The 224,288-nt window shown below is 63.4% G+C and carries 230 protein-coding genes and 2 tRNA genes (2 of these 232 running past the window's edge); 130 read left to right on the top strand and 102 right to left on the bottom strand.

The genetic code is table 11. The features are described from left to right. The 4 genes from minC to SO156_RS02225 all read left to right on the top strand — a co-directional run. Positions 1–424, top strand: the 3' portion of a protein-coding gene (minC, locus tag SO156_RS02240; RefSeq protein WP_458144717.1) for a septum site-determining protein MinC. It extends 269 nt beyond the left edge of the window; the window shows 424 of its 693 coding nt (coding positions 270–693); its start codon lies beyond the left edge, outside the window; its stop codon occupies positions 422–424. A gap of 21 nt (positions 425–445) precedes the next feature. Continuing rightward, positions 446–1,261, top strand: a complete 816-nt coding sequence (gene minD / locus SO156_RS02235) for a septum site-determining protein MinD (protein ID WP_458144718.1) — start codon at positions 446–448, stop codon at positions 1,259–1,261. Further along, the gene (gene minE, locus SO156_RS02230; RefSeq protein WP_458144719.1) at positions 1,258–1,542 is read left to right on the top strand and encodes a cell division topological specificity factor MinE; all 285 of its coding nucleotides are present in this window, start codon (positions 1,258–1,260) and stop codon (positions 1,540–1,542) included. Before minD ends, minE begins: the two co-directional genes overlap by 4 nt. Before the next feature lie 316 nt (positions 1,543–1,858). Then, positions 1,859–2,044 carry a hypothetical protein gene (locus SO156_RS02225; protein WP_458144720.1) on the top strand — a complete coding sequence of 62 codons (186 nt, stop codon included), beginning with the start codon at positions 1,859–1,861 and terminating at the stop codon, positions 2,042–2,044. A gap of 11 nt (positions 2,045–2,055) precedes the next feature. Here the strand turns inward: SO156_RS02225 and SO156_RS02220 are convergent, their stop codons facing one another. From SO156_RS02220 to SO156_RS02205, 4 genes are all read right to left on the bottom strand, one after another. Beyond that, positions 2,056–2,301 carry a hypothetical protein gene (locus SO156_RS02220; protein WP_458144721.1) on the bottom strand — a complete coding sequence of 82 codons (246 nt, stop codon included), beginning with the start codon at positions 2,299–2,301 and terminating at the stop codon, positions 2,056–2,058. A 142-nt stretch (positions 2,302–2,443) separates the two neighbouring features. Continuing rightward, the gene (locus SO156_RS02215) at positions 2,444–2,824 is read right to left on the bottom strand and encodes a hypothetical protein (RefSeq protein WP_498533674.1); all 381 of its coding nucleotides are present in this window, start codon (positions 2,822–2,824) and stop codon (positions 2,444–2,446) included. A 163-nt stretch (positions 2,825–2,987) separates the two neighbouring features. Then, positions 2,988–3,224, bottom strand: a complete 237-nt coding sequence (locus SO156_RS02210) for a DUF6894 family protein (RefSeq protein WP_458196106.1) — start codon at positions 3,222–3,224, stop codon at positions 2,988–2,990. Between the two features lie 730 nt (positions 3,225–3,954). Continuing rightward, a complete protein-coding gene (locus SO156_RS02205) occupies positions 3,955–4,923 on the bottom strand; it encodes a hypothetical protein (RefSeq protein WP_498533673.1) in 969 nt (322 codons plus the stop codon). A 325-nt stretch (positions 4,924–5,248) separates the two neighbouring features. Between SO156_RS02205 and SO156_RS02200 the strand changes: the two genes are divergently transcribed. Both SO156_RS02200 and SO156_RS02195 read left to right on the top strand, forming a co-directional pair. Beyond that, positions 5,249–5,845: a L,D-transpeptidase gene (locus SO156_RS02200; protein ID WP_458144724.1), complete on the top strand. Its 597-nt coding sequence runs from the start codon at positions 5,249–5,251 to the stop codon at positions 5,843–5,845. 151 nt (positions 5,846–5,996) lie between these two features. Continuing rightward, positions 5,997–6,194 (top strand): hypothetical protein, encoded by a 198-nt coding sequence (locus tag SO156_RS02195; protein WP_458144725.1) that lies wholly within the window; start codon positions 5,997–5,999, stop codon positions 6,192–6,194. Between the two features lie 16 nt (positions 6,195–6,210). Here SO156_RS02195 and SO156_RS02190 read toward each other — a convergent pair whose 3' ends face one another. Next, on the bottom strand, positions 6,211–6,642 hold the full coding sequence (locus SO156_RS02190; RefSeq protein ID WP_458144726.1) for a COG4315 family predicted lipoprotein: 432 nt from the start codon (positions 6,640–6,642) through the stop codon (positions 6,211–6,213). Between the two features lie 173 nt (positions 6,643–6,815). On the opposite strand from SO156_RS02190, the gene SO156_RS02185 reads away from it, so the two are divergent. Next, a complete protein-coding gene (locus SO156_RS02185; RefSeq protein ID WP_458144727.1) occupies positions 6,816–7,337 on the top strand; it encodes a DUF1993 domain-containing protein in 522 nt (173 codons plus the stop codon). 6 nt (positions 7,338–7,343) lie between these two features. On the opposite strand, the gene SO156_RS02180 is transcribed toward SO156_RS02185, so the two are convergent. Next, positions 7,344–7,808 (bottom strand): MarR family winged helix-turn-helix transcriptional regulator, encoded by a 465-nt coding sequence (locus tag SO156_RS02180; RefSeq protein WP_498533672.1) that lies wholly within the window; start codon positions 7,806–7,808, stop codon positions 7,344–7,346. Positions 7,809–7,924: 116 nt separating this feature from the next. Here SO156_RS02180 and SO156_RS02175 point away from each other — a divergent pair, with 116 nt between their 5' ends. The 5 genes from SO156_RS02175 (at position 7,925) to SO156_RS02155 (ending at position 12,146) form a co-directional block, all read left to right on the top strand. Then, on the top strand, positions 7,925–9,850 hold the full coding sequence (locus tag SO156_RS02175) for an FAD-binding monooxygenase (RefSeq protein ID WP_498533671.1): 1,926 nt from the start codon (positions 7,925–7,927) through the stop codon (positions 9,848–9,850). Between the two features lie 157 nt (positions 9,851–10,007). Next, positions 10,008–10,949: an SH3 domain-containing protein gene (locus SO156_RS02170; RefSeq protein ID WP_498533670.1), complete on the top strand. Its 942-nt coding sequence runs from the start codon at positions 10,008–10,010 to the stop codon at positions 10,947–10,949. Positions 10,950–11,100: 151 nt separating this feature from the next. After that, the gene (locus tag SO156_RS02165; protein ID WP_498533669.1) at positions 11,101–11,382 is read left to right on the top strand and encodes a hypothetical protein; all 282 of its coding nucleotides are present in this window, start codon (positions 11,101–11,103) and stop codon (positions 11,380–11,382) included. Between the two features lie 173 nt (positions 11,383–11,555). Continuing rightward, complete coding sequence (locus tag SO156_RS02160; protein WP_458144828.1) at positions 11,556–11,735, top strand: hypothetical protein; 180 nt, start codon at positions 11,556–11,558, stop codon at positions 11,733–11,735. 30 nt (positions 11,736–11,765) lie between these two features. Beyond that, positions 11,766–12,146, top strand: a complete 381-nt coding sequence (locus SO156_RS02155; RefSeq protein ID WP_458144732.1) for a hypothetical protein — start codon at positions 11,766–11,768, stop codon at positions 12,144–12,146. 22 nt (positions 12,147–12,168) lie between these two features. Here the strand turns inward: SO156_RS02155 and SO156_RS02150 are convergent, their stop codons facing one another. Both SO156_RS02150 and SO156_RS02145 read right to left on the bottom strand, forming a co-directional pair. Continuing rightward, complete coding sequence (locus SO156_RS02150) at positions 12,169–13,476, bottom strand: hypothetical protein (RefSeq protein ID WP_498533834.1); 1,308 nt, start codon at positions 13,474–13,476, stop codon at positions 12,169–12,171. Positions 13,477–13,985: 509 nt separating this feature from the next. Then, positions 13,986–14,318: a GYD domain-containing protein gene (locus tag SO156_RS02145; protein ID WP_458144733.1), complete on the bottom strand. Its 333-nt coding sequence runs from the start codon at positions 14,316–14,318 to the stop codon at positions 13,986–13,988. Positions 14,319–14,600: 282 nt separating this feature from the next. Here SO156_RS02145 and pdxY point away from each other — a divergent pair, with 282 nt between their 5' ends. Both pdxY and SO156_RS02135 read left to right on the top strand, forming a co-directional pair. Continuing rightward, complete coding sequence (gene pdxY / locus SO156_RS02140) at positions 14,601–15,404, top strand: pyridoxal kinase (RefSeq protein ID WP_458144734.1); 804 nt, start codon at positions 14,601–14,603, stop codon at positions 15,402–15,404. 159 nt (positions 15,405–15,563) lie between these two features. Then, positions 15,564–16,043, top strand: a complete 480-nt coding sequence (locus tag SO156_RS02135; RefSeq protein ID WP_458144735.1) for a hypothetical protein — start codon at positions 15,564–15,566, stop codon at positions 16,041–16,043. Positions 16,044–16,147: 104 nt separating this feature from the next. Here the strand turns inward: SO156_RS02135 and SO156_RS02130 are convergent, their stop codons facing one another. Beyond that, positions 16,148–16,678: a phasin family protein gene (locus SO156_RS02130; protein WP_458144736.1), complete on the bottom strand. Its 531-nt coding sequence runs from the start codon at positions 16,676–16,678 to the stop codon at positions 16,148–16,150. Between the two features lie 230 nt (positions 16,679–16,908). Here SO156_RS02130 and SO156_RS02125 point away from each other — a divergent pair, with 230 nt between their 5' ends. Both SO156_RS02125 and SO156_RS02120 read left to right on the top strand, forming a co-directional pair. After that, positions 16,909–17,163, top strand: coding sequence for a hypothetical protein (locus SO156_RS02125; RefSeq protein ID WP_458144737.1), 255 nt, complete (start codon positions 16,909–16,911; stop codon positions 17,161–17,163). A 198-nt stretch (positions 17,164–17,361) separates the two neighbouring features. Then, positions 17,362–17,526 carry a Flp family type IVb pilin gene (locus SO156_RS02120; RefSeq protein WP_449382110.1) on the top strand — a complete coding sequence of 55 codons (165 nt, stop codon included), beginning with the start codon at positions 17,362–17,364 and terminating at the stop codon, positions 17,524–17,526. Positions 17,527–17,699: 173 nt separating this feature from the next. On the opposite strand, the gene SO156_RS02115 is transcribed toward SO156_RS02120, so the two are convergent. Both SO156_RS02115 and SO156_RS02110 read right to left on the bottom strand, forming a co-directional pair. Next, the gene (locus tag SO156_RS02115; RefSeq protein WP_016840760.1) at positions 17,700–17,873 is read right to left on the bottom strand and encodes a hypothetical protein; all 174 of its coding nucleotides are present in this window, start codon (positions 17,871–17,873) and stop codon (positions 17,700–17,702) included. 32 nt (positions 17,874–17,905) lie between these two features. Further along, entirely contained in the window at positions 17,906–18,256 is a 351-nt protein-coding gene (locus SO156_RS02110) for a zinc ribbon domain-containing protein YjdM (RefSeq protein WP_498533668.1), read from the bottom strand. Positions 18,257–18,445: 189 nt separating this feature from the next. Between SO156_RS02110 and SO156_RS02105 the strand changes: the two genes are divergently transcribed. Both SO156_RS02105 and SO156_RS02100 read left to right on the top strand, forming a co-directional pair. After that, the gene (locus SO156_RS02105; RefSeq protein WP_458144739.1) at positions 18,446–19,852 is read left to right on the top strand and encodes an adenylate/guanylate cyclase domain-containing protein; all 1,407 of its coding nucleotides are present in this window, start codon (positions 18,446–18,448) and stop codon (positions 19,850–19,852) included. A gap of 328 nt (positions 19,853–20,180) precedes the next feature. After that, a complete protein-coding gene (locus SO156_RS02100) occupies positions 20,181–20,327 on the top strand; it encodes a hypothetical protein (RefSeq protein ID WP_458144740.1) in 147 nt (48 codons plus the stop codon). A gap of 16 nt (positions 20,328–20,343) precedes the next feature. Here the strand turns inward: SO156_RS02100 and SO156_RS02095 are convergent, their stop codons facing one another. Continuing rightward, positions 20,344–21,321 (bottom strand): hypothetical protein, encoded by a 978-nt coding sequence (locus SO156_RS02095; protein ID WP_458144741.1) that lies wholly within the window; start codon positions 21,319–21,321, stop codon positions 20,344–20,346. 234 nt (positions 21,322–21,555) lie between these two features. Between SO156_RS02095 and SO156_RS02090 the strand changes: the two genes are divergently transcribed. The 4 genes from SO156_RS02090 to SO156_RS02075 all read left to right on the top strand — a co-directional run bounded on the left by SO156_RS02090 (position 21,556) and on the right by SO156_RS02075 (position 24,107). After that, positions 21,556–21,843 carry a hypothetical protein gene (locus SO156_RS02090; RefSeq protein ID WP_498533667.1) on the top strand — a complete coding sequence of 96 codons (288 nt, stop codon included), beginning with the start codon at positions 21,556–21,558 and terminating at the stop codon, positions 21,841–21,843. A 172-nt stretch (positions 21,844–22,015) separates the two neighbouring features. Beyond that, the gene (locus SO156_RS02085) at positions 22,016–22,312 is read left to right on the top strand and encodes a cytosolic protein (protein ID WP_458144743.1); all 297 of its coding nucleotides are present in this window, start codon (positions 22,016–22,018) and stop codon (positions 22,310–22,312) included. 137 nt (positions 22,313–22,449) lie between these two features. Continuing rightward, complete coding sequence (locus tag SO156_RS02080; RefSeq protein WP_458144744.1) at positions 22,450–22,647, top strand: hypothetical protein; 198 nt, start codon at positions 22,450–22,452, stop codon at positions 22,645–22,647. Positions 22,648–23,069: 422 nt separating this feature from the next. Next, on the top strand, positions 23,070–24,107 hold the full coding sequence (locus SO156_RS02075) for a hypothetical protein (protein ID WP_458144745.1): 1,038 nt from the start codon (positions 23,070–23,072) through the stop codon (positions 24,105–24,107). Positions 24,108–24,494: 387 nt separating this feature from the next. On the opposite strand, the gene SO156_RS02070 is transcribed toward SO156_RS02075, so the two are convergent. Next, complete coding sequence (locus SO156_RS02070; RefSeq protein ID WP_498533666.1) at positions 24,495–25,295, bottom strand: transglycosylase SLT domain-containing protein; 801 nt, start codon at positions 25,293–25,295, stop codon at positions 24,495–24,497. 217 nt (positions 25,296–25,512) lie between these two features. Here SO156_RS02070 and SO156_RS02065 point away from each other — a divergent pair, with 217 nt between their 5' ends. From SO156_RS02065 to SO156_RS02055, 3 genes are all read left to right on the top strand, one after another. Further along, complete coding sequence (locus tag SO156_RS02065; RefSeq protein ID WP_498533665.1) at positions 25,513–26,559, top strand: acyl-CoA desaturase; 1,047 nt, start codon at positions 25,513–25,515, stop codon at positions 26,557–26,559. Between the two features lie 313 nt (positions 26,560–26,872). After that, the gene (locus SO156_RS02060; RefSeq protein WP_458144748.1) at positions 26,873–27,298 is read left to right on the top strand and encodes a VOC family protein; all 426 of its coding nucleotides are present in this window, start codon (positions 26,873–26,875) and stop codon (positions 27,296–27,298) included. Between the two features lie 199 nt (positions 27,299–27,497). Next, positions 27,498–28,007: a GDSL-type esterase/lipase family protein gene (locus SO156_RS02055; RefSeq protein ID WP_498533664.1), complete on the top strand. Its 510-nt coding sequence runs from the start codon at positions 27,498–27,500 to the stop codon at positions 28,005–28,007. A 90-nt stretch (positions 28,008–28,097) separates the two neighbouring features. Here SO156_RS02055 and SO156_RS02050 read toward each other — a convergent pair whose 3' ends face one another. Further along, the gene (locus SO156_RS02050; protein WP_498533663.1) at positions 28,098–28,613 is read right to left on the bottom strand and encodes a ParB N-terminal domain-containing protein; all 516 of its coding nucleotides are present in this window, start codon (positions 28,611–28,613) and stop codon (positions 28,098–28,100) included. Positions 28,614–29,537: 924 nt separating this feature from the next. Between SO156_RS02050 and SO156_RS02045 the strand changes: the two genes are divergently transcribed. Continuing rightward, positions 29,538–29,804 (top strand): DUF2312 domain-containing protein, encoded by a 267-nt coding sequence (locus tag SO156_RS02045; RefSeq protein WP_449382100.1) that lies wholly within the window; start codon positions 29,538–29,540, stop codon positions 29,802–29,804. A 139-nt stretch (positions 29,805–29,943) separates the two neighbouring features. Here SO156_RS02045 and SO156_RS02040 read toward each other — a convergent pair whose 3' ends face one another. Together SO156_RS02040 and SO156_RS02035 are read right to left on the bottom strand one after the other, a co-directional pair. Next, the gene (locus SO156_RS02040; protein ID WP_498533662.1) at positions 29,944–30,339 is read right to left on the bottom strand and encodes a hypothetical protein; all 396 of its coding nucleotides are present in this window, start codon (positions 30,337–30,339) and stop codon (positions 29,944–29,946) included. A 385-nt stretch (positions 30,340–30,724) separates the two neighbouring features. Beyond that, positions 30,725–34,486: a vitamin B12-dependent ribonucleotide reductase gene (locus SO156_RS02035; protein ID WP_498533661.1), complete on the bottom strand. Its 3,762-nt coding sequence runs from the start codon at positions 34,484–34,486 to the stop codon at positions 30,725–30,727. Between the two features lie 750 nt (positions 34,487–35,236). On the opposite strand from SO156_RS02035, the gene SO156_RS02030 reads away from it, so the two are divergent. Next, complete coding sequence (locus SO156_RS02030) at positions 35,237–36,133, top strand: DMT family transporter (protein WP_458144753.1); 897 nt, start codon at positions 35,237–35,239, stop codon at positions 36,131–36,133. Positions 36,134–36,313: 180 nt separating this feature from the next. Here SO156_RS02030 and SO156_RS02025 read toward each other — a convergent pair whose 3' ends face one another. From SO156_RS02025 to SO156_RS02015, 3 genes are all read right to left on the bottom strand, one after another. Next, the gene (locus SO156_RS02025; protein WP_458144754.1) at positions 36,314–38,566 is read right to left on the bottom strand and encodes a CHASE3 domain-containing protein; all 2,253 of its coding nucleotides are present in this window, start codon (positions 38,564–38,566) and stop codon (positions 36,314–36,316) included. Next, complete coding sequence (locus SO156_RS02020; RefSeq protein WP_498533660.1) at positions 38,563–38,973, bottom strand: response regulator; 411 nt, start codon at positions 38,971–38,973, stop codon at positions 38,563–38,565. The genes SO156_RS02025 and SO156_RS02020 overlap by 4 nt, the downstream gene beginning before the upstream one ends. 229 nt (positions 38,974–39,202) lie before the next feature. Beyond that, positions 39,203–39,808 carry a BA14K family protein gene (locus SO156_RS02015; RefSeq protein WP_498533659.1) on the bottom strand — a complete coding sequence of 202 codons (606 nt, stop codon included), beginning with the start codon at positions 39,806–39,808 and terminating at the stop codon, positions 39,203–39,205. A 232-nt stretch (positions 39,809–40,040) separates the two neighbouring features. On the opposite strand from SO156_RS02015, the gene SO156_RS02010 reads away from it, so the two are divergent. Further along, on the top strand, positions 40,041–40,448 hold the full coding sequence (locus SO156_RS02010; RefSeq protein WP_498533658.1) for an NADH:ubiquinone oxidoreductase subunit NDUFA12: 408 nt from the start codon (positions 40,041–40,043) through the stop codon (positions 40,446–40,448). 336 nt (positions 40,449–40,784) lie between these two features. Here SO156_RS02010 and SO156_RS02005 read toward each other — a convergent pair whose 3' ends face one another. Further along, a complete protein-coding gene (locus tag SO156_RS02005) occupies positions 40,785–41,471 on the bottom strand; it encodes a DJ-1/PfpI family protein (protein ID WP_498533657.1) in 687 nt (228 codons plus the stop codon). 102 nt (positions 41,472–41,573) lie between these two features. On the opposite strand from SO156_RS02005, the gene SO156_RS02000 reads away from it, so the two are divergent. Continuing rightward, on the top strand, positions 41,574–42,512 hold the full coding sequence (locus SO156_RS02000) for a GlxA family transcriptional regulator (protein ID WP_458144759.1): 939 nt from the start codon (positions 41,574–41,576) through the stop codon (positions 42,510–42,512). On the opposite strand, the gene SO156_RS01995 is transcribed toward SO156_RS02000, so the two are convergent. Continuing rightward, positions 42,509–43,519 carry a Na+-dependent transporter gene (locus SO156_RS01995; protein WP_498533656.1) on the bottom strand — a complete coding sequence of 337 codons (1,011 nt, stop codon included), beginning with the start codon at positions 43,517–43,519 and terminating at the stop codon, positions 42,509–42,511. The two genes, SO156_RS02000 and SO156_RS01995, sit on opposite strands and share 4 nt — an antisense overlap. A gap of 210 nt (positions 43,520–43,729) precedes the next feature. Further along, the gene (gene lipP1 / locus SO156_RS01990; RefSeq protein WP_498533655.1) at positions 43,730–44,677 is read right to left on the bottom strand and encodes a LipP1 family hormone-sensitive lipase; all 948 of its coding nucleotides are present in this window, start codon (positions 44,675–44,677) and stop codon (positions 43,730–43,732) included. A gap of 219 nt (positions 44,678–44,896) precedes the next feature. Between lipP1 and SO156_RS01985 the strand changes: the two genes are divergently transcribed. Both SO156_RS01985 and SO156_RS01980 read left to right on the top strand, forming a co-directional pair. Beyond that, complete coding sequence (locus SO156_RS01985) at positions 44,897–45,958, top strand: DUF2155 domain-containing protein (RefSeq protein WP_498533654.1); 1,062 nt, start codon at positions 44,897–44,899, stop codon at positions 45,956–45,958. 289 nt (positions 45,959–46,247) lie between these two features. Further along, the gene (locus SO156_RS01980) at positions 46,248–46,526 is read left to right on the top strand and encodes a hypothetical protein (protein ID WP_498533653.1); all 279 of its coding nucleotides are present in this window, start codon (positions 46,248–46,250) and stop codon (positions 46,524–46,526) included. A gap of 111 nt (positions 46,527–46,637) precedes the next feature. On the opposite strand, the gene aat is transcribed toward SO156_RS01980, so the two are convergent. The 10 genes from aat to SO156_RS01930 form a co-directional block, all read right to left on the bottom strand. Beyond that, on the bottom strand, positions 46,638–47,315 hold the full coding sequence (gene aat, locus SO156_RS01975) for a leucyl/phenylalanyl-tRNA--protein transferase (protein WP_458144763.1): 678 nt from the start codon (positions 47,313–47,315) through the stop codon (positions 46,638–46,640). Positions 47,316–47,363: 48 nt separating this feature from the next. Then, positions 47,364–48,467 (bottom strand): sensor histidine kinase, encoded by a 1,104-nt coding sequence (locus tag SO156_RS01970; RefSeq protein ID WP_498533652.1) that lies wholly within the window; start codon positions 48,465–48,467, stop codon positions 47,364–47,366. Further along, positions 48,464–48,904 carry a response regulator gene (locus SO156_RS01965; RefSeq protein WP_458144765.1) on the bottom strand — a complete coding sequence of 147 codons (441 nt, stop codon included), beginning with the start codon at positions 48,902–48,904 and terminating at the stop codon, positions 48,464–48,466. Before SO156_RS01965 ends, SO156_RS01970 begins: the two co-directional genes overlap by 4 nt. Continuing rightward, on the bottom strand, positions 48,901–50,454 hold the full coding sequence (locus SO156_RS01960; protein ID WP_458144823.1) for a sensor histidine kinase: 1,554 nt from the start codon (positions 50,452–50,454) through the stop codon (positions 48,901–48,903). Before SO156_RS01960 ends, SO156_RS01965 begins: the two co-directional genes overlap by 4 nt. Before the next feature lie 80 nt (positions 50,455–50,534). Next, entirely contained in the window at positions 50,535–51,884 is a 1,350-nt protein-coding gene (gene accC, locus SO156_RS01955) for an acetyl-CoA carboxylase biotin carboxylase subunit (RefSeq protein ID WP_458144766.1), read from the bottom strand. An 82-nt stretch (positions 51,885–51,966) separates the two neighbouring features. Next, the gene (gene accB, locus SO156_RS01950) at positions 51,967–52,452 is read right to left on the bottom strand and encodes an acetyl-CoA carboxylase biotin carboxyl carrier protein (RefSeq protein WP_498533651.1); all 486 of its coding nucleotides are present in this window, start codon (positions 52,450–52,452) and stop codon (positions 51,967–51,969) included. Positions 52,453–52,488: 36 nt separating this feature from the next. Continuing rightward, positions 52,489–52,956, bottom strand: a complete 468-nt coding sequence (gene aroQ / locus SO156_RS01945) for a type II 3-dehydroquinate dehydratase (protein WP_498533650.1) — start codon at positions 52,954–52,956, stop codon at positions 52,489–52,491. Between the two features lie 234 nt (positions 52,957–53,190). Further along, positions 53,191–53,952, bottom strand: coding sequence for a DUF1236 domain-containing protein (locus tag SO156_RS01940; RefSeq protein ID WP_498533649.1), 762 nt, complete (start codon positions 53,950–53,952; stop codon positions 53,191–53,193). Positions 53,953–54,149: 197 nt separating this feature from the next. Beyond that, on the bottom strand, positions 54,150–54,917 hold the full coding sequence (locus tag SO156_RS01935; RefSeq protein ID WP_458144770.1) for a DsbA family protein: 768 nt from the start codon (positions 54,915–54,917) through the stop codon (positions 54,150–54,152). Positions 54,918–55,015: 98 nt separating this feature from the next. Further along, on the bottom strand, positions 55,016–56,419 hold the full coding sequence (locus tag SO156_RS01930; RefSeq protein WP_498533648.1) for a M48 family metalloprotease: 1,404 nt from the start codon (positions 56,417–56,419) through the stop codon (positions 55,016–55,018). Positions 56,420–56,584: 165 nt separating this feature from the next. Between SO156_RS01930 and SO156_RS01925 the strand changes: the two genes are divergently transcribed. The 4 genes from SO156_RS01925 to SO156_RS01910 all read left to right on the top strand — a co-directional run bounded on the left by SO156_RS01925 (position 56,585) and on the right by SO156_RS01910 (position 62,088). After that, complete coding sequence (locus SO156_RS01925; RefSeq protein WP_498533647.1) at positions 56,585–57,772, top strand: pyridoxal phosphate-dependent aminotransferase; 1,188 nt, start codon at positions 56,585–56,587, stop codon at positions 57,770–57,772. Between the two features lie 82 nt (positions 57,773–57,854). Beyond that, complete coding sequence (locus SO156_RS01920) at positions 57,855–58,409, top strand: biotin transporter BioY (RefSeq protein ID WP_498533833.1); 555 nt, start codon at positions 57,855–57,857, stop codon at positions 58,407–58,409. Between the two features lie 84 nt (positions 58,410–58,493). Next, on the top strand, positions 58,494–59,831 hold the full coding sequence (gene dctA, locus SO156_RS01915; RefSeq protein WP_498533646.1) for a C4-dicarboxylate transporter DctA: 1,338 nt from the start codon (positions 58,494–58,496) through the stop codon (positions 59,829–59,831). A gap of 172 nt (positions 59,832–60,003) precedes the next feature. Beyond that, positions 60,004–62,088, top strand: coding sequence for a tetratricopeptide repeat protein (locus SO156_RS01910; protein WP_498533645.1), 2,085 nt, complete (start codon positions 60,004–60,006; stop codon positions 62,086–62,088). Here the strand turns inward: SO156_RS01910 and SO156_RS01905 are convergent. The 3 genes from SO156_RS01905 to SO156_RS01895 are packed head-to-tail and all read right to left on the bottom strand — an operon-like array spanning position 62,085 to position 66,111. Next, entirely contained in the window at positions 62,085–63,317 is a 1,233-nt protein-coding gene (locus tag SO156_RS01905) for an NAD(P)/FAD-dependent oxidoreductase (RefSeq protein WP_498533644.1), read from the bottom strand. The genes SO156_RS01910 and SO156_RS01905 overlap by 4 nt on opposite strands. Before the next feature lie 14 nt (positions 63,318–63,331). Continuing rightward, positions 63,332–64,561 (bottom strand): MFS transporter, encoded by a 1,230-nt coding sequence (locus SO156_RS01900; RefSeq protein ID WP_498533643.1) that lies wholly within the window; start codon positions 64,559–64,561, stop codon positions 63,332–63,334. 53 nt (positions 64,562–64,614) lie between these two features. Next, positions 64,615–66,111: an amidase gene (locus SO156_RS01895; protein ID WP_498533642.1), complete on the bottom strand. Its 1,497-nt coding sequence runs from the start codon at positions 66,109–66,111 to the stop codon at positions 64,615–64,617. Between the two features lie 210 nt (positions 66,112–66,321). Between SO156_RS01895 and SO156_RS01890 the strand changes: the two genes are divergently transcribed. Continuing rightward, positions 66,322–67,005: a helix-turn-helix domain-containing protein gene (locus SO156_RS01890; RefSeq protein ID WP_498533641.1), complete on the top strand. Its 684-nt coding sequence runs from the start codon at positions 66,322–66,324 to the stop codon at positions 67,003–67,005. Positions 67,006–67,069: 64 nt separating this feature from the next. Here SO156_RS01890 and SO156_RS01885 read toward each other — a convergent pair whose 3' ends face one another. Next, positions 67,070–70,159: an Rne/Rng family ribonuclease gene (locus SO156_RS01885; protein WP_498533640.1), complete on the bottom strand. Its 3,090-nt coding sequence runs from the start codon at positions 70,157–70,159 to the stop codon at positions 67,070–67,072. Positions 70,160–70,879: 720 nt separating this feature from the next. Between SO156_RS01885 and SO156_RS01880 the strand changes: the two genes are divergently transcribed. The 5 genes from SO156_RS01880 (at position 70,880) to SO156_RS01860 (ending at position 78,032) form a co-directional block, all read left to right on the top strand. Then, positions 70,880–72,175: an N-acetylmuramoyl-L-alanine amidase gene (locus tag SO156_RS01880; protein WP_498533639.1), complete on the top strand. Its 1,296-nt coding sequence runs from the start codon at positions 70,880–70,882 to the stop codon at positions 72,173–72,175. A 233-nt stretch (positions 72,176–72,408) separates the two neighbouring features. Further along, positions 72,409–74,907: a penicillin-binding protein 1A gene (locus tag SO156_RS01875; protein ID WP_458144781.1), complete on the top strand. Its 2,499-nt coding sequence runs from the start codon at positions 72,409–72,411 to the stop codon at positions 74,905–74,907. 107 nt (positions 74,908–75,014) lie between these two features. Continuing rightward, a protein-coding gene (prfB, locus tag SO156_RS01870; RefSeq protein ID WP_458144782.1) for a peptide chain release factor 2 occupies positions 75,015–76,146 on the top strand; the annotation gives its coding sequence in 2 pieces (ribosomal slippage) (positions 75,015–75,083 and positions 75,085–76,146; 1,131 coding nt in all). A gap of 2 nt (positions 76,147–76,148) precedes the next feature. Then, the gene (locus SO156_RS01865; RefSeq protein ID WP_458144783.1) at positions 76,149–77,021 is read left to right on the top strand and encodes an NAD(P)-dependent oxidoreductase; all 873 of its coding nucleotides are present in this window, start codon (positions 76,149–76,151) and stop codon (positions 77,019–77,021) included. Positions 77,022–77,105: 84 nt separating this feature from the next. Continuing rightward, positions 77,106–78,032, top strand: a complete 927-nt coding sequence (locus SO156_RS01860) for a DMT family transporter (RefSeq protein WP_458144784.1) — start codon at positions 77,106–77,108, stop codon at positions 78,030–78,032. On the opposite strand, the gene SO156_RS01855 is transcribed toward SO156_RS01860, so the two are convergent. The 5 genes from SO156_RS01855 to SO156_RS01835 are packed head-to-tail and all read right to left on the bottom strand — an operon-like array spanning position 78,012 to position 83,502. Beyond that, positions 78,012–79,256, bottom strand: coding sequence for an O-antigen ligase family protein (locus SO156_RS01855; RefSeq protein WP_498533638.1), 1,245 nt, complete (start codon positions 79,254–79,256; stop codon positions 78,012–78,014). The two genes, SO156_RS01860 and SO156_RS01855, sit on opposite strands and share 21 nt — an antisense overlap. A gap of 9 nt (positions 79,257–79,265) precedes the next feature. Next, a complete protein-coding gene (locus tag SO156_RS01850; RefSeq protein ID WP_458144786.1) occupies positions 79,266–80,651 on the bottom strand; it encodes a glycosyltransferase family 4 protein in 1,386 nt (461 codons plus the stop codon). Beyond that, positions 80,648–81,388 carry an ABC transporter ATP-binding protein gene (locus SO156_RS01845; protein WP_458144787.1) on the bottom strand — a complete coding sequence of 247 codons (741 nt, stop codon included), beginning with the start codon at positions 81,386–81,388 and terminating at the stop codon, positions 80,648–80,650. The genes SO156_RS01850 and SO156_RS01845 overlap by 4 nt, the downstream gene beginning before the upstream one ends. Before the next feature lie 4 nt (positions 81,389–81,392). Next, positions 81,393–83,327: a glycosyltransferase gene (locus SO156_RS01840; RefSeq protein ID WP_498533637.1), complete on the bottom strand. Its 1,935-nt coding sequence runs from the start codon at positions 83,325–83,327 to the stop codon at positions 81,393–81,395. Positions 83,328–83,346: 19 nt separating this feature from the next. Continuing rightward, positions 83,347–83,502: a hypothetical protein gene (locus SO156_RS01835; protein WP_458144789.1), complete on the bottom strand. Its 156-nt coding sequence runs from the start codon at positions 83,500–83,502 to the stop codon at positions 83,347–83,349. 130 nt (positions 83,503–83,632) lie between these two features. On the opposite strand from SO156_RS01835, the gene SO156_RS01830 reads away from it, so the two are divergent. Further along, the gene (locus SO156_RS01830; protein ID WP_458144790.1) at positions 83,633–84,514 is read left to right on the top strand and encodes a DUF6502 family protein; all 882 of its coding nucleotides are present in this window, start codon (positions 83,633–83,635) and stop codon (positions 84,512–84,514) included. Beyond that, a complete protein-coding gene (locus tag SO156_RS01825; RefSeq protein WP_498533636.1) occupies positions 84,511–85,704 on the top strand; it encodes a DUF5666 domain-containing protein in 1,194 nt (397 codons plus the stop codon). Before SO156_RS01830 ends, SO156_RS01825 begins: the two co-directional genes overlap by 4 nt. Positions 85,705–85,754: 50 nt before the next feature. Here SO156_RS01825 and SO156_RS01820 read toward each other — a convergent pair whose 3' ends face one another. Genes SO156_RS01820 through SO156_RS01795 form a run of 6 tightly spaced genes read right to left on the bottom strand, consistent with a single transcriptional unit; the run spans position 85,755 to position 90,671 of the window. Beyond that, on the bottom strand, positions 85,755–86,477 hold the full coding sequence (locus tag SO156_RS01820; RefSeq protein ID WP_458144792.1) for an amino acid ABC transporter ATP-binding protein: 723 nt from the start codon (positions 86,475–86,477) through the stop codon (positions 85,755–85,757). Positions 86,478–86,486: 9 nt separating this feature from the next. Next, a complete protein-coding gene (locus tag SO156_RS01815; RefSeq protein ID WP_498533635.1) occupies positions 86,487–87,191 on the bottom strand; it encodes an amino acid ABC transporter permease in 705 nt (234 codons plus the stop codon). After that, the gene (locus SO156_RS01810; RefSeq protein WP_498533634.1) at positions 87,191–87,889 is read right to left on the bottom strand and encodes an amino acid ABC transporter permease; all 699 of its coding nucleotides are present in this window, start codon (positions 87,887–87,889) and stop codon (positions 87,191–87,193) included. Before SO156_RS01810 ends, SO156_RS01815 begins: the two co-directional genes overlap by 1 nt. A 49-nt stretch (positions 87,890–87,938) precedes the next feature. After that, entirely contained in the window at positions 87,939–88,757 is an 819-nt protein-coding gene (locus tag SO156_RS01805) for an ABC transporter substrate-binding protein (protein WP_498533633.1), read from the bottom strand. A gap of 25 nt (positions 88,758–88,782) precedes the next feature. Then, positions 88,783–90,000, bottom strand: coding sequence for an aspartate transaminase (locus SO156_RS01800; protein ID WP_498533632.1), 1,218 nt, complete (start codon positions 89,998–90,000; stop codon positions 88,783–88,785). After that, positions 89,997–90,671, bottom strand: coding sequence for an RraA family protein (locus SO156_RS01795; RefSeq protein WP_498533631.1), 675 nt, complete (start codon positions 90,669–90,671; stop codon positions 89,997–89,999). The genes SO156_RS01800 and SO156_RS01795 overlap by 4 nt, the downstream gene beginning before the upstream one ends. Positions 90,672–90,798: 127 nt before the next feature. On the opposite strand from SO156_RS01795, the gene SO156_RS01790 reads away from it, so the two are divergent. Continuing rightward, positions 90,799–91,728 carry a LysR family transcriptional regulator gene (locus SO156_RS01790; protein WP_458144798.1) on the top strand — a complete coding sequence of 310 codons (930 nt, stop codon included), beginning with the start codon at positions 90,799–90,801 and terminating at the stop codon, positions 91,726–91,728. A gap of 117 nt (positions 91,729–91,845) precedes the next feature. On the opposite strand, the gene SO156_RS01785 is transcribed toward SO156_RS01790, so the two are convergent. Both SO156_RS01785 and SO156_RS01780 read right to left on the bottom strand, forming a co-directional pair. Next, positions 91,846–93,201, bottom strand: a complete 1,356-nt coding sequence (locus SO156_RS01785; RefSeq protein WP_458144799.1) for a M23 family metallopeptidase — start codon at positions 93,199–93,201, stop codon at positions 91,846–91,848. A gap of 111 nt (positions 93,202–93,312) precedes the next feature. Then, positions 93,313–94,014, bottom strand: coding sequence for a peroxiredoxin (locus tag SO156_RS01780; RefSeq protein ID WP_498533832.1), 702 nt, complete (start codon positions 94,012–94,014; stop codon positions 93,313–93,315). Between the two features lie 195 nt (positions 94,015–94,209). Here SO156_RS01780 and SO156_RS01775 point away from each other — a divergent pair, with 195 nt between their 5' ends. After that, positions 94,210–98,025, top strand: a complete 3,816-nt coding sequence (locus SO156_RS01775; protein ID WP_498533831.1) for a YhdP family protein — start codon at positions 94,210–94,212, stop codon at positions 98,023–98,025. Positions 98,026–98,063: 38 nt separating this feature from the next. Here SO156_RS01775 and SO156_RS01770 read toward each other — a convergent pair whose 3' ends face one another. The 4 genes from SO156_RS01770 to tyrS all read right to left on the bottom strand — a co-directional run bounded on the left by SO156_RS01770 (position 98,064) and on the right by tyrS (position 101,553). Further along, a complete protein-coding gene (locus SO156_RS01770) occupies positions 98,064–98,297 on the bottom strand; it encodes a hypothetical protein (RefSeq protein ID WP_498533630.1) in 234 nt (77 codons plus the stop codon). Between the two features lie 17 nt (positions 98,298–98,314). After that, positions 98,315–98,746 carry a DoxX family protein gene (locus SO156_RS01765; protein WP_458144800.1) on the bottom strand — a complete coding sequence of 144 codons (432 nt, stop codon included), beginning with the start codon at positions 98,744–98,746 and terminating at the stop codon, positions 98,315–98,317. 224 nt (positions 98,747–98,970) lie between these two features. Beyond that, a complete protein-coding gene (locus SO156_RS01760; RefSeq protein WP_498533629.1) occupies positions 98,971–100,242 on the bottom strand; it encodes an MFS transporter in 1,272 nt (423 codons plus the stop codon). Positions 100,243–100,299: 57 nt separating this feature from the next. After that, positions 100,300–101,553: a tyrosine--tRNA ligase gene (gene tyrS, locus SO156_RS01755; protein WP_458144802.1), complete on the bottom strand. Its 1,254-nt coding sequence runs from the start codon at positions 101,551–101,553 to the stop codon at positions 100,300–100,302. Positions 101,554–101,710: 157 nt separating this feature from the next. Here tyrS and SO156_RS01750 point away from each other — a divergent pair, with 157 nt between their 5' ends. Further along, positions 101,711–102,814, top strand: a complete 1,104-nt coding sequence (locus SO156_RS01750) for an anhydro-N-acetylmuramic acid kinase (RefSeq protein WP_498533628.1) — start codon at positions 101,711–101,713, stop codon at positions 102,812–102,814. Between the two features lie 94 nt (positions 102,815–102,908). Continuing rightward, positions 102,909–103,586, top strand: a complete 678-nt coding sequence (locus tag SO156_RS01745; RefSeq protein ID WP_498533627.1) for a glutathione S-transferase family protein — start codon at positions 102,909–102,911, stop codon at positions 103,584–103,586. 23 nt (positions 103,587–103,609) lie between these two features. Here the strand turns inward: SO156_RS01745 and SO156_RS01740 are convergent, their stop codons facing one another. The 4 genes from SO156_RS01740 to SO156_RS01725 all read right to left on the bottom strand — a co-directional run bounded on the left by SO156_RS01740 (position 103,610) and on the right by SO156_RS01725 (position 106,451). Continuing rightward, positions 103,610–103,900, bottom strand: coding sequence for a DUF1330 domain-containing protein (locus SO156_RS01740; RefSeq protein WP_458144805.1), 291 nt, complete (start codon positions 103,898–103,900; stop codon positions 103,610–103,612). A gap of 53 nt (positions 103,901–103,953) precedes the next feature. Next, positions 103,954–104,466 carry a DUF1697 domain-containing protein gene (locus SO156_RS01735; RefSeq protein WP_498533626.1) on the bottom strand — a complete coding sequence of 171 codons (513 nt, stop codon included), beginning with the start codon at positions 104,464–104,466 and terminating at the stop codon, positions 103,954–103,956. A gap of 23 nt (positions 104,467–104,489) precedes the next feature. Beyond that, positions 104,490–105,137: an alpha/beta hydrolase gene (locus SO156_RS01730; RefSeq protein WP_027524593.1), complete on the bottom strand. Its 648-nt coding sequence runs from the start codon at positions 105,135–105,137 to the stop codon at positions 104,490–104,492. Between the two features lie 381 nt (positions 105,138–105,518). Continuing rightward, positions 105,519–106,451 carry a LytTR family DNA-binding domain-containing protein gene (locus SO156_RS01725; protein WP_498533625.1) on the bottom strand — a complete coding sequence of 311 codons (933 nt, stop codon included), beginning with the start codon at positions 106,449–106,451 and terminating at the stop codon, positions 105,519–105,521. A 44-nt stretch (positions 106,452–106,495) separates the two neighbouring features. On the opposite strand from SO156_RS01725, the gene SO156_RS01720 reads away from it, so the two are divergent. From SO156_RS01720 to SO156_RS01680, 9 genes are all read left to right on the top strand, one after another. After that, positions 106,496–107,689, top strand: a complete 1,194-nt coding sequence (locus tag SO156_RS01720; RefSeq protein WP_498533624.1) for an acyltransferase family protein — start codon at positions 106,496–106,498, stop codon at positions 107,687–107,689. Between the two features lie 38 nt (positions 107,690–107,727). After that, positions 107,728–108,867, top strand: a complete 1,140-nt coding sequence (locus SO156_RS01715; protein WP_498533623.1) for a cysteine desulfurase family protein — start codon at positions 107,728–107,730, stop codon at positions 108,865–108,867. 113 nt (positions 108,868–108,980) lie between these two features. Continuing rightward, positions 108,981–110,477 (top strand): Fe-S cluster assembly protein SufB, encoded by a 1,497-nt coding sequence (gene sufB, locus SO156_RS01710; protein WP_458144810.1) that lies wholly within the window; start codon positions 108,981–108,983, stop codon positions 110,475–110,477. 62 nt (positions 110,478–110,539) lie between these two features. Beyond that, positions 110,540–111,292: a Fe-S cluster assembly ATPase SufC gene (gene sufC / locus SO156_RS01705; protein ID WP_458144811.1), complete on the top strand. Its 753-nt coding sequence runs from the start codon at positions 110,540–110,542 to the stop codon at positions 111,290–111,292. 12 nt (positions 111,293–111,304) lie between these two features. Further along, positions 111,305–112,612, top strand: a complete 1,308-nt coding sequence (gene sufD / locus SO156_RS01700) for a Fe-S cluster assembly protein SufD (protein ID WP_458144812.1) — start codon at positions 111,305–111,307, stop codon at positions 112,610–112,612. Next, complete coding sequence (locus SO156_RS01695) at positions 112,609–113,856, top strand: cysteine desulfurase (RefSeq protein ID WP_498533622.1); 1,248 nt, start codon at positions 112,609–112,611, stop codon at positions 113,854–113,856. The genes sufD and SO156_RS01695 overlap by 4 nt, the downstream gene beginning before the upstream one ends. Continuing rightward, entirely contained in the window at positions 113,853–114,224 is a 372-nt protein-coding gene (locus SO156_RS01690) for an SUF system Fe-S cluster assembly protein (protein ID WP_027553631.1), read from the top strand. The genes SO156_RS01695 and SO156_RS01690 overlap by 4 nt, the downstream gene beginning before the upstream one ends. A 49-nt stretch (positions 114,225–114,273) precedes the next feature. Then, complete coding sequence (locus tag SO156_RS01685) at positions 114,274–114,672, top strand: HesB/IscA family protein (protein WP_458144814.1); 399 nt, start codon at positions 114,274–114,276, stop codon at positions 114,670–114,672. A 183-nt stretch (positions 114,673–114,855) separates the two neighbouring features. Beyond that, the gene (locus SO156_RS01680; protein WP_498533621.1) at positions 114,856–115,281 is read left to right on the top strand and encodes a TfoX/Sxy family protein; all 426 of its coding nucleotides are present in this window, start codon (positions 114,856–114,858) and stop codon (positions 115,279–115,281) included. A 71-nt stretch (positions 115,282–115,352) separates the two neighbouring features. On the opposite strand, the gene SO156_RS01675 is transcribed toward SO156_RS01680, so the two are convergent. The 3 genes from SO156_RS01675 to SO156_RS01665 all read right to left on the bottom strand — a co-directional run bounded on the left by SO156_RS01675 (position 115,353) and on the right by SO156_RS01665 (position 119,421). Beyond that, a complete protein-coding gene (locus tag SO156_RS01675) occupies positions 115,353–116,420 on the bottom strand; it encodes a GGDEF domain-containing protein (RefSeq protein ID WP_498533620.1) in 1,068 nt (355 codons plus the stop codon). 205 nt (positions 116,421–116,625) lie between these two features. Then, positions 116,626–118,140, bottom strand: coding sequence for a DEAD/DEAH box helicase (locus tag SO156_RS01670; protein ID WP_498533619.1), 1,515 nt, complete (start codon positions 118,138–118,140; stop codon positions 116,626–116,628). A gap of 318 nt (positions 118,141–118,458) precedes the next feature. Next, the gene (locus tag SO156_RS01665) at positions 118,459–119,421 is read right to left on the bottom strand and encodes a helix-turn-helix domain-containing protein (RefSeq protein ID WP_458144827.1); all 963 of its coding nucleotides are present in this window, start codon (positions 119,419–119,421) and stop codon (positions 118,459–118,461) included. Positions 119,422–119,618: 197 nt separating this feature from the next. Between SO156_RS01665 and SO156_RS01660 the strand changes: the two genes are divergently transcribed. Next, positions 119,619–121,136 carry a caspase family protein gene (locus tag SO156_RS01660; protein ID WP_498533618.1) on the top strand — a complete coding sequence of 506 codons (1,518 nt, stop codon included), beginning with the start codon at positions 119,619–119,621 and terminating at the stop codon, positions 121,134–121,136. A 12-nt stretch (positions 121,137–121,148) separates the two neighbouring features. On the opposite strand, the gene SO156_RS01655 is transcribed toward SO156_RS01660, so the two are convergent. The 3 genes from SO156_RS01655 to SO156_RS01645 all read right to left on the bottom strand — a co-directional run bounded on the left by SO156_RS01655 (position 121,149) and on the right by SO156_RS01645 (position 124,998). Further along, positions 121,149–122,036, bottom strand: a complete 888-nt coding sequence (locus SO156_RS01655) for a carbon-nitrogen hydrolase family protein (RefSeq protein WP_498533617.1) — start codon at positions 122,034–122,036, stop codon at positions 121,149–121,151. 70 nt (positions 122,037–122,106) lie between these two features. Then, positions 122,107–123,606, bottom strand: coding sequence for a M81 family metallopeptidase (locus SO156_RS01650; RefSeq protein ID WP_498533616.1), 1,500 nt, complete (start codon positions 123,604–123,606; stop codon positions 122,107–122,109). A gap of 51 nt (positions 123,607–123,657) precedes the next feature. Then, positions 123,658–124,998 carry an MFS transporter gene (locus SO156_RS01645; protein WP_498533615.1) on the bottom strand — a complete coding sequence of 447 codons (1,341 nt, stop codon included), beginning with the start codon at positions 124,996–124,998 and terminating at the stop codon, positions 123,658–123,660. 102 nt (positions 124,999–125,100) lie between these two features. On the opposite strand from SO156_RS01645, the gene SO156_RS01640 reads away from it, so the two are divergent. From SO156_RS01640 to SO156_RS01625, 4 genes are all read left to right on the top strand, one after another. Beyond that, on the top strand, positions 125,101–126,012 hold the full coding sequence (locus SO156_RS01640) for a LysR family transcriptional regulator (RefSeq protein ID WP_498533614.1): 912 nt from the start codon (positions 125,101–125,103) through the stop codon (positions 126,010–126,012). Between the two features lie 38 nt (positions 126,013–126,050). Continuing rightward, a complete protein-coding gene (locus tag SO156_RS01635; RefSeq protein WP_498533613.1) occupies positions 126,051–127,307 on the top strand; it encodes an FAD-dependent oxidoreductase in 1,257 nt (418 codons plus the stop codon). Positions 127,308–127,490: 183 nt separating this feature from the next. Further along, positions 127,491–128,261 (top strand): outer membrane protein, encoded by a 771-nt coding sequence (locus SO156_RS01630; protein WP_498533612.1) that lies wholly within the window; start codon positions 127,491–127,493, stop codon positions 128,259–128,261. A gap of 423 nt (positions 128,262–128,684) precedes the next feature. Further along, positions 128,685–129,488 carry an outer membrane protein gene (locus SO156_RS01625; RefSeq protein WP_498533611.1) on the top strand — a complete coding sequence of 268 codons (804 nt, stop codon included), beginning with the start codon at positions 128,685–128,687 and terminating at the stop codon, positions 129,486–129,488. A gap of 80 nt (positions 129,489–129,568) precedes the next feature. Here SO156_RS01625 and SO156_RS01620 read toward each other — a convergent pair whose 3' ends face one another. The 6 genes from SO156_RS01620 to parE form a co-directional block, all read right to left on the bottom strand. Continuing rightward, the gene (locus SO156_RS01620; RefSeq protein ID WP_498533610.1) at positions 129,569–130,339 is read right to left on the bottom strand and encodes an SDR family NAD(P)-dependent oxidoreductase; all 771 of its coding nucleotides are present in this window, start codon (positions 130,337–130,339) and stop codon (positions 129,569–129,571) included. Between the two features lie 30 nt (positions 130,340–130,369). Next, entirely contained in the window at positions 130,370–130,555 is a 186-nt protein-coding gene (locus SO156_RS01615; protein ID WP_498533609.1) for a hypothetical protein, read from the bottom strand. Positions 130,556–130,888: 333 nt separating this feature from the next. Then, positions 130,889–131,725 (bottom strand): outer membrane protein, encoded by an 837-nt coding sequence (locus SO156_RS01610; RefSeq protein ID WP_498533608.1) that lies wholly within the window; start codon positions 131,723–131,725, stop codon positions 130,889–130,891. 486 nt (positions 131,726–132,211) lie between these two features. After that, a complete protein-coding gene (locus SO156_RS01605; RefSeq protein ID WP_498533607.1) occupies positions 132,212–132,988 on the bottom strand; it encodes an outer membrane protein in 777 nt (258 codons plus the stop codon). A gap of 248 nt (positions 132,989–133,236) precedes the next feature. Continuing rightward, a complete protein-coding gene (locus SO156_RS01600; protein WP_498533606.1) occupies positions 133,237–134,055 on the bottom strand; it encodes an outer membrane protein in 819 nt (272 codons plus the stop codon). Between the two features lie 505 nt (positions 134,056–134,560). Beyond that, positions 134,561–136,606, bottom strand: a complete 2,046-nt coding sequence (parE, locus tag SO156_RS01595) for a DNA topoisomerase IV subunit B (RefSeq protein WP_498533605.1) — start codon at positions 136,604–136,606, stop codon at positions 134,561–134,563. 273 nt (positions 136,607–136,879) lie between these two features. Here parE and SO156_RS01590 point away from each other — a divergent pair, with 273 nt between their 5' ends. The 3 genes from SO156_RS01590 (at position 136,880) to argC (ending at position 139,295) form a co-directional block, all read left to right on the top strand. Beyond that, positions 136,880–137,410 (top strand): DedA family protein, encoded by a 531-nt coding sequence (locus SO156_RS01590; RefSeq protein WP_458149564.1) that lies wholly within the window; start codon positions 136,880–136,882, stop codon positions 137,408–137,410. A gap of 224 nt (positions 137,411–137,634) precedes the next feature. Then, positions 137,635–138,315, top strand: coding sequence for an FMN-binding negative transcriptional regulator (locus SO156_RS01585; RefSeq protein WP_458149565.1), 681 nt, complete (start codon positions 137,635–137,637; stop codon positions 138,313–138,315). Continuing rightward, entirely contained in the window at positions 138,312–139,295 is a 984-nt protein-coding gene (argC, locus tag SO156_RS01580) for an N-acetyl-gamma-glutamyl-phosphate reductase (protein ID WP_458149566.1), read from the top strand. Before SO156_RS01585 ends, argC begins: the two co-directional genes overlap by 4 nt. Positions 139,296–139,413: 118 nt before the next feature. Here the strand turns inward: argC and SO156_RS01575 are convergent, their stop codons facing one another. Further along, entirely contained in the window at positions 139,414–139,812 is a 399-nt protein-coding gene (locus SO156_RS01575) for an MAPEG family protein (RefSeq protein ID WP_458149567.1), read from the bottom strand. A 65-nt stretch (positions 139,813–139,877) separates the two neighbouring features. Further along, the gene (locus SO156_RS01570; RefSeq protein WP_498533604.1) at positions 139,878–141,701 is read right to left on the bottom strand and encodes a PHA/PHB synthase family protein; all 1,824 of its coding nucleotides are present in this window, start codon (positions 141,699–141,701) and stop codon (positions 139,878–139,880) included. Positions 141,702–141,952: 251 nt separating this feature from the next. On the opposite strand from SO156_RS01570, the gene SO156_RS01565 reads away from it, so the two are divergent. From SO156_RS01565 to SO156_RS01515, 11 genes are all read left to right on the top strand, one after another. Continuing rightward, on the top strand, positions 141,953–142,237 hold the full coding sequence (locus SO156_RS01565; protein WP_458149569.1) for a hypothetical protein: 285 nt from the start codon (positions 141,953–141,955) through the stop codon (positions 142,235–142,237). Positions 142,238–142,482: 245 nt separating this feature from the next. Continuing rightward, positions 142,483–143,703 (top strand): LL-diaminopimelate aminotransferase, encoded by a 1,221-nt coding sequence (locus SO156_RS01560; protein WP_458149570.1) that lies wholly within the window; start codon positions 142,483–142,485, stop codon positions 143,701–143,703. 27 nt (positions 143,704–143,730) lie between these two features. Further along, positions 143,731–145,047: a homoserine dehydrogenase gene (locus SO156_RS01555; RefSeq protein WP_458149571.1), complete on the top strand. Its 1,317-nt coding sequence runs from the start codon at positions 143,731–143,733 to the stop codon at positions 145,045–145,047. A 78-nt stretch (positions 145,048–145,125) separates the two neighbouring features. After that, a complete protein-coding gene (gene glpX / locus SO156_RS01550; protein WP_458149572.1) occupies positions 145,126–146,127 on the top strand; it encodes a class II fructose-bisphosphatase in 1,002 nt (333 codons plus the stop codon). 142 nt (positions 146,128–146,269) lie between these two features. After that, the gene (locus SO156_RS01545) at positions 146,270–146,989 is read left to right on the top strand and encodes a haloacid dehalogenase type II (protein ID WP_458149573.1); all 720 of its coding nucleotides are present in this window, start codon (positions 146,270–146,272) and stop codon (positions 146,987–146,989) included. Between the two features lie 158 nt (positions 146,990–147,147). Next, complete coding sequence (locus SO156_RS01540) at positions 147,148–147,555, top strand: ASCH domain-containing protein (RefSeq protein WP_498533603.1); 408 nt, start codon at positions 147,148–147,150, stop codon at positions 147,553–147,555. Positions 147,556–147,616: 61 nt separating this feature from the next. After that, positions 147,617–147,880, top strand: coding sequence for a hypothetical protein (locus SO156_RS01535; RefSeq protein ID WP_498533602.1), 264 nt, complete (start codon positions 147,617–147,619; stop codon positions 147,878–147,880). A gap of 216 nt (positions 147,881–148,096) precedes the next feature. Then, the gene (locus SO156_RS01530; protein WP_498533601.1) at positions 148,097–148,447 is read left to right on the top strand and encodes a response regulator; all 351 of its coding nucleotides are present in this window, start codon (positions 148,097–148,099) and stop codon (positions 148,445–148,447) included. Between the two features lie 31 nt (positions 148,448–148,478). Then, positions 148,479–148,922 carry a response regulator gene (locus SO156_RS01525; protein WP_498533600.1) on the top strand — a complete coding sequence of 148 codons (444 nt, stop codon included), beginning with the start codon at positions 148,479–148,481 and terminating at the stop codon, positions 148,920–148,922. Between the two features lie 170 nt (positions 148,923–149,092). Beyond that, the gene (locus SO156_RS01520; protein ID WP_498533599.1) at positions 149,093–150,121 is read left to right on the top strand and encodes an ABC transporter substrate-binding protein; all 1,029 of its coding nucleotides are present in this window, start codon (positions 149,093–149,095) and stop codon (positions 150,119–150,121) included. A 794-nt stretch (positions 150,122–150,915) separates the two neighbouring features. Further along, the gene (locus tag SO156_RS01515) at positions 150,916–152,925 is read left to right on the top strand and encodes an MASE1 domain-containing protein (RefSeq protein ID WP_498533598.1); all 2,010 of its coding nucleotides are present in this window, start codon (positions 150,916–150,918) and stop codon (positions 152,923–152,925) included. Between the two features lie 383 nt (positions 152,926–153,308). Here the strand turns inward: SO156_RS01515 and SO156_RS01510 are convergent, their stop codons facing one another. After that, entirely contained in the window at positions 153,309–156,635 is a 3,327-nt protein-coding gene (locus SO156_RS01510; RefSeq protein ID WP_458149580.1) for an adenylate/guanylate cyclase domain-containing protein, read from the bottom strand. A gap of 477 nt (positions 156,636–157,112) precedes the next feature. Between SO156_RS01510 and SO156_RS01505 the strand changes: the two genes are divergently transcribed. Further along, a complete protein-coding gene (locus SO156_RS01505; RefSeq protein WP_458149581.1) occupies positions 157,113–158,084 on the top strand; it encodes an ABC transporter substrate-binding protein in 972 nt (323 codons plus the stop codon). 149 nt (positions 158,085–158,233) lie between these two features. Here the strand turns inward: SO156_RS01505 and SO156_RS01500 are convergent, their stop codons facing one another. Together SO156_RS01500 and SO156_RS01495 are read right to left on the bottom strand one after the other, a co-directional pair. After that, entirely contained in the window at positions 158,234–158,419 is a 186-nt protein-coding gene (locus tag SO156_RS01500; protein WP_498533597.1) for a hypothetical protein, read from the bottom strand. A 399-nt stretch (positions 158,420–158,818) separates the two neighbouring features. Beyond that, positions 158,819–159,751, bottom strand: a complete 933-nt coding sequence (locus SO156_RS01495; RefSeq protein WP_458149583.1) for a LysR family transcriptional regulator — start codon at positions 159,749–159,751, stop codon at positions 158,819–158,821. A 102-nt stretch (positions 159,752–159,853) separates the two neighbouring features. On the opposite strand from SO156_RS01495, the gene SO156_RS01490 reads away from it, so the two are divergent. From SO156_RS01490 to SO156_RS01470, 5 genes are all read left to right on the top strand, one after another. Next, positions 159,854–160,180 (top strand): hypothetical protein, encoded by a 327-nt coding sequence (locus SO156_RS01490; protein ID WP_458149584.1) that lies wholly within the window; start codon positions 159,854–159,856, stop codon positions 160,178–160,180. Between the two features lie 127 nt (positions 160,181–160,307). Next, positions 160,308–160,781 carry a hypothetical protein gene (locus SO156_RS01485; protein ID WP_458149585.1) on the top strand — a complete coding sequence of 158 codons (474 nt, stop codon included), beginning with the start codon at positions 160,308–160,310 and terminating at the stop codon, positions 160,779–160,781. Positions 160,782–161,155: 374 nt separating this feature from the next. Continuing rightward, entirely contained in the window at positions 161,156–163,159 is a 2,004-nt protein-coding gene (locus SO156_RS01480; RefSeq protein ID WP_498533596.1) for an FUSC family protein, read from the top strand. Further along, entirely contained in the window at positions 163,156–163,365 is a 210-nt protein-coding gene (locus SO156_RS01475; RefSeq protein ID WP_458149587.1) for a DUF1656 domain-containing protein, read from the top strand. Before SO156_RS01480 ends, SO156_RS01475 begins: the two co-directional genes overlap by 4 nt. After that, positions 163,362–164,336: an efflux RND transporter periplasmic adaptor subunit gene (locus SO156_RS01470; RefSeq protein ID WP_498533595.1), complete on the top strand. Its 975-nt coding sequence runs from the start codon at positions 163,362–163,364 to the stop codon at positions 164,334–164,336. Before SO156_RS01475 ends, SO156_RS01470 begins: the two co-directional genes overlap by 4 nt. 199 nt (positions 164,337–164,535) lie before the next feature. On the opposite strand, the gene SO156_RS01465 is transcribed toward SO156_RS01470, so the two are convergent. Both SO156_RS01465 and SO156_RS01460 read right to left on the bottom strand, forming a co-directional pair. After that, complete coding sequence (locus SO156_RS01465) at positions 164,536–164,895, bottom strand: hypothetical protein (protein WP_498533594.1); 360 nt, start codon at positions 164,893–164,895, stop codon at positions 164,536–164,538. Positions 164,896–165,136: 241 nt separating this feature from the next. Continuing rightward, entirely contained in the window at positions 165,137–166,225 is a 1,089-nt protein-coding gene (locus SO156_RS01460) for a methyl-accepting chemotaxis protein (RefSeq protein ID WP_498533593.1), read from the bottom strand. Between the two features lie 266 nt (positions 166,226–166,491). On the opposite strand from SO156_RS01460, the gene recJ reads away from it, so the two are divergent. Then, positions 166,492–168,333 carry a single-stranded-DNA-specific exonuclease RecJ gene (gene recJ / locus SO156_RS01455; RefSeq protein ID WP_498533592.1) on the top strand — a complete coding sequence of 614 codons (1,842 nt, stop codon included), beginning with the start codon at positions 166,492–166,494 and terminating at the stop codon, positions 168,331–168,333. Positions 168,334–168,367: 34 nt separating this feature from the next. Here recJ and SO156_RS01450 read toward each other — a convergent pair whose 3' ends face one another. Then, on the bottom strand, positions 168,368–169,594 hold the full coding sequence (locus tag SO156_RS01450) for a lytic murein transglycosylase (RefSeq protein WP_498533591.1): 1,227 nt from the start codon (positions 169,592–169,594) through the stop codon (positions 168,368–168,370). 91 nt (positions 169,595–169,685) lie between these two features. On the opposite strand from SO156_RS01450, the gene SO156_RS01445 reads away from it, so the two are divergent. Further along, the gene (locus SO156_RS01445) at positions 169,686–169,853 is read left to right on the top strand and encodes a hypothetical protein (protein WP_458149594.1); all 168 of its coding nucleotides are present in this window, start codon (positions 169,686–169,688) and stop codon (positions 169,851–169,853) included. 12 nt (positions 169,854–169,865) lie between these two features. Here the strand turns inward: SO156_RS01445 and SO156_RS01440 are convergent, their stop codons facing one another. Further along, positions 169,866–170,363, bottom strand: a complete 498-nt coding sequence (locus SO156_RS01440) for a MarR family winged helix-turn-helix transcriptional regulator (protein ID WP_498533590.1) — start codon at positions 170,361–170,363, stop codon at positions 169,866–169,868. Positions 170,364–170,419: 56 nt separating this feature from the next. On the opposite strand from SO156_RS01440, the gene SO156_RS01435 reads away from it, so the two are divergent. Continuing rightward, on the top strand, positions 170,420–170,899 hold the full coding sequence (locus tag SO156_RS01435; protein WP_498533589.1) for a carboxymuconolactone decarboxylase family protein: 480 nt from the start codon (positions 170,420–170,422) through the stop codon (positions 170,897–170,899). Positions 170,900–170,955: 56 nt separating this feature from the next. After that, positions 170,956–171,435, top strand: a complete 480-nt coding sequence (locus SO156_RS01430; protein ID WP_498533830.1) for a cupin domain-containing protein — start codon at positions 170,956–170,958, stop codon at positions 171,433–171,435. Between the two features lie 40 nt (positions 171,436–171,475). Here the strand turns inward: SO156_RS01430 and SO156_RS01425 are convergent, their stop codons facing one another. The 3 genes from SO156_RS01425 to efp all read right to left on the bottom strand — a co-directional run bounded on the left by SO156_RS01425 (position 171,476) and on the right by efp (position 174,358). After that, positions 171,476–171,688 (bottom strand): hypothetical protein, encoded by a 213-nt coding sequence (locus SO156_RS01425; protein ID WP_498533588.1) that lies wholly within the window; start codon positions 171,686–171,688, stop codon positions 171,476–171,478. A 442-nt stretch (positions 171,689–172,130) separates the two neighbouring features. Beyond that, positions 172,131–173,738: a M23 family peptidase gene (locus SO156_RS01420; protein WP_498533587.1), complete on the bottom strand. Its 1,608-nt coding sequence runs from the start codon at positions 173,736–173,738 to the stop codon at positions 172,131–172,133. 53 nt (positions 173,739–173,791) lie between these two features. Then, positions 173,792–174,358, bottom strand: a complete 567-nt coding sequence (gene efp, locus SO156_RS01415; protein ID WP_458149597.1) for an elongation factor P — start codon at positions 174,356–174,358, stop codon at positions 173,792–173,794. Between the two features lie 162 nt (positions 174,359–174,520). Here efp and epmA point away from each other — a divergent pair, with 162 nt between their 5' ends. The 3 genes from epmA to SO156_RS01400 are packed head-to-tail and all read left to right on the top strand — an operon-like array spanning position 174,521 to position 176,965. Continuing rightward, positions 174,521–175,573 carry an EF-P lysine aminoacylase EpmA gene (gene epmA, locus SO156_RS01410; protein WP_498533586.1) on the top strand — a complete coding sequence of 351 codons (1,053 nt, stop codon included), beginning with the start codon at positions 174,521–174,523 and terminating at the stop codon, positions 175,571–175,573. Next, a complete protein-coding gene (locus SO156_RS01405) occupies positions 175,570–176,664 on the top strand; it encodes a lysine-2,3-aminomutase-like protein (protein WP_458149599.1) in 1,095 nt (364 codons plus the stop codon). The genes epmA and SO156_RS01405 overlap by 4 nt, the downstream gene beginning before the upstream one ends. A gap of 46 nt (positions 176,665–176,710) precedes the next feature. Beyond that, positions 176,711–176,965, top strand: a complete 255-nt coding sequence (locus SO156_RS01400; RefSeq protein WP_458149600.1) for a hypothetical protein — start codon at positions 176,711–176,713, stop codon at positions 176,963–176,965. Between the two features lie 53 nt (positions 176,966–177,018). Here the strand turns inward: SO156_RS01400 and SO156_RS01395 are convergent, their stop codons facing one another. The 6 genes from SO156_RS01395 to SO156_RS01370 form a co-directional block, all read right to left on the bottom strand. Beyond that, positions 177,019–178,104: a 3-deoxy-7-phosphoheptulonate synthase gene (locus tag SO156_RS01395; protein ID WP_498533585.1), complete on the bottom strand. Its 1,086-nt coding sequence runs from the start codon at positions 178,102–178,104 to the stop codon at positions 177,019–177,021. A gap of 233 nt (positions 178,105–178,337) precedes the next feature. Next, positions 178,338–178,916, bottom strand: coding sequence for an HdeD family acid-resistance protein (locus tag SO156_RS01390; protein ID WP_458149602.1), 579 nt, complete (start codon positions 178,914–178,916; stop codon positions 178,338–178,340). Positions 178,917–178,986: 70 nt separating this feature from the next. After that, a complete protein-coding gene (locus tag SO156_RS01385) occupies positions 178,987–180,018 on the bottom strand; it encodes a PrsW family intramembrane metalloprotease (protein WP_498533829.1) in 1,032 nt (343 codons plus the stop codon). A gap of 528 nt (positions 180,019–180,546) precedes the next feature. Then, a complete protein-coding gene (locus SO156_RS01380) occupies positions 180,547–180,819 on the bottom strand; it encodes a hypothetical protein (protein ID WP_458147959.1) in 273 nt (90 codons plus the stop codon). Positions 180,820–181,473: 654 nt separating this feature from the next. After that, a complete protein-coding gene (locus SO156_RS01375) occupies positions 181,474–181,608 on the bottom strand; it encodes a hypothetical protein (protein WP_449381753.1) in 135 nt (44 codons plus the stop codon). Positions 181,609–182,394: 786 nt separating this feature from the next. After that, a tRNA-Glu gene (locus SO156_RS01370) sits at positions 182,395–182,469 on the bottom strand. Between the two features lie 205 nt (positions 182,470–182,674). On the opposite strand from SO156_RS01370, the gene SO156_RS01365 reads away from it, so the two are divergent. From SO156_RS01365 to SO156_RS01355, 3 genes are read left to right on the top strand one after another with little or no spacing between them, the layout of a single operon-like run. After that, complete coding sequence (locus SO156_RS01365; protein WP_458147957.1) at positions 182,675–182,929, top strand: PilZ domain-containing protein; 255 nt, start codon at positions 182,675–182,677, stop codon at positions 182,927–182,929. A gap of 35 nt (positions 182,930–182,964) precedes the next feature. Further along, complete coding sequence (locus tag SO156_RS01360) at positions 182,965–183,237, top strand: hypothetical protein (protein ID WP_498533584.1); 273 nt, start codon at positions 182,965–182,967, stop codon at positions 183,235–183,237. Positions 183,238–183,249: 12 nt separating this feature from the next. Then, positions 183,250–183,411 (top strand): hypothetical protein, encoded by a 162-nt coding sequence (locus SO156_RS01355; RefSeq protein ID WP_498533842.1) that lies wholly within the window; start codon positions 183,250–183,252, stop codon positions 183,409–183,411. Between the two features lie 3 nt (positions 183,412–183,414). Here SO156_RS01355 and SO156_RS01350 read toward each other — a convergent pair whose 3' ends face one another. Further along, positions 183,415–184,143: a glutathione S-transferase family protein gene (locus SO156_RS01350; RefSeq protein ID WP_498533583.1), complete on the bottom strand. Its 729-nt coding sequence runs from the start codon at positions 184,141–184,143 to the stop codon at positions 183,415–183,417. A gap of 219 nt (positions 184,144–184,362) precedes the next feature. Beyond that, a complete protein-coding gene (locus tag SO156_RS01345) occupies positions 184,363–184,815 on the bottom strand; it encodes a VOC family protein (protein WP_458147954.1) in 453 nt (150 codons plus the stop codon). A 174-nt stretch (positions 184,816–184,989) separates the two neighbouring features. On the opposite strand from SO156_RS01345, the gene SO156_RS01340 reads away from it, so the two are divergent. After that, positions 184,990–185,340 (top strand): GrlR family regulatory protein, encoded by a 351-nt coding sequence (locus tag SO156_RS01340; RefSeq protein WP_458147953.1) that lies wholly within the window; start codon positions 184,990–184,992, stop codon positions 185,338–185,340. Between the two features lie 159 nt (positions 185,341–185,499). Continuing rightward, on the top strand, positions 185,500–185,706 hold the full coding sequence (locus SO156_RS01335) for a hypothetical protein (RefSeq protein WP_498533582.1): 207 nt from the start codon (positions 185,500–185,502) through the stop codon (positions 185,704–185,706). Between the two features lie 220 nt (positions 185,707–185,926). Here SO156_RS01335 and SO156_RS01330 read toward each other — a convergent pair whose 3' ends face one another. Further along, on the bottom strand, positions 185,927–186,142 hold the full coding sequence (locus SO156_RS01330; RefSeq protein ID WP_498533581.1) for a hypothetical protein: 216 nt from the start codon (positions 186,140–186,142) through the stop codon (positions 185,927–185,929). 312 nt (positions 186,143–186,454) lie between these two features. Between SO156_RS01330 and SO156_RS01325 the strand changes: the two genes are divergently transcribed. Beyond that, a complete protein-coding gene (locus SO156_RS01325) occupies positions 186,455–186,724 on the top strand; it encodes a hypothetical protein (protein WP_458147950.1) in 270 nt (89 codons plus the stop codon). 69 nt (positions 186,725–186,793) lie between these two features. Here SO156_RS01325 and SO156_RS01320 read toward each other — a convergent pair whose 3' ends face one another. Then, positions 186,794–186,958: a hypothetical protein gene (locus tag SO156_RS01320; protein ID WP_458147949.1), complete on the bottom strand. Its 165-nt coding sequence runs from the start codon at positions 186,956–186,958 to the stop codon at positions 186,794–186,796. A 460-nt stretch (positions 186,959–187,418) separates the two neighbouring features. Here SO156_RS01320 and SO156_RS01315 point away from each other — a divergent pair, with 460 nt between their 5' ends. From SO156_RS01315 to SO156_RS01235, 17 genes are all read left to right on the top strand, one after another. Then, a complete protein-coding gene (locus SO156_RS01315; RefSeq protein ID WP_458147948.1) occupies positions 187,419–188,180 on the top strand; it encodes an SIR2 family NAD-dependent protein deacylase in 762 nt (253 codons plus the stop codon). A 202-nt stretch (positions 188,181–188,382) separates the two neighbouring features. After that, the gene (locus tag SO156_RS01310; protein WP_498533580.1) at positions 188,383–189,045 is read left to right on the top strand and encodes a cold-shock protein; all 663 of its coding nucleotides are present in this window, start codon (positions 188,383–188,385) and stop codon (positions 189,043–189,045) included. A 131-nt stretch (positions 189,046–189,176) separates the two neighbouring features. Next, positions 189,177–189,653 (top strand): DUF192 domain-containing protein, encoded by a 477-nt coding sequence (locus SO156_RS01305; RefSeq protein WP_458147946.1) that lies wholly within the window; start codon positions 189,177–189,179, stop codon positions 189,651–189,653. A 74-nt stretch (positions 189,654–189,727) separates the two neighbouring features. Further along, positions 189,728–189,804 (top strand) — tRNA-Pro (locus SO156_RS01300). 264 nt (positions 189,805–190,068) lie between these two features. Further along, a complete protein-coding gene (locus tag SO156_RS01295) occupies positions 190,069–191,313 on the top strand; it encodes a phage portal protein (protein WP_498533579.1) in 1,245 nt (414 codons plus the stop codon). After that, a complete protein-coding gene (locus SO156_RS01290) occupies positions 191,310–191,996 on the top strand; it encodes a tail assembly protein (protein WP_498533578.1) in 687 nt (228 codons plus the stop codon). Before SO156_RS01295 ends, SO156_RS01290 begins: the two co-directional genes overlap by 4 nt. Beyond that, complete coding sequence (locus SO156_RS01285) at positions 191,996–192,325, top strand: gene transfer agent family protein (protein WP_498533577.1); 330 nt, start codon at positions 191,996–191,998, stop codon at positions 192,323–192,325. Before SO156_RS01290 ends, SO156_RS01285 begins: the two co-directional genes overlap by 1 nt. Before the next feature lie 28 nt (positions 192,326–192,353). Then, entirely contained in the window at positions 192,354–192,590 is a 237-nt protein-coding gene (locus SO156_RS01280) for a hypothetical protein (protein WP_498533576.1), read from the top strand. A gap of 10 nt (positions 192,591–192,600) precedes the next feature. After that, complete coding sequence (locus SO156_RS01275; protein ID WP_498533575.1) at positions 192,601–193,146, top strand: hypothetical protein; 546 nt, start codon at positions 192,601–192,603, stop codon at positions 193,144–193,146. Positions 193,147–193,149: 3 nt separating this feature from the next. Beyond that, on the top strand, positions 193,150–193,644 hold the full coding sequence (locus tag SO156_RS01270) for an HK97 family phage prohead protease (RefSeq protein WP_498533574.1): 495 nt from the start codon (positions 193,150–193,152) through the stop codon (positions 193,642–193,644). A 32-nt stretch (positions 193,645–193,676) separates the two neighbouring features. Beyond that, positions 193,677–194,804: a phage major capsid protein gene (locus SO156_RS01265; RefSeq protein WP_498533573.1), complete on the top strand. Its 1,128-nt coding sequence runs from the start codon at positions 193,677–193,679 to the stop codon at positions 194,802–194,804. A gap of 11 nt (positions 194,805–194,815) precedes the next feature. After that, positions 194,816–195,367, top strand: coding sequence for a hypothetical protein (locus SO156_RS01260; protein ID WP_498533572.1), 552 nt, complete (start codon positions 194,816–194,818; stop codon positions 195,365–195,367). A gap of 325 nt (positions 195,368–195,692) precedes the next feature. Then, positions 195,693–195,947 (top strand): hypothetical protein, encoded by a 255-nt coding sequence (locus SO156_RS01255; protein WP_498533571.1) that lies wholly within the window; start codon positions 195,693–195,695, stop codon positions 195,945–195,947. Positions 195,948–195,971: 24 nt separating this feature from the next. Continuing rightward, positions 195,972–196,259, top strand: coding sequence for a head-tail connector protein (locus SO156_RS01250; protein WP_498533570.1), 288 nt, complete (start codon positions 195,972–195,974; stop codon positions 196,257–196,259). Position 196,260: 1 nt separating this feature from the next. Next, complete coding sequence (locus tag SO156_RS01245) at positions 196,261–196,683, top strand: DUF3168 domain-containing protein (RefSeq protein ID WP_498533569.1); 423 nt, start codon at positions 196,261–196,263, stop codon at positions 196,681–196,683. Beyond that, entirely contained in the window at positions 196,680–196,997 is a 318-nt protein-coding gene (locus SO156_RS01240; RefSeq protein WP_498533568.1) for a head-tail adaptor protein, read from the top strand. The genes SO156_RS01245 and SO156_RS01240 overlap by 4 nt, the downstream gene beginning before the upstream one ends. Next, positions 196,994–197,449, top strand: coding sequence for an HNH endonuclease signature motif containing protein (locus SO156_RS01235; RefSeq protein WP_498533567.1), 456 nt, complete (start codon positions 196,994–196,996; stop codon positions 197,447–197,449). Before SO156_RS01240 ends, SO156_RS01235 begins: the two co-directional genes overlap by 4 nt. A gap of 11 nt (positions 197,450–197,460) precedes the next feature. Here the strand turns inward: SO156_RS01235 and SO156_RS01230 are convergent, their stop codons facing one another. Beyond that, complete coding sequence (locus SO156_RS01230; protein WP_498533566.1) at positions 197,461–197,721, bottom strand: hypothetical protein; 261 nt, start codon at positions 197,719–197,721, stop codon at positions 197,461–197,463. A gap of 38 nt (positions 197,722–197,759) precedes the next feature. Between SO156_RS01230 and SO156_RS01225 the strand changes: the two genes are divergently transcribed. From SO156_RS01225 to SO156_RS01200, 6 genes are all read left to right on the top strand, one after another. After that, complete coding sequence (locus SO156_RS01225) at positions 197,760–198,137, top strand: phage terminase small subunit P27 family (RefSeq protein ID WP_498533565.1); 378 nt, start codon at positions 197,760–197,762, stop codon at positions 198,135–198,137. After that, positions 198,109–199,740: a terminase large subunit gene (locus SO156_RS01220; RefSeq protein WP_498533564.1), complete on the top strand. Its 1,632-nt coding sequence runs from the start codon at positions 198,109–198,111 to the stop codon at positions 199,738–199,740. The genes SO156_RS01225 and SO156_RS01220 overlap by 29 nt, the downstream gene beginning before the upstream one ends. Beyond that, positions 199,740–200,138 carry an HK97-gp10 family putative phage morphogenesis protein gene (locus SO156_RS01215; RefSeq protein ID WP_498533563.1) on the top strand — a complete coding sequence of 133 codons (399 nt, stop codon included), beginning with the start codon at positions 199,740–199,742 and terminating at the stop codon, positions 200,136–200,138. The genes SO156_RS01220 and SO156_RS01215 overlap by 1 nt, the downstream gene beginning before the upstream one ends. After that, on the top strand, positions 200,131–200,475 hold the full coding sequence (locus SO156_RS01210; protein WP_498533562.1) for a gene transfer agent family protein: 345 nt from the start codon (positions 200,131–200,133) through the stop codon (positions 200,473–200,475). The genes SO156_RS01215 and SO156_RS01210 overlap by 8 nt, the downstream gene beginning before the upstream one ends. Next, complete coding sequence (locus tag SO156_RS01205; protein ID WP_498533561.1) at positions 200,462–202,720, top strand: phage tail tape measure protein; 2,259 nt, start codon at positions 200,462–200,464, stop codon at positions 202,718–202,720. The genes SO156_RS01210 and SO156_RS01205 overlap by 14 nt, the downstream gene beginning before the upstream one ends. Positions 202,721–202,862: 142 nt before the next feature. Then, positions 202,863–203,762: a hypothetical protein gene (locus tag SO156_RS01200; RefSeq protein WP_498533560.1), complete on the top strand. Its 900-nt coding sequence runs from the start codon at positions 202,863–202,865 to the stop codon at positions 203,760–203,762. 403 nt (positions 203,763–204,165) lie between these two features. On the opposite strand, the gene SO156_RS01195 is transcribed toward SO156_RS01200, so the two are convergent. Next, the gene (locus SO156_RS01195; protein ID WP_498533559.1) at positions 204,166–204,330 is read right to left on the bottom strand and encodes a hypothetical protein; all 165 of its coding nucleotides are present in this window, start codon (positions 204,328–204,330) and stop codon (positions 204,166–204,168) included. Between the two features lie 167 nt (positions 204,331–204,497). Between SO156_RS01195 and SO156_RS01190 the strand changes: the two genes are divergently transcribed. Both SO156_RS01190 and SO156_RS01185 read left to right on the top strand, forming a co-directional pair. Beyond that, positions 204,498–204,752, top strand: a complete 255-nt coding sequence (locus tag SO156_RS01190; RefSeq protein ID WP_498533558.1) for a hypothetical protein — start codon at positions 204,498–204,500, stop codon at positions 204,750–204,752. Positions 204,753–204,893: 141 nt separating this feature from the next. Then, positions 204,894–205,880, top strand: a complete 987-nt coding sequence (locus tag SO156_RS01185) for a hypothetical protein (RefSeq protein ID WP_498533557.1) — start codon at positions 204,894–204,896, stop codon at positions 205,878–205,880. Between the two features lie 12 nt (positions 205,881–205,892). On the opposite strand, the gene SO156_RS01180 is transcribed toward SO156_RS01185, so the two are convergent. The 3 genes from SO156_RS01180 to SO156_RS01170 all read right to left on the bottom strand — a co-directional run bounded on the left by SO156_RS01180 (position 205,893) and on the right by SO156_RS01170 (position 208,832). Continuing rightward, on the bottom strand, positions 205,893–207,665 hold the full coding sequence (locus SO156_RS01180) for a DUF6538 domain-containing protein (protein ID WP_498533556.1): 1,773 nt from the start codon (positions 207,663–207,665) through the stop codon (positions 205,893–205,895). A 74-nt stretch (positions 207,666–207,739) separates the two neighbouring features. Then, positions 207,740–208,174, bottom strand: coding sequence for a hypothetical protein (locus SO156_RS01175; RefSeq protein ID WP_498533555.1), 435 nt, complete (start codon positions 208,172–208,174; stop codon positions 207,740–207,742). Between the two features lie 439 nt (positions 208,175–208,613). Further along, entirely contained in the window at positions 208,614–208,832 is a 219-nt protein-coding gene (locus SO156_RS01170) for a hypothetical protein (protein WP_498533554.1), read from the bottom strand. Positions 208,833–209,138: 306 nt separating this feature from the next. Between SO156_RS01170 and SO156_RS01165 the strand changes: the two genes are divergently transcribed. Further along, the gene (locus tag SO156_RS01165) at positions 209,139–209,333 is read left to right on the top strand and encodes a hypothetical protein (protein ID WP_458147943.1); all 195 of its coding nucleotides are present in this window, start codon (positions 209,139–209,141) and stop codon (positions 209,331–209,333) included. A gap of 24 nt (positions 209,334–209,357) precedes the next feature. Here SO156_RS01165 and SO156_RS01160 read toward each other — a convergent pair whose 3' ends face one another. Continuing rightward, positions 209,358–210,536 (bottom strand): OpgC domain-containing protein, encoded by a 1,179-nt coding sequence (locus SO156_RS01160; RefSeq protein WP_498533553.1) that lies wholly within the window; start codon positions 210,534–210,536, stop codon positions 209,358–209,360. A 285-nt stretch (positions 210,537–210,821) separates the two neighbouring features. Here SO156_RS01160 and SO156_RS01155 point away from each other — a divergent pair, with 285 nt between their 5' ends. Continuing rightward, positions 210,822–211,127, top strand: coding sequence for an ETC complex I subunit (locus SO156_RS01155; protein WP_027527719.1), 306 nt, complete (start codon positions 210,822–210,824; stop codon positions 211,125–211,127). Between the two features lie 100 nt (positions 211,128–211,227). Then, positions 211,228–211,725: an Lrp/AsnC family transcriptional regulator gene (locus SO156_RS01150; RefSeq protein WP_498533552.1), complete on the top strand. Its 498-nt coding sequence runs from the start codon at positions 211,228–211,230 to the stop codon at positions 211,723–211,725. Between the two features lie 63 nt (positions 211,726–211,788). Here the strand turns inward: SO156_RS01150 and SO156_RS01145 are convergent, their stop codons facing one another. Beyond that, positions 211,789–212,817 carry an AraC family transcriptional regulator gene (locus tag SO156_RS01145; protein ID WP_458147940.1) on the bottom strand — a complete coding sequence of 343 codons (1,029 nt, stop codon included), beginning with the start codon at positions 212,815–212,817 and terminating at the stop codon, positions 211,789–211,791. A 102-nt stretch (positions 212,818–212,919) separates the two neighbouring features. Between SO156_RS01145 and SO156_RS01140 the strand changes: the two genes are divergently transcribed. From SO156_RS01140 to SO156_RS01125, 4 genes are all read left to right on the top strand, one after another. Continuing rightward, a complete protein-coding gene (locus SO156_RS01140) occupies positions 212,920–214,092 on the top strand; it encodes an isovaleryl-CoA dehydrogenase (protein WP_498533551.1) in 1,173 nt (390 codons plus the stop codon). A gap of 75 nt (positions 214,093–214,167) precedes the next feature. Further along, positions 214,168–215,772: a carboxyl transferase domain-containing protein gene (locus SO156_RS01135; protein ID WP_458147938.1), complete on the top strand. Its 1,605-nt coding sequence runs from the start codon at positions 214,168–214,170 to the stop codon at positions 215,770–215,772. 14 nt (positions 215,773–215,786) lie between these two features. Continuing rightward, positions 215,787–217,790: an acetyl/propionyl/methylcrotonyl-CoA carboxylase subunit alpha gene (locus SO156_RS01130; protein ID WP_498533550.1), complete on the top strand. Its 2,004-nt coding sequence runs from the start codon at positions 215,787–215,789 to the stop codon at positions 217,788–217,790. Between the two features lie 4 nt (positions 217,791–217,794). Then, a complete protein-coding gene (locus SO156_RS01125; protein ID WP_498533549.1) occupies positions 217,795–218,706 on the top strand; it encodes a hydroxymethylglutaryl-CoA lyase in 912 nt (303 codons plus the stop codon). An 87-nt stretch (positions 218,707–218,793) separates the two neighbouring features. Here SO156_RS01125 and SO156_RS01120 read toward each other — a convergent pair whose 3' ends face one another. Genes SO156_RS01120 through SO156_RS01110 form a run of 3 tightly spaced genes read right to left on the bottom strand, consistent with a single transcriptional unit; the run spans position 218,794 to position 221,722 of the window. Further along, the gene (locus SO156_RS01120) at positions 218,794–220,152 is read right to left on the bottom strand and encodes a TRAP transporter large permease (protein ID WP_458147936.1); all 1,359 of its coding nucleotides are present in this window, start codon (positions 220,150–220,152) and stop codon (positions 218,794–218,796) included. Further along, a complete protein-coding gene (locus tag SO156_RS01115) occupies positions 220,149–220,703 on the bottom strand; it encodes a TRAP transporter small permease (protein ID WP_458147935.1) in 555 nt (184 codons plus the stop codon). The genes SO156_RS01120 and SO156_RS01115 overlap by 4 nt, the downstream gene beginning before the upstream one ends. Then, positions 220,700–221,722: a TRAP transporter substrate-binding protein gene (locus tag SO156_RS01110; RefSeq protein WP_458147934.1), complete on the bottom strand. Its 1,023-nt coding sequence runs from the start codon at positions 221,720–221,722 to the stop codon at positions 220,700–220,702. Before SO156_RS01110 ends, SO156_RS01115 begins: the two co-directional genes overlap by 4 nt. A 344-nt stretch (positions 221,723–222,066) precedes the next feature. Here SO156_RS01110 and SO156_RS01105 point away from each other — a divergent pair, with 344 nt between their 5' ends. Further along, a complete protein-coding gene (locus SO156_RS01105) occupies positions 222,067–222,306 on the top strand; it encodes a pentapeptide MXKDX repeat protein (RefSeq protein ID WP_458147933.1) in 240 nt (79 codons plus the stop codon). A 128-nt stretch (positions 222,307–222,434) separates the two neighbouring features. Here the strand turns inward: SO156_RS01105 and SO156_RS01100 are convergent, their stop codons facing one another. Next, positions 222,435–222,788 (bottom strand): DUF6481 family protein, encoded by a 354-nt coding sequence (locus tag SO156_RS01100; RefSeq protein WP_458147932.1) that lies wholly within the window; start codon positions 222,786–222,788, stop codon positions 222,435–222,437. Positions 222,789–223,056: 268 nt separating this feature from the next. Between SO156_RS01100 and SO156_RS01095 the strand changes: the two genes are divergently transcribed. From SO156_RS01095 to SO156_RS01085, 3 genes are all read left to right on the top strand, one after another. Beyond that, positions 223,057–223,284, top strand: coding sequence for a hypothetical protein (locus SO156_RS01095; protein WP_458147931.1), 228 nt, complete (start codon positions 223,057–223,059; stop codon positions 223,282–223,284). A 61-nt stretch (positions 223,285–223,345) separates the two neighbouring features. Next, positions 223,346–223,555, top strand: a complete 210-nt coding sequence (locus SO156_RS01090) for a DUF2273 domain-containing protein (RefSeq protein WP_458147930.1) — start codon at positions 223,346–223,348, stop codon at positions 223,553–223,555. 161 nt (positions 223,556–223,716) lie between these two features. Next, on the top strand, positions 223,717–224,288 hold the 5' portion of the coding sequence (locus SO156_RS01085) for a hypothetical protein (RefSeq protein WP_458147929.1). 169 nt of this gene lie beyond the right edge of the window; 572 of the gene's 741 nt are visible here — the first part of the coding sequence; its start codon is at positions 223,717–223,719; its stop codon lies off the right edge, out of view.

The following is a 224,288-nucleotide window of genomic DNA, read 5'->3' as shown; positions in this document are numbered from 1 at the left end:
GCGGTTGACGCCGAACATGCCCCCGCTGCTCTCGGGTGGACGTTCCTGTGGGCTCGAGCCGAGCGCGCCGAAGAAGGTCGAGGTCACGAAGCAGCCGAGCTCGCTGCTGCTCGAAAGCCCCGTGCGATCGGGCCAGACCGTGATCTTCCCTGAGGGTGACGTGACGATTCTCGGCTCGGTCGGTTCCGGTGCCGAGGTCGTCGCGGGAGGTTCAATCCACGTCTACGGCGCGCTGCGCGGGCGCGCCATGGCCGGCGTCAACGGCCACTCCTCCGCGCGTATCTATTGTCAAAAGATCGAGGCTGAACTGCTTGCAATTGATGGATTTTACCAGACCGCGGACGACATCGACGCTGCCTTGCGCGGCAAGCCGGCGCAGGCCTGGCTGCAGGGGAACACCATGCGAATTACAGCACTGAACTGACCAGCAAAGGAGATATTTGAGATGAGTAAGGTACTGGTCGTGACATCAGGCAAGGGCGGGGTCGGCAAGACCACGACGACCGCAGCCTTGGGGGCGGCGCTGGCGCAGCGCGGCGACAAGGTCGTGGTCGTCGATTTCGACGTCGGCTTGCGCAACCTTGACCTCGTGATGGGTGCCGAGCGGCGCGTCGTGTTCGACCTCATCAACGTGGTGCAGGGGGTTGCAAAGCTGCCGCAGGCCCTGATCCGCGACAAGCGGCTGGAGAACCTCTGGCTGCTGCCGGCCTCCCAAACCCGCGACAAGGACGCGCTGACGGAGGAGGGCGTGCGCAACGTGATCGCCGATCTGCGCAGTCGCTTCGACTGGGTGATCTGCGACAGCCCTGCCGGCATCGAGCGCGGCGCCTCCATGGCGATGCGCTTCGCCGACGAGGCCGTGATCGTCACCAATCCCGAGGTCTCCTCGGTGCGCGACTCCGACCGGATCATCGGCATGCTCGACTCCAAGACGGTGCGGGCCGAGAAGGGCGAGCGCGTCGAAAAGCACGTCCTGATCACGCGCTACGATCCCTCGCGTGCGTTGCGCGGCGAGATGCTCAACATCGACGACATCCTCGAGATACTCGCGACGCCGCTGCTCGGCATCATCCCGGAAAGCCAGGACGTGCTGAAGGCCTCCAATGTCGGTACGCCCGTGACGCTGTCCAATGCAGACGGCGCTCCGGCGCGGGCCTACATGGATGCGGCGAAGCGGTTGTGCGGCGAAACCATCCGCATGACCGTACCTTCCGAGAAAAAGGGCTTCATGGATCGCCTCTTGCGACGGAGGGCGGCATGAGCATGGGGCTGCTCCGGCTTCTTCGCGGCAACAAGGCCGCCACTGCGCCGGTCGCGCGCGAGCGGTTGCAGATACTGCTCGCCCATGAACGTGGACAGCGCGGTCAGCCTGATCTGCTCGGCGTGCTGCGCGAGGAAATCCTCGCCGTCGTCTCGAAACACGTCACGCTCGATCCGACCAAGGTGGTCGTGCGGCTGGAACGCGGCGACGAAGTCTCGACGCTCGAGGTCGACATCGAGGTGCCCAACGACATCGAGCGTAAGCGGGTGGCGGTCGGGTAGGGCATGATTCGGAAAAGTGTGGAGCGGTTTTCCGAAAAAATCATGCTCAAACAACCACCTAAAGCGCTATGACGATTCCTCCTAATCTCATCGCGATTTAGGCCCGGCAGGATCGTCTTACTTGGGGTGGATGAGAAGGCAGCAGTCCGCTGGCGACAGCGGGCTGCCTTTGTTGCGTCTACGAGACCCGGCCGTTCAAATTTCTGGGCCAGCCGATGTGATGTGACGCGCGGGAACCCGGCTTGCGCTCGACCGTTTGAGACAGGCCGCGGGACGTCAACGCCGCGGCTGCGACGCGTCAATCGGGAGAGCGCCCATGATGTCCGAGGTCCAGGTTCACACCATCGCGCGTCAGATGCTCGAGAAGCATGGCTTTGCTGCGATTGCTCAGGCCGCCCAGCAGGCGCAGGCCTGCGAGAGCCGCGGCGAGGCCGAGGAGGCGAAGGAGTGGCGTCACATCGAGGACGCCATGAAGATCATGAAGGGTCCACACCAGAGCTGAGTTGGCGCGATTTAGTGCGCGTCCGGTTCAGTGCCCGGCGCCGGCGGCTTGTGCTGGGTCTGCGCCTGGCTGCTGCGTTCGCCGGTCTCCTTGCAGGGAAGCTGGGTCCATGAACCGTCGGGCGCCTGCTGATAGGCGCTGCATGTCGACGCAGCCGATTTTTCTTCGGCCTGCTGGCTGTTCGAATTCCTGGCGAGCACGGGCGGCGTCAACGCGCCTGCGAGCACACTTGCAAGCAGGATGTGGGTTATCCGCATCTGGGGTCTCCTTGACGAAGCCGCCTGCATGCTTGCGAGGATTGTGACGATTGTTGGCCAATGCCACCGGTTCCATGGCGGCATGGCTAACGTTTGCTCCATATGCCTTGCCGAAAGCGGCGCGGGCCGCGCTGCGGGACCGCTATTTGGTGTGAATGAGCCCCGCGAGATTGGTCTTCTGGGCTTCGCACCAGCTGCTCATTCCGAGCCGGCGCTGGTCGAGATCGGTCGATTGGGTTGCGACCGCGACCTCGGCCATGAGGTCGTCGTCCTGCTTCTCGCCCATCTTGCCGCCAGTGTGCATGAAGGCGATGGCCTTGCGCACTTTTTCGGTCGTGCCGTCGGGCAGCTGCATGTCCTGCGCTCGCTTCACCAGGTCCTGGTAGACGAGATCGGTGCCCGGGCATTCGACCTTGGCGGCGAAGGCCTGCAGGACCATCGTCACATAGACCGACCGCGGCGGCGCAGCCTGGGCGGGTGCAGCAATCAGCATCAAGCCCGCGATCAACCAACCATAGCGCATTCCAATGTCCTCCCGTTTTTTGGGGAGGCTAGCGTCCGGCGCCCCGCTGCGCAATGGGGTGGAAGATCGCGCGCGTTCGCGCGGGCCGTGAGGTCAGAACGCCTCACGCGTGGAATGCCGCCCCGTCATGCGATGGCGAATGCGAGATGGCGTGCGCGACGAGCTAACCGGACCGTTGCCAGCTCGGAACGGGATCGAGCGGCGTCCGATAGACCTCGTTGTGATCGCGATCGGTGACGCGCACGGCGCACCCCCGATGCTGAAGATCGGGATTCACCTGCGACAACTCGTTGGCCAGTTGTTCAGCGCGATCGGAGGCGACCTCGAGGTCTTCGAGGATAATACTGCCCTGGTTCTTGAACTCTTCACCAACCACGAGATCGAAGTAGTAGTAAGGCATCTGAGGTCCCCAAGTCTTGACTACAAAGTCTTCCGTACTCAAGTCCGACGACAAGTCTCACTCAGGTGATGGTACCACTGAGTCGATCTTTCCCGAACGAAGTGTCCGCGCAATCTCTGTGTGTATGGCGCAAAAATCATGTGCACGACGTGAGATCGTTAAGATTTTATTAAGTATGTGCGCGTCATGCTCGCAGCATGGAATTGCAACAGAACCGGGCTCCGGGAACCGGCAGTTGCAAGAGAAGGCCGGCGGCATAGATCCCGACGGCCTTTTCTCTTTGTTGCAGGCACAAAATCGCTGCACCGTAATCGTCCGGGCTCAACGTCTCACGACGACTCAGACAGCGTCACCTCTGCTTCGGACGCAAGCCAGCACACGCAACATGCCGAACAGCGTCACGACATTGGCGACGAAGCTGTCCAAGGCCTGCGGATCTGCGACCGTTGAAACGATCCAGCTTGCCAGTCCGATCAGCGAACAATCCGACGATCGCGAACAGAATGACCAGTGGCGTTGTTGCGAGCCGTGGCTTCGAGACGAAGCGTCTGATCGTGAGCCGCAAGGTTCGCGAGTCCGAGGCTAAAGCGCGATGAGATTTGGATGACGCGTCATCGCGCTTTGGGTTGTTGTTTGAGCGTGATCTCCGCGCAAACGCGTTTCGCGTTTGTCGCGAGGAAAACCGCTTCGCAATTTGCGCTAACGCGGCCCTTCGGGTCCGGATCCTGCGCTAGTGCACCGGCATCGGCGGGCGTACCACCGGACCGTCGTCATCGGCGAGCTGCGAGGCGGAAGCAGGCGGTGGCGGCGGTGGAACGGCGGCAGCTTGCGACGGAGGCGCGATCGGCACCGGCGCGTAAGTCGGTGCATAGGCTGGGGCGGTGGCCACGGGCCTGGGCTTGTGCACAGGCGCCGCCGGCCGCGGCGGCAGAGCCGAGAGCTTCGCGCGCGGATCGGCAATCCTGGCCTCAGCCGGCTTCGGCGGCGTGGCCTTCGCGATCTCGCGTGCCATCTGCTCCTGGCTCGCTTTCAGTTCGGCGATGTTGGCCTTGAGCTGCTCGATCTGCTGCGTCATGGCGGCGAGATCGCGCGTCATCGACTGGAGCGACTGTGCCGCGTCGGGCGCCGTCGTCGGCGGGCTCGTGCTGCCGTTGTCCTGCGCCTGAGCGGGAATTGCCGGTTGCACGGCGGGTTGATCGGCCGCCGCGGCTTGCTGCTCGGCTGGGGCCTGCTGCTCGGTCGAGGCAGCCTGCTCCGTCGCTGGTGGTGTCGCCTGCGACGGCGAAGCCACGAGGGCTGGTATCCATTCAGCGATCATCGCTTTCGCCATATCGCCATGTGTCTGCCAGGCGACCGTCGCGGCGGCACTGCCTCCGGCAAACAGCAGGGTGACGAATGCGCCGCTGAGCCATCTGCCGACCGACGAGCGCTTGCGCCTGACGTGGAGATCGCTGGCCGCTACGCGAACTGCGGTATCGACCGACGGCGCCGCCGCGGGAGCCTCCTTCACCAGATTGATCTTCGGCTCCGGACGCGTTGCGCTGTCAGGCACGAGCGTGGGCGCAGGTGCAGCCTTGTCCGGGCGCGAGGCCAGGACGATCTCGGGCGCGATATCGAGCGCGTCGTGCGGATCGTTATCCTTGACCGTGTCCTTGACGATTTCATCGACGATTTGCTTGCTGTTCAGCGTCGCGAGCATCGAAGCTCCTTACACCTTGGTCGTCCGCATTCGCGCGAGCCGATTGAAAGAGATCAGTCGGTCCTCCGCCCCCAGTGCGCACGAGTCCAGCCGGGTTTGACCAAAGCAAGGCGGCGGGAAGGAGAGTGTGGGGCCGCCCCCTTTGCCGGATGTCCGGGCGGAACTCTGGCTCCACGAAGACTTGTCGGTTTTCCCGTCACGCCGCCATTTTTTCAGCACGATTTGGGCAGCAGATGTACATGGTTGGGGGCGCAACCTGGGGCAGGCTGTGCAAAAATCCTCTATCGCAATACTGGTAGCCGCGTTGCTGCCGCTGGGCGGTTGCATGCAGGCGACACTGTCGCCATCCAATAGCGCGAGCATGACGCCACGCGACCGGCAATTGCTCGCGCATACGCCTTACGCGCAGGCGAACGTGCCCGAACAATATCTCCGCCATATCGTCGACTATTCGCGCAAGGAGCAGCCGGGCACGATCCTGGTAGATACCGATGCGCGCTATCTCTACTACGTCCTGCCCGAAGGCAAGGCGATCCGCTACGGTGTGGCCGTCGGCGAGGAGGCCATGGCGTTTTCCGGCGTGGCGCGGGTCGGGAAGATGGCCGCCTGGCCGGACTGGATCCCGACACCGGAGATCCAGGAGCGGCTCGGGCCTTATCCTTCGCGCGTTCCGGGCGGCGCGGCCAATCCGCTCGGCGCGCGGGCGCTTTACCTCTACGCCGGAAACAAGGACACGCTCTATCGCATCCACGGCACCAACCAGCCGGAATATATCGGTCAGGCGATTTCGTCCGGCTGCATCCGGATGCGCAACGAGGATGTCATTGATCTCTACGACCGGGTGAAGATGGGGTCGACCGTGGTGGTGCTGCCACCGGGACGAACGGCGCAAACCGGCGCGGGAGATGGCTTCCGCGGGTAAGCGGGTAGCTGCGGAGTTCGTTGAGCTCGTTGGGCCCGGCGCGCGTTGACCGGGCCCTCCTACGTTCTGGAGCCGCAAAACGTGAACTGCCTCACAGCGGATTTGCCGCGCGTGCGCTATGCCTCAGGGGCTAGCTGCCATCGGAGGCACCATGCAAAAATTCTTTCATCAATTGAATGAGGGCGACCGCCGCATTGCGCGAAAATGGCGGTGGGCGAGCGTCGGCTTTTACGGCTCAATCCTCGCGGGATTGATCCTGTACGTGGCGGTGCACTGGAATCCGGAGGCGAACTACGCTTCCGTCGATTCCGTGCCTCATGCGAAGGTCGCGAGCAGTTCTAGTCACTGAGGTCCGGGCGGCCCTGCTACTCGTCAGGCCGGGCAATTCGCCATTGCAAGGTCGTGGCGTTGCCATTGGTGTCGCCGGGCTCCTTGTCGGCGGGAGACGTATAGAGCGGGCGATAGCGGTAGGCCCACATCTTGCTGCCGTCGTTGCGGGTGATCACGGTAAAGTCGCCGACCGCCTTGGCGTCGGTAGGCGCTGACAGCGGCGTCCAGCTCTGGGTACATTTGCCGTCGCAGTTCGACGTCTTGCCGCTGGTGTCACGCTCGTAGTAATACAGCGTCATACCCTTGAGATCGACGAGCTTTGGGCCTTGCTTGGTCAGGATCACGCGCGCCGGCGCGGTCGTGGCGTCGGGCTTTGGCGGCGGGGGAGCATCCGAGCCATGCCCGTTTGCGAGCGCCTGCCCGGAAAATAGCAGTGCGGCTGCGGCCACCATGACGAACCTGAACATCCAAGGCCCCCGATCGCAAAGTTAATCGCGCGTTAAGCGCAGAACGGAGCGACGGTAGCAGCCGAAAGTTAGTTCCAGGTTTCGCCGCGCTGCGACAAACTTGGGCAACGATTGCAATCGGTGAGGATTTGCGGGAACTCTATCCCGGCGAGATCCAACTGGGGAGTTACGCCATGGCCTTTTCGCTCTACGACGCAACGGTTGCCAATTATCTCCAGATCCTCGGAGCGGTTGGCGGCTTCCTTGACAAGAGCCTTGTCCATTTCAAGGAGAAGGGCATCGATCCGGCCGAGGTTGTGGAGACCCGCCTTGCGCCGGACATGTGGCCGCTGCGCGCCCAGGTCGCCTCGGTCGCGCATCATTCGCGCGGCGCGCTCGCGGCGGCGAGGGACGGGGTGTTCGTCCCACCGAGCATCAACCCCGATCACGACTACGCCGCGCTTCAGGCGCTGGTGACCGAGGCCCGCAACGAGATCTCTGCTCTGACACCCGAGGCTGTCGATGCTCTGATCGGCCGCGATGTCACCTTCAAGGTTGGTGACCGCACTGTGCCCTTCACCGCGGAGGGGTTTCTGATGTCGTTCTCGCTGCCGAACTTCTTTTTCCATGCGACCACGACCTACGCCATCCTCCGCCACAAGGGCGCGCCGCTGGGAAAACGCGATTTCATGGGCCGGCTGAGGCTGAAGACCTGAGCGGGCTCACGTCGGCGCTTCGCGCAGCGGTGCACGGCTGAGCTCGTTGCCCGCGGCGATCGCCTTGCGCAAGAGCCGCATCAATTCGTTGGCTTCCCTGTCGGTCAGGCCGCGCAGCATGATCCGCTGCGCCGCTTCGACTGCCGGCGTGATCGCACGCAGCGCCTTGCGTCCCTCGTCGGTGATCTCGAGTTCGCGTGCGCGCCGGTCGCGGCTGCTGGCACGACGCTCGACGAGGCCCTTCTGCACGAGGCGATCGATCACGCCCGTGATGGTCGTGCGGTCGTAGGCGATCAGGCCCGCTAACGTCACCTGGTCGAGCCCGGGATTGGCCTTGATGGTCGCGAGCGCCGCATATTGCACGGGCGTGAGATCGAAGCCTGCGTCCTCCACCTCGGCGAGGAACACCGCGACTGCAATCTGCTGAAAGCGACGGGCGAGATGGCCGGGCATGTCGTTGTTGTCTTTCACCGGTTCCTCCTGAGTGGTGAATATTGACGAGTATACTGATAGTCAGTATACTGAGCAATATTGAAGAAGGGCCTAACACGGTCCGCTTAACGCGCAACACGGGAGGAGCAGGTCTCATGCAGTTCCATCTCAACGGATTTTTGCCGGGCGAGCCCGATATCGCCGACCCCGCAGAGCGCATTCAGGCCTCTGGCGCTACCGGCTCCGTTCCGGATGAGGTCGACGTTTTGATCGTCGGTTGCGGTCCAGCAGGACTCACACTCGCGGCGCAGCTCGCCGCATTTCCCGACGTCAAGACCTGCATCGTCGAGCAGAAGCCCGACCGGCTTCTCGTCGGCCAGGCCGACGGCGTCGCCTGCCGCACCATGGAAATGTTCCACGCTTACGGCTTTGCCGAGCGGGTGCTGAAGGAGGCCTATTGGGTCAACGAGACGACGTTCTGGAAAGCCGACGACAAGCACAGCGCAAACATCGTGCGCAGCGGCCGGGTGCAGGACGTCGAGGACGGGCTGTCCGAATTTCCGCATGTCATCCTGAACCAGGCGCGCGTGCATGACGGCTTTCTCGACGTCATGCGCAAGTCCCCAACCAAGCTCGAACCGCATTACGCGCGGCGTCTCGTCGATCTCCATGTCGATCCCGCGGTGCGCTTCGAGGATCATGCGGTTACGGTGAGGCTGGAGCGGGTCGATCCCGGTCACGAGGGAGAGATCGAAACCGTGAAGGCGCGCTATGTCGTCGGCTGCGATGGCGCGCGCTCCACCGTGCGCAAATTCATCGGCCGTGAGCTGCACGGCGATTCCGCCAACCACGCCTGGGGCGTGATGGACGTGCTCGCGGTGACCGACTTTCCCGACATCCGTTTCAAGGCGCTGATCCAGTCGGCCAATGACGGCAGCATCCTTGTTATCCCACGCGAGGGCGGCTACCTCGTGCGCCTCTATGTCGAGCTGACGACGCTCGATGTTGGCGAGCGTGTTGCGAATCGTAACATCACCTCCGACGATTTGATCGCGAAGGCTCGCCGCATTCTCAATCCCTACACGCTCGAGGTGAAGGAGATCGCCTGGTGGTCGGTCTACGAGATCGGCCAGCGCCTGACAGACAAGTTCGACGACGTACCTGAGGCGGAGACTGCGACACGGCTGCCGCGCATCTTCATCGCCGGCGATGCCTGCCACACCCACAGCCCGAAGGCGGGGCAGGGCATGAACGTCTCGATGCAGGACGCTTTCAATCTGGGCTGGAAGCTCGCCGCAGTGCTGCGCAGGCAGTGCGCGCCGCACCTTCTGCACAGCTATTCGGCCGAACGCCAGGCGGTGGCAAAAGAGCTGATCGAGTTCGATCGCGAATGGGCGACGATCCTTGCCTCGGTCAAGGGCGACGGCAAAGCCGCGGATGCGGCCAAGACCCAGGACTATTTTGTCCGCCACGGTCGCTACACCGCGGGGACGGCAACGCATTATCGGCCGGGTCTCCTCACCGGCAACACCACGCATCAGCATCTTGCCAGCGGTTTCGTGATCGGTAAGCGCTTTCATTCCGCGCCGGTCATCCGCCTTGCCGACGCAAAACGCGTTCACCTCGGCCACGTCGCCAGGGCCGACGGCCGCTGGCGCATCTTTGCCTTTGCGGGCGCAGGCAACCCCGCGGCGGGCGCCGGCGCAATTGCCGCGTTCTGCAATTTCCTGAGCCAGGGACGGGAGTCCCCGCTGCGACGCTATACGCCTGGGGATGCCGATATCGACTCCGTGATCGATGTGCGGGCGGTGTTCCAACAGGATCACCACGAGCTCACGATCGGCGCGATGCCGTCACTGCTTCTGCCAACCAAGGGACGGTACGGACTTCGCGATTACGAGAAGATGTTCTGCCCCGATCTCAAGGACGGTCACGACATCTTTGCGATGCGCGGGATCGATCGCAATGCGGGATGCATGATCGTGGTGCGGCCGGACCAATACGTCGCACATGTGCTGCCGCTCGATGCCTACGCGGAGCTGGCGGCGTTCTTCGACCGCTTCATGCTGCAGGTGAATTGAACGAGGAGCGGGCTACTCTTCAATGGGCGCGCGATGAATGGCGGATGAATATTGAACCCGTGCGCCTCGGCCTTTTCATCTTTCGGCTGGTTCGACGCGATGGCGCGGAACGCTCGTTGCGCTCGAACGTTCCTGCTCGCATGAGGAGGATCACGCCATGAAGCTTAGACTTGCTTTTGCTGCAGCCATGCTGCTCGCGCCGACCGCCGCGCTTGCGGCGCCCGGCATCGTCACCGCGTCCGTCGGATTGAGGGCAGGGCCGGGGCCCGGCTTTCCGATGGTCGATCGCATTCCCGGAGGCTCCCGCGTCAACGTTCACGGCTGCCTTGACGGCAAGGCCTGGTGCGACGTGAGCTGGTCGGATGATCGCGGTTGGGTGTCGTCGCAGTATCTCGAATATCTCTACCGGAACCACTACGTCTATCTGCCCGACTATGTCGACGAGGTCGATGTGCCTGTGGTGCCGTTCGTGCTGAGCTCGTACTGGTCGAACTACTATGCGGGCCGGCCCTGGTATCACCGCCGAGACTACTGGTCGAACTACTGGACATCGCGTGAGCGCAATGCAACGCGGATGACGCTCGATCCGCGGGCCGCGCGCATCGGCCGCGCCGCGACGCGCGAAGGTGCGATAGCAGTCGGAGGCGGGACCCGCGCCGGCGAAGCCGCGCGTGTGACGCGCGAGCAATCGCAGGCACGCGAGATCCGCGGCCGCCCGGCGGAGGCTCAGGCGCGGATGACGCATGAGAAGAACGCGGTGCGTGCAACGCATGAGAATGTGCGCGCCGCTGCCCACGAGAACGCTCGCGCCGCTGCCCGCGCGCAACCGATGGCACGCCCGCAGCCGCAGATCGCGCGCGGCCATCAGGCGCCGCGCGTCTCGGCCGCGCCCGCGGCACGTCCCGCGATGCCGCACGTCGCGCAGCCCAATATCAGCCACGGCCCGCCGATGAATGCGCATGCGCAGATGCCAGCTCCGCGCGCAGCAGCGCCTGCACCCCATGTCGGCGGTGGCGGCGGCGGTGCCCCGCATATCAACGCGGCGCCGCATGGCGGCGGCGCGCCGGCCGGTGGGCCTCCGGGCCGAGAGCGGCACTGATCACGGCGAAAGCCCGGCCAAGAGCCGGGCTTTTCCTTTGCGGCCTGCACAATTTGAGGCAATTACGCAGAGGTAGATTTCATCGAACGTAACAACTTTACCGGATGCTTTTTTCGTCCACTCGGGGCAAGGGGCTTACGGGAGGATGATGATGAGACAGCACGGCCATTCGGAGACGCGCCGGCAAAATGTCGCGATGAAGTCGATGTCGAAGGAGGCGAAGCAGCTCGCGCGTGTGATTGCAGGCTATCGCGGCTCGCTTCTTGATCTCGACCAGCAGCGGACGCGGACGAAATTGTCCGACGCCGAAAAAGGTATCTTGGACGAGCGGCGCAATAATTTGCTTGTGACGATTGCAGCATTGGAAGACCGCCTCTCGGCGGTGCAAGGATTGATCGACCTCGGCCGTCCACACGTCATTCGCGTGCATTGACCGCCGCCCAGCGCGTCCGACATCCATGAAGTGATGGTTTCGCGTGCCGCGGCGGCGGTCGCGAGGCTGCACGATGCTCTGGACGGCACCAAATTGCCATGCTCCCGGCGAATTGCCGCCAAAGCCCGCTGGCACGTGAAAGGTGGGTGCGGGGACGTGCGACGGGGACGATAGTGGCTTACAAGATGGTCGCAGAACGCGACAATGAGACGTATAGGTTCGAGCGCGAGAGCCGGCTTATGATCGTGGCGAAGGCGCGGGTGTGGGCGAGCGAAGGCTGGCAGGTCGTGATCACCGACCAGGATGGCAAGGCCTACGCCCCAGCCGAGTTCGAGGCGTTACTGGCGGCCTGACCGGCCGCTGGATTGGGGTAGGGGACGATTTTGACGTCATCTGATCGATCGGCGCGCGGGTTGGTCGCGCCCCTGTGTACCGTGGCCGCGGCAGTCCTGCTGACCGCGACCATTGCGCGCGCGCAAAATCTCGACGAGGGCAAGCCGCCGCAGAAACTGTTTGCCGATGGTTGCGCGAGCTGCCACCGCAGCCCGCGCGGGCTTGCCAAGGGACGTTTCAGCTTCACGCTCTATTGGTTCCTGAAGGACCATTATGCGAGCGGACCTGATTCGGCGAAGGCGCTCGCCGCCTATCTGGAGAGTGTTGACAGCCCACCTGCCGGAAAGCCGCGCGCGTCCGCGAAATCCTCGAAGTCCACCGGAGCGCCTCGGTCGTCTGTGCGGCCGCCGGCGCCGGTTCCGCAGAGGTAAACGGCCCTACGCGGCTACCCGCTCAGCCCGTGCGTACCTTCGAGGCTCTAGCGGCCTGCGGCTGTTTTGCGGAGCTTCGCGCAGCGGTGCGCTTGGCCGCGCGCGCGGCCGCGAGCTTCCTCGCAGCAACCTTCTTGTGCGGCTTTGCCTCGGCTGCGGCCTGCCTGGAGTTCGCGCCGCCGCGGCGGGAGACGTATTCCTGGCCGTCAATCGGGCCGACATGCGGCGGATCGTGGTCGAGATAGGGGCGCCCGATGCCAAGCGCCTTGCCGTTGGCATCGACCCATTTCCAGAGCGCCTCGGTCGAGACCCAGCGCTGCGCGCGGTTCTCGCCCTTGACGCTGACGATGTCGGCGGCGAGGCCATGGCCGTAACCGCCGCGAGAGCTACCGCCATGATACGACCGATTGGAGGCGGCTTTCAGCCCGCTCGCGATCGACTGGCGGTAATCGTCACGGAAGGCGCTGGTGATGCCGGGTTCGAGGCCCGCCGCCTGTGCGGCGTGAAGCGCATGGAACAGCTTGAGCTTGAAGTCGCGGTCCATGCCGCCGATCACGTAATCCATCAGCGACATGCCCGCTTTGTCCGCGGCCTTCGGATCCTTCCAGGCGAAATCCTCGTCGACGAGCTTGGTGAAGCTCCGCATGACCGTCACCGTCCTGCCGCGCCGCTTGATCGTGACGCTGCGGCGCTCCTGCTCCTTGATCGAATCTTCCTTGGGCGTGCGCTGATACAGCGCCCAGAGATAGCGGTCGATGCAGACGTCGACGACAAGGCATTCGTCGGCGGCTTCGAGAGGATCCGGACTTTCCTGCGTGGTTGCTTTCGCGTCGGTTGCGACGGGCTCCGGCGTGGTCGCGATCGCTGCGGCGAGCGGCGGCGTCTCCGTAGGCAGCACATCCGTCGGATCGGCGGACGCGACCTTGACGGCCGGCTCGGGCGTCTGCGTGGCGGTGACGGGCTCCGGCGTGCTTGAACTAGTGAGCTGCGGCGGCGTTTCCGCCGGCAGGATTGGCGCGGGATCGGCCGATGCAAGTTTGACGACGGGCTCGGTTGTGGTCCCGGCCGGTACCGCGTCGGTCGTTGTGCTCACTGCCGGCAGCGCGATCGTCGGCACGTCGGTCACGGCGACGGACTCGGTCGCAGCGCGCGGGACTTCGGCAGGTTCGCTGTGCGCGGCGAGAGCTGGTGCGGAGGAGTCCGCAGCGATGTTGGCGCTGCTGTTCTGGATTGCCTCCGGGGAAACCGCGGCAAGCCAGAGCGCAAAGGAACCCGCGAGAACCGCCGCGGGGCACGACACCGCCACGATGAGAGAGCGCTGATCGTTCATCATCCCAGCCTCCAAAAGCTCCTGCCGGAACCCGATTGCAACAGCCAAGCATGCGACGCAGCAATTGTTCGGGCGAGGATATGGCGGCGCAATGGCACAAAAGGCGAGGACGGAGCTTTTCAACGCGAGTGTGTCCCGGCGGACACGCGCGGGTTCCCTGCAGCGCTCCGCAGAGTCAGCAGTCGCTGAGCCTCGCACGATCACGATGCCTAAAACAAAAAGGCCGCCTCGCGGCGGCCTTTGAAGTCATAAAGCGCAGAGCAATTAAAGTAGGTACCGCAAAGCCAGCCCCGGGAATTTCAAAATCGGCACGAGCTCAAACGTTCTGCCCGGTTGCGTCGACCTTAATCGAGAATTGTTGCACACGAAATGAGGAAGTGTGACTTCGCTTAATGCAAACTGTTAACGCAGCGCTGCTGCACGAAAAGACGTGGATGGCCGGGACGCGCCCGGCCATGACGATATGCAGATAGTGCCAAGGCCGCCAGCATCGCGCGCCATCGCCGACTTTATTTGCCCGGCGGCTTGTAGGCGGCGGCGAGGCGCGAGGCCTTTTCCGCAACCGACTTGAACTCGCCCATCTTCCATGCGCGCACCGTTTCAATCTTCGCCACCGCACCGCTTGCAGCTGCCGCCATGCCGACGGCGATGGCATCGGAGCCGTCCGGCATGTCGGTGACGATCACGGCATCATGCGCGCCGGTGGTCATGAATGCGCCGAGCAGTTTGCCGCCGGCCTTCTCGACCAACGTGTTGACGACCTCGGTGCGGTCCGACGGCTTGTCGACGAGACCCTTCACGCCGGCGTTCGAATAGGAGACGTAGGTGATGAACAATGGCATCGTTCCCTCCGTTGGGTGATGAGCGAGCAATCAGCTTTTTGAAAAAGGCGCCCGCAAGGGCGAGGATCAAGCCTGCCGACGGCATGCAAGCTGCCTGAAAGCGAGGCGGAGTTCGGCACGTCCGGTGTGGCAGCAGCGAAGGACTATAGTCTCTTTTTCCTGCGCGACAACGCATCCACCTCGCACAGGGGCGCGGTTGCACCTTGCGAAAGGTATCATCTTCGTGGAGCAATTGATGGGTATCGCTTTCGCTCCACAAATCCTCAAAGTGAAATTGCGCACATGCTCGTCATCTCTATTCAAAGCCAAGTCGTTCACGGCCATGTCGGCAACTCGGCCGCCGTCTATCCCATGCAGTCGGAGGGCGTGAACGTCGCGGCGGTGCCGACGACATTGCTGTCGAACCACCCGCGTTATCCGACGCTGCACGGCCGCGTGCTGGATGCGGATCTCGTGGCCGATCTCCTGCTCGGCGTCGAGGAGCGGGGCCTGATCGAGCGGGGAAGCGTCGTTCTCACCGGCTATCTCGGCTCGATTGCAAACGCAGAGGTCATCGCCGATTTCGTCGAGCGCGCGCTGCGACGAAATCCAAAGCTTATCTATCTCTGCGATCCCGTGATCGGGGACGACGGCAAGATCTACGTCGCCGAGGGCATTTTGGATGTGATCCGCAAGCGGCTTATGCCGTCTGCAAGCTTCATTACGCCAAACCAGTTCGAGCTGGAGCTGCTGTCCGGTATTGCGGTGAAGGATGCCCCGAGCTTGCTGGCCGCGAGCGCTGCCATCGCGGCGCAGGGCCCGCGAGGCGTCATCGCGACCGGCTGCACGCTCGCCGATACACAAGCAGGGCAGGTGGAGACGATCCTCTGCCAGGACGAAAAACTTTCGCGCTTTGCGACAGCACGGCTGCCGATCCGGCCTTGCGGGACGGGTGATCTGCTGTCGGGACTCCTGGCGGCCGGGCTTGCGAGGGGCTCAGTGGTCGAGACTGCGGTTCGGCTGGCAGTCGATGCTGTGTTTACGGTGCTCGCGCGCACGCATCAAACCGGATCGGAGGAGATGTGCCTCGTCTCGCCGACAGGTTGAGAATATGATGCCTAGTCATCTTTGCGTGTCTATCTGGATGTTGCGAAAATACGGCAAACTTCGGGCCGTCAACAGCATATACAGTTAGAAGGCGGGTTGTCCCCGTAATACATTGGGTGAGTTGGGGTTGTTCGGGGCGCGTATCGGGAGAACCTACCTATGGCAAGTGTTGAACAATTGCGAAGAAAGGACTCGGTAAACCTGGTTCAACTTGAGGCGGACATTGCTTCGGTTCGCCAGGGAAGTTCATTAGCTTCAATTGCATTGCCTGATTATGTCGAACACACGGAGGGGGTCACGCGCGTAGGGGCCCTCAGCGCAGAGGCGGTTATTCGCGATTATGAATCCGCCGCAAAAGAGATCGAGGCGATGGGAGCCGAGTTGATCGGCGCGGCGCAAAAGTGCGAGGCGCTGACAGCGCAGGTGCATGATGCGATCGCGTATATGCGCGAAACGGCCGCGGGTTATCGTGAAGAAGGACGCAAGATCTTCAAAAGGATCGAAGAATGCGCCCTGTTCACCGAGGACGTCCGCAAAACATGCGAGCAGGTGAAGCGCAGAATGGGAGCTGCGGGTAGCGTTTCCTCCACGGAGGAGGACGAGCCGGCCGAGCAGGAGCAGATATCCGAAAGCGCCTAGGTCCCTCTGGATCTGTTCCCCTTGATCCGAGGGATGTGAGACCGCCTTCGGGCGGTCTCTTTTTTTTGCGAGCGACGTTGCGGTTCCGGATCTTGGACTACCAGCTAGTGGCGTGTCGCGCGGACTTCCAGCGTGGTTTGGGTGATCCTGGCCACGAAGCCTTCAAAGTTTACGACCCTCTGCTTGACCAGTTGTTCGTGGAGGTCGGCGATTTTCTGCGTTTCTGCGACGAAGTTTTCACACGCCTGCTTCGCGAATTCCATCTGAAGCGCAAACGCCTCCGCGGGTGAGCGCGCGCTCGCAAGCTTCCCAACGAAGGCCCAGGCGTGTTCAAGTGACCTCCTGGTGTAGTCGCCATAGGCATCTGCGATCGCCCGAACACCGACCGGAACGAGTTCCATCGAAGCGGCCGGTACGCTTGTTGTCTCGGCGGCAGAAACCTCGGTCGACGGGAACTGCGGATTGAGGTCGACGCCGGTCTCCAGCTCGGTCGCTTCACTGCTCTCCGGCGCTGCAGCCGGCAACTGATCCGTTGCAGTCGCGTGTTGCTCGTCGGCCAGGGTCTGCTTCGTCTTTTTCTTACGGTTACGCTGGCCGGATTTTCCGGTCGGCTTGGTCTGGTCTGCACTCAACATTACAAAATGACTCCCCAAATCGATGAAGCTGCAACCTCCGCCCTATTTGCGCTGAAATCGCGATTGCGGCTTGTCGCGGGCGTGGCGGGCATGTGATGAGATTTGGTAGGATGAACGCCGGGCCTGTACCATCTGCGAAATCTGCATTGTTGCAATGCAACAAGACAGGCTACCGCGCTGCAGCATAAGAACATAGCTCCGGATCTCAAGTCCTACCCAGGAGATTCGGTGTGAAGACAATTTCGTTAACAATTGCAGCCGCCGCCATGTCGGTCGCTGCCGCCTTCGCCGCGGAGCTGCCGAGCTATGAAGCCAATGGCTTCCCGGCCTCGCCCGTGCAGGTGAGCCTGCTCGGCGCCGCGCATGTGAACCAGCAGGCGGCTGCCACCACCGCACCGTCTCCGCACCAGGTGAGCGTGCTGACGCCGCGCGCCAAAGTGACGACCGCAACGACCGCGCCGGTCACGACCGGCACCGCGCGCTGAGCCGGATCCGAAAGAGCAGGGTGGGCCTGCGCCGTTAGCCAGCCCCATCCTGCCGGCTCATTCCGCAAGCACGACCCCGGCGCAGTCTTCGTCTCGCGTATCGTCAAATTGACAGACCCAAATTAACGCAATCGTAGATTGCGCATCCTATCCGATTGCGTGCGAGCCATGCCTTGCACAACCGGAAAGGATACGATTTTGAAGCGCATTTTTGCAAAATTTATAGCTGACGAGTCCGGCGCGACCGCGATCGAGTATGGCTTGATCGCCGCCGGCATCGCGCTTGCCATCATCGAAGTCATCTACGCGCTAGGCACCAATCTGGTTGAGAAGCTCACCGCGCTGGCGACCGCTTTGAAGTAGCACGAGCGGTCTGTGCGTAGCCCGGATAAACACAGCGATATCCGGGACCTTGTTGCGTGGTTTCCCGGATGTCGCTTCGCTCATCCGGGCTACCGACGGCCTCTCGGATCGTGGCGAGATAAATACCGTAAATCAGAAATAATGTAAACGAGAAACTGTCGGCCGAGGGTCGATCAGCCAAACAGCGCGGCGTAGATCACGTAGAGCCAGCCCAGGATGCCATGGATGATCGCCCACAGGATCGAATGGTTCTTGGTGTAAGAGATCGCGATGGCGAGGGCCGAGCCGAAGCCCACGCCATATTTCGCGCCCTCGACCCGAACTCCGTAGTAGCGATTGCCGTTCATGGCCGTCCTCGCTTCCATCGATGCTGCCGGCTTTACGCCTTCCGCACGAACTCCGACTTCAGATTCATCGCGCCGATGCCGTCGATCTTGCAGGCGATGTTGTGGCCATCGGTGGCGTCCTGGAGGCGGATGCTCCTGACCTTGGTGCCGCCTTTGACGACGGATGACGATCCCTTGATCTTGAGGTCCTTGATCACGATGACGCTGTCGCCATCGGCAAGCGCGTTGCCATTGGCATCGCGAACGCCCGCCTCCTGCGCCGCTTCCGAGGCCGCCTCGGTCGACGCGCTCCATTCATGGGCGCATTCCGGGCAGACCCAGAGACCGCGATCCTGGTAGGCATGCTCCGAATGGCAGCTCGGGCATGTCATGGCATCGTCCATCGTCAAACTCATCCCCTTCTTGGCGGGCGCACCGTAGGGGCCGGGGAGGGGAAAGCAAGGGAAATCCGGCCACTGTCCCTCCCATCATCGTGACGCAGCATTTGGCTGATACGGCTTGTGCCCTGCCTCGCGAAACATAGCTGATAGGGAGCGGATTACCGCTTGCCCGCTTTCAGGTAACATCATCGCATGAGCGAAATCGAAACCCTGTTTGGTGTGTTGCGTCAGTCGGCCGACGAAGGCGTCGTCGACATGCTCGAGCGCATGGTGCGGGAGGCGCCGGACCACGCCTTGAACCGCATGAACGCGCTCGACCTCGCCGTGCGTGCCGGCCTCGATGAGGAACGCGTCGTCGCAGGCCTTCTGCACGCGGTGCAGCTCGGCATGGCCGAGATGACCTGGAGCGTGATCTGCCCGAGCTGCGCCGGTGTGCTGTCCGCCAACAAGAGCCTGAAGACCCTCAACAGTCCGCATTATCATTGCGCCTTCTGCGCCGCGGGCTATGAGACGACGCTCGACAATCTGGTCGAGGTGACCTTCACGATCAGCCCGCGCGTGCGCAAGATCGCGGCCCACAATCCCGACGAGCTGCCCTTGGCCGACTACTATCGGCAGATCTTCTGGAGTTCGGCCATCGATCTTCCGCTCGACCTTGAGACGCTGCTGCGCGAGGTTACCCTTGAGACCTTCGATCTGCCGCCGGGCGAGCGGGCCATCCTGTCCCTGCATGTGCCCGAAGGTACGCTGATCGTGTTCGATCCCGTGACGCATACGGCACAGTTCCTCGAGATCAAGGGCGAGGAGACCAGCGAGCGGCAAAACCTCTCGATGATCTTCAACAAGGCCGAGACCCCCGCCGAGGCGGTCACCTTGCGTCCCGGGCCGCTGCGGCTGGCGCTGGACAACCGCACCGACGGGCGCGTGCTGCCGGCGGTGTGGGTCGCGAACAAGGCACTCGATGATCTCCTGACGCGGCGCAAGCCGGCGCTGACGGCAAAGCGTCTCCTCACCAACCAGACCTTTCGCGATCTCTACCGCACCGACACGCTCGCCATCGGCCAGCGCCTGAAGATCCTCAGCCTGACCTTCCTGTTCTCGGACTTGCGCGACTCCACCGGGCTCTACGAGCACGTCGGCGACCTCGTTGCCTTCGATCTCGTCAATGAGCATTTCCGCCTCTTGCAGGAGATCATCGTCTCCGAACGGGGCGCCATCGTGAAGACGATCGGGGACGCCGTGATGGCGACCTTCGAGACGCCCGACCGGGCCATTGCGGCCGCCATCCGCATGCGCGAGGCGATGAGCGATCTCGGCGCCGAGCGCCAGCATCAGGGTCTGCTGCTCAAGATGGGCATTCACGAGGGCTCGTGCCTCGCCGTCACCCTCAATGGCCAGCAGGACTATTTTGGCCAGACCGTCAACATCGCCTCGCGCGTCCAGGGGCTTGCCGCCTCACGCGCGATCGTGGTGACTGAGCCGGTGGTGGATTCTGCCGGCGCGCAGGCCCTGCTCGAAGCGGGCGGCTTGCAGCCAACGCGCCGCAGCGTGACGCTGAGCGGCATCGCGGATCGGGTGTCGGTGTACGAGATCCCCTGAGGGTGGGGAGCAAAACAAAAAGCTCGAAAACAACCCCATGCAAAGTAGCCGGTGGCCGGTGCACGCTGTTTGCGGATTTTTCGAATCCGGTTGACACGTCGGGCAAATCACCGGCATGATGTCATCATCACGCCATTGCCGACAGCCCGTAGCGCCGCTTTCGGCGCGTCTCGAACCATGAGGCCGAAACCAAAGCCCCTACGCGGCTTGTTATGTACGGCCGTTCAAAACGGGTGTGATCTCTTTAAGGGTTGCTTTGCAGATCGCGCTGCTTGATGCGGCCGCCGCATTTAGAGTGGCCATTTTTTGAAATCATACTGGAGGCGTCATGCCCGTTGCGCAGAAAACTGTCATTGCCACGCAGTCGCCGCGTGGGTTCATTCTCAGGCATATGACGCTGTTCGCCGCGGCTCTGCTGTTCGTGTTCGTGCTGAGCTTGACCTACGGGCTGGATCTCAGCCCGGGGTTTTTCTGAGCGCGATCGTGCAGGCTCACCAATCCGGATAGCCGTAAGGATCCATCATGTAGGGCGGGGGCATCCAGGGTCCTCGCGGCGGCCTGGATCGCCGGGGTGCGGCTGCTTGTATGTGCGGGCGCGCAGCCACATCGCTCTCCCTCATGAGGGGCCTGCTGGCGGGTTTCGCAGATGACGCAGCAAGCTGCGCCTGCAGCGCCTGGACCTGCGCGGCGAGGCGCGCATTGTCCCCCGCATCCTTCTCCTGCGCCGTCTTGAGTTGTTGAATGGCGTCGGCTTGCTCGCGAAGCGTTTGCTCGTGACTGCTTTTCAGTTGCTCGAGTTTGTCGTTGATGCTCGCAAGCGACTGCGTGATGGTCTTGAGCGATTGTGCCAGCTCGGCGGATGTCTGGTCGGGCGGTGTGGCGCCGGTTGGAGGAACGCTCCCCGCTTGCTTTTTCGCTTCCTTGTTGGGTTCCTTGGGGACCGGCGGCGCCGGTATAGCCACGGGTGTCTGCTCATCCGCAGCAGCGAGCTGGACTGCTGGCGGCTGCGCCGGACTGCGAACCTCCGATACCTCCGGGGGCGCAACCGAGGCGGGCGGAGCCCATCGTGCCATGATCGCCTTGGCCTCATCGCGATATTGCGAAGCGAAGGCAGCACCGAGGATGCCTATCGCAAGCAACAGGCCAACGAAGGCGCGCAGCATGGGCCGGTCTCCCTTCAGGCCTTGAGGGCTTTGAGGGCGAGCCTTGCTCTCCGCGGCCGGTGCCTTGTCCGGGGGAGGGTCGCTTCGTTCCGCACTGGCGCTTGCCTGCGGCGCTGGCGGGCTATCGGTGCCGCGTTCCAATCCGGAAACCAGTCGGTCCAGCCGCGCAAGTTCTTCATTGGCGCTCTTGATCCGTTCATAGGCCCGCGTCAGCTCGCCGTCGGCGCGCTGCGCGCCTTGCGGTTCATCCGGCTTCGGCTCGTCAGGCTTGGGGTCGTCCGGCCTGGGGTCGTGCGTCTCAGGCACCGATGCGCTCTCCATTCAGTCCCGCGTCAATGGAATGAGTGCGGCAGTCCAAGGTCGTGAAGAGGATAGTTCCCGCCGCCGTCGTGATCAAGACAACGCGAAGGTGAGGGAAAATTTATGGCGGCCCGTGGCGCATGTGCGCACCCCACGGAGCTGTTCCCCGATCGCTTTGCAGCCGCGCGTTGTCCCCAGGCATCCCTCCGACGTGCTATGCTGTGGCGGGGAGGATGAGCAATGAGAGTCCCTACCGTGATACTCGCCCTGCTTCTTTCAAGTCCGGCCGCCGCCCAGGAGTGCCAGACATGCTCGGCGGTCGACTCCTGCATGAAGGAGTACGTCAAGGGTACGTCGGAGGCCCAAAGGGCCACCAGGCAGGCCATCCGGGATTGGAAGCAGAATCTGGACAGGAAGGCCTCCGCAGAATTGTCCGCCAGGGGCATTAACGCACTGCAAGACACCATGGAGACGCAGGTTCGTTCTGATCTCGATCACCTCAAGGAGTGCCTGGCGAAGATCAGGTAGGGCGAATGCAGGCGGTGGGACGCACGCAGGCCCCCGCGAAACCCATCGTGTTCCCGGCGATTGATGGGTATCCGCCTTAGCTCGTCGCGTTACGGCGGTCAAGTCGCTCCACCCGTCCTCGCGTTGGACTGGACGCGACGCTTGAGTTCATCCAGCCGCAAAGGAGGATCCAATGAAATCGCTTTTGCTGCTCACCGCGAGCGGTCCGCTGCTCATTCTCACGTCGCACGAGTCCCTGAACGACCAGAAGCTCATTGAGGTGCTCAGGCACAAGGGGATCGGTAAGTTCGTCGGCTTCGAGGTTCCCTTGGCGCTCGCCAGAGCGCGCTACGGCGGGCACTTTCAGGCGGTCGAAAGCAATCTGCACGAGACCGATGATTTGAGGATCCTCGACTTCAACGGCCAGCGGGTCTTTCAGCTCTTTCGTTTCGATGAATTGGGTTCACCGGCTCTGATAGAACACTTGTGATCCGGTTTTGTCTTGCGGCAGATCCGTTTCGAAAAACCCATCATCCCCCGTGGCGGCGAACGTGGTGGGTTGGGCAGGGCTGTTCCGAAGGGACACCGATTGAGGTACGGTGGAAGCTTGGACCTGAGGAGTCGCCCATGACGTCATATACGGTCGGGTTGAAGCTTGGGATGCGTGCCAAGGCGCTCACGATCGAAGCCGAGGATGCATTGGTCGCGGCGCTGAAGATCAAGCTCGAGAACCCCGAGGCCCTCGTCACCTACGTTCGCAAGTCAAATCGACGCGGCGATCGTCGCCACCCGCACGAAGCGATGCGGGCCAAGAAAACCGTCTAGGCGTCGCCAAGTCTTTGATTGCCGTGACGCAGAAGTGGTGGGCACGTCGCTTGCGCTCCTTTGCTCACCCTACAGCGCCTTCGCAAGAAAACAGAACGTTAAGACTTGCTGGTGGCTGATTTTGCGCGATTCCGATTCGTTCTTTGAGAACGAAGCAGAGTCAGATGCAGAACGAATTTCCTGCGTAGCTCGTAGCGCGTAGGATGCGTTGAGCCTTTGCGAAACCATCGTCTTCGTGGCCGGCAATTGATGGGTATCGCTTACGAGCCGTGGATTACGCCCTCGGGCTAATCCACTCTACGCTTTCTGTGGGGAACAGGCCCGGTTGAGAACGTGAACCAGCTCACAAACACGCACCGCAATAGATGATAGTTGGTTATGGATAGCCAGAAGTTGTCGTCTGGCCCTCCCTGAGGATGCAGATGCTGTTGCGATCCTCTATTCTTCGCAAGGTGCGCGCTGCCCTGGTGGTCGTAGGGCTTGTGCTGCTCTGGGGGGCGACTGCTCCAGCGCAACAGGACTTGGGCACCCTGCAGCAGGGCACAGCTGGTAGCCTAAAGCAGCGCAAGGCGAACCTCGAAGTTGCAAAACTTAAGCTTGAGGCCAAAAAGCTTGCTGACGAGTCCTTATTCCTGAACAGATGGGGGCCGACCGTCATTGTAGTGGTTGGCGGTATTCTCGCCGGTGTGCTCAGCGGTATAATTGCCGGTAACGCTGCTATACGGGTGGCTCGCCGAAACGCGCTCAATAATGTGCTGGTAGCTCGCAAGAGTGCTCGCAATAATGTGCGGGTGGCTCGTAAGAATGCTCTCGCTGCTTTACGCGTAGCCCGCCGGAACCAGAAGGCCGATCTGGATCAAGCTACTCACGAAAGAAGATTAGAAAGCTATCCAGACCTTCTGACGGCTACCTCACCATTGGCTATCTATTTCCCTAACCTCGCATTCCCTACCTCGGCCAATGCAGGATCACTCGACCCGCAGACATGCGAGACTATCGGGCGTGCAATCTCGAAGTGGTACTTTGGGTCGGGTCTGCTGTTGAGTGTAGAGTCTCGCGATGCCTACCTTCGGCTGGCGCGTGCCCTCACACTCGCTTCGTGCGCGGAGAAACTGTATGTTCCGCTCTTCCCAAGGGACGCCAAGGAAATAAGTGCCAAAAGCGTTGATGACTACCGTGCGCTTCTTGACATTGAAGAGCCTGACGACGAGACGATCGAGGAATGGGAATTCGGAAACGCGCCGACGACACCGGCTGGCAAAAAGATACTCGAGCTCGACGACTATAAGTTCAAAGACTACGTGTTTCTGCAGACGTTGAGTAGCCGACTTCGAACATTGCTTGCGGAGGATATTCGCAGCCGCCGGCGACCTGCAGGCACAAGCCCTCGAGCCGTCGCCTCGCGTTCTGCAGAGGAAGAGGCTGCCCTTGAAGAGATCGGGACCTCGAGCTCGGCGTAGCCTGCCGGCGGCAGGATGGGATCTCGGGCGGTTTGACACTTGAGCCTACGCAAGTCGGATGCCGTCGGACCAAAGCAGCATGTAGAATGGGCTGAGCCGCTGCGAAACCCATCTTTCGCGTCACTCGCAATTGATGGGGCTCCACCGTCACGGCGGGCATGCTCGTTCAAAGCTCCGCAAGAAAACAGAACGTTAAGACTTGCTGGTGGCTGATTTTGCGCGATTCCGATTCGTTCTTTGAGAACGAAGCAGAGTCAGATGCAGAACGAATTTCCTGCGTAGCTCGTAGGGTGGGCAAAGCGAAGCGTGCCCACCTCTTTGGTCGCCACGATGCAGAAGCGGTGGGCATGTCGCTTGCGCTCCTTTGCCCACACTACGGCCTGCGAGCTAATCGTCGTCATCCGCCGTAAGGCGCAGAAATTGCCGCTTCATCGCGTTGACCTTGGAGACATAGCCCGCGACGAGATGATCGCCGCAGCGTTCGCCGGCCAACATCTGAAAGTGACGGCGTGCGTAGGCCAGGGCGGGGCCCGCGCCGCAGAGATGGATCAGCGCGGCCAGATCCTGCTTCTGCTGCGCGCTTGCCTTCACGTCGCCCGCAAGGCCGAGAACCGCCGCTACATTGCGGTCCAGATACACCGATGCCAGCTCGATGGCGTGGCTCGGGATCGCGCGGATATAGAAGCCGGGGAATCTGCAGCCGGTATCCGTGACTGCGTTGCCACGGACTACACAGAACCGCGCGGCCTCGGCGTAGGCCGGATTGGTCATCTGGTAGAGGCCGACGGCGCTGGAGGCAGGCTGGTAAAGCGCAAGGGGATTGAGGCTCAATCGCCAGCGCCAGTAGGTGCGTGCGACCGGATTGCCTGAACTCTCGACCTGCGCCAGCGCGGCCAGCAATTCGGGCGTGATCGTATCGGTGGAGAGGCTGCGGAAGAGCGGCCCGTATTGCCGCCACGTCTCGGCCGGCTCCTTGTCGAGGGAGTTGCCGACAAAGAAGAACAGCTCAGTCGGCTTGCGGACCACGTGATAGACGAGGTTCACGAGTACGACGACCACAAGCAGCATCGCCACGCCACACGCGATCCGAACCATCCGCGGTGCGCGCGCGAATGTCTTTCGTACCCACCGTGCGCCCCGCCGGACGCTGGGAAGGCGAGGGAGGAGGCTGTTGCTTTTCCTTGGCATGGCTTTTGGAGCTAGGGTTAATGCGGCTGGCCCTTGCGACCATCACCTGGCGAAGTCGATGGTATTGCCGTGAAATCTGGCGTCATTGCCCCTCCGACACCGTCTTTTTGAGACCCGGTTCCGCGCTCCCCCGACCGATCGAGTCCTTGCGAGAAACAACATGCGTCTGTAGGTTGCGCCGCAGTAGCGTTAATTTTCCGTAAATGGATCGAGTGAAATGACCGCAATTCGGGGCGTGGCGTCGGAAGAGGGTGCGGACCGGAAAATGCCACCGGGAGTACTTTTCGAAGGCCCGTTGGTCGACGCCAAGTTTCTCGATTCCTACATCGCGTTCGGCTTCATGGTCGGAGGTTCGATCGCTGCGCTGGTCTGGGCATTCTGGCAAGGCATCGGCTGGGTGGAGGTTTCGGTCTTCGTCGGCATGTTCGTGCTGACCACGGTCGGGATCGGCTTCATGCATCGCTATTTCGTGCACCGGAGCTTCCGATGCAGTCCGGCCATGCGGGCGATCTTCGCCGCGATTGCCACGCTCGCGGTGCAGGGCTCGATCCTGAAGTGGGTGAGCAACCATCGCCGGCACCATCTTCACTCCGACAAGCCCGGCGACGTCCACAGCCCTTACTATGACGGCTCCGGCAACCGCTATGTCAGCTTCGTGAAGGGATTTATGCACGCGCAGGGCGGCTGGGTGTGGGACCAGGCCACCACCGATGGCGAATACTACGCCAAGGATATTCTTGCCGACCCGATCTCCATGTTCTTCACCAGGACACGCTGGTACTGGTACGCGTTGTCGGCGGTGATCATTCCGGGTGCGATCGGCTACGCGTTTGGCGGCGTGCGCACCATGATCGGCTGCATCTTGTTCTCCGGACTGTTCCGCAGCTACGTCATGACGATGGCTACCTCGCTGGTCAACTCGGTCTGCCATAGCGAGGGTCGCTACGGCTACCGCCGCTTCGAGACCACTGATGGCACGACCAACGAGCTGGTGACCACCATCCTCACCTTCGGTGAAGGGCTGCACAACAACCATCATCGGTTTCCGCGGGACGCCTACCTTTCGCACGCCTGGTACGAGATCGACATCAATGGCCTGATCATTCTCGGGCTTGGGAAACTCGGGCTCGTGCACGACATTTTCGGGGCCGGCGCGGGTCGACGGTCATCGCCAGATACGCAGCCCGGCGGTCGTGGGGCCGTCGCCATCGAGACACCATTGGACCGCGTCGCCGAAGACCTAGGCTCGTCCGGCGCAAGGTAGACTTGCCCACTCTTCGCGGAAGCCGAGATTACGGTGCGCGTAATTCGCGCCGTCCACCAAACGTGAGCCGAAGCGCGTAGGGTGGGTTAGCCCTGCGGCTGCGCGAAGCGCAGTCCGCTAGGCGTAACCCACCACTTCTCTCACCGCACGGAAAGCCAAGAGGTGGGTTGCGCTTCCGCCTTCGCTCGTTGAGCTTCGGCGGACAGGTCGCTAACCCACCCAATTCTGTTTGAGAATAAAACTTCGGAGGCTGTGTCGGGTTCGTTGTGGCCAGTTCGTCCTCAGGTCGGAACCTAGAGGAGCTCACCACCCAATGGCCAAGCTGATCTTCATCAACCTGCCTGTCAGGGATCTTGCGCGCGCGACCGCTTTTTATGAGGCGATCGGTGCCGTCAAGAAGACGCAGTTTTGCGACGACACGGCATCATGCATGGTATTTTCCGACACGATCCATACGATGCTGATGACCCACGACAAGTATCGGCAGTTCACGACCAAGAAAATTGCCGACGCCAAGACAACCAGCCAGGTCCTGCTTTGCATTTCGGCCGACAGCCGCGCCGAGGTCGACGATGTCGTCACCAAGGCCGGGAGTGCGGGCGGCGTGATCGATCCGTCGCCCAAGGATGAGTACGACTTCATGTATGGCCGCAGTTTCGAGGATCTCGATGGCCATCTCTGGGGCGTGAACTGGATGGATTTCGAGGCGATGACCAGGGCGAGGGAGGCCAGCTCGTAGCTCGTAGGATGGGTTGAGCTCTTGCGAAACCCATCATCTTCGCGCCTGGCAATTGATGGGTATCGTTTCGCTCCACCCATCCTACGGGCTGCACTTTCAGTTGCCAAACGTAGACTGATAGCGAACATTGGCTGCTGATCTCGGCGGGGCATTCATTCGGCCCCGATCGAAGCGATTGTTAAAATATATGGAGCTGGCAATGAATCGTTCGAGCTTGCGAATTTTCGCCCTTGCAGTTGCGGCCATCGTTGTCGTTTCGATCAATCCTGCGTCCGCGCAGATCGTGGCGCTCGGCCATAGCGCTGTTCACGGCAACGTCGCCGAATCCGAGATGTGGCCGGCCGTGCTGGAGGGATTGCTGCGCGCCAAGGGCTCTCAGGTTCACGTCGCCAATGCCGGCGTCTGGGGCGAGACCACCGATCTGACGCTGGCGCGTACGCCGAGCGCTGTGCCCGCTGGGACGAAGCTCGTCATCCTCTGCGACAACCCGGCCAACGACGTCCGGCACAATATGAGCCCGGTCCAGGCCATGCAGAACATCGCGGCCATCAAGAGCCAGTTGAAGGCCCGCGGCATCCGCGTCGTCGACGTCTGGGGCACCTACATGTCGGTCTGGCGGCAGCCGGGCAGCGTCGGTCCCGACGGACGCCATCTCAGCGTCGAAGGCAACAGGAAGATGGCTGCGGCGGTGGTGGGGATGGTGAGGTAGGCGCGCTTCCCGGATGCGGAGCTGGTGTCCGCCGTTCTGGTCACTGCGAACGAATTGAATGCACTGTCACCGTCATTCTGGAGCCGGCAATCAATAGCGGCCCCCGCTGCCCTTTTGCTGCGTGATCCAGTCCGACAATGTTTTCGGTGTCGATTTCGCAGTCCGGCCCGGTGATGCCTTCGGATTGTCGCGGACGCCTTTCGTCGGACGGGTGCGCGGCGCTTCCGTTGCGTTGACGCGCTTCGAGGCAGCTGTCGATGCCTCCGCGGCTTCCTTCTCGAGGCGCAACTGTTTTAATCGCGCCATCTTGATGCGCTCAGCCTCGACTTCAGGTCCGTCGGACAGCAGGGGCTTGTGTTGAGTAAACTCGGCCGGGACCAGGACACCGATAATGGTTGTCTCGCCGAGCGCCTTGCAGGCTTCCAGCCGATGCAGTCCCTCGACCAGAACGAGGCGGTCTCCGTCGAGCCGAACGGAAATGGGGGCCTGTTGTCCGATGTCCAGAATGCTTTCCGCGATCTCCCCGACGGTTTCGGGCCTGATGGCTTTCTTCTGCTTCGTGGGAACGAAGATCTTCTCGATCGGGAAGTTTTCCGGTTTGGGCATAACTTGACTCCGCTTCTACCGGGCCCATCGGAACCCATGCCGGTGGTGTCTGGAGTTTAGGAGGGAAGGGCTCGACCGCAAAGCCAATTCGGAGGATTACGGTGTGCACCTAATCAGCACCTAGGATGGGTTGAGCCCTTGCGAAACCCATCATCTTCGCGGTTGGCAATTGATGGGTATCGCTTCGCTCCACCCATCCTACGGGCTACGGCGGACAAGTCGCTCCATCCGTCCTACGGGCTCGATCGAAAATGTAGCCACAAGTGTGAAATAGCACACAGACGGCAGCCGGTCTGTCTGGTTGTGTGACGCGAATGTTGGCCCTGCCTCCAGTACACTCTGTGAGAGGGGCATGCAGCAATCTCAGGAGCCTCGTCATGTGCGTCCAGAAGCTCACGACCATGCTTTGCAGCTTTCGCATTGAGTCCACCTTGAGCGGGTGAACCAAAGAGGTCGGGTGCGCGCACAACAAGGCGCACAGGGATTTTTCTGGGCCCCGCCGGTGACGGACGGGGCCTTTTCCATTTGTGTCTGCTCACGTCTGCCCGGCGGCGCCTTCGCGTAGAAGGACCGGGGTCATGTGGGAGTATTTTGGACCCGATTTCGCGTTTGACGTGGTGAAGGGAGTGGTCGCCGGAATAGCCTCGATGGCCTTTCAGGTCGTCGCCCCGCGGACCTTCCGTGCCGCGAAGCAGTTTCGCGCGCGCTGGGTTGCGAGGAAAGCTGCGAAGCGAGCGGCAAGGCGGGCACGCCGCGACGCGACGGCGAATGATGGGCAGTGAGAAGAGAATAGCTCGGATGGACTTTTCTGTCGTCGTGGAAACGAAAGAGGTGGGTTCCCGCGTGCGGTGCGAGGTCCGTCGGTTAATACATTGGTCATTCCTTTGCAGTCATTTTCACGGCCTCATTCAACAGGGAGGCACCATGTCTGACGTCACCATTCCCGGCGGAAAAATTCGTTCGTTCGTCGAGCGGATCGAGAATCTGGATACCGAATTGCAGGAGTTGAACGAGCAGAAGAAGGAAGTGTTTTCGGAAGCCAAGGCCGAGGGTTTCGATGTGAAGATCCTCAAGGAGATCATCAAGCTGCGGAAGCAGGACGAGGACGAGCGTGACGAGCGAGAAACCCTGCTTGATCTCTACATGAGAGCGATGGAGACGGCGGCGCCGGAACAGGCGAAAGCGGCGTGAGACGATCGGCTTGATGTGTGAGGAGAGATAGCCGCGATCGGCGGATTGCGGCTATCTCTCCAGCACGTAGGATGGGTTGAGCTTTGGCGAAACCCATCATCTTACCAAGTTTGATGGGTATCGCTGCGCTCCACCTATCCTACGAGCTCGCCTTTGTAGTTCGTTCAAAAACGGCGCTGTGGACGCGATCTTGGCCGTCATTCATTATGAAATAGCAAATGTGCTCCTCGTCTGGTGACACAATGATGTGCCGATTCAGAAGTCCGACGATCTTGTCACGCCATTTTCGGATTTCATCAAACTTCAGTGGTCTATCGCTTTTCAAGATGTTGCGAGCACTACCGCGATGAAGATGCGTGCCAGCGTGCTGGTTGTACAAAGACACAAGCTCGCTCCGCGATAGGAATCCATCTTTCTTGTGAACCCAGCTCGGTGGCGTTGATGGCGCATCTTCATGCTCCAATGCCACGGGGAAGAACTTAGGATGCAGTTTCCCAAGCGTGTTGAAAATCCAGTCCGCCTTGTAGGACTTCATAAGGTCGGCGTGCTTGGAAGAGAGGTCACCGTGCACTATGAGGCAACCGATCGCGATTAGGCTCACAAATCATCCGGAGCTGCAGAAAGCACAGTTCTTCGGCGACTCGCGAACGCAATGGCACCTTTCGCGCAAGCACCAAATCAATGGCTTCCACGCGAAACTTAATCTCCACAAGGATGCTGCGATAGACCTCCGTCGCCTTCTCATTCATTTGGCACCTCAAAAACGCTATTCTATCGGTCACGTCCCTGGTGCGACCTCAAACGTCATCTCTCCAGAGGGGGTGGTACCGCAAAGTGAAATGCCATGGCTTGCTTCTGAGAAACTAAAAGGCCGCTCCTTCGAGCGGCCTTTGCGTTGTTAATCAAATCATCTAGAGGCCTCACGAACACCCCGTCGTGCTGCCGCAAGTATCGCACTTCATGCAGGTCCCATTCCGCACCAGCGTGAAGTTGCCGCACTCTGAGCACATCTCGCCTTCGTAGCCCTTGGCCTTCGCCTCCGCGCGGCGCTCGGCCTTGGTGGGGACGACCGTCTGCGCGGTGCCGGCCTTGCTCCACTGGAGCTGCTCGAGCTTCTCTGTTGGAGAGAGGTCGTGGCTGGCTTCCTGCTTCAGAGCGACGGCGCCTTCGATCGTATCGCCGGCGCGGGCCGCGCCGTGCAGTGCGGTGACGCGATGGCCGCCAGCGGGGGCACTGTCGTTGCCGGAGGAGACCGCGGCCGAGCCGCCGCGCATCACGACCAAATTGTCCGTGCGGGAGCGGGTGAGGCCGCGCGAGACCAGCTTGGTCGCGTGGTGGCCGCCCTCGTCGTCCGGCTCCTTGCCTTCCTCGACGCCCTTGCCGAGCGCGTCGAAGCTCGTCTCGTTGGGATCGACGTGGGCGAGGTCGAAGCGGGATAGGTAGCTGACCGCCAGCTCGCGGAAGACGTAGTCGAGGATCGAGGTCGCGTACTTGATGCTGTCGTTGCCCTGCACGGGGCCCGCCGGCTCGAAGCGGGTGAAGGTGAAGGCATCGACATATTCATCGAGCGGCACGCCGTATTGCAGACCGAGGGAGACCGCGATCGCAAAGTTGTTGATGAAGGAGCGGAGCGCGGCGCCTTCCTTGTGCATGTCGATGAAGATCTCGCCGAGACGGCCGTCGTCATATTCGCCGGTACGGAGATAGACCTTATGCCCGCCGACGACCGCCTTCTGGGTGTAGCCCTTGCGGCGATCCGGCATCTTCTCGCGCTCGCGCATCACGATGATGCGCTCGACGAGCTTCTCGACGATCTTCTCGGAGACCTGGGCGGCGCGCGCCGCCATCGGCTTCTCGTAGATCTGCTCGACCACATCGTCCTCGTCCTCATCATCGCTGATGAGCTGCGAGTTGAGCGGCTGGCTCAGCTTCGAGCCGTCGCGGTAGAGCGCGTTGGCTTTCAGGGCGAGTTTCCACGACAGCATGTAGGCGGACTTGCAGTCCTCCACCGTGGCGTCGTTCGGCATGTTGATGGTCTTGGAGATCGCGCCCGAGATGAAGGGCTGCGCCGCTGCCATCATGCGGATGTGGCTCTCGACAGACAGATAGCGCTTGCCGATCTTGCCGCAGGGGTTGGCGCAGTCGAACACCGGATAGTGCTCGGCCTTGAGGTGCGGCGCGCCTTCCACCGTCATCGCGCCGCAGATGTGGACGTTGGCCGCCTCGATCTCGCGCTTGGTGAAGCCGACGGCCTGCAGCAGGTCGAAGCCGGGGGCTGCGATCGCTTCCGCGCCGATGCCGAGCTGGTCGCGGATGAAATCCTCGCCAAAGGTCCACTTGTTGAAGGCGAACTTGATGTCGAAGGCGGTCGGCAGGGCCTTTTCGACCTTGGCGATCGCTTCATCCGTAAAGCCCTTGGCCTTCAGCGTCGAGGCGTTGATGCCGGGGGCGTTGGAGAGCGAGCCATGGCCGACGGCGTAGGCTTCGATTTCCGCGATATCGCTCTCGCGATAGCCGAGCGCGCGGAGCGCTGCGGGGACCGCGCGGTTGATGATCTTGAAGTAGCCGCCGCCGGCGAGCTTCTTGAACTTCACCAGCGCAAAGTCGGGCTCGATGCCGGTGGTGTCGCAATCCATGACGAGGCCGATCGTGCCGGTCGGCGCGATCACCGTGGTCTGGGCGTTGCGATAGCCGTGCTGCTCGCCGAGCTCGAGCGCCGCATCCCAGGCGGCCTGCGCATGCGCGATCAGGTCGGCTTGCGGGCAGGAGGCGTGGTCGAGCGGCACCGGGTTGACGCTGAGCGCCTCGTAACCGGAGGCCTGGCCGTGCGCGGCGCGGCGGTGGTTGCGGATGACGCGCAGCATGTGCGCGGCGTTCTTCTTGTAGCCGGGGAAGGTGCCGAGCTCGGCCGCGATCTCCGCCGACGTCTTGTAGGTGATGCCGGTCATGACGGCGGTCAGCGCGCCGCAGAGCGCACGGCCTTCCTTGGAGTCATACGGCAGGCCCATGGTCATCAAGAGGCCGCCGATATTGGCGTAGCCGAGGCCCAGCGTGCGGAACTCGTAGGAGAGCTCGGCGATCGCGCGGGACGGGAACTGCGCCATCATCACGGAGATTTCGAGCACCAGGGTCCAGAGCCGGCAGAGATGCTCATAACCCTCGACGTCGAAGTGCTTCGTGGTCGTGTTGTAGAACGTCAGCAGGTTGGCGGAGGCGAGGTTGCACGCCGTGTCGTCCAGGAACATGTATTCCGAGCACGGATTGGACGCGCGGATGTCGCCGGACGCCTTGCAGGTGTGCCAGTCGTTCATCGTGGTGTTGAAGTGCAGGCCCGGGTCGGCCGATGCCCAGGCGGCGTAGCCGATCTTCTCCCAGAGGTCGCGGGCGCGCAGCGTCTTCGTCACCTTCTTGTTGGTGCGGCCAATGAGGCTCCAGTCGCCGTCGGTCTCGACCGCGCGGAGGAAGTCGTCCTTCAGCGAGACCGAGTTGTTGGAGTTCTGGCCGGAAACCGTGAGGTAGGCTTCCGAGTCCCAGTCGGTATCGTAGATATCGAACTGGATGTCCTTGTAGCCCTGCCTGGCAAACTGGATCACCCGCTTGATGTAGTTGTCGGGCACGAGGCTGCGGCGCGCCAGCTTGATTTCGCGACGGAGGGCAGGGTTCTTCTCGGGGTCGAAGCAGTCATCGCCCGAGCCTTGGCAGTTCACGCAGGCCTTCAGCACCGCCTTGAGGTGCTTCTGGTTGATCTTGGATCCCGTGACGAGGGCGGCGACCTTCTGCTCCTCCTTCACCTTCCAGTCGATATAGGTCTCGATGTCGGGGTGATCGACGTCGACCACGACCATCTTCGCCGCGCGGCGGGTGGTCCCGCCGCTCTTGATCGCGCCTGCCGCGCGGTCGCCGATCTTGAGGAAGCTCATCAGGCCCGACGAGCGGCCGCCGCCGGAGAGCTTTTCGCCTTCGCCGCGCAGGCGCGAGAAGTTGGAGCCGGTGCCGGAGCCATATTTGAAGAGGCGCGCCTCGCGGACCCAGAGGTCCATGATGCCGCCCTCGTTGACGAGGTCGTCACCGACGCCCTGGATGAAGCAGGCGTGAGGCTGCGGATGCTCGTAGGCGGACTTCGACTTGGTCAGCTTGCCGGTGAAGGGGTCGACGTAATAGTGGCCTTGGCCGGGGCCGTCGATGCCATAGGCCCAGTGCAGGCCGGTGTTGAACCATTGCGGCGAGTTCGGCGCGACCATCTGCATGGCGAGCATGTAGCGGAGCTCGTCATAGAAAGTCTGGGCGTCCTCGTCGGAGGAGAAGTACTTGCCCTTCCAGCCCCAATAGGTCCAGCAGCCGGCGAGGCGGTCGAAGACCTGCTTGGCGCTGAGCTCGCTGACGTAGCGCTCCTTCTCGGGCAGCGCGGCAAGCGAGTCGGTATCAGGCACGGAGCGCCACAGGAACGAGGGGACGGATTCCTCCTCGACCTTCTTCAGGCGCGCGGCGACGCCGGCTTTACGGAAGTACTTCTGAGCCAGCACATCGGAAGCGACCTGCGACCACTCGGTCGGCACTTCGACGTTGTCCAGCTTGAACACGACCGAGCCGTCGGGATTGCGGATCTCCGACGTGGTCAGGCGGAATTCGATCCCGGCGTAAGGGGATTGTCCTGCAGTGGTGTGGCGCCGCTCAATTTTCATAGTTTGCCCCGTCCTTTTCTGACCGGATCCGCCTTCGTTTGGGCGTTCCGGGTAGTTGTTCTCACGCGACTCCTCCCGGCCGTTTCGGCTTTAAGGCTTCGCAAGCTCAGCCGGTGGATCCGGCCCTGTTTCTCCCGACGGAAGGACCAGTACCGAAGCACCGATCATCCCCCGGCATGTCCACCCGCACCCGCCCCCAAGGGGATGCGCGCGACATGCGTTCAACGCCACCACACTACGCTTGCTCCGGGCCTGTCTCGGCCCGTTCGAGCGCCCCGTAAGAGTCAGCAAATCAAGGGCAGACAAGCCCTTCACCCGCTGCCCCCTTCGGCTGGCGGAGTGGTCATTTGCGAGGACCCTTTGGGGAGTGACCGGCGGGACGCAAACACACTCGCGCCGAACGGACCGAAAGCTAGGACTCTCCGTTGCGCACGTCAAGAACTAGTGCGAGTTCCTGAATCAAATACTAAATATGGTGGAAAGACGGGGATAACAGGGGTCGGAACCGCGCCTGTTGTGGAGGCAAGTATCAGTGAGTCCTGAGAGATTCCCAACCGAAAATATTTGTGTCTGGTGATGCCCGGCCGGCTTCGTCCCGCTGTTCACAGGGCCCGTTTATTTTTGGCCGGAGGCATTGCGTCAGCAGGACTCACGTAGTGCTACGGAACGTACAGGCAGCCATGCCCGCCCAGGTGGTGGTCCGGCGCGCCGATCCGCGCCAAGGTGGGGCCGTTTCCGCCGGGTTACCACATGCATGATTCGACAAAGCGGGGGATGCGGACGCGCATCGCCCCGGCTGGCCTGATGTTCCTCGCCATCACTTCGGTGGGCTGGGGCTTCAACTGGCCGGTGACCAAGTTCCTGCTCTCCGAACTGCCGCCGCTGACGTTGCGCGGCGTCACCGGCGTGCTCGGGGCGCTGCTGCTCGCAACTCTGGCCGTGATCCGCCGGGACAGCCTGAGGATCGCCCCCGGAATATGGCCGCGGCTTCTGGTCGCGGCGCTCCTCAACGTCACCGGCTGGATGGTGCTGATGGGGCTGGCGCTGTTGTGGCTGCCGGCGAGCGAAGCGGCGCTGATCGCCTACACCATGCCGGTCTGGGCCTCGCTCTTCGCCTGGCCGGTGTTAGGGGAGCGGCCGACGCTTCTGCGCACCATCGCGCTGGTGATGGCGTTCGCAGGCCTGGCCTCGATCATGGGCGGCAATGGCGTCTCCGCAAGCGTGGAGAAGCTGCCGGGCATCATCATGGCGCTCGGCGGCTCCATCGGCTTTGCGGTCGGCACGGTCGTCTCAAAGAAATATCCGATCCATCTGCCGCCGATCACGGCGGCCGCCTGGCAGATCGGCCTCGGCTGCCTGCCGGTTGCGATCGTGGGCCTTGCGCTGGAGACGACGCATCTGTCGCAGGTGACGCCGGTCGGCTGGGGCCTGCTGGTCTATTCGGTTGTCGGGCAGTTCTGTATCGCCTACGTCAGCTGGTTCGCCGCGCTGTCGCGCCTACCTGCCTCGGTTGCCGCGATCGGCACCATGGCCGTGCCCGTCATCGGCGTCGTGACCTCGGCGCTTGCGCTGCACGAGCCGCTGGGCGCGGGCCAGATCGCCGCGCTGGCCTTCACGCTGGCCGGCGTCGTGCTGGCGACGCGTTAGCGTTGTGAGTCCGACAGTCTATTCCGTCATTCCGGGGGCCCGAGCGGAGCGAGGGGGCCCGGAATCCATCGAGCCGCAGAGTACGTGGGTGAATGGATTCTCAGATGCGCAATTGCGCATCATAGCTCGCGACTGCGTCGCGCCCCGGAATGACGTCCAGGAGACGTCAGAGACACGGCGCTAGCTCACGTCTTCCTTGCCGAGCGCCAGGCGGATCATTTCGGCGAGCTGGTTGCGGCGATAAGGCTTGGTCAGCAGCAGCACGCCTTCGTCGAGCTTGCCCTGGTGGACGATGGCGTTGTCGGTATAGCCGGAGGTGTAGAGCACCTTGACGCCTGGCCGGCGTTTTTCGACTTCCAGCGCAAGCACGCGTCCGCTCATACTGCCGGGGATGACGACGTCGGTGAACAAGAGATCGAACGGCTCGCCGCGGTCGACGAGCGCGAGCGCCGTGCGGCTGTCGGCGGCGGCGATGGTCTTGTAGCCGAGGCTTTGCAGCTGCGCGGTGACGAAGTTGCGCACGAGATTGTCGTCCTCCACGACCAGGATGGTCTCGGCGCCGCCGGTGGCCGCCGGCGCCGCGCTGGTCGTCGTCTCGCTCGCGCCTTCGCCGGGCGGCAGATAGAGCTTGATGGTCGTGCCGTGGCCGGCCTCGCTGTAGATCTTGATGTGGCCGCCGGACTGCTTGACGAAGCCGTAGACCATGGACAGCCCGAGGCCCGAGCCCTTGCCAATCTCCTTGGTGGTGAAGAACGGCTCAAAGGCCTTTTCCTGCACATCCAGCGGCATGCCGCTGCCGGTGTCGCTGACTGCGAGCATTACATAGGCGCCGGGCGTGACGTCGGGGTTCGCCTGCGCGTAGGTCTCGTCCAGCGTCACCAGACGCGTCTCGAGCAACAGCTTGCCGCCCCCGGGCATGGCGTCGCGGGCGTTGATCGCCATGTTGAGCACGGCGTTGGTCAGCCGCGACGGATCGATGTGCGAGGTCATCGGCCCCCGTTCGAGCGCGGTCTCGATCTGGATCTGCTCGCCGAGCGCGGGACGCAGAAGCTTTGCACTGTCCGATATCACCGTGTTGACGTCGACGTTGCGCGGCTCCAGCGGCTGCTTGCGGGCAAAGGCGAGCAGGTGCTGGATCAGCTCGGCGCAGCGCTGCGCGGCATCGTCGATCAGCCGCGCCATGCGCTGCAGCTCTGGTTGCTTTTTGAGGCTGTCGACCAGCGTCTCGGTATTGCCCGAGATCACCGTCAGCATGTTGTTGAAGTCGTGCGCGACGCCGCCGGTCAGTTTGCCGATGGCGTCTAGCTTCTGCGACTGGTGCAACTGCCGCTCGGTCTCGCGCGAGAGGGTCGCATCGTGATAGACCAGCACCGCGCCGGAGATCGCCTTTTGCGCATCGCGCATCGGCCGCCCGCTGATGAGGAGATGGCGCACGGGACTGTCGTCGTGCGGGCGGACGATCATCTCCATCTCTTCGAACTCGTCGCCGCGCAGCACACGCGCCGACGGCAGCTCCTCAGGGATGAGCGGCGTCACGCCGTCGCCATGGAACACGTCCGACATCGCGCCCAGGCTCGTCAGGTTCATCCCGGCGCGATGCAGCAGGATGCGTTCCGCGGCGGGATTAGACAGAAGGACGTTGCTGTCCTTGTCGATGACGAGCACGGCTTCCGCCATGCTGTGGAAGGTGCTTTGCAGCACGTTCACCGAGATGCGGAGTTCGTCGTGGGCGGTGACGAGGTGCTCGGTTCGCTCGGCGACCGCCGCCTCCAGCGCCTCGTTGGCAGCCCGGGTCTCATGCAGCGTGCTTTGCAGGGCGACACTGCTGCGCCGGGTTTCGCGCAACAGCAGCGCGACCAGCAACAGGATCAGCACCGCGCCGGCGACGTCGATGCCGAGGAGGACGATGCCGGTGCGGCGCGACTCCACCGCGCGTGAGGCGAGCTGCCGCTCTTCCTCCGCGGTCAACCGGTCGAGATTTGCCGTAACCACCTCCATAGAGCCTCGGCCTTCCGCCTTGCCCTGGAGCGCAGTGATGCCGTCCCCGTCGTTCGCGGCGCGCAGCCGCATCGCTTCGGCTGCGATATCGAGCCGCCGCTGGATCAGCGGCTCGGTCGCCTCAAGCAGCGCGACCTGATCGGGATTGTCGCGGAGCGCGCGCCTGAGATCGGCGAGCGCAGGCGCGATGGCGCCACGTGTCGCCTGGAACTCGTCGTTGAAGGACGCGCTGCGATAGAGCTCATAGCCACGCGCCGCACTTTCGGCGCGGCGAATGAGGAGGCGCAGATCCGAGATCTTCTTCAGTGCCCCGACGGTGTGGTTGGCCCACGTCGTGTCGAACCGCGACTTCACGTCGAGTCCGATCGAAGCCGCAGTGATGATCAGGAGGATCGCAAGTCCGGCACCGAGAATGACGCGCTGCGAGGCAATCAAGGGGATTTGTTGTCCTTCACCGGTGTTGCCTCGTCGAGGCACTCCTTGATTGCATTCAGCAGCGTGTCCGGCGTGAACGGCTTGCGCAGGCAGCGCGTCGCGCCGAGCTCGAGCGCCATGCGGAGAAAATCGGGCGAGGGCGATGCGGAGGAGGCAAAGGCGTAGCCGGACATCGCGATCAGCGGGATCGTCGGCGCACGCTCATGGAAGATGCGGATCGACTCGAAGCCGCGCATATGCGGCATGAAGATATCGACCAGCATCGCGTCGAAGGTCTGCTGCTCCAGCGCAGCCAGCCCAGTCTCGCCGCCGTCAGTTAACGTGACGTCGAAGCCCTGGCGTTGGAGGAGGACCTCGATGGTCGCGCCGACCATCGGATCGTCATCAACCACGAGAATACGCGGCATGACTCTGCCTAACCAATCGAAGTCCCCATAGTCTTTGCTGATATAGGCGAATCGTGGATCGGGTCAATTTTGGATTGGATCAGGACAGATATGCACGGTGAAGTGCATAAAACGCACGATGTATGGCGTTCGTGTGAAAGTGCACGCCGGGCGAAACCACAACGTCAAAGAGGCGCCACCTGAAAGCGGCGCCTTTTCGATCAAATTGGAGCAATGCAACTAACCGGCTCTAGGGGCAGGGATGTCGCAGACCGTCATAGCCGAGATAGGTGCCTGACGCGGGGTCATAGGACCTGTAGCGCTGGGCACAATAGGCTGCGGAATCGCCGCCAGTGTCGGGCACGACGGCAACGCTCGGGCCGGTGTCATAATAGTAATCGTCGTCGCCGTAATAGTAGGGGTCGTTGTAATACGGGCCGCCGGAATAGGCGTATGACCCGAGCGCCCCGATCGCGGCACCTGCGGCCACGCCGGGCCAGAACCCGCCACCGCGATGGTGCCAGCCGCCGCCACGCCAGTTGCCGCCGTTCCAGTTGCCGGCCGGCGCGCCGGCTGCAACACGGCCGCCTCCGCTGAAGGCCGGCGCAGAGACGCCGGGACGGACCGCTGTGGAGGCTGCGAAATTGCCCCCGCCACCGCGCACCGCGCCACCACCGCTAAATCCGCCACCGCCCATTCGAGCTCCGCCACCGCCGCCTCCGATGGCGGCGTGTCCGCCACCACCGCCACCGCCGACGGCCTGAGCGCGGGATTGGGCAAAGCTGGCGGCTGGTGTCACCAGCGGGAGAACCAGTGCCAGCGCCGCCGTGGCAGTCAAAACTCTGAGATTGTTCATATTCGGCTCCTTTTCCCGAAATCAAACTGCTCAAGCAGGCAAGTGGTTCCAGGGCGCCCGCGAGGTTTGCGTGGGAAGCGCAGGATTCCAGCGTGCGTCTGTACCCGGCATGAACGGATCGCGTCCGCCTTGCGGCGGATCAGCGCATCGCGGATGTCCCATCCGCAGTGCGGCAACTGGACAAGTCCGCTTCCGGATGGCATCAGGACCCCACGAAGCAGGGCCTTGCCGCATGAAACAATTCTTCCTCAAGCTCTTCACCTGGTGGAACAGCCAGACCTTTGGCACGCAGCTCTGGACCTGGCGGTTCGGCGAGCTGGTCGGCGAGGACGAGCAGGGTAACCGCTACTATCGCACCCGCGGCGGGGTGATCGATCCGACGCTCGGTTTCGAGCGGCGCTGGGTGATCTATAACGGCTATGCCGAAGCGAGCCGGCTGCCGCCGGGCTGGCATGGCTGGATGCATCACGTAGTCGACGTGCCGCCGACCGAGCTCAACTACAAGCTCCGCGAGTGGGAAAAGCCGCATCAGCCGAACCTGACCGGCACGCCCAAGGCCTACCGGCCTTCGGGCTCGACGCTTGCGAGCGGCAAGCGCCCCAAGGCGACCGGCGACTATCAGCCCTGGACACCCGGCTAGACCGGCAAATTCCACCGATCATTGGCGCTGAATGCATTCGCATCCAGCGATCGCTGCTGTGAACAACGGGAACAGCGGGGATGCCGCATGCGCGGCCGTTGCGCTTCCGCGAGCGATGCGGCTCAATGAACCCATCTTACGGAGATGGGAGACCATCGCGTACGGTTCGGGCAACAGTGCGCGACTGTCCCGAAATGCAGCGGCTGCCGAAAAGGACTCGATCGGGAGATAGGCCCCCGGTCTTGAAGCTCCGAAATCGCCCGTTGGAATGTGCAGCTGCCGTAAGACAGGAAAGGCCGCCCGGGAAACCAGGCGGCCTTTTTCTGTTTCGATCAATCACATCACCCTGGCTGCCGCCTGCTTGGCGGCTTCGATGCGGCGTGCCTGCGAGGGCGCGATGCGTTCCTTCATCAGGGCGAGCACTTCGGCAGGTGCGGTCTCTGGCGAGCCGGCGTTGAACGGCGGCGCTGGATTGTATTCGAGGCGGAGCTGGATCGCTTCCGCCACGGTGCGGTCGACCAGGATGGAGACAAGTGTCAGCGCGAAATCGATTCCGGCGGTGACGCCGCCGCCGGTAATCCGGTTGCGGTCGATGCAGACGCGCGTCCGCGTTGGCGTCGCACCGAATAGCGGCAGCACCTCCATCGCGCTCCAATGGGTGGCCGCGCGATAGCCCTTCAAGAGGCCGGCCGCGCCCAGCACCAGCGAGCCCGTGCACACCGAGGTGACGTATTTGGCGCCCGCGGCCTGCCTGCGCAGGAAATCGAGCACCTCCTCGTCATTGACGAGTGCATCGGTGCCGAAGCCGCCGGGCACGCAGATCACGTCGAGTTGCGGGCAGTCTTCGAAGGTGGTGGTCGGCGTCAGCGTCAGCACGGAATCGCTCGGGACCGGCTCGATCCGCTTCCAGATCAGGTGCACCTCGGCGGCGGGAACGGAGGAGAACACCTGCACGGGACCGGTGAGGTCGAGCTGGGTGACGCGCGGAAAAACCAGGCATCCGATTCTAAGCGGTGACGACATGAGAGGCTCCAGACAATCAGCTTGACGGGCCGACGATGCCATGATGCGCTTAGGTCAGAAATGGCATAATTCCCTCATTTTCGGACATGGCGGGTTGAGCCCATGATCGGCGTCCTGATCTTTCCCGACTTCCAGTTGCTCGATGCGGCGGGCCCGATCTCGGTATTTGAGATCGCAGCGCGCTATTCGAAGATTGTGCCTGCCATCCGCGTGCTGGCGCTGAACGCCGGGCCCGTGCGCAGCTCGTCCGGCGTCGAGATCATGGCGCACGATTTCAAATCGGCCAATGCGGTCACGACATTGATCATCGCGGGCGGCGAGGGCGTGGCAGGCGCGGCGCGCTGCCCGGCAACGTTAGCCTTCGTGCAGCGGCTGGCGAAGCGCGGCGTGCGCGTCGCCAGCGTGTGCTCCGGTGCCTATGTGCTGGCGGAGGCGGGCCTGCTCGACGGCAAGCGCGCGACCACGCACTGGGGCCGTACCCGCGATTTCGTCGCGCGCTATCCCAAGGTGAAGCTCGAGCCCGACCAGATATTCACCCGCGACGGCGACGTTTGGACCTCGGCCGGCATCTCCGCCGGCATCGATCTAGCTCTGGCGATGGTGGCCGAAGACCATGGCGAGGCGGTCGCACAGGACACCGCGCGCCAGCTCGTGCTCTACCATCGCCGCAGCGGCGGACAGTCGCAATTCTCCTCGCTGCTGGAATTGAAGGCGCCGAACGGCCGCTTCGGACCGCTGCTCGCGTGGGCGCGCGAGAACCTCGATACGCCCTTGACCGTCGAGGATCTCGCCGAGCGCGCCAATATGAGCGCCCGGCACTTCGCGCGCGCCTTTGCCGCCGAGACCGGCTCGACGCCGTCAAAGGCGATTGAGCGCCTGCGCGTCGAGGTGGCGCGCGAGCGCGTGCAGTCATCCAGCGAAGCGATCGAGCTCGTCGCGCAATCGACCGGCTTCCGCGATCCTGAAAGGATGCGCCGCGCCTTCATCCGCGCCTTTGGCCAGCCGCCGCAATCGCTGCGGCGCGCGGCGCGGGCGAGTTAGCGTGTCGTTTCGGCGGCTGCGGCGGTCGCGGCTGCTTGCGACTGTGCCGTCAAACGTCGCGCGATCGGCGTCAGCATCTGCGGCGCGACGTAGTAGGGAAACTGGGTGAGGGCGAAATAGAGCCAGGTCACGCCGGGCAGCGTTCCGGCAGTCGCTGCCAGCATCAGCCCGATATTGCGCTGCGACACCATCAGGCCAAGCGCGAGCGCCTGTTCGTAGCCGATGCGGCGGAATAGCAGCGTCGTGACGACCAGCAATGCGAAGAAGATCGCGAAGGCGAGCAGCGCAATAGCGATCGACAGCAGGGGATCGGCGAGGAAGTCGGCGATCACATTGCCCATCACGGCCGCGACGAAGACGAGCAGGATGACGATGTTGATGCCGTCGATCGGCCGGCGGTGACGCTGGATCGCGTCCGCGCCGACGAGCCAGCGGATCACGGTTGCGGCCATCAGCGATCCGGCAAGGATCGCGAGTAGTTTGGCGCCGAGCACAAGTGGCGAGATGCTGAGCGTTCCGCCGAGGAAGAGTGCGGCGAACAGTGACGCAGTGAACGGCACCAGCGCCGTGGAGGTCACCAGCGTGACCAGCACCAGCGTGGCATCGAGGCCCATCAGCGCCGCGATCGCGGGGGAGGCCATCATCGGCGAAGCGATGCCTTGGAGCATCAGGGCGAGGAACAGCTCGGGCGAGCGGGCGTCGAAGCCCGAAATATGCGCCGTGAGGCCAAAGATCAGGGGAACGCCGATCGTCGTCCAGGCGGTGGCCGCGACGATCAGCGCCGGCCGGCGCAGATGCGCGCGCAGCGCGGCGAGGTCGACGCGCATGAAGGAGATCACGAGCAGGAGGAAGATCGCCTCGGTTACGAAGGGACGCAGCACCGCGCCGAGCGGCGGGATCGCGATCCCGAACAGCACCAGCGCCGCCACCGCGCGGGTGCCCTGATCGCCGAGCCATGCCAGCCATCGCACGGGAGCGGCCAAGGTGCGTTGCAGGCTGGGGGGCATGTGAACTTCCAGGGGAGGGGCGCCTCGCGCGAAGAGGTTGAGGCGATTTGCGGAGTGCAACTCTTGAGGCACTGGCCTCGCTGATCAAAGTGGCAAGCGATTACCGGTATTGCGAGAGCTGTAGCCCGAATGGAGCGCTGCGTCCGGGGCCGAGACCAATGACGACAGCCCCGCATTCCGCCTCGATCCATGCGGGCTACGACATCGTCTTCAGCCCAACTTCTTCAACCACGCGCCGATCTCTTCGGCCGCGACATCGGCCTGCGGCAACAGTTTGCCCATCGTGAAGAACCCGTGGAATTGGCCGGGGAAGTGGCGATAGCTGACGGGCACGCCGGCCAGCTTCAGGCGTTCTGCGTAGTCACGGCCTTCGTCGCGCAAGGGATCTGCGCCGGCTGTGAGCACATAGGCCGGGGGCAGGCCATTGAGCGTGGTGGCCCGGACTGGCGAGGCGCGCCAGTCGTGCGTATCGGCCGCGCCGTTCAGATAATGGTTTCGGAACCAGCGGACAACAGAATGGGTGAGGAGCAGGCTGGTCTCGGGCTCGCTGTGCGAGGGATGCGTCATCGCGAAATCGACGGCGGGATAGATCAGCACCTGGCCTGCGAGGCCTACGCCGTTGCCGTCCCGGGCGGCGATGGCGACCACGGCGGCGAGATTGCCGCCGGCGCTGTCGCCGCCGACACAAAGGCGCGATGCATCGATGCCAAGCGTGCTGGCGTTCGCGGCAATCCAATGCGTCGCTTCGATGGCGTCGTCGACGGCGGCGGGAAACTTGTGCTCGGGCGCGAGGCGATAGTCGACGGAGATCACGATCAGCTCGCCCGCGACGGCGAGCTTGCGGGCTGCGACGTCATGGGTGTCGAGATCGCCGATCACCCAGCCGCCGCCATGGAAGAACACCAGGGCCGGCGACAGACCGTCACGGCGGCGCAGCGTCATTGGCACGTAGAGGCGGGCAGGGATCGTGCCCTGCGGCGCCGGGATCGCAACGGCTTCGACACGTGCCAGTTCTGGCGGCTCGGGATTGGTCGCGAAGCCCGATCGCGAATAGTCCGCGCGGGCTTCTGCTGCGGTCAGCGTTTCATAGGGCGGGCGATTGGCTTCGAGGAACGCCCGGTAGACGGCGGCGGCATCGGGATCGAGGACGACTGGCATGGGAGGAGGCCCTGCGAGGATTTGGCAGATGGGCGTTTTCGAGGCTCTTGTCGGAGGCGCCCGAAAAGGGGCCACCATGGCAACTATCCCATCTGGTCGAGGGTCTGGCCAGCCAAGGGACCGGGAAGGGCCCGGTGGGCGAGGGGGGAAACCGCCCTTTCCCCGCCGTATTCGGCGTGTTAACCGGATGGTCTGCGAGCGGCCGTAACCCCCTGTACAATGCTCGAGAAACCCGATTCGCTGTTGAAGCCGCGCGAGATGTCTCGAAACCTGATCCTGACCGGCCTTGCGGCGCTGTTTGCCGCCACAGCGATGACCGTCTCGCCTCCGGCGCAGGCGCAGATCGGTACCATCTTCTCCGATCCGCCGCCGCTGCGGCCGCCTGGCAGCATTCCGCGCGGCAACCAGCCGCAGCAGCAGATGCCTGATGATGACGAGGAGGTGCCGGAGCTGCCGCCGCAGGGCCGCGTGCTGCCGACACCCAACCGTCCCGTCCCCCGCCAGGGCAATGCTTTGCCGGGGCCGGTGGAGACGCAGCCCTTGGCGCCGCCGCCGGGAAGTACCGTGCTGCCGCAGAACCAGCAGCCCTCCATCGCGGTCGCGCCGCCCAATCCTCAAAGCCCCCCGCCGCAGCCGGGCGCCAATCCGACGCTGCCGGGCTTGCCGCCCGGGCAACGCCAGCCCAAGGGAACACCGCAGAACGGCGTGCCGCAGACGCCGGCGAGCCTTCAGCCGGGCGATGAGGTCGTCACCGAGCCGCCGGCGCAGAAGATCGTGAACAAGAAGGCGACTTTCTCCGGCCTCGACAAGATCACCGGCCGCATCATCAATTTCGACGAGGAGATCGGCGAGACCGTGCAGTTCGGCGCGCTGCGCGTCAAAACCGACGCCTGCTACACGCGGCCGGCAACGGAAGCCGCCAATACCGACGCCTTCGTCGAGGTCGACGAGATCACGCTGCAGGGCGAGGTGAAGCGGATTTTTTCGGGCTGGATGTTCGCGGCAAGCCCCGGCCTGCACGGCGTCGAGCACCCGATCTACGACATCTGGCTGACCGACTGCAAAGAGCCGCAGCAGACGATCGCGACGGCAGCGCCGGATCCGGCGAGCAAGCCGGCCACGCCACCGCCGCCCCCGGCACAGAAGAAGGCCGCGCCCAAGCAGGCCGTGCAGCAGCAGCGTCCGCCGCAGCCGCCGCCGCAACAGCAGCAGGCGCCGCCTCCACCACCACCGCAGCAGCAGCCGGGCCTCTTCGGGCTCCCGGGCTTCGGCCGGAATTAGTTTCCTGATATTTGCTGTGCTTCCGACACGGCCGGGAAGCAAACCTGTCTGGCTTCGCAGTTGGCCAAGACGGCATTGTTCGCGATAGATCGCGAACGACAGGCCGCCGCTTCGCGCTCCACTCATTACTGAATAACAATGCGGCGCCGGGTATCGTCCTTGGGACGCAGCACCCGGCTGTGCGGCTGGAAATTATGGCTCCATTTACGCTTCGCAGGTTATTTTGGGTTGGCGGATCAACCTACACGGGTGTCCGCAACCTTGGCGGGGCGCTTCAGAGCCGAATATCATGTTCCTGTTTCTGAAAAGAGTTGCTGCAGGTTTGGTCATCACAATCCTCGCTCTTCTCGTGCCCATCGCTCTGTTTGCTCTGGTCGCCTTTTTCCCAATCATCACCTGCCATGGAGGAGGTGCGGGCGGGAATTGCGGCGAGGGGATGATGGCTTCGCTACCCCTTGCTCTGTTGCTCAGCTCCCTCGACATCTACGCCATGGTCGTCACCGGCAATTGCCTGACCAGGTGGATCTGGCCGCAAGCATCTCCGCCGCCGCTTCCACCCTTGTCCTGACGGCGATGCCCTAAAGCGCGATGAGATTAGGATGAATCATCACCGCGCTTTAGGTTGTTGTTTGAGCATGATCTTTTCGGAAAACCACTTCGCACTTTTCCGGATCATGCTTTAGCTTTTCGTCGCAATGATCTCGAGAGCGCGCGCGCCGGGGATCGCGTCACCAGGCAACTTCAGGAAGTCGGCAGGTTCGCCCGCCAGCGCCTTGTCGAGCAGGGCGGTGTAACGGCGCCTGGAAATCTCGACCGCGCCGAAGCTGCGCAGATGCTCGGTCACGTATTGCGTGTCGAGCAGCTCGAAGCCGCCGTAGATGAGTCGCGCCACCAGATGCACCAGCGCGATCTTCGAGGCATCGCGCGCGGTGTGAAACATGCTTTCGCCGAAGAAAGCGCGTCCCAGGCTCACCCCATAGAGGCCGCCGACGAGGTCGTCGCCCTGCCAGGCCTCGACGCTGTGGCAATGGCCGAGCTCGTGCAGGCCGCCATAGAGGTCGCGGATGCGCTTGTTGATCCAGGTGTCCTCGCGTCCGACCTGCGGCGCGGCGCAGCCGGCAATCGTCGCCTTGAAGGCGGTGTTGACGGTGACGCGAAACACATCCGAGCGCACGCTGCGCGCAAGGCGCGAGGCGACGCGAAATCCCTCGAGCGGGATCACGCCGCGCATCTCCGGCTCGACCCAGAACAGGGTCGGATCGTCCGCGCTCTCGGCCATCGGAAAGATGCCGCAGGCATAGGCACGCAGCAACACGGCGGGGGTGATTTCAGACGAGGCGGAGTCGCGCGCAGTCATGCCCGGCACATTAGCAGGATCGCGGCAGCCTTGCGATGGGGTCGCGCGTCAGCTTGCGGCGGCGCTGTTCGTCGTGCTCGATGGCGCGGGCAGGCGGCGGAACTTCAGCAGGATCTTCGTCCCAGTGTGATCCGGATCGCGTTCGACGGAGGCATCGAGCTTTGAAGCCATCGCCGCGACGATGCGCTGGCCCATTCCGGTGGAGCGCGGATCGGCCTTGGCGTTGTCGCCGACACCATCATCGGCGATCGACAGAACGAGATCCTCGCCTTGCGAGGTCAGCTCGACGTGAATCGGGCCGGCCCCATCCGGGTAGGCGTATTTCACCGCGTTCATGACGAGCTCGTTGACGATGATGCCGACCGCGACTGCGCGGTCCGGATCGATCTCGATCGGCTCGGCCTTCAGCGTCAGGCGCGACATCCGGTTGCCCTCGGCCGAGCGGCGGAGGTCCTCGAGCAGCGAGTCCAGATACTGGTTCAGGACGACGCTCTTCAGATCCTGCGAGGTGTAGAGCCGGCGGTGCACCTGCGCGACCGCGGCGACGCGGCCCATCGCATTGGTCAGGGCGGCCTTGACCTCGTCCTGCGCAGCCGAGCTTGCCTGCAGATGCAACAGCGAAGCGATGATCTGGAGCGAGTTGCCGACGCGGTGGTTGACCTCGCGCAGCAGCATTTCGCGCTCGGCGGCAAGTGCCGCGTAGCGGTCGCGCGAGGCGTGGATTTCAGCTTCCGCCTCCTCGCGCGCCTTCTGGAGCGCGGCCTGGCGCAGGGCGCCATCGGCCGCGACATGCAGCAGCGGGATGAAGTCGCCCGTGACGTCCTTGACGAGGTAGTCGGCTGCGCCCGCCTTCAGCGCGGTGACGGCAATGCTGGAATCCTGCGATGCCGTGACGAAGACGACCGGCGGAGCGCCCGGAATCGCCATGATCTGCTCGAGTGTCTCGAGACCGTCGAGGCCCGGCATGTACTGGTCGAGCGCCACGACGTCGATGCCGCCGTCAACGTCTCCTTGCCGGATCCGCGCGAGGCCTTCCTCGCCGCTTGCGGCAAGGACGACCTTGTAACCGCGGCGCGTCAGCCCGCGCTCGACGAGGCGCGCCAGCGCGTCGTCGTCGTCGATATAGAGCAGCGTCGGCGTTGTCCGGTTCATGTTGCGGCTGGGGGCACCTGGATGACGGAGAAGAATAGCCCGAGCTGCCGGATCGCGTTGGCAAAATTCTCGTAATTGACCGGTTTTGTGATGTAGACGTTGCAGCCGAGCTCGTAGCAGCGCTTGATCTCCTGGGAGTCGTCGGTGGTGGTCAGCACCACCACAGGAGAGGCCTTCAGGTACTTGTTCTCCTTGATCCGCTTCAGGATATCGATCCCGCTCGCGTCGGGCAGGTTGAGATCGAGCAGGATCAGCAGCGCATTGCCTTTCTGGGCGAGGCCGGTGCCGTCAGCGCCGAACAGATAGCGGATGGCCTCCGTGCCGTTGGCAAACGGCACGATCTCGTTGTTCACACCGGAGCGTCGGATATTGCGTTCGATAAGGCGGGCATGCCCCTCGTCGTCCTCGATCATGATGATGGTAACGGGCTGGGTCATTGCTGTGCATTCCGCTTGCTGGCGTTCCACTTGATCGGCAGCGTGATCGTGAAAGTGCTGCCGACGTTGAGTTCGGAGGAGACCGACATCGTACCGCCGAGCCGGCGCACCAGCGCGCGGACGTGGGCAAGGCCGATGCCCTGGCCCGGCTTGTCCTGGAGGCCGGCGCGGCGGAACAGGTCGAAGATGCGGTGGTGATCCTTCGGGTCGATGCCGCGGCCATTGTCGGAGATCTCGAAGATCGCATAGCCAAGCTTGGTGCGGCCGCGCAGCACGATCTCGCCGGGGACCCCGGTCCTGAGATACTTGATGGCGTTATCGATCAGGTTCGAGAAGATCTGCTCCAGCGCCAGGCGGTCGCTCACGATATCGGGCAGTTCGCCGACGCGGATTTCGGCCTGTGCCTCGGCGGCCTGATGCGCCACCGTCGCGACGATTGCCTCGATCAGCTCGCCCGTGTCGATCTTGACCGGCTCGAATTCGCGCCGGCCCTCGCGGGTGAGGTTGAGGATCGCCGAGATCAGGCGATCCATCTTGGCGATCGAGGATTTGATGAAGCCGAGCGCCTCGGAAAAATCCTGGGAGAGCTGCTTGTCCGGGCCCTCCAGCGCAATTTCCGCGGCATCGTTCATCGCCAGCGGCGGCCCATCCGCCGGAACGTGGGTGAGGCTGCCGATGCGCCGGAAGATGTCGTTGCTCAATTCCTCGAGCTCGCTGGTGAAGCCCATGATGTTGACCAGCGGCGAGCGCAGGTCGTGACTGACGATATAGGCAAAGCGCTGGATCTCGTTGTTGGCTTCGCGCAGGTCTGCCGTCCGTTCGTCGACGGTGGCCTCGAGATTGAGGTTGGCATCGCGCAGGCGTGCCTCCGCCTCGTCGCGGATGGTCGCCGAGCGCCGCACCAGCCAGATCGAGATCAGCACAAGCACCACGACGAGGCCGGAGCCGACGCCGGTCAGCGACGCCGCCAGCGTCTGGCTGTTGTTGGCATTGGCCGAGCGGAGTGCGAACAATCGCTGCTCCTCGCGGAGCATGGCGTCGGCCGCGTCGCGGATCGTGCTCGTCGTGTCGCCGGCGGCGGCTTCGCGGACGAGCGCGGAGGCGCGGGCGAAGTCGCTCTGTTCGATGTAGTTCATCTCGCGCGTGAACTGGTCGAGCCTGGTTTCGACCGCCGGCCGCAGCTTGCGGACGTTTTCCGCCTGCGCGGGATTGTCCTTGGTCAGCTCTGCTAGCCTGTTGAGATGCGGCAGGACCCCTGCCACCGCGGCCTGGTGGTCGGTCCAAAATTCCGGCCCGCGCGTGAGGAGAAATCCGCTCGCGCTGCTCTCGGCGCGACGAATTTCCAGCAGCAGCGTGTGAATCTGGTTCTCAACCTCGATGGTGTGAATGACCGAGGCGTTGTCGTCGCGCGCCTTGTTGACGAGGTAGACGGAGCCGGCGCTGATCACCGTCAGCACCAAGAGTCCCGCCGCGAACAGCAGGATCTGCCAAAGTGCGCGCCGCCGTCTCAGGTCAGGCGTTACGCCAACTCCGCTTCCGACGTTAAGAATTTCCACTCCCCCGTGCAGAAAACCCGCCGATAACGCCGCAGGCGGCGTTCGGTTCCATAGCAAGGGAAGGATGGTAGGCGCTAGTTGCCCGACTGGCCGGCCAGGTACTGTTCCAGCCAGTGGATGTGGTAGTCGCCGTCGATGATGGCGGGTTCACGCACCAGGGCTCGGAACAGCGGCAGCGTCGTCTCGATGCCGTCGACCACCATCTCGTCCAGCGCGCGGCGCAGCCGCATCAGGCATTCGGTGCGGGTCTTGCCGTGCACGATCAGCTTGCCGACGAGGGAATCGTAATAGGGCGGGATCGTGTAGCCCTGGTAGACGGCCGAGTCGATCCGTACGCCCAGTCCGCCGGGCGGATGGTACTGCGAGATCCGGCCGGGCGAGGGCCGGAAGGTCTGCGGGTGCTCCGCATTGATGCGACACTCGATCGCGTGCCCGATGATCTGGATCTCCTCCTGCTTCGCCGGCAGGTCGCCGCCGGCGGCAATGCGGATCTGCTCCAGCACGAGATCGATGTCGGTGATGCTCTCGGTGACGGGATGCTCGACCTGGATGCGCGTGTTCATCTCGATGAAGTAGAACTCGCCGTCTTCGAAGAGGAACTCGATCGTGCCGACACCGAGATATTTCATCTCGCGCATGGCCTTGGCGCAGGTCTCACCGATCTTGGCACGCGCGGCTGCGGAGAGGACGGGCGAGGGACCTTCCTCCCAGACCTTCTGGTGACGGCGCTGCAGCGAGCAATCGCGTTCGCCGAGGTGGATCGCGCCGCCGCGGCCGTCGCCGAGGATCTGGATTTCGATGTGGCGCGGCTTCTTCAGGTATTTTTCCAGGTAAACGGACGCATCGCCGAAGGCAGATTTCGCTTCGTTGGCGGCCGTCGACAGCGCCAGCGCAAGGTCTGCCTCGCTGTTCGCGACCTTCATGCCGCGCCCGCCGCCGCCGGCGGCAGCCTTCACCAGCACTGGGAAGCCGATCTCCCTCGCAATCGCCATCGCGTTGTCGTTGGGACCGACCGCGCCGTCGGAGCCGGGCACCACTGGGATGCCGAGCCGCTTGGCGGTCTTCTTGGCCTCGATCTTGTCGCCCATTAGGCGGATATGCTCGGCCTTCGGGCCGATGAAATGCAGATTGTGCTCGGAGAGGATTTCCGCAAAGCGCGCATTCTCCGACAGGAAGCCGTAGCCCGGATGCACCGCATCGGCGCCGGTGATCTCGCAGGCCGCGAGCAGCGCGGGGACGTTGAGATAGCTGTCCTTCGACTGCGGCGGCCCGATGCAGACGCTCTCGTCGGAGAGGCGAACGTGCATCGCGTCCGCGTCGGCGGTGGAGTGCACGGCGACGGTCGCGATCCCGAGTTCCTTGCAGGCCCGCAGGATGCGAAGGGCGATCTCGCCGCGATTGGCTATGAGGATCTTGTCGAACATGGTGCCTCAGCGGGTGAATAGCGAGTGGCGAATGGCGAATGGAAGTGCAGCAACCATTCGCTATTCGCCATTCGCCACTCGCTTATTCAATGATGACCAGCGGCTCGCCGAACTCGACCGGCTGGCTGTCCTCGACCAGGATCTGCGTCACGGTTCCGGCACGCGGTGAGGGGATCTGGTTCATGGTCTTCATCGCCTCGATGATGAGGAGCGTCTGACCGACCGAAACCTTGGAGCCGACCTCGATGAAAGGCTTTGCGCCTGGCTCCGGCGCCCAATAGGCGGTGCCGACCATCGGCGAGGTGACGGCGCCGGGATGTTTCGAGAGATCTGCCGGCGCGGCAGTCGCAGTCGCCGCGCCAACTGCAGCGACAGGGGCCGCGATGACCGACGCCGGCACGGCCGCGGCGACGCTTACGTTGCGCGCGACGCGCAGGCGAAGTCCTGCGCGTTCGATCTCGATCTCGGTGAGGCTCGTCTCGTCGAGCAGGTTTGCGAGCTCGCGGATGAGCGCGGAGTCCTCGCTGGAAAATTTTGCGGCTGCTTTATCGTCTGGCTGGCGCGCCATGATCTTGATTCCGAACCTTCTGTTTGAAAAGGGGCGTCAGGCTTTGGGCTGGATGCCGAGCTTGGCGGCAAGGCCCTGGATCGCGAGGCGGTAGCCCTCGATGCCGAAGCCGCACAGCGACGCGAATGCGGCGCGGGCGGTGTAGGAATGGTGACGGAAACTCTCGCGGGAGTGGATGTTGGTGACGTGCACCTCGACCGTCGGGATCTGCACAGCGAGCAGCGCATCGTGCAGCGCAATCGAGGTGTGCGAATAGCCGCCGGCGTTGATGATGATGCCCTTCATCTTGCGGGCGTGCGCCTCGTGGATGAAGTCGATCAATTCGCCTTCGCGGTTGGACTGCCGGCAGTCGGCCTTGAGACCGAAATTCGCTGCGGTCTCCCGGCAGAGCGTCTCGACGTCGGCCAGCGTCGCGTTCCCGTATTTCTCCGGCTCGCGCGTCCCCAGCATGTTGAGGTTCGGCCCGTTGAGGACGAGGATGGTGTCGGTTGCAGGTTCAGCCATTCAAATCCCGGTCAGGTGCTTCGGCGGAGGTGGCGGGGGTTATAGGTAACAAAGGGGCTTAGGGGAAGCCTTCAACGACCTCCCGCGGGGCTTCAGATAGCTCATCCAGTCTGCAAAAAGCTGTGTGGAAGCTACGGAAATTACTTGTTAACCAGTCCAAAGCATGGCTGCCGGCCAAAGGCAAAAAGGGGCGGGCATTGCTGCCCGCCCCTGGGATTGCCGATCTCTCGGCCGTCAGGCGTTGAGTACCGCAATGATCTCGTAGGTGGCCGGATCGATGATCACGATCTCGTCGCGGACCAGGACGTACTTGTAGCTCCGCCATTCTGGATAAATCGTCGCCACCCGTGACGGCAGCACGTGCAGCTCGATGCCCTCACGCGGGATCCGCGTGCCGACCGAAACCGAGAAGTTCACGTTGCTGACGGGAGCAACCTTCTCCTCGCGGATGACCGAGGTGATCTGCGTGCGCTGGTCGGTCGAGAGCTTGGCGCCAGCACCGGCCTGGCCGGTCGTCGTGCCGGACTTGGTCTGTGTCTCCGAGCTCATGCCCTTCGACCTGTCCTGCTGGCCCTGGGCGTGTTCGTCGGTGCGTTGGCCCTTCGTTGCACCCGACTTCTCCTCAGCCGTCGGATTCTTGTGCATCGTGCTCGAGGACTTCTCTTCGGCGCCGGACTTCATGGATCCGCCGGATTGTCCCACGGTGCCCTTCTCCTTGCCCATGGAATCCCTGTGTGTGTCGCCGGATTGCTCGTGCTTCATGGTGCCCGAGGACCTCTCTTCAGCGCCGGACTTCATCGATCCGCCAGCCTGACCCACGGTGCCCTTTTCCCTGCTCATGGCACCGCCATGTTCAGCCGCGCCGGTGGAAGGAAGCGCGTTCTGTTGCTGCTGGGAGCCGCCGCTCTCCTTGGTCCCTGTTCCCTGCGCATTCGCGAGACCAGTGCCCGCGACGAGTGCCAGCGCGGCAACCGAGATCATAAAGCGATTAGTCATTGAACCTCTCCTCACGTGTTTTGTGCGTCATTGCCCGCGCCGACAACGAAAGGAGAAATGAGATGTTCCGAAACTTCAGTGGTTCCGCGGCTTTTGTTTGTTGAACGCGCGATGAACGTTCGCGTCAACATCCTGACAACAAAAAAGGCCGGCAAAAGCCGGTCTTTTCGCAGTATTCGGATAATCGAAATCTGGAACTAGCAGGTCGCCTTGCCGCAGCGCGCGACGCCGATCTTCTCCTTCAGGCCGTCGAGGCCGATGGCACCAACCACGATCTGCTTGCCGATCACGTAGCTCGGCGTGCCATTCATGCCCATCGCTTCGGCGAGCTTGAAGTTCTCCTCGATCGTGGCACGCACTTCCGGATTGGCCATGTCCTTCTCGATCTTCGCGACGTCGAGACCGGCTTCCTTGGCGGCGGCAAGCGCGTGCGCCTTGTCGGCCTGGCCACGGCCGCCGAGCAGCTTCTGATGGAAGTCGAGATACTTCTTGCCGGTGGGATCCTGCATGCGGACAGCGACCGCAACCTGCGCCGCCTCGACCGAGCCCTGGCTCAGCACCGGAAACTCCTTCAGCACGACCTTCAGCTTGGGATCGTTCTTCATGAGGTCGAGCATGTCCGACATCGCGCGCTTGCAGTAGCCGCAATTGTAATCGAAGAACTCGACGAAGGTGACGTCGCCGTCCTTGTTGCCGAGCACGACCTGGCGCGGCGAGTTGAAGATCGCATCGGCATTCTGCGCGATGCTTGCTTCGTGCTTTTGCGCTTCGGCGGCCGCCTGGCGCTTGCTGAGCTCGGCCATCGCATCCTCGAGCACCTCGGGATGGCTGACGAGATAGTTCTTGATGATCGCCTCGATGTCCGAGCGCTGGGTGTCGGTGAAGCTGTCGGCCGCGGCGGGCGCGGCTCCGCCGAAGACGGCGAGCGCAAACAGCGCGGGGACGATCAGGCGCAGTGAAGGCATTGGCAAATCCTCTGGTCGAAAGCAGGTTTCGGAAGACATCCCGGCCGATCTAACCTGGCCGCGCCGTGACGTCGTGGTGTCGGTGTCGTTCCAATCGTCTAATTGTTGCGTGGCGGTTTTGACGCCACGATGTCATCGGCCTTGACCCAGCCGGGCGTGCCGATGGCGAAACGGGTTTTTGCGCGCGTCGCAAGTTCGCGTGCGGTCTTGTTGTCGCCGCGCAGGTAAGCGGCCTGCGCTGACGCCAGGTCGGCCTCCGCATAGTCCCCCTTGCGGCCATAGGCCATGGCGAGCTGCGTGTAGCCGATCGGTGCCTCCGGCTCCCGCGCCACCGCGGCACGGAGAATCCGGATCGCTTCGTCCGTGTAGGACTTATTATCAGTTCCGACCAGAGCCTGCCCAAGTAACATCTCGATGAGCGGGGCGTTGCCGGAGAGCTGAACCGCCTTGTGCAGGGCGGGGATCGCTTCCGCCGCCTTGCCGCTCTCGAGCAGTGCCTGGCCGCGTACCTCGTAGAAATACGGGTTGTTCGGCTGCGCCTGGATCAGCGCGTCGATCTGGGCCAGCGCGCTGCGCAGGTCGCCGTGCAGATAGGTGCTGATGGCGCGGGCATAGCGGGCGGGCATGCTGTCGTTGGTCAGCGGATAGCGGCGATAGACGGTCTCGGGCCGCTCCATGAAAGCGGAGACCTTGGCGCGCACCATGTCATGGCGCGCCTGCAGCGCCGGGTCGTCCTTCTTGTCCCAATAGGGGCTGGAGCGGGCGAACTGGGCGAGCGCCTCGACGCGCTCGGCCGGCATCGGATGCGACTGCAAATAGGGATCGGCGCCGCGCGCGGCGAACAGGCTCTCGCTGGTGAAGCGCTTGAAGGTCTCGTACATGCCCTTCGGCGATTGCTGGGTCGCGGTCAGGAACTTCACGCCGGCGCGGTCGGCGTTCTCCTCCTGCTGGCGCTGATAGGACAGCAGCGAGCGGCGGATCATCTCCTGCGGTCCGGCGACGGCGGCCGCACCGGCATTGGCGAGGCCATTGTTCGCGTTGCCACTGCGGGCGCCCGCGACCATGGCGCCGGCGCCGAGCAGCATGGCGATGATCATCTGGGTCTGGGCGTTGGCGAGCTGCTCGCGCAGCTTGGCGAGATGGCCGCCGGCCAGATGCCCGGTCTCGTGCGCGAGCACGCCGATCAGCTGGTTCGGCGTTTCCGACTGCATGATCGCGCCGTAATTGACGAAGATGCGGCGGCCATCAGCGACGAACGCGTTGAACGATGCGTCGTTGAGGATCACCATCTGGATGTTCTGCTTCTCCAGTCCCGCGGCGCGCAGGATGGGCCTGGTATATTCGCGCAGCAGTTGCTCGGTCTCGGTGTCGCGCAGCACCGGCGGGCCTCTGGGGCTCTCCTGGGCCTTGATCGCCGGAAGCGGCGTCAGCACCACGGCCGCCGCAGTCACGATGGCGGTGAGAGCGGAGGCCTTCTTGCGCAAAGCGAGCTGGAGCAACATCGATCGGTCTTGAAATGCAGTTTCGTGATTGGTCTTGGTGATTGGCGTCGGACCGGATACGGGGTATGCCCTAATGAGCCGCACAATGCGGCCAGTCTGGGGCGCGGGCGCCCCGTTCCCGGTCCCCCAAGGGGTTCCGGACCGGAAGCGAAATAGCAGATATTGATGGCCGATGCGATATTGAGGAACCGGCTGGAGCCTTGGCTGACGCCATCCCGCCGCAGCGACGTTCCCCCCTTCATGGTGATGGACGTGATGGCGGCGGCCGCGCGAATCGAGGCGGCGGGCGGCCACGTCATCCATATGGAGGTCGGACAGCCTGCCGCGCCGGCCCCGAAGACCGCGATCGCCGCCGCCCACCAGGCGCTGGATAGCGCGCGAATCGATTATACCTCCGCGCTCGGTATCCCCAGCTTGCGCGAGCGGATCGCGCGCCATTATCGCGACGCCTATGGCTGTGCGGTGAGCCCCGAGCGGATCGTCGTCACCACGGGGTCTTCCGGCGGCTTCATCCTGGCCTTCCTGGCCATGTTCGAGCCGGGTGACCGCGTCGCGGTGACGGTGCCCGGCTATCCGCCATACCGGCATATCCTGACCGCGCTCGGCTGCGAGCCGGTGCCGATCGAGACCACCAGCGAGACCCGTCACGCCCTGACCGGCGAGGCGCTGCTGGCCGCCCATCGCAAGGCGCCGCTCAAGGGCGTGCTGGTCGCAAGTCCCGCCAATCCCACCGGGACCATGATGTCCAGGGAGGCGCTGTCCAGCCTGATCGCAGCAGCGGAGGGCGCCGGAATCCGCTTCATCTCGGACGAGATCTATCACGGCCTCGACTATGCTTTTCCCGCCGTCACTGCGGCGGCGCTGTCGGACCATGCGCTGATCATCAACTCGTTCTCGAAATATTTCTGCATGACCGGCTGGCGGGTCGGCTGGATGGTCGTGCCGGAAGTTCTGGTGCGGCCGGTCGAGCGGCTCCAGCAGAACCTGTCGATCTCGGTGCCGTCGCTGTCGCAGATCGCGGCTGAAGCAGCATTCGACGGCGCTGCCGAGATGGAAGAGATCAAGCACGGCTATCAGGAGAACCGCCGCATCCTGATCGAGGGGCTGCCGAAGGCGGGCCTGACCAAGTTCCTGCCCGCCGATGGCGCATTCTATCTCTATGCCGACGTGTCGGATTTCACCTCCGACAGCTTCGAGTTTGCCACGCAGATGCTGGAGCAGGCCCATGTCGCGGCAACGCCCGGCATCGATTTCGATCCCTTGCACGGCCGCTCCTTCATCCGCTTTTCCTATGCGAGATCGGCGGAGGAGATGCGGGAAGCAGTTGACCGGATCGCTCACTGGCTTAAATAGCCCGCCAGTTTTTGAGAGCCTTCCGGAGTTCAACGTGTCTGACAAAACGCCTGCCGTCGCCCCGCATTTTCCTCTCGCGGCCATCGTCTGGCCGGTCCAAAGCAGCGCGGGCGCGTTGCGCGCGGTCGTGCTGGTTGCGATTGGTACCGCTTTGATGGCGCTGTCAGCCAAGGTCAGCCTGCCGCTGCCCTATGTGCCGATGACGTTGCAGACGCTGGTCGTGCTGATGATTGGCGCCGGCTATGGCTGGCGCCTCGGTAGCGCAACCATGATCGCGTACCTCGCGGAAGGTGCGATGGGCCTGCCGGTGTTCGCAGGCCCTGTCGGCGGCCTCGCCCCGCTCATCGGCCCCACGGCCGGATATCTGTTTGGCTTCGTCGCGGCGGCCTTCGTCACGGGCTTTCTCGCCGAGCGGGGCTGGGATCGCAGCATGGCCTGGCTGTTCGCGGCCATGGCCATCGGTCACATCGTCATTTTGGCGGTCGGCTTCGCCTGGCTCGCTTTCGGCCTCGGGCTTGGCGTCGCAAAGGCCTGGCAGGTCGGCATCCTGCCGTTCATCGCGGCATCGCTGATCAAGAACGCGCTCGGAGCGACCTTGATGCCGGCTGCGCGCCGGGTCGTCGACCGCCGCCAATAAGCGGCCAACGGCCGAGCAGTTCCATTTGACTCGGCCCGCCAAGTTGATCTTGGCTAGAACCAAGGGAATTGAGGGGAGGGAGCCATGACGACGACAACGATGACTGCGGGCGCGCCGGCCGCAAAGGCCGCTGCCAAGCCGTGGTACAAGGTTCTCTATATCCAGGTGCTGATCGCCATCTTCCTGGGGGCCATCGTCGGCTGGCTGTGGCCCACGGTCGCGACCAACGACTGGATCAAGGCGATGGGCGACGGCTTCATCAAGCTGATCAAGATGGTGATCGCCCCGATCATCTTCTGCACCGTGGTCTCGGGCATCGCCCACATCCAGGACGCCAAGAAGGTCGGCCGCATCGGCGTCAAGGCGCTGGTCTATTTCGAGGTCGTCTCCACCTTTGCGCTCCTGATCGGCCTCATCGTCGGCAATCTGGTTCGTCCAGGCGCGGGTTTCGGCGGTGCGGCAGCGAACGCGCAGGCGGTTGCCAACTACGCCAAGCAGGCCGAGGGACAGAAGAGCGTCGACTTCATCCTGCACATCATTCCTGACACCGTGGTCGGCGCCTTCGCTCAAGGCGAGATCCTCCAGGTGCTGTTGTTCTCGGTGCTGTTCGGCTTCGCCATCATGGGCCTCGGCGAACGCGGTCATACCATCCGCGCCTTCATCGATGACGCTGCGCACGCGGTTTTCGGCGTCATCTCCATCGTGATGCGCGCGGCACCGATCGGTGCGTTCGGCGCGATGGCCTATACGATTGGCAAGTTCGGCACCGGCGCGATCCTCAACCTGATCGGGCTGATCGCCACGTTCTACGTTACCGCGGCGCTGTTTGTGTTGATCGTGCTCGGCACGATCGCGCGCTTTGCCGGCTTCTCGATCTTCAAGTTCCTCGCCTACATCAAGGACGAACTGCTGATCGTGCTCGGCACCTCGTCCTCGGAAAGTGCGCTGCCGTCCTTGATGGAGAAGCTGGAACGCCTCGGCTGCTCCAAGTCGGTGGTCGGCCTCGTGGTGCCCACCGGCTATTCGTTCAACCTCGACGGCACCAACATCTATATGACCCTGGCCACCCTGTTCATCGCGCAGGCGCTCGGCGTCGATCTCACCCTGGGCCAGCAGATCACCATCCTGGTGGTGGCGATGCTGACCTCGAAGGGTGCCTCCGGCATCACCGGAGCCGGCTTCATCACGCTTGCTGCGACGCTGGCGGTGGTCGACCCGCGGCTGGTGCCGGGTATGGCGATCGTGCTCGGCATCGACAAGTTCATGAGCGAGTGCCGCGCGCTGACCAATCTTTGCGGCAACGGCGTCGCCTGCGTGATCGTCGCCTGGTGGGAGGGTGAGCTCGACCGCGACAAGCTCAATGCGCGGCTGGGCCAGCAGATCGATCCGACCGACATGGAGACGGCGCTCACGACGGACTGAGCTGCAAGCTGGATCTGACAGCGCTTCGCGCGTTGTCAGGCCTCGAAGTGATAGGGCTGGTCGACATGGTCGATCAGCCCTTGCTGTTTTGCCAGGCATCAAAAGTGACGGAATCCGCGCGCTCGTCCGTTCAACCCCCATCGGGATTTCGGGGTGAAGGGTGGGTGGCAGCATGGGCCAGGCGGGGGTCGATCGGATTCTGTTGCGGGCGGTGGAGCATTACGAGGCGGGGCGACCGGATCATGCCGGGCTGTTGTGCGGGGAAGTCCTGAAGGCGCATCCCGACCATGTGCCGGCGCTGCATCTGTCCGCCGTGGTCGCTTTCGTGACCGATCGCGCGAGCGACGGGGCGAATCTGCTGAGCCGCGTGTTCAGCCTCGATCCTGACCACGCGCCGGCCCTCGTCACGCTGGGCGACGCACTTGCCGTAAAGGGTGAGCAGGACGGCGCAGTGGCGGCGTTTCAGCGCGCGCTTCTGCGGCGGCCGGGCGATGCAGGCCTCTGCAACAAGCTCGGCGTGGCGCTCGCAGAGCTGTCGCGCTTCGAGGAGGCGGAAGCTGCCTACCGGCGTGCCATCGCGATCGATCCGCACCTGACGCGTGCGAATTTCAACCTGGCCGTCGCGCTGGCGGGGCAGGGCCGTCTTGCCGAGGCCGAGCATGCCTATCGCGAGGTCATCACAAGGGATCCAGCACATCGCGGCGTCTGGCTCAATCTCGGCAATGTGCTTGCTGATCAGAAGAAGCTCGACGAGGCCGTGACCGCCTACCGCCGCGCGCTCGACGCAGACCCCGAGCATCCGGGTCTGCTCTGCAATCTCGGCGCTGCGCTCTATCGCAAGGGCGAGTTCGAGGAGGCGATCGTGCATTATCGCCACGCGACGCTGCTAGACCCTGACAATCTTGCGGCGATGCGGCTGCTCGGTCTCGTCCTGCACGAGGCCGGTCACCTGCATCAGGCGGCCGCGATCTATCAGCGGACGATCGCGCGCGATCCGGCGGATCACGTGATCATCAGCAATCTTGGCGCTTGCCTCTGCGAGCTCGGGCTTTTCGATGAGGCCATCGCAGCTTGCGAGCGCGCGCTGACACTGAAGACCGATCATGCGCCCGCCCATACCAATCTCGGGATCGTCTTCGAGAAGCAGGATCGTGTCGAAGCGGCCGTCGCCGCGCATCTCCGCGCCGTCGCCGCCGATCCGGCCTACGCCAAAGGCCATGCTAACCTCGCGGTGTCACTGCGCAATGCCGGCGAGATCGACGCCGCGCTGGCCGCCTCGCGACAGGCCATCGCGCTCGATCCGGAGCAGCCGCTCGCTCAATATAATCACGCGCATTTTTTGCTGATGAACGGCGACTTCGCCAGCGGCTTTGAAGCCTATCAATGGCGACGCAGGTGCAAGACCCTGTCCGACGGCGACCCGACCTTCAGCGAGCCAGAATGGCAGGGCGAGCCGCTTGACGGCCGCGCGCTTCTGCTGTTTGCCGAGTACGGGCTCGGCGATGCCCTGCAATTCGTGCGCTATCTGCCGATGGTGGCCGCACGGGGCGGCTCCATCATCCTCCAGGTCCAGCCGGCGCTGGCCTCGCTGCTGCGGACGATGGAGGGCGTCACCGTGATCGCGCGCGGCGAGCCGCTGCCGCCGTTCGACGTGCAACTGCCGCTGATGAGCCTGCCGCGCGTGTTCGGCACGAGGCTCGACACGATTCCGGCGAACGTGCCCTATCTCCATCCGGATCCGGCAAGACTGTCGCGATGGCGCGCCGCGCTCGATGGCGTAAGCGTACTGAAGGTCGGCGTGGTCTGGGCCGGCAATCCCAGGCACAAGGGCGACGCACAGCGCTCTCTGTCGGCGGAAGCGGTCTTGCCATGCCTGATCACACCAGGCGTGCAGCTCTACAGCCTTCAGAAGGAGCCACGCGAGGCTGACCTCCCGGTGCTCGCGGCGCTTGGCAATGACATCGTCGATCTCGCACCGGCGCTTGGCGATTTTTCCGATACCGCCGCGGCGGTCGCAGCGCTCGATCTCGTCATCGCGGTTGACACCTCGGTTGCGCATCTTGCCGGCGCGCTCGGCCGCCCGGTCTGGATGCTGCTGCCTTACGCGCTCGACTGGCGCTGGCTGCGCGAGCGCGAGGATAGCCCATGGTATCCGACCATGCGGCTGTTCCGGCAGCGTCGCCCGCGCGAATGGGACGATCCGCTGATGCGGATGTCGGCCGCGCTGGCGGTCCTCGCCGCGAAACGCGCTGGCTAGAAACGCTCTGGCCGGTATGGCGTGGGATCGATCGAAGGCGTCTCGCCGCTCATCATCTCAGCGAGCAGGCGGCCGGTGGCAGGGCCCAGCGTGAAGCCCTGGTGACCGTGGCCGAAGTTCATCCAGAGACCGCGATGGCGCGGTGCTGGCCCAAGCACGGGCAGCATGTCGGGCGTGCAAGGCCGCGTGCCGTACCACGGCTCGGGTTCGACGCGGCCGCCGAGATCGAGCAGCTCTCGCGCGGAAGCCTCTGCACTAGCGAGCTGAACAGGCGTTGCCGGCGCATCCGGCCCGGTCAGCTCGGCGCCAGTGGTGATGCGGATGCCCCTGGCCATCGGCCCCATGGCGTAGCCTCTTGCCGTATCGACCAGCGGGAGGTCGAGCGAAGCGCCGCCGCTATAGTGCATGTGGTAGCCGCGCTTGCGCACCAGCGGAATGCGATAGCCGAATTTTTGCAACAGATCGGGGGACCACGGTCCGAGCGTGACGACGACATTGGCCGCATCGATTGGCCCGTCGTCGGTTTGCACGGACCAGCCGGACGACGTCTGCTGCAGCGTCTGCGCATCGCCGAGAATGATATGACCGCCGAGGCGCTGGAACAGTTCGGCATAGCTCGCGACCAAGGCGCCGGGATCCGACACAGTCCACGGCTCCAGCCAATGAATGGCACCGGGCAGATCGTCGCGCAGGATCGGTTCGGCCTTTGCCAGCTCGCTACCGTTCAGGACACGAAACTTCACGCCGAAGTCGCGCTGGTTTTCCTCCGCGGTCTTGATTGCGAGCTCGAACTCGGCGGGATCGCGATGCAACAGCCGATAACCGGCGCGGCGGATAAGATTGTCGGCGTGGGCTTCGCGGATGAGGATATCGTGCTCTGATGTCGCATAGGCGATCAGGCGCGCCCATGCCTCGATCGCCTCGCGATGTCGCTTGGGCGCCGAATGCCACCAATAGCGGAGCAGAGGCTCGACGTGGCGGTGGAGGGACGTAAGGCTGTAGCGGACGTCGTTGGTGCGGCCGGTCGCGATCTTCAAGAGCGTCGCAAAGTCGCGCGGCATTGGATATGGCCGCACAGCTTCGGCTTGGATCATTCCGGCATTGCCGTAGCTGGTTTCGCGGCCCGGCTCCCTGCGATCGACGAGCGTCACCGACCAGCCACGCCGCTGCAGATGCAGCGCCGCGCTGACGCCGATCATGCCGCCGCCAAGGACGATTGCGCTTTGCATCGGCATGTTTCCCTTCAGGCCGGCCGCGGCGCGAGCTTGGGCTGCGCCGTGTTGATGGTCGCGGCGACGACGACCGACATCGCGGTCATCGCCACCAGGAAGCCGAAGGCCGCATCGAACGATCCGGTTCCGGTCACGATGAAGCCAATCGCCGCCGGCGCCACGAAACCTGCGCTCTGGCCGCCAAGATTGACCATGCCGACGCCCGATCCGATCTGGTCGTCGCGAAGCAGCTTTGTCGGAAGCGCAACCACCGAGGCCAGCACGAAGGATTTGAAGAAATAGACCAGCGACTGGTAGGTGATCAGCAGCGCGATCGTTTCCGCCCTGTACATGGCGTAGAGGAAGATGCCGGTCAACGCGGAGCTGCCGATCAGGAGCCATTTTTCGCGCTCGGCGAAGAACGTCGTCATTACCCAGCCGCCGATCGCGGTCGCGATCGTCGCCATCACGAACGGGATCGGCGCCACGATGCCGACGGTCTTGAGATCGAGTCCGCGCTGCTGGAGCAAATAGAGTGGCATCCAGGAATCCAGGCCCTTGTTGACGCAGCTGAGGCCGAACCACACCACCATCAACTGCCAGATCAGCGGGTTCTTCATCAACTCGCGCATCGGCGCGCGGTCCGCGGTCTTTGCCGTCGCCGTGCTCGCCTGGGCCGCGCCCAGGCGCCCCAGATGCGGGACGAAGAGGAAATAAACAAGTGCGAACACGAGGCCGGCGATGCCGATCGTGTTGAAGGCGTGGCGCCAGCCGAGCCAGAGGATCAGCGGCGCCATGATCAGCGGCGCGAGCATGCTGCCGGCATAGTTCGACGACAGCAGCAGCGCCGACATTTTCGGCCGGCTGTCCCTCTTGAAGAGCTCCGCAATGGCGCGGATGCTCGCCGGCGGGAAACCGCCCTCGGCGATGCCGAAGATGAAGCGGATCGCGATCAGCGATGTCAGCGACCAGGCAAGGCTCGTGAAGGCCGTGAACAGCGACCACATCACGATCGTGACGATCACCACATATTTCGAGCCGAAGCGGTCGGAGAGCCATCCGCCCGGCACCTGCATCGCGGCATAGCCGAGGAAGAACGCGCTGATGACGATGCCGAGATCGGCGGCCTGGAGATTGAAGTCCTTGCCGATTTGCGCCAGCGCCAGCGAGATCGCGGCGCGATCGATGTAGGAGATGCAGTAGGCGATGTAGAGCAGGACGAACGCGACGACCCCGGTTTTTCGCTGCGACAATTCAGTCATGCTCTTCTCCGCTTCGCCGGCGATCCGGTGGCGCTGTTAACTCTGCTGTGGGGTCATTCCCAGGTGAGGAAGCCTGGCGCGGCCGAGAGCGGCGCCGCCGCGGCGAGCCGCGCCAGATCGGGGATCGGGCGGCAGAGCTGCCGGTCGCTCGCAAACGCGGCCTCGATGCCTGCAGCAACCGAGAGGACGATGGCGTCACCGCCGCGCGGGCCCACGATCTGCAGGCCGAAGGGCATCCCCGCTTCATCGACACCGAGGGGCAGGCTGAGCGCGGGATGGCCTGGAAGCGTCACGGCATACGCGAGCGCGAGCCAGTGGAAGTAGGACTTGGTGGGCGCACCGTCGATCTCCGCCGGATAGAGCTCCGACCAGGGCCGCGGGCTCAGCGTGATGGTCGGACTGATCAGCACGTCGCAACTTTCGAAGAAGCTTTGATAGGCGTGATAAATCCGCGTCTGCGTCGTCGCCGCGCGCGCGTAGTCTTCGAGCGTGTAGCTCAGGCCTTCCTCGACATTGGCCCGCACATTGGGGCCAAGCATCTCTGGACGCTCCCTGTAGTTCTTGCCATGCATCGCGAGGAACAGGCCGGCGCGCAGCACTGCGAAGGCGTCGTCAGCGCCGGAGCAATCCGGCGTCGCCTCGCGGCAATCGGCGAACAGCGGCGCAAGCTTGCCGACGCGGTGGCGGAACACGCGGCGGATCGCCTGCTCGGTCGGGGCGAAGCCAAAGTCTTCGGTAAAGGCGACGCGCAGCTTGCCGAGCTCGGCGGGGTGCGCAGGTGTCCAGCGTTCGGCGCGTCCGCGCAATGGTTCGCCGGGCAGGGTGTAGGCGAGCGGATCACGCGCATCGTCGCTCGCCATCACCGACAGCATCAGCGCGGTGTCGGCGACGTTGCGCGCCATCGGGCCGTCGGTCGACAGGTTCGACCAGCCGAAGGCGCGCCTTTCGCTCGCCACGAGGCCGTAGGACGGGCGCATACCGACGATGCCGGCAAAGCCCGCCGGATTGCGCAGGGAGCCGCCGGTGTCGGAGCCCGAGGCAAGCGGGGCCATGCCGCAGGCGAGCGCCACCGCCGAGCCGCCAGACGAGCCGGCCGCCGATCGCATGGGATCGAAGGGATTGCCGGTCGCGCCGAACACCGGATTGCGCGTGTTGCCGCCCGCAGCCCATTCCGGCGTGTTGGTCTTGCCGAAGATGATCGCACCGGCCGCGCGCAGCCGCGCAACTGAAGCCTGGTCCGCCGCTGGAATGTGATCCCTGAACAACGGGCTGCCATAGGTCGTGCGTAGCCCGGCGGTGTCCTGGGTATCCTTGATGAGAACCGGGAGGCCATGCAGGGCACCACGATCCTCGCCGCGCAGAATGGCCGCCTCGGCTTCCTTGGCCGCCGCGCGCGCACCGGGCTCATCCAACGTCACGGTGGCGTTCACGGCGGGATTGGTTGTGGCGATCCGCGACAGGCAGGCGTCGAGCAGCTCGACAGGCGAGATAGCCCGCGCAGCCAGCAGGCGGCGCAGCTCGACGGCGCTGGAATCGCAAAGTCCGGACAATGCCAATCCCTTTCAAAATGTGAAAACGATTTAGCATATCGGAAAGTGTGGTCGGCGCACCAATTTTCGTCAGGACGGGCTGTTCCGTGCGCAAATGCTGGCAAAACTGCCTTTCAGACGGCCAAATGGAACTTTCTTGAACTTCAACCGAGCCTAAAAGTTTAGGCGGATCGGCCAACAATTTTTCCACTGCCGTGCTAGGCTTGCTGCATGAGCGAGATCACGACGCCCGAAGGTGCCAATTCCCAGCTCGGCCAATGCCTCAAGGCCGCCCGCCAGGCACGCGGCCTGACGCTCAAGCAGGTGGCGGAGCGAACGGGCATGGCGCTCTCGACCTTGTCCAAAGTCGAGAACGGCCTGATGTCGCTGACCTACGACAAGCTGTTGCAGCTCACCTCAGGCTTGAAGATGGAAATCGCCGAGCTGTTCAACCCGGCGACCCCCGTGCGTCCCGAGCACGACCGGCCGGTCACCGCCCGGCGCAGTATCAGCCGGGCCGGGCAGGGGCAGGTGATCACAACGAAGTTCTATACCTACACCTATCAATGCACCGACCTGATTGGCAAACGCATGGTGCCGATCCTGGCCGAGGTCCGCGCACGCTCGCTGGAGGAGTTCGGCCCGCTGCTGCGCCACGCCGGCGAGGAGTATTTTCTTGTGACGAGCGGCCGCGTCGCCGTCCACACCGAGTTCTATGCACCGGAGATCCTGCACGAGGGGGACGGCATCTACCTCGATAGCACCATGGGCCACGCCTACCTCAACGCCGGCGATACCACTGCCGCCAAGGGCGTGTGTCTCTGTACCAGCGAAGCGCCTGACCTCTACGACCAGCTTCGCCAGATCGCCTCCCGCGACGTGGCACCGCTCGACGACGAACTGCCCTCGTCGTAGCTACCGTTGACCCAAACGAAAAACGCCCGGCCAAGCCGGGCGTTTTTGTTGTCGAGCGCTCGGCTTATTCGCCGCCGCCGAAACGGCGGGACCACCAGCCGGCGCGACGCGGCTGCTGCGCCGGTGTTTCGACTACGGCCTCCGGCGCAGGCTCGGCTGCGGGAGCGGGGGGCGTAACCTCGGTGGGCGCTTGCGCGACCTCGGCATCCGGCTCGGGCTGGCTGCTGAAGAAGCTCACCTTTTCACGCACGGTCGAACGACGCCGCGCGGCCTTGTCGTTGTCGGAGGCGGACTCATCGGCGGTGTTGGCTGCCTCGGATTGAGCCGGAGCAGGTGCTGCGTCGGCCAGCTCCTCAGGCTGCAGTGCCGATGGTCGAACGATTGCTTCGGTCTGCGCGATCGACGGCGACGCGTCGGGCGTGAAGGCGTCGAAATCGGCGATCGCCTCCGTCGCTTCAGGCGGCGGATTGGCGCTCAGCTCGTCGTTGATCGAACCGGAGAGACCTTCCTCACCTCCGCCACGGCGGCGGCGACCGCCGCGACGTCCACGCCGGCGACGGCGCTCGCCGCCACCCTGCTCACCGCGGGCCTGGTCGAGCTGCTCATCGGTTTCTTCGCCTTCCTGCTCGACATAGGATTCCTCGTCGGACTCGCCTGCAGCCAGGGCCGGCTCGGGAGCGATCGGCGCGGTGTCCTCGCGAATCTCGCCCTCGCGCTGGCCGCCACGGCCGCGACGACGCCGACGGCGCCTGCGGCGCTGGCCGTCCTGCTCGGGCGCAGCATCACCTGCGGCCTGTTCCTCAGCGAGACCCTCGGTCTCGTCCGTCTCGACCTCGGATTCGGTCTCGAGATCGAAGCCGTCCTCATCGTCATAGGCTTCTTCAACCACTGGCGGCGGGCTTGCCGCGGCCTGCGCTGCGAGCAGCGCCTTGGCGGCTTCCAGCGTATGCACCTGCTCGCCGCGGTCGATCATATAGGCCTGCGGCCCACTGACGGACGGGTCGGCGATGACCGACAGCGTGACCTTGAAGCTGTTCTCGAGGTCGCGCAGATGGCCGCGCTTGTGGTTCAGCACATAGAGGGCGACGTCGGTGCGGGTGCGGACCACCAGATTATGGGTCGCGCCCTTCATCAAAATCTCTTCCAGCCCGCGCAGCAGCTGGAGCGCGACCGAGGAGACCGAGCGCACGTGACCGGTGCCGCCGCAATGCGGGCACGGATCGGTCGAGCTCTCGAGCACGCTGGCGCGGATGCGCTGGCGCGACATCTCCAACAGGCCGAAATGCGAGATGCGGCCGACCTGGATGCGCGCGCGGTCCTGCCGGAGGCAATCGGACAGCTTGCGCTCGACCGCGCGGTTGTTGCGCTTTTCGTCCATGTCGATGAAGTCGATGACGATCAGGCCGGCGAGGTCACGCAGGCGGAGCTGGCGCGCTACCTCTTCGGCCGCTTCCAGATTGGTCTTGAGCGCGGTGTCCTCGATATGGTGCTCGCGCGTCGAGCGGCCGGAGTTGACGTCGATCGAGACCAGCGCCTCGGTCTGGTTGATCACGACATAGCCGCCGGAGCGCAACTGCACGGTCGGCGAGAACATCGCATCGAGCTGGCTCTCGACGCCCATGCGCGAGAACAGCGGCTGGCCGTCGCGATACTGCCTCACCGCGCCGACATTGGCCGGCATCAGCATCTTCATGAAGTCGCGCGCTTCGCGGTAGCCGCTTTCGCCCGCGACCTGGATCTCGTCGATCTCCTTGTTGTAGAGGTCGCGCAGCGAGCGCTTGATCAGCGAGCCTTCCTCGTAGACGAGGGTCGGAGCCTGCGACTTCAGCGTCAGGTCGCGCACCGTCTCCCACATCCGGATCAAATATTCGAAGTCGCGCTTGATCTCGGGCTTGGTGCGGGAGGCACCGGCCGTGCGCAGGATGATGCCCATGCCTTCGGGCACATCAAGATCCTGCACCACTTCCTTCAGTCGCGAGCGGTCCTGGGCCGACGTGATCTTGCGGCTGATGCCGCCGCCGCGCGCGGTGTTCGGCATCAGTACGGCATAACGGCCGGCGAGCGACAGATAGGTCGTCAGCGCAGCGCCCTTGTTGCCGCGCTCTTCCTTGACGACCTGCACCAGCATCACCTGGCGGCGCTTGATGACTTCCTGGATCTTGTACTGGCGGCGCGGGCGGAAGGTGCGCTCCGGCACTTCCTCCAGCACGTCGTCGCCGCCGACCGATTCGACGACTTCCTCTTCGGCCTCTTCACCATCCTCGCCATCGTCGGCGTCGTCCTCGGCGGGAGCGCCGGGATGCGGCACTTCTGCGGTTTCAATGGCGGCGTACACGGCGTCGGCGGGTTCGATCGCGGCGGTCACGGCTTCCGCCAGCGCCTCGGCATGGAGTTCGGGCACCGGCGCTTCGGAGGCGGTGGTCTGCTGCGGTTCCGTGGCAAACTCGGTCGCGACCGCGGGGTCGGCTCCAACTGCCGCAATGGGCTCGAGGGCCTCGTCGGCATGATCGTGATGGTCGTGTTCATACTCATGCTCATGCTCACCATCATCATGATGGTGGTCATGGTCATGCGCGTGCTCATGATCATCGTGCCCAAGCTCATCATGATCGTGGTCATGAGCCTCGAACGCGTCGTGATGCTCCGCTTCGGCGTGCAGATGCTCGCCCTCATGCGCAGCGCCCTCGGCGTGCTGCTGCAGTATCTCGCCTTCGAACGGCTGGGCGGCGGGATCAGCGCCGGCCTCGAGGCCCTCGACGATGTCGCTCTGCACGCGCTCGCCATGGCCGCGACGACGGGCATTGCGGTGGCGCGAGCGGCGCCGGTTGTGGGAACGATTCTCGTTCTCCTCCTCGGCCTCGCGATGAGCCTGCTCCTCGGCCTCGATCAGCGCCTGCCGATCGGCAACCGGGATCTGATAGTAGTCGGGATGGATTTCGCTGAAGGCGAGGAAGCCGTGGCGGTTGCCGCCATATTCGACAAAGGCGGCCTGGAGGGACGGTTCGACCCGTGTGACCTTGGCGAGGTAGATATTGCCGCGCAGTTGCTTGCGTTGCGCGGTCTCGAAATCAAATTCTTCGACGCGATTGCCGCGGACCACGACGACCCGGGTCTCTTCCGGGTGGGTGGCATCGATCAACATCTTGTTGGGCATATTTTAACTCTTGGCGGCGGCGGGCGCGGTTCACCGTGGGCGCGATTAGCGCTGCCGGGTGACGCGACGGTCCACCTGATTCGGGGGTGAGGGGAAGGCCGAAACGCCCTCGCTCGTGCCGCGCAGAACCGGAAGCCGAGAGAACAACGCGGCGCGCGGAAGCTTCGCTCCGCAATGTCGCGAATTGTCTCTCAGTTTTGGTCGGCACAGTCTGGCGCATCAAGCGTCGGCCCGTATGAAACATTGGACGGCGAGCGCGCCGCCCCTTAATCAGTTGCCGCTGGCCAGGGTTTGGCGCGAATGCGCTCGCCCCTTGGGAACACCGCCGGTCCTTGGGATTAAGGAACCGGGTTACGGGCTACGCCGCCTGTCAAAGCCCGTCCCTGGAAATGGTGGTAACCTGGGACCGGCGCCACCGGAGCTTTGACCCGTCCAACCTCGCTGCCGCGCGCCGCGCTGGCCGTGAAGGAGGGGGGAAAACGCTGGAATCCTCAAACCTTGAGAGTTCCGGCGCTGCACCGGGAGGCTGAGAGCGACGCAACCGAAAATATTGGCCGTCAGCAATTCGTACATACGAGGAATGCGCCGTTGGTGCAAGGGAGCGTAAGGCGAGCGTCGCGCGCCGGTCACACTTGGCGAGATTTGGTCATTGCGTCATTAGGATTGGATTAACCCTCCGGTTCTATTGCGTTAGAAGAGCTGCTCGGAGGCACGGAATCGGTGGCGAGCCGCGCAAATCATCTGATTTTGCTGGGATGTGCGCTGCTGTGCGCCGCAGCATTGCCATGCTCTGATTCCAGGCCCGTCGCGGCCGCGGAAAGCCAGCCGCAAGCTGCCGTTTCGGCGTCGAATTTCCCGGTTGTCTCGGCGGCGCGCCTGGCCGGGGACATCAAGCAGACCCGCCTTGTTCTCGATCTCGATCAGACCATTACCTTCCGGGCTTTCACCCTGGCGGACCCGTACCGGGTGGTGGTCGATGTTCCCCAGATCAATTTCCAGCTTCCTGCGGGCACAGGGGCGGCCGGGCGCGGGCTCGTCAAGGCGTTCCGCTATGGCCTCGTGATGCCGGGCGGCTCGCGAATCGTGCTCGACCTTGCCGGCCCCGCCAAGATCGCCAATTCCTACGTGCTCGAGGCCGCCAACGGCCAGCCAGCCCGGCTGGTGCTGGAGCTGGAGGAGGTCGATCGCGCTGCTTTCGCGCAGTCGGTGGCGCCGGAAAGCCGGGCCGCTCTGCATCCGGCGACAACTGATCCTCCCCCGGCGACGGCGGCGCCGGAGCCGGCCCAACAAAAAGCCGCAGCGCCGACGGATGCGCGGCCCGTGGTGGTGATCGATCCCGGCCATGGCGGCATCGACAACGGCACCCAGTCGAGCGGCGAAGCCGAGAAGAACCTGGTGCTGGCCTTTGGGCTCGCGCTGCGCGACCGACTGGAGATGAGCGGCAAGTACCGAGTCGTCATGACCCGGGATGACGACACCTTCATTCCGCTCAACGACCGCGTCAAAGTCGCTCGTTCCATCAATGCCGCGCTGTTCGTCTCGATCCATGCCGACGCGCTGCCGCGTGCGGAGGGCGACGCCCAGGGCGCCACCATCTACACCCTGTCCGACAAGGCTTCCGACGCCCAGGCCGAGCGGCTGGCGGAAGCCGAAAACAAGGCGGACGCCATCGGCGGGGTCAATCTGTCCGACGAACCGGCCGAGGTCGCGGACATCCTGATCGACCTCGCTCAGCGGGAAACACGTACCTTTTCAAACCGTTTTGCCCGACTTTTGATGGGGGAGATGAAGACGACGGTGCGGATGCACAAGCATCCCCTGAAGTCGGCAGGCTTCCGGGTGCTGAAGGCGCCCGACGTGCCCTCAGTGCTGGTCGAACTGGGGTACGTGTCCAATAAGGGGGATCTCGAGCATCTGGTCTCCGAAAGCTGGCGTTCCCGGACCGTGACGTCGATGGCCCAGGCCATCGACGCCTTTTTGGCCAAGCGGCTCGCGACCGCCGGGCCCGCCAATTGATGAAAAGGGAGTTTTGGGTGTCCTCGCAAAGCCCTAGTTTGGCCACAGCGGGCGCTCTATAAAATCTGCGGATGAGGGGCAGGAATCGACAACCCCCTCGGCAAGCGTGTTAGGGCTACGGGCCCAGCGAAGCTCTTGAGTGGTGTAACCGGTACGCCGGTGAATTCTCGACTTGAGGAAGGCGCCCCTTGCCGGCGCCATAGTTGTTCAAGGTTTGAACGGATAAACAGATAATGCGCTTGCTGATACGGTTCATGGGCTTCCTGTTCGCCGCGGGAACCGTGGTCTTCCTGGTGGGCGTCGGGGCCGTGGCAGGCCTGATCTGGCATTTCTCCAAGGACTTGCCGGACTACTCTCAGCTTCAGGATTACGAACCGCCTGTGATGACCCGCGTGCACGCGGTCGACGGCTCGTTGGTTGGCGAATACGCCAAGGAGCGCCGGCTGTACTTGCCGATCCAGGCGGTGCCGAAGCTCGTGATCAACGCCTTCCTCGCCGCCGAGGACAAGAATTTCTACGAGCATGGCGGCATCGATTACACCGGCATGGCGCGCGCCGGACTGCTCTACTTGCAGAACTACGGCTCCAACCGTCGTCCGCAGGGCGCCTCCACGATCACCCAGCAGGTCGCCAAGAACTTCCTCCTGACCAACGAGGTGTCGTTCGCCCGCAAGATCAAGGAAGCCTTGCTGGCGATGCGGATCGAGAAGACCTACTCCAAGGACAAGATCCTCGAACTGTATCTGAACGAAATCTATCTGGGCCTCGGCGCTTACGGCATTGCCGCGGCCTCGCTCGTCTATTTCGACAAGTCGGTCAACGAGCTGACGGTCGCGGAAGCGGCCTATCTGGCGGCGCTGCCCAAGATGCCGGCGACGCTGCATCCGGTGCGCAACCGTGACCGCGCCATCGAGCGCCGCAATTACGTGATCGACCGCCTCCAGGAAAACGGCTGGATCAAGCAAGCCGACGCCGAGAAGGCGCGCAAGGAGCCGCTGGTCGTCACCAACCGCTCCAACGGCGCCCACACCTTCGCCGGCGAATATTTCGCCGAGGAGGTTCGCCGCGACATCTTCGAGCGCTATGGCGAGAAGAAGCTCTACGAGGGCGGTCTCTCGGTGCGCACGACGCTCGATCCGAAGATCCAGGTCATGGCCCGCAAGACCATGGTCACCGGCCTCGTGAACTATGACGAGCAACAGGGCTATCGCGGCGCAATCAGCAAGCTCGACATTTCCGGCGACTGGGGCGTCAAGCTCGCAGACATCAAGTCGCTCTCGGACATCTCGCCGTGGCGCATGGCCGTGGTGCTGGAGACCAGCGACCAGTCGGCGCGTCTCGGCTTCCAGCCCGCGCGCGAGCTCGGCGGCTCCGTCAGCAAGCAGCGCGAAACCGGCATCGTCACGCTCGACGGCGTACGATGGGCGAAGGCCGCCTCGGGCCCCGCGAAGGGCAAGACGCCGACCGCCGTGTCCCAGGTGCTCCAGCCGGGCGACGTGATCTATGCCGATCCGCTCTACACCAAGGAAGGGCAACCCGTCGAAGGTCAGTACCGGCTCCGCCAGATCCCCGAAGTGTCGGGCGCGATGGTGGCGATGGATCCCTGGACCGGCCGCGTGCTTGCAATGGTCGGCGGCTTCTCCTTCGATCAGAGCCAGTTCAACCGCGCCACGCAGGCCTATCGGCAGCCGGGCTCCTCGTTCAAGCCGATCGTCTACTCGGCCGCGCTGGACAACGGCTATACTCCGTCGACCGTGGTGCTCGACGCTCCGATCGAAATCGATCAGGGTCAGGGTTCCGGCGTATGGCGTCCGGAAAACTTTGATGCTGGCAAGTATATGGGGCCGATGACCTTGCGCAATGCGCTGCGGCTATCGCGGAACACGGTGACGGTGCGGCTTGCCCAAGACATCGGCATGCCCTTGATTGGCGAATATGCCAGGCGCTTCGGCGTCTATGACGAGTTGCCCAATTACCTATCCTACTCTTTGGGCGCCGGCGAAACCACGGCGATGCGGATGGTCACGGCCTATTCCATGATCGCCAATGGTGGTCGCCGCGTGAAGCCGACGCTGATCGATCGCATCCAGGACCGTTACGGTCATACCATTTTCAAGCACGACCAGCGTGAATGCCGCGGCTGTGATGCAGCCGGCGGATGGAAGAACCAGGCCGAGCCGCAGCTCATCGACCGCCGCGAGCAGGTGCTCGATGCCATGACCGCTTATCAGATCACTGAGCTGATGGAAGGCGTCGTCCAGGCTGGTACCGCGACCGTGGTCAAGGAGGTCGGCAAGCCGATCGCCGGCAAGACCGGTACCACCAACGAAGCCAAGGACGCTTGGTTCGTCGGGTTCTCGCCAGACGTCGCGGTTGCCATCTATATGGGGTATGACAAGCCGCGTCCGCTCGGCAGGGGCAATGCTGCGACTGGCGGCCATCTCTCGGCGCCGATTGCGCGCGACTTCTTCAAGCTCGCGCTGGCCGATAAGCCGGCGGTCCCGTTCAAGGTTCCGGCCGGCATCAAGCTGGTTCGTGTCGACTCCAAATCCGGCATGCGCGCCGCTCCGGGGCAGACGTCGGGAACCATCCTCGAAGCGTTTAAGCCCGGTACGGCGCCGCCGGATAACTACGCCGTCATTGGCGTCGCCGATGCCGATGGCCGGGCGCCGCAGCAGCCTCCGCCGGACTCCGGCTTCTTCATGCGCCCGGGCACCGGCGGGCTCTACTAGCGGATAATGCCAACGATCGATGTGGCGGGCGGTTGCGCTTTGCAGCCGTCGCCGCTACATCCCCATTTCAATTGTACGCGGACAATTCCGCGAGACCAGAGAACGACATGCGCGCCGAAATCGAACGGTTGGTAGAAGAGATCAAGCAGTCAGTCGGGCTGCTGAGGAGGCATCTTTGACGTCGAGAAATCGACGGCGCGCCTCGCGGAGCTGAACAAGCTCGCAGAAGATCCCAATCTCTGGAACGATCCGCAGAAAGCCCAGAAGCTGATGCAGGAGCGCACCTCGCTGGAGGATGCGCTGTCCGGTATTGGCAAGGTCGAGCAGCAGCTCGAAGACGACATCGGCATGATCGAGCTCGGCGAGGCCGAGGGCGATGAGGGCGTGGTCGCCGAGGCTGAGGCTGCGCTCAAGAACCTGAAAAAGGAAGTCGCACGGCGCGAGCTCGAGGCCCTGCTCTCGGGCGAGGCCGATCGTTTCGATTCCTATCTCGAAGTTCATGCCGGCGCCGGCGGCACCGAGAGCCAGGACTGGGCGCAGATGCTGCTGCGCATGTACACGCGCTGGGCCGAAACGCATGGCTTCAAGGTCGAATACCTCGAAGAGTCCGAGGGCGAAGAGGCCGGCATCAAGTCCGCCACCATCCAGGTCTCGGGCCACAATGCCTATGGCTGGCTCAAGACCGAGGCCGGCGTGCACCGGCTGGTGCGCATCTCGCCGTTCGACTCCAACGCGCGGCGGCACACCTCGTTCTCGAGCGTGCAGGTGTTTCCCGTCATCGACGACAGCATCAAGATCGACATCAAGGAATCCGACGTCCGCACGGACACCATGCGGTCGGGCGGTGCCGGCGGCCAGCACGTCAACAAGACCGAATCCGCGGTGCGGCTGACGCATATCCCGACAGGTGTCGCGGTGGTCTGCCAGGCCGGCCGCTCCCAGCACAAGAACCGCGCCCAGGCCTGGGACATGCTGCGCGCGCGGCTCTACGAGATCGAGCTGAAGAAGCGCGAGGAGAAGGCCGCGGCAGACCAGGCCGCCAAGACCGATATCGGCTGGGGCCACCAGATCCGTTCCTATGTGCTCCAGCCCTACCAGATGGTGAAGGATCTGCGCACGGGCGTGCAGACCTCCGATACCTCGGGCGTGCTCGGCGGCGATCTCGATGAGTTCATGGCTGCAACGCTCGCCCAGCGTGCCTTCGGCACCACGAGCGGCGAAATCGAGGACGTCGACTAGCCATGCCCCGCATCGCCTTCATCGGATTGGGGCGGATGGGTCACGGCATGGCCGGCCGCTATCTCGATGCCGGCTTCACCGTGTCGGTCTGGAATCGCAGCAAGGCCAAGGCGGAAGACCTGATCGCGCGTGGCGCGCGCTGGGCGACCTCGCCCGAGGACGCCGCGATCGATGCAGATGCCGTGGTGACCATGGTCGCCGACGATGAAGCGTCGCGCAGCGTATGGCTTGGTCTCAACGGCGCGGCGAAGACGGCGAAGGCCGGCACGATCGCGATCGAATGCTCCACGGTCTCGTATAATCACGCGCGCGAGATGGCGCGCGAATTGAAGGGGCGGGGGCTCATCTATATCGACTGCCCCGTGACTGGCCTGCCCGACGCGGCAGCGGCGGGAAAGCTGACGCTGCTGGTCGGTGCCGACAGCGCCGATCTCGAGCGCGCCCGGCCGTTCCTCGAGCCGATCGGCTCGACCATCCGCCATTTTGGCGCGGTAGGATCGGGCACGGTCTACAAGCTCATCAACAATCTCATGGGCGCGATCCAGATCGCAGGGCTGGCCGAAGGTCTTGCGATCGCCGAGCAGGCCGGTCTCGACATGAAGCTGGTGCTGGAGTCGATCCAGGCCGGCGTCGCCGCAAGCCCGCAGGTACAGCGCCATTCCAAGCGCATGGTCGCCCGCGATTTCTCCGGCGCGACCTTCACGGCCGCGCTGCGTCACAAGGATGCGGACTACGCGGTCAAGCTCGCCGAAAGCCTGCTTGCCGACAAGCCGCTCGTTGGCCGCGCTGCCGTGGAAGCCTATGCGCGCGCAAAGGCCGTGATGCCCGATGATGACGAGGGCAAGATGATCGAGATCGTGTCGCGGCCGAAATAGGCCCGCTCGTCGCAATCGGAAATCGGGTGGCAATGGCTGTGGTTTCGGGGTAGGCGGTCGGTTCGATCGCCAAAGCGAGACACGATGATTGCCAACGACAACCGGATCGACACCCGAGACTGGTCGCTGCTCTGCGCGCTCTCGATCCTCTGGGGCGGCTCGTTCTTCTTCAATGGCGCGGCGCTGCGGGAGCTGCCGCCATTCACGCTCGTATTCCTGCGGGTCATGATCGGCGCGGCCGTGCTGCTGCCGTTGCTGCGACTCTACAAGATCGGGTTTCCGAGGGGCACCTCCGGTTGGAGACCGTTCTTCGCGATCGGGCTGCTCAACAACGTTGTCCCATTCTCGCTGATCGTGGTCGGCCAGACCTTCATTCCGAGCGGGCTGGCGTCGATCCTGAATGCAACGACGCCGCTGTTCACCGTGATCGTGATGGCGATTGCGGGCGAAGAGACGTTGCAGATGCGGCGCGTGGCCGGCGTCGCCTTGGGGCTCGTCGGCGTGATCATCCTGAGAGGCTGGGGCGTCGAGGCGAGGGCGGGGCAGGGGGTCGGCATTTTGCTCTGCCTCGGCGGTGCCTTCAGCTACGGCCTCGCGGCACTGGCGGCACGTCGATTGTTAAAAGACTCGCCTCCGCTCGGGACGGCAACCTTTCAATTGATGGCTTCGACGGTGATGATGGCAATCGTCGCCGGCGCAATCGAACAGCCATGGCGACATCCCATGCCGGGTGCAACGACTTGGCTTGCGGTGCTCGGCCTCGCAGGTTTGTCGACGGCGCTTGCCTATATCGTCTTCTTCCAGATCCTGCGACGTTCGGGCGCGACCAACGTCATGCTGGTCACGTTGCTCATTCCCGTGACTGCCATTCTTCTTGGCTGGCTCGTGTTGGACGAGCCGGTCTCGCTGCGCGAGATAGCGGGGGCGCTTGTCATCGGCAGCGCGCTGCTCGTGATCGATGGGCGCGTACTGGTCGTGTGGCGCCGCTGTTCAGCGGCGTTCGGCCTTTAGCGTCATGCCGCCGGCGACGCCGACGCCGAGCACGTAGATCCAGCCTGCGTGAAAGTCGAACAGATGCGAGTTCAACAGTGAGCTCGTCACGTTCTGCACGACGACGACGAGCCCGATCCAGGCCGCGAGGCTATCTCCTGTGAACAGCGACAGATGGACCAGCCACATCGCATAGAGCAGGACGACTCCGAGCAATCCCCATTGCACGGCGACGTTGAGGGTCTGGTTGTGGGGATTGTTGACCACCTCGGCCTCGAGGCCGGCCTGTCCCACCGCGGCGCGCTCGAATTGCCGCTTGATCGAGCCGGTGCCGTGGCCGAGCAGGGGCGCCTCTGCAAAGGAAGCGATCGCCTTGCGCCAATAGGTAAGCCGCTGTGCGGTGGAGGCGTGGCTGATATCTTCGTGTCCATGCTGGTATTCGACGGCAACGTCCGTGATCCGCTGACGCAGGTACGACGACGTCGTCCAGGCGAGGAGGCTCGCCGCGACGGCGGCGGCCAGCAGCAACAGGGCGGCGTGCCGGCCCAAATGCCGCCAGGCGAACAAGGCCAGCAACACGGGCATGCAGAGCAGCGCAGTGCGGGCAGAGGCGACGAACAGCATGTTGGTGACGAACAGCAGGATCAGCGCGAGGCAGCCAGACGCCGCGGCCAGCCGCCGCTCACGCCAGAGCGTCAGCGTCGGCAGCGCAAGCGCAAAGGCGCACAGGGTGAATTCCTGGCTCTGGTCGATGTAGTTCTTGACCGGCACGCCGGCGGATGCGGTCGCCGTCAGCTTCCACTCGGGGTGGAACAGCACGATCCAGGAGAAGATCGCGAGCAGAGCGCACGAGGCGAGGAAGGCGGCGAAGACCCACGCGCCGCGCTCCGAACGCCGGATGTGATAAAGCAGCGGCGGAATGATGATGAGCTTTGCGACCGGCTTGATCGCGTGCAGCCGGTCGGCCCAGGCGGCGTCCGACCAGAGCAGGCCTGCGAGAGCAAGGCCCAGAAATGCGAAGGGCAAGGCGAAGGCCAGTTGCCTCAGGCATCGCGCATAGTCCCGCCAATCGATGGTCGGCGTGAGGACGAGCAGCCATAGGCCGACGAAGATCGACGGCAATGAGGTCGACCACGGCAGCGAGGCCGCGATCATCGCGGCAAGCAGGTCGGCACTGCAGATCAGCCTCGCGGTGCTGCACGAGGGCGCAAGCGTGCCGCGCGCGTCGGCGGCTTCAACGCTCATTACGGTGGCCTATTGCGCGGCCATCATGCTTTCGGCGGGCCGATACTGGCCGAGGAAATCGCGGGCCTGGGTCTCGTATCCGAAGCGCTCGGCAAGCTCACGACGACGGTCCCTGATATCGCGGCGGCATTCCTCCTGTCGCGCGATGACGCGCGTGACGGAGGCGCGGATCGACTCGGCGGAGAACGGATCGAAATAATCGGCAAGCTCACCCGCAACCTCGCGGAACACCGCGATGTCGGAGCAGAGCACCGGCGTGTTCGCCGCGAGCGCCTCGATGATCGGCACGCCGAACCCTTCGGCGAAGCTCGGCATGATCAGGCCGTGCGCTTCGGCGATCAGGGTGGCCTTCTCGTGCTCGTCGACATAGCCGGCAAAGCGGATGTTGGGTGGCAGGTTGCGCATCTGCGAGGCACGGCCGGCATAGCCGATCACAACGAGGTCGGCTTGCGGCATGCCGCGGAAGGCGCGGATAACGGTGGCGACGTTCTTGCGCGGCTCGTTGGAGACGATGACCACGAAGCTCGGCCGCCCCGGACGCCCCGTCGGGGCTGGCAGTTGCAGGACATCCGGGGCGTCGAACTGCGTGCGGGGGTAGACGACCCTCGCAGGCAGATGGGCAAATTGCGGCAACAGCTCCCTGAACCGCATCATGCTGTAGTTGGAGACGAAGGCGAGCTCGTCGGCCTGGCGCAGGCTCGTCAGCAGGCGCGACAGGAACAGGCGCGTTGCGACGTCGCTGAGCTTGAGATCGGTGAGCGGCAAGAGGTCGTGGACGACGCAGATGACCTTGGCGCCGGGCTTGCGCTTGATCGCCACGCGGGTCGGCGTATCGACGAGGATGACGTCGTAGTCGCGGGCATCGATCCGCGGTGGCGGCAGCAGGAAGAGGGCCGAGGAGTCCTGGTAGCTGTAGAAGCCGGCTTCGAGCTGGAAGTCGCGGAACAGTTCGAGATGACGCAGATCCGGTGGAATGTATTCGAGCGCGGCGCTCTTGTTCTCGATCAGCCGCGCGCTCATCCCGCGCAGGCCGATCGCCCGCAGGAAACAGAGGGCGTATTCCAACGACGTCGCCATGTCGATCCGGTGCCGGATCCAACCGAGCAGGCGACGCAGGCCGCCGTGGCTGCGCATCATCGGCTCGCTCATGTTGACCGAGTCCAGGTAACGGTACAGGGCCAGGAGCTCGATGTTGCGCGATTGCCGCGGAAACAGCCCGGTGCGCCGTTCGCGAGCCCGCAGCTTGCGGTAGCGGCGCGTTGTCTCGACGAGCAGGGTCAGCTCGTGGCCGTCGGCCTCGAGCGAGCGGATCAATTCGCGGGAGAAGTGGAAGATGCCGCGTTTGTGGTTGGGCTCGCCGAGCGCCTCCGAGACGACCAGAATGCTCTTCTTCATGCGCGTATCTCGCGGAGCTCGAATGGATGTGCGGCGGGCGGCTCGACGGCGACCGTCGAGGCGACGTGTCCGTGATCGAGGTTGATGATGGTGGAGCAGGTGCGACGCAGCAGCGGCTGGTCGTGGGAGGCAATGATCACGATCGCGGCCTGCGAGACCAGCTTGAGCAGCCGGGCCTGCGCCTTGGCCGAGAAATTCTCGTCGACGACGCTGAGCCACTCGTCGAGCAGCAGGATGTCGGCCGGGAACGCGGTCGCGGTCGCAAACAGCACGCGCATCAGCATGCCCGAGGAGAACATGCGCAGCGGCAGCCGCTGCATCCGCTCCTCGAGCTCGGTAAAGGCCCAGATCTCGTCGATGATCGCACGCGTCGGCTTGCGGCCGGAGATGCGCAGCAGGAGCGCGATATTGTCCTCCGCCACGAAGTCGAGATTGACGCCGGCATTGAGACCGAGCAGGGGCACGATGTTGCCCTTGATTGCGACGCTGCCGCTGCTGGGCGGATAGACGCCGGCAATAAGGCGGAGCAGCGTCGATTTGCCCGAGCCGTTCGGCCCGGCAAGACCGATGCGTGCGCCGGCTTCGGCCTCGATCGTGATGTTGTCGACGGCGCGGATGATCCGCATCCCGCCTTCCTCGCGGATGAGATGCCCGAGCAGGCGGCGCTTGAGCGAGTAGTCGTAGGCGCCGTAGAGGGGATAATCGAGACTGACGTTACGCAGGCTGATCGAGGCCATGATGCTAGATCCAGAAGGCCGCTTTGCGCAGGTGGACGAGCGTCAGCCAGCTTGCGAGCGCGAGCACGGCAAGGCACGCCAGCACGTAGACGATGCTGAGAGTGTCGACATGGCCACCCATCAAAGGCTCGCGCCAGACCGCGAACAGGTGTGTCAGCGGATTGAGCCGCATGATGGTCGAGCGATGATTGATCATCTCCGATGACCAGATCACGGGTGAGGACAGGAAGCCGAGCATCAGCGAGGATTCGATGATCGGCTTGAGGTCGCGATACCGCGTCGCCATGGCGCCGAGCACCAGGCTCAGTGCGAAGGTGCAGGCGATGAAGAGCAGAAGCCCCGGCAGGGCGGCCAGAGCGTGGGAGATATCGCGCGGGGTCAGCACGAGCCAGAGGATCAGCGGCACGCAGGCATTGTGGAGCGCGAATAGCGCCTGGCGGAAGGTGCATTGCAGGAGGAAGATCACCGGTGGCAATGCGCGGTCGCGGATCAGGCCCGCCGAGCCCTGTAGCGCCGTGGTGGCATCGAGCACGACGCTGTTGAGGAAAGTCCAGGCCGTCATCGACAGCGCGAGCATGGGCAGCCGGGCCAGCACCCCGGCGTTGGACATCTGGCCGATCACCGAACCCAGCACCGCGACCACGATCGCCATCTGGAGCGACATCCAGAACGGGCCGAGCAGCGAGCGCACGTAGCGATGGCGCATGTCGGACCAGGCCAGCGCGCCTGCGATCCGGACCACATCGTGCCAACCCGGCGTGGGGGAAGCGACGGCGGCGGAGCGGCTTGTGCTCGCGCCCGAGGCCTGAGCCAATGCCTGGGTGTACACCGTCTCCATGCCGTTCTTGAAGGCCATGGCGGAGTAGCGCGTCGCCGCGCGCGTCCGTGCGGCAAGGCCCATGCGACGGCGGCGTTCGGGATCGCGGATCAGGGTGTCGATGGCTTCGCCAAGCGCGACGGCATCGCCGGGCGGTACGGTGATCGCCTCGATGCCGTCACGGGCAACATGCGGCACGGCCGTGTCCAGCGCCGTGTTGACGACGGGCCGGCCTGCCGCCATCGCCTCGAGCTGGACGAGCCCAAAGGTCTCGGCGCTGGTCGCCGACGGCATCACGAACACGTCGGCGATGCACATCAGCTTGATGCGCTCGCAATCGGGCACGGAGCCGAGCAGGCGGACGCGCTCGCGAACGCCGAGCTCGTCGATCAGCTCCTCGAGCCGCACGCGCTCGACGCCTTCGCCGATGATCCAGACCTCGAAGTCGTGGTTTGCCGCAGCGCGGATCAGCACCTCAAATCCCTTGTAGGGAACGAGCCGCCCGCAGGCGAGCACGAGCCGTCCGCGATCGTTGACGTGCTCGGGATCGATTCGCGGCCAGTCGTATTTCGTGGTGTCGATGCCGAACGGCACGACGTGGCACTTGTCGGCGAATTCCCGCAGCAGCGGCGTAGTGTCGACCAGCACGCGGTCGGAGATGATGATGGCGGCGGCCTGACGCAGGGTCCGTCGCATCAACGGCTCGACGAACCAGCGCAGGCCAGCATGGGTGACGATGTCGGCATGCCAATGCACGACCAGCGGCCGCTTGCGAGCGAAGCCGAACGCGAAGACGAGGTCGGCAAGCGGGAAGGGGGCGTGCAGCGCCAGCAGGTCGTGCTGCCCGATCTTGCGCCACAGGCGCCAGGGATAAGTCGGCGCGGCCGGCAGCGAGAGCACGTCGCCGAATGACCGCACGCGCTCCACGGCGACGTCATTGACGACGATATCGCGGCGTTCTTCGGCAGATTTCGAACAGACCAGCACAGCGGAGGTGAAGGCGTCCTTCACGCTCGCGCAGATGTCGCGGATCACCGTGAGCGTGCCGCCGAACAGGTCGGGGTAGTAGACCTTGAAGATATGGAGGACCGACGGGCGGGTGTGGTGGCTGACAGGGGCCATGTTGTTCGTCGCGCTCCGCTCAGCCGGCCATGAGGGCGGCGACGAAGGGCACCGCGAGCGTCGAGATGAAGATCACGCCGCGCAGCAGCGCGGGCAGCATCGGCTCGACCGCGCCAAGGCGGCGGCCGAGATGTGCAGAAATCATGCTGGAATTGCAGACCAGGCGGTCAGGCATTGGGTCAACTTTCCCTTTCGAGCCGAGCCCTCAGTTGCCGTCCCGTATATGTGGGAAAATTTACCACGTCAACGGCGCAAACGAAAAAAGTGGGATTGTGTCCCACGCGGGGCGCCGTTACAATTCGGACATGAATGCCAAGCCCGGGTCCAAGGCGGCGGATAAACCGGCTGCACCACAGCCGAACGCCGCGGCAAAGCTGCACGCGCCCCTGGCGCGGCTGCTGCGCCCGTTGGTGCGCCTGTGCATTCGCAGCGGCATGACCTTTCCAGCGCTGGCGCAATTGCTCCGCGAGCTGTTCGTCAACGTCGCCGAGCACGATTTCGCGCTCGAGGGCAAGGAGCAGACCGACAGCCGCGTCAGCCTGCTCACGGGCATCCATCGCAAGGAAGTGGCGCGGCTGCGCGGCGCCGGCGCGCCCGTGCATGAAGCGCCGGCGGCGGTATCGCTGACCAGCGCCGTGATCGCGCGCTGGTTTGCCGCGCCCGAATTCACCGATGCGAAGGGCGAGCCGCTGCCGCTGCCGCGCATGGCCGAAGGCGAGGCTCCCTCGTTCGAGCAGCTTGTCGCCTCCGTCACCAAGGACGTCCGTCCACGCGCGGTGCTCGACGAATGGCTCGATCGCGGGCTGGTCAGGATCAACGGCGAGGACGAGATCGAACTGGTCGAGGCTGCCTTCGTTCCGCCCGGCGAGAACGACAGCAAATGGTACTATCTCGGCCGCAACCTGCACGACCATATCGCCGCTGCGGCCGAAAACGTCTCTGGGCCTGCGCCGCGCTTCCTCGAACGCGCGGTGCATTACAATGGCTTGTCGCCAAAACTTGCAAAACGGCTCGAGGCGCGCTCGCGCGAGCTTGCGATGGAGGCCCTTCAGACCGCCAACCGTGAGGCGCGTCGCGCGCTCGCCAAGGACAAGGGCGGAGATGCCCGCTGGAATTTCGGCACCTACATTTATTGCGAGGACGTCGAGGAGGAGAGCAATGGCAGCGGCGAGGGCGGTCGCTCATGACCAAGCCGCCGCGCATATCCCGCCGCCTGCTGCTTGCGGGGGTCTGGCTCGCCGGAACGGGCGCCGCCTGGGCGCAAACCAGGCGCGGCACCGACCAGGGCATCGGCGGCACTGGCATCAGCCGCGGCGACGATCAGGGCATCGGCGGCACCGGCATCGTCGGCGTGATCCAGCGCTTCGGCAGCATCTACGTCAATGGCGAGCGTGTCGCTTACGCGGCCGACGTTCCGGTGCGGATCGATGGCGAGCAGGCAACGACGAAGAGCTTGCGCATCGGACAGCTCGCGCGCGTGGTCGCCGTTCGGCAGCCCGACGGCACGCTGGCGACGCGCAGCATCAATATCGCCAGCGAGGTTGCTGGCCCGATCGAAGCGGTGAAAGGCAACGAGATCACCGTGCTCGGCCAGAAGGTGCAGTCGAGCGGCCAGGAGAGCTGGCGCCGCGTCGGCACGCGTGTGGCCGTGTTCGGACTGCGCCGCACCGACGGCATGATCGTCGCGAGCCTCGTCGAGCAGCGTCGCAATGCGACCGCGCGGGTCTCGGGTCTGGTCGAGCGCGGTCCTGACGGACTGCATATCGGCGGCCTGCGGCTCAACGGTGCCGATGTCGCGCTGGTCGGCCAGCGCGTTCAGGTCGAGGGCAGCGCGAGCCAGGGCGCGCTCCAGGTTGCGCACGCCAGGGTCGACGATTTCTCGGATCTCGCCGGAGCGAGCCGGCTATCAGTCGAGGCCTATGTGCAGCGCGCCGGTGCCAATCTGCAGCTCGGCTCCGGTCTCGTCGCCCATGACGGCTCGCGCTTTGCGCCGAGTGCCGGCGAGTCGCGGGTGGTGCTGAACGGCGTGTTCGATCGTGGACGCGGCTTGCAGGTCGAATCGGTGCAGGCAGTCACGCAGTTCCCGGGATCGTCGCTGCAGGGACCGGGCAGCCCGCCAAGCTCTGGCGGCCATTCGCCGGGCGGCTCGATCCTGCATCCGGGAAGCGGCATGCCCGGCTCGCCGAGCGGCCAGCCCGGCGCGCCTGGTGGTGCTCCTGCGCCTGGTTCGGGCCCGGGGCCGGCTCCCGGCTCCGGCCCATCGGGCACGAGCGGACCGTCTGGTCCCGGCGGCCTCGGCTCACCCGGTGGTCCCATGGGGCCCGGCGGTGGCGGCTTCGGTGGTCCCGGCGGCGGGATGGGCGGCGGCCGACGCTGAGCATGATCTGGAATTCTCATCGCGCTTTAGGGTGCGAAGGTGAGAGCGCCCTAACGCGCCCTCGAGAGAAACGAGCGCAATCGCTCGTGACGGGGATCATCGAAGATCTTGGCCGGTGGACCGCTCTCGACGATCTGGCCCTTGTCCAGAAACCAGACGGTGTCGGCGACCTCGCGGGCAAAACCGATTTCGTGCGTGACGACCACCATCGTCATGCCGTTTTGCGCCAGTGACTTCATCACACGGAGCACCTCGCCGACCATTTCCGGATCGAGCGCGCTGGTCGGCTCGTCGAAAAGCATGACGTCCGGATCCATCGCCAGCGCGCGTGCGATCGCTACGCGTTGCCGTTGCCCGCCGGACAGGCGCGACGGCAAGGCGTCGGCCTTGTCTGCCAGTCCGACACGGTCGAGCTCAGTCATGGCGCGCTCTCTGGCCGCAGCCTTGCGCAGTTTTCGCAAGCGCTCGAGCCCCAGCGTGATGTTGCCGAGGGCGGTGAGATGCGGAAACAGGTTGAACGCCTGGAACACGAATCCGACGCGCTGGCGCAGACGGTTAATGTCGACGCCACGCCCGGCGACATCAACACCCTCGAACAGCACTTGTCCGCCTTGAATGTCTTCCAGGCGCGTCACCGTACGAATGAGCGTGGATTTGCCGGAGCCCGATGAGCCGAGCAGCGTGACGACCTCGCCCCGTTTCACTTGGCCGGTCACGCCGGCCAGCACCTGGTGCTGGCCAAACCATTTTTCGACGGCCTCGAAGCGGATCATGGCTTGCCCTCACGCCGGCCGAACGCCGAGCCCGCCGCGCTCGGCGGCCAGCCGCCGTTCCAGCCAGCGCGCCGCCGATGTCAGAGTGAAGCAAAGCGTGAAATAGGTCAGCGCCAGCAATCCGTAGACCTCGAACGGTTGCGTCATGAGCTGGTTGTTCACCTGGCTCGCCGCAAACGTCACCTCGTTGGCGCTGATGACATAGCCGAGTGAGGTCTCCTTGATCGTGGAGACGAACTGGCTGACCAAGCTTGGCATCATGTTGTGCAGGACTTGCGGCAGGATGACCTTGAAAGTGGTCGGAATGTAACCGAGGCCAAGGGCCTTTGCCGCTTCTGTCTGACCTTTGGGCAGGCCTTCAATCCCGGCCCGGATGATCTCCGAAAGATAACTCGCCTCGTAGACGACAAGTGCGAAGAGCAGCGTCTCGACGCCTCCGACCGTACGTCCGATCAACAGCGGCAGCGCGAAATAGGTCCAGAAGATGAACATGATCAGCGGCAATCCGCGTACGACGTACACCACCGCCGTTGCTGGTCCGCGCAGCCAGCGATAGGAGCTGAGACGAGCCAGCGCGAGTCCGATTGCGACTGGAAAGCTGAGGGATAGGCCGGCGACCGCGAGGAACAGTGTCATTGCAAGCCCACCGACCGGACCGTGCGGGTATTGCCCGATCAGGAACAGAAGCCAGTTGTCCTCGAGGATTTGCAACATCAGCGCAGCTCGAGTTTCAACCGCCGGTCGGCGAAGGCGCCGAGCGCCATGATCCCAAAGGAGATCGCAAGATAGATGATCGTTGCGACAGCGAACGCTTCGAACGTCTTGAACGTGTAGCTGTCGACCTCGCGGGTCCGATAGGTCAGCTCGCCGACGCCGATCGCCATGGCGAGGCTGGTGTTCTTGAACAGGAGCAGGGTCTGGTTGATCAGCGGCGGAATCACGATGCGCAGCGCCTGCGGCAGGATCACGTAGCTCATCGCCTGGAGATAGTTGAACCCGATCGAGCGCGCGGCCTCGTATTGCGTCTTCGGGATCGAGCGAATTCCGCTGCGTAAATCCTCGGTGATGTAGGCCGCGCTGGCGAGGCCCAGTGCCACCATCGCGAGGAGAAACTCGCTGTGGTGGCTGTTGACCCACGTGCGGATGGCGCGAGGCAGCAGTTGCGGGACGCCGAAATACCAGACCAGGATCTGAACCAGCAACGGAACGTTGCGATGATATTCGACGTAACCTGCCACCAGCCATTCGAGCGGCCTGAACGGAAGCATCCGGACCAGCGTCAGGATGATCCCGATCGTCATTCCGAGCAGCCAGGCCGCCAGGGTCAGAGCGATCGTCGTCGCCACGCCCCAGATGAACCAGTCCAGATATTGGCCGGTCAGGACTGCGGCCGGGTCGAAGACATAGCCCATCGTTAAGTCATGTACTCCCGATGTTCAGTTTGGCGCGGAGGCGAGGGGATCAGCCCTTGATCTCCTCGATCTTGAAATCCCGCTTCATGTCATAGACCGTTCCGGGCCCGAACCACTTGGCAAAAATCTTGCCGGCTTCTCCGGATGCATCCAGCTCAGCGAGCACCTTGTTGACCTGATCCTTGAACGCAGCTTCGCCCTTGCGGACACCGAGCCCCCATGGTTCGACGAAGACCGACTTCTCGACGATCGACATCGGCGAGGACGCCTGTGCCTGTTTGAGGAGTTTCACCAGGATCAGCTCGGAGGCGCAAAATCCGTCGACCTTGCCTTGAACGACGGCAAGAAACCCCGCCGACGAATCCTGGAAGGTTACAGTTTCGGCGGTCGGGATGACACGCCTGACGCCCTGTTCCGAGGACGATCCCTTGAGCGCGCTTATCTTCTTGCCGGACAGCTGCTCGAGCGTCGCGATGCCGGAATCGGCCGACACCAGCACCTTTTGCTCGCTGACAAAATACGAATAGCTGTAGTCGATCTGTTGTGCGCGTTCCTTCGACCAACCGAGATTGGCAGCGAGGATATCGACCCGGCCCTGGAGCAGCTCGGGGATGCGGGCCTCGACGGCCATCGGCTTGAGCTCGAGCGCGACACCGAGCGACTCCGCGACCTTGCGGCAGATGTCGATGTCGTATCCCACGATCTCGCGCGTCTTCGGATCCTGGAAGCTGAACGGCTCGGCCGTGCCGAGCGTGCCGCAGACCAGCTTGCCGCGGGCCTTCACATCGGCAAGCTCGTCGGCCTTTGCCACGCCGACAACCCCGGTGAGGAGCAGGATTCCGGCGGCGGCAACCTGGAATAATCTCATGGCTCTTTCCTTCATCCTTCTGCGGTTAGCGCAAGGCCGCACAGGTTCGCGCGAGCCGTGTGCAGGCCTCCTCGATCTTCGGCAATGAGGTCGCGATCGACATGCGCAGATAGGACGGCATGCCGTATGCCGTTCCATCGATCACTGCGACGCCGGCGGCATCGAGGAAGTGCATGACGACGTCCAGATCGGTCTTCAGAACCTTGCCCTCGGGCGTGGTCTTCCCGATCAGGCCGACGCAAGACGGAAACACATAGAAGGCGCCGTCTGGCGGAAGGCACGAGAGGCCGGGGATATCGTTCAGCAAGGCGACCGCACGATCGCGGCGGCGGCGATACATCTCGCGGGCCTCGGTGACGAAGCCCTGATCGCCTTCAAGAGCGGCCGTCGCCGCCGCCTGGCTGATCGCAGACGTGCAGGACGTCGATTGCGACTGGATCGTGTTCATGGCTGCGATGAGCTCTGCGGGCCCCGCGCCGTAGCCGAGCCGGAAGCCGGTCATGGCATAGGTCTTGGAGACGCCATTGACCAGCAAAGTCCGCTCCTTAAGCCGAGGCTCGACGGCCACGATGCACGGCGTTGCCCCGTCATTGAAGCGGATGTGCTCGTAGATGTCGTCTGTCATGACAGCGACATTGGGGTGGCGCAGCAGCACTTCGGTCAGCGCACCGATCTCGGCGGCGGAATAGAACGCGCCGGTGGGATTGCATGGGGAGTTCAGGATGAGCCAGCGCGTTTTGGGCGTGATCGCTTGCTCCAGAGCCTCGGCCGACAGCTTGAATCCCGAGTTCTCGCCGCAGTTCACGATCACTGGCGTGCCGTCGCAGGCCTCGACCATGTCGGGGTACGAGACCCAATAGGGCGCCGGGATGATGACCTCATCGCCGGCTCCGAGCGTGGCGGCGAGCGCGTTGTAGATGACCTGCTTGGCGCCGCCGCCGACGGAGATCTCGTTCATGGCGTAACGGACGCCGTTCTCGCGGGCGAGCTTTTCGATGATCGCCTTGCGCAGCGCGGGCGTTCCGTTGACCGGCGTGTAGCGCGTCGCGCCTGCTTCGAGCGCGGCAGCAGCCGCCGCGCGGATGTGCTTCGGCGTATCCAGATCAGGCTCGCCGGCCGTGAGATCGATGACGTCACGACCCTCGGCCTGGAGCTGTCGGACCCGATCCCGCGCCACCATGCTCGGCGACGGCTTGATTCGCTGGACCCTCGGGGCGAGGGCGATGGCACCGGCGCGGCTCATGACGCCGACCCTTGAGCGGGAGTATTCCCTGTACCCATGTAAGAATTGTCGAGACGACCTTCGCGGATGGCTGCGAGTGCGCCGGCCTCGCGCGTCTCCTGCTGCCTGACACGCTCGAGCAGCTCCGCGGCAACGGATTGGTCGAAGGCGATGACACCGTCCTCGTCGCCGAGGATGACGTCGCCCGGCATCACCACCATGCCATCGATCGAGACCGGGACGTTGATCTCTCCGGGACCTGATTTGTAGGGACCGCGATGCGTGACACCACGTGCGAAGCAGGGAAAGCCGGCTTCCGCGAACGCGCCGACGTCACGGATGGCGCCGTCGATGACGAAGCCGGCGACCCCCATCGCCTTGGCGCGCGTCATCATGATCTCGCCGACAAGGGCCTGGCCGAGATCGCCGCCGCCATCGACCACGAGCACGTCGCCCGGCCGGAGCTGCTCATAGGCCTTGTGCAGCATGAAGTTGTCGCCGGCGCGAGTCTTGACGGTGATCGCGGTGCCGATCAGGCGGGCGCTGCCATGGAACGGTCGGAGCGCGCGCGTGCCGTGCAACCTATTCATGTTGTCCGAGACGATTGCAACCTGTGCGGCGGCAAAATCGGCGATGATTGCAGGCGGGACGGAGGGCGGTGAGGGGAGCAGTCGATGGCCGGGCAGGAGCATAGGCAGAACCGATGGGCTGTGTGCTGAAGCGCAGATGTCGCCTAAAGCCTGCCCCGCGACAGACTTGAAGAAAAGTGAATATTTTTCTAGAGATGAAATCGCTTTTTTCGAATGATATGGCACAACCATGGTGAGCCTGACGCTGAAGCAGGTCGAAGCCTTCTACTGGATTGCCGAATTGGGTGGTGTGGTCGACGCCGCGGAGCGTTTGAACCTCGCGCAATCGACCATCTCCAAACGTATCGCCGAACTGGAAGCAGCAGTCGGGACTACCCTGTTCGATCGCAACAGCCGAACGATCAGCCTGACGCGCAGCGGCGAAAACCTGATCGAGCTCGCCGCTCAGCTCTTGGAGCTTGAGGCACGAATGCGCCAGGTCGCAGCCGGGCCGCTGGCCTTCAGCGGTACCTTCAGGTTCGGGGTCACCGAACTCGTTGCCCTGACCTGGCTCCCGAAACTGATCGTGGCCATGAAGGAGGCCTATCCGGCGGTCATTCCGGAGCCTGAGGTCGAATCCAGTGTCGTGCTGCTCGACAAGCTCGCCGATCGTCGGCTGGATCTTGTGATCGGTCTTGATCCGCCGGCCAGTGCCTACTTCAACGCGCTGCCGCTCGACAGCGTCACACTGCAGTGGATGTCGGCGCCCGGCGTCGGCCCCAAGGCCAACGAGGCTGCGCTCGATGAGATCGCCCGGTACCCGATCCTCACCCAGGGAGAAGGATCAGGCTTGCAGAAGCTCGTTCTGGATTGGCTGGGCGCGAGCGGCATCAAGCTCAATCGCGTCGTCAAATGCAACAGCCTGAGCGTCCTCTCGGCGCTGGCCGTGGCCGGGCTCGGCATCACCTTTCTGACCGAGCAGTATTTCCGGCACGAGATCGAGATCGGTCTGCTGCGTACGATCAGGACGTCGCCGCCCATCCCGCAGATCAGATATTTTGCCGTCACGCGTGCGGATGTTGTCGATCCGCTGGCCGGGCAGATCGCGCGCATTGCGCGTGAATGCTGCGATTTCTCGCTTCGCGGCTTGTCGGCGCGGCGCGTCGGACAGGGAGCATGATCCGGAAAAGTGTGAAGCGGTTTTCCCTCGCGACAAACGCGGAACGCGTTTGCGCGCAGATCATGCTCAAACAATAACCCAAAGCGCGATGACCATTCAGCCCAATCTCATCGCGCTTTAGCCGGCGCTGAGGCGTACGCCGGCGCGCAGGAATTTCTGCGGATCGACCGCTTCGCCGTCGATCCGGGTTTCGTAGTGCAGATGCGGACCGGTCGAGCGGCCGGTCGATCCGACCAATCCGACGACCTGGCCGATCTTCACGATCTCGCCGACCTTGACGTTGATCTCGGAGAGATGGCCGTAGCGGGTCGAGAGCCCGTTGCCGTGGTCGACCTCGACCATGCGGCCGTAGCCACCCGACCATCCAGCCGACACCACCTTGCCGTTGGCGGTCACGCGGACGGGATCGCCGGTCGCGGCGCGGAAGTCGAGGCCGGTGTGCATCGCCGGCCGGCCGAGGAACGGATCGCTGCGCACGCCAAAGCCTGAGGTGAACTCGACCTCACCGATGACCGGCTTGCGATAGGGCACCAGCGCCAGCGTGCGGTTGAGCCGATCCACCTCGGCGCGCGTGACATTGATACGATAAAGCTGCTTCTCGAACGGACCGGCATTCGCGGTGAGTTTGACGGGTACAAACGGCCCGCCCATCGCAGTCCGCGGCACGGCTGCTTCGAGATCGGCGAGGTTCAGGCCGAGATCACTGACCACGCCGCGCATCCGACGCGCCCGCGATTCCATGTTCTCCTCGACCGCGCTGAGCGCTGCGACCTGGCGTCTCTCGACCTGGTCAAGCGAGGTCTGCAAGCGCACCAGCACGTTGTCAAAGCCCTGAACCTTGGCGAACTGACTCGGCTGCGGGCTGGCGATCGCAGGGGTGCGCGATTCAAGCCGCGCCTCGCGATCCGGTGGTGCCACGAAAATCACGGTGTCGCTGATTGGCGAGGGCTTTGGCGTGCCCTGAGGCGGGGGGGCCTCGCCGCGTTGCGGTGTCGCGCGCGGGATCGATCCGGTCACGTCCGGCATGGCGCCGAGCGCGGTTGCGCGGGACTCGAGCGCGGCCTGGCGCTTCATGATCTGGTCGAGCTTCTGGTCGAACTGCTCCTGGTCGAGCAGCTGCCGGCTCGTGGTGCGATCGACTTTGGCCCGGAGCTCGGCGATGCGATCCTCATAGGCATATTGCATCTCTGCTTGGCGGGCGATCAGCCGCGTCAGCACGTCGTCGCGGAAGGCGAAATAGGTGGCGGTCGCCGCCGACCACAGGCCGAGCAGCACGACGGTCCCGACCACGATCCAGAACACCACGGGCCCGAGGCGGACCTGCTTGCCGTGATGCACGATGGTGTAGGCGTCGTCGGCGGCGGGCAGGGGGATCGCGGCGGCGGTGCTGACAGGACGGCGGTTGAAGGGCCGCCCGTGGTCGTGAGGGTGATGCTGGGAGGCGTGCGAGTATTGGGCAGAACTTTTCGACATCGGCACTCCCGCGCCGGTCGGAGAAGTTCCGTACGGCTCAATTGCCGCAGCAATCTGGGCCGCTCATGGTTAATTTTCCGGAAACGGGAATGCTCGAATTCGCACAACTGGTTAAAGGGATGCTGCCGCCGACAGCACGTCCTCGGCGTGGCCGTCGACCCGGACGTTGCGCCAGATTCGCGCCACCTTGCCGTCGGCGCCGACCAGCACCGTGGTGCGAAGAATCCCAAGGAAGGTCCTGCCGTACATCGATTTTTCGCCCCAGGCGCCGTAGACCTCCAGCATCTCGTGCTGCTCATCCGAGATCAGGGGGACGACAAGGCCGTGCTTGTCGCGGAACTTCTCCTGGGCCTTCAGCGGATCAGCCGAGATGCCGAGCACGCTCGTGCCGGTCGCGGCGAAGGCATCTTTGAGCCGGGTGAAGTCGATCGCCTCCCGTGTGCAGCCGGGCGTGTCGGCGCGAGGGTAGAAGAACAGGACCAGCTTCTTGCCGGAATAGTCGGCCAGCCTCGCGATGTCGCCGCCGTCGCGCGGGAGGCTGAAGGCGGGTGCCTTCTGGCCTTCGGACAGGGCGCCCTTGTCTACTTTGGCGGCCTTCGCGGCGACGGCTGCCGACTCGGAAGATTTTAACCGTTTCGACGTGGCCTTGTGCGATGCTGCCAGGGTTGAGGTCTTTGTTGATTTGCGTTTTGCGGCCCGCTGCGTCGTCGCGGGCTTCGTTGTCGCCGTAGTCCGCGTTTGAGTCCGTTTTTTCCTGGGGGTTGGGCTGCCGGAGGCCGACTTGGACGATTTCTTTCGCGTTTTCTTGGACATACGCCTTCCTTTCGACGCTTTCGGCGGGTCAACCAAAGCGGTATTGCAGATCTCGTCCGGCGTGCCGGAATCGCGCCCTCGGCTGGGCAAGTCTGACGACGCCGGAGTATGGTTACAAGGAATTCCACGCACCACCCCACTGCTCGTTGAACGCGCTCTCGGGGCGAAATGACGAACAGCAGGCACATCAAGGGAATGGCAGCAATGCCGGGGCAGGGACGTTTGGTCCCCGCGGACGGCTGCGGCCCCGGCGGCGCTCAATCCAGGGATGGGCGCCTGTATCGAGAGGCAATGGCAAGGAATACGTCGCCCCAGGACCACAACGGGGACCTCTATCGGGACCTCGATCGGCGCCCCGGAGTGCAAGAGCCTCTCGAATGGGACGCGGTCGATTGGGATCCGGACCAGGAGGCGGCGGCAGGTCACCAGGCGCGCCGGCTGTTGTCCCGTTCCAGCTCCCGCTTTCATCGCGTAGGTGACGGCTTCGGCGCGTTCGGTCGCTGGCTTGCGGCTGATCGCTGGGTCAAGCGGCTTGCCCTCGTCACCGGTACCCTCGTCATCATCTTCGTCTGTTGCTTTGCCACGCTGTGGTGGCGGCTCGGCGCGGGTCCCATCAATCTCGACATGGCGACGCCATGGCTCGCGGCTGCGATCGAGGACAATATCGGCCACGGCAACACCGTCGAGGTCGGCGGCACACAGATCGAACGTGCAGGGCGAATCCGCATCGCCGTGCGCATTCGCGACATCATCGTCCGCGACCGCGATCACGCCATCGTCGCAAGCGCGCCGAAGGCTGAAGTGCGGCTGTCGGGCATGGCGCTCCTGATGGGTCGGCTGCGCGCCGAGAGCCTCAATCTCGTCGATGCCGAGCTCGCGATCCGGATCGCACCCGACGGCACCGTCACGGTGTCGGCCGGCGAAACCGCAAAACCGCTCGCCACCGGCGTTGCGTCGAAGAAGGAGGCGGGCCTGCCTCCGACCTTCCCGCGTCCGGGATCTGCGCCGCCTCTCGCGACGACCGCTCCCGCCACTTCGTCCGGTCCGGACGCGGGTGCAGCTTCTTCCAGCGGCAGCACGCAGAGCGGACTGCTTGCCGGGCTCGACTGGCTCGACAGCCTGAGCCTGACCGGGCTCGACGGGCAGAACCTCAACGAGATCGGCCTGAAGAACGGCAATCTGATTGTCGACGACCAGCAACGCGGCAGCAAGTGGAGCTTCGAGAACATCAGCCTCAGCCTGCGCCGGCCGCACGGTGGCGGCGTTGCGCTCAGCTTCGGCGAAGAGGGCGCGCGACCATGGTCGCTCCGCGCCACGATCGGCCCTGCCGAGAACGGCGTGCGCTCCGTCGATATCCGCGCCGACAAGGTTTCGACCTCGAACATCCTGCTGGCATTGCGGCTCAAGGACCTGACCTACAATGCCGACCTGCCGCTGACCGGCGAGCTCAAAGGTGAGCTCGGTCGCGACGGCCTGCCGACCTTCTTCCGCGGCAAGGTTCTCGTCGGCGCGGGGAACATCATCGACACCGATACGCCGGATTATCCGATGGCGATCGACTCGGCCGAGCTCAATCTCGAATGGGACGCCGGACGCCGGGTGCTGGTGGCGCCGTTCAAGATCATCTCCGGCGCCAACCGGGTCACGCTGCTCGCGCATCTCGAGCCGCCCAATGGCACCACCAACGACTGGCAGCTCGGTTTCAGCGGCGGATCGATCCTGCTGGGCGGCATCGACAACGAGCCGCCGCTGGTCTTCAACCGCATCAACATCGGCGTCCGTTTCGACACCGACCACAAGCGCGTCGTGCTGGCGCAGGCCGACATCAGCAATGGCGAGATCGGCGTCGCCGGCACCGGCGCCATCGATTATTCCGGCGAGCCCCGGCTGATGCTCGGCTTTGCGGGCACGCCGATGTCGGCGTCCGCGCTCAAGCGGATGTGGCCGACGCTCGTCGTGCCCGAGCTGCGCGAATGGGTCATCGAGCGGATCGAGCGCGGCACGCTCCAGCGCATCGAGATCGGCGTCAACTCGCCGACGCGCAACCTCCCGCGCAAGGGCCCGCCGATCCCCGATGACGGCCTGTCGGTCAACATCGTGGCGAGCGGCGTCGCGGTTCATCCGGTGGACGGCATGCCCTCGGTGCACGATGCCGACTTGAAGGCGCACGTCACCGGACGCACCGCGACCGTGACGATCGGGCAGGGCATTGCCGATACGCCGGCGGGACGCAAGATCACGATCTCGGATTTCACCTTCGAGGTGCCGGACATGGCGCCAAAGCCGTCGCCGTCGCGCAGCAAGTTCCGCGTCGATGGTCCGGTGCCGGCGGCTGCGGAAATTCTCGCCAATGATCGCCTGAGCGATCTGTCCGCCACCTTCGTCGATCCCAACACCAGCAAGGGCAATTTCTCGGCCAACATCACGCTCGCCCTGCCGGTGAAGGGCGAGCTGACCAAGGCGGATACGAGCTACACCGTCACCGCCGATCTCAACGGCTTTGCCGCCGACAAGCTGGTGATGAACCAGAAGCTCGAGGCGAACAGCCTCAAGATCGTTGCCAACAACCAAGGCTACCAGGTCAAGGGCGACGTCAAGATCAACGGCCAGGCGGCCTCGCTCGATTACCGCAAGCCGGCCGATGGCGATGCCGACGTCAAACTGCAGACCACGCTCGACGATGCAGGTCGCGCCCGTCTCGGTTTCGATTTGAGCCCCGCCGTCAGCGGTTCGCTGCCGGTCAAGGTCTCCGGCAAGATCGCCAGCGCGCCGGACCAGACCACGCGCCTCGGCATCGAAGCCGACCTGACCTCCATCAAGCTCGACAACATCCTGCCGGGCTGGGTGAAGCTGCCGGGCAAGTCGGGCAAGGCCAGCTTCAAGGTGGTGCCGACGGCGCAATCGACGCGGCTCGAGGACATCGTCGTCGAAGGTAGCGGCGTCTCGATCAAGGGCTCGCTCGAGGTCGACCAGAACGGTGACCTCATGAATGCGAACTTTCCGACCTATTCGCCGTCCGACGGCGACAAGACCTCGCTGAAGGTCGAGCGCGGTCCCGACGGCGTGGTGAGGGGCACCATGCGCGGCGACGTGTTCGATGGCCGCGGCTTCCTGAAGTCGGCGATCTCGGGCAATTCAGGCAAGGACGACAACAAGAGCAAGCTGAAGAACGTCGACTTCGACATCGACGTCAAGCTCGGTGCGGTGGCCGGCTTCAACGGTGAGGCGATGCGCAGTGTCGATGCCAAGATGTCGCGGCGGAGCGGCGCGGTCAAGGCGCTCACGTTGAGCGGCAAGATCGGCAAGGATGTGCCGGTGACGGCAGACCTGCGCGGCGGGCGCGCGCAAGGCGGCCGCGAGGTGGTCTACCTCCAGACCAATGACGCCGGCGCTTTCCTGCGTTTCTCCGACACCACCAACAAGGTGTTCGGCGGCCAGATGGTGGTGGCGATGGAGCCGCCGACGTCGGAGCCGACGGCGCGGGAAGGTCTCATCAACGTGCGTGACTTCACGGTCAAGGGCATGGAGCAGCTCGATCGCGTCGCAGCAGGGGGACCCAACGGTGCGCAGAGCGGTGTCTCCTTCACCGCGTTGCGCGCGGAATTCACCCGGCAGAACGGCGCGCTCACGATCCGCGACGGTGTCGTCAAGGGACCGATGATCGGCGCGACCATTGAGGGCGCGATCGACTATCCCGGCAATCAGGTGTGCATGAGCGGCACCTTCGTGCCGGTGTACGGGGTGAACAACATCTTTGGCCAGATTCCGTTGTTCGGCATCTTCCTCGGCGGCGGCAATAACGAGGGGCTGATCGGCGTGACCTATGAGGTCGTCGGCACACCGGCCGCACCCGTGATGCGCGTCAATCCGATCTCGGCGATGGCGCCGGGCCTGTTCCGCAAGATCTTCGAGTTCAACACCGGCAAGCAGAACTCGCCGTTCGACGAATTGCCAACGCAATCGGGCGATTCGCGGCCAGTCCCAAGCGGTTGCAATGTGGCGCGGCGGTAGCGTGAGGCGGCGAGGCCATCACGCCTGCTAGCGTCCATTCAGATCGTGAAGAAAATCGGCCCAAGCCTTTCGTCAGCAGCAAGCCTTTTTTCAGCAACAAGGCTTTTTTCGGGAGCACGGCTATCGGCGATTGAGCCAGCCTGGGTAAGGCCGCAATGAATCGCTTCGTTCACCGCATCATCATGGCTGTGCTTCTTGCCGCTGCACTCGCCGTCATCTGGAAGGTGCTCGGCGGGCGATGAAGCGGCACCGGCGGCATGCGCCGGTGCCAATTCGCATCCAGGAGATATTAGCGCCGCGCGAAGGCGCCGCTCGGCTCCTCGCCTTCCTTGCGCACCAGCGCGTCCACGCTGATCGGGCCGCCACCGGCTGCGGAGATGTAGAGACAGGCGAAGCAGAACAGGATCGCCGCGGTGCCGCCGTTGAGCAGTGGCAAGAACACCGGCGAGCCGCTCTTGAACATGTGGCCGAGGAAATAGGCGAAGGCCATTTCACCCGACAGGACGAAGGCCGAGATCCGCGTGAACAGGCCGATCATCAGGGCCGCACCGAGCACGAGCTCGAGCGTGCCGGCCGCATAGATCAGCGGCGGGATGTCGGCGAAGTAGGGGACGGCCGGAAACTTGAAGATCTTGGCGATGCCGTACTGAAGCAGCAGCAAGCCGGTGATGAAGCGAAACAGGCTCAGCAGAGCCGGTTGAAAGCGAGACAGTGAATTCATGATTTGCGCCCTTCCATCCAATTCCCGTGCGACTTCAATCGCATCAGGTTCCACCCTGCAAGACAGGGACCATCAATTTGCGCTGACATTTTCGTCATGACAGACAAAACACCCCAAGCGCGGCTTTGAGCCTAAGGCGTTGCACATTTTGTTGCTGGAACACATGCATCCGCCGTCCGTAGTTCTCCGGTGGCGACGGGGATTGCAGGTTACCTCGGGTACACCTAGCGCCGCAAGGCGGGCACAACCAGAAAGGGAATCATCCCGAGAATGACGCTCGCAAGTGCGAAGGCGAGCAGCGGATTGTAGCTCTGGGTCGCGTCGTGGATCAGGCCGCCGCTCCATGAGCCGAATGCCGAGCCGAGGCCGCTGCCGATCGAGATGCTGCCGTAGATCGTGCCGACGCGCCTGCCGCGGAAGATCTTCATCGCGGTGGCGGATATCAGCGGTCCCCGCGAGCCCATCATGCTGCCGAAGCAGACGACGAAGCCGCTGAGCAGGAGGGTGTTCGGATTGTACTGCAACAGCCACAGGAGGAAGATGCCGAGGATCGAAACCGCGTAGCTCAGCAGCACCGAAGGTCTGCGGCCGATCAGACCGTCGAGCGCGGAGACGCCGAGCATGCCGCACACCAGCACCACGCCGGAAAATCCCCAGGCGGTTGCGGCCTGCAAAGGCGGGAAGCCCGCATCGATCAGATAGGCGACGATCTGGGCCGCGATGGAGTACATGCCGACCGCGGTGAAGAAGAAGGTCGAGAACAGCGCCCAGAACGCGTGATGACGCATCGCGCGCAAGAGCGTCCAGCCTTCGTCGACGAAATCGGGATCGGTCTTCTTGACGACATGCGGCGAGCCCGTGGCGAACATCCGCCACGGCAGTAGCAGCAAGGGAAGCAAGAAACCGAGCGCTGCGAAGCCGAAAATCTCGTAGGTGGCGCGCCAGCCGGCATGGTCGATCAGGATTTGCGAGATCGGCAACAGCACGAGAACGCCGCCGCCCATCGCCGAATAGACTACCGACATCGCGGTCGGCAGGCGCGGACCGAACCAGCGGCCGAGCAGGATCGAATTCGGCACGATGCCGATGAAGGCGATGCCGACGCCGACGCAGAGGCCAATTGAGAGCTGGAACTGCCAGAGATAGTTTGCGTGCGACGCGATCAGGAAGGCGGCGCCGAGCAAGAGCAGCCCGAGTGCATAGACGCTGCGCGGTCCGGAATGGTCGAACAGGCGTCCGACGAACGGCGCGGTGAGGCCGCTTGCGAGCCAGGTCAGCGAGTAGACCGAGACGATCTGCGCGCGATCCCACCCAAAGCTTTCCGAGATCGGCTTCAGGAACACCGTAAAGCTGTCGCCGAGCCCGCGCCCCAGCACAGACAGCGTAAAGCACAGCGCGAGCACGATGAGGGCAGTGCGCACATGCGCGCCAGATTGTGCCGCGGCATTCCCTCTGCCGTCTTCCTTATCTTTTTCCTTGGGCGTGTTCTGATCCATTGCCTGTCAGGGAGCGCGCTTCCGCACGCCCTGGCAAGCAGTGAAAAGCTCATACGCCTATGCAGGCTTGACGAGGACGTGCTTCTTCTTGCCGAGCGAGAGCTTGATCACGCCCTCCGGCGTGAGATGGGCCGGCGTCAGCGTCATCTTCTCGTCGGTGACGGGCTCGTCATTGACCCTGAGGCCGCCGCCCTTGATCTGACGCCGCGCTTCGCCGTTGGAGGCGACGAGACCCGCCTTGACGAAGGCGTTGAGCACGCCGAGTCCGGCCTCCAGCTCACCACGCGGAATTTCGACGGTGGGGAGCGTCTGCGCCAGTGCGCCTTCCTCGAAAGTCCGCCGCGCAGTTTCCGCTGCCTCAGTCGCCGCGTCGCGACCGTGCAGCAGCGCGGTCGCTTCCGTCGCGAGCACCTTCTTGGCCTCGTTGATCTCCGAGCCCTGGAGCGCCTCGAGCTTCCTGATCTCGCTCATCGGCAGGGTCGTGAACAGCTTTAGGAACTTGCCGACGTCGGCGTCCTCGGTGTTGCGCCAATACTGCCAAAAGTCATAGGGCGAGAACTGGTCGGCGTTGAGCCAGACCGCGCCTTGCGCGGTCTTGCCCATCTTGGCGCCGGAGGCGGTCGTGAGCAGCGGCGTCGTCAGCGCAAAGAGCTGCGGCGAGCCCATGCGGCGGCCGAGATCGACGCCCATGATGATGTTGCCCCATTGGTCGGAGCCACCCATCTGCAACCGGCAGCCGGCGCGCTGCGAGAGCTGCACGAAGTCGTAGGCCTGACAGACCATGTAGTTGAACTCGATGAAGCTCATCTCCTGCTCGCGCTCGAGACGCAGCCGCACGGAATCCATGGTCAGCATGCGGTTGACCGAAAAATGCTTGCCGACGTCGCGCAGCATCTCGATCCAGTTGAGCTTGGTCAGCCACTCCGCGTTGTCGAGCATGACCGCATCGCTGGCACCGTCACCGTAGTGCAGCACCTTGGCGAACACGCCGCGGATCGAGGCTTTGTTGGCTTCGATCTCGGCGATCGTGCGCATGGCGCGCGTCTCGTCCTTGCCGGAGGGATCGCCGACCATGGTGGTGCCGCCGCCCATCAGCGTGATCGGCTTGTTGCCGGACTGCTGGAGCCAGTGCAGCATCATCATGGTCAGGAAGTTGCCGATATGCAGCGACGGCGCGGTGCAATCGTAGCCGACATAGGCGGTCGCTTCGCCCTTGGCGGCGAGCGCGTCCAGCCCCTCGAAATCGGAGCACTGGTGGACGAAACCCCGTTCCTGCAAAATATTGAGGAAATCCGATTTAAATGCACTCATCTGTCGGCGGCTCTGATCATTCTTATTTTACGGTAATTGCGGCTGGCTGCGGAACCCGAAAGGAACGGACTGCCGCGTCGCGGTGCGCTGTGGCATTATAAGATGTGCTTGTTTGATACAAGCCAGGCGTCGGGGTAGGAAGACGTCGAGGCTTACGATGATATTGACTGCACTCGGTCTGATGAGCGGGACCTCGCTTGATGGGGTGGACGTTGCGCTGATCGAAACAGATGGAAAGCAGATCAAGGCGTTCGGGCCGTCCGGCTACCGGCCGTACAGCAATGCCGAGCGCAGCCTGTTGCGCCGGGCGCTCACCGAGGCTGTCCAATTGCCGCGGCGCGATGCCCGGCCGGGGGTTCTGGCCGAGGCCGAGCGTGCGGTGACGCTGGCGCATGCCGAGGCGGTCGCCGCCTTCACTGCCCAGAACCGCATGAAGCCGGAGGAGATCGACATCGTCGGCTTCCATGGCCAGACCGTGCTGCACCGGCCCGAGCGGCGCTTGACGGTGCAGATCGGCGACGCATTGGCGCTGGCCAAGGCCATCCACATCCCGGTGATGCATGATTTCCGCGCCGCCGACGTCGAGGCCGGCGGGCAGGGCGCGCCCTTCGTGCCGGTCTACCACCGGGCGCTGGCGCAATCGCTGGAGCGCGAGGGGCCGATCGTCGTCGTCAATATCGGCGGCGTCTCCAACATCACCTATATCGACGGCAACGACACGCTGATCGCCTGCGATACCGGTCCCGGCAACGCGCTGCTCGACGACTTCATGTACCGGACCATGAACCAGACGTTCGACGCGGAGGGAAAGTTCGCCGCGCTCGGCAAGGCCGATGAAGACTGGATCGCGCGGGCGCTGACGCAGCCGTTCTTCGCACTACCGCCGCCGAAGTCGCTCGACCGCAACGATTTCGCCGCGTTGAAGCTTGGCGACGTGCCGCCGGCTGATGGGGCTGCGACGCTCACGGCCTTCACCGCGGCGGCGATCGCGCGGGTCATTCCGCAGCTGCCGCGACGGCCGAGGAGCTGGATCATCTGCGGCGGGGGCGCCCGCAACCTCACCATGCTGCGCATGCTGCGGGAGCGGGTGGGATCGGCGACGGTCCAGGCCGCCGAGACGCTTGGCTGGGCCTCTGACGCCATCGAGGCGCAGGCCTTCGGCTTCCTGGCAGCGCGTGGCATGAAGGGCCTGCCGTTATCCTACCCCGCCACCACGGGGGTGCCGATGCCGATGACGGGCGGGGTGATCGCAAGGCCTTAGATCACGGGTGGTTGATGCAAATGCATTGATCTTGACGCATTCATGCAATTGCATCTAGATTGATGCGGTTGCATCTAACGTCGGGATCTCCATCATGGCCGCAGCCCTCAAACTGATCAGCCACAAGCTTTGTCCCTATGTGCAGCGCGCGGTGATCGCGCTGACCGAGAAGGGCGTGCCGTTCGAACGGGTCGACATCGACCTCGCCAACAAACCGGACTGGTTCTTGAAGATATCGCCGCTCGGCAAAGTGCCCGTGCTGGTGGTCTCAACCGAAGAGCGCGAGGTCGCGCTGTTCGAGAGCAACGTGATCTGTGAGTACATCGAGGAGACGCAAGCAGGCGGCAAGCTGCATCCGGCCGATGCGCTGGGGCGCGCCGAGCACCGCGCCTGGATGGAGTTCGGCTCCGCGATCCTCGGGGATCTCTGGGGGCTGGAGACGACGACCGATCCGGCCGTGTTCGACAGCAAGCGCCACGCGTTGTTGGCAAAGTTTGCCCGCGTCGAGGCTGCGTTGGGCGCCGGCCCGTTCTTCGCCGGTGCATCGTTCAGCCTGGTCGACGCCGTGTTCGCGCCGATCTTCCGATATTTCGACGTGTTCGATGAGCTCGCCGAACTCGGCATCTTCAAGGACTTTCCGAAGATCTGCGCATGGCGCGCGGAGCTTGCCAAGCGTCCCAGCGTTCGCAACGCGGTGGGCGCGGACTATCCGCAATTGCTACGCGCCTTCCTGGTGCGCCATGACGCGCATCTGTTAAAGCTCGCCGCGTAAAGCGCGCTCAGAATCATCGGCGCCTAGGTACATCCATCGGCGAGCAGCAATCTGCTCGTCGTGGCCGCGTGGCGCACCTTGAACAGCTCCTGAATCTCAGGGTCGCTCAGGAATGCTTCCGCGCTTTCGCGTTCTGGAAATTCGATGATGACGAGGCGTTCGGGTGTCCAGTCGCCCTCGATCGTCGTCGGCTGAACCCCGCGAACGATGTATTGCCCCGAATGCTTGGCGATGTAGGTGGGGATTTCGGCGATGTATCTCTTGAAGCCGGCAAAGTCATTCACTGACAGATCGAGCACCAGATACGCCTTCATCCCTCGCCCCCAAGCTGGCATCGGACCAGGCCGACCTCATCATCTAGCGCTAGCTAGAGCTCCGCGGCCATCTTCGCCAGCGTGGCGACCGTATTCATGTTGCGCGCGGTGCCGGTCTTGGCGGCGGGGATGACGAGCTTCAACGTCCCCATGCCATCGCCATAATGCACGTAGATCTCGCGGCGGCCGAGCCGGACTTCCTCGTCCCTCTGGCCGCGGAGTCCCGTAAGCGTGTCCGCGGGCGGCGCCTTGTCGAGGAAGATCGCCACGGTGCGGTTCGGCGCAGCCTTCGGGAAGGGATTATCGGCTGCAACCTGCGCCATCTCTTCTGCGCTGCGCACGAGCACGCCGACCGGCGCGCCGGCGTAGGTGTGCAGGCGTTTCTCCAGCGCAGCCTTGATCGCAGCTTCTGACTTGCGGCTGGTGAACACCACATTGCCACTGGCGATGTAGGTGCGCACGGCCGCAAAGCCGAGCGCCTCGCACATCGCCTTGAGCTCGGTCATCGGAAGCTTGCCGGTGCCGCCGACGTTCACGGCACGGAGCAGGGCGACGAAGGAGCCCATGAACAACCTTTGGCGAGCGGCCTTTAGCGCACGTTGGCGAGCCGCATGTCGAGATAGGCGGTGATGGTCTCCATCAACGGCTCGAGCTTTCCGTCGAAGAAGTGGTTGGCGCCGGGGATGACCTGCTGGTCGATCACGATGCCCTTCTGCGTCTTCAGCTTCTCGACCAGCGTGTTGACGTCCTTGGGCGGCACCACCGCATCCTTCTCGCCATGCACGATCAGGCCCGAGGACGGGCAGGGCGCGAGGAAGGAGAAGTCATAGAGGTTGGCTGGCGGTGCGATCGAAATAAAGCCTTCGACCTCGGGACGGCGCATCAACAGCTGCATGCCGATCCAGGCGCCGAAGGAGAAGCCGGCAACCCAGCAGGCGCGAGCTTCGGGATTGATGGTCTGCGCCCAGTCAAGCGCTGCGGCGGCGTCGGACAATTCGCCGGTGCCGTGATCGAACGAGCCCTGGCTGCGGCCGACGCCACGGAAATTGAACCGCAGCACGGAGAAGCCACGATGTGCGAAGGCGTAGTAGCACTGGTACACGATCTGATGATTCATCGTGCCGTGAAACTGCGGATGCGGATGCAGAATCATCGCGATCGGCGCGTTCTTCTGCTTGGCCGGATGGTAGCGGCCTTCGAGGCGGCCCGCGGGGCCGGCGAAAATGACTTCAGGCATGATGATCTCTTGATTGATTCCTTGAAGGTGATCCCTGAGCAATCAACCGATTGTGGCTCGCTTCATCGGCAGCGAAGCCGACGAAAGCGGGACTGGAGGAGGAAGGGCGCCCTCGGATGATGCGCGAGCGGCGCGCGGTGACTTGACGGCCCGCGTTCTAACATAGGCTGAGGGTCAAAAAGCAAGCATCTTGAGCATCTGCCAATGCGGTCAAGAGCTTAGCTGGTTGTCGCAATGTCATGCGAGGCAGCGTCCCGAGAGCCGTCGCCAGCGCCGCCACCCCTTGGCGGCGAGGTGAGAAGCCGGCCCGGTCGCCTCGCCCGCGGTGCCGGGCTAACTCTTTGAATTCATGATTGTTTGTTGGTTGGTAGCTGTGCCCGTTTATGCCGTGGCTGTGCCCAGGCCTGCAACCGATGGCCGGTAGCGCCGGCTCCCCTGGAGGGTCTGCCCGCCATCGAAGGTGAGCTCGAAATCTCCGGATGGTTTGAGGTCCACGCCGGTGACCCGATCGAGATTCGCGAGCTTCGTGCGGTGGACGCGCACGACATGGAATCGCGCCAGTTCGCTTTCCGCTGCTGCCAGGGTGCCCCGGATCAGGTGCTGGTTACCGTCGGCCAGCCTGTACTCGATGTAGTTGCCGGCCGAGGCAACCCACAGGATCTCCTGCGGCTCGACCCGGATGCGGCTTGCACCGTCGCGCAGCCAGATCGCATCGGGCGCCTTCGCCGGCCCGGCTGGCTCGATCATAGCGGTTGCCTGCGTCTCGCGTCGGCTGTCGAACAGCCAGATCGTGCTCCCGATCAGGAAGCAGGCGACGACGTCCTTGCGAAACTCGTACAGCACCGTCGCAAAGGAGAAGTGGAAGTCATAGACGCTTCCGGCAAGCCAAAGGACGAGTTTTCGGATCCAGACCATGCCGGTGATGTGGACGGCAGAGAAGGCGACCAGCGCGGTCGCTCCGATCCCGGCACGACCTGCGTAGTTTGGAGTGCGGCGCATGCGCCGGACGGCCATAACCAGGATCGGAACCGCAAGCAGGATGACGGCGACGCTCGAAGTCTCCCAGAACAGGCGCCGGCCCAGATCGTAGGGGTCGCCGCGCCAGACGGCATCCTGCGCGGCGGACAGCGCATTCACGATTCCGGTGGCGAATGCGACCACCGCAATCACGCTGAACATCGCAACGTCGTGGCGATTGATCCCGCGATGCCCTCCGCTCGTCCCAGCGTGCAGCGCCTCATCCCCTCGCTTCCGGTCCTGATCCCAAACCGGCTCGACGCGCTCCTTCTCGCGGGCATTCTGGATGTCAGCCATGGCCCCAAAATCGCGTTTGTCGTCCCGTCAAGGAGCAGAAAACCATGTCAACACCACAGCAACTCTCGACCTCGGAGCGGCGCATCGATCTGGATTGGGTGCGGATTAGCGCCTTCGGGCTTCTGATCTTCTACCACGTCGGCATGCTTTACGTGTCCTGGGGATTTCACATCAAGAGCGCGTACAGGCTGACCTGGCTCGAGCCGTTGATGCTGGTCCTCAATCCCTGGCGGCTGTCACTTTTGTTCCTGGTTTCCGGGGTCGCGACGAGGTTCATGCTCGGCAAGTACCGCCTCGGTTCGTTCGTGGGCGCGCGGTCGACACGGCTCCTGATCCCCCTGATCTTCGGCATGCTGGTGATCGTGCCGCCGCAGTCCTACCTCCAGATCGTCGAGGCCCTCGGCTATCCCGCGGGCTTTGCCGATTTCTACGTCCGGCACTACCTGGCGTTCGGCGCGCAGTTCTGTCCGAATCCCTGCATCGTGCTGCCGACCTGGAACCACCTCTGGTTTGTGGTCTATCTGTGGGTCTACACGATGGCGCTGGCCTGCGTGCTCTGGCTGTGGCCAGCCCTGACCGACCGGCTCAGTGCGAAGCTTGCCGTCCCGCTCACAGGGCCCGGCCTCCTCATCATGCCGTGTCTGCTATTCGCGGCTTGGCGCCTGTTCCTGTTCCCAGCCTTTCCCTCCACGCATGCGCTGTTTGGCGATTGGTACAACCATGCGGACTATGCAACGGCGTTCCTGATCGGCTTCCTGCTGGCGAAGCAGGGTATCGTCTGGTCCGAGATCGAACGACAACGCTGGACGGCACTGGCACTCGCGGCCGTTTGCTTAACCATCTTCATCCTGTTGTTCGCGGGTCTGCTCGCGCCGTCGCCGCTGCTGAAGAAGTGCGCCAGCATCGCCTATGGCTGCTATCAGTGGCTTGCCATGGCCGCGGTGCTCGGTTTCGCACGGCGGCACTTCACGGCCGACGGACCCGCGCGCCGCTACCTCACGGACGCGATCTTCCCGTACTACATCGTGCATCAGACGGCGATCATCACGATCGCGCATGCACTGCGCGGCAGCGGCTTCTCGGTCGGGATCGAGGCCTCCATCGTGATCCTGGGCACCGCGCTGACATGTGTGGTCACCTTTGAAGTCGTGCGCCGGATCAATTGGCTGCGACCGCTGTTCGGATTGCGTATGGAGGCACGCGCGCCAGCCAAGGCCGTGCAGCAACAGCCGGCTTGACCGATTGGCGGGCGGGCAAAAGGTGCTAAGAGGGCGGCATGCCAACCCGCGTCTATCTCGACTGGAATGCGACCACGCCGCTGCGTCCCGAGGCGCGGTCGGCGATGGTCGCGGCCTATGATCTCGTCGGCAATCCGTCCTCGGTCCATGCCGAGGGGCGGGAGGCGCGGCGGCTGGTCGAGGCGGCCCGTGCCGCGCTGGCGGGCGCGGTTGGCGGCCTGCCGCGGAACGTCGTCTTCACCTCGGCGGGAACCGAGGCCAATGCGCTGGCGCTCTCGCCGGGTCTAAGGGGGCCCTCTGGCGGCCCGGTGGAACGCCTCCTGGTGTCCGCCGTCGAGCACGCCTCCGTGCTGGCAGGCGGGAGGTTTCCCGCCGACGCCGTCAGCCCGATTCATGTGACGCGCGCCGGCGTCGTCGACGTCGATCACCTCAAAGCGCTGCTCGGCTCCGGCCCGCCGGCGCTGGTGTCGATCATGGCCGCCAATAACGAGACCGGCGCGCTTCAGCCGGTGGCGGAGGCGGCGCGGATCGTCCATGAGGCGGGCGGGCTTCTGCATGTTGACGCGATCCAGGTTCTTGGGAAAATTTCTTTCGATATCAAGGTGGTAGGTGCCGATCTTGCCACCTTCTCTGCGCACAAGATTGGTGGCCCCAAGGGCGTCGGTGCGCTAGTCGTCGCTGAGAGTGTGACAGGGCTGGAACCGGTTCTCCGTGGTGGGGGGCAGGAACTCGGCCGCCGTGCGGGAACCGAGAACGTCGCGGGCATCGCCGGCTTCGGCGCAGCCGTGACGGCGGCCCTTCAGACTCTGGCGGAGGGTGCGGAACGGCTCCGAAGCCTCCGGAATCGCTTGGAAAACGGGCTGCGAACCGTGCCAGGCACAACGGTTTTCTCGGAGGACGTTGAGCGGTTGCCGAATACCACTCTATTTACGGCGCCAAGGCTGAAGGCCGAGACCGCCGTGATCGGTTTCGACCTCCAAGGCATCGCCGTGTCCTCAGGCTCCGCCTGTTCCTCTGGAAAAGTGCAGCCGTCTCACGTGCTCTCCGCCATGGGATTCGACCCCAAAACGGCCCAGGGAGCGGTGCGCCTCAGTCTGGGCTGGTCCACGCAGGAGGCGGACATCAATCGGGCCCTTGAGGCTTGGCGAAAGCTCGGTAATAACCTACTTAGAGAGTAAGCGACGAAACACGGCTTGAACGGTTCTAAGCGCGTGCTTTCCGCATAGAAACATCGTAATAGTCGTTCGAGTTTGATCCACCGCGGTCCTTGAAACCGCGAGCGGAGGATGGAATGCCAGCCGTACAAGAGACGGTCGAGCGCGTGAAGCGCATCGACGTCGACCAGTATCGTTATGGGTTTGAGACCCTGATCGACTCCGAGAAGGCCCCGAAGGGCCTGTCGGAAGACATCGTAAAATTCATTTCCGGGAAGAAGAACGAGCCCGCCTGGATGCTCCAGTGGCGGCTCGAGGCCTATCGGCGCTGGCTCACCATGACTGAGCCGACCTGGGCGCGCGTCGACTATCCCAAGATCGACTTCCAGGACATCTACTATTACGCGGCGCCGAAGCCGAAGAAGACCGTCTCCTCGCTCGACGAGATCGATCCGGAGATCCTGAAGACCTACGAGAAGCTCGGCATTCCCCTGCGGGAAGTCGCGATGCTCGAAGGCGTCGAACCGAAGGTGGGCGAGGAAGACCCGGCCCGGCGCAAGATCGCGGTCGACGCCGTCTTCGACTCGGTGTCGGTTGCGACCACTTTCAAGGCCGAGCTGAAGAAGGCCGGCGTGATCTTCATGCCGATCTCGGAGGCGATCCGCGAGCATCCCGAGCTGGTGCAGAAATATCTCGGCTCCGTGGTGCCGACCTCCGACAATTTCTATGCGACGCTGAACTCGGCGGTGTTCTCGGATGGCTCGTTCGTCTATGTGCCGCCGGGCGTACGCTGCCCGATGGAGCTGTCGACCTATTTCCGCATCAACGAGCGCAACACCGGCCAGTTCGAGCGTACGCTGATCATCGCCGACAAGGGCTCCTACGTCTCTTACCTCGAGGGCTGCACTGCTCCGCAGCGCGACGAGAACCAGCTCCACGCCGCCGTGGTTGAACTTGTCGCGCTCGATGACGCCGAGATCAAATATTCGACGGTCCAGAACTGGTATCCCGGCAACTCGGAAGGCAAGGGCGGCATCTACAATTTCGTCACCAAGCGTGGCGACTGCCGCGGCAACCACTCCAAGATCTCCTGGACCCAGGTCGAAACCGGGTCGGCGATCACCTGGAAATACCCGAGCTGCATCCTGCGCGGCGACAATTCGAGCGGCGAGTTCTACTCGATCGCGATCTCGAACGGTTTCCAGCAGGTCGATAGCGGCACCAAGATGATCCATCTCGGCAAGAACACCTCGAGCCGGATCATCTCCAAGGGCATCGCGGCCGGCAAGTCGCAGAACACCTATCGCGGTCTCGTCACCGCGCATCGAAAAGCGACCGGCGCCCGCAACTTCACCGCCTGCGACTCGCTGCTCATCGGCGACAAATGCGGCGCGCACACCGTGCCGTACATCGAGGCGAAGAACTCGTCGGCCACCTTCGAGCACGAGGCGACGACCTCGAAGATCTCCGAGGACGTGCTGTTCTACTGCATTCAGCGCGGCCTCTCCCAGGAAGAAGCCGTCGGCCTCGTCGTCAACGGCTTTGTGAAGGACGTGCTTCAGCAGCTCCCCATGGAGTTCGCCGTGGAAGCGCAGAAGCTGATCTCGATCTCGCTTGAAGGGTCGGTTGGCTAATTGCCGGCCCTCGCGGCGCGCTTCGGCGCTCCCTGGATCATTTGAATAGACTGGAAACCAATATGGCTTTGCTTGAAGTGAAAGATTTGAAAGTCCGTGTCGAGGAGCGCGAGATTCTCCACGGGCTGACGCTGACCGTGAACGAAGGCGAGGTGCACGCGATCATGGGGCCGAACGGCTCCGGCAAGTCGACGCTGTCTCACGTCATCGCCGGCAAGCCCGGTTACGAGGTGACCGACGGCCAGATCCTGTTTAGGGGCGAGGACCTCCTGGAGATGGATCCGGAGGAGCGCGCCGCCAAGGGAGTGTTCCTGGCGTTCCAGTATCCGGTCGAGATCCCTGGCGTCGCCACCATGAACTTCCTGCGCACCGCACTGAACGCGCAGCGCAAGGCGCGTGGCGAGGATGAATATTCGACACCGGATTTCCTCAAGAAGGTCCGCGAGGTCTCGAAGTCGCTGAACATCCCGCAGGACATGCTCAAGCGCGGCGTCAATGTCGGCTTCTCCGGCGGCGAGAAGAAGCGCAACGAGGTGCTCCAGATGGCGCTGTTCGAGCCGAGCCTGTGCATCCTCGACGAGATGGATTCCGGCCTCGACATCGACGCGCTGCGGATTGCGGCCGACGGCGTCAACGCGCTGCGCTCGCCCAAGCGCGCGATGGTCGTGATCACCCACTATCAGCGGCTCCTGAACTACATCGTGCCTGACTTCGTGCATGTGATGTCGAAGGGCCGTGTCGTGAAGAGCGGCGACAAGCAACTGGCGCTGGAGCTGGAGGAGTCCGGCTACGCCCAGTTCGAGGACGCCGCGTAAGGATTGTTTGCGATGAACGTTGCTTTGGCCAAGACCGGGAACGGCCGCGCGGTGAGCGATCTCTTCACCAGTGCCGAAGGTCGGCTGCCCGGCTCGCCCGCGGTGCTAGCTGCGCGCCGTCAGGCCTTCGAGACCTATGAGCGTCTCGGCCTGCCGCACCGCCGGCTCGAGGAGTGGAAATACACCGACCTGCGCGCGCTGGTCGGCGAGGTGCTGCCGCTTGCGGCTGCGCCTGACGCGGCGGCGCTGTCGCGCGCGACTGACGCCGTAAAGGCGCATGCGTTTGCCGGCGCCCGCAAGCTGGTGCTGGTCGACGGCGTGTTCGCGGCCGACTTGTCCGACGTGAAGGCGCTCGCATCCGAGGTCAGCGTCAAGACGCTGCGCGAAACGCTGGAGAAGGAGTCCGGGGACCTGCTCGCGACCGCTTCGACGGACGCGATGATCTCGCTGAACGCGGCGATGGCGACCGACGGGGTGGTGGTGTCGATTGCGGACGGCGCGCAGCTTTCCGCTCCGATCCAGATCATCCATGTCGCGACGGCGGCGTCCGCGTCCGCTTTCACCCGCTCGCAACTGCGCGTCGGGAACGGCGTCCGCGCCACCATCGTCGAGAGCTTCGTCGCCGCTGGCGCTGCGGCCTACCAGGTCAACGACGCCGTGCTGGTGACGATCGGCGACGACGCCGATGTCGCGCATATCCGCCTGATGGACGATGCGCCTGATGCCGTGAACATCACCTCCGAGATCGTCACGGTCGGCGCGAATACAAAGCTCAACTTCTTCAACATGACGACCGGTGGCGCCGTGAGCCGCCTGCAAGGCTTCATCACGCTGGCAGGCGAGGGCAGCGAGCTCGCGATCAATGGCGTGAACCTCCTGAAGAAGACTGAGCATGGCGATACGACGCTGGTCGTCGACCACGCCGTGCCCCATTGCACCAGCCGCGAAATCTTCCGCGCCGTGATCGATGATCGCGCCCATTCGGTGTTCCAGGGCCGGATCATCGTCCGTCCCGACGCCCAGAAGACCGACGGCAAGATGATGACACGGGCGCTGCTGCTCTCGGACGAGGCCGAGGCCGACAACAAGCCCGAGCTCGAGATCTTCGCCGACGACGTCTCCTGCGGCCATGGCGCCACCGCCGGTGCGCTCGACGACAGCCTGCTGTTCTATCTGCGCGCCCGCGGGTTGCCCGAAAAGGAAGCCCAGGCGCTGCTGATCCAGGCCTTCGTCGGCGAGGCGATCGAGCAGATCGCCGACGATGACCTGCGTGAGCACGTGATCGGCATTGCCGAGCGCTGGCTGGAGCGGCGGTCATGAGCACACATCCGGCGGTCCTGAACGGTTCGTATGACGTCGCGCGGGTGCGCCAGGATTTTCCGGCGCTGGCCATGCAGGTCTACGGCAAGCCGCTGGTCTATCTTGACAACGCGGCCTCGGCGCAGAAGCCGCAATCCGTGCTCGATCGCATGACGCAGGCCTATACGAGCGAATATGCCAACGTGCATCGCGGCCTGCACTACCTCGCCAATGCGGCGACGGAAGCCTATGAGGGCGGCCGCGCCAAGGTCGCGCAGTTCATCAACGCGCGGCGACCTGAGGAAGTGATCTTCACCCGCAACGCGACGGAGGCGATCAACCTCGTTGCGTCGTCCTGGGGCGAGCCGAATATCAAGGCAGGCGACGAGATCGTCATCTCGATCATGGAGCACCACTCCAACATCGTGCCCTGGCATTTCCTCAGGGAACGCCATGGCGCGGTGATCAAATGGGCGCCGGTCGACGATGAAGGCAATTTCCTGATCGACGAGTTCGAGAAACTCTTGACCGCGAAGACCAAGCTGGTCGCGATTACGCAGATGTCGAACGCGCTCGGCACCATCGTGCCGGTCAAGGACGTGGTGAAAATCGCCCACGCCCGCGGCATTCCCGTGTTGGTCGATGGCAGCCAGGGTGCCGTGCATCTTCCGGTTGATGTTCAGGACCTCGGCTGCGACTTCTATGTTTTCACCGGCCACAAGGTCTATGGGCCGACCGGCATCGGTGTGCTCTGGGCCAAATACGACCAGCTCGTCGCGATGCGTCCCTATAATGGCGGCGGCGAGATGATCCGCGAGGTCTCGCGCGACGTGGTCACTTACGGCGATCCCCCGCACAAGTTCGAGGCCGGCACGCCGGCGATCGTCGAGGCGGTCGGGCTCGGCGCGGCCATCGATTACGTCAATTCGATCGGCAAGGAGCGCATCGCCGCCCACGAGCACGACCTCCTCACCTATGCCCAGGACCGCCTGCGCGAGATCAACGCGCTGCGGCTGATCGGCACCGCGCGCGGCAAGGGCCCGGTGATCTCCTTCGAGCTGAAGGGCGCGCACGCCCATGACGTCGCCACCGTGATCGACCGCCAGGGCATTGCGGTGCGCGCCGGCACCCATTGTGTCATGCCGCTTTTAGAGCGGTTCAACGTGACCGCGACGTGCCGGGCATCCTTCGGCATGTATAATACAAGGGACGAAGTCGACCATCTGGCACAGGCGCTTTTGAAGGCGCGGGATTTGTTCGCATGAGTGATACGGCTGAAATCAAAGCCAATCCGATGGAAACGCATTCGGCGTTGCCGCCGGAGGAGACCGAGCGTCTGACGCGCGAGATCATCGCCGGGCTCAAGACCGTGTTCGATCCGGAGATCCCAGCTGACATCTACGAGCTCGGCCTGATCTACAAGGTCGAGATCAAGGACGACCGCTCCGTCGACGTCCTGATGACGCTGACGACGCCGAACTGCCCGGCCGCCGGCGAGCTGCCGACCATGGTGGAGAACGCGGTGGCGAGCGTCCCCGGCGTCGGCGTGGTCGACGTCAAGGTCGTCTGGGAACCGGCCTGGTCACCGGAACGCATGAGCGACGAGGCGCGCCTCGTGCTCAACATGTGGTGACGCGTTATCTCGGCATTGAATCTGCTCCGCAACGGACCACATCACTGACATGACACAGCCAACACCAGCATCCTCTCCCAAGCCGCGGCGTCCGCGTCCGCAGGTGATGCGGCTTACGGATGCTGCCGCGCAGCGCATTACCGAGCTGACGCAGCGTGCGGATTCCGAGATCGTCGGCCTGCGCGTCGGCGTGAAGAACGGCGGCTGCGCCGGTCAGTCCTACACCGTCGAATATGCCCATGAGATCCGCCCGACCGACGAGGTCGTCGAGGACAAGGGCGTCAAGATCCTGGTCGATCCCAAGGCGGTGTTGTTCCTGCTCGGCACCGAGATGGACTACAAGGCCGACAAGATGCAGGCCCAGTTCGTCTTCAACAACCCCAACCAGATCTCCGCCTGCGGCTGCGGCGAGTCGGTCGAACTGCGGCCGGCCAAGGTCGAGGGGTAGCCTGACTCTCGCAAATCCCACCGCTGTCGTCCTGGCGAACGCCAGGACCCATACCGCGTGATCTCGCAGCGGCGGGCGGTGTCAGTACCAGCGACTGGTAAGACGGACAGTCGTCGCTAAACTACCTTCCGTGGTAATGGGTCCTGGCGTTCGCCAGGACGACGATGGGGAGGCAGTTGGGCGATGGACCGCGAATTCCTGATCGACCTGTTCGCCGATTTCGGCCCCGTCACCATTCGCCGGATGTTTTCCGGCTACGGCATCTCCGCCGACGGCACCAATTTCGCGCTGGCCCTGCGCGCCGGCCTGTTCCTCCGCGCGGATGAGCAGACGATCCCGAACTTCGAGGCCGAAGGCTCAGCGCCGTTTCAGTACCAGACCCGCGCCAAAACCGTGATGGTGAAGTCCTACTGGCAGTTGCCCGCGCGCCTGTTCGATGATTCCGATGAGCTTGCGGAGTGGGCGAGGGCCGCGCTCGCCGCCGCCCAGCGTGCCAAGGTAAAGAAGGGACCCAAGGCAAAGAAGGCGGCGAAGATTGTGAAGAAGCCGCGGAAGAAGAAACAAGCAGCGGTTCGTAGGGTGGGCAAAGCGAAGCGTGCCACCACTTAAGATGACGATTGGAGAGATGGTGGGCAAGGCGCTGCGCGCCTTTGCCCATCCTACGGCAGCTCACCAGACAGCTAGGCCACTTGGCCTTGCCTCTCGACGCTATACTCAGGATCGGCCTCGCAGATCACGCGGTTGCGGCCATTGCGCTTGGCGGCGTAGAGGCAGGCATCGGCGCGCTCGATCAGGGAGTCCGTGTCGTCGCTCGGCTTCAGCATGGAGACGCCGACCGAGATCGTGACGCGGCCCAGAATCTCGCCGGTCGATTTCTTCTTCAATTCCTTCGCCATCACGGCGCGGCGGATGTGGTCGGCGACCGTGAGCGCCTGGCGCAGCGCAGTGTTGGGCAGAACGACCGCGAACTCCTCGCCACCATAGCGCGCGGTGATGTCCTGGCCCTTGATGGTCTGCTTCAGCGACAGGCCGACGAGCCGCAGTACCTGGTCGCCGGTGAGGTGGCCGTAGGAATCGTTGAACGACTTGAAATGGTCGATGTCGAACAGCAGCAGCGACAGCGGCTCGCCGCTTGCGAGCGCGTTCTGCACGGCCATGCCGATCATGCGATCGAAATATTTGCGGTTGCCAAGGCCGGTGAGGGGATCGGTGAGGCTCTCGGCGCGGATCGCTTCGAGGCTCTGCTGGAGATTGCTGATCTCGTTGGCGGACAATGTCAGCCGGTCCTCCAGCGCCTTGTTGGTCTCGCGCATGTCGCGCGTCGCATGGAGCAGGGTGTCCACAATCGCCTTGATCTGGTCGCGGTCCTTGGCCGTCGACAGCTTTGCGGCGGCGCCCGACAGGCTCGCATCATAGGAGGCGGACATGCCGAGCGCGTCGGTGAGCACCTTCATCACGTCGTCGATCTCGCCGATGACGCGCGCGCCGACCTTATCGATGCGATCGGTGGTCTTGATGTGGGAGAGATAGGTCTCGTAGATCTGCTCGAGATCGGCTTCGGTCAGCTTGCCGTTGCGCGCCAGCGTCTCGTTGATGATCTTGTTCAGCGGGGCGTTGTAGCCGGTGGCGTAGACGTACCAGATCTCGTAGTTGCGGGGAATTGCGGTCTGCTTGAGCGATCGGATCTGACCGAGCGCCACCTCGGCGAACGCCATCGTGCGTTCGTGTTCATCGAGCAGCTTGACCACAGAATATATCCCCACAGCAGCCGGTGCGCCTCCGACTGCGGCAATGCTTAAATTATGATCTCAGGCTAAAGGACGATTCTGAACGGCCGGTAAACAGCCGTTCCTGCAGCATGATCCGGACGCGAAGGGTCACGTTAGCGCAAAACTGTGCAGGGATTTCTCCCCGCGACAAACACGGAGCGTCTGCGCGGAAGCGCAGCGCGCCTTAGGCGCGGACGGGGCGCAGCAGGAACGCCGGCAGATGCGAATGATCGCCGGGCTCGCTATCAGCCTCGCGCTGCGGACGGCGCGGTTCGGGACGGCCGATCGAGGGCACATGCGAATTATTGGCCTGCTGGCGCGAGCCGTGGCGCGGCTCGCCGGCGTGCCTTGCTTCGCGCGCAGGCTTCGGCTCGCGCGCAGGCTTTGGCTCGCGTGAAGGCTTTGGCTCGCGCGCAGGCCTCGCTTCCGCTGCGGGCCTTGCATCCGGGGCGTGCCGCGCGTCACCGCGCTGCTCGTGGCCGCGACGCGACTTGCCGCGACCGCCGCGCGACCGCTCCCGGCCACGCTGCTCGCGCGAACGTTCGGTTGGATCGGCGGACTCGCTGTGGGCCTCGAACTCGCCCTCGGCGCGCGGAATGTTCTGGCCGATCAGCTTCTCGATCGCGGCCATCGACTTCTGGTCGAGCGGCGTCACGATCGAGATCGCGGTGCCGGTGCGGCCGGCGCGCCCCGTACGGCCGATGCGGTGAACGTAATCGTCGGGATGATGGGGGACGTCGAAATTGAAGACGTGGCTGACTTCGGGGATATCGAGGCCGCGGGCGGCGACGTCGGAGGCGACCAGAAGCGGCAGCTCGCCTTTGCGGAACTGATCCAGCGCCGCCATGCGGGCCGGCTGGTCCATGTCGCCGTGCAGCGCGCCGACGCTGAAGCCGTGTTTCTGGAGCGATTTGTGAACGATCGCGACCTCGCGCTTGCGATTGCAGAAGATGATCGCGTTCTTGAGATCCGTGGCCTCGCGTAGCAGGCGGCGAAGCAGTTCGCGCTTCTCATGCGCCTCGCGTCCGGCGGGAACCTGGGACTGCGTGACGGTGACGGCCGTGGTGGCGGGCTTGGAAACTTCGACCTTCTGCGGATTGTGCAGGAAGGCCTCGGTGATGCGCCGGATCTCCGGCGGCATGGTCGCGGTGAAGAACAGGGTCTGCCGCGTGAAGGGGACGAGCTTGCAGATGCGCTCGATGTCGGGAATGAAGCCCATGTCCAGCATACGGTCGGCTTCGTCGATGACGAGCAGCTCGACGCCGGTGAGCAAGAGACCGCCGCGCTCGGTATGGTCGAGCAGGCGGCCGGGAGTCGCGATCAGGACGTCGACGCCGCGCATCAGCTTGGCATCCTGGTCGCCGAAGGAGACGCCGCCGATCAGGAGGGCGACGTTGAGCTTCTGGCCGGCGCCGTAGCGGTCGAAGTTTTCCTTGACCTGGGCGGCGAGCTCACGGGTCGGCTCGAGGATCAGGGTGCGCGGCATGCGCGCCCGGGCGCGACCCTTTTCGAGGATGGTGAGCATCGGCAGCACGAAGGCCGCGGTCTTGCCGGTGCCGGTCTGGGCGATGCCGAGCACGTCCTTGCGTGCGAGGACGTGGGGGATCGCCTGTTCCTGAATGGGGGTGGGGTTGGTGTAACCGGTGGCCGCCACTGCGGCGAGGACTTTTTCGGATAGTCCGAGATTTGAAAAGGACATTGAGCCTCTAGTCGAAACCGCCGTTCGGAATCGAGGGTAATAAGGCTGTCGCGCTCCACCCCGAAACGGCGCGCTCTCAAAGAAGCTGGGGGTGCTGACTTACGCGAGCAAGGCTTTGCGCGAGCAACGCGCCAAACTCAGGAATCGCGTTTCGATACCGAGCCGCGTTGCCCGGAACATAGGGGGGAATCGGCCAAAGTCAATGGAGCGGACGCGGGAAGGCTCTAAAAAGCCTAGCGTTTTTGCTCAAATTGCGGGCGAAGTTGCGCTTTTCGCCCGGTCACCGGCCGGGCGACCGGGGGAGGCCAGGGAGGGCGGCTAGCGCTTCTCGGCCGCTTGGGCCCGGAAATCGCCCGGTGCCAGCCCGTAGGCCGCGTTGAAGACCCGGTAATAGGTCGCAAGGCTCTCGAAGCCGCAGGCGGTGGCGATGTCGGCAATCAGCCGCTCCGGCGCCTCGCTCAGGAGGCGGCGGCTTTGCGCCAGGCGTTGCTCGGTCACGGTCTGGGAGAAGCTCTTCTCCGCCATTTCAAAGAGCATGTGGAGGTGGCGCAGGGACACGCCGAGCCAGTCGGCGACCATTGCCGGGGACAATCGGGGATCGTTCAGGTGGCGCTCGATCAGGCGGCGGGCCAACGACAGGCGCCCGACCCGCAGCGCGTATTGTCCGCGGCGGCCCCCGGGCCTGACGATGCCGCGCTCGACCAGGGCGAGGGTGGCCAGCGCTTCCACCAGTGGCTTGGTGCGCGCAGCCTCGACCCCAACGGCGAGGTCACCGAGCTCGGCAAAGGCGGCATCGAGCAGGGGGGCCAGCGCAAGGTCGCCGAATGGCTTTGGCGTCAGGTCGCGAACGCGCCTGTCCTGCGCGGGGATGCCGGCAACCGGGATCTTGAGGATCCTCAGGTGGAAGCCCGCGGTGCCGAGCGGCAGGGTGCGATAGGGCAGGTCGGTATGGCTGGTGGCAAACCTGCCGCTTTCGATCGCAAAATCGCTGCCGCGCATGCCGCCGAACCAGCCGCCGCTGCCGAGCTGCTGGTAAACGCAGATGCTGTCGCTGGCCGCGTCCGCGATGTCGGCGTTGCTACGCTCGACCCGGTAGGGCGAGGCCTTGAGCTCGACGAGGCCGGCCCCGCCGACCTGCCGCAGTGTGAACTCGCCGAAGAAATCGGCGCGCTGCTCCCGCGCGAGTTCCGCGGTGACGCCGAACAAGCCCTTGGCGCGCACCTCACGCCAGTAGTCGAAACGGTCCTGCGGCTCGACCTCGTTGGTGCACCAGCGATACACAAAAAACCCTCGGGTAGACAGGCAATACGGCTCAAGCAAAAGCAGATTCCGTTCAAGCCGGCCATAGGACAGATCGCGCAGGGGCATCCCGCTGGGCGCTTGCCTCACTCTTGAACCCCTGCCATGGCTCGGTCGACTATGACATCAGCGGGCCGCAGGAACCCCAATCGCCCTTCCTGCAAACGGGGGAATTTTCAATGACGCGCAGGCTTCTCGCGGTTTTGGCGGCCCTTGGCATCGCCGCCAGTCTGACGGCATTCGCCGCCCCCGCGCATGCCGAAAAGCGCGTTGCGCTCGTCGTCGGCAACAACGACTACAAGAACGTTCCAAAGCTGCTCAAGGCCGTCAACGACGCCCGCACCATGGGCGACACGTTGAAGCAACTCGGCTTCTCCGTGATGGTAGCTGAGAACCAGAGCCGCCAGCAGTTCACCGAGACGCTGCTCGCCTTCGACAGGGCGATCGAGCCGGGCGACACCGCGTTCTTCTTCTATGCCGGCCACGGTTTCGAGATCATGGGCCAGAACTATCTGCTGCCGACCGACGTGCCGGCCGCGACTGAAGGTCAGGAAGAGCTGGTGCGCGATTCCTCGATCCTCGCCGATCGCATCGTCGAGCGTCTCCAGAACAAGAAGGCGCGCACCTCGATCCTGGTGTTCGATGCCTGCCGTAACAATCCGTTCGAGCGGACCGGCACGCGCGCAGTCGCTGGCGGCGGCGGGCTCGCGCCCATGACGCAATTGCCTGAAGGCGTGTTCTCGGTGTTCTCCGCCGGCCCGCGTCAGACTGCGCTCGATCGTCTGTCGAACGATGATGCCAATCCAAATTCGGTGTTCACGCGCACCTTCGCCAAGGAGCTGCTGCAGCCCGGCGAGAACCTCGTGCAGGTGGCCCAGCATACGCGTCGGCTGGTCAGCGAGATGGCCGATACCGTCAAGCACAAGCAGGTGCCTGTCTATTTCGATCAGATGGTCGACGACGTCTTCCTGAGCGGCGCGGCCAAGGCCGACACCGCGGCACGGCCGGCCGATCCGCCGCCGCAGAAGGTCGCGGCGTTGCCGCCGGTCTCGGTGCCACGCGTGCCGAAGGAGGAAGCTACCAATGCGCCGATCGCGAGCTTCTCGCGCCACAACGGCGGCTGGTCGGTGGTCTTCTCCTTCGCCGATCCCACGCTCGGCATTTCCTGGCGGATGGCAGGCCAGGGCGATTTCCGCGAGACCGGCTTCATCGACACGCTCGATCCGCGCACCCGCAAGCGGCTGCCGAACCCGTCGATCGAGCTGCCGGCGGATGCCCAGGCCGGCACCATCGAGGTCCGCTATGTCGATGCTTCCGGTGACATGCAGGGCCCGTTCCCGATCAAGTTCGATCCGGAGGCCGCGCTGCTCCGCGACCAGCGCAAGATCCTCGACATGACTGCGACGAGCTGGCTGTCGTTCCGCGAGTTCAACGGGTTGCTCGTCTGTTACACGCACCTCGTGTCCTACCGCTGCGCCATCCGCGAGGTCCGCATCGGCATCGACACGTCTGTGCCCAACCAGGTCCTGAAGATGCCGGCCTGCGACATGCGTGACCCCAGCGCGATCACTGCCGGCATGCCGCTCTACATGAAGCTGGCGCCGGCGACGCAGTTCGTCTCGGTCGAGCTGACCTACCGCGATGGCAGCGTGTCGGAGATCAAGAGCTTCCGGACCGCGAACCGCAGCAACAATTGAGCGCCGAATGCCTCAGACGGGCGCAGTCAGGTATCGTGCGTAGATATCCACACGCCTGTCTGTCGCGAGCCCGACATAGCTCCGGTAGCGGGCAACGTCATCAAGGTCGATTTCCGCGCGGAGGACGTCCTCGTCCTCCGTGGTGGACTGCGCGAGAATCTTGCCGTCCGGCGCAACGATGATGCTCCGGCCCATGAAGGCGCAATTGCCCTGCCTGCCGGCGCGGTTGCAACTGAGGAAGAAGACGCCATTTTCGGTCGCGCGCGTATAGGCGCGGTGCGTGAAGATCTGCTCGTCGTCGAGGGGCCTGTCTTGTGGGCGGAACGACGCCCAGATATTCGTGACGATCTGAGCGCCTTGCACCATGAGTGCCCGCGTCAATTCCGGAAACCGGATGTCATAGCAAATCTGCATGCCAATCGGCCCCAACATCGTTTGCTGCACCGAGATGCTCTCGCCGGCGACGAAGTAGAGCTTTTCCAGATGCCAGCGATGAATCTTGTGGTAGGTGCCGAGCACGCCGTGAGGGCCAATCAGGACCGACGCATTATGCATTACGCCCTGCTGCACCGGATGACGGAGGGCAAGGCCGACGACAGCATGGAGGTTGTGCTCACGGGCGAGGTCGCATAGCGATGTGATGAAGGGTCCGTTCTCGGGTTCGGCGGCCTGGAATAATCGGAAGGCATATTGTTCGGCTCCGCCGGATTCCGGACTGAAGGGGGCGCCGGGCGTCAGCGGCTCCACGTATCCCGTGTTCGACAACTCCGGGAATACGATCAACTGCGCGCCTGCCTTTGCCTCCGATCGTATCACTGCCTGCATTCGCTCGAGATTCGACGTCGGCTCCAGCACTTGGACGTCAAATTGGATCAAGCTCACATTTACCTTGCTGGTCATCGCTTATCCGTTCTCCTGTCGCGGGCCCAGCGATCCGCACGTATCGCCCACTGTGCGTCTTCAGTCGACGTCAATGGGCGCTTTCAGGAGCCAGCGGAAATACACGATGCGTATCCAGCCGCTCATAGGGCAGGAGCCGCAGGTCGGCGACGCCGTGGTCCGGCGTATCCACGATCATGATTTCCTCCGCCAGTCCCTCATAGAAGGCACGGAAATGGGTCTTTGAACGAAGCACGATGATGTCGAAGTCTTCCGGACGCAACCCGAACACTCCGAATGCATCGCCATCGACCGCGAATGCAAATGCGCTGACGACACTCACCGACACGCCATCGACGTCAAGCAGCGCGGTCATTCCCAGATCGACCGGCATGCCATGCATGTAGGAGCCCGTCACGCGGTATGATTTCGGGCCTGCCCACTGCACGCGTGCGGTGATGTCCAGCGTCGGCCCCGCCTTCTCGGAACTGTGGCCGCCAAGACTCAACTCCACCAACGCACCAACGCCTGCTTCGAACGCTTTCTGCGCTGCGGCTGCATCCCAGAGAAATGGCACGGCAGCCCGCGCGACACGGCGCCTCAGCAGCTCCCCCAGCAGGTACGTGGAGTCGTTCATTCGGTCGGCGTGCTCGACCAGGACGTATGGGCGCCCCTGCGTCTTGCGCGTCGCCAGGCCTGTGCATGCGCGGGAGACGGCCGACTCTGCGGTGTAGACTTCGAAGGGCCTGGAGAGTGCATGCCGCTCGCTCCAGACCCGTTCCGAAAGATGGTCTGCGATCGCTTCGGCGCGCGCGGGGTCGCCGTCGGTGACGCACAGCACCGAAAAGCCGGCATTGTGCGCGTCGGCATAGGAAAAGCCGGCCATCAGCGAAATGTCGGTGTAGCGCCCGCTGTCACGTTCGATGCGCTGGCCTTCCTCGATGAGATCCGCCAAGGGGCGCAGCGCAGTCGCGCTGAAGATCGACGGGACGAGCACGCCAGGCTTGGCGATCGCCCATGTTGGCGAAATTTCTCCACGCAGTGTGCGGAGCATGCAGATGGCGGCACGGCGTCCCGTGTCGCCCGTATCCGTGTGCGGCGATTTTCGATAGGCGAACGCCGCGGTCGCGTTTTGCAGCGTGTTTGCATCGATGTTGCCATGGTAGTCCAACGCGACGATCAAGGGCTTGTCTTGCCCCAGGGCGGCACGCACCGTGTCGATGATGAAGCGCTCGGGGTCCGGATACGAAGCCGTCCAGCACGCCCCGTGGAGGAAAAGCAGCACGCCGTCCAGGTTGGATAAGACGCGGACGCCCGAAGCCATCTCGCCCGCGTAGCGTCTGACGGCCTCATCGGTGGCCGGACCCACGGCGCCGAGGGCCGTGTGGACGAGCGGAGCCAACCGCACGCTCGCCTGTTCGCAGACCTCGATGAAGCCGCCCATCACGGTGTTTGTGCCTCGGAGCTCTTCGACGATGCGATCCCCGCGCAGGGCCACCTGCTCGAAATCGTCCCAGGTCGAGACGGCCGGCAGGAAACTCACGGACTCAATATGGAATCCGGCGATAGCGATCCGAAATGGCTTGTGCATTCCGTGTCTGGGGCCGGAAGGGATTGGAGGTTCGTGGACCATAACGCTTCCCTAGGCCGAGACGATGTGCCGGGCCATCAGGTGCCGCGGAATCGCAAAAATCAGCGCGGCCGCGGCGAACAGCGCGATCGCCAGCAGCGAGACGCCGGCCGTCATGCTGCCCGTCAGTTGGCTCAGGACGCCCAGGACGGCTGGACCGGCGAAGCCCGCGCTGGCCGCGCCGATATTGACCAGTCCGGCCCCACTGGCCGCAGCCGTTCCTGCAAGCACGCGTGAAGGCAGGCTCCAGAACATGGCCAGCGTGCACTGGATGCCGGAGATGCCGATTGTCAGGCACAAGAGGGAGAGCGCCGGCGCATCTCGCGTCGTCACACTCGCCACCAAGGCGGCGCCGCCAACGATCAGGGGCGCTGCGGTATGCCAGAGCCTCTCGCCGGTCTTCACTGAGTGGATCGAATTGAGCTGCATGGCACAGGCGGCGATCAGGTAGGGCAGTGCGGTCACGACGCCGATCTGGAAGTTCGTCAGCCCGCCGATCGACTTGATCATGCTCGGCATCCAGAAAACGAGGCCGTAATTGCCGAGGTTGTAGAGAAACGACGTCGCGAACAAAATCCACAGCGTCGGCTCACGTAACGCTGGCCACAAGCTCGTTTGCTTGTCCTTGGATTCCTGAGCGAGTTCTCGGTGCACCAGGGCCTTCTCGTCGTGCGACAACCATGCGGCATCGTCTGGCCGCTCGACGATCGCCCTGATCGAGACGAGCCCGAGCAGGATCGCCGGGAGTCCTTCGAGCAGGAACATCCATTGCCAGCCTTTCAGGCCGTAGCCGCCGTGGGTGACGTCCATGATCCATCCGGACAACGGACCGCCGAGGATCACGCCGAGGGGCAGGGCGAGGAAGAGCAAGGACATCACCTTGCTGAGCCTGAATGAGGGAAACCAGACACTGAAGAAGGCGATCACGGCGGGGAAGAAGGCTGCCTCCGTGATTCCGAGCAGGAACCGAAGCACGTAGAAGCTGGCTTCGTCCCGCGTCAGCAAGGTGGCCATGGAGACGAACCCCCATGAGATCATCGACGCTGCGATGCACTTCCTCGGGCCATAGAGCTGAACCAGGTAGCCAGCGGGCACCTGGAGCAGGAGATAGCCGATAAAGAACAAGCCTGCACCGAGGCCATAGGCGGCCTCGCTCAGACGTAAATCGTTGACCATGCCGAGCTTGGCGAAGCCGACGTTCACCCGATCCAGGTAGCCAAAGAAGTAGCAGACGAGGATGAGCGGCATGATGCGAAGCACGATCTTCCGGTAGGTCGCATCCGCCTCGGCCACGTAGGCTGATGGAGTGGTGGCGATCGGCACGGGCGACGCTAGTTGCTGCTGGGTGGGCATCGATGCTACCTGTTCCCTTCGGTCTGGCTAAACCCCAGGATCGTAGAAACCGCCGACTGCGAGGTCCAATGCGGGTTCGCTTGCGACTGATGAGACTTCCGCATGAAAGTCGAGAACGCTGAACTCGAAGCCTTCGTGATCGCGGCAGAGCTGCTGAATTTCCAACGTGCAGCCGAGAAGCTTCATCTGACCCAGCCCGGCCTGTCGCGCCGGATCCAGAAGCTGGAGCAGACGCTAGGGGTCGAACTGTTCAGCCGCACCACCAGGTCGGTGGTCCTCACCGGAGCCGGACGCCACTTCCTTCCGATGGCTCGCCAGCAGATCAACAACCTGAACGGGATGCTCGATTCGATCCGCGAGGTCGCCGAAAGGCGCTTCGGCAAGATTCGGGTGGCCAGCATTCCGACTGTGGTCTGCCAGGCCTTTCCGCCCATGCTGAGGACGTTCACCGAACGGCATCCGAACGTCGGCGTTCAGGTCTTCGACGGTAACCAGGACTTTGTCGTTCGCCAGGTCTTGTCCGGGTTGGCCGAATTCGGGGTCGGCGTGGACCCGGGGCCCGACCCCGATCTGACATTCGCACCGTTGCTGGCGGACCGCTTCGTCCTGGCAGTGCATAAGGACGACGCGCTGGTCGCTCGCCAGGAGATAGCTCTAGAAGAGCTTCAGGCGATGCCAAAGGTTCGGCTCATAATTGGCGGACGCGACAGCGGCAACAGGCTCCTGCTGGAGGTCTTGCTCGGAAATGCGGCCCTGAAGCTGCGGTGGTTTTACGAAGTCGAACACGTCTCATGCATCCTCGAACTCCTGGAAGCGGGCATCGGCTGCGCCATCTTGCCGGCAATGGCCCTGCCGGCCCATCCCGGCTCCAATATCCGGGCAGTTCCCATCTCTGTCCCCGAGATCAAGCGGATCGTCGGCATCATTCGCCACCGGTCCTTGAGCATCTCGCCGCTGGCCAATGAGTTCCTAGATCTTGTGATGCGGCATCTTGGTGCCGAGCCCGCGCTATAAACATTGTTGCGGATCGAACCAGCGACGAGGACCGGATCATGAACGCTAAATCGCCAGAACCGCCAGCCGCATCTCGTTCGCTGAAAGCCCGCTGCTGCATCGTCGGCGGCGGACCCGCGGGCATGATGCTCGGCTATCTCCTGGGGCGTGCCGGCATCGATGTCGTGGTGCTGGAGAAGCACGCGGATTTCTTCCGCGATTTTCGCGGCGACACCGTGCATCCCTCGACGCTCCAGGTGATGGACGAACTCGGCCTGATCGACGGCTTCTTGAAGCTGCCGCATCAGCGCCTGCAGACGCTCGACGGCATGTTCGGCGGCACGCCGGTGCGCATCGCCGATCTCCGCCGGCTCGACACCAAATACCCGTTCATCGCGTTCATGCCGCAATGGGACTTTCTGAACTTCTTGCGCGAGAGCGGTCAGCGCTTTCCCTCGCTCAAAGTGATGATGAGCACTGAGGCAACCGATCTGATCCGGCGCGGCGAGGCGATCGCCGGCGTGCGCGCGACGACGCCGGAGGGCCCGATCGACATCGAGGCAGATCTGACCATCGCCTGCGACGGTCGGCATTCGACGGTGCGCCAGCGCGCTGGCCTCGCGGTCGAGGAGATCGGCGCGCCGATGGACGTGTTGTGGTTTCGTGCCGGGCGGCAGCCGAACGAAACCGAGAACGTGTTCGCGCGCGTCGAACCCGGCAAGATGATGATCACCTTCGATCGCGGCGAGTACTGGCAATGCGCCTATGTCATCGCCAAGGGGCAGTATGACGCGGTGAAGGCGAGGGGGCTGCAAGCGCTGCTGGACGACGTCGTCCGCATGGCGCCGATCCTTTCATCCGGAATCTCCGACGTAAAGAGCTGGGACGACGTCAAGCTTCTCACCGTCGCGATCAACCGCCTGAGCCGCTGGACGCGACCGGGGCTGCTCTGCATCGGCGATGCCGCGCATGCGATGTCGCCGGTCGGCGGCGTCGGCGTCAATCTCGCGGTCCAGGATGCGGTTGCGGCCGCCAATCTCCTCGCCGACAAGATCCGGAACGGCTGCCCATCCGAAGCCGAACTCGACGCCGTGCAGCAGCGCCGTTCGTTTCCCGTGAAGATGACGCAGGCGATGCAGGTCGTCGTACAGAACAACATCATCAGCGGTGCGCTCAAGCCCGGCAATCAACCCGTGAAGGTTCCGCTGATCGTGCGTCTCGTTACGGCGTGGCCGTGGCTCCAGAAAGTGCCCGCGCGCTTCGTTGCGCTCGGCGTACGGCCCGAGCATGTGCATTCGCCGGTCGCGCGGGCATGATGTCGTGAACGGTCTGGTAGGGATAACGGCGCATTAAGTGCGCCCATCCGCGTTGCGCATGTGCAACAACGCAATTGGATTCGAAGCGCGCGAAAGCCAATCCTGCCGCTTAACGTCGTTGATTCCAATTTTAGTAAGAACTGTCTGTGAGCGTGCGCCCCATCCAAGGACAAGGGGTTGTACATGCGTTCCAAGTTGATTGCCGCCTTCACCTGCACCAGCGCGCTCGTCGCAGCCGGTAGCGTTTCCGCTGCCGATCTCGCCGCGCGGCCCTACATGAAGGCGCCGGCCTATATCGAGCCGCTGTTCAACTGGACGGGTTTCTATGTCGGCGGCCACATCGGCGGCGCCTGGACCAACGAGCAGTTCACCAACAACGGCACTGGCGCGCCTTTCGGCGATCTGATTCCGGGCGAGGGCTATCGTCAGCGCGGCTCGGGCATCATGGGCGGCGCCCAGATCGGCTATAACTGGCAGGCCAGCAATTGGGTCTTCGGCGCCGAAGGCACGATCTCCGGGCTCGACAACAAGGGCACCGTCGTGAACACCGCATTCGGTGCGGCCGACGACGTCTTCACCTGGCGCGCGAATGTTCTCGCGACGGTCGTCGGCCGCGCCGGCTACGCCGTGCAGAACAACCTCTTCTACATCAAGGGTGGCTACGCCGGCGTGAACAATCGTCTCTCGGTCACCGACACGGTCGGAGTTGCCACGGGTTCGGGCGGCCAGACCCATTGGGCCAATGGCTGGACCGTCGGCGCTGGTTGGGAATACGGCATCACGCGCAACTGGATCGTCGGCCTCGAATACAACTACGCGGCCTTCGTCAGCCAGACCTATCAGCTTGGCGGCATCTCGGGCAACTACACCTTCGACGCCAAGCCGCGTGACCTTCAGTGGGCGGTGGTGCGCGCGAGCTACAAGTTCGACGCCCCCGTCATCGCGCGGTACTGAGACTCAGTCCCTGCAACGAAGCGAAGAGCCCTGGCATCGGCCTGGGCTTTTTTGCTTTTGGCGCAACAGTTAGGGGCGAACTGTTGACCGATCGGAGCTCAACCGGAGGCTGCACCGGTATCGACGCAAGTGAAGCGGACGGCCGGTACCCGCCCTGTCCTGAAAGCTTCAGAGCCCGGCCCTGGTCGGGCTTTTTGTGGTGCAGCAATATCTTGCCGATCAAACGTCAAGCTTGCTGACCTACGCGTGGTCAAAATGTCACTTTTACCCGAATACCGCACAGAAGCGGCGATGGAACAGTAATTTCGGATCGCTGACTCCGTGTGACGATTGGTAAATAAATCTCACCAAATTGCTTCGATTTATTTCCAGCTATTTCTTTCGAGGGGATTCGGAATGAAAAGGTCTTGGGCTTTCGCGAGCATGTTGGTGCTCGTGCTTGGGGCGAGCAGCAGCGCATCGGCAGCCGATATGGCGGTCAAGGCAGTTCCGCCGCCCGTACCGACGTGCGGTTGGTGCGGTTTTTACATCGGTGGAAACGCCGGCGGAATCTGGACCGACGATCGCGCTTTCTTTGGTGGAGACGCGGTTGCCACGCTGGCTGCCATCGCGCGCGGGCAGCTCCCCGGAGTGCTTTCAACGTCGCAGTCCGGCTTCATCGGTGGTGTGCAGGTTGGCTACAATCAGCAGTCGGGCAATTTTGTTTGGGGTATCGAGGCGGACTGGCAAGGGACCTCTCTCAACCGGACCGTGAGCTTCGCGACGGATCTTTCTCCGGCTTTCTTTCCGACGACCACGACCGCGCAGGAAAAACTGGATTTCTTGGGAACAGTTCGTGGGCGGGTCGGCTTTGCAGTGTCGCCGACTGTCTTACTGTACGCAACGGGTGGCTTGGCTTACGGGGATCCGAGCTTGACGACCACCGTCACAACATTTCCTGTCGGCGGTGGCGCGGCCTGTGCGGGATTTTGCGGCGGAGCGACGACGAGCGCTTGGCGAGCCGGATGGACGGCTGGCGTGGGCGGCGAGTGGAAGTTTCTCGGACCCTGGTCGGCGAAGCTGGAATATCTTTACTATGATCTCGGGCGGCTATCTCAACAATATGGCGATAGCGCCGGGCGCTTCCCAACGACGTTCATGACGGTGAGCGAAAGGTTCACCGGCAACATTGTCCGAGTCGGTATTAACTACGCATTCAGCGCTACGCCGGTCGTCGCCAAGTACTGAGCGCCCGACCGAAATAACAAAGTCGACAAAAAGCCCCAGCCTTGGCTGGGGCTTTTTTCTTGAGCGCACCGCCTTGCCTCTCACCCCATCACCGAGAAACCGCCATCGACGGGAATCGCGGTGCCCGTGACGAAGTCGGAAGCAGGTGATGCCAGGAACACCGCGATGCCGGCGAAGTCGTCGATGTGGCCCCAGCGGCCCGCGGGCGTGCGCGCGAGCACGCGATCGTGGAGTCCGGTGACCTGCTGTCGCGCGCCGCGCGTGAGGTCGGTGTCGATCCAGCCCGGCAGGATCGCGTTGACCTGGATGTTGTCCGCCGCCCAGGCGTTGGCGCAGGCGCGCGTGAACTGCACGATGCCGCCCTTGCTCGCCGCATAGGCCGGCGCAAAGCTCGCGCCGAAGATCGACATCATCGAGCCAATATTGATCACCTTGCCTCGGCCCGATGCCTTCAGCGCGGGATAGGCCGCCTTCGAGCACACGAAGGCGCTGGTGAGGTTGGTATCGATCACCTTGCTCCATTCCTCGAGCTCGAGCTCGTGCGGCGGCTTGCGGATGCTCATGCCGGCATTGTTGATGAGGATGTCGATGCGGCCGAGTTCTTTTGCGACACGTGCGACCATTGCCTCGACCGCGGCCTTGTCGGTGACATCGGTTGCAACCGCGATCGCCTTTATGCCGCGCTGGCGGAGATCCTCGATCGCCGCTGTCGACTTCGCCTCGTTGCGGCCGACGACGGCGATGTCGGCGCCGGCATCGGCAAGCCCGCGGGCCATGCCGAGCCCGATGCCGCCATTGCCGCCCGTGACGATCGCGACCTTGCCGCGTAGATCAAACCGGTTGGATGTCATGCTGTGATGTCCTTTTCTTGTTTGGTTTTTTTACTGGCTGCTTTCCCAGATCAGGACCAGCCCGAAGCCGGCCAAGGCCGTGCCATAGCCGGCCCATTGCAGCTGGTTGACCATGAAGCTCGATCGCGGCCAGGGAAACGTGCCCGTGCCCTGTCCGATCCAGATCAGGCCCATGGCGGTCGCAAACAGGCCTGCGGTCAGCAGAAATCTGCGCATGCGCTCTCCCAATGGTTCTGGTCTGTTGCGGCTTCGATCGGCGCGACGTCTCGTGCCGGTCCGCAGCGCGCGGAAACCTGCGAAGACTAGCCGTTGCCCCGGTTCGGATACAATGGCCGAGCAGGCTGGGAGGTCCATCGCGGAGGGCGGTATCGGTCGGATGCAGTGGCCTATCGTGGTGCGCGCGGGCAGGCGATGACCAACGCCGACCGGGCTGTCATTGAGGCCTGGCTGCGGCAGGCCCATCAGTCGTCGAAGGGCAGCGCGCAGCGGCTCCTCAACGAAAAAGCCCCAGACGATGCCGGGGCTTTGACGTCTCAGATCGAGATCGGATCAGTACTTGGCGACGGCCGGGCCAGCCCAGTTGAAGCGGTAGACCAGCTCGGTCGTGGCCTTCTGTTCATAGACGCGGCTCGTCTGGGTAAAGACCGGTCCGAGGCCGCAACCCGTTGCAACTGTACAGACCGCATTGTTGGTCTTGTTGCCAAAGGACGAGAAACGAACTTCGTTCTTCCAGAACAGGCCCGGAAGCTGGCTCACGGCATATTCCGTGCCGCCACCGAGGAAATATCCACCCCGGGTCTGGCTTCCCAACGAAATTCCCGTCCCCGCCGGCGTGAGCGAGGAGGTCGTATCAGCATAGTTCGTCGTAGCGAAATGCGCCTGGGTGTAGCCACCGTTGAAGTACGTCAAAAGACCCGGAAGCGCGACGTAACCTATGCGAGCGCCAACAGCCCATGACCAATCGTTCTTGAACGAGCCGGTAAGGTTCGAAGCATCAAGAAGAGCAATCGGTAGAGAGCTGGTGTTGACGTTGTATTGGCCGCTGATGTTGGACCAATCCGTATCCGCAAACGCGCCGATCACCCAGTTCCCCATCGGGCCAGCGAATTGATAGTCGTACCCAAGGCCGACTTTCCCAAGCCACCCCTTGGGACCTGCGTCTTGACCCGTGCTGATGAGAGCAAAGGGCGCGGCAGTATCGTTTTCCGAGTGCTGATACTGGGCCAAGCCATAACCAAAACCGCCGGAGATCCATAGGCCGGTCCAGTTGGCGACCGGAGACACGGCAACCGGAGCCTTGGTGTAGGGCCTTGCGCCGAGGTCGGCGGCCGAAGCTAAGCCGGTCATTGCGGCCACGGCCGCGAGTGCAATCAGGTATTTCTTCATTCCAATCTCCAAGCCCTTCACGAGCGGCGTCTCGTCCCAAAGGTGCGGCCGGCGTGTTCGGCGCAGGATTAGAAGTAATTTCCGTGCGTCTTACCGTCTTGTTCTCAGGCGAAATTCGATTGGTCTGGAGCGAACTGATGGGGTCATTGCGCGACATGTGTTACCGATAGAGCACTGTTCAGTACCGCTAACGCCAATAACATCAGGCTTTTAACGACACTACGGCGCGCAAAACCGCACGTCTCGCCGTACCCAAAGTACGATGCGTCAGGTTGAATCGATTGGGTTACGAGCTCGCTCGACATCTCCCACAAGCAAGCGGGAGAGGGAGCGCTCCGAGTTCACGGACACGACTTAATTTCACTATGCCCCAGGCACTGGCGACTCGCGATCGATGCGCGCCGGCTCTTGGTCAGTAGAGAAGTGCCCCACAACGAAAAAGCCCCGGACGATGCCGGGGCTTTAACGTCTCAGATTGAGATCAGATCAGTACTTCGCGACGACCGGGCCACCCCAGTTGAAGCGGTAGACCAGCTCGCTGCGCACGCTGTGCTCGCGGAGCTTCTGCGTCTGGCTGAAACCAAGCGAAGCGCCAGTAGTATCGACGAGATCGACATTGGCGCGATCGAATTCCGAATAGCGATATTCGGTCTTCCAGAACAGGCCGGGCAGGAAGCTCGTCAGAGCGTATTCGTCACCCGTACCAATGAACCAGCCACCCTTGGTGAAGCCGGACGATGTGGCGGCCGGAAGGCCAGTGAAGAACGAATTGTAGGTGGTGCCCTTCCAGTGAGCCTGCGTGTAGCCGCCCGAGACATAGGTCAACAACTGCGGCAGAACGAGGTAGCCAACACGGGCACCCACGGCCCACTGCTGATCCTGCTTCTGCTGGCCAGTCAAGCCGGCGGAAACGAACTGGTGGTCGCCATGCACGTCCATGAAGTCATAATCAGCGAAGGCGCCGACAAGCCAGTTCGTCCCGGCGAACTGATAGTCACAACCGCCCTGAACCGTGCCGAACCAGCCACGCGCGCCGCCCGTGACATTGTTGTCAAACGCTACGTTCGTGCCAGTGATGTACTCATTGTAATCGTTGTTGGTCATCGCGCCGCCGCCGCCGGCACCGAGGTAGCAGCCGGTCCAGTTGACAGCGGGAGCCACAGCCACCGGAGCCTTGGTGTAGGGCCGCGCGGCCAAATCAGCAGCCGAGGCTGCGCCCGTCATCGCCGCGACCGCCGTGAAGGCCAGCACAAACTTCTTCATTTCGAATTCCACCCCTAGCTGCCCGACGCGAGCGCACCGGAAACGATTCAACTGATATGTTGCTTATAGCCGGTTCCATCCAAAATGCTGTTGCCGGGCAGGCACAGTTGCGACAGATATCCTGTCTCATCACGACGAGCCACGGACTGGAGCGTCGCCATGAGGGCGCCAGGGGCGGAGCGATCGCCCCAAAAACGAAAAAGCCCCGGGCGATGCCGGGGCTTTTGAAGTCGATATCGAATTTCAGATCAGTACCTAGGAATGACCTGGCCGCCCCAGTTGAAGCGATAGACCAGCGAGGTCATGACGGTCTGAGTAATGAGCCTGTCACTGCTGAAGAAATTGGTGGACGCGCCAGTCGCGAGAACATTTTCGAAGCGATCGGTCCGGTTATACTCGGAGACGCGATACTCGGTCTTCCAGGTGAGGTTCGGAATCCAACCGCTCTGATACTCGACACCGCCACCAAGGAACCAACCCTGGAGCGTGCGGCCCGGAATCGCGGTACCAAGGAAGGTGTTGTTGATTGGGGTGAAGAAGTTACCAGTGCCAGTCAGATGGGCTTCAGTGTAGCCGCCGGAGAAGTAGGTGAGGGTGTTCGGATTCACGAGCCAGCCGATGCGGCCGCCTACAGCCCACTGACCGTCCACCTTCTCCTGCGCGGAAAAGAAGGGGTTAACGATACTGGGGCGATCACCCCTCATCTCGGACCAATAATAATCAGCCAAGAAGCCGATCACGAACTGACCCGTGCCGAAGAACCCGCCTCCCCCGCCGAGCCCGAACTGATAGTCGCAGCCGCCGCCACCACCGGCCAGCCAGCCCTTCCCGGCCACGTTCACGTTCGCGCCAGCAACAAAGTCCGTACCGGTGACCGGGTCCCTGAAGCGGTTATTCGTTTCGTTGTCGTAGAGGCCGTAACCAACACTGCCGGCGATGTAGCAGCCGGTCCAGTTGGCAACTGGAGCAGGAGGCGGAGGCGGAGGAGCCTTGACGGCCATATCAGCAGCAAATGCCTGTCCCGTGAGCGCCGCTGTCGCGGTCAGAGTCAGCAAAAACTTCTTCATTGTAAAAATCCCCAAGGCTTGGCGGCGCGAACCACAAAATCCATCCGATGCCGCAACTATAGTCGTTTCCAGCCGAAAAGCTGTTGCTGCGCAGACACAATGTCCGAAAAACGATCAGTACTTCTACTGAATAACGGAGCAGATTGTGGCGTGTAGCTTGCTGAATTCTTCTTTTATAATAATGCGTTAACAAGAATTCCGGATTGCACGCGACTAGGCATATCGCGCCGTGCTCGTGGCGTCGGAGATCATGCTCTGGGCGTCGGAAGGTCCTAACTTGCGAACTCGGCCTTGTCCGAAATGAACGCGAAGCGGGCCTCGCCTTGGTGCCCATTAGACCGAATCGGTGGCGGTGTTGCGGTCGTCCGCAAGAGGACCTGCGGGGGCGCAACTCGAGGAATAGTCCTGACCAAGCCTACGCTTCCCCGGGGTGGGTGCATAACGCGAAAAGCCCCGGACAACGCCGGGGCTCTTCTCCTAGATTCAGCCTCGAGCTAGCAGCTGGCTAGACGTCCAGCAGGTCCTCGCTGGCGAATTCGGCCTTGTCCGAGATGAAGGCAAACCGTGCCTCGGCCTTGGTGCCCATGAGTCGCTCAACCGAATCGGCTGTGGTGTCGCGATCGTCGGCAAGCAGGACCACCTTGAGCAGCGTCCGCTTGGCCGGATCCATGGTGGTTTCCTTGAGCTGCGCGGGCATCATCTCGCCGAGGCCTTTGAAGCGGTTCACCTCGACCTTGGCGTTGGCGTTGAACTCGCTCTTGAGCAGCACTTCCTTGTGGGCGTCGTCACGGGCATACACCGATTTGGAACCGTGCGTCAGCTTGTAGAGCGGCGGCACCGCCAGGAAGAGGTGGCCCTCGTCGATCAGTCGCGGCATCTGCCGGTAGAAGAAGGTGATCAGCAGCGAGGCGATATGGGCGCCGTCGACGTCGGCGTCGGTCATGATGATGATGCGCTGATAGCGGAGGTCCTCTTCGCGATATTGCGCGAGCGTACCTGAGCCGATCGCCTGCACGAGATCGGCAAGCTGGGCGTTTGCCGTCAGCTTGTCCTTGCCGGCAGAGGCGACGTTGAGGATCTTGCCACGCAGCGGCAGCACGGCCTGGGTCTTGCGATCGCGCGCCTGCTTGGCGCTGCCGCCGGCCGAATCGCCTTCGACGATGAAGAGCTCGGAGCCTTCCGTTCCCGCGTCGGTGCAGTCGGCGAGCTTGCCGGGCAGGCGAAGTTTCTTGCCGGCGGTTTTGCGCGCGGTTTCCTTTTCCTGGCGGCGGCGCAGTCGCTCCTCGGCGCGATCGATCACGAAGTCGAGCAGCCTGTTGGCCTGGTTCGGATTGCCGGAGAGCCAGTGGTCGAACGGATCCTTCATCGCCTGCTCGACGATGCGCTGCGCTTCGGCGGTGGCGAGACGATCCTTGGTCTGGCCCTGGAATTCCGGCTCGCGCACGAACACCGAGAGCATCACGGCCGCGCCCACCATCACGTCTTCCGAGGTGACGGAGGCCGCGCGCTTGCCCTGGCCGACGCGCTCGGCGTGATCCTTCAGGCCGCGCAGCAGCGCGCTGCGCAAGCCGGATTCGTGCGTGCCGCCATCGGGCGTCGGCACGGTGTTGGTGTAGGAGGACAGGAAGCCGTCGGCGTCCGCGGTCCACGCCACAGCCCATTCGCAGGCACCGTGCGCGCCGTTGCGCCCCGACTTGCCGGAGAAGATGTCGGGATGCACCAAAGTGTCAGCGTGGATCGCGGCGGCGAGATAATCCTTCAACCCGCCGGGGAAGTGGAACGTCGCTTCCGCCGGCACGTCCTCGACGCCCTTCAAGAGCTCGGGCGCGCAATTCCAGCGAATCTCGACGCCGCCGAACAGATAGGCCTTCGAGCGCGTCATCTTGAACAGGCGCTGCGGCTTGAACACGGCCTTGGCACCGAAGATGTCGGTGTCGGGCTTGAAACGCACGCGCGTGCCGCGCCGGTTGTTGACCTTGCCGAGATCCTCGAGCTTGCCCTTCGGATGGCCACGCTCGAACGTCATGCGATACAGCTTTTGGCTGCGCGCGACCTCGACCTCGAGGCGCGAGGAGAGGGCGTTGACGACGGAGATGCCGACGCCGTGCAGACCGCCCGAGGTCTCGTAGACCTTGGAGTCGAACTTGCCGCCCGAATGCAGCGTGCACATGATGACTTCGAGCGCCGACTTCTTCGGAAACTTCGGATGCGGGTCGATCGGGATGCCGCGGCCGTTGTCGGTGACAGTGAGAAAACCGTCCGCGCTCAGGTCGACCTCGATGAAGGTCGCGTGGCCGGCAAGCGCCTCGTCCATCGAGTTGTCGATGACCTCGGCGAAGAGGTGATGCAGCGCCTTCTCGTCGGTGCCGCCGATATACATGCCGGGACGGCGCCGGACCGGTTCCAGACCTTCCAGCACCTCGATGTCGGCTGCCGTGTAGTCGGCTTCGCCGCCGCTCGCACGCGATGCCGCTTTGGCGGGTGCGCGGGGCTTTGGCTCGTCGCCGCCGAACAGGTCGTCTTTTGCTTTGGTTTTCAATTGCTTGGACATATATCTTGATGCGTTTTGAGGGCCGCTGAGGCGGCGAATCGGTTTGGCCGACTATGCCACGGCTGGCCTGAAAAAGTGACCGTCGGACTGGTCGCAGGTGTCGTTGCGAGCCAATCCCGGCGATTTTACGCCGCGGCGACCCTTTGTTCCCGGCAATTTGACATCGGGGCCTATACTGAGCCGGTCTTTGTGACTTGATGTCATGCAACGCGTTGGCTTACCAGTCCTTTTCACGATCCAGGACGCGCGGTGGGGCGGGGAAGGCATTTTGGAATGGAGCAATATGCGCACGCACTGGCCGACTTCGTGCGTGTTCACCAGGTCTGGGCAGCACCGATCGTGTTCCTTCTGGCATTCGGTGAATCGCTCGCCTTTATCTCGCTTCTGATCCCGGCATGGGGCGCGCTGGTTGCGATCGGCGCTCTGATCGGGGTGAGCGGCATCAGCTTCTATCCGGTCTGGATTGCGGGCGCGATCGGCGCAGCCCTCGGCGACTGGGTCTCCTACTGGTTCGGCTTCCGCTACAAGGAGCAGGTTGCGCAGATGTGGCCGTTGTCGCGCTATCCGGAAATCCTGCCGCGCGGTGAAGCGTTCGTGCGGAGCTGGGGCGTGCCGAGCATCTTCATCGGCCGCTTCTTCGGCCCCTTGCGCGCCTCCGTGCCGCTCGCCGCCGGCATTTTCGAAATGCCGTATTGGAGCTTTCAGGCCGCCAATTTCGTCTCGGCGTTGGTCTGGGCGGCGGCGCTGCTGTTGTTCGGTGATGTGATGGCCAAGATCATGGAGTGGATCTGGCGGCTGGTGTGACAGTGTCAAACCTTGACGCCGGAACCACATGGCCTTATAGCCGCGCGCCATGATCAACGCCGCGACCATTCTGTTCGCACGTCGCCGCCGCACCTTAGCGGTTTGGGCGGTCGATCGCGTTTGAGATCATCGTCTTTGCCGCTGGACCCGATCCGCGGCATCCTCCCTCCTGTCAGCGTGATCTGATCCGGCGGCCCTACAAGGAGCCCCAGCAGGAGACCAAGATGTACACACCGCCCTTTTTCAAGCAGGACCGCGCCGCGAGCCTCAAGCTTGCGGACGCGCGCGGCTTCGGCACCTTCTGCGCGTGGGACGGCACCAGGCCGATCGCGTCACAACTGCCGTTCTATGTGAGCTACGCCGCCGACGGCACGCCGCTCGCCGCCTTTCATGTTGCCCGTCACAATCCGCTGGTAAAGCTTGCGGACGGGTCCATGTCGTGGCTGCTCGCGGTCAATGGTCCGGATGCCTATGTATCGCCGGACTGGTACGTCTCGCCGGACCAGGTGCCGACCTGGCTCTACCAGTCGGTGCATCTGACCGGGCCGGTGCGGGTCTTGTCGGACGCGGAGCTCAGCGTTCAGATCGACACGCTCAGCGCCAAGTTCGAGGATTGGCTGCTGCCGAAGAAGCCCTGGACCTCCGTGAAGATGACGGCGGGACGGTTCGAGACGATGAAGAAGGCGATCGTAGGCCTGGTGATGACGGTTGAAGAGGTCGAAGGCAGCTTCAAGCTCAACCAGCACAAATCCGAGGCCGACTTTGCCGCGATTGCAAATGCGCTCGGCGATGGCGATGCCGACGCGAAAGCGATTTCACAGTTGATGCGGCAGACACGGCCGCAGGCCTTCACTGATCAAGCCTTTGCAGATGACACGAACAAGCTCGAAAGGAGCGCCACATGAGCCTCGCTGAGACCAAACAAGCCCCTGACGTCGCCGCTGCAAACAAAAAGCCGGTCGTCTTCGTCGACGGCGGCTCCGGCACGACCGGCCTCGGCATCAACGAGCGGCTCAAGCTGCAGGGCGACGTCGCGGTGAAGACGATCGCCGACGACAAGCGCAAGGATCCGGCGGCCAAGAAGGCGCTGATGGAGGAGGTCGATCTCGTCATCCTCTGCCTGCCCGATGACGCCGCCAAGGAGACGGTCGCACTGGTCGACAGCATGGGCGCCGCGGCGCCGAAGGTGCTGGACGCCTCGACCGCGTACCGCGTCGCGCCCGACTGGGCCTACGGCTTTCCCGAGCTCACGCCCGATCAGGCCGGCAAGATCAAAGCGGCGAAAAAGGTCTCCAATCCCGGCTGCTATCCGACCGGCGCGATCGCGTTGCTGCGGCCCATTGTCGATGCTGGCCTCGTACCGCAGGACTATCCCGTCACCGTCAATGCGGTGAGCGGCTATTCCGGCGGCGGCAAGTCGATGATCGCGAGCTTCGAGGACGGCAGCGCGTCATCCTTCGAGCTCTACGGCCTCGGCTTCGAGCACAAGCATCTGCCGGAGATGCAGCTCTATTCGAACCTGACGCGGCGGCCGATCTTCATCCCATCGGTCAGCAACTACCGGCAGGGCATGCTGGTCTCGGTGCCGCTCCAGCTCGACACACTGCCGGGCAAGCCCAGTGGCGCCGATCTGCAAGCTGCACTTGCCAAGCGTTACGCCGGCTCGAAATACGTCTCTGCGATGCCGCTTCAGAACGAGGCGGCGAAGAGCGGCAAGCTCGAGCCGGAGGCGCTCAACGAGACCAACATGCTCGAGCTCTACGTCTTCGCCAGCGACAAGTACCACCAGGCAGTGCTGGTCGCCCGGCTCGACAATCTCGGCAAGGGCGCCTCGGGTGCCGCCGTCCAGAACATGCGGCTGATGCTGGGCCTGCCGGAGGAGTAAGCACAGCGCTTCCCAACTCGTCATGGCCGGGCTTGTCCCGGCCATCCACGCGCCGCTGTGATTGAGGATGGACGTGGATGCCCGGGACAAGCCCGGGCATGACGGCGGTTAGCGTGGCTTAGAGCACCTGGAAGATCGCCAGCGCCAGCACGGCCTGCGCGAGGAAGCCGACGGTGAAGGCGAGGGTGCGGAACACCGGCAATCCCAGCGAATAGACGATCAGATGCGCGACGCGGGCCCAGAAATAGACGGCGCAGGCCAGCACGGTCCATTTGCTCGAATAGTCCATCGCATTGAGGATCAGCACCAGCGGCGCGAAGATCACGAGGTTCTCGACCGCATTGTCATGCGCGAACATCAGCCGGTTCGCCCATTCGGCGTGGGGCTTGTCCCCGCGCGACGGGTTGGCCATGGTGCCGGAGAGGCCGCGGACCTGGCAGCGGTTGATGATGTAGGGGATCCAGAGGATGCCGGTCAGGATCACCGTCAAGGTCAGCCAGAACAATTCGCGCGTCATAGTCCGATCCCCACTTTATTCACCGTGCTGAAGACGGAGCTTATACAAAAGCGCGAGAGATTCCGCTATGCGCGAACGCGGACGTAACTGCCGGGTGCGTCCTCGATCGGCGGCACCGCCGCGCTGCCGACGGCGCGCGCCGGGACCTCCTCGGGGTCGAGCCCGCCCAGCCATTCGCGCCAGTCCGGCCACCACGAGCCCTTGTGCTCCTCTGCGCCCTTCATCCACTGCGCGACGTTGACGTCCTTGATGTTGTCGTTGGTCCAGTACTGGTACTTGTTCGAAGCAGGCGGGTTAACGACGCCGGCGATGTGGCCCGAGCCCGACAGCACATATTTCACCGGACCGCCGAAGAACTGCGAGCCGTAGAGCACGGATTCGGCCGGCGCGATGTGGTCCTCGCGGGTGGCGAGGTTGTAGACGGGCACCTTGACCTTGGAGAGGTCGAGCAGCGTGTTGTCGAGCACCATGCTGCCCGTCGACAGCCGGTTCTCCAGGTAACAATTGCGCAAGTAATAGGAATGATTCGCCGCCGTCATGCGGGTTGCGTCCGAGTTCCAGTGCAAGAGGTCGAACGCGCTCGGCTGCTGGCCCTTCAGATAGTTGCTGACGACATAGGACCAGATCAGGTCGTTGGAACGCAGCATGTTGAAGGCCATCGCCATCTTGGAGCCTTCGAGCACGCCGGCGGTCTTCATGTCGTGCTCGAGCGCCGCGATCTGGTCCTCGTCGACGAAAACGAGCAGATCGCCGGCATGGGTGAAGTCGACCTGCGCAGCGAAGAACGTCGCCGAAGCGACGCGCTGGCGGCGCTTCTCGGCAAGCCAGGCCAGCGTGGTCGCGAGCATCGTGCCGCCGACGCAATAGCCGGCGGTGTGCACCTTCATCTCGCCGGTCGCCCGCTCGATCACGTCCATCGCCGTGAGCGGGCCTTCCTTCATGTAATCTTCCCAGCTCTTGTCGCCGAGCCGCTTGTCCGGATTGACCCAGGAGATCACGAACACCGTGATGCCCTGATCGACGCACCATTTGACGTAGGATTTTTCGGGCTTGAGATCGAGAATGTAGAATTTGTTGATCCAGGGCGGCACGATCAGGAGCGGCGTGCGCAGCACCTTCTCGGTGGTCGGCTCATACTGGATGAGCTGCATCATCTCGTTCTGGTAGATCACCTTGCCGGGCGTCGTCGCCATGTTGACGCCGAGCTCGAGATTGTCCGGATTGGACTGGCGGATCTTCAGCATGCCCTTGCCGGCTGCGATGTCCTCGGCCAGCATCTGCAGGCCCTTCGCCAGATTGTCGCCGGAGCTTGCGACCGTCTGGCGCAGCACCTCCGGATTGGTCAGCACGAAATTCGACGGCGATAGCGCGTTGGTTACCTGCTGCATGTAAAACTCCGCCTTGCGGCGGGTGTGAGGATCGAGCCCTTGCGCGTCGTTCACCAGCTCATGCGCGTGCTTGGTGGTGAGCAGATAGAGCTGCATCACGAAATCGAAGAACTGGTTCGATTTCCATTCCGGGTCGGCGAAGCGCTTGTCGCGCGGCGCGGGCGCGATAGCGGGCAGCGTGTCCTCGCCGGCCATGCGGCGGGCCGCCGAGCCCCAGAGGTCGAGATAGTCCTTGGCGAGCCGCGTCTGGAGCTCCGAGGAGCGAGTATTGTCCGACAGCCAGTATTCGGCGACCGCGGTGAAGGTCTTGACCATCTCGGTCAGTTCGGGCGGTGGCCGGTCCTGGACCTCACCAGTTTCGCGCGGCTTCAGGTAGGCGGCGAGCGCTTTGCCTCCGCTTTCCATGGCCCGCGCGACGTTCATCGCGAAGGCCTCCGCATCGAACGTCTTGTCGGAGGTGTTCGTCCCGGATTTGGGCGTCTCGGTCGTGACGGTACTCATGACGAGAACAGTAACGATTCATTGCGCGTTCGTCACCGCGAAGCTCGCACCATCTGGGGTTAATCACGCGCGAACATGTGCTGCACTGCGACATAGTTCTTGGTTCTGTCACAATCAGGGTTCATCACGGCGCCAGGGGCCTTGGATGTGGTCGGCTCAATACCATTGAGGGCAGCAATGGTTTGAGCTGAGGCAGGCTGTTGGGGTAAGCTCCATCGGCCGTGCTGTTGGGACGAGTAGGGGATTCCCAAGTGTTGGCGTTGTGGGACCGACAAACGAGACGGCTTGCGCCGTGTGCGCTGCTCATCATTGCATTCACGCTCGGCGGCTGCTCAAGCCAGATCGCTGATTTGACACCGGCTGACACGCAGCCGCATCCGAAAGAAGCGGGCGGCTATCTGCCCGTGCATGATCTGCCGCCGGCGCGCGACGAGGCGGTGATCCCGCCGGATCAGCGCGCCAAGATCGAAGCCGAACTGGCCGCTGCGCGCGACCGGCAGGTGACGGCGGCGGCCAAGGATGCAAACGGGAAGTAATTCCGAGCCGGCTAAACCTGAGCTGGGTAACCTCGCGCCAACGTAATCGCTGGCGCGCCCGTCTCTCCGTGCTAAAAGACCTCATTCAGCCGAAAGTCAGGGTGAGGGAGTTCAGTCCCTGCCTTAGGGATCTTGCTCTAAGCATTTGATTTGGAGCGATTTTCAGGCGAGGTCCGGCATCCTCTCGATTGTCGTGTCGAGGCCGCCCGATTCTGCCCTGGCCGGTTGCTCGGAGCCTGGAACCCATGGAAGAATTTTACCGTATCCGCCGTCTGCCGCCTTACGTGTTCGAGCAGGTCAACCGGGCCAAGGCGGCCGCGCGGAACGCCGGCGCCGACATCATCGACCTCGGCATGGGCAATCCTGACCTGCCGGCCCCGCCGCACGTGCTGGAGAAGCTCAAGGAGACACTCGGCAAGCCGCGCACCGACCGCTACTCGGCCTCGCGCGGCATCCCCGGCCTGCGCAAGGCACAGGCAGGCTACTACGCCCGTCGCTTCGGTGTGAAGCTCAATCCAGACACGCAAGTCGTCGCGACGCTCGGCTCGAAGGAGGGCTTCGCCAACGTAGCGCAGGCGATCACCGCGCCGGGCGACGTCATCCTCTGTCCCAATCCGAGCTATCCGATTCACGCCTTCGGCTTTTTGATGGCGGGCGGCGTCATCCGCTCGGTGCCGTCGGAGCCGACGCCGCAGTTCTTCGAAGCGGTCGAGCGGGCGATCGTGCATTCGATCCCGAAGCCACTCGCGCTCGTCGTCTGCTATCCCTCGAACCCGACGGCCTACGTCGCGAGCCTCGACTTCTACAAGGACCTCGTCGCCTTCGCGAAGAAGCATGAGATCCTGATCCTGTCCGATCTCGCTTATGCCGAGGTCTATTTCGACGAGAGCAATCCGCCGCCCTCTGTGCTCGAGGTACCCGGCGCGATGGATGTCACCGTCGAGTTCACCTCGATGTCGAAGACCTATTCGATGGCCGGCTGGCGCATGGGCTTTGCGGTCGGCAATGAGCGCGTCATCGCAGCTCTCGCCCGCGTGAAGTCCTATCTCGATTATGGTGCGTTCACGCCGGTCCAGGTCGCCGCGACCGCGGCGCTGAACGGCCCGGACGATTGCATCAAGGAGATGCGCGACACCTATCGCAAGCGCCGCGACGCGCTGGTGGAGTCGTTCGGCCGCGCTGGCTGGGAGATCCCGCCGCCGGACGCGTCGATGTTCGCGTGGGCGCCGCTGCCGGAAGCCTTCCGTAGCGTCGGCAGCATGGAGTTCGCGACCCTGATGGTCGAGAAGTCCGGCGTGGTGGTGTCGCCAGGCGTCGGCTTCGGCGAGCATGGTGAAGGATATGTCCGCATCGCCATGGTGGAAAACGAGCAACGGATCAGGCAGGCCGCGCGCGGCGTGCGCCGCTTCCTTGAAAGCGGCATCGAAACGTTGCACAACGTCGTTCCGCTCGCCAATCGGCGTTAGTTCCTTCCGGCAGGTTTTCGAAGCATTATGGTCGCACCCCTGAATGTGGGTATCGCGGGGCTCGGCACTGTGGGCGCCGAAGTTGTCCGCTTGATTGAAACCCAGGCCCGCGTGCTCGCGGGCCGCAGCGGCCGCGGCATTCGCGTCGTCGCCGTTACTGCACGCTCAAAGGCGAAGAAGCGCGATCTCGATCTGCGCGACGTCGAATGGGTCAAGGACCCGATCGCCCTCGCCACCCATTCCGGCATCGACTGCTTCGTCGAACTGATGGGCGGCTCGGGCGATCCGGCCCGTGCTGCGGTCGAGGCCGCGCTGAACGCCGGCAAGTCCGTCGTCACCGCCAACAAGGCGCTGCTCGCCAAGCACGGCATCAAGCTGGCGAAAGCCGCCGAAAAGCACGGCGGTGCGCTGAATTTCGAGGCAGCCGTCGGCGCCGCGATCCCCGTCATCAAAACGTTACGTGAAGGTCTTGCCGGAACCGGCATCAACCGCGTCTACGGGATCCTCAACGGCACCTGCAATTACATCCTGACACGGATGGAGCAGGAAGGCCTGTCGTTCGCCGAATGTCTGAAGGATGCACAGCGGCTCGGCTATGCCGAGGCCAATCCGTCCTTCGACGTCGACGGCCACGACACCGCGCAGAAGCTCGCTATCCTGGCGAGCCTCGCCTTCGGCACGAAAGTTGCTCAAAGCGCGGTGTATGTCGAAGGCATCTCCTCGATCGCTCCCGAAGATCTTCGCGCGGCCGCCGATCTCGGCTACCGCGTCAAGCTGCTCGGCGTTGCCGTGCGCACTGCCAAGGGCATCGAGCAGCGCGTGCATCCGACCATGGTTCCAAAGTCGTCCTCGATCGCACAGGTGATGGGCGTCACCAATGCGGTCACGATCGATGGCGAAGGCATTCCGCCGATCACGCTGGTCGGCCCCGGCGCGGGCGGGGCTGCGACGGCCTCTGCGGTCGTGGCCGATATCGCCGATGTGGCACGCGGGATCCGCGCCAACCCGTTCGGCCGCCCGGTCGCGCAACTGCAGGATACCAGCAAGGCGCCGATGGAGCGGCACGAGGGCGGCTACTACATCCGCCTCTTGGCGCGCGATTTTCCGGGCACTGCGGCCGCGATCGCCACGAGGCTCGCCGAGCAGAAGATTTCGATCGAATCCATCGTGCAGCGTCACCCCAATGGCGGCCCTGCGCAGACCGGAGGCAAGGCCGTCCCCGTGCCCGTCATCCTGATCACCTATGCGACCCACGAGGACGCCGTCCGCCGCGCGCTTGCCGCCGTTCAGCACGACAAGGTGATTAGCGGACGTCCGCAGGTGATCCGGATCGAGAAGAACTGACACGGTTCGAACCGAACCGTGATGTTGCGAATTGACGCGGCGGACATCCGCTGAGAACCGTTCTGAAGGAGTGAGCCAATGTCGACCCATATTGAAGTCCCCCCGCACGCCTTGCTCGAGCGCATTCTCACGCTGGAGATCGTGCGGGTGACGGAGCGGGCGGCGGTATCGTCGGCGCGGTTGCGCGGGCACGGCAACGAAAAGCAGGCCGACCAGGCCGCGGTCGACGCCATGCGGCGCGAGCTCAACAAGCTGCCGATCGAGGGCACCATCGTGATCGGCGAGGGCGAGCGTGACGAGGCGCCGATGCTCTATATCGGCGAGCAAGTCGGGATGAAGGCCGGCCCCCAGGTCGATATCGCGGTCGACCCGCTCGAGGGCACCACACTGTGCGCCAAGAACATGCCGGGTTCGATTGCCACCATGGCGATGGCCGATGGCGGCACGCTCTTGCACGCGCCCGACGTCTACATGCAGAAGCTCGCGATCGGGCCCGGCTACGACAAGGGCGTGGTCGAACTCGATGCCTCGCCGGCCGATAACGTCCGTCGTCTCGCCAAGGCCAAGGGCGTCAAGCCGGAAGGCATCACCGTCCTCGTGCTCGATCGTCCGCGCCATGCCGACATCATCCAGGGCGTGCGCTCGACGGGCGCTGCCGTGCGCCTCATCACCGACGGCGACGTTGCCGGCGTGATCCACTGCGCCGATCCCGACAACACCGGCGTCGACATGTATCTCGGCACCGGCGGCGCGCCGGAAGGCGTGCTGGCCGCCGTGGCGCTGCGCTGCATCGGCGGGCAGATGCAGTGCCGCCTGATCCTCGACTCCGACGAGAAGCGCGAGCGCGCCGCCAAGATGGGCGTCAACGATCCCAAGATGATCTACGGCATCGAGGACATGGCGCGCGGCGATTGCCTGTTCGCCGCTACCGGCGTTACCACCGGTTCGCTGCTTTCGGGCGTCAAATTCCGCAAGGACGGTGTGATCGAGACCGAGACCGTCGTGATGCGCTCGGTCACCGGCACCGTGCGCTACATCAAGGCCGAGCACCGGCAGCTGGAGAAGTTCTACCTGGGCTGACGCGAGGCGTCATTCCGGGGCGACGGGACCGCGCATAGCGCGGCCCGGAGAACCCGGAATCTTGCGCCACAACTTCTGGATTCCGGGTTCGCGACTTCGTCGCGCCCCGGAATGACAACAAGAACAATCAGAGGAAGCGCACATGTCCGATCTCTCCGCCGTCAAAGCGCTCGTCTTCGACGTATTCGGCACCGTCGTCGATTGGCGCACAAGCCTGATTACCGACTTCATGTGGTGGGGCAAGGGCCGCGGCATCACCGCCGACTGGACCGCGCTGGTCGACGGCTGGCGCGGCCTGTATGTCGGCGCGATGGACGAGGTGCGCAAGCACCCCGAGCGCGGCTACGTCATCCTCGACGATTTGCATCGCCGCTCGCTGGAGAAGCTGGTCGCTCAGTTAGCGATCCAGGGGCTCACGGAAGCCGATCTCGATTACCTCACCAAGGGTTGGCATCGTCTGCATCCCTGGCCCGACAGCGTCGCCGGCCTCACGCGGCTGAAGACCAAATTCGTGATCTCGCCGCTCTCCAACGGCAACGTCGCGCTGCTCACCAACATGGCGAAGTTCGCGGGCCTGCCTTGGGACCTCGTCATGTCGGCCGAGCTGTTCGAGCACTACAAGCCCGATCCCGAGACCTATCTCGGCGCCGCGCGGCTCCTCGGCTTGAAGCCTGGGGAGGTGATGATGGTCGCCGCCCACAATTACGACCTGAAGGCCGCACAGAGCCACGGCTTGAAGACCGCTTTCGTCGCGCGCCCGACCGAATATGGCCCGCATCAGAAGATCGATTTCGAAGCCACCGGCAATTGGGACATCGTCGCGAAGGATTTTGGCGGGATCGCCGATCGGCTGGGGTGTTAATGCACGATCCGGAAAAGTGTGAAGCGGTTTTCCGGAAATATCATGCGCAAACAACAACCAAAGCGCGATGACGATTCATCCTCATCTCATCGCGCTCTAGGGCAGGGCGCTTACAGACTCTGGTGGCGCCTTTACCGTGAGCGATAAGCCAGTAGACCATGAGCAAGACGATCCCAGAACGGTATCGGCACCTCCGGAGGTTCGCCTTCGGCGATAGTCCCGCGCTCGCCGATGAATTGCTCGACCTGGTCATCAAGGGCATCAAGACAGCAACCTGCAGCACAGAAGACGAGCCGAACACCTCGACGCCCGGTGAGCGCTGGATCGTGCTCGACGGACGTGGTGAGCCGCGCTGTGTCATCGAGACCACCGAGGTCACGTATCGGCGTTTCCATGAAGTCGACGCCGCCTTTGCCTACGATGAAGGGGAAGGCGATCGAAGTCTGGCCTATTGGGGTGATGCCCATCGCAGCTATTTCGGCCGGCTCGGACGGTTCAGCGAGGACATGATGCTGATGTGCGAGCGCTTTCGCCTGGTCGAGGTCTTCGACGATTCCGAACATTAGCTGACGGTTGTCTGTGACCGAACGCGTCCGCTCAGGGGCCGATTTCGGAGCCGCCGGCAACTTGGACTTCGTCACCGCCGGTTTGGTTGGCCTCACCGACAGGGTGCCGTCACGCCAGCGGAGGAACGTCGGAAGTCGGCTCTGGTTGCCGATCATGTCAGCCGTGACAAACCTTCTTGCTCGAAGGCAACTGCTGCTCAGGCAGCTCGAGAGTGGTTTGTCGGAAGTTTCACGCCAGGATGTCGAGCGTCAACTTGAGCAAATCGATACGGCGCTGGAGTTGCTGGAGTGGTTGGCCAAAAGCAGAGATCACAACAAATCATGACATCGACAGAGGCCGCCCTGCGGTTGATCCACGGCGTGGCAGACGCTGCCCTTAACCCAGTTAAAAGCGACTCGACCATTCTATGGTTATTGCACGAGGGAGTTGCCGATGCGCCTCGGAACCTTCGTCGTCGGATCGATTTAGCTCATGCGAACCCAGTGAGGCAGGTGAGACGTGAACGCAGGCGGGATGCTGGAACCAGTCGCAGACAACTCTATGAATCGCCCGGTGCTTGTGGTGGACGACGATGTCCTGGTCCGCTCAATGATCGCGGATGTCCTGCGGGGCGCGGAGTTGGTCGTCATCGAGTGCGGCGATGCGGACGAGGCCCTGGAAGTCCTGCGATCGGGGATAGTCGTGGCGCTTTTGCTGAGCGACGTCCGGATGCCGGGTTCGATGGACGGCGTTGGTTTGGCGAAAGCCGTTAGAACCACGCATCCTCATCTCAAGATCGTCCTTACGTCTTCGGAACGACCTCCGGAACATGCTCTCTGCGATGAATTCTTCGCCAAGCCATGGGATGTCGGCCGTGTGATCACAGGGGTCAAGTCGCTGCTGAACGGCTAGGAACACTCCAGCGCGGCGCCGGTTAGCCCGAATGGACGTACGACCGGATACAAAGGCGCGGACCATCCTGCTCGCCGAAGACGACGTGCTGATGCGCATGCCACTCGCCGAGTTCCTGCGTGGATGTGGCTATCGCGTACTGGAAGCCAAATCGGCGGATGAAGCGATTTTGCTCCTCGAGGATGATACCTTCACTCCCGAAGTCGTTGTGAGCAATGTAGAGCTGGCCGGTGATGGCTTCGGTATCGCGAAGTGGATACGAAACAACGCGCCCGACCTTACGCTGATCCTGACCGGTACGCCCAAACGCGCAGCCGATGTGGCAGGGTCGCTCTGCGAGAATGGGCCGCTGCCTCCGCCCTACGATTCGCAGATATTGCATCGCCGACTGTTGCGCTTGATTGCAAGCCGGAAGTCTACCGGAGGGCTAGGAAAGCGCAACGCGCGTCAAGCGGGGATGAAGGCACGAGGCTGAATTTCTGCGCCAATGACGCGCGATGATCGCCTGCTTTCGCCGAGCTGCCCGACGTCGGACGGCTTCTTCCGACTCCAGGGCCGCCAGGCAGAAACCGTCGAGAATGACCCGTCTGCGACATCAGTGCGAATATTTGCTGTGATGCACATTACACTTGGAACTTGAAGCATATGCTAGATCGTGTCGCTCGGCCTGAAGGGCTACGAATGAGACGGCGCAAGTTCCTTGCACTTTCAGTAGGCGCGGCCGCTGGCTGGCCGTTGGCTTCGTGCACGCAGCAGGCGACGGGCATGCGTCGTGTTGCATTCCTCCATCCATACTTCGAGAACGATAACGAAGTGCAGACCCGCGTCATTGCGTTTCAGCAGGGGCTCGAGGCGCTCGGATGGATCGAGAATCGAAATATTCGAACCGAGCATCGATATACCGGTGGAGATCTGGGCCGAATCCGAGCCTACGCGACGGAGTTGGTGCATTCGGAGCCGGACCTCATCGTCGGAAGCGGGACGCCAATCACCGCAGCATTGAAAGAGGCGACCAGCACCATTCCGATCGTATTCAACCTCGTCAACGATCCGGTCGGACAGGGTTTCGTGGCCAGCCTGTCGCGGCCGGGCGGCAACATCACCGGCTTCACCTTCATCGATTTCCTATTGATCGGGAAATGGATGGAGATGATCAAGGAAATTGCTCCCGGGGTCAGACATGTAGCGCTCATCTTCAATCCCGACACGACGCCTTTTTATCCGGCATTCCTGCGCGAACTCGAAGCGGCCCGCACCTCGCTCGCGCTCGAGCTCTCCGCATCTCCTGTGCGCGACGAGGCGGAGGTCGAGGCAGCCATCACGGCGCTCGCACGCGAGCCTGGCGGCGCTCTGATCGTGGCGCCGGACGCATTCGTCAACAATCATCGTCGGGCGGTCATTGCGTTGACGGAACAACGGCGACTTCCCGCGATATACGGCTTCCGGCAGTTCGCCGCGGAAGGGGCACTGATCTCCTATGGACCGAATACTGCCGACATAGTCCGACGCTCAGCCGGGTATGTCGATCGTGTCCTCAAAGGTGAAAGACCGGGTGACCTTCCGGTGCAGGCGCCGACGAAATACGAGCTGGTCATCAATCTCAAAACTGCGAAAGCGCTTGGCATTGCACCAGCTCCTGAGCTGCTGGCTCGCGCCGCCGGGGTAATCCAATAGAACGTCCTTGCTGCGGTGCGGGGGTTGTGACCCATATCGGAGTAAGAGGCCGGTAACCCTGCGCGTTGCCGAAGGCCAGCCCGTCCTCACAAGGCCGCGCCGCTCGCGAGCATTCTCGTCGGGAGTTAGTGCTTCCGTAACGGCCGAGCACGACAATAAACCTTTCATTGAAAGGTTCTGCCATGGCCGTAGAGGAGAAGGTAAAAATAAGGTGCCCGGCCTGTACGCGTGTATTCCGGGAGAAGGCCAGCCGAGTTCGGGATGGTCTTCAAATTAACTGCCACAACTGCAACAAGCTCATAACACTATCCAAGGAGACTGAAGATCCTTTCCTTCGGCGAGCATTGAAGACTGCGCGGGAAATGCGAGCCGCAGAACAGGACCAGAGAGCCGCCGAAATCTACAAGGGCACGGCTTCCGCACCGCCGCGCGAAATGCCTTAACGGGCGCGCGGCCCGACGTCGAAGCCGCGGCCTGCTTCTGGCCCTTCGCGACAGTTTGCGCGATGAATTGACATATCCGAAGTTGGAGACACACCGGAATCCACCGGCTCGGGGGGCAAACCGGTGCTTTTCGGCCCCTCGTGCTCGGGATAGCACGCACGGGATCATCTTGGACTACTACCAGTTGAGCCGGGCAATGACCGCGACGGTCGCGTAACCTGCATGGTGCGATGCTAAATGTGTGATCACGTCGACCACCCCGATATTGCTCTCCACCTTCGCTCTTTGAGCCGGACTTCATAATTTCGCCACCGATACAGACATCACAATGCCCAAGTTCGCTCGGAGGCCGTGATCCTGGTCTCCGGTTGGGCCAAGCTCCTGCACGGCAGGTTGGGCGACCCAGCTCCGATTTGTTCTTTGAATACAAACTTGGGACCAGACGGCCTGTCAGCGCCGCCGCAGCTGTCTTGCTTCGGGCAGCGCGAGCACGCGAGTTCTGCGCCAAACGGAACCCAGGCGGGGGAAGGAGGACGGGTGCAGCAGAACCTATCGGGACGGGTTCAGCGCGAACTGTCGGCCGAAATCGACCTGAGCCGGTGGGCCGGCTCAGTCGGGCTCGCAGTCTTGGTCGGTATCGTCTATTTCCTGGCGGCGCGCCTCAGCCTTGCGATGCTCACCAAACCTGAGGGTGTTGCCGTTTTCTGGCCTGCCGCAGGTGTCTCCGCCGGCGTGCTTATCGCACTCGGGCCGCGAACGCGATGGCCTGTCGTGATCGGTACCATGACTGCAACCATCGTCGCGAATCTCCTGGGTGACCGGAATTTCTGGGGCGCGGTTCTCTTCGGCGTGTGCAATGCAGGGGAAGCCGCGCTCGCAGCATGGCTCATCGGGCGCTTCTTCGGTCCGGACTTCAGATTGGACAAGGTGCGCAACGTGGTGGGGCTGCTGGCGGCAGCAATTGCGGGAACCACAGTCTCCGGGATCGGCGGGGCGATCGTCTTCAAGTTGTTTCACAGCACGACGGCGCCGCTGCTGACGACCTGGTATCAGTGGTTTGCATCGGACGCGCTGGGAATCATCACGGTTGCGCCGCTGCTGATTGAGCTTGCTCCAGCCGCGCGCAACCGGCCTCCGCTGAGCGAGCTCGTCGAAGGAATCGCGGCGGTCGCAGCGCTGGCTCTGGCGAGTGCACTTGCCATCTTTCTCCGATCGGAGCTGTTGGCGAATGTTGGGCCGGTCGCGGTGCTATTTACGCCGCTGCTGTGGCTTGCCGCCCGTTGCAGGCCGGTCTTTGCCGCGGCAGCGGCGTTCATCATCAGCCTTTCCATCGTTTGGACGACCACCTTCGGCATTGGCTATTTCGGCAATCGCGACCTCACGATGAATGAGCGCGTTCTGGCGGCACAGATCAGCATCTTACTTGTGACGATCGGCGCATCGGTCGTTGCTGCGCTGTTTGCCGAAATTCGGGACAAGAGGAAGCTGGCCGAGGCTGCTCTGCATGCCAGCGAAGCGCAACGCTATCTCATCGAGACGGAGAGGCTGGCCGCACTCGGCCGTCTCGTAGCGGGGGTTGCACATGAGCTCAACAGCCCAATCGGCATCAGCCTGACGGTGGCCTCGACGCTGGATCGCCGTTGCGCCCACTTCGCCGACCAGATTGTTTCCGGGCCGCTGCGCCGTTCGCGGCTGGCCGAATTCACTGACGGTTGTCGCGACGCCGCAAATCAGCTCGTCGCGAATCTCCAGCGCGCGGGAGAGCTGGTTCAATCATTCAAGCAAGTCGCCGCCGATCGCAGCCAAGCTGATCGGCGTTTGTTCGACCTCAAGCTTGCGACCGAGCAGATCGTTGCGAGTATACGGCCAGGCCTGCCGAAGTACCGGGACTCGCTTTCGGTGGCCATACCCTCCGACATCATCCTGGACAGTTACCCGGGCGCCTACGGGCAAGTGCTGACCAACCTCATCTTCAATGCTGTCACTCACGGCTTCGCCGATGGGCTTGGTGGATGCATGCTGATCGAGGCGCATCGCCTCGGCCCGGACCAGATTGAGATCACTTTCTCGGATGACGGAGGCGGCATTCCGGAGGAGGTCCAGCGTCACGTTTTTGATCCATTCTTCACCACCAGACGGGCGCAGGGCTGTACCGGGCTCGGCCTTTACATCGTCCATAACCTCGTGACGGATCAGCTTGGCGGCAAGGTCACGCTCGTCTCTGCGCCAGGAAAAGGTACGACCATTCGTATGACGCTTCCTCTGCTTGCGCCCGGAGCAAGCAGAGCCGTCCAGACTCCGCAAACCATGGTCAATGTCGTTGCCGTCGGGCATGGTGCAGCAGAAGACACAGCGCAGTAAGTCTGCACCTGCCCAAGCCAAGTCTAGCCTTATGAGGGCAATCAGGCCCGTAGGGCAACGCCTGCCAGCACAATTGCGAAAGAGCCGAAAGAGGTAAATTCTTCACGCATGGTCGGCGGGACATTCTTTTCGAGCGAGAATTCGGTACCGGCCATGCGAACATCTACGCAAAATATGCAGCTGAGCTTGCGGACGCATGTGTCAACGGCCTTTGACGGTACCGTCCGCGTCATGTCGATCGTAATCGCTCAAGCCGACGATGTGATCGAATGATGTCGGCTGTTGGCCCACAGTGGTCATGACGCTTCATGAGATCATAGACCAGAGCCCAGCGTTGGAGTGCCGGCAAGGCACCTATCCCGCGACGAACGACATGAACGGGCTCAGGCCAGCTGTTCGAGCAGCGCCCTGGCGTTCCTCAAGACCGGCGTGTCGAAGCCTTCGGTGAACGAGCGATACCGCAGCACGAGGAGATCGTGAGCTTCCGTGCATTTGCCTTGGTCGCGCCACAGGCAAGCGAGGCTGGTCGCAGCACGCAGCCCCAACGTCTTCGCGCGCTGGCGCTCCGCCACAGCGAGCGCTCGATGATAATTTTGCTCTGCCGCGGCCTGGTCGCCTCGCGCATTCATCATGTCGCCTCGAAGTCGATGCAACTCGGCCTCGCCGGACCGCTCTTGGGTCATCTCGATCAGTTGCGCAGCCTCGACGAGGCATTTCTGTTCCTCCTGAAGATGCCCGACCTTGGCGTGAGCTTCGGCGAGAAAGCAAAGCACGCGCGGCGTGTGCACGACAGCTCCAGCATCACGAAGCACCGAGAGCCCCTTCGCGAGCAAGGCGAGACCGTCCTGCGCCTGTCCAACTGCTGTCAATGAGCGACCATGTTGGAGGAGTCCGAGGCCCAACCAGAGCGGAAAACCGTGTTCGTTCGAGAGAGCCACCAGTTCCTGAGCGTGCCGCCGCGCGTCATGCGACAAGCCGGCGGCCCCTTCCACCGTACAAACCTTGCTCAACACAAAGGCCACCGTGAACGGATGGTCGAGCGAACGGGCTTCTGACAACGCCTCGTCCACGCACGCGCGTCCCTGATCCAAGTAACCAAGAAGCGCCAACGTCGAGGCCAAGTGACCTCGGCTCGCGGCGTGCGGATCGGCCACCGCTATGGCGGCGCAAATCGCGCGAGCGGCCGGATCTCTCAAGCCGTTACACAGCTCGAGAAGGCCGCGCGCTGTCATAAACTCGCCGCGAAAGTAGCAACTGGCGCCGTGGATATAGTGACCCAGCAGCAGAGTGGCTTGATCTTTTCTCGTCTCGCCCAATTTCTCCAACTGCTCGGCAAGGGACACCGCCAGCTCGTGCTCGGCCCGAACCATATGGAAACCCCATTGGGAATAGAGCAGCGGAGCGAGACGATCCGGTCGGTCGAGCCGCTCAGCGAGCGCCCGCGCCCTGACGAGGGTATCGGCCACCGCCGGCGCCGAATATCCCCTGGCTGCCATCAGGGCCCGCCCCAAGGCAATCTGCAGGTCGAGCTCGTGCTGCACCGGCCGCGACTCCTCGGGTATGTTCGCAAGCAATTCGAGACCCTTCTGCAACTGCGCCACCGCTTCCGTCATCGCCGATCGCGCGACCGCCTGCTGGCCCGCCTTGAGCCGGTAGCCGACCGCCTTCTCGTTGAAACCGGCCTCGGTACAATGGTGGGCCATGAGTTGGGGCTGAGCAGCTACGATTTCAGGGAACTGGCTCTCTAGCGTCGTCGCAACGCGAGCTTGGATCTGCTGGCGTCGACCGCGCAACATGGTGCTATAGGCTGCGTCCTGCACCAGCGCGTGCTTAAACGTGTACTCTGCATCAGGCGGGGTCCCCCGCTGGAACACCAGTTCGGCGCTTACAAGCTGCGCCAAGGCCCCGTCCACCTGTTGCTGCGGCATGGCCGCGACGGCGCTGATCAGCTCATGCGAGAACGACCGCCCAAGGGCAGCTCCGATCTGCGCCATCTCGCGCACGGGCGCCAAGCGATCGAGCCGTGCCAGGAGCGAGGCATGGAGCGAGGTAGGAATGGCAAGCCTCGGCACGGGCCCCGTCGCATCAAAGCGGTCACCGGCGTCGGCCAGCATGCCGCTCTCGATCACCGCCTTGGTCAATTCCTCGATGAACAGCGGTATGCCATCGGTCCGATCGATGATCCCTTCGGCGATCTCCTGGGGCAACGTCTTGCCGCCGGTCACCCGCATGATCATCTCGGCGCGCTGTCGATGCGGCAGCCGACTGAGACTGATCATTGTCACGTGCGAGCGCCCGATCCAGGCTGGAGCGAACTCTGGCCGGAAAGTGATGATCAGCAAGACCCGGAGGGTGGCCACGCGGTCGACGATGCGGTCCAACAGGTCGAGCGAGGTAGGGTCGATCCAGTGCACATCCTCGAATACCATCAGCACGGGCCGGCGCATCGCCAGCCCCTCGAGCTGGGCCAGGAGGACCCCAAGCGTCTTCTCCTTGCGCTTCTGAGGGGTGAGGCCGAGAGGTGGATAGCTATTGCCAATCGGCACAGACAGCAGGTCCGCGATCAGCGGGACAGCCTCGCTGAGGTCGACGTTTGCCTCCGCGAGCAACTCTTCGAGCTTGTCCAATCGTTGCCGGTCCGTATCGTCGCGCCGGAATCCCGCCGCCCGCTCGAGCTGTGAGATGGTCGGAAAAAGCGCGCTGTCCTGATGGTGCGGCGAGCAGAAACGGCGCAAACGGATATGTGGATCATCGCTCAGCCGCTCCAGCGCGGTCTCGGCGAGGCGCGATTTGCCGATGCCCGGCTCACCCGATATCAGCACGACCGAGCCATCGCGGCGTTTAATCTGCTGCCAGCGGCGCATCAGTAGCTCGATCTCTTCATCGCGGCCGAGCAGTGGCGTTCTGGCTACCCGCAAGGCCTCGAACCGGCTATCGACCGCATTCGCACCGATGACTCGCCAGACCGGCACCGGGTCGCTGAAGCCTGTGATGGACACGCTTCCAAGAGCGAGATATTCGAAGAGTCCACCGACGAGGCGGCGGGTGCTGCCGTCGATGACCATCGTATCCGGCTCGGCCAACGCCTGCAGCCGCGAGGCCAGATTGGGGGTCTCACCAACCACCCCATGTTCCTGCGATGCGCCATCCCCGATGAGATCACCGACGATCACCAAGCCAGTGGCAATGCCAACTCGCACTCGCAATCTTGCCGACGGGCCGACATCGAGTCCTGCCACGGCCGCAACCAATGCTAGTCCGGCGCATACCGCTCGCTCGGCATCGTCTTCATCGGCCCGCGGATAGCCGAAATATGCGAGCACGCCGTCGCCCATGTATCTGGCAACGAACCCGCCAGATTTCTCTATTTGCTCGGCACAGCAGCGGTGGTACTTGCCAATGATTTCCCGCAAGTCCTCAGCGTCAAGCCTGGTCGAGAGCGCTGTCGAGCCAACAAGATCAGCGAACATCACTGTGAGTTGACGCCTCTCGGCCGCGGTCCAAGGAGTACGCACGAGTCTCGGTCCGGTCTCAGCGAACTCCGCAATCGCGCGCAACATCTTCTTGCGATGGCCGAGCGAGACGCCGATCTTTTCGAGGTCATAGTCGGTCAGATCGCGCAGAACGCTCGGATCAATGTCGTTCTCGGCAAAGCGCTGCGCGTATTGCCCCAGACCAAGGATGTTGAGCCAGTCCGCAATCTGCTGCATTGGCTCCCTCGACTGTCTGATTGACGGCCAGCCGGATTTTGGACTACGGCAAAGTAACGTTATCCCGATCCTTTCCGCAAAGCATACTTTAGTTCGCGGCGTTCGGCGGCCGAAGGCCTCGATCTTTGCCAAAATGGTGCAACAGTACAGGCGCTCGCTACCAAGCCGCGAGTGGCACGATGAGAGCAACTCGATTGCCGTATGCGCCCGATTTCGGCGGCAGGGAGCGTTGCGGCTTCCAATTGAGGCTGGTTCATATGCAGGCGACAACAAACTGTACGGCGTCTGTTGTTGGCCCCAAGCCGAACAGCGCTTAAGCCGTTGCGATGTCGCCGGTCGGCGGTAAACCGGGCGCTGGGGTCGCTTGCCGCGAATGCCGCTTATGACCCGAAGCGATCCTTCGAGGCACCTCACATCCCCACGGTAAAGTGCTAAGCTCTATTTTCCCTCAGGCGTGACCCTTGCAGGGAGGGATGCATGCGACGGCGGGAGTTCATCGCAGGCACTGCGGCACTGCTCGTTTCACCACGGCGTTCACTCGCGCAGGGGACGCCTCGCCGGGTCGGCTATCTTGATAGCGCGCCCCTGTACTTGCCAAATTTCAAGGTGTGGCAGGACAGCATGCGCGATCATGGCTGGATCGAAGGGAAGAACCTGATCATTGATTATCGATCCGCCGAGAATCATGCCGAGCGCCTGGCGCCGCTAGCGAACGAGCTTGTCGCCCTCAAGCCCGATGTGCTCTTTGGCGGGGGCACGCAAGTAGCTTTAGCCCTGAAATCGGCAACGGCTACCATTCCGATTGTAACCACGGCTGCCGATCCCGTGGGGTTCGGCCTCGTTCAAAGCCTATCGCATCCAGGCGGCAACGTAACGGGTCCTGCGTCCTTCGTCCCGGGACAGATCGTTGCCAAAACGATAGAAGAACTGCGGCAAATGGTTCCTACTGCCTCGAAAATTGCGATCTTGGTCAATCCGGACAACCCAATTCACAGGTTGCAGGTAGCCGAGGAGATACCCCAAGTTGCCCAGAAACTAGGCGTCGCTCTGCCGATTGTGGAGGCGACCACGGCCGAGGAACTTGACATCGCCTTTGCCTCGGCCGCAGCCCAGCAGCCCGATGGCATAGTTGTCTTGAGCGATCCTTTGATGATTAACAACGTCACACGAGTTACCGCGCTGGCGGCGAAGCATCGTCTGCCCGCGATTTACCTATCCCGACTATTCGCCACCAATGGCGGATTGGTTTCATACGGCCCCGATTTAGCCGATTTACTCCGCCGTGCAGGCGACTACGTCGATAAGATCCTCAAAGGCACCAAGCCTTCCGATCTGCCGGTCGAGCAGCCGACCAAGTACGAACTGGTGATCAACCTCAAGACTGCAAAGGCGCTTGGCCTCACCGTACCGCCCTCGTTCCTCGCCCTTGCAGACGACGTGATCGAATGAAGATGCAGTTTGCTGCGGCGCATGAGTCCGAAAACGGCCCATCGCGATATTTGCTGCGGTTGCCCGAAGGCGGTCGGTATCGGAGCAGAGCGGACATCACGGAACGATCTATGGGGACGTGTCCTGGTGGCCGCGTGTACGCAAGCAGCTCAGCGACGATGGCCGATTGCGAGGCCGAGCTTCAATGCCTTTTGGCGTAGCGAGCCTTCCGTTCGCTTCATCTGCTTTGCTATCTTCGCAACAGGTGTCTTTGCCTTTGAGTGGGTGCGAAGTTGCTTGACGTCGGCTGCGGTGTATTCGCGGCGAACCATGCTTTTCTTGGCTTTCTTGGCCATTACGACTTCCTGTTTTTGGGTTGGGTGCTTCCTAGCACGAAGAGCCAAATTGACAATGCGTTTTCGGCCATGTCACTCGCGATGAGCGTAGCGTCATTTTGTACGCGCCATCAGCTAGGTTGGTAGATCGTTTGCCAAGCGGCGACGGAAGCGAACACACGGGCCGCTGCTATGTATCCGACGAGTTTCAGTGGATGTTTGTCGCCGTTCTTCGGCACCCACTGCGACTTTGATACGACCCAAGACGAGTGCGGAAGTCGTCTTTCGACGAATTCAAACTTTAACGGTGTGTACTCGGTCACGGCGCGTATGAGGTCCGCGGCGGAGTCTTTGAAGAGACGGTGAAGACTGCTAAAGAATGGACTCTGTTCGGCGCTGCGCTATCGGCAACACGTTCGCTCACAGTTCGGCCGCGAGCTGGGCCACCAGTTCGCGCAACCACGCGTGAGCCGGATCGTGATCGTAGGACGCATGCCACAGCAATGACACCGTGACGTCTCCCAATTCTACCGGAGGCGGGCTCAGGCTAAGCCCGAGTTCGGCGGCGAACAGGCGAGCCAGTCGCGCGCCCATGGTGACGATGACGGGTGCGCGCGCCACCAGGGTTGGGACCGCGAGGAAACGCGGCGTGGTCAGGGCCACGGAGCGGCGCAAGCCGAGCTTTTCCAGCGCCTCGTCCACGATACCGTGCACGCTGCGCCCTGGCCGGAGACTGGTCAGCACATGTGGAAGCCGCACGTAGTCCTCAAGTGAGATCGGCGGCGTGATGCCTGTCTTCTGGGCATTGAACATGCACAGAAAGGTCTCGGTGTACAGCTTGCGCCGCTTGTGGTGGAATTGCCCCTGCTGGAACGCGTCGTAACCGATGGCGAGGTCCATCTCATCGGCATCGAGGTCATCAAATAGACGGGACGCGTCGAAATTGTAAAGCCGGAGGTGAATGCCGGGTGCGACCTCGCGCATGCGCGCGAGCAGGGCGGGCATGATCAGGATTTCCAGACTGTCCGGCAGGCCGAACCTGAACGTTCGTACCGCTGTCGCCGGATCGAACACCTGGTCGCGCGCCACCAGCGCCTCGACCTGCGCCAGCATAGTCTGCACTGGCTCCAGCAACGTCACCGCGCGGGGCGTGAGGCGCATGCCGTCGGCCCCGCGTGTGAGAAGTTCGTCACCGAATAGTTCCCGCAGGCGCGCGAGGTTGTGACTCATCGCGGACTGGCCGATGCCGACACGGGCCGCAGCCCGCGTGACGCTCCGATCGGTAAGAAGCGCACCGAGATGAACGAGCAAATTCAAGTCGATACGACCAAGATTGATGGTATCGATACCCATTATCGATCCTATCTGTTTGATCGATGATCATAGCCTGACCATCTCCTGCGGCAAGGGAGCTGACGGGCGACCAGCCCGCCTCCCAAACCAACGGAGGGTCCTATGTCGATCCGCAACCTGCTTCTCGCAGCAACCTTCATTCTAGTCTCAGTGGGAGCCGCGCAGGCCAACGGCCTTCGTCCGATCCAGGGGCAGAGCATCAATCTCGGGGACGTCTCTGGCGTCGCCTACTACACCGTCGAGCCTGACGGATTCCGCGTCGTCACGACGCTCGCGCAGGGTGAAGCAGGGACGCCGATCCGCTTCGTCTCTCTGCTGACGCCCGGCCAACGCGTCGTTCTCTCGACGGCGCAGCAGCCAGGCGCGATCGAGATCAGCAGGGACGGCGACAGCCTGTCCGTTCGCAAGGCAAAGGCGATCTCCAACTGAGTCCCGCAGTCGGCGCCTTTGTCTGGGCGCCGACGCGCAGTTGAGACCCGGAAGGTATCGCCGCGCGTGACTTCAGTGAAGCGATCAGTCTGACGACGAACTCCATCGAGCGAATTCAGGTGCTGCCATGTCCACGATCCGCCTCTATCGAAACACCACCTTGACGCCCGAGCAATATGTCGCCGCGCTCACCGACTTCGGACCAGGTCGTTCCAAGTTGTTTGGCAATAGCACCGACGAATATCTGAAGGTGCGCCGTTTCAGTCCCCCGGAGGCCGACGTGACGGAAGGCTCGCGCGGCATCTGGGAGCACCTGCATTATGACTGGTCCGACCCTGATCACGTCATCCTGACGACGATCGACTCGAACGTGTGGGGAGGCGCCTCGGGCCACACGTACACCTTCACGCGCCGGCCAAACGGTACGACGGATATCGACGTAGTCATCGTCCGCGAGGGCAAGAACTTCAAAGGCTGGATACTCGGCCTTGTGCTCGGGACCATCGGCCGAAGCGTACTCGAAACGGCGTTCGAAAACTCTGTCAAAGCAATCGAGGCCCGGAATGCAGCCGCGCCTCGTCGCGGGCGGATTGCCGCCTAACGCGAGGGCCGCCCCCAGGGCCCGGTTCAAAGCTCCGAGGTATATTGCACCGAGATCAATGTCCTCATTGTACCGATCCAATAATCGGAGCATATTGCGCGCGCAGAGCAAAGTGCACCGGACGTGTTCAACGACAACGGAGCGACCAAAATGAACCTGAGTTATCTCGATGTGTTTCTGGCATTCCTCGGACTGACCTTTGGATTGCCCTCAGCACTGCCCCACTTGTTTTTCCAAAGCAAAAACGCGCCACGCAGAAAGATCTCATAGAGAAAATTAGCGGTGTGCAGTTGCGCGCCCCGCCACGTCGGCCCAACTTAGCCATGCACCAATCTTCATCATTCCTGGCCCGGCATTCTGCCCTCGTCTTTGCAATGAGGACGTTCGCAGCGGCGATGCTGGCGTTCTCGATCGCGCTGTATCTGGGGATGCCGCGTCCTTATTGGGCGATGGCCTCCGCCTTCATCACGTCCAATCAGCTGACCGGAGCGGCGTGGTCAAAGGCGGTCTACCGCATGCTGGGGACGCTGATTGGCGCGGCCGGCACAATCGTGCTGGTCCCCAACCTCGTGAACGCACCCGAGCTCCTCAGCCTCGCCATCTCGTTATGGGTCGGTGTTTTTCTATATCTCGCGCTGCTCGACGGCACGCCGCGCAGCTACGTTTTCATGCTCTCGGGCTACACCGTGGCGCTTCTCGGTTTTCCCGTGCTGTCGTCGCCCGAGCTCACCTTCGACATCGTATCCGCCCGCGTTCAGGAAATCATGCTCGGCATATTCTGTGCGAGCGTTGTTGCTATGCTTGTGCTGCCGCGGAGCGTCGCCGCTGCGATCGTCGCACAGGCGGACGCCTGGCTCGCCGGGGTACGTCAGCTCGGCGTGGACGCCCTGACCGGCAGTGGCAGCGACCAGTCGCGCAATGACGATCGCGTACGGCTTGCCGCTGCGGCTTCCGAGATCGATCAGCTTTGCCGACATCTCGGCTATGAGACCGTCACATCCGCGAACACCGCGCACGGTCTCCAGCGCCTGCGGCAGCACATGCTGGCACTGGTTCCGCTGCTTGCATCGATCGAGGACCAGAGGATCGCGCTCGGCGCTCACCCGTTGTCCGCGGAGCACGTTGCCGAGATCAGTACAAGAACCGCGCGCTGGCTCGCCGATGGCGGCAAGAATGGTCAGGAAGCCGACGGCTTGCGTGTCGCCCTCGGCGAAATGCAGCCGCAACTCGGCATGGATGTCGCATGGAGCGAGATCGTCATCGCCGGCTTTGTCACCCGGATTCGTCATCTCGTCGACATCGTGCAGGATTGCAACGCCTTGCGCGAGGCGATCGCCGATGGCCGCGACACGGAGACGCTTCGGCTTGCCTTCACGCCCGACGCGGTCGGCCCCGGCGAGCTCCATCGCGACCATGGGCTTGCGCTCTGGACTGCAGCGGGAACGGCGCTGTCGATTCTGGCTTGCTGCGCGTTCTGGATCGCAACCGGCTGGACTGACGGCGCATCCGCGCCGGTGTTTGCTGCCGTCGTCGGCTCCTTGTTCGCAGGTGTGGATGATCCGCTTCCGGCATTTCGGAAGCTCTATCCGGTGTTCCTCGCCGTCATTGCGGTGAACGGAATCTACACCTTTGGCGTGTTGCCGCGGATCACGACGCTCGAGATGGTGATCGTGGCACTGATGCCGACATTCGTATTGTTCGCCTGGATATCCGCGCGACCCGCAACCGCTCGCATAGGCACCCTGTTCATCGTCTTCACATCGGTTCAATTGGCGCTGGAGTCGTCCTACGCCGGCGATTTCGCCAGCTACGCCAACTCCAGCGTGGCGCTGATGGTCGGCGTTGCGCTGACCGGCGTCGTCTCCAGCATCGTTCGTATGTTCGGCTCCGAGTGGATTGCCAACCGCCTGCTCCGGAGCAACTGGACGACGCTGGCCGCGGTGGCCGAGGGCAGGGGACATCAGGATCGCACCGCCATTGCCAGCCTGATGCAGCATCGACTGGCTCTGCTTGCCTCGCGCATGGCCACGGTCTCTGCTGAGGCCAGGAGCGACGCTGCCAATCTCCGCCAGCTGCGAACCGCCCTGAATGTGCTTCATCTGCGCAAGATGAGCCTTGGCCTTGCACGGCCGGCAATGGCCCTGATCCACGAGCTGCTCGCCCTTCTCGGTTCAGCTTGCCGGGCCCACACCGAGGGACGCCTTCCGGTCGAGCTTCTCGGGCGGCTCGACAACACCATCGCATTGACTGTCCAGGAGCCGGCGAGCGAGAGCCGCAATGAGGCGCTTTATAGCCTCGCCGGAATGCGCGCCGGCCTGTTCCCCGGAGCCGTGCCTTACCTACCGCATGACCCGCATCAAGGGAGAGTTGCCGCATGAGATACGAACTTGATTTGTTCGGCGTGATCGTCCCAAGCCTGCTGCTGTGGTGCGTCGTCGGCTACGTGCTCGCGCGCATCGTGAGCAAGGTCATGACGCGGGCCGGACTCTATCGCTTCGTCTGGCACGGCGCACTATTCGAGTTTTCGCTCTACGTCTGTCTGGTTGCTGGTCTCGTCTTCATTTCCAAGGATGTTGTGTCATGAAAGCCGCTCTGAATCTGTTGCGTCGCTTCTCGCTTACCGCGATCATGGCTCTGATCGCCCTTTGGGCCGGCTACAAGCTGTGGGACTACTATCTGCAAGAGCCCTGGACGCGCGATGGTCACGTCCGCGCCGATGTGGTCCCGGTTGCTCCTGATGTCTCGGGCTTCGTCACCGACGTGCTCGTCAGGGACAATCAGCAGGTCCAGCGGGGGGCGGTGCTGTTCCGGATTGACCGCGCGCGGTACGACATCGCGCTGAAGCAGGCCGAGGCGGTGCTGCTCGGCAAGCGCGCCACGCTCGAGGAGGCTAACGCCGATCTCAAGCGCTACAGCGCGCTGACGCTCGACGAGACGGTCTCCAAGCAGAGGATCGATCAAGTCGTCGCGACCCAGGGCTCAGCCCAGGCCGCCTATGACGAGGCGGTCGCGGATCTCAGTCTCGCCAAGCTCAACCTCGAGCGCAGCGAGGTGCGCGCCTCCGTCAATGGCGTCGTCACCAACGTGGAGCTGCGGCCAGGGACCTATGTCACCTCCGGCAAGGGCGTGATGGCGTTGCTCGATTCCGACACGCTGCGCGTCGAGGGCTATTTCGAGGAGACCAAGCTACCGCGTATTCATCGTGGTGATGCCGTCAACGTTCGGCTGCTGGGCAGCGACCACTTGCTGCGCGGAAGAGTAGATGGCATTGCGGCCGGTATTGAAGACCGCGACCGCAGCGAAGGCGCAACCTTGCTTGCCAATGTCAATCCGACATTCAACTGGGTCCGGCTGGCCCAGCGTGTCCCGGTCAGGATCGCGCTCGACCGCGCGGAGCGAAGCGAACTCGTGGCCGGGGCGACGGCAACCGTCGAGGTGCTGGGATCCGCGCTGGCAGGCGATCCTGACGGCAATCAGGCGCCAGGCCGCACTCCGCAGCGGCTTGCCTGCCGGGCGGTGCACGTGGCGATGGGCTCCTCATCATGGTGTGATTGACGCCGAGGCCGCGAGAGGCCCTTTCCGGAATGGTCCGTAGCCAAGGCTGCACCAAGATCAATGCTGCTATTGTACCGAGGCATAGTTCGGAGCAACATCGCGGCGTCAACTTGCTTACGGCGCCACCTTTGGAATGGAGTTTCCGGTTATATTGCGTGAGAGCAGAACGAGCTATTTCAACGGGCCGACGACCGCGCCGTCAGCCGCAATTCCAGATCGGTCCGATCGGTGTCCGCGTCCAGCACGGGCCAAAGCTGCCGTTGTTGTAGCGGCCGTCATAAAAACCCGGCCGGCCGAAATAGTGCCAATTGCCGTCAAATCCGTAATAGCTGGGGACCGGGTCAATGTACCATGGCCGTCGGTTATTGCGCGCCATGCGCCGCGCGGCGGCTTTCTGGGCATAGAGCGGAAGGCTATTGCTCGGCGGCTGATGATAGCCCGGCAGGAAGCCGTAGCCATGCCAGACTGGCGCCGGCCGCTTGTGACTTGGAGCAGCCGGTGCGACGACCGGCAGCAGTGACAGGACGATGGCAATCGACAGACACACGAGGCGCGACATCAGCAGACCATAGGCAGTCGGTTACGGGGAGGCGATTCAAATTGGAGTGCAAAGCTCTTCGTAGCCCAACCCGAGCCGCGCCATGATCGACTATTGCCCCTGATTTGCCCGACGTGTCAACGGTTTTTCCGAAATGTGCGGACCTCGGCCGCTAACCCCGGCTACTTTGCATGGGGTTGATTTCACCGTTTTTGCTTTAGGGCTACGAAACGGCCCGTCCTCGCGCCGTTTTGGACCCGCCTCAAGCCCCGCAGATGATCACGCCGTACCAGCCCAAGCCTCGGTAGGTCTCGTAGCCGGGCGTGGCGTGGAAGGCGACAAGCGCGCCGGTGCGGTCGTGATAGAAGCCCGAGCGCTGGCCGTTCATCGAGAGCGAGACGCGCTCCGACAAGATGCCCTGACCGTCGGACGCGGCGATGACGCGCAAGTTCGAGTCGACCAGCAGAACGCGCGCCTTGTCGCTGTCGCCGACGCGCACGCCCTGCACGATGGCGCGAGCCTGCGACTCCCAGTCGAAATGGATGGCGAGCACGCCGATCGGCGCGCCGTTGGCCGCGCCGCCCGCGCGCACGCTCGCGCAATAGGTCGCAACCTGCGCATTGCCGAGCAGCGCCTGGTTCTCGACGTCGCCTGCGACGTAATCATCGCCGGAACGCAAGGTGCGCGCCTCACGAAACCATTTCGTGTTGGCGACGTTCTGGCCAACCACGCGAAAGCGGTCGGCGCGGCCGTTGGCGATGACGTTGCCGTCGAGGTCGCAGAGCCAGAGATCGAGATAGACGGTGTAGGCGCCGAGGATGACGCCGAGGCGCTGCGAGGCGTGCGAAACTGTCGCCGCGCTCGGCGAGGCGGCGCAGTCGACTACAGCGGAGTCGGTCGCCCACCAGCGTACGTCGCAGGTGCGTTCATAGAGGTTGCGGTCGATCAGTTCGATGGCATTGAGCGACAGATCCACCATGCGCTCGCCGCGCGAGCGCTGGCTCATTCGCTCGATCGAGGAGACGAGATCGCCGGTGCGTTTTGTCAGCTGCGTCTCGAGCTCGCGTGCGATGGTCTCGACCTGCTGGCCGACGCCGCGCACCTCCTGCGCCACGACCGCGAAGCCCGCGCCTTGCGCGCCGGCGCGAGAGCTCTCGATCAGCGCATTCAGCGCCAGCATCTTCATCTGGTTGGTGATCTGCTGGATCGACCTGGTCTTGTCGACCGCGATCTGGTTGACCTCAGCCGTCAGCCGGTTGATCAGCGCGGAGATGTCGGAATTGTCGTCTGCGGCTTCAGGATTGGTTCCGGTGGAACGCGACTTGGTCTTCAGGGCCGGCGCAGCAGACATCGAGGGGATTTCCTTGCAATGAAGTCTGACCTGCAATGACCCGGGACCAGAAATACAGATCGAATACGGGCCTTTTTCGAAGATTCCGCCTAACGCACACTTAATTTGCTGCCTGCGCGGCTGCTCAAATGATAGTCAGATTGCGAACGGATTCGGCAATCCACCGCTTTGTTCGGCCCGGACATTGCAAATGCCTCGACTTTCCCGGCGGAATCCAGGCGCCCGAGGCCACGGGCATGATCTGCACCCATCGAAGCCCCCGAATCATGATGCCTCCCGCCACTGCCTTGCCCGTCGAGTTGCCCCAGGCGTTCCTTGGCGTCGCACGCTCGCTCACCGACAAGCTCTGGCGTGACCGGCTGGACGCGCGCGGAGCGGCGAGGGCGCTCGCCATCGTCCAGCGCCACCAACTGCCGGAGCTTTTGGCGCGGGTGCTGGCTGGGCGCGACGTCGACATCGATGCGGTCAGCGACTTCCTCGATCCGACCATCCGCAAACTGCTGCCGGATCCGTTCACGGTGACGGAGATGGAAGCCGCCGCCAAGCGCATCGCGGAGGCAGCGGTGCGGGGCGAGAAGGTCGCAATCTTCGGCGACTACGACGTCGACGGCGCGACCTCGGCCGCGCTGCTCGCCTGGCATCTGCGCCATTGCGGGCTCGATCCGCTTATCCACATTCCCGACCGGATTTTCGAAGGCTATGGCCCCAACGTCGAGGCGGTTCGCGGGCTGGCGGCGAAGGGGGCCACGCTTCTCGTCACCGTCGATTGCGGCACCACCAGCATTGAACCACTCGCGGAAGCGAAACGGCTCGGCATGTCCGTTGTCGTGATCGATCATCATCAGGCCGGCACGGAGTTGCCGGAGGTTGATGCGCTGGTCAATCCGAACCGGCTCGACGATCTCTCCGGCCTTGGCCACCTCGCGGCCGTTGGCCTCGTGCTGGTGAGCCTCGTTGCCGTCAATCGCGAGCTGCGCCAGCGTGGCTTCTGGACGTCCGAGATGCCCGAGCCCGATCTCTTGGGCATGCTGCATCACGTCGCGCTCGGCACGGTGGCCGATGTGGCGCCGCTCATTGGCCTCAACCGCGCCTTCGTCGCCAAGGGGTTGATCGCGATGCGGCGGCGCGACCATGTCGGCCATACCGCGCTGATGGACATCGCGCGGCTCAACGGCCCGCCGGAGGCCTGGCATCTCGGCTTCATGCTGGGGCCGCGCATCAATGCTGGCGGCCGCATCGGCCGCGCCGATCTCGGCGTGCGGCTGCTGCTCGAAGGCGACAGCGTCGAGGCCGCGCGGATCGCGGCTGAGCTCGACCGCCTCAACAGCGAGCGCCGCATCATCGAGCAGGCTGCGGAAGCCCAGGCCGAAGCCGAGGCGCTGGCCTCGATCGGGCTCGAGGACAAGCTGGGCGTGATCGTCACGGCCTCCGAAGGCTGGCATCCCGGCGTGGTCGGCCTCGTCGCCTCCCGCCTGAAGGAAAAGTTTTCGCGGCCCGCGTTTGCCATCGCGCTCGAGCCCGGCGGGATCGGCACCGGCTCGGGCCGCTCGATCGCCGGCGTCGATCTGGGCAAGGCGGTACGGCAGGCGGTTGCCGACGGCATCTTGCTGAAGGGCGGCGGGCACGCAATGGCCGCCGGCGTCACGCTGCGCAAGGAAAAGCTGGCCGAATTCCGCGCCTATCTCGAAAGCGCGCTCGCGCACGACGTTGCCGAAGCGCGCCACATCAACGAGCTCTTCATCGACGGCGCGGTGTCTGCGCGCGCGGTGACGCCGGAGCTCGCCAACACGCTCAATCGCGCCGGGCCCTTCGGTAGCGGCAATTCGGAGCCGATGCTGGCGTTGCCGGCGCATCAGCTCGTCTATGCCGACGAGGTCGGACAGGCGCATTTGCGGCTGCGTTTCAAGTCGGGCGATGGCGCGATCGTCAACGGCATCGCGTTCCGCTCGATCGGCCAGAAGCTCGGCAATGCGCTTCTCGCCAATCGCGGCCAGCAACTGCATGTCGCGGGCGCGCTGTCACTCGACCGCTATCAGGGTGCCGAGCGCGTGCAACTTCGCGTCATCGACGTCGCCTTACCTGACCAGGGGCCGCAAACCATCCGATGAGCGTACGCGGAGAATGGGAGCTTACGCCAAGGTGTCAGCCACCCTGCCGCAGCTTCGCCAGCACCTTCAGCCCGCCATAACCGTCCGCGGGCGTGATGCCGGCCCTTTGCTGAAAATCCTTGATCGCTTTCATCGTGTCGTTGCCGACGCGGCCGTCGGTACCGCCGGTGTCGAAGCCGGCTTTCGTCAAACGTGTCTGCATCTCCTGCACCTCGGCGAGCGTCAGCGCGCGCTCGGAGCCGGGAAAAGGCTGTATGAAGGGCGGCGCGCCGAGGCAGCGGTCGCCGAGATGGCAGATCGCCAGCGCATAGTTCATCGATGGATTGTAGCTCTTCACCGAGTAGAAGTTCGGTCCCAAGAGGAAGGTCGGCCCGCCCGCGACCGGCGTCCATATCTGCGCCGAAGCATTGATTTGCGGAAACGGCTGGCCGTCGGCGCGCGTCACGCCGGCAGCTTGCCAGGCCGCATACGTTCGACCGCCGCTCATGTTGCCGGGCGCACGTACCTCATAACCCCAATGCTCGCCTCGGTGCCACTTGCCGCGGTTGACGAGATATTTTGCCGTCGAGCCCAGCGCATCGTCGGGCTTGCCGAATGGCGAGACCTTGCCGTCGCCGTCATAATCGATGCCGACATTGAGCCAGACTTCCGGCATCCACTGCGAATGCCCCATCGCGCCGGCCCAGGAGCCTTGCATCTCTTCCGGCGTGCTCCAGCCCTTGTCGACGATGCGTAGCGCGTTGATCAGCTCGGTTTCCCAATAGGCCTTTCGACGCGGCTCGTTCCAGGCGAGCGCGGCAAGCGAGGGAAATACCGGCTTCATGTGGTTCTGCTGCACCAGCGGATCGCCATAGGCGGATTCCACGCCCCACAGTGCGAGCAAGGTGCCGCGCTCGACGCCGAAATCGCGCTCGATGCGCGCGAACAGCGCGTCGTTGTTCTTCAGGGCGATCTTGCCGTTGATGATGCGCCAGTCGGAGACGCGGCGGTTGATGTACTGCCAGACCTGCTCGTTGAACTCCGGCTGGTTGCGGATCTCCTTGAACACGCTCATGTCCGGCTCGACGCGCGCCATCGCGCGCTGCCAGGTGGTGGCCGAAATGCCCTTGGTCATCGCACGTGCACGAAAACTCTCGCGCCATTCCCCGAAGCCGGGCGGGGTGGCCGAGAGGGCAGGCGAGGCAATGAGGGTGGCTGCGCCGAGCAGGGATTGCAGCGCGGTGCGGCGGGTCGGATGGGGTGAGGAATCAGGCGGGTTCATGCGGACAGTTTAGCTGGAAGCAGGCGCTCTCGTTGGTGAAACCTGAAGCGGGAGGCACGACTTTCGGCCCATCGGTTTACGGAACTTTCGCATGTCATCCCGCAAAATGGCGGCCATGCAGGAGCTGTTCGACCTCATCCGCGCCAACCCCTGGCCCTTTGCCGCCGGGTTGATCGTCGTCATCGTGGCAATTCTGGCGGAACATTACGGACGTGGCGGCGATGGCACCGAATTCCCTGACATTTCCTGGGACGATTAGGCCGGGTCCTTCCTAGCCCTCCTGCAACTCCGTTGCGATCCGCGCCAGCCAGCGCCGGACGGTGGTCTGCGCCTTCGCGTCGAGTCCTGCGGCCAAACGCTGCTCAAGGGCGAGGACACGCTCCCGGCACGTCTTCAGAAGTATCTTGCCGCGCGCCGTCAGCGTCCATTGCAGGATGCGGCCGTGCACGGGATGTGGCGTCTTGCCGATCGCTCCGTCGCGCTCGAGATTGCCGATGATCACGCCGACGGTCTGCGGCGTCAAAAATGTCAGGCGGGCGACCTCCGCGCCAGAGAGGCCGGGATATGCCTTCAGCATGGTCAGTACCGCAAATTGCGGCGGCGTGACGCCGAGATCGGCGAGGCGCCGCTCCATGCTGAGCCTCACGGCGGCCTGTGCCTGGCGCAAGAGATAGCCGAGATAACCCTCTTCGCCGCGCTTGCCTTCGCCGGGGGCGGGAACCAGCGTCCGTTCCGGTTGCGACTTTGTGATCCGACGAGGCTTGTGCATAATATAAGAGCCCTGATAACTTGTAAGTACACTTATAATATCACGAGGTGAGGTCGATGTCACACGCCCGCAGCGAATATGAAGACTTCAAGGCGCTTGCCCACGATGCCTATGACCTGACGCTTGCGCTTGGCCAGCTTGCGGCCAAGGCCGGTCTCGACAAGCTGCTTCTCGAGTTGATCAAGCTGCGCGCCTCCCAGATCAATGGCTGCGCCTTCTGTGTGCAGCATCACATCCTGCTGTCCGAGCGGCTCGACATGCCCGCCGACAAGCTCAATCTGGTTGCGGTGTGGCGCGAGGCGCCGATATTCTCGGCGCGCGAACGGGCCGCGCTCGCCTGGACCGAGGCGCTGACCTTGTTGCCGGAGGGGGTCAGCGACGACGTCTATGCCGAGGCGAGCCGCGAATTCTCCGAAAAGGAACTGATGTACCTGACCTCGGCGGTCGCCTCGATCAACGTCTGGAACCGCTTTGGGATCGCCTATCGCTGGACGCCGCCGCAGCGGCCGTCCGTGGCGCACGCCAAGGCGTCATGACTCTTTCGCTCTCGGGAGGACACAGGATGTCGTCAACAATACCAGCCATCTCCGCCATGCCCTGGCAGTTTCAATCACGCCCGCTGTCACTCGCAATCGTCGCGGGTCTCGCCTGTGCGCTGGCCCTTGGAAAGGCGCTGCCGGTGACCATGGACACCGTCTCCGGCACGCTGGCGCCGCTCTGCGCCAACGCAGCGGAAGGATCGCCGCTCGACAAGGTCGAGCCGATCGGCTCCTACGCGCTGCCGAACGTACCGGGCAAGCGCGTCACCATCGTGCGCGTGACTTACGGCCCGGGCGGCTTCTCGCGGCCGCACCGGCACGCGGGCTCCGTCACCGCCTATCTCACCAAGGGCGAGATCCGCTCCCAACTCGGCGGTGGCCCGGTCGAGACCTTCACGGTCGGGCAGTCCTTCTTCGAACCGCCGGGCTCGACGCATCTGGTGTCGGCGAATGCGAGCAACACGGAGCCGGCGGAACTGATCGCCGTGTTCGTGGCGGATGAAGGAGCCCAGCTGACGACGTTCATAAACTAGCGCGGTCAGGCTGGACGATGGCGCCGGAAGGCTTGCCGCGTTATTTCGACGTCTTGCCGGCGCCCGACACCATCGACTTCCAGTCGATCGCGGAGGCATGATCGGAATGGAGCATGCGCTCGAAATTGCGTTTGGCTTGGCCCATGTCGTGATCGATGGAGGCATCCTTCAGCATGGCGGCGGCCTCGCGGTGGGCGCAAAGGAGAAACACGGCGCTTGCTAGCACAGCCAATGTCGATGGTTTGTTGTGCATGGTCGGCACTATCCGTTCGGTGCAAGAGTGCGCGCGCGGCGCATGGCAGAATAGGGGCTGATGGCGCGGTCCGAAACCACGGACAGGGTCAGAAGATCGTGAACCAAGGCAGTTCTGGATTTAACCAGCGTGCCTTGACCTCCTTCGCCGCCGGCGGGATATCGCGTCACGGATGCCGTAGCCTGCGGCCATTCCCGCGCTGAAAATGCTGACGATGATGAAGATTGCGAACATCTCAACTCAAAAGCATTTTGCGTGCCATCGACGTTCCCTTGATCAGGAGGCTCAACGAGCGGCGCGCTATGCGAATGATGCCTAAACTTGGGCCAACGCTGGCTGGGATGGTGCAGGAATCGTGCGGGCTATTGATGCTGGTTCCGTCGCGCTCGCAGCGACGGTGCCGAGGCCGAGCAGACGCCGTCTGTGGGCGGCCGCGCTCGCCTCAATTCTCTTCGCTGCTTGAGCCTTCGCGCTGGTCCGGCTTGACCGTATCTTCGGGCAGCGCGTGCGCAAGCGGCTGTGGCGCGCCGGCAACCTCCGGGCCGATCTCGTGGCCGCGGCCGCGGATCAGGCGCTCATAGGCGGAGATGAGGGTGACGTAGGGATTGACCCAGATCCAGCCGTCGCGGGTGAACACCTGGACGTCGAAATGCAGGTGAAGAGAGGTGCCGCCGGGATGGTCGAGATAGTTGGAGATCACGCCTATCTTCTCGCCCTCGCTGACGGTGTGGCCGTTGACGAGACCGTCGACGTTCATCGCGGACGGGTTCATGTGCATGTAGCGGAAGCGGATGTGCTCGGTGCGGCTATTGACCTGGAGCGTCGCCGCCTGGTCCTTCGGCCCGCGGATCACGGTCGCATCGCGCACGGCGACGACGCTCTGCTGCTTGGGGTCGCAGCGTTCGCCGGCGTCAGTATTCGCCGGGCAATTGGCGGCGCGGATGTCCTCGCCCTGGTGGCCATAGCCGCCCGGGCACTGCCAAACCTGGAAGCTGCGGGACTCGCAAAAATTATCGCGCCAGGGATAGGTGGTCGGCCCATCCGTCTTGTCGCGCTTGCCGTAGGATTGCGAGCGGACGTAGGCCGGCGCCTTCGCGAGTGGAAAGCGAATCTGCGCATAGGCCATGACGTCGGGATGGCCCGCCTGCTTGCGGTAGCCGGTGTTGGGAATGATGTCGCCGCTCGGCCGGTAGCCGAAATCCGCCGCCCGCCCCAAGGGCCGATCGACCATTTCGGAGGCGATGTCCGTCAGCGGACGGATGCGCTGCCCACCCGCCACATGCAGCGCTTTCAGGAAACGCTCGGCAACCGGATAAGCCTCTTTGCACGCGAGGCGCCGCGGTTTTGCGACGCTGTCGAGGCACTGGATCGACACGACATAGGCCGCGCCGAAGCGGCTGAAGGCGTAGCGGACGAAGCCTTCGCGAATAAAGCGGCGCAGATCGGGATATTGGCCGGACAGCGACTTGACAGGCTCGCCCTTGCCACCGGAGGGATCGGCAAGATCGTAGATCAGCGCGGAGCCGGTGATCTGGATCTCCACCGGCTTTGCGAACACCCGCTGCGGCAGCCCGTCGCCGGCACCCGGCTCAAGCGAGAAAACCGCGTCGTAGCCCGAAGGGCCAGCATCGAACAGGTCGGCCGGGCTGAAGTCGGACTGGTAGCGGGCAAGTGCAAGGTTCGCCGCTGCGCCGCTGCGCTGAGCGTCGAGATAGGCGGCGGCATCGAAGGGCAGGAGCACCGGAACGGAGCTGCGCGCGATACCTGGGAAGAATTGCGAGGAAACCCCGTTGAGCTGCACCAGCGCCGGCTGCGCGCGGGGATCGAAGTGGCCAACCGAACGGCGCTGTGTGAACACGAAGTCGCCGGCGATTGCCGGATGCGCGTTGATTTCGCTGCGGAGCTGGTCGAGCGCTACGCGCCAGTCGACGCGCAGGGCTGTAAGCGAGGGGGTGCGGAATTCGTCCGCGGACAGCGGCGCAGAGCCGGCGACCAGAAGCGTAAGCGACTGCAAAAGGGACGAGACGAAGCGGAACCTGTGCCTGCCCACTGTTGTCTCGTCCCCCGGCGCCCTTGCCTGTTCCGACCGCTCGGTCGCTTTGCCTAGTCCTTGGCGCGCTCGGCGTAAGAACCGTCTTCCGTCATCACCACGACGCGGGTGCCAACCGAGATGTGGGGCGGCACAGTGGTGCGGACGCCGTTGGAGAGCACTGCAGGCTTATAGGAAGAGGAGGCCGTCTGGCCCTTGGTCACGGGCTCGGTCTCGACCACTTCCAGCGTCACGCGCTGCGGCAGCGCGATCGACACCGGGTTGGCGTCGTGCATGGACAGCTTGACGGTCATGCTCTCCTGGAGATAGGCGGCCGAGTTGCCGATGATGTCCTTGGAAACCTGGACCTGGTCATAGGTTTCCGGGTTCATGAAGTGGTAACCGTCACCATCCTCGTAGAGGAAGGTGTAGTTGCGCTCCTCGATCGTGACCTTCTCGACCTGGTCGGTGGTCTTGTACCGCTCGGAGATCTTTACCCCGTCGCTGATTCGGCGCATTTCGATCTGGCTGACCGGGGTGCCCTTGCCGGGATGGATGTTCTCCGCGGTCACGACGACGTAGAGCTTGCCGTCTTGCTCGATCACGTTGCCTTTGCGAATAGAACTGGCGATGACTCTCAAAGCTGTATTTCCTGCTTGCTTAGCCCGGCACCGGCCAGGGCATGGTCAAATTGATGGGGGACTGGGGGCCTTGACTCGGACCTCGGCGCCCGTTTCGGGCCGCAACATACTGATTTTGCCGTTGGATGCCAGCGTTTTGCTGTCCCCCGGGATGGTCCGGTAATGGTTGGGGACAAGCTCACCAGCCCGTTCTGGGCCCCCAACCGGCACATCGACCGGCGACCGTTCCTCCAGGCAAGGGGGGCGATCACGGCCGCCGTCCGGGCCTTCTTCGCCGAGCAGGGCTTTGTCGAGGTCGAAACATCGGTTTTGCAGGTCTCGCCGGGCAATGAGACCCATTTGCACGCGCCCCGGACCGGGATCATGCGCCCCGACGGCAACCGGGTGACGCGGTATTTACGGACTTCGCCGGAATTCGCCTGCAAGAAGCTGCTCGCGGCCGGGGAGTCCCGGATTTTCGAGCTGGCGCGAGTGTTTCGCGACCGGGAGCGGGGCGATCTGCATCTGCCCGAGTTCACCATGCTGGAATGGTACCGTGCAGGCGCTCCCTATGACGCCATCATGGCCGACTGCATCGTGGTGATCGCAACTGCCGCGCGGGCGACTGGGATCGGCCAGTTCTCGTTCCGGGGCCGGACCGCCGACCCCTTTGCGGAGCCGGAGCTGCTGACGGTTGCCTATGCTTTCGAGCAGTTTGCAGGGATCGATCTGCTGTCGACCATTTCGCGCGGCGAGGGCGACCGCGATGCGCTCGCCGCTGCCGCCGGGACGAAGGTGCGGGTGACGGAGGACGACACCTGGTCGGACATCTTCAGCAAGGTGCTGGTCGAGCACGTCGAGCCGCATCTGGGACGGGGGCGTTTGACCATTCTGTTCGAATACCCATCTCTCGAGGCAGCGCTAGCGCGTGCGAAGGCGGACGATCCGCGGGTGGCCGAACGGTTCGAGGTCTATGCCTGCGGGGTGGAGCTTGCCAACGGCTTTGGGGAATTGACCGATGCCGTGGAGCAGCGCCGGCGCTTTCAACTGTCGATGGCGGAGAAGCAGCGGCGCTATGGCGAGGCCTATCCGTTGGATGAGGATTTTCTCGCCGCCGTGGGCCAAATGCCGGAAGCGAGCGGCGTGGCGCTCGGCTTCGACCGGCTGGTGATGCTGGCGAGCGGTGCATTGCGGATTGATCAGGTGGTATGGACGCCGCCTCAAGGTGAGACATGACGAAGACCAATCTCGCACGAACCTTGCGCGAGCCGGCCGAGCTCGTAGAGCTGGGCCTCGCGCCGGCGTCCGAGCTCGCCGCGCTAGAGCGCGTCGCCTCGCGTTACGCGGTCGCGATCACGCCCGAACTCGCCGGTCTCATCGACAGCTCCGATTCGGATGATCCCATCGCCCGGCAATTCGTTCCGAATGCTGCGGAACTCGAGGTGCGGCCGGGTGAAGATGCCGACCCGATCGGCGATCACGCCTGGTCGCCGGTCGCCGGCATCGTGCATCGTTATCCCGATCGGGTGCTGTTCAAGCTCGTGCATGTCTGCGCGGTCTATTGCCGCTTCTGCTTCCGCCGGGAGATGGTCGGCCCGGGCAAGGAGAACGCGCTGTCGGAGAGCGCCTATAGCGCAGCGATCGCATATATCCGCGCACACAGCGAGATCTGGGAGGTGATCCTCACCGGCGGCGATCCCCTGATGCTGTCGCCGCGGCGGTTGGGCGAGATCATGGCTGATCTCGGCGGGATCGATCATGTCAAGGTCATCCGCCTGCACACCCGCGTACCGGTGGCCGATCCCGACCGCGTCAGCGAGGAAATGGTTGCCGCATTGAGGGTGAGAGGTGCCACGACCTGGGTCGCGCTGCACGCGAACCACGCCCGCGAGCTTACGGACAAGGCGCGTTCCGTCTGCGCCCGCCTCGTTGATGCCGGCATTCCCATGGTCAGCCAGTCCGTGTTGCTGCGCGGCGTCAACGACAACGTCGCCGCTCTGTCGGATTTGATGCGTGCTTTCGTGGAATGCCGGATCAAGCCCTACTACCTGCATCACGGCGATCTCGCACCGGGCACGTCGCATCTGCGCACCACGCTCGCGGAGGGGCAGGAATTAATGCGCACACTGCGCGGCCGGGTGTCGGGGCTGTGCCAGCCGGAGTACGTGCTCGATCTTCCCGGCGGCGCCGGTAAATCGCCGGTTGGCCCGAATTACGTGTTGGCGACGCAAAATACCGCACCCACCAAAGGTGATGCGGCGTCGGAAACGCGCTATCGTATCGTTGACTATTGCGGCGACGTTCATCTCTATCCGCCTGAGAGCTGAGCGGACAAGACGAGGGTGCGCCGGCTTTTCGGAGTGGAGGAGCAGAATGAGAAAAATTGTCGTGGCACTGTCGCTGCTGGCCTTGTTCGGCGGCACGGCCATCGCGCAGACCGGGAGCAAGGGATCATCATCGGGACAGTCGGCTACGTCCGGCTCGGTGCCAGAGGCGCCCATTGGGCACCGTCAGCCGCGCGCGTCCGATGTGCCCAATGAAAAGAATATCAGTGATCCCAATGATCCCCTGAGTAAGGAAAACCAGGCGCTCGACAAGAAGATCAAGAGCATCTGCCGCGGCTGCTAGCCGCGTAGCGTGCGGGCAGGGCGCGACAGCTCGCCCCGCCCGCAAGGGCCCGCCTAGGCAGAGCGCTCGTGAATGCCCGCGCGCTGTGCGTTCCGCCGGCTCTCGACCGCGTCGGCGAGCTGCCCGAGCACCGTCGCCGTCGTCGTCCAGTCGATGCAGCCATCGGTGATGCTCTGGCCGTAAGTGAGCGGCTTGCCCGGCACCACATCCTGGCGGCCGGCGACGAGGTTGCTCTCGATCATCACGCCCATGATGCGGCTCTCGCCGCCGGCGATCTGGCCGGCGATGTCAGCGGTGACGATCGGCTGGTTCTCCGGCTTCTTGCTCGAATTGGCGTGGCTCGCATCCACCATCAGGCGCGGCCCGACGCCGGACTTGGCGAGCTCGTTGCAGGCCGCCGCCACGCTCGCGGCGTCGTAGTTCGGCTTGCTCCCGCCACGCAGGATGATGTGGCAGTCCTCGTTGCCCGCGGTCGATGCGATCGCCGAGCGGCCGCGCTTGGTCACCGCCATGAAATGGTGCGGATGGGCGGCCGACTTCACCGCGTCCGCAGCGATGCGCACGTTGCCGTCGGTGCCATTCTTGAAGCCGACCGGGCAGGACAGCCCCGACGCCAGCTCGCGATGGATCTGGCTTTCAGTCGTGCGCGCGCCGATCGCGGCCCAGGACACGAGATCGGCGATATATTGCGGCGTCGTCATGTCGAGAAACTCGGCGCCGGCGGGCAAGCCGAGATTGTTGACGGCCGACAGCACGTTGCGCGCAAGCCGCAGGCCCTTGTTGATGTCGAAGCTGCCATCGAGGTCGGGGTCGTTGATCAGACCCTTCCAGCCGACGGTGGTGCGCGGCTTCTCGAAATAAACCCGCATCACGATCTCGAGCTGGTCGGCCAGATCCTCACGCAGGTGTGCGAGCTTCTCGGCGTAGTCGATCGCGGCCTCGGGATCGTGCACGGAGCAGGGGCCGACGACGACCAGAAGGCGATCGTCCTGGCCGCCCAGGATGGCGTGGATCGCGTTGCGCGCCGCCATCACCACGCGGGTTGCCGTGAGCGTGCGCGGGATCTCCCGCATCACCTCTTCCGGCGTGCTCAGCTCTTTCAATTCGCGGATACGAAGATCGTCGGTCGTGCTCAGCACGGCGGGCTCCTGTTGTGAGAGAACCTGCCGGCCAATAAAAAAGCCGCCAGGTCTGGCGGCTGTTCGGATGTCTTGCTGCAATGTGTCAGATTGAGCGCGATCCTCCCGCCGCCAGCGAGCTGTCGTAGCTAAAGTACCAAAAATAGCTGGTGGCGAAGGTGATCATGGCGGGCTCTATAGCGCAGCATTTGGGGCTTGTCACCCCCCAACAAGGGGGTGAGCCACCGTGCCGATCATGTGTTGCTGTTGCGCGCCGCAAGCGAGATGCCGATCAGCGTGGCGCCGCCGAACAGGAGGTTAATCCCGACGAGGATACCGATCGCCCATTCCGCCGAGCTCGGCAGGCCCGTGATGACCAGGAAAGAGATCACGATGTCGACGAGCCCGGAGATCACGAGCCACGACCAGCGGCCGGTCAGCTCGCGGCGATGCTCCAGCGCGTACATGATGGTGGCGACGCCCTCGGCGAGGAAATAAGCGCCGAGTACGATCGTCAGCGTCAGCACGGCCTGCATCGGTCGCGCCAAAAGGACCATGCCGGCGAGCACGGCGAGCGCCGCGGAGATCAGCGACCACCAGAAGCCCGGCATGTTGCGCGCCCAGAATGTCGCGACCAGCCCGCCGATGCCGCTGATCAGGAACATCCAACCGAGGAAGATCGTGATCGCGAGGCTTGCGAGCGGCGGCAGGATCAGCGCGGTGATGCCGAGAATGACGAGCAGGATGCCTTCGAACAGGAACGCTTTCCAATGCGCCTTGACTGCTCGGCTCATGGCGGACTGCAATCGGGCAAATTGCTCGGGCGGCGTCATGGAGGCCTCCAGGCCGCAAGGACCAGACGCGGCTCACTCTAGTATGTGCGTTCCGCGGTGACCACCCGCCTCAGGGCGCGGATGAAAACCCTTCGGCACTGGTGCGGATGCGGTTGCGGCCGAGAACGTAGATCGCCGTTGTGACAACCAGTAGAGCGATACCGAGCAGGATCGAGGTCAGACCGATCGGGATCAGCACCAGCGTCACGTTGTGATCGGGATTGACGAGCCAGTGATGGATCGAGGTCAGCACGAAGGCAAGGCCGACAAAGCCGACGCCGCCGCCGATCACCAGCAGCGCCCACATGCGCCGAAGCTGGCTGAGGCGTTCGCGCGCGATCTCGGTGCGCGGTGCGTGGTGGCGCGCGACGCGGCGCACCAGGCGGATGGCGAAGGCGATCGAGCTGAAGCCGATCAAGAGGCTCGCCGCGCCGAACCACATCCGCACATTCGGATCGAGGTCGGGCATTCGCTGCAAGGTCAGCAGCGGAAAATCGAAACTCGCATGCAGCGCGAGCGGGCCCATCAGCATCAGGACGCGGCTCGAGAAGCGCGCCCAGTCGCGATGGTGACGGTGCGCGCCGAGCGCCGTGCCGGAGCGGGCGATAGCCAGATAGGCTCCCGCAATGATGCCGAGTGCGCCGTGAAAGGGCACCGTGAGCACGCTGCGCAGGGCCGCGAGCGCGCGCCACATGTCGGCATGTTGCACCAGATAGGCGAGGTTTTCGTAGGCAGCAAAGCCGAGCCCGACCGCGGCGCCATAGACCACCGTGTCCATCGGATTGGCAAAGGTTCGCCGCTTGGTCGAGGAGACCAGCACGATGGCGATGACCTTCACCGCTTCCTCCGGCAGCGCCACTCCGAAGATCGAATGCATGGCGAGCGCCGCCCAGGGATCGTCAGGGGCTGCGACCATCTTGGCGAACGGCGCACGGGCGAGCCCCAGCAGCGAAATGCTGGCCGCACCGAGCAGGAAGGCGGTCCAGACCTGGGCCGGCGGGCCGGGGCGCTCCTCGGCTGCGATGACGAGCCAGAGCATCAACAAAGCCGGTGCGACGGCGGCCGTCCCGATTACGGTCGGCAATGCTTCAAGCAGTGTCATCATCGGTTGGACAATAGGTTCCCTTGGTCAGCTTATCCACGTGTGGCGATGCGACGATGTGTCATGTGCTTGCTGTCGCAACGCTTAATGATTCCGACGGCTTCCGTTCATCCGCGCGGGGAACGGGAGTCGAAACACCAGCGCAATGAACCGCATAACCATCTCCGCTCGATTTTTTGATCAAGCGCCGGGCGCGTCGCATAGAGCGATGGTTTGTCGGAAAAATCAATGGATTGAGGCCGTTTCCTCGCTTCACGATGTGCGCGTTCGGACCACGTATCCATAAGCGAAATCACGCCGGGCAGGCAGAGGCACTTTGGAGCGCCTATCGCTGAGGCGGCGATTGGTTGCGGCGAGCGCGCACCTGCTCCAGCTGCCAGAAGACCCGCACAAAACATGACCCCAGGCACACGATGATGAGCAGCAGCAGGAATGCCTGATAGGGAGCGGCAAGATGTATCATGCCCCTGACAAAGCAACAGCTATGCCATCTGTTCCCCGCGGCGGCCGGCGTCCGGTGCAGACACGCTACCAATGCAGCTCGCCTGTTGCCGTGCCCGTATATACGCCGTCCGAGGCTGATTGAACATCGGGCGAGATGTCAAACGTGCCAAGATGGAATTCATCACCGACGGCATCGGCCGACGGCACGTGCGCGAGGAGTGTGAAGGCCGCATGGGGATATTGCTGCCAGACCTGGAGGTCGCCCTCCGTGATCGTCAGCCAGCCGAACGTGTACATGTAGCGGCCAGGCTCGGTGACCCGGCCGACGCGTTCCCAAGTGATCTTGTTGACAGCCATTCGGTCTCCGATCGCAAGCGAGCAATGACAGCGAAGGCCGCGCACAAGGCACGGTCTGAAACAAGTTTGCCTCGGCAATTTGGTCCGAGACAAGGCGATTTAATCGACGCAGTTAAGACAGGGGATCGCCCGCGCGGGGTGACTCTATTAGAGTTTCGGACCTGAGACAGTCCGGCTGGGCCACGGGTTGTCAAATGGAACCTTGGCATCACCGGCCGATGAGCAGGACGATCGTCGCCAAGAGAATGGCGAAGCCGATAGCGGGGACGATGATCCAGGCGGTTTCGTTCCTCATGCGCTGATGAGGCCGGAATTCGCGGTATTCCGATAGCTATACGTTGGTTTCAGCAAGTCCGGCGCTGGCGCTCCCTGGCGGGAGCCGCTGTTTCCTTCAAAATCAATGGGTTAGCGAGCGTGTTGAGGAAGCTAAATCTACTGCTTCCCAGAGTTCTTTTGCGCATCCCCAACGCGAAGGTGGTCCGTTCCCTTGCTAGGATGAGTCGTTGGGAACCTACGGCGATCGCCTGACGTGAGCCCCGCGCTCTCAGCCTGCCGGTTCACGCTGGCGGGCTACGCGGCAGGCCCCAGCTCCAGAGAGGTGACGAGTTGGGGCCACGGAGTCGCACACCGCGATGCCCCGATCGAGCCGGCAGATCACCGGTCGGTATGGGGGATCTCGTAGCGCTCCAGCCGCTCGACGGCTGCCTGCTGCTCGTGATGTCCCAACCACAGGACGAAGAGGATCAGCGAGCCACCTAAAGCAGCCAGGCCGAAAGCAAGCTGCCTCATCCAGTTTGAATGCGCAGCAGGGGCCCGCGTTCCTGCGTTTTCTCGCCGGCGCGACTTCGGTCGCTCGCCCTATATTGAAGGGCTGACCGATCCGCAGGGCATATGGGTTTTGGCCAGGCGCCCGTGCAGGCACTCTCCATGTCGCTCGTGGGCGAAGGCAAGCAAGCCCATGACAATCAAAGCCGCTACGACACACACGGTTACGAGGTTCTGCGTCATCGTGCCACTCCATGTGCCGGAGTCTGATCCGCGTCTATGGGGCAGGATTAGCACATCATCGACGAGCTCGGGCGGTGAACGACAAACTGCCCGCCAGCTCCTAGGCTGACGGATTCTCCATGCGCCGCAGTCTCAGCTTGGCAGGTGACTTTTTCTTCCTTGAGGGCGAGAGGACCTGCGGACTTTCGCTGTCGGGCTGGCGTTCTTGCTGAGCTGGCGAAATGGGCCGTTCAAATTTGGCGGCCCACCGCCGGGCGGACCGTCTTTCAAGTTCGAGAGGGACCGTACTCACGACCGGAACTCCGGGTTCGCGATCCTGCCCTGGCTTGGAGACCTCAACGCTCGCCACGTCTCAAAGGTCCCTTCGGGATGCTCATCAGAGCCATATGGCAATCAGCTCATCGCGCGCATGCTCTAGTTCACAGCGTTCGGCGGCTTACCCCAGGCAGAGCCGCTCCATTGCTCAGCTCAATTTCCCGGTCTCGGTCGGACAGGCGAGTCAACACTCGCAGATTGGACAGCTGTTGGTCACAGCGAAGGAAGGAACAGCCAAGTCTTTGATTTTGTTGGCGCTCCCTAGCGGAATCGAACCGCTCTCTCCACCGTGAAAGGGTGGCGTCCTAACCGATAGACGAAGGGAGCAAGACTTGCGCCGGGGCCCAAACGAGTCGTACCCGGAATGCCCTGCGGCGCGCGAACGTATAGTGGCCTTTGGCTGGTGGGGCAAGTCGTTCGGGAACGTCTTTTCGGACCAGTGGAGAATGTCGCCTCCGGGTGAGTTCCGGGGCAATTTCAACGGTTTCTTAGGGGTCCCTGCGATAGCGCTGGAGGAGGAGATTTCCAGCCGATGGCCGCAACCAAGAAGCGCGCAGCCCGTAAATTGCTGTCCCGGCACGCCTGGATCACGCTCGACGGCGGTTTCGCCGCGCGGCATTGCCTCGTGGCTGACATCTCGACGTCAGGGGCGCGCATCACGCTTGACGAGGACGCGGCTCAGCTGCCCGGTGTCATCCGGCTGGCCTTTGCGCGCGATGCCCGGACGGGCCGGAGCTGCCAGGTGGTCTGGCGGCGCGGCAGGTCCGCCGGGATCAAATTCATCTGACCTTCGGCCGCGCCGGCCCGGATGGAAACCGGACCGTGCCCGCGCTACAAGGCAGCATGCGCGCTATCTCCCTCATCATCATCGCCATCGGCTGTCTCGCAATCTCGTGGGCCCGTGCCGAGACGGCACGCCTGCCCACATCGGAGCGGTCGCCACCGACCGGCAAGGTGCTTCCGCTCAAGGGTACGGGGAGCGCCAATGCCTGTGCCGCCTACGGCCCGGGCTTCGTCAAGGTCGAGGCCACGGGAAGCTGCGTCAAGATCGGCGGCGCAGTCGATATCGGCGTTGGCGCCTCGAGCCGACGCTAACGGCGCGTGCCGGTGGACCGGCTGTCGCTCGACATCATCGTTCCCGTCCTGATGTATTGCGCGCTGCTCTGGTGGGTCGGCCGCGGCATGAGCTGGACCGCACGCCTCGCAACCGCCGCCGTCACGCTCGTGCTGGTCGTCTGCGTGCTGCTGGTCGAGCGCGGCTGGCGCTAACCTTCACGACATGGGAGGCGCGACGTACTTTTCGAAGCCATGGCGGCTTGCGAACTGCGCGAACCAACGGTTCAGATTGGAAAGCGTTGGGCGGGTGATGCCCTCGACGCCGAGCCAGCGCCGCGCATAGGCACCGAGTGCGATATCGGCGATGGTGAAGTCATCACCCTCGACGAAGCGGCGTGTCGCAAGCTGCTGATCGAGGATGCGCCAGACCTCGGCCGCCGCGTCCGCATCCTTCTGGATCTGCACCATGTCGCGCGCGGCCGGCGGCGTGCGCACGATGCCCCAGAAAACCGGGCGATCGGCCGGCTGGAGCGTCGAGAGCGTCCAGTCGAGCCAGCGATCGATGCCGGCGCGTTGTTTCGCGGCTTGCGGATAGATCGTCGTGCCCTGACGGTAGGCGAGACAGAGATAGCGCATGATGGAATTGGATTCCCACAGCACGTAGTCGCCGTCGACCAGCGTCGGAACGCGCGAATTGGGGTTCATCGCAAGGTAGTCGGTCTCGCGCGTGCGGCCGAATTGCATCCCGGCATCGATGCGCTCGAAAGCAAGATTGAGTTCGGTCAGGCACCACAGCACCTTCTGCACGTTGACCGAGTTGGCGCGACCCCAGACCGTCAGTTGCGGCTCTTGCTCCGGCACGCTGGTCCTCCCGCGTTCATGCTTTGCGCGGGTGATAGCGGAATATCGCGCATCGAGCGAGCTGCGTTCGCGTAGCGGTCTCATGCAAAAAGCTCCGCCCAGGGCTGAGCTTTCAGACGCATCCGACAACCGGTGACAACGTCAGTGGCCGAAGAAAAGCCACAGCAGAATGATCACCGGGATCGGTACGCCAAGCAACCACAGCAACAGCCCTCTCGCCATTCGCGTCCTCCTCCAGATGTCCTCGTTGAGGGGAGAACGCCGACGGGCAGGGCTCGTTCCACACGGAACGCGCGTGCTGCTTTACCAGTGGCCGGTGTTCGGCATCGATAGCCACGGCTCCTGCGGCGGCTTCGGCTCGCCCTTCTGGAGCAGTTCGATCGAGTGCAGGTCGGGCGAGCGTACGAACGCCATGTTGCCGTCGCGCGGCGGCCGGTTGATGGTGACACCGGCTTTCATCAGCCGATCGCAGGTCGCGTAGATGTCGTCGACCTCGTAGGCGAGGTGGCCGAAATAGCGGTCCTCGCCATATTTCTCTTCGTCCCAGTTGTAGGTGAGCTCGACCAGCGGCGCACCGCGCGTCGAGGGCTGCTTCTTGAGCGCTTCGAGGTCGTCCGCCGAGCACAGGAAGACGAGCGTGAAGCGCCCCTTGTCGTTCTCTATCCGCCGCACCTCCTTCAAGCCGAGCGCGTCCTGGTAGAATTTCAACGCGACGTCGAGATTGCGCACGCGCAGCATGGTGTGGAGGTAACGCATGGTCTTTTCTCCCTAGGCGGTCTTTGACTGAGGCGAGCTTGAGTTCGGCAGTTCCATAGCAGCAAACGCGCAGCGAGGGCAGGGGGAGGAGCATGTAACGGGCTGCATGGCAGGCTCGCGCTTCACGCTGCTGCTCGACGCTATGGCTGGCAAGGGTGTATCGTCGCAGCTGCCATGAAGAACGGGCTCTACTCCATCCACATCCACATGCTCGACGGCGTGAGAGGGCGCGACAGCGGCGTGCTGGTGCTGCGCGATGGGGTGCTGCTCGGCGGCGGACCATATTTCTGGTCACAAGGCTCGTACACGTTCGGCAACGGCACCTGGAAGGGCGAGCTCGCCACCAACCAGCACACGCCGTATGCCGATCCCTTCGTCCGGCCGCTGTTCGGCGGGCAGGAGGTCACCAGCGGGTTTTCCGGGACGTTCACCGACAAGGAGGCGGAGGTGTTCGGCACCGTGCTGGTCGGCGGCAACCGCAGCCTGAGCTTTCGCGCGACGTTGAAGCGGCTCGCCGAAATCTGATCGCACGCTGGTAAACGCTGCGCGGCAAAGCCTAACGAAAGCTTGCACGAGATCGGACAAGCCTATTCGGTTAGGTTAAAAGCCGGATCGCGTTGCAGTTGTGACGCATTGCGATAGGTGTCGGCTCGCAGGCAAAGCCAAACGCGAGAGCCAGACACAATGGCCATGACACCACCTTCGACGCCGTCCTTCTACCAGGCCGACCGGCAGACCTTTCGTCGCGTCACGGTCGTCGGCGTGCTGTTCTGCGCCGCCTTCGTGATGATCAGTTATTCGCTGCGTCCGCAGGTGGAAGACGGGTCGCACATGCTCGTGAAGGCAGACCAGCTGGTGCGCACGGCGGGGCAATCGCCGCAGACGCACTGAGTGCGCCGCCGTTCGTCCGAATCCTATCGCGGCAAATGTGAGTCATCGCCGGGGCCTCGGACCCGCGAGGCGCTGCGCGCGGCCAGCACCAGGAAGCCGGCGTAGCCAACCACGTTGAGCAGGACTTCAAGCCACGCTGGCATCGCAGCCTCTTTGCGCGAACGAGGATAGCCAACGCGTTAGGGGCAGGTTTGTTCCACGCCCCTGACGAGAAAGTTGCTCAGGTGCCGGAGGATGGATCCAGCCGTCGTCCGAGGCACGAGACCGAAGTTGCCGAAGGCGAGCCCTTCAGGAACTCGGCGATCGCGCGGGCAAGTTCGCCGTCACTCATTGGTGTCGGTGGCAGGCGCAATGCGCCGACGCCGAAGCTGCGGACGATCTCTTCGTAGTGTTCATCTTGGCGTCTGGGGATGAGCCTGCGGATGCGAACCAGCAATGCGGATATCGGCAAACGGGACCTCCTCGAGTGATCTTCCCCACTGGCAACGGAGCGCCTCTGCTGCCACCGCGCCCTGAAACTGAAAACCCCGCCAACACCACGGAGGATGCTGGCGGGGTCTTCGTGCTTTCGCCTCGACCCGGATGGCGGAGGCTCTGGCACTTGGATTTCAAATGCTCGGGCACTTCTTTTGGTTCCCGATTGAGCCAGTTTTTTTGTGACGACCTCGGTTTCATCGACATGCGGTAGCGCGCAACCATTAGACGGTGCGAACGTTGGTCCCTGCAAAGAGTGATGGAGGAGAAGCGCATGAAAAGGACATTGGCAATACTGGCCACCGTTGCGACGGTTGGTGTGACCGCGGCTGCGGCACCGGCGCAGGCGCGCCACATCGGGCCGGGTCTCGCATTCGGTCTTGCCGCCGGCGCACTCACGGCGGGCGCGATCGCCGCGTCCCATCCATACTATTATGGCCCGGGCTACTATGATTACGGCCCGAGCTATTATTACGGACCGGGTCCCTACGCCTATTACGGCGGTCCGGTCTACCACAGGCATCATCACTGGCGTCACTGGTAAGACCAAGCGCCAAAACGAAAAGCCCGGAGCAGCGCTCCGGGCTTTTTGCTTGTTCAACTCAAAACGGCCTTACGGCCAAAGCGACGGGCGCTCGACCTTGCGGGCGTTCTCCAGCGTCGAGACAAAATATTCCTCTCGCTCGCGTTTGAATTTTTCCTGTGTCGCGCGAAAAGCGGCGACGCGCACGGCAATCTCGTCACGCTCCCTTGCTTTACGCTGTTCTTCTTCTGTCATGTTCATCCCCTTCTTACCAACTGACCTCAAGCGCTGCCCGCCGCATCGCGTTGAGTCGGATTCGAACGGACGCATTGATCGACCTCGAATGGGGCGTCAATGGGGACGAGGCATTGCCGGATTGTGATGAGCAATAGGCGGAAAAGTTTTCCGAGCTCGTCGCGCTTCATAGTGGATAAGAGTGTCAACCATCTTGTCGCTTGCGCGTTCTGCCGCTAGCCCAAATGAGCAAATCAGCAGGCTGAGGTGGCGAAGACTGGACTCTCTGAGCATTGAAGTGCTCGCGCAATTGCGCGAGCATGCGAATGCGAGGCTCATGGAGAAGATCGCCGCGCTCTAGTGCCAGATGCGCAGGCTGCGGGGGCGTCATTTGCGATGAGCGAGATTTGCGATGAACGAGGTCATCGCAACCGGGCCGGGCGTGCTATAGGAGGCACATTGGCGAACGGGATGGCTGCCTATGATTGCATCAGATCTTCGCAGCGGCGTAGACAGGCTCGGCGACATGATCGCTGCGGCGCGCTCCATCGTGCCGTTCACCGGTGCTGGCATCTCGACCGAATGCGGCATCCCCGATTTCCGCTCGCCGGGCGGATTGTGGACGCGTAATCGTCCGATTCCGTTCGACGAATTCGTCGCGAGCCAGCAGGCGCGGGACGAATCCTGGCGCCGCCGCTTCGCGATGGAGCCGACCTTTGCTGCAGCAAAGCCCGGACGCGGCCATCGCGCGCTGGCCTCGCTCTATCGTGCCGGCAAGGCTCCCGCCGTCATCACGCAGAACATCGACAATCTGCACCAGGCGTCCGGCTTCGCCGCCGACCACGTGATTGAGCTCCATGGCAATACCACTTACGCGCGGTGCGTCGGTTGCGGTGAGACCTATCAGCTCGACTGGGTGAGGCGGCGGTTCGACGCAGACGGCGCCGCGCCTGACTGCAGCGTGTGTGCCGAGCCAGTAAAGACAGCGACGATCTCGTTCGGGCAAGCCATGCCGGAAGATGCGATGCAGCGTGCGACTGAGCTTGTGCAGCAGTGCGATCTCTTCATCGCGATCGGTTCCTCGCTCGTGGTGTGGCCGGCAGCGGGCTTTCCGATGATGGCGAAAAATTGCGGCGCGCGTCTCGTGATCATCAACCGCGAGCCGACCGAGCAGGACGACATCGCCGACCTCGTGATCCATCATGACATCGGCGAGACCCTGGGGCCCTTCGTCGGCAACTGATGACGTCGAATTTGATTCGTGGCTATGCAAGGCTGTTCATAGGTTCCGGCGAATCTCTTTTTTGTCTATGCGTCGCAACCGGGAGTGTTATCTTTTGATTCGAGAGATTCGTGTGGCGTCGTGGTGAGAAGTTCTCGTCCAGACGCGTGATTCGGCACCGTCGCTGAGGGCGGTTTGCCTTTGATGTGTGAGGTCCGGGGTTATGGGGTCGTCGGACGGATTCGAGTCCAAGAAGGTCGGAGTTCCGGCGCCGGGGGCGGCGTCTGGGCGGCTGGCACCAGGCGAGATAACAGGTGTCGGTCGCGATCCAGCGCTTAGTCCCTTCACCGGGCTTGGTGAGGCCAGCGCCAACCTTGTCGAAGTCACGGGCGTCATCAAATGGTTCGACGCTTCGAAGGGGTATGGCTTCATCGTTCCCGACAACGGCTGGCCCGACGTGCTCCTGCACGTTACCGTTCTCAGGCGCGACGGTTTCCAGACCGCCTATGAGGGGGCCCGCGTCGTCGTCGAGTGCATCCAGCGCGCCAAGGGTTACCAGGCGTTCCGCGTCGTCTCGATGGACGAGTCGACCGCGATCCACCCGGCCCAGATGCTGCCGGCGCGCACCCATGTCACGGTGACGCCGACGAGCGGGCTCGAGCGTGCGCAGGTCAAGTGGTTCAACCGGCTCCGCGGCTTCGGCTTCCTCACCTGCGGCGAGGGCTCGCCTGACATCTTCGTGCACATGGAAACGCTGCGCCGCTTCGGCATGACCGAGTTGCGACCGGGCCAGTATGTGCTGGTCCGCTACGGGCCGGGCTCCAAGGGCATGATGGCCGCCGAGATCCATCCCGAGACCGGATCGCCCGGGCTCCAGTCCCACTAACCACCAGTTCTTCCAGCCGGCTGTTCCCGGATTCGTGAGCAGCCGTGGCGGGTGGGGGCGTCTGGCATTTGCCATGATCGCCGGGTTAGGATGCGCATCCAATCCCACGCCGCTGGCATGAGTGCCGTTCCATGAATTTTGATCGCAAGGCAGCCTGGTCCCTGGTCCGGGGCTTGTTGGCCGTAATCCTCGTTTTTGCCGCTTGCGCCGGCCCCATCCGGGCCGCGAGTTTCCAGCCGCTTGAGATCGCGACCAGGAACGGCGTCCAGGTGTTCTCCGTCGAGATGGCCACGACCGAGGAGGAGAAGACGACCGGCCTGATGTATCGAAAGGAGCTCGCAGACGGGAAGGGCATGTTGTTCGACTTCTCGCCCGAGCAGGAAGTGTCGATGTGGATGAAGAACACCTACATCTCGCTCGACATGATCTTCATTGCTGCGGATGGTCGCATCCTGCGGATCGCCGAGAATACCGAGCCGCTGTCGACCAAGATCATTCCTTCGCGCGGTCTCGCCAGGGCCGTCCTGGAGGTGCCGGCCGGTACGGCGCAGAAATACGGCATCCGCCCCGGCGACCGCGTCGCGCACCCACTGTTCGGCGCCAAATAGGGCCACAATCGGCGGCGCACAGCCGCCTTGCTGGCAGCCCTTGAAGCGTGTATCGACAGGGTCCGCTGGACATTCGGGGTATAGCGCAGCCTGGTAGCGCGGCAGTTTTGGGTACTGCAGGTCGTTGGTTCGAATCCAGCTGCCCCGACCATTTCCGTAATTTATCAATTAAATCAGCAGCTTAAACGATTGCAACCAAACGAAAACGGTGCAACTCGTAACAGTTTCTCGGCGCACTTAGCCGGGGTAGCGACTCATTTTTGCCACAATTGACCCGCACTGTATAGCAAGATTGTTTCAATCTATCGACGCCATTTGTTCGAAAAGAACTCCAGCGCCGATCGCAGCACAGACAGACAGAGGACTTGATTCCTCGCTCGCCTAACCAGCGGGCATAGCTCTGACGTGTGCTTTTTTGTCCATCGCGACCCGCCTGAAATCCTTTCTCGGCATCGAAACTAAGGCCAGCCTCGCTGAGCCCGACGACCTTCTGTTGTCCCTGTTCGGCTCTGCGCAGACGATCGCTGGCGCGTCCGTATCCCCAGCCAGCGCCATGTCCTGCGCGCCTGTGGCTTGTGCGGTGCGCTCGATCTCCGAGGCCGTCGGCCAGCTCCCGCTCCGAATTTACAAACGACTACCCGACGGCGGCAAAAAGCCTGCCACCGACCATCCGCTCTATCGGCTGCTCGGTGACGCGCCGAACGCCTGGACGCCGGCCGGTCTCTTCCGTTCGCAGGTAACGGCCGACGCGTTGCTCCGGCCCTGGGGCGGCTTCGCTCAAATCGTTCGCGTGGATGGCAAACCCTATGAGTTGATCCGGCTCGATCCGGCGCTCACCTCGATCGTCATCGACTACAGCAACTATGAACCGCAGTATGCGATCAAGGCGAGCGGTAGCGAGGCCGGCCGCCAGATCCCCGCCGCGGACATCATCCATCTGCACAGCCCGGCCTACAATCCGGCGCTTGGCCTGGTCGGCGAGGGCAGGGAGACCATCGCGCTCGCGATCGTTCTGGAGCGCTACGCGTCGCGGCTGTTCGGCAACGGAGCAAGACCTTCCGGCGTTCTCTCGCTCAAGAGCAACGCAACGCCCGACGCGATTGCGAAGATCAGGACGGCTTGGCAGGCAACGCATCGCGGCACCAACAGCGGCGGCACGGCCATTCTGCCGAGTGACGTCAACTGGCAGGCCCTGACGTTCTCCAGCGTTGACGCGCAGTTTCTTGAGATGCGCCGGTTCGCTATCGCCGAGATCGCGCGCTTGTTCCGTGTGCCGCTGCACATGCTCATGGAGCTGGACCGCTCGACGCCGCGCAGCATCGAGTCACTCGGCCAAGAATTCGTCTCGATGACGTTGCTGCCCTGGTTGAAGTCCTGGGAGCAATCCCTGGAGCTGAAGCTCCTGACGAAAGAAGAGCGCGACCAGTTCTGCATTGAATTCAATCTCGACGCCTTCGCACGCGCCGATCTGCTCGCCCGGGCGCAAGCGCTTTCCGTCGCAGTGTCCGCCAGAATTTTGAATCCGAACGAGGCCCGCTCGATCGGCTTTGGCTACCCCGCCTACGAAGGCGGCGACGTATTCGAGAACCCCAACACGTCATCTGCACATGCTGGCGGCGCTCTAAGCGCCAGCGGCAGCAACGATCGAGAGGCCGCATGATGCTTCGCGTAGTCCATCTGCATGGCAAGCTCGGCAAGGAATTCGGCGCGTCTCATCGCTTTGACGTGCTGACTGCCGGGGAAGCTTTGCGCGCACTCAACTGTGCGTTTCCTGGTCGCTTCGTGAAATCGCTTGAGCAGGGCGCCTACAAAATCGTCCGCGGTGACAAGCGCAGCGGCATGCAGCTCGACCTCGAGCTGGTGAACCAGTTCAAGCTGGGCCACGCCGACCTACACATCATCCCGGTCGCAAAGGGAGCCGCATCGAATACCGCGAAGGGCACCACCAAGATCGTGCTCGGTGCCGCTCTCGTCGGCGGCGCGATCTTTATGTCAGGCGGCGTGCTCGCAACCCCGCTCGCGGCCACCGGCGTTCTTTCCGGTGTGAGCTACGGCACCGTGGCTGCCATCGGCCTTGGCCTCGCGCTATCCGGTGCATCAACGCTGCTTACCAAGCCCGCCGCCCAACCAGCGCAGGCGTCCAATGGCCTCAACGTCAACAACGGTAACATCGGCAATTCCGGCCAGCAGGGCAACGCGGTGCCGCTGATCTATGGCGAGGTGCTGACCGGCTCGACACTGATCTCCGCCTGGTCCGACGTCGAAGACATCGACGTCTACGCCGACAGCGCCGGCTCAATCGAGAACGCCTTCAATACCTCGGCTTACGGAGGGCGCGGCTGATGGCCGCCTACACCGCATTCTTCGCCGACGGCGAACACAAATTCGAACTGACAGCGCCGCTGATCCGCGAGCTTGAGAGCAAGTGCGGTCCTATCGGCGCGCTCAGCAATCGCGTGTTCGCGCGCAACTTCGCCCAAGCGGACATCAACGAAACCATTCGCCTCGCTCTGATCGGCGGCGGCACCACCGCGCCCAAGCGCGCCGCAGAGTTGATCGCTGCCTACGCAGACGGCCGGCCGCTCATCGAAACATACGAACTCGCCGCGAAGGTCCTGGAACGGACTTTGTTCGGCAACCCACATGACAAGGATCATAGCAATGCAAGCTAATCTCACTGCAAACGGCGCGACAGGTGCAATGCCCTGGTCGGGCGGTCGGGGCGCCGTCTCTATCTATGGCAACTTCGGCGGCGGCACTGCGGCGCTCCAAATGTCGCCTGACAACGGCACGACCTGGATCGACGTTGAGAAAGCGGGCAATGGGGACTTCTCCCGTTTCACCGCAAACGGCACATGCGGGTTCATTCTGGGCAATTGCCTGATCCGCGTTGAGCTGTGGGGCGCTACCTCGCCGTCGATTACGGTTTCCATCTGAGGGAGCGAGCATGACCTTCGCCGCTGGCACTCCGATCACCGACGCCAATCCGCTCCCGATCACCGCCAACTCTGCCGTTGTAGGTGGATCGGTGCAGCGTCCCGCCGATACGGCTGCCTATGCAGTCGGCGATATCGTCGCACAGTCGACCACCGCGGCATCTTGCTCCGGTGTGGCGATCCCGGCATCCCGGGACATCGATACGACTGGCGTTCTGCGCCGCTGCCGCGTCAAGGTGAATGACCTCGCCTGGTTCAACGCGAATCTTTACGTGCACGTCTTCAAGGACGCGCCGACCTTCTCATCCGGCGACAACGCAGCGTTCGCCGCCGCGCTCACCGAGAGCAACTACCTCGGCGCGTTTAGCGTCACGCTTGACCAGAAATTCTCTGGCTCCGTCGTGAAGGGCATTGGTGCACCGCTGATCGGTAGCGAGATCATTTTCGACCCGTCCGCCGGCACAAAGAACGTCTTCTTTGTCATCGAGACCCGCACGGCCGTAACGCCTGGCTCTGCCAAGACGTTCACCGCGGCATTCGAAATCTTTCGGGATTGATCGATGGACCGCCTAGAGATCAAAGCCACGCTCAACGTCAGCGACGCCGGAGAAATCATCGGCACCGCTTGGCCGTTCAACGCCGGTCCCGACCTCACCGGCGACATCATCACCAAGGGCGCGTTCAACATCGCCGCGGACCTTCCGATGCTGTTTTCGCACGACCCCTCCGACCTGGTCGGTAGCTGGTCCGAAGTCGCCGAGACCAATGACGGCCTGATCGTCAAAGGTTCGATCCACAAAGACCAGCCCCGCGCCCGCTCCATTCTCTCCATGGTGAAGTCTGGCCTGGTCTCCGGCTTGTCGATTGGATTCCGCACGCGCGAGGCAAAGCAGCAAGGACGCAATCGCGTCATCAGCGCCCTCGACCTGGTCGAGGTGTCCCTGGTGCGATCTCCGGCGCACCCTCGCGCAAGAGTCACGTCCGCAAAGAGCTACGACACCGCGCGAGCGGTGGCCGCGATCATTCGACGCTTCACGGCGGCGTCATCGAAGTGAACTCAACCCCAGAAAGGCAACGTCCCCCTACCATGAAGCATTTTTCTCCCCTCGAACTGAAGGATACCGGCGTCGAGAACGACGATCCGGCCGCGATCGTGACCAAAGCCCTTGAGGGCTTCCAGGGCACATTCGAAGACCGCATCAAGGCAATCGAGACCAAGTCCGCCGAACGCCTCGATCGCATCGAGGCCAAGCTCAACCGGCAGGGCCACGGCGCGATCACCAGCGACGTCGAGAAAAAGGCCTTTGAGACCTTCCTCCGCACCGGTCCCGACGCCCTGAGCGACCTCGAAAAGAAGTCGCTTACCGCCGCCGGCAACACTGTGCTCACGCCGCCGGAATTCGGTCAGGAAGTGCTCAAGCTCCTCCGCCAGTTCTCGCCGATCCGCCAGTATGCGCGCGTCGTGACGGTTGGCTCGGCACAGGTCCAGTATCCGCGCCGCACTGGCAGCACCGCGGCCACCTGGGTTGCTGATACCGACGACCGCACCGAGAGTGAGCCGTCTTACGCTGGCGTGACGATCACCCCTTACGAAGCGGCCACGTTTACGCCCGTTTCCAACCAGCTCCTGGAAGACAACGCCTACAATCTGGAGGGCGAGCTGGCCTCCGATACGGCTGAGTCATTCGCTCTTGCTGAGGGCACTTCCTTTGTGAAGGGCAACGGCACTACTCAGCCGGCCGGCCTCATGACCGCCAGCGGCATTGCGCAGGTTATCACCGGTGCTGCCGCAGACTTCCCGGCCTCGAACCCGGCAGACGTGCTGGTCAAGGTGTTCCATGCGATCCCGACCCTTTGGGCGCAGCGTGGCGTGTGGCTCATGAACCGCAACACCATCTCGGCCATCCGCCAGTTCAAGGATGGCATGGGCCGCTATCTCCTGATCGACGACCTCAACAACGGCGCCGCGCCGACACTGCTCGGTCGTCCGATCGTTGAGGCCATCGACATGGACGATATCGGAGCGAACAAGTATCCGATCCTGTTCGGCGATCTCTCCGGCTACAGAATCGTTGACCGGATTTCCTTCCAGGTGCTCCGAGATCCCTACACCTTGGCGACCAAGGGCCAGACCGTCTTCCACTCGCGCAAGCGCGTGGGCGGCTCGATCACGAACCCCGACCGGTTCGTGAAGCTCAAGGTCTCGGCGACCTAAGGGACACAGCTATGCGGCTCGCAGCGAACTACGCCCTCCAGGTAGGAGGCAAGGTTGTTACCTTGCGTCCAACGCTGCGGGCCGCATTCCATCTCCACCAGAAGTATGGCTTCCCGGCTCTATACCAGGCTGTAGCCGATGGCAGTTTCACCGCCATCATGGATCTGATCACCGCGACCAGCACCACCGTTCCGGTCGCGTCTCTCCGCAGCATCATGGATGCGCGCGAGCAACTTCTCGATTTCCTCCTCGTGCTCAGCGGCGCCGACACCGATGGCGACAAGCCCCAGACTGGCAAGCCCATGCCGTTTGATGAATACTTCACCCGCCTGTTCCAGATCGGCACCGGCTATTTGGGCTGGTCTCCGGAGACCACGTGGGACTCGACGCCGACTGAAATCCTCACCGCGCGAGAAGGCCGCATGGAAATGTTGGCGGCGCTCTTCGGCGGCAAGCGTGAGGAGGACCAGGCCGCAGACATGGCGAACGGCACCTACCGCGACATTCGCGCCGACCTCAACGCGATCGGCGACCTCACCAACCACGTCATGGGACCAACGTAATGCCCTTCAAACCTCGCCGTCTCTGTGGCTGCGGCCGGCTCGTCTGGGCAGGCGAACTGTGCCCCTGTCAGATCCAACGCAAGGCAGAGGCCGATCGACGTCGGCCGAACGCCCATGACCGCGGCTACGACAGCAAGTGGCAGAAGGCGCGCTCTGGCTTCCTGGCACGGCATCCCTTCTGTGCCATGTGCGGCAAGCCTGCCATCGTGGTCGATCACATTCAACCGCACCGCGGAGACAAGGCCAAGTTTTGGAGCTCCAACAACTGGCAGTCCCTTTGCGCCCATCACCACAACAGCACCAAGCAATCCCAGGAGCGTTCCCAATGAAGCGTAGACGCCAACAGCCCAGTGCATTGGCATTGCAACTGCCGGCCATCAAAGAGTGGCAGCGCGACATGCATGCCGCACACCGACAGTTGACCCGATCCATCCGACTGTTCGTCCGCGACGTCGAGGAACAGATGGCAGACCTACGCCACCAGATGGACCGCGCTGTGCTGGCTGCACAGACCCCGGGGGGAGGGGACAACGCCGCAAAAAACGCGCCGGGACCGGTGGTCTCCCTCGACGCAAGATAGCGCCTAAATGGAGATTTTCTGACCATGCCCGCCGTCACCCTCGACCAGGTGAAGCAGCACCTCAACATCACGATTGATCTCGACGACCAGCTTCTCACTGACAAGCTGGCGGCCGCAAAGGCGTGGATTGGCGCCTACACGGGCTCGGATGTGGATGCGGACGACACTCCGGCACCGATCAATGAGGCCGTGCTGCAACTGACCGCCCATCTCTATGAGAACCGCGAGGCCACCCTTGTGGGCGTGACAGCGCAGTCACTTCCGTTCGGTTTCCTAGATATTTTGGCGCCGTATCGCGCCTGGGCGTTCTGAAATGCCCGCTTTTGACCCGTCATACGACCTCCAAAAGGCCGTCCGATCGCGCCTGATCGCGTCCGAAGAGCTTCTGGCGTTGGTCCCGCCGGACAACATTCTTGACGCCAACGGCCGGCCGGAACGCATGCCGTGCGTCCAAATCGGCGAGGGGCAGACCATCTTCCGGCGCTGGGACTCGACCGCGCACGCCACGTTGCATGTCTGGTTTCAGGAGCCCGGCCTGGCTCAGTGTAAGCAGGCTGTGTCCGCGATCGTTGAGGCTTTGCGCGTTGACGCCCAGATCAGCGGCGTCTTGGTCCTGGACAACTTCACGTGTCACGACCTCATGGTGACGCAGACGCGCTACCTCCGCGATCCCCACGGCTCGCTATCGCACGGCATTGTCTCCGTCGCAGGCATCATGAACGCGAGGGCAGCATGAAGGCCGGCAGCCTCGACCGCGTGCTCCTGATCGAGCGCCCCACAACTGGCATCAGCCTGGACGGCACTCCATCCAGGACCTGGACGCCGGTCGCGACCATGCGCGCCCAGCTCCTAAAGAACGCCACCGACAACCAGGAAGGTCCGCGCGGCGAAACCACCAACGCCGTGCTGACGTTCCGTATGCGCTACCTGAACGGCGTGACGCTGGAGAACCGCGTCACCTACCAGGGGCAGCAATTCCAAATCATCGGCGTCACCGAGATCGGCCGGCGCGTCGGGCTGGACCTCACCTTGCAACGGGTTGGGCCATGATCACCGCGGAACGTCTCCGGCAACTGCTCATCTATGATCCCGCCACCGGCATCTTCACCCGGGACGGCAAGCGCGTCGGCACCCCGAACCCCGATGGCTACATTGTCATGCGCCTTGATGGCCGGACCTATCTCGCCAACCGGTTGGCCTGGCTCTACATGACCGGCGAGTGGCCCGCGCGCGGCGTCAGTTTCCGCGATCATGACCGATCGAACCTGCGCTGGATCAATCTGCGGCTGGCAACACCAAGGCAGACGGCGCAAGGGCGCAAATCCTGTAACGAGCTGGGCGTTAAGGGCGTCCGGATGACCGCCTACGGCAACTTTGCGGCCTACATCCTTGTGGAGGACCGCCAACGCTATCTCGGCACGTTCACAACCAAAGAGGCAGCCGGCGACGCCTATGCCGCCGCGGCGCGCAAGCACTTCGGCGAGTTTGCGAGGGCCGATTGATGGTGGTGAAGTCAGATCGAATAGCGCGCGAGATGCCGGATCTTGCCATCGAGTTTTTCGACGCCCGTCCAGTCGATGCGCGGGTGCTCGTTTCTGAGCTTGGCAACCGCCTTGGCATAGCGATCAATCGCCTCATCCGGCATGAGACCTGTCCCCGGAACCCAATTCGTGTCCGTTTCGAGCTTTGGCTCAAACTCGCGCAAGGTGATCACGTTGCCCTTCGGCGGCTTGATCTCCCGCATCAGTCGGTCGATAGCCTCTTCTGCGGTCATTCCGATATTGCTCCCCTGATTTCCCCCGAGGCCCGTCGATGAAGGGTCGCAAGCCGGAACTGACGAGCGACGCGAGCGCAATTTCAGCGCCGCTCGCGCCACCGTCTTGGCTATCTAAGCACGCCAAGGCGGAATGGCGACGGGTAATGCCCGAATTAACCAAGCGCCGCATCCTCACGCCGGCCGATCTTGGCTGCCTGGAAAGCTATTGCGTAGCCATGGGCCGCATCCGGGAGCTGGAAACGCTCCTGCGCGGCGGCATCGATCTAAAGCTCCTCCGCGCCCAAGACAAATGCATGGTCACGGCGCGCCAGCTCGCCGCTGAGCTGGGCCTCACCCCGGTCTCGAGATCGCGGCCGGCCGTGCGCGACAATGACGACGAAAGCGATGATGACAACCCGCTCGCCATCGTCTGACACTTACCCACACTGGATTTACGACAACTCGCCCATTGCAGACCCGTTCGGCTATGGCGAACGCGCCGTGCAATTCCTTCGCCGGCTCAAGCACCCAAAATCGACGCTGCCCCGGAAGCAATTCCAGCTCGATAGCTGGCAGGAACGCATAGTCCGCGCGATCTATGCACCCCGGCACCCGGACGGCAGTCGGATCGTCAGCACAGTTGTGATCCTGGTCCCGCGCGGCAACCGCAAGACCAGCCTGTCCGCCGCCCTGGCCCTGCTTCACACCATCGGCCCCGAGCGCGTGCCCGGTGGCGAAGTGATCTTTGCCGCAAGCGACCGCAGTCAAGCCGGCATCGCTTTTAGAGAGGCCCGCGGCATCGTCCAGGCGGACGCCAAACACCTGGTCCCTGTCACCAAGATTTACGACGCCTTCAACAGCGCCAAAAAGATCGCATATCCCCGCGACGGCACCGAGTTGGAAGTCATCTCGGCAGACGCACCAAGCAAGGAGGGCCGGACGCCGTCCTTCGTGCTCGCGGACGAACTGCACGTGTGGCGAGGTGATGGGCTCTGGACGGTTCTCACCAATGGCCTGGACAAGATCGACAACAGCCTCTTGGTAGTCGCGACGACCGCCGGCCGCGGCGACGATACCAAGGCGTGGGAAGTGATCGAGCGCGCCCGCAAGATCGCGCGCGGCGAGATCATCGATCCAACCTGGCTGCCGGTCCTCTTTGAGGCGCCGACCGATTGCGACCATGCGGACGAAGAGCTTTGGAAGCGCGTCAATCCTGGCAGCGCCCATGGGTATCCAGCCATCGACGGCTTCCGGCGTCATGTCTCGCGCGCGAAGGATAGCCCGACCGAGCGCGCCAGCCTGCTCCAATACAAGCTCAACGTCTGGCAGGCCCACTCGACCAGTCCGTTTGTTGACCTGGCGACCTACGACAAGGGCGCGGCGCCGATCGACTATGAGGCCCTGCGCGGCCAGCCGTGCTGGATCGGCGTCGATATGTCCAAGACGACCGACCTCTCTGCCGTGGTCGCATGCTTCAAAGACGGTGACAACTACACGGTGTTGCCGCACTTCTTTTGCCCCGAGACAGACATTATCCGGCGCGGCGACGTTGACGGCGTGAACTATGAGCAGTGGCGGCGCGATGGACACCTGACAGCCACGCCCGGGAACGTCATCGATGGGCCTGCGATCGCGGACTACATCCGCGGCCTCGCCGAACGTTTCCAGGTCCAGGAAATCGGTTTCGACGTTGCGTATGCGCAAGCCGTGATGGCTCCGCTGATCGATGAAGGCTACCCGGTCGTGACCATCCGGCAGGGTTGGGTGACGCAATCCCCGGCGCTCAACGTCCTTGAGGCCGCAATCCTCAGCGGCCGATTCCGTCACGGCGGTCACCCCATCCTCAGATGGAATTTCGGCAACGTAGCGATCAACACCGACGCGAATTCCAATCGCATCATCCACAAGACCAAGTCGACCGATCGAATCGACGGCGTCAGCGCGGCCTGGATGGCCGTGTCACGCGCGGCGGCCGGCGAGGGCGGCGGCTCGTTCCTCGACAACCCCGAAATCACCGTAGAAATGTTGGTGCTCTGATGGCTGACGACGACCTCGAACAGTATTTGGAATCGCTGCCGGACAAGCTCAGAGAGCAACTATCTGATGCGGTTCTCAAACAGGCATTCCGCCTTTCGGACGCGCAGCGTGAAGCTTTGCGCTCGCTTGAGCAGTCGCATGAGACCGGCGCGCTAGAAGCATCATGCACCGTGGCTCCGGGCACCAACGAACTCGAATTCATCGTGCAGGCCGGCGGCGACATGACGACCAAGGAAGTCCGCGAAGGCTCTGGCGTCGAATACGACTACGCCCTCGCGTTCGAATTCGGGACCAGCCACCAGCCGGCGCGCCCGTTCTTCTATCCAACCTACAACGCCATGCGCGACGACATGCAGAAGGCGATCGATGAAGCTGTTAGCGAGGTTCTAAATGACTGACGATAAGTGCGCGCGAAAGATCACCTGGGCCGGCGGCACCCACACCTTCACGCTCGCGCACCCATATGTGCAGCGCGTGTTGTCCTGGCGCGGTATCCCCGGCCCAGACGGCAGCTCGATCGCGGCCGTCATGGCGCGGTTTGAGGCCAACAACTATTCGGCTGAGGACGTCGAGCGCGTGATGGAGTTGGCGTTGCTGGGCGGGGGCGCGCCCGAACGCGAAGTAGAGGCGCTGCTCGCCGCCCATGTGCGCGGGAAGCCCCTAGCACCCAATGTGATGATCGCCAGCAACATCCTGGCTGCCCTTTTCGTCGGAGATACCCATGCCAGCGCCTAGTCTCAAGATCCCGGTCAGCATCGATCTGGAGAAGTTCCGGGACCAGATGAAGCAGACCAGCTCGCTCGCCGGCACCGCGACCCGGCAGATTGCGAAGCAGTTCCTGGACATGAACGAGTCGATCGGCAAGAGCATGGCCGGCACCGTTGCCAAGTCGGCGCTGGGCCTAGCCGCAAACGTCGCGGTCGTCGTCGGATCATTGAAATTGATGACCGCAGCGATCGGCGAAGCGCGCGACCAGCTCAAGACCATGGTCGAGATAGCCGACAAAGCACAGAACCTGGGCGTCAGCCCGGCCTTTCTACAGGCCTTCACCAGTGAGGCGAGGAAGCTCAAGGTCGAGGCCGGCGAGCTGGAATCTGCGCTCGATCACGCCTTCAATGCGACCAAAGACAAGTCGCCGATCAATATCGGCGAGTGGACTGTCGGCGAAGAGAAGATTACCGACGTCGAGAAGGCGTTGCGCGTCTATAACGAGACGCTTGCGAAGGCCGCCGGCCAGCAACTCCAAGGCCTAGTTCTGTTCCGGGACGCCAAGACCCAAGAGGACAAGGTCAAAGCGGTCCTCTCAGCGATGCAGCAGCTCGACCAGATCGGCCAGCATGCGGCGAGCTTGGACCTGGGCGAGCGCATGTTCGGTTCGCAATTTGTCGACCGTATCCGGCAGGGCCGGACGTCTGCCGAGAGCATGCTCAACACCATCAAGGATGCCAGCGCCAATTCGGACGGCATTTTCAGTAACGCCCTGGTCGAGCGCGCCAAAGAGATGGATGACCAGCTCAAGCTTGCACACCAACGGCTCTCGAGCGCGCTCAAGCCGTCCTGGGACGATCTCGCGTCGGTTCTGCTCACCATCAAGGGTTACTGGGCCGATACGGTGGATCTGATCGCCAAGGCCGTCGAGTGGTCCAACAAAATCAAGATCCCGGGCTTCACCAGCTCGACCGACCTCGACGCCAAACGTGAAGCTCTCGCGGCCGTGAACGCTCGCCTCAATGGCACTGGTGGCGGACTACTCGGCTCGATCAATCTCCCGCCGTTGGCGATCCCTGGAATCGGGACGGTCTATAACGGAACGCAAGCGGACCTTGAGGCGCACCGCGACCGATTGCAGAAAGAGATTGCGGCGCTCACGGCGAACGGCGAGCAGTATGGTCCGCCGGCACCGAGCCAAACGCGCGGCACTGGTCCGGCGCCGACGAAAATTAGCACGGGCAGTGACCACGATCGGTTTGATAGCAGTGCGGAGGCCATAGAGAAGCGCACCGCGGCCCTACAGGCGGAAGCCGCCGGCCTCGATCTCTCGACCGCTGCACGCGAGCGGAACAAGATCGCGGCCCAGCTCGAGACCGTCGCTATGCAGGCCAACGCCGCGGCCGGGAAGGGCGAGGGCGTGGTCACCGAAGAGCAGCGCCGCAAGATCGAGGAGGTCACCGAGGCCTACGCCAAGGCCACCGAGGCCATGGAGAAGGCCACCGTTGCACAGTCCATCCGGCGAGGGCGCCAGACGGCGTTGCTGGATCCGCAGGACGTGCAGATCGCCGAACAGTTGAAGGGCCTCTATCCGGACGTAGCGACGGCGCTCAATAGCGTCGAGGCATCGGCCATGCGCACCAATGAGGCCATGCGCTCGATCGGCAGCACCATGTCGAGTAGCCTCACGACCGGCCTCGCCGACATCCTGGACGGCACCAAGAGCGTGTCGGCGGGATTTGCCGACATGGCCAAGTCGATTGTCCGGGCGCTCGAAGAGGCCATGATTAAGATGCTGGTCGTGCAGCCGCTCATGCGCTCGATGGGCAGCATGTTCGGGTTCGCCGACGGCGGCCTGGTCGGCAGCGCGGCTCCCGTCGCCAAGGCAGACGGCGGCTACATTAGCGGACCAGGAACCGGCACGTCAGACAGCATTCCGGCACGGCTCAGCAATGGTGAATTCGTGGTGCGTGCGTCCGCCGTGGAGAAGCACCGGGCGGTCCTGGAGGCGATCAATGCCGACCGGATTCCAAGGTTTGCCGATGGCGGCCTGGTCGGCAACACCGGCAGCGCAGCCGCCCCGATGATGGCCCAGCCGCATGTCATCGCGCCGCAGATCGCCGTCACGGTGACGGGTTCGCCCGGTCAATCGACACAGGACCATGAGCGCATGGGCAAGACAGTTGCGGAAGCTGCCCAGCATCACATCAAGAGCCTGATCGCCCAAGAACTTCGGACCCAGATGCGACCGGGGGGTGTCCTGCGGCGATGACAAACCCCAGCAAACCGAGGGTCGAGCGCTATAGTGGTATCTGAAATGCGAAAACCACCCGCCGGCGAGCGAGTGGTTTTCAGAAGGAGTGTCCAGTTTAGCGGTCAAACTGACTGGACGGTCCGGACCCAAGGAGTGAGCTTTGTCCGAACGCAATACGAATTATAGCGACGACGCGTCGAAACTGCACCGCAATCTCGACTCCGACGACGATTTTTCTTTTATCAGCGACGAACCAGAGCGCCAGCTCGACTCTTTAGAGCTCGCCGCGCTCGCGCTACTCGACGTCGAGCCAGCCGCACCACAGCCCGCACCATCTACAATCGACCAGGCGCCGCTCGATCTTGGCTTCCTCGCCGCAGTCGCGGACCTCGACCAGGTGGACAAGCGCAAGACGCTGGACGTGTCGCTGGCGCCCGGCTGCTACGGCATGGGTATGTGCTACCGCGAGGGTTCGGTCGAATGTTCGACGTGTCCCTTTGCGCCGTCATGTAAGCCGCTTGCCGAGGCCCAGCTTGCGATGCTGCACGCGGGGGGCTGCGAGTTGGCAGGTGACCGGGAACGCAGAGAGGCCCGCGAGCGGCAACGTAATCACCGGGCCAAGATCTCACGGAGGCCGCCCCGGCCGGCGCCCGTGGTCAAGGCTGCGCCACCATTGTCGCGATCGAAGACCATGCTCGCGGCGCTCGAGAGGGCCGTGGCGGGCCGTCGCTCGACCGATCGCTTCCTCGAGAAGCTTGCCGGCAAGGAACGCGACTACACGAAGTTTGCGATCATCCTCTGGGACGCCGGAGACGTATCGGCCGCCAAGGTCGCCAAACACTACGCTGCTAAAACCGGCGTCGCGATGACGAAGAAGCGGGCGGAAAACCGCAAAGCCGTGGTCGAGAAGCTGGTCGCTGCCGGCATCTGGACGCCATTTCAGTCTGGTGCAAAACCAAGTCAGTCTGGTGCAAAACCAAGTCAGTCTGGTGCAAGCCGAGATCAGTCTGATGCAAAACCTGCACCAGACTGCACCAGACTGAATTCTCTAACTAATTGATTTTGCTGGATTCTGAAAAAGAGACCGAAGCGGACCTTTGTCACACTCCTCACTATTACTACTTACTACTTCTCTTCAAAGAAACAGTAGTAGCGGGGAGCGCGACGAAATCTGTCTAATCCTGCTCCCGGCCGACCGCGGCCTCCGGCCGCTCTCGTCCTGGTGAGAGAAGGCGAACCCTCCCGGCCGACATCGCCGGCTGCGCCGGCTCTGTCATCGGCCAGAAGATCCATGGATAGCCCGAGGCGTTCCGGCCCGCGCTCTCTTCGATCTTCCGGCCGTGATCAAATGCCGGCGAGGATTAGCAGCCGTGACTCAGGATTCGTTTTTCGGAGGTGCCGACTCCAGAACACCGGACAGAGGCGCTGACGCACCAGCGGGCTTCTAATCGGGTCGGCTAGTTTTAACGGCGGCGCTCGACGCGATACCCGTGAACGGCGAGTAGCGTCTCGATCCACTCGACCTTGTCTGCGGGCCGACTCTGCCCCTCCAGCGTCTTCTGGATGTCCTCGACGAGCTGCTCCAGCCGGGCCAGATGCGCTTGCTTGATATCGTCCAAAGCAACCATGCGGCGAATATGGCCGACATTTCGCGCGACGTCAAAGGCTGACAAAGCATCGTGTAAGTCAGTTCTGACTTACATTTTCATAAGTTAAATCAATGTCTTGACACGATTCGACGAATATGAATCTATGGCCACACACCGCTAATGGTGGGGCTCACTGAGGGAATGCCATGCTGATCGCCGACGACCGTTACTCCACACTTCTCCGCACGCTCACCGACCTGCACGCCGGGTCCGACAGCTACGTCGAAAACCAGATTCAGGTCGCACTGTGCGTCGCTGGCGTTTACCCGGCGAGCAGTGAGATCGACGACCAGGACGAACCCGAGCCCGCGACGGTTCTCACGCCCGAGCAGATCGCGACGATCGACGAGTTGCTGACCGAATTCGGCAAACTGCCAGCGCGCGATCAGGGCCGAGCCTGAAGAACAGCAGGCATATGCGTACACGAGGGGCGCGGGATCACACCGCGCCCACTTTTTGTGGACAACCCAACGATAGAAATCAGCCTCCCTGCTCGTAATGCGAGTTGCACATGCCATACTCCCGTCTTTAAGTGGGGTGGCATGATGGAAATTCGCCGCGAAGAGCAGCTCAACCCGGTCGCCGACGAAGTGTTGGCACTGACGTCGATCGTCAGGCCGATCCTTACTGGCGTTCTGTATGCCCTCAAAGCTGACGTGGTCGCAGAGGCCGGCGGGCACCACGGCGTTAAGCTCAAGATGCTACCGCGCCTTTATCGTCCGGGAGATGGGGACGTCGGAATCTGCTTCGAGTATGCGGTTCACGAGGCAATGAACAGCGGTGACACTCGCGTTTTGGAGCGAATGGAAACCGCCTTGAAGCTTTGCAACATCAAGCGCCCACAACCGAGGTCGATCTTGTTCGGGATCGAAAAGACGGGCGCCGTGCAGCTGATCGATACGGCGAAAAACATCCTCACAGACGAGTCGCGAACGCTGGCAGGAAACGTTGGTCAGCCGCCCAAGTTGCTGCGGCGCCTCAACACCATTGCAGCGGCATTTCGCCGTCCGGCTACTCGACCAGCGCTACCATATTCCATCAGGGGTTTGTGGAAGGCCGATCTTTTCATCGGATCCATTGAGACACAGCAATGGGTTGGAACAACCGTCAAAATCAACCCCACTCATCTTGAAGGCGCCGCTGGGCTGCGCGTTGGCATAATCCCGACGAGGCAAGGGCAGAGCGATCGCGTTCGGTTGGACGATGGGCGAGGGTTGGTCATCTGCCCGCTTCATCACGATGCTGATTTTATGCAGGCATTCTATGAGGGCTGGCGCATCGTCCAGGCCTTCATAGCATCAGACGCTAGGCTCCCTCCCGAGCGAAGGTTGCCCCGACCGGTTGATCGAGAAATCTGCCGCATGCTGGAAGAGCGCCGCGAGTATCCGGCGATTGAAGTGATCGAAGATCTCCGGATCTTCGGACAGCCTGAGCTACTCAAGACGGTGGTGGGCGAAGTAGATCGGCAGGATTTGAAGGGCGAGACCGACACGGCAATGTTGGTTGCGCCGCTCTCGCGAACGGTGTGAGGGCGCTACCGATCACGAGCCGTATCTAATCGCCTCGATCATCATAACGCGGTCCCGTAACGGCCCCACCGGCAGAACTCCATAGCGACCCGTTGTCGTCGCTTTGGTGTGGCCTAGGAGCGGCCCGAATTGTTCGTCTAGATATCCGGCGCGCCGGAATGCGTCCGCAACGCCATGTCGGAAACTGTGGAAGTTGTGGCGCTTGTCGCTCTTGACGCCGATGCGCTTGAAGTAGCCGGCGAAGAACCGGGACGGTGTCCGCGAGAAAAAGCCGCGCGTATCGGGCTCCAACTCTGGGAACAGCTGCGTCTCCCCACGGGCCAGCATGGCCGCATGATACTCAAGGAAGCCCAGCTCGATCAGCTTGCTATGGACGGGCACAACGCGTTCTGATCCTCCCGTCTTCGTCGACTTCAGCCGCGAACCCTCGCGCGTCACGTGGAAGATCCAGACGCCATGAAGTTGGCGCACGTCCGCTGTCAACAGTTGCGCGAGTTCGCCGAGCCTTGCGCCGCTGTAGATCGCGATCAGCGGCAACCAGTAGCGCCAATCTCTGATCTCGACGTCACCAGGTTTGTGCTCCTGGTCGTCACCAGCGCAGCGCGTCATCAACGGCGACGTGAAGATCGTCCGCAACTGGTCGTCGGAGTAGGGGAAGACCTTCTGCTGTTTCTTGTCGATGCTGAGGAACATGCCGCGGATGACGTCTTGCTCAAGGTATTCGTTGTTGAGCAGCCACTCGCAGAAACCGGCAATGGCGGAGAGGTAGCGGTTCGTGGTGTTCTCGCTGATCGTCGGCTTGCCGATCGTCTTGTTCGCCTCAACGATCTTCCGAAACGACATGCCCTCGAATTCTTTGATCTTGAGCGCCTTCACCGGCCAACCGGCGAGGGCATGTTTCCAGTCCCGCACGGCCTTCCTGGTGATCGCCGACACATGCGAGGTCTCGCCGATGAACTCGAAGAACAGCCCGACGATCACCCGATTCTGTGTCCAGGTATCGAGGCTCACCGATGCCTTTTTCTCACCCTCGAAACGGTCGTAAAGCTCCCAAAGGCCCTCACCAGGCGCGGCCTTCTTTCTGCCGGCCGTAGGATCGGCGGGCGCGACGATGGAGTCGGTAGGGACGCCCGACCAGTTGCCTTGGTCCCGTTCTGCGGCGCGCTCGAGCATCTGTATTTCGGCGCGCTGTAGCCGCTGGCAGAGGTCCCGATAAGCCGGCGAGCCCTTCTCGATCAACAGGCGGTCTTGCTCAATCACGGCGTCCGCAGCCCACTCGATGGGGCCGGTCTCGCCGGTCCCCAGGTGCTTGCGCAGCTCCGACAGCTTGGTCGCGCGGCGCTCGCGGGCGAGGGTCGGGGCCTGTTTCATCGCCATGACGTCAATGGTCGCGCCCATCTGGACAAGAGGATCGCCGGACCACTCGACCGCGCCGGCAGCGATATCGCCCGCAAGGCGTTCCTTGGCCCGCTCCAGCATCGCCGCCGTGGGCATGGCCGCGCGCTCGCGCTGGTCGTCGGCCAGAAGCCCCTCATAGTGGCGCCAGACGGCCGCCTGGAGGTCTCCTGGCGTCGGCTCCTGCCTCTGCGCGAGCTGCTCAAACTGCGATCGATACTTCGCTAGGATCGGCAGCGCGGCCAGCCGAGCGGCCTTCGGGTCGCGGACCCCGGTGGACTTCCAAATCTCTTTCTTGCCGACCAGGGCCTGGAGCTTTTTGGGGACCGCAAGCCGCACGTAGTAGACGGCGGAGCCGCCCCGCCGCTGAATATTTGATGCCAGTCCCATAGCCCCCTCGCGACACGGAGTCGTAACAGTTGATGGGGCTACTGGTAGCTAATAAGCCTTTGTAACTCAATCGTTTATTGAATTTGTTGGATTTTCTGTCGGGGCAGAACCAATCCGGCTGCCCCGACCAGCCCCGCCTCGGCTTTTGAGACCGCGATGCTGGCGTTTTGCAAGCAATCCCGACGCCTGTTTCGGCCAGGAGCCGCGTTGAAGAAAAGGGCGGATCGTGCATCTTGCGTGCGCCCGGCAACATCTCCTGAAGGCGAGGCTCCCATGTCGATCACGGCGATCGGTTCGACCTCCAGCGCAGCGGCAACGTCCCAGTCCGCAGCAAGCTCTTCTTCCTCGGCGACATCGTCCACATCGGCGACGACCTCGTCTTCGGCGACTGCATCGTCCTCCCAGTCGGCGGGCGGAAGTGGCGGAGCGGGCGGCGGTAGCGGCAGCTCTGCCAAAACCATCGTCAGCGAGGTCTCCACGACCGTGAACGGGATTACCACCACGGTCATCACCTATTCCGACGGCACGACCGAAGTCGAAACCTCGGTCAGCGCGCAAGGCGGTCAGAACCAGAGTGGTCAATTCAGTTCGGCTGGTCATACCTACACGGCTCAGGGCACGCTCAGCACGACTGCCGGGAGCACGTGAGGCGGAGCGGCGGGACGGGGGCTGGCGGTCGATCGCTTGCGCACCGGCGTCTTGCGCAAGCGTCCGTTCAAACCTTGGGTCTCTGTTCGTAGCGTGTCACGACTTCTGCGCGATTTTTCACGCAGTTGGCGCATGGGCCGCGTGCGAAATTGTCAAGGCGTCATCGAACCTTTGGGGCCCGCAACAGACATACGGGTATTGGGGATTTCAGCGCCCAATATCTAAACGGACGCCGCCAAGCGACGATATTCCGCTTGTGCGGCGTCGCGCTTTTCAGAGTCGACAAATTAGCCGTGCGTCTCAGCTCGACGCGCACCAGCCCAGCGGGAACGGGACGAGCGGCCAGACCGTCTCGTTGTCGTTCGCTGCATCGGGCAGTTCTTCGGCGGCTTGCCTGGCGGTTGGCACGGATGGCGGAGACGCGATCGCCAGATGCAAACAAGCACATTGCAGATTCATGTTGAGCAGATTCATGTTGAGCAGATTCATGTTGAGCAAATTCATGGTGAGCAAATCCATGGCAATCGCCCCTGATAGCAGGCGTCTCAAAATTCAAATTCAGTTCTAAATCGTCACGCGCCCCAAAACGGCACGGTCATCTCAAATGTCACGCGCATTCTAGAAAAGACCGGGCGCCGTTTCAACTGCCACTGGTCTGCACATTCGCGAGAGTTAAGGTTGACCGGTTAGGTTAAGCACGCGCTCGTGTTGCGGCCATCTTGTCGGCTGTTATCAAATCGGTCCCGGCCCGCCGCTGTGCCTACGAACGTAGCTCACACTCCATCACAGAGATCGCGGCGCTTCGTTTCTTGCGAGTTTCTCGTCATGGTTTTCGATCGCAGCTCCCAAATTCCCACTTCACGATCCGGTTGGGCCGAGATCTGGCACTTGTGGACCATCATCGTGCCGAGGCGCTCGATCAACGGGCAGTTGGTCTACGGCAAGGTCTGGCGCCGCCACGACGGCCGTCAGTGGATATACAAGAAGTTCACCGAATATAGCGAGGACGAAGCGGCCTGAGGCGGCCGCTTCGCGTTTGCTCGCTCAGCCCGCCTTCGCAGCGGTGGCCGCTGGCTTCGCGGCGGCGGGCGGCTTCAGCGGCTTGTCCTGCCGCTTCGACCAGGAGATGTAGTAGGCGACCGTCGTCATGATCGCGATGCCGGCGATGCTGACGAAGAGTTGCGCGAACAGCGAGCCCGAGCTCATCGACAATTCGAAGTGCCCGACGAAGGACAGGAACACGCCGACGCAGAACACAGCGAGCGATTGCTGTCCGCAGACGATCACGGGATCGAACATCTTCCACTCCAGGCCCGGCCAGTCCTTCGGCACGAAGCGGATGACGAGAATGACGATTACGACGAAATGGATGAAGCGATAAGGCGCAAGGTTGGTCTTGTCGTTCGGGTTGAAGGCCGAAAACAGCCACTCCGGAAACATCGCGCCGAGGCTCGGGAAGCGGCCCGCCATGGTCATGATCAGCGCGAACAGAAGATAGGCGAGGCACAAATACAGCGTGATCTTCGAGTTGATCAGCGTCATCGAGCGCCGCGCTCCGCCCATTGCGCACCAGGCACCGAACACGAACAGCACCTGCCAGCAATACGGGTTGAAGTACCAGGTGCCGGCCGGGTAGGCGGTGAGATTCCAGCCGAAATGCCGTGCTGCCAGCCAGAGGATGATGGAGAGCCCCATCGTGAGGTCCGGCTTGCGCAGCATGAACCAGAGGATCGGCGGGAATAATCCCATCAGCACGATGTAGAGCGGCAACACGTCGAGATTGAGTGGCTTGAAGCGCAGGAACAAACCCTGCCGCAGCGTCTCGGTGGCGTTGTCGACGAGGCCGGCGACATTGAACTCGTCGATCATCTCGGAATCGCCGAAGCGCAACGCCAGATAGCTGATCGAGGCGATGTAGATCACGAACAGGATGATGTGGGCGACGTAGAGCTGCCAGACGCGCTTGGTCAGCCGGGTGGCACCGACGACGAAGCCGCGCTCCAGCATCATCCGCGCATAGACGAAGGAGGCGGTATAGCCGGAGATGAAGACGAAGAGGTCGGCGGCGTCGCTGAAACCGTAGTTCCGCGTCGTGATCCAGTTCACGACGTTGTCGGGGATGTGATCGAGGAAGATCGCCCAGTTCGCCACCCCGCGAAACAGGTCGAGCCGGAGGTCACGGCCTTTTTCGGGGAGCGTTGCGTTGATGTTCAGGAAGGCCATCGAAGCGGACTTTCGAGGAGGAAACACAGATCACGGGGCGCGCACCGAGCGCCAGCATCAGCCGTACCGCGGGGCCAGGCTCCCGATCCGCGGCGTGCGGGGGGCGAGATTGTCACGGCGCAGCATAATGACTATACCCGTTGGCAACGCTACCTCCAGGATTGTGGAATCACCGTTCAAATTCTCGATACGGTGTTCTCTATACTATCCCGGTGGTTTCCACCAATAGCTTCGGTGACGCATAGAGTTAGACCGAATAGACGTAAAAAGGGGTCCGGCCGTCCAATGACCGCACGCATTTTCAAGCCCGCCAAGAACGCGATGCAATCGGGCAAGGGGAAGACCCGGGAATGGCAGCTCGATTACGAGCCGGAGCAGCCGCGCGCGGTCGAGCCACTGATGGGCTGGACCTCGTCGGCGGACATGAAGCAGCAGATCACGCTACGCTTCGAGACCAAGGAGGAGGCGATCGCCTATTGCGAGCGCAAGGGCATCGCCTACCAGGTGATCGAGCCCAAGGAGTCGATCCGCCGCCCGGTCGCCTATGCCGACAATTTCTCCTTCCGCCGCGGCGAGCCGTGGACGCACTGATCTGGACGCACTGGGCGCCCGCTGGCTCCTGGAGCCCTTGGCAGGGATTTTGGCGCGTGCTTCGCTGGGCGAAGCGTGACGGGATCATGACGAGGTGGGTATGGTGGGGCGTTACCAGCTCGACGGCGTCGACCTGAGGATATTGTCGGAGCTGCAGCAAGACGGCCGCGTCCGCAACAATGAGCTGGCACATCGTGTCGGTATCTCCGCGCCGAACTGCCTGCGGCGGCTCAAATCCCTCATCAGCCGCGGCGTGATCAAAGCAGTCCGCGCCATTCTCGACGAGCGGCTCCTCGGCTACGAAGTGGTCTCATTCGTCGCCATCCAGCTCGGCAGCCAGGCTCAACCGGTTCTGGAGGCCTTCGAGATCTCCGTTGCCGCCATCCCGCGCATCCAGCAGTGCTGGCGGATCTCCGGCGATACCGACTATCTCCTGAAATGCGTGGCCCCGAGCGTCGAAAGCATGCGGCAACAGCTCCTGCATTTTGCCGCCATGCCGAACGTGAAGACCGTCCGCAGCTTTCCCGTGCTGGGAGTTGCCAAGGACGTGCCGTTGCCGGTGCACGAGATCGCCGCAGCGACTGCGCCCGCCGTTTAGTCAGATATGCAGGAGCTCGCCAGCAAATTTTCCCTGCACAGCGGTTGGATCACCGGTGCAAGCTTAACGATACCTGGTGCGAAACTCGCGCGGCGAGGCGCCGGTCCAGTTGCGGAAGGCGCGTGAAAAACTCTTCTCGTTGCGAAAACCGGCGATCTCGGCGATCCGCTTGATCGGCGCGCGGCCGCGCATCAGGGCTTCCCTGGCGAGTTCGAGCTTTGCCTCTTCCTTCAACGCACGCAGCGAGGTTGCCTCGTCGCGCAGGCGACGATGCATCGTGCGGGTCGACAGCGCGAGCTCACTTGCGACGTCGTCGGCGGTCAGGATGCGACCGCGCGCGCTGCGTAGCACGCGCCTGATCCGCTCCACCATCAGGCGGTCGCGTCGGTAGGGCAGCACGGTCAGGCGCAGCGCACCCTTCAGCATATGATCGAGATCGGATGGGCTGCGCTTTAGCGGCAGCGCCAGATAGCGCTTGTCGAAGGTGATGCTGGCGCGCTCCGCGTCGAAGCTAACATTCTTGCAGAAAATCGTTGGATAGACCGAGACGTGGCGCGGCTCGGCATGGGGAAATTCCGCCGCGCGGAGCGCGATCGCGGAATCCACGACCCAGCAGGAGAAGCCGAGCACGTAGCGCAGCAGCGTCACCAGGCAGAATTCGCGCAACGGCCCGAGGTCGCGCTGCTCGCGAATAGAGATCACGGCCGTGTCGCGGTCGACGCCAAGTTCGAACAGCACGTCTTCGGTGAGGATGCGATGATGCCGGCACCAGCGCTTCAGCGCGACCTCGAGATTGGGGGCCGTGATCGAGGCCCGGCACAGCATGCCGTAGGTGCCCCAAGGCAACCGGCGCGAGAACCAGCCGAGCGCCTCATCGTCGAGCTCGCGCATGGCATGGCCCGCAAGCGCCTCGAATTGGGTCGCCGTGACCCGTCCATCCACTGACCTGAGGAGGTCCGCAGGCACCTGGCTCCTGGCTAGCGCCTCGGCCGCATCGCGGCCATATCTGGCATAGGCGGCAACCACCCCGCGCACGAAGGCGGCCGGTGTCACGGCGCGGCGAGGAACTGCTGCGGAGGCTTGAAACGGCATGCCGAATCCTCGCCAACTATGGCGGAAAATGCAACCTTTTCGACGGCCCGAATGCCCGATCGGGGGTAGGTTTGCAGGCAAGACAAGACGGAGGAGCAGCCCATGAACATCCCGAGCATCGATTTCGACCTGGGCGAAGACATCACCATGCTGCGCGATACGGTGCGCGCCTTCGTGGAGGCTGAGGTCGCGCCGCGTGCCGCCGAGGTCGAGAAGGCGAATCTGTTTCCTCCCGACCTCTGGAAGCGCTTCGGCGATCTCGGCCTGCTGGGGATGACCGCGCCGGAGGAATATGGCGGCTCCAATATGGGCTATATCGCCCACATCGTCGCCATGGAGGAGATTTCGCGCGGCTCGGCCGCCGTCGGCCTGTCGTACGGGGCGCATTCCAATCTCTGCGTCAACCAGATCCGTCGCAATGGCAATGACGCGCAGCGCCAGCGCTATCTCCCAAAACTGATTTCCGGCGACTATGTCGGCGCGCTCGCAATGTCTGAGCCGGGCGCCGGTTCCGACGTCGTCTCCATGAAGTTGCGCGCTGACAAGCGCGGCGACCGTTACGTGCTCAACGGTTCGAAAATGTGGATCACCAATGGCGGCGACGCCGATGTGCTGGTGGTCTATGCCAAGACGGATCCGGAAGCTGGTCCGCGCGGTATCACCGCCTTCCTGATCGAGAAAGGCTTCAAGGGTTTTACGCACGGCCAGCATCTCGACAAGCTCGGCATGCGCGGCTCCAACACCTATCCCTTGTTCTTCGACGAATGCGAGGTGCCGGAAGAGAATGTGCTGGGTGGCGTCGGCGAGGGCGTCAAGGTGTTGATGTCCGGCCTCGACTATGAGCGCGCGGTGCTGTCCGGCGGTCCGCTCGGGATCATGGCGGCCTGCATGGACGCCGTGGTGCCCTACATGCACGAGCGAAAGCAATTCGGTCAGCCGATCGGGGACTTCCAGCTCATGCAGGGCAAACTTGCCGACATGTATTCGACCTGGCAGGCTACGCGCGCCTACGTCTACGCCGTCGGCCGCGCCTGCGACCGCGGCGGTCACGCGCGCTCGCTGCGCAAGGACGCTGCCGCTGCGATCCTTTACTCCGCCGAGAAGGCGACGTGGATGGCGGGCGAGGCGATCCAGGCGCTCGGAGGCGTCGGCTATACCAGCGAATTTCCAACCGGGCGTCTTTGGCGCGATGCAAAACTCTACGAGATCGGCGCCGGCACTTCGGAGGTGCGCCGCATGCTGATCGGCCGCGAGCTGATGGCGGAGACGGCCTGAACGCATTTGGAATCGCCGCGAAAATGGTCCACCCTGCTGCGGCATCTCACCACGTCAAATAGAAGCGCTGGACACATGCCGCTCCATTCCACCATCGATCCTTCATCATCGGATTTCGCAGGCAATTCGGAGGCGATGCGCGTGCTCGTTGCTGACTTGCGGGAAAAGCTCGCCCAGGTCGCCGGCGGCGGCGGCGAGGCCTCGCGCAAGCGGCACACCGCGCGCGGTAAGATGCTGGCGCGCGAGCGTGTCGATCTTCTGGTCGATCCTGGCACAGCGTTTCTGGAGCTGTCGCCGCTTGCCGCTTATGGCCTGTACGGCGGCGATGTGCATTCGGCCAGCGTCGTCACGGGGGTCGGGCGGATCTCGGGACGCGAGTGCGTCATCGTCGCCAATGATGCCACCATCAAGGGCGGCACCTACTATCCGATGACGGTGAAGAAGCACCTGCGCGCGCAGGACGTCGCGCGGCAGAACAATCTTCCTTGCGTCTACATGGTCGATTCCGGCGGCGCCTTCCTGCCCATGCAGGACGACATCTTTCCGGACGAGCGGCACTTTGGCCGCATCTTCTACAATCAGGCGCAGATGTCCTCGCAGGGCATCCCGCAGATCGCTATCGTGATGGGATCCTGCACCGCCGGTGGCGCCTATGTGCCGGCGATGTCGGACGAGAGCATCATCGTGCGCAACCAGGGCACCATCTTCCTGGGGGGCCCGCCGCTGGTGAAGGCTGCCACCGGCGAGGTCGTGAGTGCCGAAGAACTTGGCGGCGCCGACGTGCATTCGCGGCAGTCCGGTGTCACCGATCACTACGCCCAGAACGACGCGCATGCGATCGGCATCGCGCGGCGTATCGTGGGTACGTTGAAGCCCGCAAGCCGGCCGAACCTCAACATGCATCCGCCGCGCGATCCGCTGTTTGCGGCGGAAGAGATTTACGGCGTCGTGCCGGTCGACGGCCGCAAGCCTTTCGACGTTCGCGACATCATCGCGCGCATCGTCGACGGCTCGGAATTCGACGAGTTCAAGAAGCTCTACGGCACGACGCTGGTCTGTGGCTTCGCCCACATCTGGGGCTATCCGGTCGGCATCATCGCCAACAACGGCATCCTGTTCAGCGAGAGCTCGCTCAAGGGCGCACATTTCATCGAGCTGTGCTGCCAGCGCGGTATCCCCCTGGTGTTCCTGCAGAACATCACCGGCTTCATGGTCGGCAGGAAATACGAAGCAGGCGGCATCGCGCGCGACGGCGCGAAGCTCGTGACGGCCGTGGCGACCGCCTCGGTACCGAAGTTCACGATCGTGATCGGCGGCTCCTACGGTGCCGGCAATTACGGCATGTGCGGGCGCGCCTACAGCCCGCGTTTCCTCTGGATGTGGCCGAATGCGCGCATCTCCGTGATGGGCGGCGAGCAGGCCTCGATGGTACTGAGCCAGGTCAGGCGCGACAACATCGAGGCCAAGGGCGAGAGCTGGTCCAAGGAAGAGGAAGAGAGTTTCCGAAGCCCCATTCGTGCGCAATATGAAAGCCAGGGGCATCCGTATTATGCGACGGCGCGGCTGTGGGACGACGGCGTGATCGATCCGGCCGATACGCGGCTCGTCCTCGGGCTTGGACTGTCAGCGGCGTCGAACGCGCCGATCGAACCCACGAAATTCGGCCTGTTCAGGATGTGACGCAGGAACTGATGATGGACCGCTCAAACCTCTACCGGCGCTTTCGCACGCTCCTGATCGCCAATCGCGGCGAGATCGCCTGCCGCATCATCCGCACCGCGCGTGCCATGGGCCTGCGCACAGTCGCCGTCTATTCCGAGGCCGACCGCGACGCGATGCATGTGGCACTCGCCGACGAGGCTGTGTTGCTCGGGCCCGCGCGTGCACGCGACAGCTATCTGAATGTCGAGCGGCTGATCGAGGCCGCGCGGAAGAGCGGCGCCGAGGCCGTGCATCCCGGCTATGGCTTCCTGTCGGAGAATGCCGAGTTTGCGCGGGCCTGCTTGGACGCCGGATTGGTCTTCGTCGGCCCGACCGCCGGGATGATGACTGCGATGGGCTCGAAGTCGGGCTCCAAGGCACTGATGGAGAAGGCCGGTGTGCCGCTGGTGCCGGGCTATCACGGTGAGGCGCAGGACGAGGCGACGCTTGCGAAGGCCGCCGACAAGATTGGCTTTCCCGTGCTGGTGAAGGCCTCCGCGGGCGGCGGCGGCCGGGGCATGCGCATCGTGCGCTCGGCTGCCGAACTCGGACCTGCGATCGTCAGTGCCAAGCGTGAAGCAAAAGCCGCGTTCGGCGACGACACCATGCTGATCGAGAAATATGTCGACAATCCCCGCCATATCGAGGTGCAGGTGATCGGCGACAGCCACGGCAATCTGTTGTCGCTATTCGAGCGCGAATGCACTCTCCAGCGGCGGCACCAGAAGGTGATCGAGGAGGCGCCGTCGCCGACGCTCAATGCCGCGCAGCGCGAGACTGTCTGTGCTGCCGCGCGCAAGGCGGCCGGTGCGGTGAACTATGTCGGTGCCGGCACGATCGAGTTCGTCTCGGACGGCAAAGACGTGTTCTTCATCGAGATGAACACCCGCCTCCAGGTCGAGCATCCGGTGACCGAGCTGATCACCGGGATCGATCTGGTCGAGTGGCAATTGCGTGTCGCCTTCGGCGAGGCGCTGCCGCTGAAGCAGGATGAGGTCCGCCTCAAGGGGCACGCCATCGAGGCGCGCGTCTACGCGGAGAATCCGACCAGGAACTTCATGCCGTCGGTCGGCAGGATCTCGACCTGGAGCTTGCCTGAGGAGATCGGCGGCCTGCGCATCGACGCCGGCTATCGGAAAGGCGATACCGTCTCGCCCTATTATGACGCAATGCTCGCCAAGATGATCGCGTGGGCGCCGACGCGGGATGCGGCGATCGAGCGATTGAATCGCGGGCTCGAGAATTCCGACGTCCGCGGCATCGTCACCAACATTCCGTTCCTCTCGGCGCTGATGACGCATCCCAAGGTGCGATCGAACGCGATCGATACCGGCTTCATCGAGCGGGAGCTGGCCGGGCTGACGGCGGCAGGCGCTGCGCCCGGCGAGCTTGAGCTGTGTGCGGCCGTTGCGGCTATCGTCAATGAGGAGCGTAGGGCAGCTCAGGGCGAGACCGAATCCCCATGGCGGACCTTTGGCTGGCAGCCGGTCGGACGGCGTCAGCGCGGCTTCGCCTTCCGCGTCGGCCATGGTCCGGAGCAGAAGATTTCGCTGAACTACGGCAGCGGCCCCTCGACACTTGTCATCGGTGAACGGGAGCTGGCTTTCGCGACGGCGCCTAAGGAGGGCGGATTCGATTTGACGCTCGACGGCGTCAAGACCGCCGTTGCCACGGTTATTGACGGCCATGAGCTCTATCTGCGTACGCGCAACGGGCGGTTCGATCTGCACTGGGTGGATCCGTTCGGCGGCGAGAGCGAAGAGCATGTCGGCGAGGACAAGATTGCAGCGCCCTTGCCCGGCACGGTCGTGGCGGTGCTTGCGGAGGAGGGGGCCAAATTGGAGAAGGGCGCGCCGATCCTGACGCTCGAAGTGATGAAGATGGAGCAGACGCTGCGCTCGCCCTTTGCGGGCGTTCTGAAGGCGATCAAGTGCAAGGTCGGCGACATCGTCCAGGAAGGTGTCGAGCTTGCAGAGGTCGATCCTATCGGCGAGTGAGATCATGAGCGATCAGGTCCGCATCATCGAAATGGGGCCGCGCGACGGCCTCCAGAACGAGAAGACGCCGGTCAGCGTCGAGGCGCGCATTGCCTTTGTCGAGGCGCTGGTTGCGGCTGGCCTTCATACCGTCGAGGTCGGCGCCTTCGTCTCGCCCAAGGCCATCCCGCAGATGGCGGGCTCGGACGCCGTGCTGCGCGGCGTGAGCCACGTGAAGGATGCCGAATTCCACGTGCTGGTGCCGAACGAGAAGGGCTATGACGCCGCGCGTGCGGCAGGCGCGAAGGTCGTGTCTGTGTTCGCGGCGGCCTCGGAAGGATTCTCTCGGGCCAACATCAATTGCACGGTCGCGGAGTCCATCGAGCGTTTTAAGCCGGTCCTTGCCCGCGCCAAGGCCGACGGCGTGAAGGTGCGCGGCTATATCTCCTGCGTGCTGGGGTGCCCCTTCGACGGTGAGGTCAAGCCGAAAGCCGTCGCCGATCTCGCTGAGACGCTGTGGGATCTCGGCTGCTACGAGATTTCGCTGGGCGATACGATCGGCGTTGGTACGCCGAGGAGGGCGCAGGACATGCTGCGCGCGGTCGCCGCGAACATCCCGGCTTCCCACCTCGCGATGCATTTCCACGACACCTACGGCCAGGCGCTCGCCAATCTCTATGCGGGAATGGAGGAGGGCGTCCGCGTCATCGATTCCGCCGCCGGCGGGCTCGGCGGATGTCCGTATGCGCCCGGCGCCACCGGCAATGTTGCGACCGAGGACATCGTCTATATGCTTGAGGGGATGGGGATCAGGACCGGCGTCGATATGGAGAAGCTGCTCGCGGCGACGAACGAGATTAGTGGCTTGCTGGGCAGGCCGCCCGTGAGCCGCGTGGCCTCGGCGCTGAATGCGAAGAAGCGACGTCTGAATTCGTAGGGCGGATTAGCGAAGCGTAGCCCACCACTTTCCTTCCTGGTGGCGACAGAAGAGGTTACGCCTTCGGCTAACCACCCTGCGGCAGCGTCACCTGCTGCCGTCCGGTCCCATCACGAGATCCGGCAGCCAAGTCGAGATCTCCGGCACGAAGCAGAGCAGGAGCACGGCGCCCATCATCAACAGCACGAAGGGCAACGTGCCCCAGATCACCTCGCTCAAGGGAATATCAGGCGCGACATTTCTGATGACGAAGATGTTGAGGCCGACCGGTGGGTGGATCAGCCCCATCTCCATCACGATGGTCATGACGACGCCGAACCAGATGATGTCGAAATTGGCGGCACGCAAGGGCGGCAGGATGATCGGCGCGGTCATCAGGATGATCGAGACCGGCGGCAGGAAGAAACCGAGCACGATTACCATGACGAGAATCGCGAACAGCAGGCCCCAGCGCGGCAAATGCATCGCGACAATGGATTCGGCGGCCGACTGCGAGATGTGCAGATAGCTCATCACGTAGGAATAGAGCAGCGACATGCCGATGATCATCATCAGCATGGTCGATTCCCGGATCGTTGACTTCATGATCGGCCCGAGATCGGTCGGCCGCCAGACGCCGTAAATCATCGCGATCAGCGCGAGCGCGAGCAGGCCGCCCAGTCCCGCAGTCTCCGACGGAGTGGCATAGCCGCCATAAAGCGCGATCATGACGCCCGTGAGCAGCAGCACGAACGGAATGACGCGCGGCAGCACGCTGAAACGTTCGGCCAATGTGAACTCGTCGCGGGTCAGGATCGCGGTCTCGGGGCCGCCCCTCTTGTAGGCGGCTTCAGCCGCAGCATATTCCTGGCGGAAGCGGATCACCGCATAGGCGCCGAACAGGCTGACCAGCAAAAGCCCGGGGCCGATGCCGGCAAGGAAGAGCCGCCCCAGCGATTTTTCGGCGGCGACCGCAAACAGGATCATGGTGATTGAGGGCGGCAACAGAATGCCGAGCGTGCCGCCGGCGGCGATGATTCCGGCGGCAAAGCCGCCGGAATAGCCGCGCTTGCGCATCTCGGGAATGCCGGCCGAGCCGATCGCCGAGCAGGTCGCGGGCGAGGAACCGGCCATTGCGGCGAACAGCGCGCAGGCGAAAACGTTGGCAACGCCGAGGCCGCCGGGCACGCGATGCAGCCACGCATGCAAGGCCGAGTAGAGATCCTGGCCGGCGCGCGACTTGCCGATCGCCGCACCCTTCAGGATGAAGAGCGGGATCGACAGCAGCGTGATCGAGGCCATTTCCTCATAGACGTTCTGCGTGACGGTATCGAGCGAGGCGGCGGGCATGTAGATGCCCATGAACACGACCGCGACCGCGCCGAGCGCGAACGCGATCGGCATACCGGAAAACATCACGAACAGCGTCGCCAGCCCGTAGGACAGGCCGATACCGAAAACGCTCATCGGCGCTTGGCTCCGGTGAAGGGAAGGGCGAGCTGCACGATGATCTGCACGCAAAGCAGGCTCATGCCGAGCGCCATCAGGCTGTAGGGAATGGCGAGCGGCGGCGACCACATCGAATTCGAGACCTGGCCGTCGACATAGGCCTCATGCGCGAGTGTCCAGGACTTCCAGGTGAAAAAGGCGCAGAACAGCAAGGTAACGGCGTCGACCAGCCAGAGTCGGATCTTGTTCGCGAACGGCGACAGCAGCCCGACAAAGGCCTCGATGCCGATGTGGCCGCGATTTTGCTGTACATAGGCCGCCGTCATGAAGGTGGCGCCGACCAGCAGAAACACGGCCGCCTCGTCCTGCCAGTAATTGGCGGCCTTGAAGAGGGCGCGGCTCAGCACGCTGTAGCTCAGGATCGCGCAGGCGGCGACCAGCGCGATCGCAGCCAGCACCACGATGGTGCCATTGAGAACGGCGAGACCGCGATCGAGCGCCGCCGCAAGCCCGTGGCGTGCGGCGGCATCGGCGGGGCCGTCACGATCCGGAAGCGGACCGTGCATCATGCCGAGACTTCGGAGGCGAGCTTGAGCAGGCTCGCCGCGGTCGCAGTCTTCGCGCCGTAGTCCTTCCAGGCCGTATCGCGGGCGATTTCGCGCCACTTGCCGACTGTCGCGGCATCAAGCGCGCTGACCTTGGCGCCAGCCTTTTGATAGACCTTGGCGACCTCGATGTCGTCGTCCTGCGCGCCCTTGCGGCCGAAGGCTTCGAGCTCCGCGCCGACCGCAACCAGGATGTCCTGATGGTTCTTCGGCAGCTTGTCGAAGATCGCTTTCGACATCATCAAGGGTTCGAGCATGAACCAGTATGAGGCGCCGGCGCCCGAGGTGAGCGATTTGGCGACTTCTTCGAGGCGGAACGAGATCAGGCTGGTGGAGGAGGTGATGCCGGCATCGCACGCGCCGGTTTGCATCGCTGCATAGATTTCATTCGAGGGTACCGAGAGGACGGACGCGCCCGCCGTTTGCAGCACCATGTCCATCTCGCGCGAGCCGCCACGCACCTTCATGCCCTTGGCGTCCTCCGGCGAAACGATCGCCTTGGAGCGGCTGGCGACGCCACCGGCCTGCCAGATCCAGCTCAAGAGGATGATGCCCTTGTCGGCGAGGAAGTCGGAGAGCGCCTTGCCGACCGGCTCCTTCTTCCAGCGCATACCCTGGTCGTAGGTCGTGACCAGGCCCGGCATCAGCCCGATATTGGTCTCCGGCAGTTCGCCGCCGGCATAGGGCATCGGATAGAGCGAGATGTCGAGTGCACCCTTGCGCATCGCGGAGAACTGCGCGTTGGTCTTGATCAGTGAGGAGTTCGGATAGATCTCGGCGGAGATGTCGCCCTTGCTGCGCTTTGCGACCTCGGCGGCAAACATCCGGCAGAGACGGTCGCGGAAGTCGCCCTTGTCGATCGTGCCGCCAGGAAATTGGTGCGAGATTTTCAGCGTGGTCGCGGCCTGCGCGGTCCCGATGCCGAAGCGAAGAATGGCGGGCGCGGCAATAGCCGTCGCGAGAAGGTGGCGTCGCGTGAACATGGAATGATGATCCCTTTGAACGGTTCTTGATGATTGGGTCTTGAGGCCGGCGCTTAGGCACATCCTAGCCGGTTCTTCTCCCGATTATTCTCTAATCTGATAGTTCGAGAGCGAATGCGGCGGCAAGTCGCGGTGACGCTGATGCTGCGCTGCACACTCGTTCCTCAGGTTCCGCGCACTAGCATGTCTCACGCGGGCAAAATTGTGTCGGGCTGAACACGGAAACGGGGCAAGGGCTCGGAAAAAATTCGGCCGGCCGCGTAACAAATCTGCGCGCCGCCCCGTCGAGCAGGAGTAGCGGCATCCGTCGCTGGCAACCACCACCCTCGAAGGGAAGATCAACCATGACCATTCGCACCCGCATCGCGCTCGGCGTCTCCGCTGCCGCTCTCTCGCTCAGCCTGGCGCTCGCGCCGGCCGCCTTCGCTCAGGACAAGATGGGCAAGGACGACGCCATGAAAAAGGACACGATGTCCAAGGATGGCATGAAGAAGGATTCCATGTCGAAGGATGGCGGCATGAAGAAGGACACGATGTCCAAGGACGGCATGAAGAAAGACGACGGCATGATGAAGAAGAACTGATCGCGCCGTCATCGTCATTCCGGGGCAAGCGACGACGCGCGCCCCGGAATGCGCAGTGACACGTTGTGGATTCGATACGGTTGGGCCCGTGCTTGGCGCGGTCCCGTCGCATCGCTCCGGTGTGACAGTTACTTCCGCTTGCCCTTGGCCTTGCGGGCCGCGTAGCGCGCGTCGCGCTTGGCCTTCTGCTCGGCTTCGAGCTCGGCCTGCCTTGAGGCGGCCTCCTCGGCTTCGCGGGCAATTCGTGCGGCTTCCGTAGCCGCGGCCTCTTCTTCAAGCCGCTTCGCCTCAGCCTTCTCGGCCTCCCGCGCAGCTTTTGCGTCGGCACGCTTGGCGGCAATCGCCTCGCGCTCGGCACGCCGTGCCGCGACCGCGGGGTCGTCGTGCCCTGGCTGCGATTTGAATTTGTTTAAAAGATTTTTGCGGGCGTCCTGTGCCGCCTTTTGCCGGTCTGCGAAGCCGGGTTCCCTGAATCCACTCATCGAACGAGCCTTGTCTTCCTCGCTTTCAATCCTACATCAACGTCTGTGGGTTCGGCGGCCGCGAACAAACGCGCGCCGCGCGACGAACAAGCGTGTACATCGATGCGCGTCGCGAAGCCACCCATAATCGCAGCCTATCAGGTCGCGAAAAATCGCTGGAATCGCCGATCTTTCGTAGTCCGGAAAAACTGCCGAATTGTGATCCCCCTAACAAGGGAGCACGGGGGCGGCGCCTAGTGTCCGCACCGAGACGAACGGAGCTATGGCGATGACTATTTTCCGGCTGTCCTTGCGAAAGCTCGCGATCACATTTGCGACATTGGTGCTCGCCGGCATCGTCGTTTACCTGGCCCAGCCCAAACCGGTCGAGAGTGGCTTGCTCGGCGCCGAATGGCAGTGCAGCCAGACGGCGTTTGTACTCACGACCTGCGCGCCGCGGGTGCAGCAGGCCGCCTCTGCATCGAACAAGGTGGCACTCCGCGCACCCAAGCCCTAAGCGGGGTGTGACGCGGCGCCGCAGAGATGGTAAGGGCAGCAATCCACGGCTTCACCTTGCTATGCCTGATACCCAGCCAAACTCGCAATCAAAGCCGCAACCAAGGCCACCCGGCGATAATCGTCGGGGGGCTATCGCCGGGCTGATTATTGCCGTCGTCATCCTCGGCGTCGGCCTTTGGCTGGCGCGCGATCTCACCGCCGCCAGCAAGATGCAGGACTGCGTGATGTCGGGGCGCACCAATTGCAACGTGATCGAGCCGGCGCGCTAACGCGGCGGACGAAAAATTGCCGTGATCTTAACCATTTGTAACGGGACATCGTTGAACAACGGGATCAGCTTTGTCCGCCCGCATCAACCGGGACCCGAGATGTTCGGGCGTCCGGACCACGGCGACGACTGATGAGAGATAGAGGTAAGGGGTAGGCACCAATGCGTGCATCCAGCCGGATGAAGATTATCATTCCCTTGGTTTCGGCCGTGTCGCTGATAGCGCTTTCAGCGCAGGCGCAGGACTCGAACCCAGAAAGAGGCGGCCAGCGGCCGGGTGCGGGCGCGCCGCCACACGCGAACGCTCCCACGCGAGTCGCGCCGCCGCAGCAGGCCACACGAGTCGCCCCGCCGCAGGGGGCGCACCAGGGCCCGGCCGGCGGACCGCCACAGGGGCGCTACGTTGCCCGCGGACCCGTGCCGCAGCGCGACTGGGGCGGGCACGCCTATCGCGGCAATCTCGCCTGGGATGGCGGCCGCTGGCGGCATGAGAACCACAATGGCCGCTATGGCTGGTGGTGGGACGTCGGCGGGGTCTGGTATTATTATCCGCAGCGCATGGACGGGCCGCCCGCCTACATCTCCGAAGAGTACATCGATGATGTGCCCGTGGCCTATGCGCCGCCACCCCCGGCCTATGCGCCGCCGCCGCCTCCGCCGCCTGCTCCGGCAGACCCGGGCGCGAGCGCACTTGGCGGAGCCATCGTCGGTGGTGTGCTCGGCGGGCTGATCTC

The sequence above is a fragment of the Bradyrhizobium sp. UFLA05-125 genome, from assembly GCF_059803515.1.
Note: the sequence above shows the minus strand (reverse complement) of the source record. Positions and strands in the feature narration are given on the sequence as shown.

Coding starts and splice junctions, on each gene's coding strand:
- SO156_RS01780 (WP_498533832.1), bottom strand. CDS start 94,014: ATGTCCAAGAAAACGCGAAAGAAATCGTCCAAGTCGGCCTCCGGCAGC.
- SO156_RS01430 (WP_498533830.1), top strand. CDS start 170,956: ATGCCCTGGCAGTTTCAATCACGCCCGCTGTCACTCGCAATCGTCGCG.
- SO156_RS01205 (WP_498533561.1), top strand. CDS start 200,462: ATGCCAGCGCCTAGTCTCAAGATCCCGGTCAGCATCGATCTGGAGAAG.
- SO156_RS02170 (WP_498533670.1), top strand. CDS start 10,008: ATGAAGCTTAGACTTGCTTTTGCTGCAGCCATGCTGCTCGCGCCGACC.
- SO156_RS02070 (WP_498533666.1), bottom strand. CDS start 25,295: ATGCCAAGGAAAAGCAACAGCCTCCTCCCTCGCCTTCCCAGCGTCCGG.
- SO156_RS01855 (WP_498533638.1), bottom strand. CDS start 79,256: ATGAGCGTTGAAGCCGCCGACGCGCGCGGCACGCTTGCGCCCTCGTGC.
- SO156_RS01190 (WP_498533558.1), top strand. CDS start 204,498: ATGCTGATCGCCGACGACCGTTACTCCACACTTCTCCGCACGCTCACC.
- SO156_RS01155 (WP_027527719.1), top strand. CDS start 210,822: ATGACCGCACGCATTTTCAAGCCCGCCAAGAACGCGATGCAATCGGGC.
- epmA (WP_498533586.1), top strand. CDS start 174,521: ATGGTTGGGGACAAGCTCACCAGCCCGTTCTGGGCCCCCAACCGGCAC.
- tyrS (WP_458144802.1), bottom strand. CDS start 101,553: ATGAGTGCATTTAAATCGGATTTCCTCAATATTTTGCAGGAACGGGGT.
- SO156_RS01635 (WP_498533613.1), top strand. CDS start 126,051: ATGAACGCTAAATCGCCAGAACCGCCAGCCGCATCTCGTTCGCTGAAA.
- SO156_RS01285 (WP_498533577.1), top strand. CDS start 191,996: ATGGCCGCCTACACCGCATTCTTCGCCGACGGCGAACACAAATTCGAA.
- SO156_RS01575 (WP_458149567.1), bottom strand. CDS start 139,812: ATGACGCGCGAATTGTTCTGGCTGACCTTGACGGTGATCCTGACCGGC.
- SO156_RS01365 (WP_458147957.1), top strand. CDS start 182,675: ATGGCCGCAACCAAGAAGCGCGCAGCCCGTAAATTGCTGTCCCGGCAC.
- SO156_RS02185 (WP_458144727.1), top strand. CDS start 6,816: ATGGCCTTTTCGCTCTACGACGCAACGGTTGCCAATTATCTCCAGATC.
- sufC (WP_458144811.1), top strand. CDS start 110,540: ATGGCTTTGCTTGAAGTGAAAGATTTGAAAGTCCGTGTCGAGGAGCGC.
- dctA (WP_498533646.1), top strand. CDS start 58,494: ATGACGACGACAACGATGACTGCGGGCGCGCCGGCCGCAAAGGCCGCT.
- SO156_RS01150 (WP_498533552.1), top strand. CDS start 211,228: ATGGTGGGGCGTTACCAGCTCGACGGCGTCGACCTGAGGATATTGTCG.
- SO156_RS01630 (WP_498533612.1), top strand. CDS start 127,491: ATGCGTTCCAAGTTGATTGCCGCCTTCACCTGCACCAGCGCGCTCGTC.
- SO156_RS01215 (WP_498533563.1), top strand. CDS start 199,740: ATGGCTGACGACGACCTCGAACAGTATTTGGAATCGCTGCCGGACAAG.
- SO156_RS02145 (WP_458144733.1), bottom strand. CDS start 14,318: ATGCCATTGTTCATCACCTACGTCTCCTATTCGAACGCCGGCGTGAAG.
- SO156_RS01600 (WP_498533606.1), bottom strand. CDS start 134,055: ATGAAGAAGTTTTTGCTGACTCTGACCGCGACAGCGGCGCTCACGGGA.
- SO156_RS01230 (WP_498533566.1), bottom strand. CDS start 197,721: ATGACCGCAGAAGAGGCTATCGACCGACTGATGCGGGAGATCAAGCCG.
- SO156_RS02220 (WP_458144721.1), bottom strand. CDS start 2,301: ATGCGGATAACCCACATCCTGCTTGCAAGTGTGCTCGCAGGCGCGTTG.
- SO156_RS01930 (WP_498533648.1), bottom strand. CDS start 56,419: ATGTTGCTCCAGCTCGCTTTGCGCAAGAAGGCCTCCGCTCTCACCGCC.
- SO156_RS01810 (WP_498533634.1), bottom strand. CDS start 87,889: ATGGGCTATGTCTTCGACCCGGCCGCAGTCCTGACCGGCCAATATCTG.
- SO156_RS02055 (WP_498533664.1), top strand. CDS start 27,498: ATGAATCGTTCGAGCTTGCGAATTTTCGCCCTTGCAGTTGCGGCCATC.
- SO156_RS01925 (WP_498533647.1), top strand. CDS start 56,585: ATGGCCGATGCGATATTGAGGAACCGGCTGGAGCCTTGGCTGACGCCA.
- SO156_RS01310 (WP_498533580.1), top strand. CDS start 188,383: ATGGGGTCGTCGGACGGATTCGAGTCCAAGAAGGTCGGAGTTCCGGCG.
- SO156_RS02020 (WP_498533660.1), bottom strand. CDS start 38,973: ATGCCGCGTATTCTCGTGGTTGATGACGATCCGATGGTCGGCGCGACC.
- SO156_RS01740 (WP_458144805.1), bottom strand. CDS start 103,900: ATGAAGGCGTATCTGGTGCTCGATCTGTCAGTGAATGACTTTGCCGGC.
- SO156_RS01825 (WP_498533636.1), top strand. CDS start 84,511: ATGACCAAGCCGCCGCGCATATCCCGCCGCCTGCTGCTTGCGGGGGTC.
- SO156_RS01760 (WP_498533629.1), bottom strand. CDS start 100,242: ATGGATCAGAACACGCCCAAGGAAAAAGATAAGGAAGACGGCAGAGGG.
- SO156_RS01340 (WP_458147953.1), top strand. CDS start 184,990: ATGAAGAACGGGCTCTACTCCATCCACATCCACATGCTCGACGGCGTG.
- recJ (WP_498533592.1), top strand. CDS start 166,492: ATGATGCCTCCCGCCACTGCCTTGCCCGTCGAGTTGCCCCAGGCGTTC.
- SO156_RS01465 (WP_498533594.1), bottom strand. CDS start 164,895: ATGTCGCGCCTCGTGTGTCTGTCGATTGCCATCGTCCTGTCACTGCTG.
- SO156_RS01655 (WP_498533617.1), bottom strand. CDS start 122,036: ATGACCAGCAAGGTAAATGTGAGCTTGATCCAATTTGACGTCCAAGTG.
- SO156_RS01620 (WP_498533610.1), bottom strand. CDS start 130,339: ATGACATCCAACCGGTTTGATCTACGCGGCAAGGTCGCGATCGTCACG.
- SO156_RS02005 (WP_498533657.1), bottom strand. CDS start 41,471: ATGTCGTCACCGCTTAGAATCGGATGCCTGGTTTTTCCGCGCGTCACC.
- SO156_RS01790 (WP_458144798.1), top strand. CDS start 90,799: ATGGTGAGCCTGACGCTGAAGCAGGTCGAAGCCTTCTACTGGATTGCC.
- SO156_RS01590 (WP_458149564.1), top strand. CDS start 136,880: ATGGAGCAATATGCGCACGCACTGGCCGACTTCGTGCGTGTTCACCAG.
- SO156_RS02150 (WP_498533834.1), bottom strand. CDS start 13,476: ATGAACGATCAGCGCTCTCTCATCGTGGCGGTGTCGTGCCCCGCGGCG.
- SO156_RS01615 (WP_498533609.1), bottom strand. CDS start 130,555: ATGCGCAGATTTCTGCTGACCGCAGGCCTGTTTGCGACCGCCATGGGC.
- SO156_RS01135 (WP_458147938.1), top strand. CDS start 214,168: ATGCCGCTCCATTCCACCATCGATCCTTCATCATCGGATTTCGCAGGC.
- SO156_RS01995 (WP_498533656.1), bottom strand. CDS start 43,519: ATGCCCCCCAGCCTGCAACGCACCTTGGCCGCTCCCGTGCGATGGCTG.
- SO156_RS02190 (WP_458144726.1), bottom strand. CDS start 6,642: ATGTTCAGGTTCGTCATGGTGGCCGCAGCCGCACTGCTATTTTCCGGG.
- SO156_RS01380 (WP_458147959.1), bottom strand. CDS start 180,819: ATGGCTGTCAACAAGATCACTTGGGAACGCGTCGGCCGGGTCACCGAG.
- SO156_RS01530 (WP_498533601.1), top strand. CDS start 148,097: ATGAATCGCCCGGTGCTTGTGGTGGACGACGATGTCCTGGTCCGCTCA.
- SO156_RS02105 (WP_458144739.1), top strand. CDS start 18,446: ATGAGCGAAATCGAAACCCTGTTTGGTGTGTTGCGTCAGTCGGCCGAC.
- SO156_RS01125 (WP_498533549.1), top strand. CDS start 217,795: ATGAGCGATCAGGTCCGCATCATCGAAATGGGGCCGCGCGACGGCCTC.
- SO156_RS01745 (WP_498533627.1), top strand. CDS start 102,909: ATGGCCGCAGCCCTCAAACTGATCAGCCACAAGCTTTGTCCCTATGTG.
- SO156_RS02215 (WP_498533674.1), bottom strand. CDS start 2,824: ATGCGCTATGGTTGGTTGATCGCGGGCTTGATGCTGATTGCTGCACCC.
- SO156_RS01545 (WP_458149573.1), top strand. CDS start 146,270: ATGTCCGATCTCTCCGCCGTCAAAGCGCTCGTCTTCGACGTATTCGGC.
- SO156_RS01750 (WP_498533628.1), top strand. CDS start 101,711: ATGATATTGACTGCACTCGGTCTGATGAGCGGGACCTCGCTTGATGGG.
- SO156_RS02010 (WP_498533658.1), top strand. CDS start 40,041: ATGAAACAATTCTTCCTCAAGCTCTTCACCTGGTGGAACAGCCAGACC.
- SO156_RS02075 (WP_458144745.1), top strand. CDS start 23,070: ATGCTGTTGCGATCCTCTATTCTTCGCAAGGTGCGCGCTGCCCTGGTG.
- SO156_RS01440 (WP_498533590.1), bottom strand. CDS start 170,363: ATGCACAAGCCTCGTCGGATCACAAAGTCGCAACCGGAACGGACGCTG.
- SO156_RS01450 (WP_498533591.1), bottom strand. CDS start 169,594: ATGAACCCGCCTGATTCCTCACCCCATCCGACCCGCCGCACCGCGCTG.
- SO156_RS02130 (WP_458144736.1), bottom strand. CDS start 16,678: ATGTTGAGTGCAGACCAGACCAAGCCGACCGGAAAATCCGGCCAGCGT.
- SO156_RS01660 (WP_498533618.1), top strand. CDS start 119,619: ATGACGCGCAGGCTTCTCGCGGTTTTGGCGGCCCTTGGCATCGCCGCC.
- SO156_RS01275 (WP_498533575.1), top strand. CDS start 192,601: ATGACCTTCGCCGCTGGCACTCCGATCACCGACGCCAATCCGCTCCCG.
- SO156_RS01730 (WP_027524593.1), bottom strand. CDS start 105,137: ATGCCTGAAGTCATTTTCGCCGGCCCCGCGGGCCGCCTCGAAGGCCGC.
- SO156_RS01480 (WP_498533596.1), top strand. CDS start 161,156: ATGAGGACGTTCGCAGCGGCGATGCTGGCGTTCTCGATCGCGCTGTAT.
- SO156_RS01835 (WP_458144789.1), bottom strand. CDS start 83,502: ATGCCTGACCGCCTGGTCTGCAATTCCAGCATGATTTCTGCACATCTC.
- SO156_RS02090 (WP_498533667.1), top strand. CDS start 21,556: ATGAGAGTCCCTACCGTGATACTCGCCCTGCTTCTTTCAAGTCCGGCC.
- SO156_RS02100 (WP_458144740.1), top strand. CDS start 20,181: ATGCCCGTTGCGCAGAAAACTGTCATTGCCACGCAGTCGCCGCGTGGG.
- SO156_RS01720 (WP_498533624.1), top strand. CDS start 106,496: ATGTCAACACCACAGCAACTCTCGACCTCGGAGCGGCGCATCGATCTG.
- SO156_RS01735 (WP_498533626.1), bottom strand. CDS start 104,466: ATGGGCTCCTTCGTCGCCCTGCTCCGTGCCGTGAACGTCGGCGGCACC.
- SO156_RS01160 (WP_498533553.1), bottom strand. CDS start 210,536: ATGGCCTTCCTGAACATCAACGCAACGCTCCCCGAAAAAGGCCGTGAC.
- SO156_RS01165 (WP_458147943.1), top strand. CDS start 209,139: ATGGTTTTCGATCGCAGCTCCCAAATTCCCACTTCACGATCCGGTTGG.
- SO156_RS01970 (WP_498533652.1), bottom strand. CDS start 48,467: ATGAACCGGACAACGCCGACGCTGCTCTATATCGACGACGACGACGCG.
- SO156_RS01260 (WP_498533572.1), top strand. CDS start 194,816: ATGCGGCTCGCAGCGAACTACGCCCTCCAGGTAGGAGGCAAGGTTGTT.
- SO156_RS01470 (WP_498533595.1), top strand. CDS start 163,362: ATGAAAGCCGCTCTGAATCTGTTGCGTCGCTTCTCGCTTACCGCGATC.
- SO156_RS01900 (WP_498533643.1), bottom strand. CDS start 64,561: ATGACTGAATTGTCGCAGCGAAAAACCGGGGTCGTCGCGTTCGTCCTG.
- SO156_RS01935 (WP_458144770.1), bottom strand. CDS start 54,917: ATGCCTTCACTGCGCCTGATCGTCCCCGCGCTGTTTGCGCTCGCCGTC.
- SO156_RS01885 (WP_498533640.1), bottom strand. CDS start 70,159: ATGCCCAACAAGATGTTGATCGATGCCACCCACCCGGAAGAGACCCGG.
- SO156_RS01195 (WP_498533559.1), bottom strand. CDS start 204,330: ATGGTTGCTTTGGACGATATCAAGCAAGCGCATCTGGCCCGGCTGGAG.
- SO156_RS01540 (WP_498533603.1), top strand. CDS start 147,148: ATGAGCAAGACGATCCCAGAACGGTATCGGCACCTCCGGAGGTTCGCC.
- SO156_RS01185 (WP_498533557.1), top strand. CDS start 204,894: ATGATGGAAATTCGCCGCGAAGAGCAGCTCAACCCGGTCGCCGACGAA.
- SO156_RS01815 (WP_498533635.1), bottom strand. CDS start 87,191: ATGTTGCAAATCCTCGAGGACAACTGGCTTCTGTTCCTGATCGGGCAA.
- SO156_RS01145 (WP_458147940.1), bottom strand. CDS start 212,817: ATGCCGTTTCAAGCCTCCGCAGCAGTTCCTCGCCGCGCCGTGACACCG.
- SO156_RS01180 (WP_498533556.1), bottom strand. CDS start 207,665: ATGGGACTGGCATCAAATATTCAGCGGCGGGGCGGCTCCGCCGTCTAC.
- SO156_RS01345 (WP_458147954.1), bottom strand. CDS start 184,815: ATGCGTTACCTCCACACCATGCTGCGCGTGCGCAATCTCGACGTCGCG.
- SO156_RS01670 (WP_498533619.1), bottom strand. CDS start 118,140: ATGTCCTTTTCAAATCTCGGACTATCCGAAAAAGTCCTCGCCGCAGTG.
- SO156_RS01645 (WP_498533615.1), bottom strand. CDS start 124,998: ATGCCCACCCAGCAGCAACTAGCGTCGCCCGTGCCGATCGCCACCACT.
- SO156_RS01845 (WP_458144787.1), bottom strand. CDS start 81,388: ATGGCCTCGATCAGCCTGCGTAACGTCAGTCTCGATTATCCCCTCTAC.
- SO156_RS01400 (WP_458149600.1), top strand. CDS start 176,711: ATGAGAAAAATTGTCGTGGCACTGTCGCTGCTGGCCTTGTTCGGCGGC.
- SO156_RS01290 (WP_498533578.1), top strand. CDS start 191,310: ATGATGCTTCGCGTAGTCCATCTGCATGGCAAGCTCGGCAAGGAATTC.
- SO156_RS01320 (WP_458147949.1), bottom strand. CDS start 186,958: ATGACAGAAGAAGAACAGCGTAAAGCAAGGGAGCGTGACGAGATTGCC.
- SO156_RS01500 (WP_498533597.1), bottom strand. CDS start 158,419: ATGGCCAAGAAAGCCAAGAAAAGCATGGTTCGCCGCGAATACACCGCA.
- SO156_RS01525 (WP_498533600.1), top strand. CDS start 148,479: ATGGACGTACGACCGGATACAAAGGCGCGGACCATCCTGCTCGCCGAA.
- SO156_RS02210 (WP_458196106.1), bottom strand. CDS start 3,224: ATGCCTTACTACTACTTCGATCTCGTGGTTGGTGAAGAGTTCAAGAAC.
- SO156_RS01785 (WP_458144799.1), bottom strand. CDS start 93,201: ATGTCGAAAAGTTCTGCCCAATACTCGCACGCCTCCCAGCATCACCCT.
- SO156_RS01625 (WP_498533611.1), top strand. CDS start 128,685: ATGTTGGTGCTCGTGCTTGGGGCGAGCAGCAGCGCATCGGCAGCCGAT.
- SO156_RS01210 (WP_498533562.1), top strand. CDS start 200,131: ATGACTGACGATAAGTGCGCGCGAAAGATCACCTGGGCCGGCGGCACC.
- pdxY (WP_458144734.1), top strand. CDS start 14,601: ATGCTCGTCATCTCTATTCAAAGCCAAGTCGTTCACGGCCATGTCGGC.
- SO156_RS02135 (WP_458144735.1), top strand. CDS start 15,564: ATGGCAAGTGTTGAACAATTGCGAAGAAAGGACTCGGTAAACCTGGTT.
- SO156_RS01840 (WP_498533637.1), bottom strand. CDS start 83,327: ATGGCCCCTGTCAGCCACCACACCCGCCCGTCGGTCCTCCATATCTTC.
- SO156_RS01130 (WP_498533550.1), top strand. CDS start 215,787: ATGGACCGCTCAAACCTCTACCGGCGCTTTCGCACGCTCCTGATCGCC.
- SO156_RS01175 (WP_498533555.1), bottom strand. CDS start 208,174: ATGACCGTGGTGGTAATCCCGTTCACGGTCGTGGAGACCTCGCTGACG.
- SO156_RS01610 (WP_498533608.1), bottom strand. CDS start 131,725: ATGAAGAAATACCTGATTGCACTCGCGGCCGTGGCCGCAATGACCGGC.
- SO156_RS01405 (WP_458149599.1), top strand. CDS start 175,570: ATGACGAAGACCAATCTCGCACGAACCTTGCGCGAGCCGGCCGAGCTC.
- glpX (WP_458149572.1), top strand. CDS start 145,126: ATGTCGACCCATATTGAAGTCCCCCCGCACGCCTTGCTCGAGCGCATT.
- sufB (WP_458144810.1), top strand. CDS start 108,981: ATGCCAGCCGTACAAGAGACGGTCGAGCGCGTGAAGCGCATCGACGTC.
- SO156_RS02205 (WP_498533673.1), bottom strand. CDS start 4,923: ATGCTCGCGACGCTGAACAGCAAGCAAATCGTCGATGAAATCGTCAAG.
- SO156_RS02080 (WP_458144744.1), top strand. CDS start 22,450: ATGACGTCATATACGGTCGGGTTGAAGCTTGGGATGCGTGCCAAGGCG.
- SO156_RS01490 (WP_458149584.1), top strand. CDS start 159,854: ATGTCGATCCGCAACCTGCTTCTCGCAGCAACCTTCATTCTAGTCTCA.
- SO156_RS01650 (WP_498533616.1), bottom strand. CDS start 123,606: ATGCACAAGCCATTTCGGATCGCTATCGCCGGATTCCATATTGAGTCC.
- SO156_RS02225 (WP_458144720.1), top strand. CDS start 1,859: ATGATGTCCGAGGTCCAGGTTCACACCATCGCGCGTCAGATGCTCGAG.
- SO156_RS01390 (WP_458149602.1), bottom strand. CDS start 178,916: ATGACGCCGCCCGAGCAATTTGCCCGATTGCAGTCCGCCATGAGCCGA.
- SO156_RS01425 (WP_498533588.1), bottom strand. CDS start 171,688: ATGCACAACAAACCATCGACATTGGCTGTGCTAGCAAGCGCCGTGTTT.
- SO156_RS01460 (WP_498533593.1), bottom strand. CDS start 166,225: ATGTCTGCTGCGCCGGCCCTGAAGACCAAGTCGCGTTCCACCGGAACC.
- minE (WP_458144719.1), top strand. CDS start 1,258: ATGAGCATGGGGCTGCTCCGGCTTCTTCGCGGCAACAAGGCCGCCACT.
- SO156_RS01235 (WP_498533567.1), top strand. CDS start 196,994: ATGATCACCGCGGAACGTCTCCGGCAACTGCTCATCTATGATCCCGCC.
- SO156_RS01255 (WP_498533571.1), top strand. CDS start 195,693: ATGAAGCGTAGACGCCAACAGCCCAGTGCATTGGCATTGCAACTGCCG.
- SO156_RS02045 (WP_449382100.1), top strand. CDS start 29,538: ATGTCTGACGTCACCATTCCCGGCGGAAAAATTCGTTCGTTCGTCGAG.
- SO156_RS01725 (WP_498533625.1), bottom strand. CDS start 106,451: ATGGCTGACATCCAGAATGCCCGCGAGAAGGAGCGCGTCGAGCCGGTT.
- SO156_RS01910 (WP_498533645.1), top strand. CDS start 60,004: ATGGGCCAGGCGGGGGTCGATCGGATTCTGTTGCGGGCGGTGGAGCAT.
- SO156_RS01225 (WP_498533565.1), top strand. CDS start 197,760: ATGAAGGGTCGCAAGCCGGAACTGACGAGCGACGCGAGCGCAATTTCA.
- SO156_RS01865 (WP_458144783.1), top strand. CDS start 76,149: ATGCCCCGCATCGCCTTCATCGGATTGGGGCGGATGGGTCACGGCATG.
- SO156_RS01560 (WP_458149570.1), top strand. CDS start 142,483: ATGGAAGAATTTTACCGTATCCGCCGTCTGCCGCCTTACGTGTTCGAG.
- SO156_RS01570 (WP_498533604.1), bottom strand. CDS start 141,701: ATGAGTACCGTCACGACCGAGACGCCCAAATCCGGGACGAACACCTCC.
- SO156_RS01640 (WP_498533614.1), top strand. CDS start 125,101: ATGAAAGTCGAGAACGCTGAACTCGAAGCCTTCGTGATCGCGGCAGAG.
- accC (WP_458144766.1), bottom strand. CDS start 51,884: ATGTTCGACAAGATCCTCATAGCCAATCGCGGCGAGATCGCCCTTCGC.
- SO156_RS01265 (WP_498533573.1), top strand. CDS start 193,677: ATGAAGCATTTTTCTCCCCTCGAACTGAAGGATACCGGCGTCGAGAAC.
- SO156_RS01240 (WP_498533568.1), top strand. CDS start 196,680: ATGAAGGCCGGCAGCCTCGACCGCGTGCTCCTGATCGAGCGCCCCACA.
- SO156_RS01245 (WP_498533569.1), top strand. CDS start 196,261: ATGCCCGCTTTTGACCCGTCATACGACCTCCAAAAGGCCGTCCGATCG.
- SO156_RS01445 (WP_458149594.1), top strand. CDS start 169,686: ATGTCATCCCGCAAAATGGCGGCCATGCAGGAGCTGTTCGACCTCATC.
- SO156_RS01280 (WP_498533576.1), top strand. CDS start 192,354: ATGCCCTGGTCGGGCGGTCGGGGCGCCGTCTCTATCTATGGCAACTTC.
- SO156_RS01140 (WP_498533551.1), top strand. CDS start 212,920: ATGAACATCCCGAGCATCGATTTCGACCTGGGCGAAGACATCACCATG.
- SO156_RS01965 (WP_458144765.1), bottom strand. CDS start 48,904: ATGACCCAGCCCGTTACCATCATCATGATCGAGGACGACGAGGGGCAT.
- SO156_RS01335 (WP_498533582.1), top strand. CDS start 185,500: ATGGCCATGACACCACCTTCGACGCCGTCCTTCTACCAGGCCGACCGG.
- SO156_RS01505 (WP_458149581.1), top strand. CDS start 157,113: ATGCGACGGCGGGAGTTCATCGCAGGCACTGCGGCACTGCTCGTTTCA.
- SO156_RS01250 (WP_498533570.1), top strand. CDS start 195,972: ATGCCCGCCGTCACCCTCGACCAGGTGAAGCAGCACCTCAACATCACG.
- SO156_RS01850 (WP_458144786.1), bottom strand. CDS start 80,651: ATGAAGAAGAGCATTCTGGTCGTCTCGGAGGCGCTCGGCGAGCCCAAC.
- SO156_RS01685 (WP_458144814.1), top strand. CDS start 114,274: ATGACACAGCCAACACCAGCATCCTCTCCCAAGCCGCGGCGTCCGCGT.
- minD (WP_458144718.1), top strand. CDS start 446: ATGAGTAAGGTACTGGTCGTGACATCAGGCAAGGGCGGGGTCGGCAAG.
- SO156_RS01510 (WP_458149580.1), bottom strand. CDS start 156,635: ATGCAGCAGATTGCGGACTGGCTCAACATCCTTGGTCTGGGGCAATAC.
- lipP1 (WP_498533655.1), bottom strand. CDS start 44,677: ATGCCAGTCGTCCTCGATCCCGATGCCGCCGCCGTCTACCGGGCGTTC.
- SO156_RS01690 (WP_027553631.1), top strand. CDS start 113,853: ATGAGTGATACGGCTGAAATCAAAGCCAATCCGATGGAAACGCATTCG.
- SO156_RS01830 (WP_458144790.1), top strand. CDS start 83,633: ATGAATGCCAAGCCCGGGTCCAAGGCGGCGGATAAACCGGCTGCACCA.
- aroQ (WP_498533650.1), bottom strand. CDS start 52,956: ATGGCTGAACCTGCAACCGACACCATCCTCGTCCTCAACGGGCCGAAC.
- SO156_RS01695 (WP_498533622.1), top strand. CDS start 112,609: ATGAGCACACATCCGGCGGTCCTGAACGGTTCGTATGACGTCGCGCGG.
- SO156_RS01170 (WP_498533554.1), bottom strand. CDS start 208,832: ATGGATTTGCTCACCATGAATTTGCTCAACATGAATCTGCTCAACATG.
- SO156_RS01680 (WP_498533621.1), top strand. CDS start 114,856: ATGGACCGCGAATTCCTGATCGACCTGTTCGCCGATTTCGGCCCCGTC.
- SO156_RS01110 (WP_458147934.1), bottom strand. CDS start 221,722: ATGTTCACGCGACGCCACCTTCTCGCGACGGCTATTGCCGCGCCCGCC.
- argC (WP_458149566.1), top strand. CDS start 138,312: ATGAGCCTCGCTGAGACCAAACAAGCCCCTGACGTCGCCGCTGCAAAC.
- SO156_RS01435 (WP_498533589.1), top strand. CDS start 170,420: ATGTCACACGCCCGCAGCGAATATGAAGACTTCAAGGCGCTTGCCCAC.
- SO156_RS01805 (WP_498533633.1), bottom strand. CDS start 88,757: ATGAGATTATTCCAGGTTGCCGCCGCCGGAATCCTGCTCCTCACCGGG.
- SO156_RS01890 (WP_498533641.1), top strand. CDS start 66,322: ATGAGCGAGATCACGACGCCCGAAGGTGCCAATTCCCAGCTCGGCCAA.
- SO156_RS02040 (WP_498533662.1), bottom strand. CDS start 30,339: ATGAAGTCCTACAAGGCGGACTGGATTTTCAACACGCTTGGGAAACTG.
- SO156_RS01325 (WP_458147950.1), top strand. CDS start 186,455: ATGAAAAGGACATTGGCAATACTGGCCACCGTTGCGACGGTTGGTGTG.
- SO156_RS02165 (WP_498533669.1), top strand. CDS start 11,101: ATGAGACAGCACGGCCATTCGGAGACGCGCCGGCAAAATGTCGCGATG.
- SO156_RS01385 (WP_498533829.1), bottom strand. CDS start 180,018: ATGACACTGCTTGAAGCATTGCCGACCGTAATCGGGACGGCCGCCGTC.
- SO156_RS01350 (WP_498533583.1), bottom strand. CDS start 184,143: ATGAGACCGCTACGCGAACGCAGCTCGCTCGATGCGCGATATTCCGCT.
- SO156_RS02195 (WP_458144725.1), top strand. CDS start 5,997: ATGCAAAAATTCTTTCATCAATTGAATGAGGGCGACCGCCGCATTGCG.
- SO156_RS02000 (WP_458144759.1), top strand. CDS start 41,574: ATGATCGGCGTCCTGATCTTTCCCGACTTCCAGTTGCTCGATGCGGCG.
- SO156_RS02085 (WP_458144743.1), top strand. CDS start 22,016: ATGAAATCGCTTTTGCTGCTCACCGCGAGCGGTCCGCTGCTCATTCTC.
- SO156_RS02110 (WP_498533668.1), bottom strand. CDS start 18,256: ATGGACGATGCCATGACATGCCCGAGCTGCCATTCGGAGCATGCCTAC.
- SO156_RS02200 (WP_458144724.1), top strand. CDS start 5,249: ATGCAGGCGACACTGTCGCCATCCAATAGCGCGAGCATGACGCCACGC.
- SO156_RS01765 (WP_458144800.1), bottom strand. CDS start 98,746: ATGAATTCACTGTCTCGCTTTCAACCGGCTCTGCTGAGCCTGTTTCGC.
- SO156_RS01800 (WP_498533632.1), bottom strand. CDS start 90,000: ATGAGCCGCGCCGGTGCCATCGCCCTCGCCCCGAGGGTCCAGCGAATC.
- SO156_RS01115 (WP_458147935.1), bottom strand. CDS start 220,703: ATGATGCACGGTCCGCTTCCGGATCGTGACGGCCCCGCCGATGCCGCC.
- SO156_RS01495 (WP_458149583.1), bottom strand. CDS start 159,751: ATGGGTATCGATACCATCAATCTTGGTCGTATCGACTTGAATTTGCTC.
- SO156_RS01095 (WP_458147931.1), top strand. CDS start 223,057: ATGACTATTTTCCGGCTGTCCTTGCGAAAGCTCGCGATCACATTTGCG.
- SO156_RS01270 (WP_498533574.1), top strand. CDS start 193,150: ATGGACCGCCTAGAGATCAAAGCCACGCTCAACGTCAGCGACGCCGGA.
- SO156_RS01775 (WP_498533831.1), top strand. CDS start 94,210: ATGGCAGCAATGCCGGGGCAGGGACGTTTGGTCCCCGCGGACGGCTGC.
- SO156_RS01585 (WP_458149565.1), top strand. CDS start 137,635: ATGTACACACCGCCCTTTTTCAAGCAGGACCGCGCCGCGAGCCTCAAG.
- SO156_RS01220 (WP_498533564.1), top strand. CDS start 198,109: ATGATGACAACCCGCTCGCCATCGTCTGACACTTACCCACACTGGATT.
- SO156_RS01120 (WP_458147936.1), bottom strand. CDS start 220,152: ATGAGCGTTTTCGGTATCGGCCTGTCCTACGGGCTGGCGACGCTGTTC.
- SO156_RS01475 (WP_458149587.1), top strand. CDS start 163,156: ATGAGATACGAACTTGATTTGTTCGGCGTGATCGTCCCAAGCCTGCTG.
- SO156_RS01305 (WP_458147946.1), top strand. CDS start 189,177: ATGAATTTTGATCGCAAGGCAGCCTGGTCCCTGGTCCGGGGCTTGTTG.
- SO156_RS01875 (WP_458144781.1), top strand. CDS start 72,409: ATGCGCTTGCTGATACGGTTCATGGGCTTCCTGTTCGCCGCGGGAACC.
- parE (WP_498533605.1), bottom strand. CDS start 136,606: ATGTCCAAGCAATTGAAAACCAAAGCAAAAGACGACCTGTTCGGCGGC.
- SO156_RS01315 (WP_458147948.1), top strand. CDS start 187,419: ATGATTGCATCAGATCTTCGCAGCGGCGTAGACAGGCTCGGCGACATG.
- SO156_RS01105 (WP_458147933.1), top strand. CDS start 222,067: ATGACCATTCGCACCCGCATCGCGCTCGGCGTCTCCGCTGCCGCTCTC.
- SO156_RS01605 (WP_498533607.1), bottom strand. CDS start 132,988: ATGAAGAAGTTTGTGCTGGCCTTCACGGCGGTCGCGGCGATGACGGGC.
- SO156_RS01555 (WP_458149571.1), top strand. CDS start 143,731: ATGGTCGCACCCCTGAATGTGGGTATCGCGGGGCTCGGCACTGTGGGC.
- SO156_RS01795 (WP_498533631.1), bottom strand. CDS start 90,671: ATGCTCCTGCCCGGCCATCGACTGCTCCCCTCACCGCCCTCCGTCCCG.
- SO156_RS02115 (WP_016840760.1), bottom strand. CDS start 17,873: ATGAACGGCAATCGCTACTACGGAGTTCGGGTCGAGGGCGCGAAATAT.
- SO156_RS01485 (WP_458149585.1), top strand. CDS start 160,308: ATGTCCACGATCCGCCTCTATCGAAACACCACCTTGACGCCCGAGCAA.
- SO156_RS01940 (WP_498533649.1), bottom strand. CDS start 53,952: ATGACTAATCGCTTTATGATCTCGGTTGCCGCGCTGGCACTCGTCGCG.
- SO156_RS01820 (WP_458144792.1), bottom strand. CDS start 86,477: ATGATCCGCTTCGAGGCCGTCGAAAAATGGTTTGGCCAGCACCAGGTG.
- SO156_RS02050 (WP_498533663.1), bottom strand. CDS start 28,613: ATGCCCAAACCGGAAAACTTCCCGATCGAGAAGATCTTCGTTCCCACG.
- SO156_RS01860 (WP_458144784.1), top strand. CDS start 77,106: ATGATTGCCAACGACAACCGGATCGACACCCGAGACTGGTCGCTGCTC.
- SO156_RS01985 (WP_498533654.1), top strand. CDS start 44,897: ATGCTCGAGAAACCCGATTCGCTGTTGAAGCCGCGCGAGATGTCTCGA.
- SO156_RS02060 (WP_458144748.1), top strand. CDS start 26,873: ATGGCCAAGCTGATCTTCATCAACCTGCCTGTCAGGGATCTTGCGCGC.
- aat (WP_458144763.1), bottom strand. CDS start 47,315: ATGACTGCGCGCGACTCCGCCTCGTCTGAAATCACCCCCGCCGTGTTG.
- SO156_RS02065 (WP_498533665.1), top strand. CDS start 25,513: ATGACCGCAATTCGGGGCGTGGCGTCGGAAGAGGGTGCGGACCGGAAA.
- SO156_RS01090 (WP_458147930.1), top strand. CDS start 223,346: ATGCCTGATACCCAGCCAAACTCGCAATCAAAGCCGCAACCAAGGCCA.
- SO156_RS02035 (WP_498533661.1), bottom strand. CDS start 34,486: ATGAAAATTGAGCGGCGCCACACCACTGCAGGACAATCCCCTTACGCC.
- SO156_RS01715 (WP_498533623.1), top strand. CDS start 107,728: ATGCCAACCCGCGTCTATCTCGACTGGAATGCGACCACGCCGCTGCGT.
- sufD (WP_458144812.1), top strand. CDS start 111,305: ATGAACGTTGCTTTGGCCAAGACCGGGAACGGCCGCGCGGTGAGCGAT.
- SO156_RS01375 (WP_449381753.1), bottom strand. CDS start 181,608: ATGAGGCAGCTTGCTTTCGGCCTGGCTGCTTTAGGTGGCTCGCTGATC.
- SO156_RS02030 (WP_458144753.1), top strand. CDS start 35,237: ATGCATGATTCGACAAAGCGGGGGATGCGGACGCGCATCGCCCCGGCT.
- accB (WP_498533651.1), bottom strand. CDS start 52,452: ATGGCGCGCCAGCCAGACGATAAAGCAGCCGCAAAATTTTCCAGCGAG.
- SO156_RS01905 (WP_498533644.1), bottom strand. CDS start 63,317: ATGCAAAGCGCAATCGTCCTTGGCGGCGGCATGATCGGCGTCAGCGCG.
- SO156_RS01980 (WP_498533653.1), top strand. CDS start 46,248: ATGTTCCTGTTTCTGAAAAGAGTTGCTGCAGGTTTGGTCATCACAATC.
- SO156_RS01520 (WP_498533599.1), top strand. CDS start 149,093: ATGCTAGATCGTGTCGCTCGGCCTGAAGGGCTACGAATGAGACGGCGC.
- SO156_RS01100 (WP_458147932.1), bottom strand. CDS start 222,788: ATGAGTGGATTCAGGGAACCCGGCTTCGCAGACCGGCAAAAGGCGGCA.
- SO156_RS02175 (WP_498533671.1), top strand. CDS start 7,925: ATGCAGTTCCATCTCAACGGATTTTTGCCGGGCGAGCCCGATATCGCC.
- SO156_RS02015 (WP_498533659.1), bottom strand. CDS start 39,808: ATGAACAATCTCAGAGTTTTGACTGCCACGGCGGCGCTGGCACTGGTT.